This is a genomic window from Pseudomonas borbori (assembly GCF_900115555.1).
GTDB lineage: Bacteria > Pseudomonadota > Gammaproteobacteria > Pseudomonadales > Pseudomonadaceae > Aquipseudomonas > Aquipseudomonas borbori.
Genome location: NZ_FOWX01000008.1, coordinates 11472 through 185121, shown reverse-complemented (window position 1 = coordinate 185121; position 173650 = coordinate 11472). Strand labels below are relative to the sequence as shown.

General features: G+C 63.1%; 157 protein-coding genes, 4 tRNA genes, 1 other RNA gene and 4 pseudogenes. 65 read left to right on the top strand and 101 right to left on the bottom strand.

The window, feature by feature from the left end; genetic code table 11:
• From BM315_RS24985 to selD, 3 genes and pseudogenes are all read right to left on the bottom strand, one after another.
• Positions 1-162 (bottom strand): annotated as a pseudogene (locus BM315_RS24985) (hypothetical protein); the annotation flags it as partial.
• A 99-nt stretch (positions 163-261) separates the two neighbouring features.
• A complete protein-coding gene (gene mnmH, locus BM315_RS08420) occupies positions 262-1362 on the bottom strand; it encodes a tRNA 2-selenouridine(34) synthase MnmH (RefSeq protein ID WP_090499768.1) in 1101 nt (366 codons plus the stop codon).
• The gene (gene selD, locus BM315_RS08415) at positions 1362-2396 is read right to left on the bottom strand and encodes a selenide, water dikinase SelD (RefSeq protein ID WP_090499767.1); all 1035 of its coding nucleotides are present in this window, start codon (positions 2394-2396) and stop codon (positions 1362-1364) included. Before selD ends, mnmH begins: the two co-directional genes overlap by 1 nt.
• Positions 2397-2508: 112 nt before the next feature.
• On the opposite strand from selD, the gene BM315_RS08410 reads away from it, so the two are divergent.
• On the top strand, positions 2509-3537 hold the full coding sequence (locus BM315_RS08410) for a patatin-like phospholipase family protein (RefSeq protein WP_090499765.1): 1029 nt from the start codon (positions 2509-2511) through the stop codon (positions 3535-3537).
• A 147-nt stretch (positions 3538-3684) separates the two neighbouring features.
• Here the strand turns inward: BM315_RS08410 and BM315_RS08400 are convergent, their stop codons facing one another.
• The 14 genes and pseudogenes from BM315_RS08400 to BM315_RS08335 all read right to left on the bottom strand — a co-directional run bounded on the left by BM315_RS08400 (position 3685) and on the right by BM315_RS08335 (position 16608).
• Complete coding sequence (locus BM315_RS08400) at positions 3685-4881, bottom strand: ABC transporter permease (protein ID WP_090499761.1); 1197 nt, start codon at positions 4879-4881, stop codon at positions 3685-3687.
• Entirely contained in the window at positions 4881-6095 is a 1215-nt protein-coding gene (locus tag BM315_RS08395) for an ABC transporter permease (protein WP_090499759.1), read from the bottom strand. The genes BM315_RS08400 and BM315_RS08395 overlap by 1 nt, the downstream gene beginning before the upstream one ends.
• The gene (locus tag BM315_RS08390) at positions 6095-6778 is read right to left on the bottom strand and encodes an ABC transporter ATP-binding protein (RefSeq protein WP_090499758.1); all 684 of its coding nucleotides are present in this window, start codon (positions 6776-6778) and stop codon (positions 6095-6097) included. Before BM315_RS08390 ends, BM315_RS08395 begins: the two co-directional genes overlap by 1 nt.
• Positions 6775-7926, bottom strand: coding sequence for an efflux RND transporter periplasmic adaptor subunit (locus BM315_RS08385; protein WP_090499756.1), 1152 nt, complete (start codon positions 7924-7926; stop codon positions 6775-6777). The genes BM315_RS08390 and BM315_RS08385 overlap by 4 nt, the downstream gene beginning before the upstream one ends.
• A 182-nt stretch (positions 7927-8108) precedes the next feature.
• Entirely contained in the window at positions 8109-9191 is a 1083-nt protein-coding gene (locus tag BM315_RS08380; protein ID WP_090499754.1) for an AI-2E family transporter, read from the bottom strand.
• 113 nt (positions 9192-9304) lie between these two features.
• Positions 9305-10108 (bottom strand): DUF4892 domain-containing protein, encoded by an 804-nt coding sequence (locus tag BM315_RS08375; RefSeq protein WP_090499752.1) that lies wholly within the window; start codon positions 10106-10108, stop codon positions 9305-9307.
• An 8-nt stretch (positions 10109-10116) separates the two neighbouring features.
• Positions 10117-10779 carry a glutathione S-transferase family protein gene (locus tag BM315_RS08370; RefSeq protein WP_090499750.1) on the bottom strand — a complete coding sequence of 221 codons (663 nt, stop codon included), beginning with the start codon at positions 10777-10779 and terminating at the stop codon, positions 10117-10119.
• A 50-nt stretch (positions 10780-10829) separates the two neighbouring features.
• Complete coding sequence (locus tag BM315_RS08365) at positions 10830-11693, bottom strand: alpha/beta hydrolase (RefSeq protein WP_090499748.1); 864 nt, start codon at positions 11691-11693, stop codon at positions 10830-10832.
• On the bottom strand, positions 11690-12499 hold the full coding sequence (locus BM315_RS08360; RefSeq protein WP_090499780.1) for an alpha/beta fold hydrolase: 810 nt from the start codon (positions 12497-12499) through the stop codon (positions 11690-11692). Before BM315_RS08360 ends, BM315_RS08365 begins: the two co-directional genes overlap by 4 nt.
• 147 nt (positions 12500-12646) lie before the next feature.
• Positions 12647-12779: pseudogene (locus tag BM315_RS08355) on the bottom strand (esterase); the annotation flags it as partial.
• 71 nt (positions 12780-12850) lie between these two features.
• Positions 12851-14518, bottom strand: coding sequence for an AMP-binding protein (locus BM315_RS08350; RefSeq protein WP_090499747.1), 1668 nt, complete (start codon positions 14516-14518; stop codon positions 12851-12853).
• A gap of 219 nt (positions 14519-14737) precedes the next feature.
• A complete protein-coding gene (gene sixA, locus BM315_RS08345) occupies positions 14738-15202 on the bottom strand; it encodes a phosphohistidine phosphatase SixA (RefSeq protein WP_090499745.1) in 465 nt (154 codons plus the stop codon).
• 10 nt (positions 15203-15212) lie between these two features.
• Positions 15213-15560 (bottom strand): DUF4389 domain-containing protein, encoded by a 348-nt coding sequence (locus tag BM315_RS08340; protein WP_090499743.1) that lies wholly within the window; start codon positions 15558-15560, stop codon positions 15213-15215.
• Positions 15561-15585: 25 nt separating this feature from the next.
• The gene (locus tag BM315_RS08335; protein ID WP_090499741.1) at positions 15586-16608 is read right to left on the bottom strand and encodes an NAD(P)H-dependent glycerol-3-phosphate dehydrogenase; all 1023 of its coding nucleotides are present in this window, start codon (positions 16606-16608) and stop codon (positions 15586-15588) included.
• Between the two features lie 165 nt (positions 16609-16773).
• Between BM315_RS08335 and BM315_RS08330 the strand changes: the two genes are divergently transcribed.
• The 5 genes from BM315_RS08330 to fabB all read left to right on the top strand — a co-directional run bounded on the left by BM315_RS08330 (position 16774) and on the right by fabB (position 23756).
• Complete coding sequence (locus BM315_RS08330; RefSeq protein WP_090499778.1) at positions 16774-18945, top strand: TonB-dependent receptor plug domain-containing protein; 2172 nt, start codon at positions 16774-16776, stop codon at positions 18943-18945.
• Between the two features lies 1 nt (position 18946).
• Positions 18947-19873, top strand: coding sequence for an ABC transporter substrate-binding protein (locus BM315_RS08325; protein ID WP_425287774.1), 927 nt, complete (start codon positions 18947-18949; stop codon positions 19871-19873).
• Entirely contained in the window at positions 19870-21798 is a 1929-nt protein-coding gene (locus tag BM315_RS08320; RefSeq protein ID WP_090499737.1) for an ATP-binding protein, read from the top strand. Before BM315_RS08325 ends, BM315_RS08320 begins: the two co-directional genes overlap by 4 nt.
• A gap of 209 nt (positions 21799-22007) precedes the next feature.
• Positions 22008-22523 (top strand): 3-hydroxyacyl-[acyl-carrier-protein] dehydratase FabA, encoded by a 516-nt coding sequence (fabA, locus tag BM315_RS08315; RefSeq protein ID WP_090499736.1) that lies wholly within the window; start codon positions 22008-22010, stop codon positions 22521-22523.
• A gap of 12 nt (positions 22524-22535) precedes the next feature.
• A complete protein-coding gene (gene fabB / locus BM315_RS08310; protein ID WP_090499734.1) occupies positions 22536-23756 on the top strand; it encodes a beta-ketoacyl-ACP synthase I in 1221 nt (406 codons plus the stop codon).
• Between the two features lie 92 nt (positions 23757-23848).
• On the opposite strand, the gene mddA is transcribed toward fabB, so the two are convergent.
• From mddA to BM315_RS08295, 3 genes are all read right to left on the bottom strand, one after another.
• Positions 23849-24610 (bottom strand): methanethiol S-methyltransferase, encoded by a 762-nt coding sequence (gene mddA / locus BM315_RS08305; RefSeq protein WP_090499731.1) that lies wholly within the window; start codon positions 24608-24610, stop codon positions 23849-23851.
• Between the two features lie 117 nt (positions 24611-24727).
• Positions 24728-27529 carry a PAS domain S-box protein gene (locus tag BM315_RS08300; protein WP_090499729.1) on the bottom strand — a complete coding sequence of 934 codons (2802 nt, stop codon included), beginning with the start codon at positions 27527-27529 and terminating at the stop codon, positions 24728-24730.
• Positions 27530-27664: 135 nt separating this feature from the next.
• Positions 27665-28387 carry a response regulator gene (locus BM315_RS08295; RefSeq protein WP_090499777.1) on the bottom strand — a complete coding sequence of 241 codons (723 nt, stop codon included), beginning with the start codon at positions 28385-28387 and terminating at the stop codon, positions 27665-27667.
• 178 nt (positions 28388-28565) lie between these two features.
• Here BM315_RS08295 and BM315_RS08290 point away from each other — a divergent pair, with 178 nt between their 5' ends.
• The gene (locus tag BM315_RS08290) at positions 28566-29000 is read left to right on the top strand and encodes an OsmC family protein (RefSeq protein ID WP_090499727.1); all 435 of its coding nucleotides are present in this window, start codon (positions 28566-28568) and stop codon (positions 28998-29000) included.
• 5 nt (positions 29001-29005) lie between these two features.
• Here the strand turns inward: BM315_RS08290 and BM315_RS08285 are convergent, their stop codons facing one another.
• On the bottom strand, positions 29006-29473 hold the full coding sequence (locus BM315_RS08285; RefSeq protein WP_090499725.1) for a DUF3859 domain-containing protein: 468 nt from the start codon (positions 29471-29473) through the stop codon (positions 29006-29008).
• 62 nt (positions 29474-29535) lie between these two features.
• Positions 29536-30558 (bottom strand): amidohydrolase family protein, encoded by a 1023-nt coding sequence (locus BM315_RS08280; protein ID WP_090499723.1) that lies wholly within the window; start codon positions 30556-30558, stop codon positions 29536-29538.
• A 177-nt stretch (positions 30559-30735) separates the two neighbouring features.
• Here BM315_RS08280 and BM315_RS08275 point away from each other — a divergent pair, with 177 nt between their 5' ends.
• A complete protein-coding gene (locus BM315_RS08275) occupies positions 30736-31137 on the top strand; it encodes an OsmC family protein (protein ID WP_090499721.1) in 402 nt (133 codons plus the stop codon).
• Entirely contained in the window at positions 31134-31994 is an 861-nt protein-coding gene (locus BM315_RS08270; protein WP_090499719.1) for a pirin family protein, read from the top strand. The genes BM315_RS08275 and BM315_RS08270 overlap by 4 nt, the downstream gene beginning before the upstream one ends.
• A 146-nt stretch (positions 31995-32140) precedes the next feature.
• Here the strand turns inward: BM315_RS08270 and BM315_RS08265 are convergent, their stop codons facing one another.
• From BM315_RS08265 to BM315_RS08245, 5 genes and pseudogenes are all read right to left on the bottom strand, one after another.
• Positions 32141-32926, bottom strand: coding sequence for a dienelactone hydrolase family protein (locus BM315_RS08265; protein ID WP_090499717.1), 786 nt, complete (start codon positions 32924-32926; stop codon positions 32141-32143).
• 120 nt (positions 32927-33046) lie between these two features.
• Entirely contained in the window at positions 33047-34960 is a 1914-nt protein-coding gene (htpG, locus tag BM315_RS08260; RefSeq protein ID WP_090499714.1) for a molecular chaperone HtpG, read from the bottom strand.
• 95 nt (positions 34961-35055) lie between these two features.
• Positions 35056-36300, bottom strand: a complete 1245-nt coding sequence (locus BM315_RS08255) for an MFS transporter (RefSeq protein WP_090499712.1) — start codon at positions 36298-36300, stop codon at positions 35056-35058.
• Positions 36301-36351: 51 nt separating this feature from the next.
• Positions 36352-36788, bottom strand: a pseudogene (locus BM315_RS08250) (PaaI family thioesterase).
• A complete protein-coding gene (locus BM315_RS08245) occupies positions 36785-37261 on the bottom strand; it encodes a PaaI family thioesterase (protein WP_090499710.1) in 477 nt (158 codons plus the stop codon). The pseudogene BM315_RS08250 and the gene BM315_RS08245 overlap by 4 nt, the downstream one beginning before the upstream one ends.
• Before the next feature lie 191 nt (positions 37262-37452).
• Between BM315_RS08245 and BM315_RS08240 the strand changes: the two genes are divergently transcribed.
• The gene (locus tag BM315_RS08240) at positions 37453-37743 is read left to right on the top strand and encodes a hypothetical protein (protein WP_090499708.1); all 291 of its coding nucleotides are present in this window, start codon (positions 37453-37455) and stop codon (positions 37741-37743) included.
• 54 nt (positions 37744-37797) lie between these two features.
• On the opposite strand, the gene BM315_RS08235 is transcribed toward BM315_RS08240, so the two are convergent.
• From BM315_RS08235 to sdhC, 12 genes are all read right to left on the bottom strand, one after another.
• Positions 37798-38187, bottom strand: a complete 390-nt coding sequence (locus BM315_RS08235; RefSeq protein WP_090499706.1) for an MAPEG family protein — start codon at positions 38185-38187, stop codon at positions 37798-37800.
• Complete coding sequence (locus BM315_RS08230) at positions 38184-38918, bottom strand: DUF599 domain-containing protein (RefSeq protein ID WP_090499704.1); 735 nt, start codon at positions 38916-38918, stop codon at positions 38184-38186. Before BM315_RS08230 ends, BM315_RS08235 begins: the two co-directional genes overlap by 4 nt.
• 114 nt (positions 38919-39032) lie before the next feature.
• Positions 39033-40346: a branched-chain amino acid transport system II carrier protein gene (brnQ, locus tag BM315_RS08225; protein WP_090499702.1), complete on the bottom strand. Its 1314-nt coding sequence runs from the start codon at positions 40344-40346 to the stop codon at positions 39033-39035.
• Positions 40347-40760: 414 nt separating this feature from the next.
• Positions 40761-41648 carry a succinate--CoA ligase subunit alpha gene (sucD, locus tag BM315_RS08220; protein WP_090499699.1) on the bottom strand — a complete coding sequence of 296 codons (888 nt, stop codon included), beginning with the start codon at positions 41646-41648 and terminating at the stop codon, positions 40761-40763.
• Positions 41648-42814, bottom strand: coding sequence for an ADP-forming succinate--CoA ligase subunit beta (gene sucC / locus BM315_RS08215; RefSeq protein WP_090499697.1), 1167 nt, complete (start codon positions 42812-42814; stop codon positions 41648-41650). Before sucC ends, sucD begins: the two co-directional genes overlap by 1 nt.
• Positions 42815-43027: 213 nt before the next feature.
• Entirely contained in the window at positions 43028-44464 is a 1437-nt protein-coding gene (lpdA, locus tag BM315_RS08210; protein ID WP_090499695.1) for a dihydrolipoyl dehydrogenase, read from the bottom strand.
• A 67-nt stretch (positions 44465-44531) separates the two neighbouring features.
• Positions 44532-45752, bottom strand: coding sequence for a 2-oxoglutarate dehydrogenase complex dihydrolipoyllysine-residue succinyltransferase (gene odhB, locus BM315_RS08205; RefSeq protein ID WP_090499693.1), 1221 nt, complete (start codon positions 45750-45752; stop codon positions 44532-44534).
• 70 nt (positions 45753-45822) lie between these two features.
• On the bottom strand, positions 45823-48654 hold the full coding sequence (locus BM315_RS08200; RefSeq protein ID WP_090499691.1) for a 2-oxoglutarate dehydrogenase E1 component: 2832 nt from the start codon (positions 48652-48654) through the stop codon (positions 45823-45825).
• Positions 48655-48900: 246 nt separating this feature from the next.
• Entirely contained in the window at positions 48901-49608 is a 708-nt protein-coding gene (locus BM315_RS08195; protein WP_090499689.1) for a succinate dehydrogenase iron-sulfur subunit, read from the bottom strand.
• Between the two features lie 11 nt (positions 49609-49619).
• Positions 49620-51389, bottom strand: coding sequence for a succinate dehydrogenase flavoprotein subunit (sdhA, locus tag BM315_RS08190; protein ID WP_090499687.1), 1770 nt, complete (start codon positions 51387-51389; stop codon positions 49620-49622).
• A 3-nt stretch (positions 51390-51392) separates the two neighbouring features.
• Positions 51393-51761: a succinate dehydrogenase, hydrophobic membrane anchor protein gene (gene sdhD, locus BM315_RS08185; RefSeq protein ID WP_090499685.1), complete on the bottom strand. Its 369-nt coding sequence runs from the start codon at positions 51759-51761 to the stop codon at positions 51393-51395.
• Entirely contained in the window at positions 51755-52141 is a 387-nt protein-coding gene (gene sdhC, locus BM315_RS08180) for a succinate dehydrogenase, cytochrome b556 subunit (RefSeq protein WP_170862180.1), read from the bottom strand. Before sdhC ends, sdhD begins: the two co-directional genes overlap by 7 nt.
• Positions 52142-52514: 373 nt before the next feature.
• Here sdhC and gltA point away from each other — a divergent pair, with 373 nt between their 5' ends.
• Complete coding sequence (gltA, locus tag BM315_RS08175) at positions 52515-53789, top strand: citrate synthase (RefSeq protein WP_090499682.1); 1275 nt, start codon at positions 52515-52517, stop codon at positions 53787-53789.
• Between the two features lie 21 nt (positions 53790-53810).
• On the opposite strand, the gene BM315_RS08170 is transcribed toward gltA, so the two are convergent.
• From BM315_RS08170 to BM315_RS08160, 3 genes are all read right to left on the bottom strand, one after another.
• Positions 53811-54464 carry an START domain-containing protein gene (locus BM315_RS08170; RefSeq protein WP_090499680.1) on the bottom strand — a complete coding sequence of 218 codons (654 nt, stop codon included), beginning with the start codon at positions 54462-54464 and terminating at the stop codon, positions 53811-53813.
• A 30-nt stretch (positions 54465-54494) separates the two neighbouring features.
• On the bottom strand, positions 54495-54755 hold the full coding sequence (locus tag BM315_RS08165) for a YkgJ family cysteine cluster protein (RefSeq protein WP_090499678.1): 261 nt from the start codon (positions 54753-54755) through the stop codon (positions 54495-54497).
• 121 nt (positions 54756-54876) lie between these two features.
• Positions 54877-55755 (bottom strand): NAD(P)-dependent oxidoreductase, encoded by an 879-nt coding sequence (locus BM315_RS08160; RefSeq protein WP_090499676.1) that lies wholly within the window; start codon positions 55753-55755, stop codon positions 54877-54879.
• Positions 55756-55847: 92 nt separating this feature from the next.
• Here BM315_RS08160 and BM315_RS08155 point away from each other — a divergent pair, with 92 nt between their 5' ends.
• The 3 genes from BM315_RS08155 to rhtA all read left to right on the top strand — a co-directional run bounded on the left by BM315_RS08155 (position 55848) and on the right by rhtA (position 57706).
• Positions 55848-56390, top strand: a complete 543-nt coding sequence (locus tag BM315_RS08155) for a 3'-5' exonuclease (RefSeq protein ID WP_090499673.1) — start codon at positions 55848-55850, stop codon at positions 56388-56390.
• A gap of 86 nt (positions 56391-56476) precedes the next feature.
• Positions 56477-56758, top strand: coding sequence for a pyrimidine/purine nucleoside phosphorylase (gene ppnP / locus BM315_RS08150; RefSeq protein ID WP_090499671.1), 282 nt, complete (start codon positions 56477-56479; stop codon positions 56756-56758).
• A gap of 75 nt (positions 56759-56833) precedes the next feature.
• Positions 56834-57706, top strand: a complete 873-nt coding sequence (rhtA, locus tag BM315_RS08145) for a threonine/homoserine exporter RhtA (protein ID WP_090499669.1) — start codon at positions 56834-56836, stop codon at positions 57704-57706.
• A 61-nt stretch (positions 57707-57767) separates the two neighbouring features.
• On the opposite strand, the gene BM315_RS08140 is transcribed toward rhtA, so the two are convergent.
• The 3 genes from BM315_RS08140 to BM315_RS08130 form a co-directional block, all read right to left on the bottom strand.
• Positions 57768-59546 carry an ABC transporter transmembrane domain-containing protein gene (locus tag BM315_RS08140; protein WP_090499666.1) on the bottom strand — a complete coding sequence of 593 codons (1779 nt, stop codon included), beginning with the start codon at positions 59544-59546 and terminating at the stop codon, positions 57768-57770.
• A gap of 232 nt (positions 59547-59778) precedes the next feature.
• Complete coding sequence (locus BM315_RS08135) at positions 59779-60210, bottom strand: thiol-disulfide oxidoreductase DCC family protein (RefSeq protein ID WP_090499664.1); 432 nt, start codon at positions 60208-60210, stop codon at positions 59779-59781.
• Between the two features lie 210 nt (positions 60211-60420).
• Positions 60421-61536: an ATP-NAD kinase family protein gene (locus BM315_RS08130; RefSeq protein WP_090499662.1), complete on the bottom strand. Its 1116-nt coding sequence runs from the start codon at positions 61534-61536 to the stop codon at positions 60421-60423.
• A 180-nt stretch (positions 61537-61716) separates the two neighbouring features.
• Here BM315_RS08130 and BM315_RS08125 point away from each other — a divergent pair, with 180 nt between their 5' ends.
• A complete protein-coding gene (locus BM315_RS08125; RefSeq protein ID WP_090499660.1) occupies positions 61717-61896 on the top strand; it encodes a PA1571 family protein in 180 nt (59 codons plus the stop codon).
• A 57-nt stretch (positions 61897-61953) separates the two neighbouring features.
• Here BM315_RS08125 and pdxB read toward each other — a convergent pair whose 3' ends face one another.
• A complete protein-coding gene (gene pdxB, locus BM315_RS08120; RefSeq protein WP_090499658.1) occupies positions 61954-63096 on the bottom strand; it encodes a 4-phosphoerythronate dehydrogenase PdxB in 1143 nt (380 codons plus the stop codon).
• Between the two features lie 145 nt (positions 63097-63241).
• Between pdxB and BM315_RS08115 the strand changes: the two genes are divergently transcribed.
• Positions 63242-64624, top strand: coding sequence for an MATE family efflux transporter (locus BM315_RS08115; protein WP_090499773.1), 1383 nt, complete (start codon positions 63242-63244; stop codon positions 64622-64624).
• Complete coding sequence (locus BM315_RS08110) at positions 64621-65703, top strand: DUF3080 family protein (RefSeq protein ID WP_090499655.1); 1083 nt, start codon at positions 64621-64623, stop codon at positions 65701-65703. The genes BM315_RS08115 and BM315_RS08110 overlap by 4 nt, the downstream gene beginning before the upstream one ends.
• Before the next feature lie 56 nt (positions 65704-65759).
• Here BM315_RS08110 and tusA read toward each other — a convergent pair whose 3' ends face one another.
• Complete coding sequence (gene tusA / locus BM315_RS08105) at positions 65760-66011, bottom strand: sulfurtransferase TusA (RefSeq protein WP_090499653.1); 252 nt, start codon at positions 66009-66011, stop codon at positions 65760-65762.
• A 100-nt stretch (positions 66012-66111) separates the two neighbouring features.
• Between tusA and BM315_RS08100 the strand changes: the two genes are divergently transcribed.
• Positions 66112-66309, top strand: a complete 198-nt coding sequence (locus BM315_RS08100; protein ID WP_090499651.1) for a hypothetical protein — start codon at positions 66112-66114, stop codon at positions 66307-66309.
• Between the two features lie 14 nt (positions 66310-66323).
• Here the strand turns inward: BM315_RS08100 and rlmM are convergent, their stop codons facing one another.
• Positions 66324-67373, bottom strand: a complete 1050-nt coding sequence (gene rlmM / locus BM315_RS08095) for a 23S rRNA (cytidine(2498)-2'-O)-methyltransferase RlmM (RefSeq protein ID WP_090499649.1) — start codon at positions 67371-67373, stop codon at positions 66324-66326.
• A 241-nt stretch (positions 67374-67614) separates the two neighbouring features.
• Between rlmM and acnA the strand changes: the two genes are divergently transcribed.
• The 3 genes from acnA (at position 67615) to BM315_RS08080 (ending at position 72888) form a co-directional block, all read left to right on the top strand.
• Positions 67615-70356 (top strand): aconitate hydratase AcnA, encoded by a 2742-nt coding sequence (gene acnA / locus BM315_RS08090; RefSeq protein WP_090499646.1) that lies wholly within the window; start codon positions 67615-67617, stop codon positions 70354-70356.
• 162 nt (positions 70357-70518) lie between these two features.
• Positions 70519-72084: a methyl-accepting chemotaxis protein gene (locus tag BM315_RS08085; RefSeq protein ID WP_090499644.1), complete on the top strand. Its 1566-nt coding sequence runs from the start codon at positions 70519-70521 to the stop codon at positions 72082-72084.
• A 288-nt stretch (positions 72085-72372) separates the two neighbouring features.
• Positions 72373-72888: a cyclic nucleotide-binding domain-containing protein gene (locus BM315_RS08080; RefSeq protein ID WP_170862178.1), complete on the top strand. Its 516-nt coding sequence runs from the start codon at positions 72373-72375 to the stop codon at positions 72886-72888.
• A 268-nt stretch (positions 72889-73156) separates the two neighbouring features.
• Here BM315_RS08080 and BM315_RS08075 read toward each other — a convergent pair whose 3' ends face one another.
• The gene (locus tag BM315_RS08075) at positions 73157-73837 is read right to left on the bottom strand and encodes an alpha/beta family hydrolase (RefSeq protein ID WP_090499640.1); all 681 of its coding nucleotides are present in this window, start codon (positions 73835-73837) and stop codon (positions 73157-73159) included.
• Positions 73838-73941: 104 nt separating this feature from the next.
• Here BM315_RS08075 and ccoN (BM315_RS08070) point away from each other — a divergent pair, with 104 nt between their 5' ends.
• The 17 genes from ccoN (BM315_RS08070) to BM315_RS07990 all read left to right on the top strand — a co-directional run bounded on the left by ccoN (BM315_RS08070) (position 73942) and on the right by BM315_RS07990 (position 90689).
• A complete protein-coding gene (gene ccoN / locus BM315_RS08070; RefSeq protein WP_090499638.1) occupies positions 73942-75381 on the top strand; it encodes a cytochrome-c oxidase, cbb3-type subunit I in 1440 nt (479 codons plus the stop codon).
• Positions 75381-75989, top strand: a complete 609-nt coding sequence (gene ccoO / locus BM315_RS08065; RefSeq protein ID WP_170862177.1) for a cytochrome-c oxidase, cbb3-type subunit II — start codon at positions 75381-75383, stop codon at positions 75987-75989. Before ccoN (BM315_RS08070) ends, ccoO (BM315_RS08065) begins: the two co-directional genes overlap by 1 nt.
• A gap of 3 nt (positions 75990-75992) precedes the next feature.
• Positions 75993-76178 carry a cbb3-type cytochrome oxidase subunit 3 gene (locus BM315_RS08060; protein ID WP_090499634.1) on the top strand — a complete coding sequence of 62 codons (186 nt, stop codon included), beginning with the start codon at positions 75993-75995 and terminating at the stop codon, positions 76176-76178.
• Positions 76175-77107 (top strand): cytochrome-c oxidase, cbb3-type subunit III, encoded by a 933-nt coding sequence (gene ccoP, locus BM315_RS08055; RefSeq protein WP_090499632.1) that lies wholly within the window; start codon positions 76175-76177, stop codon positions 77105-77107. Before BM315_RS08060 ends, ccoP (BM315_RS08055) begins: the two co-directional genes overlap by 4 nt.
• A gap of 357 nt (positions 77108-77464) precedes the next feature.
• On the top strand, positions 77465-78907 hold the full coding sequence (ccoN, locus tag BM315_RS08050) for a cytochrome-c oxidase, cbb3-type subunit I (protein WP_090499630.1): 1443 nt from the start codon (positions 77465-77467) through the stop codon (positions 78905-78907).
• Positions 78907-79515, top strand: a complete 609-nt coding sequence (ccoO, locus tag BM315_RS08045) for a cytochrome-c oxidase, cbb3-type subunit II (protein ID WP_090499628.1) — start codon at positions 78907-78909, stop codon at positions 79513-79515. The genes ccoN (BM315_RS08050) and ccoO (BM315_RS08045) overlap by 1 nt, the downstream gene beginning before the upstream one ends.
• Positions 79516-79521: 6 nt before the next feature.
• The gene (locus BM315_RS08040) at positions 79522-79707 is read left to right on the top strand and encodes a cbb3-type cytochrome oxidase subunit 3 (RefSeq protein WP_090499626.1); all 186 of its coding nucleotides are present in this window, start codon (positions 79522-79524) and stop codon (positions 79705-79707) included.
• Entirely contained in the window at positions 79704-80690 is a 987-nt protein-coding gene (gene ccoP / locus BM315_RS08035) for a cytochrome-c oxidase, cbb3-type subunit III (protein WP_090499624.1), read from the top strand. The genes BM315_RS08040 and ccoP (BM315_RS08035) overlap by 4 nt, the downstream gene beginning before the upstream one ends.
• Positions 80691-80827: 137 nt before the next feature.
• Positions 80828-82234, top strand: a complete 1407-nt coding sequence (gene ccoG / locus BM315_RS08030; protein ID WP_090499622.1) for a cytochrome c oxidase accessory protein CcoG — start codon at positions 80828-80830, stop codon at positions 82232-82234.
• A 14-nt stretch (positions 82235-82248) separates the two neighbouring features.
• Entirely contained in the window at positions 82249-82755 is a 507-nt protein-coding gene (locus BM315_RS08025) for a FixH family protein (RefSeq protein ID WP_090499620.1), read from the top strand.
• A 111-nt stretch (positions 82756-82866) separates the two neighbouring features.
• A complete protein-coding gene (locus BM315_RS08020; protein ID WP_090499618.1) occupies positions 82867-85266 on the top strand; it encodes a heavy metal translocating P-type ATPase in 2400 nt (799 codons plus the stop codon).
• A 485-nt stretch (positions 85267-85751) separates the two neighbouring features.
• Positions 85752-85970 (top strand): cbb3-type cytochrome oxidase assembly protein CcoS, encoded by a 219-nt coding sequence (gene ccoS, locus BM315_RS08015; protein ID WP_090499616.1) that lies wholly within the window; start codon positions 85752-85754, stop codon positions 85968-85970.
• A complete protein-coding gene (locus BM315_RS08010) occupies positions 85963-86646 on the top strand; it encodes a sulfite exporter TauE/SafE family protein (protein WP_090499615.1) in 684 nt (227 codons plus the stop codon). Before ccoS ends, BM315_RS08010 begins: the two co-directional genes overlap by 8 nt.
• Positions 86647-86795: 149 nt before the next feature.
• Entirely contained in the window at positions 86796-88178 is a 1383-nt protein-coding gene (gene hemN, locus BM315_RS08005) for an oxygen-independent coproporphyrinogen III oxidase (protein WP_090499613.1), read from the top strand.
• 124 nt (positions 88179-88302) lie between these two features.
• The gene (gene fnr / locus BM315_RS08000) at positions 88303-89037 is read left to right on the top strand and encodes a fumarate/nitrate reduction transcriptional regulator Fnr (protein ID WP_090499611.1); all 735 of its coding nucleotides are present in this window, start codon (positions 88303-88305) and stop codon (positions 89035-89037) included.
• 52 nt (positions 89038-89089) lie between these two features.
• Positions 89090-89638, top strand: a complete 549-nt coding sequence (locus tag BM315_RS07995) for an adenine phosphoribosyltransferase (protein WP_090499609.1) — start codon at positions 89090-89092, stop codon at positions 89636-89638.
• 232 nt (positions 89639-89870) lie between these two features.
• Positions 89871-90689, top strand: a complete 819-nt coding sequence (locus tag BM315_RS07990) for an ion transporter (protein WP_090499606.1) — start codon at positions 89871-89873, stop codon at positions 90687-90689.
• A 231-nt stretch (positions 90690-90920) separates the two neighbouring features.
• Here the strand turns inward: BM315_RS07990 and BM315_RS07985 are convergent, their stop codons facing one another.
• The gene (locus tag BM315_RS07985) at positions 90921-91619 is read right to left on the bottom strand and encodes a DUF6901 family protein (protein ID WP_244527270.1); all 699 of its coding nucleotides are present in this window, start codon (positions 91617-91619) and stop codon (positions 90921-90923) included.
• A gap of 158 nt (positions 91620-91777) precedes the next feature.
• Between BM315_RS07985 and BM315_RS07980 the strand changes: the two genes are divergently transcribed.
• The 7 genes from BM315_RS07980 to BM315_RS07950 all read left to right on the top strand — a co-directional run bounded on the left by BM315_RS07980 (position 91778) and on the right by BM315_RS07950 (position 103211).
• Positions 91778-93070, top strand: coding sequence for an ATP-binding protein (locus tag BM315_RS07980; protein ID WP_090499604.1), 1293 nt, complete (start codon positions 91778-91780; stop codon positions 93068-93070).
• Complete coding sequence (gene nosR / locus BM315_RS07975; RefSeq protein ID WP_090499602.1) at positions 93063-94412, top strand: response regulator c-di-GMP phosphodiesterase, NosR family; 1350 nt, start codon at positions 93063-93065, stop codon at positions 94410-94412. Before BM315_RS07980 ends, nosR begins: the two co-directional genes overlap by 8 nt.
• On the top strand, positions 94409-94951 hold the full coding sequence (locus tag BM315_RS07970; RefSeq protein ID WP_090499600.1) for a response regulator: 543 nt from the start codon (positions 94409-94411) through the stop codon (positions 94949-94951). Before nosR ends, BM315_RS07970 begins: the two co-directional genes overlap by 4 nt.
• 43 nt (positions 94952-94994) lie before the next feature.
• Positions 94995-100745 carry an EAL domain-containing protein gene (locus BM315_RS25295; protein ID WP_090499598.1) on the top strand — a complete coding sequence of 1917 codons (5751 nt, stop codon included), beginning with the start codon at positions 94995-94997 and terminating at the stop codon, positions 100743-100745.
• A 370-nt stretch (positions 100746-101115) separates the two neighbouring features.
• Positions 101116-101565: a MarR family winged helix-turn-helix transcriptional regulator gene (locus BM315_RS07960; protein ID WP_090499596.1), complete on the top strand. Its 450-nt coding sequence runs from the start codon at positions 101116-101118 to the stop codon at positions 101563-101565.
• A gap of 515 nt (positions 101566-102080) precedes the next feature.
• A complete protein-coding gene (locus BM315_RS07955; RefSeq protein WP_090499594.1) occupies positions 102081-102509 on the top strand; it encodes an organic hydroperoxide resistance protein in 429 nt (142 codons plus the stop codon).
• A 489-nt stretch (positions 102510-102998) separates the two neighbouring features.
• Positions 102999-103211, top strand: a complete 213-nt coding sequence (locus BM315_RS07950) for a cold-shock protein (protein WP_069516724.1) — start codon at positions 102999-103001, stop codon at positions 103209-103211.
• Between the two features lie 126 nt (positions 103212-103337).
• Here BM315_RS07950 and BM315_RS07945 read toward each other — a convergent pair.
• The 4 genes and pseudogenes from BM315_RS07945 to dnaX form a co-directional block, all read right to left on the bottom strand.
• A pseudogene (locus BM315_RS07945) lies at positions 103338-104171 on the bottom strand (acyl-CoA dehydrogenase family protein); the annotation flags it as partial.
• A gap of 465 nt (positions 104172-104636) precedes the next feature.
• The gene (gene recR / locus BM315_RS07940; RefSeq protein ID WP_090499592.1) at positions 104637-105236 is read right to left on the bottom strand and encodes a recombination mediator RecR; all 600 of its coding nucleotides are present in this window, start codon (positions 105234-105236) and stop codon (positions 104637-104639) included.
• Positions 105237-105425: 189 nt separating this feature from the next.
• Entirely contained in the window at positions 105426-105752 is a 327-nt protein-coding gene (locus BM315_RS07935; RefSeq protein ID WP_090385942.1) for a YbaB/EbfC family nucleoid-associated protein, read from the bottom strand.
• A gap of 18 nt (positions 105753-105770) precedes the next feature.
• The gene (gene dnaX, locus BM315_RS07930; RefSeq protein ID WP_090499590.1) at positions 105771-107816 is read right to left on the bottom strand and encodes a DNA polymerase III subunit gamma/tau; all 2046 of its coding nucleotides are present in this window, start codon (positions 107814-107816) and stop codon (positions 105771-105773) included.
• A gap of 586 nt (positions 107817-108402) precedes the next feature.
• On the opposite strand from dnaX, the gene BM315_RS07925 reads away from it, so the two are divergent.
• Together BM315_RS07925 and BM315_RS07920 are read left to right on the top strand one after the other, a co-directional pair.
• Entirely contained in the window at positions 108403-108624 is a 222-nt protein-coding gene (locus BM315_RS07925) for a hypothetical protein (protein WP_090499588.1), read from the top strand.
• A 58-nt stretch (positions 108625-108682) separates the two neighbouring features.
• Positions 108683-108970: a DUF3509 domain-containing protein gene (locus BM315_RS07920; RefSeq protein ID WP_090499586.1), complete on the top strand. Its 288-nt coding sequence runs from the start codon at positions 108683-108685 to the stop codon at positions 108968-108970.
• Positions 108971-109280: 310 nt separating this feature from the next.
• On the opposite strand, the gene ffs is transcribed toward BM315_RS07920, so the two are convergent.
• Positions 109281-109377: signal recognition particle sRNA small type (gene ffs, locus BM315_RS07915), an RNA gene on the bottom strand.
• Positions 109378-109668: 291 nt separating this feature from the next.
• On the opposite strand from ffs, the gene BM315_RS07910 reads away from it, so the two are divergent.
• The gene (locus BM315_RS07910; protein ID WP_090499584.1) at positions 109669-109947 is read left to right on the top strand and encodes an HU family DNA-binding protein; all 279 of its coding nucleotides are present in this window, start codon (positions 109669-109671) and stop codon (positions 109945-109947) included.
• A gap of 133 nt (positions 109948-110080) precedes the next feature.
• Here BM315_RS07910 and BM315_RS07905 read toward each other — a convergent pair whose 3' ends face one another.
• The 14 genes from BM315_RS07905 to BM315_RS07840 all read right to left on the bottom strand — a co-directional run bounded on the left by BM315_RS07905 (position 110081) and on the right by BM315_RS07840 (position 123735).
• Entirely contained in the window at positions 110081-111109 is a 1029-nt protein-coding gene (locus tag BM315_RS07905) for a tetratricopeptide repeat protein (RefSeq protein WP_090499583.1), read from the bottom strand.
• Between the two features lies 1 nt (position 111110).
• A complete protein-coding gene (locus tag BM315_RS07900; protein ID WP_090499581.1) occupies positions 111111-112079 on the bottom strand; it encodes a type II secretion system F family protein in 969 nt (322 codons plus the stop codon).
• Between the two features lie 306 nt (positions 112080-112385).
• Positions 112386-113372 (bottom strand): type II secretion system F family protein, encoded by a 987-nt coding sequence (locus tag BM315_RS07895; RefSeq protein WP_090499579.1) that lies wholly within the window; start codon positions 113370-113372, stop codon positions 112386-112388.
• Entirely contained in the window at positions 113369-114808 is a 1440-nt protein-coding gene (locus tag BM315_RS07890) for a TadA family conjugal transfer-associated ATPase (RefSeq protein WP_090499577.1), read from the bottom strand. The genes BM315_RS07895 and BM315_RS07890 overlap by 4 nt, the downstream gene beginning before the upstream one ends.
• A gap of 3 nt (positions 114809-114811) precedes the next feature.
• A complete protein-coding gene (locus tag BM315_RS07885) occupies positions 114812-116029 on the bottom strand; it encodes an AAA family ATPase (RefSeq protein ID WP_090499575.1) in 1218 nt (405 codons plus the stop codon).
• The gene (locus tag BM315_RS07880) at positions 116023-116517 is read right to left on the bottom strand and encodes a TadE/TadG family type IV pilus assembly protein (protein ID WP_090499573.1); all 495 of its coding nucleotides are present in this window, start codon (positions 116515-116517) and stop codon (positions 116023-116025) included. Before BM315_RS07880 ends, BM315_RS07885 begins: the two co-directional genes overlap by 7 nt.
• Complete coding sequence (locus BM315_RS07875; RefSeq protein ID WP_090499571.1) at positions 116517-116984, bottom strand: TadE/TadG family type IV pilus assembly protein; 468 nt, start codon at positions 116982-116984, stop codon at positions 116517-116519. The genes BM315_RS07880 and BM315_RS07875 overlap by 1 nt, the downstream gene beginning before the upstream one ends.
• Positions 116985-117174: 190 nt before the next feature.
• A complete protein-coding gene (locus BM315_RS07870; RefSeq protein WP_090499568.1) occupies positions 117175-118515 on the bottom strand; it encodes a TadE/TadG family type IV pilus assembly protein in 1341 nt (446 codons plus the stop codon).
• A 7-nt stretch (positions 118516-118522) separates the two neighbouring features.
• Positions 118523-118795, bottom strand: a complete 273-nt coding sequence (locus tag BM315_RS07865) for a hypothetical protein (RefSeq protein ID WP_170862176.1) — start codon at positions 118793-118795, stop codon at positions 118523-118525.
• 297 nt (positions 118796-119092) lie between these two features.
• Positions 119093-120628, bottom strand: a complete 1536-nt coding sequence (locus BM315_RS07860; RefSeq protein WP_090499564.1) for a type II and III secretion system protein family protein — start codon at positions 120626-120628, stop codon at positions 119093-119095.
• 133 nt (positions 120629-120761) lie between these two features.
• Positions 120762-121580: a Flp pilus assembly protein CpaB gene (gene cpaB / locus BM315_RS07855; protein WP_090499562.1), complete on the bottom strand. Its 819-nt coding sequence runs from the start codon at positions 121578-121580 to the stop codon at positions 120762-120764.
• Positions 121581-121592: 12 nt separating this feature from the next.
• A complete protein-coding gene (locus BM315_RS07850; RefSeq protein WP_090499560.1) occupies positions 121593-122930 on the bottom strand; it encodes an AAA family ATPase in 1338 nt (445 codons plus the stop codon).
• Between the two features lie 15 nt (positions 122931-122945).
• Positions 122946-123482, bottom strand: coding sequence for an A24 family peptidase (locus BM315_RS07845; protein ID WP_090499558.1), 537 nt, complete (start codon positions 123480-123482; stop codon positions 122946-122948).
• 46 nt (positions 123483-123528) lie between these two features.
• Positions 123529-123735 carry a Flp family type IVb pilin gene (locus BM315_RS07840; protein WP_090499556.1) on the bottom strand — a complete coding sequence of 69 codons (207 nt, stop codon included), beginning with the start codon at positions 123733-123735 and terminating at the stop codon, positions 123529-123531.
• Positions 123736-124152: 417 nt separating this feature from the next.
• Here BM315_RS07840 and BM315_RS07835 point away from each other — a divergent pair, with 417 nt between their 5' ends.
• Positions 124153-125025 carry a response regulator transcription factor gene (locus BM315_RS07835; protein ID WP_090499553.1) on the top strand — a complete coding sequence of 291 codons (873 nt, stop codon included), beginning with the start codon at positions 124153-124155 and terminating at the stop codon, positions 125023-125025.
• Between the two features lie 566 nt (positions 125026-125591).
• Here the strand turns inward: BM315_RS07835 and cheR are convergent.
• Both cheR and BM315_RS07825 read right to left on the bottom strand, forming a co-directional pair.
• Complete coding sequence (cheR, locus tag BM315_RS07830) at positions 125592-126419, bottom strand: protein-glutamate O-methyltransferase CheR (protein ID WP_090499770.1); 828 nt, start codon at positions 126417-126419, stop codon at positions 125592-125594.
• Positions 126420-126585: 166 nt separating this feature from the next.
• Positions 126586-127521 carry a chemotaxis protein CheV gene (locus BM315_RS07825; protein ID WP_090499551.1) on the bottom strand — a complete coding sequence of 312 codons (936 nt, stop codon included), beginning with the start codon at positions 127519-127521 and terminating at the stop codon, positions 126586-126588.
• Between the two features lie 76 nt (positions 127522-127597).
• Between BM315_RS07825 and flgA the strand changes: the two genes are divergently transcribed.
• The 4 genes from flgA (at position 127598) to BM315_RS07805 (ending at position 130478) form a co-directional block, all read left to right on the top strand.
• Positions 127598-128380, top strand: a complete 783-nt coding sequence (gene flgA / locus BM315_RS07820) for a flagellar basal body P-ring formation chaperone FlgA (RefSeq protein ID WP_090499549.1) — start codon at positions 127598-127600, stop codon at positions 128378-128380.
• Between the two features lie 168 nt (positions 128381-128548).
• Positions 128549-128884, top strand: a complete 336-nt coding sequence (gene flgM, locus BM315_RS07815) for a flagellar biosynthesis anti-sigma factor FlgM (RefSeq protein WP_090499547.1) — start codon at positions 128549-128551, stop codon at positions 128882-128884.
• 293 nt (positions 128885-129177) lie between these two features.
• Complete coding sequence (locus BM315_RS07810) at positions 129178-129645, top strand: flagella synthesis protein FlgN (RefSeq protein ID WP_090499545.1); 468 nt, start codon at positions 129178-129180, stop codon at positions 129643-129645.
• An 83-nt stretch (positions 129646-129728) separates the two neighbouring features.
• A complete protein-coding gene (locus tag BM315_RS07805) occupies positions 129729-130478 on the top strand; it encodes a flagellar brake protein (protein ID WP_090499543.1) in 750 nt (249 codons plus the stop codon).
• A 228-nt stretch (positions 130479-130706) separates the two neighbouring features.
• On the opposite strand, the gene BM315_RS07800 is transcribed toward BM315_RS07805, so the two are convergent.
• From BM315_RS07800 to BM315_RS07785, 4 genes are all read right to left on the bottom strand, one after another.
• Complete coding sequence (locus BM315_RS07800; RefSeq protein WP_090499542.1) at positions 130707-131324, bottom strand: TIGR04282 family arsenosugar biosynthesis glycosyltransferase; 618 nt, start codon at positions 131322-131324, stop codon at positions 130707-130709.
• Positions 131321-132013, bottom strand: coding sequence for a TIGR04283 family arsenosugar biosynthesis glycosyltransferase (locus tag BM315_RS07795; RefSeq protein WP_090499540.1), 693 nt, complete (start codon positions 132011-132013; stop codon positions 131321-131323). Before BM315_RS07795 ends, BM315_RS07800 begins: the two co-directional genes overlap by 4 nt.
• Positions 132010-133341: an MFS transporter gene (locus BM315_RS07790; RefSeq protein WP_090499538.1), complete on the bottom strand. Its 1332-nt coding sequence runs from the start codon at positions 133339-133341 to the stop codon at positions 132010-132012. The genes BM315_RS07795 and BM315_RS07790 overlap by 4 nt, the downstream gene beginning before the upstream one ends.
• 237 nt (positions 133342-133578) lie before the next feature.
• Entirely contained in the window at positions 133579-134820 is a 1242-nt protein-coding gene (locus tag BM315_RS07785) for a glutamine synthetase family protein (RefSeq protein ID WP_170862179.1), read from the bottom strand.
• A 445-nt stretch (positions 134821-135265) separates the two neighbouring features.
• Between BM315_RS07785 and BM315_RS07780 the strand changes: the two genes are divergently transcribed.
• The gene (locus BM315_RS07780) at positions 135266-135583 is read left to right on the top strand and encodes a hypothetical protein (protein WP_090499534.1); all 318 of its coding nucleotides are present in this window, start codon (positions 135266-135268) and stop codon (positions 135581-135583) included.
• A gap of 102 nt (positions 135584-135685) precedes the next feature.
• Here the strand turns inward: BM315_RS07780 and BM315_RS07775 are convergent, their stop codons facing one another.
• On the bottom strand, positions 135686-136333 hold the full coding sequence (locus BM315_RS07775) for a YceH family protein (RefSeq protein ID WP_090499532.1): 648 nt from the start codon (positions 136331-136333) through the stop codon (positions 135686-135688).
• 138 nt (positions 136334-136471) lie between these two features.
• Positions 136472-136546 (bottom strand) — tRNA-Arg (locus BM315_RS07770).
• A gap of 133 nt (positions 136547-136679) precedes the next feature.
• Between BM315_RS07770 and BM315_RS07765 the strand changes: the two genes are divergently transcribed.
• The gene (locus BM315_RS07765; RefSeq protein WP_244527269.1) at positions 136680-137159 is read left to right on the top strand and encodes a GNAT family N-acetyltransferase; all 480 of its coding nucleotides are present in this window, start codon (positions 136680-136682) and stop codon (positions 137157-137159) included.
• Positions 137160-137258: 99 nt separating this feature from the next.
• On the opposite strand, the gene BM315_RS07760 is transcribed toward BM315_RS07765, so the two are convergent.
• The 3 genes from BM315_RS07760 to BM315_RS07750 all read right to left on the bottom strand — a co-directional run bounded on the left by BM315_RS07760 (position 137259) and on the right by BM315_RS07750 (position 143545).
• Positions 137259-138659 (bottom strand): sodium-dependent transporter, encoded by a 1401-nt coding sequence (locus BM315_RS07760; protein ID WP_090499528.1) that lies wholly within the window; start codon positions 138657-138659, stop codon positions 137259-137261.
• A 167-nt stretch (positions 138660-138826) separates the two neighbouring features.
• Positions 138827-139885, bottom strand: a complete 1059-nt coding sequence (locus BM315_RS07755; protein ID WP_090499526.1) for a Glu/Leu/Phe/Val dehydrogenase dimerization domain-containing protein — start codon at positions 139883-139885, stop codon at positions 138827-138829.
• Between the two features lie 192 nt (positions 139886-140077).
• Positions 140078-143545: an indolepyruvate ferredoxin oxidoreductase family protein gene (locus BM315_RS07750; RefSeq protein ID WP_090499524.1), complete on the bottom strand. Its 3468-nt coding sequence runs from the start codon at positions 143543-143545 to the stop codon at positions 140078-140080.
• Positions 143546-143746: 201 nt separating this feature from the next.
• On the opposite strand from BM315_RS07750, the gene BM315_RS07745 reads away from it, so the two are divergent.
• Complete coding sequence (locus BM315_RS07745) at positions 143747-144214, top strand: Lrp/AsnC family transcriptional regulator (RefSeq protein ID WP_090499522.1); 468 nt, start codon at positions 143747-143749, stop codon at positions 144212-144214.
• A 119-nt stretch (positions 144215-144333) separates the two neighbouring features.
• On the opposite strand, the gene phnN is transcribed toward BM315_RS07745, so the two are convergent.
• The gene (gene phnN, locus BM315_RS07740; protein WP_090499519.1) at positions 144334-144894 is read right to left on the bottom strand and encodes a phosphonate metabolism protein/1,5-bisphosphokinase (PRPP-forming) PhnN; all 561 of its coding nucleotides are present in this window, start codon (positions 144892-144894) and stop codon (positions 144334-144336) included.
• Positions 144895-145709: 815 nt separating this feature from the next.
• On the opposite strand from phnN, the gene BM315_RS07735 reads away from it, so the two are divergent.
• Entirely contained in the window at positions 145710-146036 is a 327-nt protein-coding gene (locus BM315_RS07735; RefSeq protein ID WP_090499517.1) for an Arc family DNA-binding protein, read from the top strand.
• 109 nt (positions 146037-146145) lie between these two features.
• Here the strand turns inward: BM315_RS07735 and BM315_RS07730 are convergent, their stop codons facing one another.
• The 4 genes from BM315_RS07730 to mgtE form a co-directional block, all read right to left on the bottom strand.
• Entirely contained in the window at positions 146146-147282 is a 1137-nt protein-coding gene (locus BM315_RS07730) for a sodium ion-translocating decarboxylase subunit beta (RefSeq protein ID WP_090499515.1), read from the bottom strand.
• Between the two features lie 11 nt (positions 147283-147293).
• On the bottom strand, positions 147294-149075 hold the full coding sequence (oadA, locus tag BM315_RS07725) for a sodium-extruding oxaloacetate decarboxylase subunit alpha (RefSeq protein ID WP_090499513.1): 1782 nt from the start codon (positions 149073-149075) through the stop codon (positions 147294-147296).
• 25 nt (positions 149076-149100) lie between these two features.
• On the bottom strand, positions 149101-149352 hold the full coding sequence (locus BM315_RS07720; protein WP_090499511.1) for an OadG family protein: 252 nt from the start codon (positions 149350-149352) through the stop codon (positions 149101-149103).
• A 186-nt stretch (positions 149353-149538) separates the two neighbouring features.
• Positions 149539-150981, bottom strand: coding sequence for a magnesium transporter (gene mgtE / locus BM315_RS07715; RefSeq protein ID WP_090499508.1), 1443 nt, complete (start codon positions 150979-150981; stop codon positions 149539-149541).
• Between the two features lie 324 nt (positions 150982-151305).
• On the opposite strand from mgtE, the gene BM315_RS07710 reads away from it, so the two are divergent.
• Positions 151306-151797, top strand: a complete 492-nt coding sequence (locus tag BM315_RS07710) for a DUF4124 domain-containing protein (protein ID WP_090499506.1) — start codon at positions 151306-151308, stop codon at positions 151795-151797.
• Positions 151798-151951: 154 nt separating this feature from the next.
• Here BM315_RS07710 and BM315_RS07705 read toward each other — a convergent pair.
• From BM315_RS07705 to BM315_RS07630, 16 genes are all read right to left on the bottom strand, one after another.
• Positions 151952-152028: transfer RNA gene (locus tag BM315_RS07705), tRNA-Arg, on the bottom strand.
• Between the two features lie 71 nt (positions 152029-152099).
• Positions 152100-152176, bottom strand: a tRNA-Arg gene (locus tag BM315_RS07700).
• Between the two features lie 107 nt (positions 152177-152283).
• A tRNA-Ser gene (locus BM315_RS07695) sits at positions 152284-152374 on the bottom strand.
• A gap of 62 nt (positions 152375-152436) precedes the next feature.
• Positions 152437-152622, bottom strand: coding sequence for a carbon storage regulator CsrA (gene csrA, locus BM315_RS07690; RefSeq protein WP_010490393.1), 186 nt, complete (start codon positions 152620-152622; stop codon positions 152437-152439).
• Between the two features lie 183 nt (positions 152623-152805).
• Positions 152806-154044: an aspartate kinase gene (locus BM315_RS07685; RefSeq protein ID WP_090499504.1), complete on the bottom strand. Its 1239-nt coding sequence runs from the start codon at positions 154042-154044 to the stop codon at positions 152806-152808.
• 117 nt (positions 154045-154161) lie between these two features.
• A complete protein-coding gene (gene alaS, locus BM315_RS07680) occupies positions 154162-156786 on the bottom strand; it encodes an alanine--tRNA ligase (protein WP_090499502.1) in 2625 nt (874 codons plus the stop codon).
• 371 nt (positions 156787-157157) lie between these two features.
• Positions 157158-158162: a low-specificity L-threonine aldolase gene (gene ltaE / locus BM315_RS07675; protein WP_090499500.1), complete on the bottom strand. Its 1005-nt coding sequence runs from the start codon at positions 158160-158162 to the stop codon at positions 157158-157160.
• 308 nt (positions 158163-158470) lie between these two features.
• Positions 158471-159487, bottom strand: a complete 1017-nt coding sequence (astE, locus tag BM315_RS07670; RefSeq protein ID WP_090499498.1) for a succinylglutamate desuccinylase — start codon at positions 159485-159487, stop codon at positions 158471-158473.
• Positions 159488-159497: 10 nt separating this feature from the next.
• Complete coding sequence (locus BM315_RS07665; protein WP_090499496.1) at positions 159498-159782, bottom strand: topoisomerase II; 285 nt, start codon at positions 159780-159782, stop codon at positions 159498-159500.
• A 79-nt stretch (positions 159783-159861) separates the two neighbouring features.
• The gene (astB, locus tag BM315_RS07660) at positions 159862-161208 is read right to left on the bottom strand and encodes an N-succinylarginine dihydrolase (RefSeq protein WP_090499494.1); all 1347 of its coding nucleotides are present in this window, start codon (positions 161206-161208) and stop codon (positions 159862-159864) included.
• Positions 161208-162671, bottom strand: a complete 1464-nt coding sequence (astD, locus tag BM315_RS07655; RefSeq protein ID WP_090499492.1) for a succinylglutamate-semialdehyde dehydrogenase — start codon at positions 162669-162671, stop codon at positions 161208-161210. The genes astB and astD overlap by 1 nt, the downstream gene beginning before the upstream one ends.
• A 98-nt stretch (positions 162672-162769) precedes the next feature.
• On the bottom strand, positions 162770-163786 hold the full coding sequence (gene astA / locus BM315_RS07650; RefSeq protein WP_090499489.1) for an arginine N-succinyltransferase: 1017 nt from the start codon (positions 163784-163786) through the stop codon (positions 162770-162772).
• An 11-nt stretch (positions 163787-163797) separates the two neighbouring features.
• Positions 163798-164814 (bottom strand): arginine/ornithine succinyltransferase subunit alpha, encoded by a 1017-nt coding sequence (gene aruF, locus BM315_RS07645; protein ID WP_090499487.1) that lies wholly within the window; start codon positions 164812-164814, stop codon positions 163798-163800.
• A 179-nt stretch (positions 164815-164993) separates the two neighbouring features.
• Entirely contained in the window at positions 164994-166214 is a 1221-nt protein-coding gene (locus BM315_RS07640; protein ID WP_090499484.1) for an aspartate aminotransferase family protein, read from the bottom strand.
• A gap of 314 nt (positions 166215-166528) precedes the next feature.
• Positions 166529-167728, bottom strand: a complete 1200-nt coding sequence (locus tag BM315_RS07635) for a patatin-like phospholipase family protein (protein ID WP_090499482.1) — start codon at positions 167726-167728, stop codon at positions 166529-166531.
• A gap of 343 nt (positions 167729-168071) precedes the next feature.
• Positions 168072-169001 (bottom strand): lipid A biosynthesis lauroyl acyltransferase, encoded by a 930-nt coding sequence (locus BM315_RS07630; protein ID WP_090499479.1) that lies wholly within the window; start codon positions 168999-169001, stop codon positions 168072-168074.
• A 154-nt stretch (positions 169002-169155) separates the two neighbouring features.
• Here BM315_RS07630 and minC point away from each other — a divergent pair, with 154 nt between their 5' ends.
• The 7 genes from minC to BM315_RS07595 all read left to right on the top strand — a co-directional run bounded on the left by minC (position 169156) and on the right by BM315_RS07595 (position 173553).
• The gene (gene minC / locus BM315_RS07625; RefSeq protein ID WP_090499477.1) at positions 169156-169896 is read left to right on the top strand and encodes a septum site-determining protein MinC; all 741 of its coding nucleotides are present in this window, start codon (positions 169156-169158) and stop codon (positions 169894-169896) included.
• Positions 169897-169996: 100 nt separating this feature from the next.
• Positions 169997-170809 carry a septum site-determining protein MinD gene (gene minD, locus BM315_RS07620; protein WP_090499474.1) on the top strand — a complete coding sequence of 271 codons (813 nt, stop codon included), beginning with the start codon at positions 169997-169999 and terminating at the stop codon, positions 170807-170809.
• Complete coding sequence (minE, locus tag BM315_RS07615) at positions 170809-171063, top strand: cell division topological specificity factor MinE (RefSeq protein ID WP_025165363.1); 255 nt, start codon at positions 170809-170811, stop codon at positions 171061-171063. Before minD ends, minE begins: the two co-directional genes overlap by 1 nt.
• 160 nt (positions 171064-171223) lie before the next feature.
• Entirely contained in the window at positions 171224-171859 is a 636-nt protein-coding gene (locus BM315_RS07610; RefSeq protein ID WP_090499472.1) for an RluA family pseudouridine synthase, read from the top strand.
• Positions 171860-172110: 251 nt separating this feature from the next.
• Positions 172111-172563 carry an Hsp20/alpha crystallin family protein gene (locus BM315_RS07605; RefSeq protein ID WP_090499470.1) on the top strand — a complete coding sequence of 151 codons (453 nt, stop codon included), beginning with the start codon at positions 172111-172113 and terminating at the stop codon, positions 172561-172563.
• 24 nt (positions 172564-172587) lie between these two features.
• Positions 172588-172965, top strand: coding sequence for an Hsp20/alpha crystallin family protein (locus tag BM315_RS07600; RefSeq protein WP_090499468.1), 378 nt, complete (start codon positions 172588-172590; stop codon positions 172963-172965).
• 60 nt (positions 172966-173025) lie between these two features.
• Positions 173026-173553, top strand: a complete 528-nt coding sequence (locus BM315_RS07595; RefSeq protein ID WP_090499466.1) for an Hsp20/alpha crystallin family protein — start codon at positions 173026-173028, stop codon at positions 173551-173553.
• Positions 173554-173650 lie beyond the last annotated feature (97 nt).

The following is a 173650-nucleotide window of genomic DNA, read 5'->3' as shown; positions in this document are numbered from 1 at the left end:
CTTGGAATAACTCACGGTGCCGGCAAAGCCTTCGGCCTTGGCCAGATCCAGCTCGGCCCAGGCCGCATTCAGTTGCGTGGCACAGCTGTCGCGGTAGGCGGTTTTCCCCGCACAACCGGCCAGTACCAGGGCGATCATCGGTAGCAAGATCCAGGCTTTCATGTTGCGCACTCCTTGATAGCGGGAAACAACCAGAGGTTGATGATTCGATATGACGGCTGCAGGACTGAAAAGTGCCTGCATAGATCAACAATAGACAAACTAAGAATGGGCGCGCCGACGGAGAAACGCCACCACGTCCGCCTGTTCGCCCACGAACTCGATGCGTCCGGCCTTGCTCTCGCGCTGGAAGGCATACATGGGGTCGTAATACTCCACCAACAGCGCCTCGATCCAACCCCGGTGCAGATCCACCACACCCTGGCTCTGCTGCTCGAGCAGGGCTTGATCCATGATCGCCGCCAGACGCTGGTAGCGCTCCCCGCCCAGACGCTTGAGGATGTTCGCCAGACTCTGCTGCAGACGCCCGGCGAAGGCCTTGAAGCCCTCCTCCACGCCATACAGGGCGACGAATTCGTCACACAGGTCGATCACATAATCCTTGAGGATGCGCTCGACCCGGCCCGCCAGACTGTCTTCCAGCCAGACCATGGGGAACTCCTGCATGCCCTGGTAGAGCTCCAGCGGCAGGGCGCTTTTGCCGATGATGCGGCCCTCATCCTCGAGCACGAACTGCTCGATGCCCGCCGAGCGTTTTTTCAGGATGTCGATGGCCAGGGCATTTTCGAAATCGATCTGCGCCGGCTGGAGCGTGGCGCGCTTGCCGAAACTGGAGCCGCGGTGATTGGCATGGCCTTCCAGATCCAGGCTGTTGTCGAGTTGCGCGATCACCTCGGTCTTGCCGGTGCCGGTCATGCCGCCGACCAGGATGAAGTCGCACTGCGCCGTCGCCTGCTGGGTGGTTTCCAGGAGGAAGGTGCGCATCGCCTTGTAGCCGCCGATCACCCGTGGGTAGTCGATGCCCGCCTCGTTTTTCAGCCATTGCTGGACGATCTGCGAACGCAGACCGCCGCGAAAACAATACAGGTAGCCCCCGGGATTGGCCCTGGCGAAGGCCGCCCAGGCCTCGATGCGCTCGGCCTTGAGTGCGCCGCTGACCAATTGATGGCCCAGTTCGATGGCTGCTTGCTGGCCGTGCTGCTTGTAACAGGTGCCCACCCTCTGCCGCTCGCTGTCGTCCATCAGCGGCAGGTTGATCACCCCGGGAAACGCGCCCTTGGCGAACTCCACCGGGGCGCGGGCATCCATCATCGGCACGTCGTCGAGAAACAGCTGGCGGTAATCGCTGGTGTTATCGCGCATCACAGCACCTCGACGGCATAGCTCTGTCGTTCGAGCAACTGGCCGATCGGCTCGAGTGCCAGGCCCAGCTCGGCGGCGACCGCGAGAAACTCCGCCTCGCCCTCGGCTGTCACCGCGATCAACAGGCCGCCACTGGTTTGCGGATCGCACAGCAGGAGTTTATGCAGCTCCGGCAAGGGTGCGATCTTGTCGCCGTAACTGTCGAAGTTGCGCTGGGTGCCGCCAGGCACACAGCCCTGCTCCAGGTAATACTCGGCACTGGCCAGACGCGGCACCCTGGCGAACTCGACCCGCGCGGTCAGGCCACTGCCATCGGCCATCTCGACCAGGTGGCCGAGCAGACCGAAACCGGTGACGTCGGTCATCGCGGTGACCCCGGCGAGCTTGCCGAAACGGCTGCCCGGCTTGTTCAGGGTGCACATCCAGTCGCGCGCCAGACCAATATCCTCGCTGCGCAGCTTGGCCTGTTTCTCCGCAGTGGTGAGGATGCCGATGCCCAGGGGCTTGCTCAGGTACAGCCGGCAACCCGCCGTGGCGGTGTCGTTGCGCTTCATGTGACGCTTTTCCACCAGGCCGGTGACGGCCAGGCCGAAGATCGGTTCGGGCGCATCGATCGAATGCCCGCCAGCCAGTGGGATACCCGCCTGGTCGCAGACCGAGCGGGCGCCGCGAATCACCTCGCGGGCCACTTCCGGGGCCAGCAGGTTGACCGGCCAGCCGAGGATGGCGATGGCCATCAGCGGGTCGGCGCCCATGGCGTAGATGTCGCTGATCGCATTGGTCGCGGCGATCCGGCCAAAATCGAAGGGATCGTCGACAATCGGCATGAAGAAGTCGGTGGTCGACACCACCCCGCGCTCGGCGTCGATGGCGTAGACCGCCGCATCGTCGCGCGAGGCGTTGCCGACCCACAGCTTCGGGTCGAGGTTCTGCGCGCCACTGCCAGCCAGGATCACTTCCAGCACCTTGGGGGAAATCTTGCAGCCGCAGCCGGCGCCATGGCTGTACTGGGTCAAACGGATCGGCTCGCTCATGCAATCTCACTCTTATCGTCGACAGGCGGCGGCATTCTAGCAAATGTCATCTTGGCGCCAGTGATCGGCACGCGGTATGTTGATAAAACAATGCGTTACGGGGGATGGAAAGATGACTAAGCGAGTAGCGCTGGTCCTGGGTTCCGGCGGCGCGCGGGGTTATGCGCACATCGGCGTGATCGAAGAGCTGGAAGCGCGCGGCTACGAGATCGCCTGCATCGCCGGCTGCTCCATGGGCGCGGTGATCGGCGGCATCTACGCCGCCGGCAAGCTCAAGGAGTACCGCGACTGGACCCAGAGCCTGGATTACCTGGACGTGCTGCGCCTGCTCGACGTGAGCTTCCGCCTGGGCGCCATCCGCGGCGAGAAGGTGTTCGGCAAGATCCGCGAGATCGTTGGCGAGGTCAATATCGAGGACCTGTCGATTCCCTTCACCGCGGTCGCCACCGACCTGACCAACCAGCAGGAAATCTGGTTCCAGGAGGGTTGTTTGCACCAGGCCATGCGCGCCTCGGCGGCGATTCCCAGCCTGTTCACCCCGGTGGTCCAGGGCAAGCGCATGCTGGTCGATGGCGGCCTGATCAATCCGCTACCGATAGTGCCGGTGGTGTCCAGCCATTGCGACCTGATCATCGCGGTCAACCTCAACTCGACCCACCAGCAGCATTACCAGTTACCGGTGATCGAGCGGCCACCGGCATTGAAAGGCCGTTTCGACCAGGTGATGAACTCGCTCGGCTCGCGGCTGCCCTCATTCCGCCGCAAGCAGGGCGAGGACGACGAACTGTTGCTGCAGGAGGAACCCGAGCAGCAGTCGTCGAATCCCTGGCTGCAACAAGCCGCCACGCCCAAACCCGCGCAGCCCGCCGGACAAAGCGCCGGCGCCACCAAGTCCGCCAGTGGTTCGCGGGTCGCCGACCTGAGCGGCCCGGCCTCCCTGCTGGAGCTGATCAACCAGAGTTTCGAGGTCATGCAGACCTCACTGGCACAGTACAAGATCGCCGGCTACCCGCCGGACATCCTGATCAACGTACCCAGGCGCGCCTGCCGCTTCTTCGAGTTCTACAAGGCTCCGGAACTGATCATGCTCGGTCGACAGATTGCCCGCGACACACTGGCGACCTACGAGCGAGAGCACTAACAGGCCGTTGAAAAACTACCTGCGTTGGCAATACTGCGTTAAAAACAGGCTCGGAATGCTCATTTACAGCTCGTAAACTCCGCTTCTTCGCCTGTTTTTGCCTTGTCTTGCCTGCCTCGCCTACGTTTTTCAACGGCCTGCTAACAGCTAATCGCTGCGCAGCGCCGCCACGGGATGCATCCGGGCAGCACGGCGCGCCGGCGCGAGGCCGGCGAGAATGCCGATCAGCCCGGCCAGCAGCAGGGCCAGCAGCAGGAACAGCGGCTGCAGGCTGAGCGGCAAGCCGGGCAGTCCCAGGTGCAAGCCCCCCAGCAGCAGCCCCAGCAGCAGCAGGCCGAGCCCGCCGCCGAGCAACGACAGCAGCAACGCCTCAGCGAGAAACAAGCCGAGTACCTGCCGCGGCGAGGCGCCAATTGCGCGCAGCAAACCGATCTCCGCGGTGCGCTCGGCAACGCTGGTGGTCATGATCGTGAGGATACCCACGGCGCCCACCAGCAGCGAAATACCGCCGAGGGCGCCGACGGCGACCGTCAGACTCGCAAGGATCCGGTCGAGACTGCGCAGCATGTCGTCCTGGGTGGTGAGGCTGAAGTCCTCTGTGCCATGGCGCTCGATCAACAGTCGACGAATGCTCTCGCTGAGCAGCACCGAGTGGGTACCGGTGCCGAACACCACGTTGATCTTGGCCAGCCCATTGCGATTGAACAGGCTTTGCGCCCAGTCGACCGGGATATAGGCGATGTCGTCGACGTCGAAACCGAGCAACTGGCCCTTCCTTTCCATCACCCCGATCACCCGGAAGCGCGTGCCGCCGACGCGCACCAGCTCACCCAGCGGGTTGGCTTCGCCGAATAGTTCCAGGCGCAAGCGGTGGCCGAGCACCACATAGGGGGGGGAACGGCCGTCGCGCGCGGCGGGGAGGAATTGCCCGAGCGCCAGTTTGAAGCGCCAGGCCTGTGCCATCTGATAACCGCAACCGAGCACACCGGTATTGCGGCTACGGGCAGCGAACTGGATATCGCCATTGCCCTGAATGATCGGCACCACCGCCTCGACATGCGGCAGGCGGCGCAAGGCGTCGGCATCGGCGACGGTCAGCGGCCGCACGCTGCTCAGCAGTCCGCCGAGACCGCTGGTGCGGATCATCCCCGGACGGATCGAGACATTGCGCGAGCCGAACTGCGCGAAGTTGTCCTGCACATAGCCGCGCAGGCCTTCGCCGATGGAGGTGAGCAACGCCACGGCGGCAATGCCGATGGCCACCCCCAGCAGCGTCAGCAGGCTGCGCAATGGCCGGCTGAGCAGCGCCGAACAGGCCAGGGCAAGGCCATCTCGCAGTTGCATCAGCTGAGCCCTCCCGCCGGACGCAGCGCCATCACCGGGGCCATCGCCGCTGCCCGACTGGCCGGCAGCCAGGCGAACAGCAGCGCGCAGCACAGCGCCAACGACAAACTGCCGAGGCGCGCCCACCAGGGCGCATAAAGCGGCACATGCAGCGCTGCGCGAGCGAGCCAGAGCAGCGCCTCGGCGCACAGCACCCCGCCCAGGGCGCCGGCCAGGGCAAGCAGCAGCGCCTCGCCGAGAAACAGCAGTCGCACCTGGCCCGCCGTGGCGCCGATGGTCTTCAGCAGGCCGATCTCGGCAGTTCGCTGGCTGACCGAAATCCAGGTGACGTTCATGATCAGAATGCCCGCCACCAGCAGACCGATGGCGGCGATCCCGGCCACAGCCAGGTTGAGCACACCGAGGATGTCACCGAAAGCGGCGAGCATGCTGTCCTGGCTGATCAGGGTGACATCTTCCTTGCCCTCATGGCGCGCCTGCAGCGTGGAAAGGATCTGCTGCCTGCTGATCGCCATGAACGCCGGCCCTTGCACCTCGACGAACACACGCAGCAGCCCCTCGCGATTGAACAACGCCTGGGCGCTGGCCACCGGAATGATCAGCATATCGGCGACGTCCATGCCGAAGGATTCGCCCCGCTCGGCCAGGATGCCGACCACCCGAAAGCGCCGGTCGCCTGCGCGCAGCCATTGGCCGAGGGCCGGGCGCGCACCGAACAGCTCACGGCGCAGTCGGGCACCGATCACGCAGACCGCTTCGGCCTGCCCCGGGTCGAGTTCCGGTAACGCCTGACCATGGGCGAGCTCAAGCTGGCGGATGGCGAAAAAATCGCGGGTGCTGCCGAGCACCAGAGCCTCGCGACTGCGGTTGTCGACACTCACCTGCACCTGCCCGGCCTGCAGCGGCGCGACCCGCCAGACATGGGGCAAGCGGCCGACAGCACGGGCATCCTGCAACGTCAGGTCGCGCGGCGCCATGCCGGTGATCGGCGGCATACCGCCGGTGGTTTCGTTGCGCCCGGGCAGGATGATCAGCGTGTTGCGCCCGAGCAGGGAAAATTCGCTGAGCAGGAAGCTGCGCGCACCCTCGCCGAGCCCGGTAAGGAGGACCACCGCAAGCACACCGATGGCGACCGCCAGCAGCAGCATCGCACTGCGCGAACCGTGCCCGCGCAAAGCGCCGAGCCACAGCGCCAGAGTGTCGACGAGGCGCATCAGGCCGGCTCCAGCAACGCCTCATCGACGATGCGCCCATCACGCAGCCTGAGCTGACGCCGAGCCCGCGCCGCATGCTCGGCATCGTGGGTCACCAGGACCAGGGTCAGGCCGTCGTCATTGAGTTCCTCCAGCAATGCAATCACCTCGCCCCCGGCACGGCTGTCGAGATTGCCGGTGGGCTCGTCGGCCAGCAGCAACGCCGGCTGCATGACCATCGCCCGGGCGATGGCGACCCGCTGGCGCTGCCCGCCCGACAGTTCGCCAGGCCGATGGCTCAACCGGTCGCCAAGCCCCAGGCGCTCCACCAGTTCACCGCTGCGCCGGCGCCGCAGGTTCGGCTCGATACCGGCGAGCAGCATCGGCAGTTCGATATTCTCCAGCGCGGTCAGGCGCGGAATCAGGTGGTAGGACTGAAACACGAAACCGATCGTGCGGCTGCGCAACTCGGCGCGACGGGCCTCGCTGAGCGCGGCCGTCGCCACGCCGTCGAGCCAGTATTCGCCGGCGTCTGGCGCATCGAGCAGGCCGAGGATGTTGAGCAACGTCGACTTGCCCGAACCGGACGGCCCCATCACGGCCAGGTAGTCGCCCGCATGAATGTCCAGTTGCAGCGCATCCAACCCCACAACCCTCTGCTCGCCGGCCTGAAAGTGGCGCGTCAGCCCGCGCAGACGGATCACCGCAGCGACTCCGCAGTGCTGCTCGAGACCACCGGGACCCCGTCCCTGAGGCCGTCCTGGCTGAGACTGGCGAGAATCCGCTCGCCCTCGTTCAGGCCGCCCAACACCTCGGTCCAGCGCCAGTTGGCCAGGCCGGTATCCAGCGCCACCTCGTTGAGCAACCCGGTTGCGGGGTCGTAACGCAGCACGCGGCGCCCCTCCAGCAATGTTTCGGTCGGGATGCGCAGGCTGCCGGCACTCTGTTCCAGGAGAATTTCCACATCGGCGCTGTAGCCGGTGAGCAGGGCCACATCGACCGGCAACTGGACGAAACGCACCTCGACATTGACCGTGCGCGCCTGTTTTTCCAGCTCGCTGATGAACGGCGCGATACGGCTCACCTGACCGGCGAAATGGCGCCCACGGAAGGCATCCAGACTGATGCGCACCGGCATGCCGATACGCACGCGACCGGCATCCACCTCGTCGATCGGTGCCTCGACATAGAGACAGCTGTCATCGATCAGATCCACCGCTGGCGGCGTGGGAATCCCCGGTGGCGAAGGGGTGACGAACTCGCCCAGCTCACCATTGATCTGCGCGACCACCCCGGAGAAGGGTGCGCGCAGGGTGGCTTGATCGAGCAGCGAACGCTGCAGTGCCAGATCGGCTTCGGCCTCACGGATCAGCGTGGCGCTGGAGGTACACACCAGGTGCGCCAGCTGCGCCTTGGTTTCGGCCTGATCCAGGCGGTCCGCTGAAGCCAACTGACGCTCCGCCAGATGACGCAGGCGCTGATAATCGCGTTGTCCCAGACTGGCACTGCGGCAGTGCCGCTCACGGTCATTGCGCTTGGCCTCGAGGCGCGCTTCGGCGGCCTGTACGCGCGCCAGTCGGTCATCCTGACGCAGCCGCATCAAGACCGCGCCCGCCTGCACTTGCTGGCCTTCGTCGACCAGCAACTCACTGACCTGACCGCCCAGATTGAATGACAGGCGCGAGCGTCGGCAGGACTTCAACGTGCCGGCCCGGGTATTGGCCACCAGCGTTTCCACCGGCCCGCGCTCGACGGCATAGAGTTGCACCGGCGTAGGCTGGGGCAGATTCCACCACCAAGTAAACGTCAATAAACCGACCACAACAACAACGACAATCAGTAAGGTGCGCATATGTGCCTCTATTTTGACACCAGCGACTTGAGCCTAGGTCAGCGAGAGGCACTCGACAATGCGAGGAAATGCTATTGGTCGCATGATAAATATTCTTGATTACAACGGGGAATAAGCAGCGCACATCCCCCAGTCAGCCCGCATCCACACTCGACCGAACCCGCGGTACTGCAACGTTACCCCTAGCCCAGCCGATCCTCCGGTGGCTGCTTGAGCGTCGGCTCAGGCGCCGGCGCCTTGTTCGCCACCCAGTCGCTGAGCAAGCTGTAGGCCAGGGCGAGCAGGGTCGGACCGAGGAACAGGCCCATGAAGCCGAAGGCCAGGATGCCGCCGAACACCCCGAGCAGCACCACCACCAGCGGCAGGTTGCCGCCGCGGCTGATCAGGTAGGGTTTGAGGATGTTGTCCACCCCGCTGATGACGAACATGCCCCAGATCCCGAGGAAGACGGCAAAACCGTAGTCGCCCTGGGTGAACAGCCAGGCAGTCGCTGGAATCCACACCAGCGGCGGCCCCATGGGGATCAGGCTGAGCACGAAGGTGAGGATGCCGAGAATCAGCGCGCCCGGTACGCCGGCGATATAGAAGCCGATCAGGGCCAACAGCGCCTGCGCCGCTGCCGTACCGATCACCCCGTTGACCACCCGCTGCACGGTGCCGGCAACCAGTTCCAGGTAGTGCTCTGCACGTTCGCCGATCAGGCGGTCGAGCAGGCTGTGGGCGAACTGCGCCAGGCGCGGCCCATCGCGGTAGAAAAAGAACACCAGCACCAGACTCAGGGCCAACTCCAGCACGCCGCCGCCAATCTGTGCACTACGCGCCAGCAACCAATTGCCGACCTGACCGAGATAAGGCTTGAGGGTGGCGAAGAATGCCACGCCCTGCTGGTCGATGGTCTGCCAGAACCCCAGCAGGCTCTGACCCACCAGCGGGATCTGCACCAACCAGTCCGGCGCCGGCGGCAGACCGGTGACCTGGTAACCCTTGAATAGCGCCACGACCTCGCCGACGTGCTCGGCCAGGTTGAACCCCAGCATCACCAAGGGCACCGCCACCAGACCAATCCAGCCGAGGGTCAGCAGCCCGGCCGCGGCGGTTTGCCGGCCATTGAGCAAGCGGGTCAGCCCGCGCATCAGCGGCCAGCTGGCAAAGGACAGTACTGCCGCCCAGAACAGCGCCGAGACGAACGGCGCGAGCACCCACAGGCTCGCGCCGAGAAGCCCGAGAAGCAGGATCTGCACCAGCAAGCGGTCGTTATTGAGCATTCCGGCAACTCCGCAACGGTGGCAAGTCCGCAATAGTGAGAAACGACGCCGGACCCTGCACCTCAGGTGCAGGGCCCGGTCGGCAGGTCGTTAAGGATGCCTGGCTAACACGCTCAGCGCAGCACGCTGATGCGCAGACCTGCAACGGCGGACTCGCCCAGCTCCAACCGCGCGGCCCTGACCCGCTGTTCGACCAGCGCCTGGCGCCAGGCTTCGGCCTGGGCACCGGACAGGCTGACGCGCAAGGTGCTGTCGAGGTTGAGGCTGCGCGCCAGCAATGTCACCCAGCCTTCGCTGGGCTCGGCCTGCTGCGGCAGGCGCAACTCGCCATCGTCTCGCAACTGGCGCAATAAGGTGGCGGGTGTTGGCAGCACCTCGGCCAGTGGTGCATTGGCCGCCAGCAATTCGACATGCATATAGGCCCGACGATTACCCCGGGTGATGCTGTAGAGCGCCAGCAAGCTGTCCTGACGCGGCTCGGCCAAGCGCATCAACACGTAGGCCTGCTGGTCATCGGAGCCATACAGGATGCGATTGCCGAATACCGAATTGGCCCACAGGCTGCTCGAACCGCACTCACGGCCCTGGCACCAGTAGAGCAGCTCGGCGTCCTGCGCCTGCAGCGCTTCGCGGGCAGCGGTGAATACCTCGTCGGCGGCATGGGTGCGCGGCAACTCATAGGTCAGCGTCGTCAGTTGCCCCTGCGCCGCCACTTCGCGCTCGTAGCGCAGACGGCCACTGATACGCCGAATCGCTCCCTGCGGGTAGATTCGCTCCTGTTCGGCGGCTTCGCTGAAAGCGACGATCTGGCTACCGGGGAAACGCGGCAGCACCTCGAGATCGCGACTGCCGGCGACATCCGCAGCCGAGACCGCAGCACTTGCCAACACCCCAGCCAACAGACTGAACCAACGCATATGAGCCCTCATTGGATCAGCATCGACTGGGCGGTTTTTACTGCCGTGTCATCAAGCACTTCGCGGCGCGGCAGGACAATGCCGCGCTGCACCGCCGGACGGCTCTCGAGCGCACCGATCCAGCGCTGCAAGTGCTCCAGACCTTCGATCGAGACGCCCGACCAGTCATGACTGCGCACCCAGGGGTAAGAGGCGATATCGGCGATGCTGTAGTCGCCGGCCAGGTATTCGGCCTCGCCCAGGCGCCGGTCCAATACCTCGTAGAGGCGCCGGGTCTCGTGCTGGTAACGGTCGATCGGGCCTTGCAGCTTCTGCGGGAAGTAGCGGAAAAACACATTGGCCTGGCCCTGCATCGGGCCGATACCGCCCATCTGGAACATCAGCCACTGCAACACCAGCGAACGACCCTTGAGATCCTGCGGCAGCAGTTGCCCGGTCAACTCGGCGAGGTAGATCAGGATGGCGCCGGACTCGAACACGGCGAAGTCGCCGTTATCACGGTCGACGATGGCCGGAATCCGGCCATTGGGGTTGATCTTGAGAAATTCCGGGGTCTTCTGCTCTTTGCGCTCGAAACTCAGCGCATGCAGGCTGTAGGGCAACTGCAACTCCTCGAGCGCGATGGACACCTTGTGGCCATTGGGGGTCGCGGCGGTGTAAAGGTCGATCATGCGATTCTCCATTGCAATCGGCCACACCTTCCCCAGTTGCCTTTGGCAAGTCAAGACGAGCGCAAGAATGGATTGAAACAGTCTGCTACGAGTTGCGCGCCAGCTTCGTCATCCAGATGCAGATGATGGCCGCCAGGCAGATGGGTCAGATCAATCGGCAAACCGCTCAACAGCTCGGCCAAATGCGGCTGCGCCACTAGGATGCCCTGCTCGGCCAACAGCAGGCTGACCGGGCATTGCAGGGAGTGGACGAAGGCCATGGCATGGGCCTGGGTCAGACGCAGCGGCGATGGCAGGGTCAGGCGACTGTCGGTGCGCCAGGTGTACCCCCCCGGCACCGGCATCAGCCCGCGCTGGGCCAGCAACTCGGCGGCGTCGCGACTGACCGCCGCGGTTCCGCGCATGCGCGCCTGGACCGCCCGCTCGAACTCGGCGTACACCGGCTTGCGCTTGCCGGCCAGGGCCATCTGCGCCTTGAGCGCCTCGGCCAGTTTCTGCGGCGCGGTGTCGGCCTCGCCGGTGTAGGGGATCAGGCCGTCGATCAGTGCCAGACGCTCGACCCGCTCGGGCAGTGCGCCGGCCAGCAACACCGAGACGATGGCGCCCATGGAATGACCGAGCAGGGAGAAGCGCTGCCAGCCGAACTGTTCGGCCACCTGCAGGACGTCATGCACGTAGTCCCAGATCGCGTAGCTGGCGCCCGGAGGGCGGTGATCGGAATGGCCATGACCGGCGAAATCCAGGGCGACGATGCGCAGCCCCGGCAACCTGGGCGCCAGCCGGGCGAAACTCGCGGCATTGTCCAGCCAGCCATGCAAGGCGATCACCGGCTGGCCATCCGCCGGACCATACAGATGGGCCGCCAGCTCGATATGCGGCAGGCGCAGGCGTACTTCCTCGAACGGCAGACTCATGCGCACGCCTCGACAGGGGCTTGACCGGACCAGCGCTGGAACAGCGAGCGCAGCAACTCGGCCGTGTCCTGCGGCCGTTCCAGGGGGAACATGTGCCCGCCCGGCAGGGTCAGGTATTCGCCCCTGGCCATGCGCCGGATCAGGCGCGCGTGATGGGGCAGCACCACCCGGCTGTGCCGCCCGCGGATCATCGCCAGCGGTACTTGCAGCTGCTGCGGGCGTCCCGGCGTGGTGTGCGGCACGCTGCGATAGATACTGATCTCGGTGGCCGGATCGAAACGTAGGCGCAGGCTCTGCCCATTGCCGTGCAGGCCATGTTGCAGATAGGCATCCAGGCATTCCGGATCGAAGCGGCGAAACAGACTCTTGGCGGCAAAGTAGCTGCGCGCCTCGCTCAGGTCGGCGAACTCTTCGCGCCGCCCCAGGGTGCGCCCGGCCGGGGTGATGCGGTCGATAAAACCGAAGCGCTTGGCCGCGCGGATGACGATGCGGTCGGCCAGGGTCAGCACCGGCGAATCGAGCATCACCACTCCACGATACAACTCAGGGCGCAGCAGCGCCGCGTGGTAATGCAGCACACCGCCGAGCGAGTGACCGACGCCCCACACCGGCTGGTCGCGCTGCTCGAGGTGATGCAACAACTCGTCGACCAGGTTGCTCCAGTTGTCATTCACCGGGAAGCGCGGATCGTGACCATGTTGCGGCAGATGCAGCACCGGGTAATCCGGGGCCAGGGCGGCGAACAGCTTGCCGTAGGTGGCCGAGGGGAAACCATTGGCATGGGCGAAGAACACGGGATGAGTCATGGCGGCAGGCTTAGGTGAAATGATCAGGAGATTGTCCGGCAGCCACGCCGACACGGCAATGACGAATCGGCCAGTGAATGACGGCACTATGGCCAAACCCGAGGGGAGGCACGCCAGCACGCCCATGCGGGCCTGCTGCTGGCTGATTCAACGCTGTGCCGGGCCGTTCTCGCCCAACGGCACTATGGCCATGGTCAGCCGTGAGATGCAGCTGAGTTTGCCGTCCTCGCCGCTCAGGCGAATGTCCCAGACCTGGAGGGAAGCCAAGGTGCACGGCACGCCACGATGACGGTGCCTGATCGCCCGGAGGTTGGCGCCGCTGACCCACCCTGCAGTGATGCAGTTGCCCCGTCACTCGTGCCACAGCACCGTTTCGCGGCCCTCGACCCAGCCGGCGAAGTGCGGCCCGTAGGTGCCTTCGACCACCGTGCGCTTGATCTTCAGGGTCGGCGTGAGAAAGCCGTTGTCCACCGCCCAGACGTCCTTGACCAAGACCAGACGCTGCAGGCGCTCGTGCTTGTCGAGATCCAGGTTGACCTGTTCGAGCAGGCTCTTGAGGCTGTTTTCCAGGTCGCCACGGCTACCATTGGCGATCTCCTGGCGGCCGACTTCGGAGAGCACACACAGCGCCATGGGCTGGGCCATGCCATCGCCGACCACACACACCTGCTCGATGCGCGAATGCACGGCCAGGCGGTTTTCGATCGGCGCCGGGGCGACATATTTGCCCTTGCTGGTCTTGAAGATTTCCTTGATCCGCCCGGTCAGACGCAGGTTGCCCTCGCTATCCTGTTCACCCTTGTCGCCAGTGCGCAGGAAGCCGTCGGCGGTAATGGTTTGCGCGGTTTTCTGCGGGTCCTTGTAATAGCCCTGCATGGTCGCGCCACTGCGCACCTGCACCTCGCCATCTTCGGCGATACGCACCTCGACGCCGGGGCTGTTCTGGCCGATCCAGCCCTGCTTGAACTGGCCCGGCCGGCCGACATGGGAATAGCCGCAGTTCTCGGTCATGCCATAGACCTCGAGTACCTCCAGACCCAGGCGCTTGTACCAATTGAGCAAGGCCTCGGGCACGGGCGCGGCGCCGGACAGGGCATAACGCACGGCGTCCAGGCCCAGACCGGCGAGCACCTTGTTGCCGACCAGACGCCCGAGCAGCGGCAGCTTGAGCAGGAAGTCGAGTCTTGCAGCCGGCATCTTGCTGTAGACCCCCATCTGGAACTTGGTCCAGATCCGCGGCACGCCGAAGATCACCGTCGGCCGGGCGCGCTTGAGATCGTCGAGGAAGGTCTCCAGGCTTTCGGCGAAAAAGACCGTCTGGCCGGAGTAGATCGACGCCAACTCGACGAACATGCGCTCGGCCACATGACACAGCGGCAGATAGGACAGGACCCGATCGTCTTCACCGACGCCGAACAACTCGGTGGCCTGGCTGGCGGCAAAGCCCAGGTTGCTGAAACTGTGCATCACCCCTTTCGGCGTGCCGGTGGTGCCGGAGGTATAGATGATGGTGGCCAGTTGCTCGGCCGCCGGCGTCGGGTCGTCCTGAATCGGCGCGCAGGCTTGCAGCTCGTCCCACAGGTAGCTGAACGGCCCCGGCGGGCGCAGCGGCAAGCCGATGGTCGGCAGGTCGGCAGGCACCCCCGCCGCCATGCCCGGCCAGTCGTCCAGCTTGCCGATGAACACCAGCGCCGCCTCGGAATGCTGCAGAACCTGGCGCACCGAGTCGGCGGTCAGGTTCGGGTACAGCGGCACCGAGACGTGGCCGGCCATCCAGATCGCCAGGTCGGCGATGATCCAGTGCGCGCAGTTCTTGGAAATGATCGCGATGCGACTGCCTGGCGGCAGCTCCCGGCCGCGCAGCCAGTTGGCACTGCGCCTGGCCTGCTCGCCGACATCGGCCCAGCTCAATGTCTGCAGCTGATCGCCCGGCAGCGGCTGAACCATATAGGGCTTGTTCGGGTGTCGGGCTTCACGCTGATAAAACACCTGCAACGGCAAACGGATAGCATCGGCCACAGGGCTTCCTCCTTTGTTGTTATTGTGGAGCCAACCAAGCAATTGCTTGGCCGGACTATTCCACGCACAAAGGCGAGCGGCAAGTGAAGAAATGTTTCGCTGTGTAGCCCGCTTTCAGAGCTTGTGAAAATATCGAGCGCCGTCGCGAGGCTGTCTCCAAGCGTTCGCGGCAAGGCGTTTGGAGGCGGCCGCAGTAGGCGAGAGTTTTTTCACAAGCTCTCAGCCGTGCTGCGGATGCACCAGAGCCAGCAGATCCATCAGCCCGGCGGCCAGCACATCGCCTTCCAGCTCCGCCAGGCTGGCGGTATGCATGGGCAGTGGCTGCTGGCGGTGACCATGGATCAACAGGCCGGCCAAGGCGCCGACCAGCGGTTGATGGCTCACCAGCAGGAGCTCGCCCTGAGGGTAGTGGTCGAGCTGGCGGAGGACTTCGCGCGGATCGCCGTCCGGCGTCAACCAGGGCACGCTATGGATACCGCCGGTGAAACCCAGGGCTTCGCGGATCAGCGCGGCGGTCTGTTGCGCACGCACATAGGGGCTGGCCAGGATCGCGCCAAGCGCACGCCCCTCCAGCTGCACCGCCGCCTGGCGCACCTCCTGGCAACCGCGCGGAGTCAAGCGCCGCTCGGCATCGCTGCGTGCCTGTGCTTCGGCCTCGCCATGGCGCAGCAACCACAGTCTCATTGGCGGGTACTCACAGTTTCGGCTCCTCGTCTCGCACCGGGTGCGCGGCCGGCGGCACGCTGTGCGGCGCCTGACCTTGCGGGGCTTGCGGGGTCGGCCAGTCGGCGAAGGGCCAGGGCTTTTCTTCGCTGTTGAAGGTGCCGAAGCGGCCAATCTGCGCCAGGTATTGGCTCAGGCTGTCACCAAATCCGAGCAGGCTGGCACTGGGCGCAGCATAAAACAGCCGGTAGCCCAACTGCAGCAAGACCACGCCAGCGAGCACCAGCTCGGCCAGCTGCCAGACGATGACGAATACCAGCATCCAGAGAATCCGCAGCAGAATGGACTCGCGCTCCAGATCTTTAGGCTCTTCGCTCATGACAATCTCCTTGTGAAGTCCCGGGTCAGAAACCCGTGGTGGGAATGAAATCGACATCGGTCTTGGGCTCTGCACGCATCAGTGCCTCGATCACCTGATCCAGCGTGCGGCCCTCGAACAGAATGGCATGCAAACCCGTGACCAGCGGCATGTAGATCTGCAACTCTTCGGCCTTGGCCTTGAGCACCTTGATGGTGTTGACCCCTTCCGCCACCTCACCCAGACGCTCCACCGCGTCCTCGAGGGTCAAGCCCTCGCCCAGGGCGAAGCCGACCTGATAATTACGGCTCTTGGCTGACGAACAGGTGACGATCAGATCGCCGACCCCGGCCAGACCGAGGAAGGTCATCGGGTTGGCCCCCAATTGCACGGCAAAGCGGGTCATCTCCGCCAAGGCGCGGGTGATCAGCATGCTCCGGGTGTTCTCGCCCATGCCCATGGCTGCCGCCATCCCGGCCATGATCGCGTAGACATTCTTCAGCGCGCCGCCCAACTCGACACCGAAGCGGTCGCCACTGGCATAGACGCGGAAGGTGCGGCCATGCAGCGCCTCCTGGACCCGCAGACACAGCTCTTCATCCTCGCTGGCGATCACCGAGGCCGTCAGTGCGTGCTCGGCGACCTCCCGCGCCAGATTCGGCCCGGACAGCACGCCGATACGGGCCTGCGGGGCGATCTCTTCGAGGACCTGACTCATCAACTTGAAGCTCTGCGCTTCGATACCCTTGGTGGTGCTGACCAGCAGTTTGCCGTCGAGCCGACCAGCCACCGGCTGCAGCGCCTGGCGCAGGGCGCTGGAGGGCAAGGCGACAAATACCAGCTGGCAGGCACCCAGGGTCGCGGCAAGATCGGTAAGGGGTTCAACGCCGGGGTGGATTTTCACCCCTTTGAGATAACGTGGGTTTTCCCGAGTGGCGAGGATCGCCTCGACCTGCTCCGGGTCGCGCATCCAATGCAACACATGCTGACCATTCTCCGCCAGCAAGTTTGCAATTGCGGTGCCGAAGCTACCGCCGCCAAGCACGGCTATGGGTTGCTGCTCAGTCATAACGTATCCGTTGTGGGCCATGCATGATGGCGATCTCCGGGCATTATACGGGCCGAGGGGGCGGCGGCCAGCTTTTAGCTGGAACTCGGCAACCGCCATGCGTTGATCGACAAATTCGCCACACGCCCGCGCCCCCGACTGAAAAAGCTGCGCGGCTCGGTTAACATGCCGCACTTTCAACGCGAACAAGGCCGTTGCGTGGCGATCAATCCCCGAGCCTCACTCCCCCTGTCCTTGCTGGCACTGTTGGCCACTGGCGAAGTGCTGGGCGATGACCTGTTCGACAACCACCACGCCATGCCGGAAGTACTGACCGCTACGCGCTTGAAGCAGGCACCGGCGGCAGTCCCCGGCAGCGTCACGGTACTCGACAGCGCCCTGATCAAAGCCAGCGGCGCCCGCGACATCCCGGAGCTGCTGCGCCTGGTACCCGGCATGATGGTCGGCTACCGCAACGGCAACCAGGCCACCGCCAACTACCACGGCAGCAACGTCACCGAGGCCCGGCGCCTGCAGGTGCTGATCGATGGCCGCTCGGTCTATCGTCCCGGCCTGGCCAGCGTGGACTGGACGGATATTCCCGTGGCGATCGAGGACATCGAGCGGATCGAAGTATTTCGCGGGCCGAACACCGTCAGTTACGGGGCCAATGCCCTGATGGGGGTGATCAATATCCTCACCCGCCACCCCCTCGACAGCCGCGGCACCCGCCTGAAAACCACCCAGGGCCAGCGCGGCATCCATGACTGGTACGCCAGCCACGGCAGTGCCTGGCAGGACGGCGCCCTGCGCCTGTCACTCTCGGGCCTGCAGGACAGCGGCTTCGATCACGACCAGTTCGGCCGCGATTACCGCGACAGCCGCCGGCTCAACCGCTTCAACCTGTCCGCCAGCCAGCAACTCGACAGCCGCCACAGCCTCGCCTGGCAACTGGCGGCCAAAGAAGGCAGCAACCAGCGCCCCTATGGCTATGCCTCGGTATTCGACGAGCAGATCGCACCTGGCGACGACGGCTCGGACGTCAAGGCCCGCGACTATGCCGGCTCGCTGCGCTGGACCCTCGACTTCAGCCCCGAACACAGCCTCTACCTGCAGAGTTCGGCCCAGCACTGGGAACGCAAGCAGGTCTGGCGCGCCTGCGAGGCGGAAGTCGCCTTCAGCCCGGAACTGGGCGAGTTGTGGGATCTCAATCCGTTCTACGTGGTCAAGTTCGGCGACTATTTGACGCAGCTCAAGAACAACCCCACCAACGCTGTGCTCCCGCCCGGTACGGCCCGGGAACAGGCGCTGGCCACTGCCGTGCGGGCACAATTGTTCGGCGGTGGCGCGGCCCCGGTCTGCGGCGACGTCAACCAGAGCATGCGCGAGACCCGCTACGATTTCGAAGTGCAAGACACCCTGAGCCTGTCCGACGACCTGCGCCTGCTCAGCGGTCTGGGCTATCGCTACGATCACGCGGACTCCGAGACCTATTTCAACGGCGCATTGAGCAATCACATCTGGCGCCTGTTCGGCCATCTGGAGTGGCAACTCGGCGCCCACTGGCTGGTGCAGGGCGGCGCCATGCTGGAAGACGACCGGCTTTCCGGCAGCTCGCTGACCCCGCGCATCGCCGTCAACTACCTGATCACGCCGCGCCACGGCCTGCGCGCGGTGTACTCCGAAGCCGTGCGTTCGCCGGACATGTACGAAAACAACGTCGACTGGCGCTACCGCGTACGCAATCTGCAGCCGCAGGCCTTCGGCCAGAGCAGCGCGACCTACTTCGCCCGTTCCCGCGGTCCCGGCGACCTCGACCAGGAAATCATGCGTTCGCGTGAACTGGGCTACAACGGTTCGTTCGCCGATGTGGGCATCAGCCTGGATATCAAGCTGTTCTACGACGAAATCCACGGCATGATCAGCGAGCCGCTGCGCAACGACCGATTTTTCCCGAGCAACGCCAACAGCATGCGCTTCAGCGGTGCCGAGACCCAGATCGACTGGCAACTCAGCCATGCCGACCGTCTGCGCCTGAGCTACGCCTACCTCGACTTCAGCGCCAGCAGTCACCTCGATCGGCGTCTCAGCGCGCGCCACAGTGGGTCTGCCGGCTGGCTGCGCGACTGGGGTCAGGGCTGGTCGAGCGCACTGTTCTATTACGGCGCCGATCAACTCAATCAATACCGTTTCGAACGCCTGGATCTGCGGGTGGCCAAACGCATCACCATTGGCAGTGCGGCCCTGGAACTGGCGGGGGTCATGCAACAGCGCCTCGACGATGAGCCGCTGACCTGGCAAGAAAACAACTACGACGAACGACAGCTGCTGTATTTCAGCGCGGAGCTAGAATTCTAGGATGGATTACCCCCCCTCACGGATGAGCCCCATGCGATCTTCATGGATGCGTCACTGGCTCCTGTTCTGCTGCCTGCTGTGCAGCGCTCCACTGCACGCTGCCGAGATCCTCCTCAGCGGCGCCGAAGACAACCCGGCCATCCGTGCATTCAGCGCCGCGCTGGCCGAGTTGCGGCCGCAGGATCGGGTGCGCTTCCAGCCGCTGGCGCAACTGCCGAGCCCCGAGCGAATCCCCGCCGGAACCCGCCTGATCCTGCTCGACCTGCACGCCCTCGACTGGCGCCTGAGTACCGCCGCTGGCCCACCGGCCCTGATGCTGCGCATCAGCCGGGTACAGGCCCGGGAGCGCCTCGGCAAGCACCGCCCGGCACAGCTCAGCCTGCTCTGGAGCGATCCGGCGCCGGCCCGCCAATTGCGTCTGGTACGCCTGCTCTTACCCCAGGCGCAACGGATCGGCGTGCTCCACGACGAGCACAGCCAATTCCTGCTCGATGAACTGCGCCAGGCCGCCACGCCCCTGGGACTGGAGATCGTCGGCCAAGCCTGGCCGGACAGCCGTGACAATCGGCCGCTGCTGGCCTTGCTGCAACGCAGCGACCTGTTGTTCGGGGTCGACGATGACGACCTGTTCAATCCACGCACCGCGAAGAACCTGCTGCTCACCAGCTACGGCCAACAGCGCGCCATGATCGGCCCCAACGCCAGCTTCGTGCGCGCCGGCAGCCTGGCCAGCGTCTACAGCGACCAGCAAGACTGGCTCAACAGCCTCGACCGACTGCTCGACCAGCCACCCTCGAGCTGGCCGCACAGCGCTTACCCCGCCTATTTCAAAGTACTCGGCAACCGTCAGGTGGCACGCGCACTGGCCATAGAACTGGCCGATGACGCGAGCCTGACGCAACAAGTGGCTGAAGGAGAACACCTATGAAGCTGGGCCGTGGCTGGGACATCCATGCGCGCACGCAGTTGATCAGTGTCGGTCCGGCGTTGCTGATGACTCTGCTGTTGACTGGTTTTTTCACCTTCGTGCGCCTGCAGGATCTGCGTCAGGAGCTCGACCACACGGGCCAGTTGATCGCCAGTCAGCTGGCTCCGGCAACCGAATACGGGGTTATCTCCGGCAATCTGGAAGTGCTCGACGCCCTGTTGCAGGCCACCCTGAAAACGCCACACGTGCGCTTCCTCGAGGTTCGCGACAGTGCCGACAATATTCTGGTGTATGTCGAACAGACTGGCGGCCAAGGTCGGGGCAGTGCACAAGTCGAGGTCTTCCACGCCCCCATTCACCTGCAACGGATCGCGCTGGACAACGACTTCCTCCAGCACGCCATTACCCGCCAGGAACAACCCACGGAGCAATACCTGGGCCATGTGGTCGTTGGCATGTCGAATGACGCCTTCAACACCCGGCAACAGGAAATCCTCCTCAAAGCCGCAGCACTGGCGCTGCTCGCCCTGTTCCTGACTTTTATCCTGGCGCGCCGCCTGGCAAGACAACTGTCACACCCGCTCAGCGCGATGAGCACTGCGGTGACGGCGATTCAGGGCGGCAATTACCGCACCACCCTGCCCGAAATCGAGGATGGCGAACTAGGCGTCCTGGCGCGACACATCAACAACCTGGCCAATGGCCTGGAGCGTGCCAGCCAGGAACAGCAGCAGGCCATGGCGCTGCTGATCAAAGCCCGCGAAGAGTCGGAGCAGGCCAACAGCGCCAAATCCGACTTTCTGGCCATGATGAGCCACGAACTGCGCACCCCGATGAATGGCGTGCTGGGCATGCTGCAGCTGCTGGAAACCACCGAAATGACCGAGGAACAGGCGGAATATGCCGCGCTGGCGGCCGAATCCACCGAACACCTGCTGAAAGTCATCAACGACATACTCGACTTCTCGCGCATCGAGCGCGGTGCACTGGCACTGGAATGCATCCCCTTCAACCTGCTGGAACTGGTGCAGACTTGCGTCCAGGTGTTCCAGCACAGCGCTCTGCAACGCGGCCTGACGCTGCAACTGGAGATCCAGGACGGCCTGGAACGGCTCGAAGTTCAAGGCGACCCGACGCGCATCCGACAGATACTGGTCAACCTGATCGGTAATGCGCTGAAATTCACCGAAGAAGGCAGCATCCGCGTGCACATCCGCTGGCAAGAACTGGACGACCAGGTGCTGTGGCTTACCTGTGCGGTACACGATAGCGGTATCGGTATCTCGGCCGAACGCCTGGAACACATGTTCGACGCCTTCCAGCAGGCCGACACCTCGATCTCCCGGCGCTACGGCGGTACCGGCCTGGGCCTGCCGATCGCCCGCACCCTGGCCGAGCGCATGGGCGGCACCCTGCGCGGCGAAAGCCAGGAGCAAATTGGCTCGGTCTTCACCCTGGAAATACCGCTGCCCTTCTCTCGCCAGCTTCGCCACAGCAACCCCAGCGACCCGGCAAAAGACGGTCAAGGGCAAGGCCAGGACATACTCCTGGTCGAAGATAACCCGGTCAACCAGACCGTGATCGAGGCCATGCTACGCAGCCTGGGGTATCGGGTCTGCCTGGTCGGCGATGGCGCCCAGGCGCTGCAGAGCGTCGAGCGCCGGCACTTTGCCGCCATCCTGATGGATTGCCGTCTGCCGGTCATGGATGGCTATGAAGCCACCCGCCAAATTCGCCGCCTCACCGACCAGGCCGATATACCGATCATCGCCCTCACCGCCAATGCCTTGCAGGGCGATCGCGAGACCTGCCTGGCGGCAGGCATGAATGATTACCTGGCCAAACCCTTCAAACGCGCCGACCTGCAACGGGTGCTACTACACTGGTTGCCCCACCGACCTTCGGCCAGTGGTCAAGGCAGATAAAGTGTTGCAGGCTTGACCTGCGCGGGCTTACCAATGCGCCCCTCTGTGGCAAGATGTCGGGGGACAGAGCAGCGCTGTGCTCAGCGCGCTGTGACTTTCACCACAACGCAACAGTCTATGACTAGGCTACCGGTAAACGCACACAAGCGGCGTGGCCGGCCAGGACGATTCACCCAGCCTTGGCGCATGGGAAATATTGAGGAGCTCGCATGACCAAACAAAACGCCTTTACCCGGGAAGACCTGTTGCGCTGCAGCCGCGGCGAACTGTTCGGCCCGGGTAATGCGCAACTGCCCGCCCCGAACATGCTGATGATCGACCGCATCACCCACATCAGCGACACTGGCGGCAAGTATGGCAAGGGCGAGATCGTTGCAGAACTCGATATCACCCCGGACCTGTGGTTCTTCGGTTGTCATTTCGAAGGCGACCCGGTGATGCCAGGCTGCCTCGGTCTAGACGCCATGTGGCAGTTGGTCGGTTTCCACCTAGGCTGGCAGGGCAACCCCGGTCGCGGTCGCGCCCTGGGTTCCGGCGAAGTGAAGTTCTTTGGTCAGGTCCTGCCGACGGCCAAGAAAGTTACCTATAACATTCATATCAAACGCACCATCGCCCGCTCGCTGGTTCTGGCCATCGCCGACGGCAGCGTGAGTGTCGATGGCCGCGAGATCTACAGCGCCGAAGGCTTGCGCGTCGGCCTGTTCACTTCTACCGACAGTTTCTAAAGGATCTTCCCCATGCGTCGCGTCGTGATTACCGGTCTGGGCATCGTTTCCTGCCTGGGCAATGATAAAGAAACCGTATCCGCCAACCTTCGCGCTGGCCGGGCAGGTATCCGTTTCAATCCGGAATACGCCGAGATGGGCCTGCGCAGCCAGGTGTCCGGCTCCGTTGACCTGAAACTGGAAGAACTGATCGACCGCAAGGTCTATCGCTTCATGGGCGATGCGGCAGCCTTCGCCTACCTGTCCATGGAACAGGCGATCAAGGACGCCGGTCTCAGCACCGAAGATGTTTCCAATCCGCGCGTCGGCTTGATCGCCGGTTCCGGTGGTGCCTCGACCTTCAACCAGATGGAAGCCCTGGACATCATGCGCGAGAAGGGCGTCAAGCGGGTCGGTCCCTACCGTGTGCCGCGCACCATGGGCAGCACCGTATCGGCCTGTCTGGCGACGCCGTTCAAGATCAAGGGCGTCAACTACTCGATCTCCTCCGCCTGCGCCACCAGCGCTCATTGCATCGGCAACGCCATGGAGCAGATCCAGTTGGGCAAGCAGGACATGGTGTTCGCCGGCGGCGGCGAAGAAGAGCACTGGACCCAGAGCTTCCTGTTCGATGCCATGGGCGCCCTCTCCACCCAGTACAACGACACCCCGGAAAAAGCCTCGCGGGCCTACGATGCCAAGCGTGACGGCTTCGTCATCGCCGGCGGCGGCGGCATGGTGGTGGTCGAAGAACTGGAGCACGCGCTCAAGCGCGGCGCGAAGATCTACGCGGAAATCGTCGGCTATGGCGCCACTTCCGACGGCTACGACATGGTCGCGCCGAGCGGTGAAGGTGCGGTGCGCTGCATGCAGCAAGCCCTGGCCACCGTCGACACGCCGATCGACTACCTCAACACCCACGGCACCTCGACTCCGGTCGGCGACGTCGCGGAAAGCCGCGCGGTGCGCGAAGTGTTCGGCGCCAAGGCGCCGGCCATCAGCTCGACCAAGAGCCTGACCGGCCACTCCCTGGGCGCCGCCGGCGTGCAGGAAGCGATCTATTGCATGCTGATGATGGAAGGCAACTTCATTGCCGGCTCGATCAACATCGACGAAATCGACCCTGAAATCGCCGATCTGCCGATCCAGCGCAGCACCGTCGAGAATGCCAAGATCGACACCGTGATGAGCAACAGTTTCGGCTTCGGCGGCACCAACGCCACCCTGGTACTCAAGCGCTGGACCGGCAAGTAGCCGGGCAAGGTGCATGGACGCACCTTATGCAATCCAGTACCCGCACCACGACAAAGGGCGCCCAATCGGGCGCCCTTTGTTTTGTCTGGCCTTCAGGCCGCTTCTTCAACTTCTGCAACTCGCTTGGCCTTCCTTAAGCGCGGCAGCAGCATGGGCACCTGCTGGCGATAGACGCGGTACTCGGGATGAACCCGGATCAGGTCGCGCTCCTCGAAGAAGATGCCGATCAGGATATAGATGCTGCTCAGCACAGCGAACAGCAGGTGCGCCGCCGTCATCTGCGGGGTGCACCAGAAGGCGAAGAACCAGCCCAGGTAGAGCGGATGCCTCACCAGCCTGTAGGCCGCCGGGGTCTTGAACGGCAGCGCCATATAAGGCCGGCCCAGCAACTGCAGCCAGACCTGACGCAAGCCAAACAGGTCGAAGTGGTTGATCAGGAAGGTGCTGTACAGCACCAGCGCCCAACCGAAGCCGAAACCCGCCGACAACAGCAACTGGCCGCTGCGATTCTCCACCTGCCAGATGACCCCACCCATGGGCTGCCAGAAATAGAACAACGCGATCAGCGCCAGGCTGGAAAGCAGCACATAGGTGCTGCGTTCCGCCGCCTGGGGAATGATCCTCGTCCACCAGGCCTTGAAGGCCGGCCGCGCCATCACGCTGTGCTGGATGGCGAACACGGCCAACAGCAGCATATTGATCACCAGGGCGTTGCCGAAAGCCATTTCGGGGATCCCGTCGATGCTGCGCGGCACCAGCGGAGAATTGCCAACGAAGGCAATGGCGTAAAGGAAAGTGGCGAAAAACACGGCATAACTGCCGACGCCGTAGAGAAAGATCGCAAAGCGTTTCATGGTTATGGTCCTGCCTCGATTGGGGGTAGCTGCAAGACTGTTTGCAGTCGAGGTCAGGTTGCGCCGGGCATGTATCAGCGCGATGGCGGCGTGTTTAGCCTTTGTATGCGCATGGTTTCAGTCGCTGTCACTGGGCAGGATAGTGCGCAGCCAGGCATGCAGCCGGGCCTGATCCAGGGGCTTGCGCATCAGCGCACGAATGCCCTGGGCCAACACCTCGGCTTCGTCGAGCTGCTCGCTGAAGCCGGTATAGAGGGCAATCGGCAGGTCCGCGCGGGCGGCCAACAGGCGGCGGGCCAATTGCATCCCCGTCAGGCGCGGCATGCTCTGGTCGAGAATCACCAGACCCCAGGCGTATGGATCGTTGAGCAGCTGCTCCGAGGCCTGCTCGGCATCGCACCACAGGCCCACGTCGAGCCCCCATTGGCTCAGGCGTTCGGCCATGAACTCGGCCACCATGCCCTCGTCGTCGACCACCGCGACCCGGCCACGCAAACGGGCCTGCTGGCCGTCCTGGAGCGGACACGAGCTGCCCGCAGACGCCTGAGTGGCCGCTTGTACCAGCGGCGGAATCAACACCTTGAAACTGGCGCCCTCTCCCGCGCGGCTGTCCAGCAGGATATGCCCGCCATACTCATGCACGATGCCATGCACCATGGACAAGCCCATGCCGCTGCCCTGTCCGGGTGCCTTGGTGGTAAAAAACGGTTCGAACATGTGCAGTTGAACCGGCCCGCTGATACCGGGCCCGCTGTCGCGCACCGACAGCATCAGGTAGTCGCCATTGAACGTCTGCTGGCAGGAGGCGCAGGTATTGCGCGGCTGGACCACCCGCTGCAGGGCAATCTGCAGCCGACCGACGCTGCCCATGGCATCGCGGGCATTGATGCACAGGTTCATCAGCACCTGCTCCAGCTGCACCGGATCGACCAGGGCCGGCGGCAGCCCCTGGGCCAGATTCATCTCGATTTCCATGCTGGTTGGCAGGGTGGATTGCAACAACTGACGGAACTCGCCGATCAGCTTGCCCAGCGCCACCGGCTGCGGCTGGCCACGGCTGCCGCGGCTGAAGGTGAGCATTTGCTGGATCAGGTCGCGGGCCTTTTCCGCCGAGTGTTGCACGCGGCTCAAATATCGGCCCAAGCGCTCATCGCCCTGCTTCTCGGCCAACTCCTCGGCCATCACCGTGTAGCCGAGCATGCTGGTCAGCAGGTTGTTGAAATCATGGGCGATACCTCCGGTCAGGTGACCTATGGCTTCCATGCGCTGGGCCTGACGCAACTGTCGCTCCAATTCCGCGCGCTGGGACTCGGCCTGCTGACGCTCGGTGATATCACGCAGAAAGCCGATAATCTGCGGTCCTTCGGCACCCTGCACCACCGAGATCGCCAGCTCGGCAGGAAACTCCTGGCCATCGGCACGCTGCGCACAGACTTCCACCCGCCGGCCGAGAAATGCCCCCTGCCCGGTTTCGAGAAAACGCTGAAAGCCCAGGCGATGCGCATGCCGATGGCGCGGCGGGATCAGCAGTTCGGCCAGCGGCTGACCCAGCACCTGGTCAGCGGCATAACCAAAACACTGTTCGGCAGCCGGATTGAAGGTGGTGATGCGCCCCTCGGCATCCATGCCAATGATGCAGTCCAGCGCGCTGCCGACGATGGTGCGGTACTGCTGCTCGCTGGCGCGCAGGGCGCTCTCGGCCTCCTTGCGCTGACTGATCTCGCGGGTGAAGGCGAGAATCCGGTCGATGCCGGCGATGCTCGCGCGCTTGAGGAACACCTCGTCCCAGTGCAGGCTGCCATCGCGGTTGCGCCTGCGCCACTCGAAACGCTGCGGCCCTTCATCGCGGGCCCTGGCTAGCCAGCGCAAGGCATCGGCACCGGTATAGGGCGGATATCCGGCGCTGAACACCTCGCTGTCCAGGCGCAGCATTTGCTCATGAGAGTAACCGTAGATCTCGCAGGCCCGTGGATTGATGTCTACCAGGGCAAAGCTATGCAGATCATGGACGAAGATCGCATCCGCCGACGCCTCGAAGATCGAACGATAACTGGCCTCGGCATCCAGACGCTGCAACTCGGCGGCAGCCCGTACCGAGAAGATGCGCAGGATCGACTCCACCCGGCTGCGATCCTGCATGGGCCCGCAACGACCTGCCGCAATCAGCCCCAGCGGCCTGCCATCGCTGGCGAACAGCGGATAACCGGCATAGCTGTCGACGCCAAAGGCGGTCAGCACGCCGTCATCCGGGTAATGTTCGAGCAGCCCGCTGTCGACGAAGTGGAAGGCCTTGTTGAACACCGCCTCGCAGGGCGTACCCGGCAGCTCGTAGGTGACGTTGCCGTGCAGCTTGCCCGCGTAGTACAGCGCCAGGGTCGTCAGACTCAGCGGCACGCCGTCGTTGACGCGACTGACGAAGGCGAAATCGGCGCGCAGCGAGCGTGCCATATAGCGCGCGATGGCTTCGAACACCGCCTCGCCGGTGGCGGCGCTGACGCCCAGGGCGACATGCCGCAGCGCCTCCTCGACGCGTTTGCGCTCGCTGATGTCGGTGGAGATGCCGCACACGGCGATGACCCGCCCCTGCTCGTCGTACAGGGGGAACTTGCTCGACAGATAGACCCAGGAGCGATCCTGCAGGATCAACTGCTCCTCGAACTCGATGGAGTGGCCGAGGCTGGTCACACACAGGTCGTTGTTGCGCAGGGCATCGGCGACGGCGGCGGGGAACAGCTCGTGATCACTGCGCCCCAGTACCTGCTCGGCGGACAGCTGGAAGAAGCGCTCGAAGGCGCGGTTGACCAGCCGATAGCGGCCCTGCAGGTCTTTGATGTAGATCACCGCGCTGCTGTTATCGACGATCTGCCGTAACGGATGATCCAGGGCACTGGCCGCCAGTGCCGGAACCGCTTGGGTCATGTTGCCTCTCCGCACGGATGCTGTGTCCTGAGTATAGGAAGCGCCGCTGCTGGTACGGCGCTCGACAACCAGACTGAAACAATTGAAACAGAGGCTGTTCGATCCGCTTCGCCGGTCCTGCGCGCCAGCCTCCGGCTAATGCGATGGCGCCGGGTCGACCACCAGCATGTAGCCCACGCCGCGCAGGGTACGGATGATCTGCGGTTTATCCGGGTCGTCTTCCAGCTTGCGACGCAGGCGGGCGATACGGATATCGATGGAACGATCGTAAGGATTCCAGTCGCGGTTCTGCGTCAGGTTGAGCAACTGATCACGCGACAGCGGGCGATTGGGGCGCTGGGCGAACGCCTGCAACAGATCGAATTCCATGGCGGTCAGTTCGACCTCATGGCCCTGTTCGTCGTGCAGTTGCCGTCGTTGCAGATCGAGACGATAGCGGCCCAGGCGGATGCCCTCCTCGCTCGCGGCGCCGGCCTCCCTGGCGCCTGCGCGCCGGTAGCGGCGCAACACGGTTTTCACCCGCGCCAGCAGTTCGCGCGGATCGAAGGGCTTGCCCAGGTAGTCGTCGGCGCCCACCTCCAGGCCGATGATCCGGTCGAGCGCACTGCCGGCCCCGGAAATCATGATCACCGGCAGGTCGTGGTGTTCGCGCAGAAAGCGCGCCAGGCTCAGGCCGTCCTCACCGGGCAGGCCGACATCCAGCAGCACCAGGTCGGGCATCCCGCTTTGCAGGGCCTGGCGCAGGGCCGCACTGTCGGCACAGCTGCGCACCCGATAACCCTGCCCGCCGAGGTAGTCCTCGAGCAACTGGCGCACCTCGCCATCGTCGTCCACCACCAGGATCTGTGTGTCCTGCATGCCCGCATCCTCGCAGCCCTTCACCGCGCCGCTCATCACAGCATAGTCAGCCAGACGCGCGGCACGTCCGGGTATTGGCCGAACGGGCATTGCGACTTGCTTGACCAGGATCAACGCCTCGGCCGCGGACCGTTCTACGCTGCTGGCAACGCAAATGCAGCACGATGAGGAATCAGGCATGACGAGCAAAACCATCAGCGCCCATGGGCAAATGCGTGCCGGCATGAGCATCGAAGTGCAATGCGGCGATCATCGCGTGGTCATGGACCAGCCCACCCATGCCGGCGGCCAGGGTCTGGGCCCCACCCCGCTGGATATCGTCCTGGCGGCGGTCGCCGGCTGCTTCGGCACCCTGGGCCGCTACATCGCCCATCAGCAGAAGATCGAGCTGCGCGGCATGCGCTTCGAGATCGAGGCCGACTACGATCCCGACGGCCTGCTCGGCCGGCGCGATGACGTGCGCCCCGGGTTCCAGGCGCTGCGGGTCAAGGTGGAGATCGACGCCGACCTCGACCGCGAACGGAAGCAGGCGCTGCTCGACGAAATCGAGCGGCGCTGCCCGCTGGCCGACAACCTGCTCAACGGCACCCGGCTGCACAGCCGCCTGGCCTGAGCGTATCAGCGCACCTGAAAGCGCTGCTCGGCCAGCTTGCGGTCATCCTGGAACACCAGGAAATGCCACTCGCCCGGCACGACTTCATGGGCTTCGCTGAACTCGAAGGCCATGACGTCCTGGGGGGCATCCGGCACCAGCTCCTGCACCACCACGAACTTGTCGTGGCGCTTGCCGTCCGGAGTCGTGACGCCGGGCGTCAGGTAGAGCAGGGTCAGCGGCGCAGCGCCGGCGGTTTTGCCCGTCAGCGTATAGCGCATGCCGAACTTGCTGCCGAGCTTGGCCGGGATCACCTCGCTGCGCTCGATCTGCTGATTGCTGCGGGTCAGCACCCGCTCGCCCGGCTTGAAGTCCTGATACTGGCTGGCGAAGAGGCCGTATTCCACCGGCCCTTCGACCCGCACCTCGGCCTGTGCCAGGCCGGCCGTCAGCATGAGTGCGGCCAGCGCACGGAAACGGGTGTTGTATTGCATGTCGCGCTCCTTGTCTGGGATGGCGCGAGCCTATGACACCCTTGTGACAGGCGAATGACAGCCTACTGCTGGAGATCTTCGCGCACCTTGCGCGGCAGTATGGAAAGGAAGTTGTCCCGCGCGACCTTGTGCGCCACCTCGGCCGGCAAGGCATCGAGGAACGACTCGAAGCCGCGCATGTACTCGTTCATGCTGTCGAAGCGGCCCACCACGTCGGAGCCGAGCATGAACCGCTCCGGATAGCGCCTGACCAGCTGCAGCCAATCCGCGTCGGGCTTGCCCTGCCGATCCAGCAGATAGGGCCTGAGCATGCTCCAGGACAGATCGATATACAGGTTCGGGTAGGCTTCGAGCAAGCGCTCGAGGGTCGCCAGGAGGAAATCCAGCTTGTCCTGATGTCGGTGTATTTCCAGGCTGGTGCCGGCATGCGCCCAGATGAAGCGCACATGCGGATGATTGCGCAGCGGTGCCTCCATTTCCGCCAAATACAGCGGGTTGCGCTCGCGCTTGGAGGTGATGTTGGAATGCAGCATCACCGGCAAGTCGTATTCGGCGGCCAGGTGGTAGACCCGCGCCAGCGCCTCGTTATCGGCTCGCGGCGCGTCCCCATGGATCAGCGCGGTCAGGTCGTCGTGGCGGGTGAATATTTCGCCGATGCCCTGCCACAGGCCGGGATCCATTTCGAGCGTGCGGCGGATATGCGCATCGGCGTTCTTGTCGTTGGGATTGAAGCCGGAGAGGAAGGGGTGAAAGCGCTTGCGCTGCTCGGCCGGCAGCTGCTTGTAGGCATGCGCGATCAGCCCATCGGTGGCGCTGTACCAATAAGCGTTGGCGTCATCGCCGGCGTAGTAGCGCGGGCGCTTGGGTTCGTTCTCGTCCCACTTCTTCGCCACCGGGATACCCGAGAGCATCACATGCTCGACATTGGCCTCGGCCATGCGCTTGAGCAGCTTGCCCATACCGGCGCTTTCCTGGAAAAAATCGACATAGTGCAGATGGGCATCGCTGTAGACATACTCGCGAGCCTGGACAGCACAAGTGGCCAGGCCGATGAAAAGGGCGCAACTCAGACGCAATGCATGCAAATCCGTGTCCTCTTGCTGTATGGGCACTAGACCGTGCAGGCGCTCTGCTAGTTCAGCGACAAGCGCGCAGGCCAGCCCTGCGGCTACCGTCAGGATGCGCGCTGGTCCATAGCGCGGTGCATCGGCTAGTCTGACTACTTCGATTGCCCGCATTCGGCCTTGGGAGACACCGCCGTCATGATCAGCATCAGCAATGAACGAGGTTTGCTTCAGCGCATCAGCATCGGCCCGCACACCCTGCACAGCGATGTCCCGGTCGAGCTTGGCGGTACGGGCGCGGCAGCCGAGCCCCACGACCTGTTCGACGCCGCCCTGGGCGCCTGCAAGGCCCTGACCGTGGCGCTGTACGCCCGGCACAAGGGGCTGCCGCTGGAGGGCATGGACGTCCGCGTCAGCCGCGACGACAGCGAGGAGCGCCAAGGCATCTACCGCCTGGCAGTGGAATTGACCCTGCACGGCGCGCTGGATGACGCCCAGCGCCAGCAACTGCTGCGCATCGCCGACAAATGCCCGGTGCACAAGCTGATGACCAGCAGCGAGGTGCGGGTCGCCACCCGCCTCGACGGGGTCGCGCCATGAACGGCGTGCTGCTGATCCAGCCGCGCCCGGAGAAGATCGCCGGCCAGCCGATCCTGCGCCCGCTGCCTTCGGCGCAATGCCGCAGCGTCGGCCCTTTCGTGTTCTTCGACCACATCCTCGAGCACGACTACCCGCCCGGCCACGGCCTGAACATCGACCAGCACCCGCATATCGGCCTGTCCACCCTCACCTACCTGTTCGCGGGCCAGTTGCAGCACAAGGACAGCCTCGGCTCGGATCAACTGGTCGGCCCCGGCGAAGTCAGCTGGATGACCGCCGGACATGGCGTGGCACATGTCGAGCGTACGCCGGCGGCACTGCGCCAGCGCGGCTCGCACCTGCACGGTCTGCAGGTCTGGCTGGCCCTGTCCGAGACGGAGGAACGGGGCGAGCCGAGCTACAGCCACTATATCGCCGACAGCCTGCCGAGCAGCGAGGCCATGGGCGTGCAGATCCGCCTGATCGCCGGCCAGGGTTTCTGCCTGCAGTCGCCGGTGCCGGTGCGTTCGCCGACCCTGTATGCCGAGCTCAAGCTGGCCGCCGGCGCCAGCCTGGCGATTGCCGCCGAGCACCCCGAGCGGGCGCTGTACCTGATCGATGGCGAGGTGTTGCTGAACGATCAGGCGCTGCCGCTACGTGGCCTGGCGGTACTGCCCGAGGGCGAGTCATTCACCCTCAGCGCCTGCGGCGCAAGCCACCTGGTGCTGATCGGCGGCCAATCCCTGGGGCCGCGGCGGATCGACTGGAACTTCGTCGCCAGCGACCCGGCGCTGATCGCAAAGGCCCGCGAGCGCTGGAAAAATCACGACTGGCCCCAGGTGCCGGGAGAAACCGCGCGCATCGAACTGCCGCGTTGAATACAGGCTAGGGTTCCTGGGCATTTTGTAGGAGCGGCCCATGGCCGCGATAGCGCACGCGCCAAAAGCATCGCGGGCATGGCCCGCTCCTACGTCAGTAAACATAGGCTCTACGGACAGCAGGCGCGATGCGCGCCCCCTGCGACTCAGGGCGCGGCGAACACCTCGTCGAACAACGCGTTCATGGCCTTGAAGGCCCGTGCCGCCACCTGTGGGTGATACTGGTTGCGCCCCGGGGTACTGGCCTGCGGATTGGTGAAAGAATGCACCGCGCCGCCATAGCTGACCAGTTGCCAATCGGTGTTCGCCGCCTTCATCTCGGCCATGAAGCCCTCGACCTGCTTCGGCGGCACCGATGGATCGTCGGCGCCATGCAGCACCAGCACCGGCGCCTTGATGTTCTGCGCATCGGCCGGGTTGGGCGTATCCAGATTGCCATGGAAGGACACGAAACCTTGCAGATCGGCGCCCGAACGGGCCAGTTCCAGCACCGAACCGCCGCCGAAACAGAAGCCGATGGCGCCCAGCTTGCTGCTATCCAGAGCGACTTGCGCGGCCTGCGCCTTGAGCACTTCGACCGCGGCCTGGGCGCGCTTGCGCATCAGGGCCCGGTCGCCGCGTACCGCGCCGGCTGCGGCCCCCGCCTCCTCGGCGTTGGCCGGACGCACGGCCTTGCCGTACATGTCGGCCATGAACACCACGTACTTGTCGCCCGCGACCAGTTCGGCCTGCTTCGCCGAGCTCTCGGTCACCCCCAGCCAGTCCGGCACCATGAGCAACCCGGGCCGCGGGCTGGCCACCGCATCGTCATAGATCAGCATGCCTTCGAAGGCTTCACCGTCGATCTCGTAAGGTACCGGCTTGACCACCACCGCGGCCTCGGCGACACCGACCAGCCCCGCCAGCGCCAAGGGCAAAAATGATTTGTTCATCGAACCGCTCCTGTTCAGTGGGTACCCCTGAAACAGTAGCGCCTGGGCGGGCGCAACAATGAAAAAAGCCCGCTGATGCGGGCTTTTTTCATTACTACAGGTATCAGGGCACTGCAGGTATCAGACCGAGAGCTCGACCAGCAGCTTGTTCAGACGCTGCACGTAGGCCGCCGGGTCTTTCAGGCTGTCGCCGGCCGCCAGCGCGGCTTGGTCAAAGAGGATGTGACTGAGGTCGGCGAAGCGCTCTTCGTCCGGCTCGGCATCCAGCTTCTCGATCAGCGGGTGGCTCGGGTTGAACTCGAAGATCGGCTTGGATTCCGGCACCTTCTGTCCGCTGGCCTCGAGGATCTGGCGCATCTGCAAACCCAGGTCCTGCTCGCCGATGGCGAGGATCGCCGGCGAATCGGTCAGGCGGTGGGAGACCCGCACCTGCGCCACCTGCTCGCCCAGCGCGGCTTTCAGGCGCTCGGCCAGGCCTTCCTTGGCCTTGGCCACTTCTTCCTGGGCCTGCTTGTCTTCTTCCGAGTCCAGCTTGCCCAGGTCCAGGTCGCCACGGGCGACATCGACGAAGTGTTTGCCGTCGAATTCGGTCAGGTAGCTCATCAGCCACTCGTCGATGCGGTCGGTGAGCAGCAGCACTTCGATGCCTTTCTTGCGAAACACTTCCAGGTGCGGGCTGTTCTTCACCTGGGCGTAGGACTCGCCGGAGAGGTAGTAGATCTTGTCCTGGCCTTCCTTCATCCGCCCGATGTAGTCGGCCAGGGCCACGCTCTGCTCGCCCGCGTCGCTGCTGGTGGTGGAGGCGAAACGCAGCAGGCCGGCGATCTTCTCCTTGTTGGCGAAATCTTCCGCCGGACCTTCCTTGAGGACCTGGCCGAAGTTCTTCCAGAACGCCTGGTACTGCTCGGGATCGTTCTTCGCCAGTTTTTCCAGCATGTCCAGTACGCGCTTGGTCAGCGCCGACTTCATCGAGTCGATCACCGGATCCTTCTGCAGGATCTCGCGGGAGATGTTCAGCGACAGGTCGTTGGAGTCGACCACGCCCTTGATGAAGCGCAGGTACAACGGCAGGAACTCGTCGGCCTGGTCCATGATGAACACGCGCTGCACATACAGTTTGAGACCCTTGGAGGCATCGCGCTGGTACAGGTCGAACGGCGCCCGGCCCGGCACATACAGCAGCGAGGTGTATTCCAGCTTGCCCTCGACCTTGTTGTGGCTCCAGGTCAGCGGGTTGTCGAAGTCATGGGCGACGTGCTTGTAGAACTCCTGGTATTCCTCGTCCTTGACCTCGGCACGCGGGCGGGTCCACAGGGCGCTGGCGCGGTTGACGGTTTCCCACTCGGTTTCAGTTTCGGAGGGGGCCGGCTTGTCTTCACCGTGCTGCTCCTTCGGCAGTTCGATCGGCAGGGCGATATGGTCGGAATATTTCTTGATGATGTTGCGCAGGCGCCAGCCGTCGGCGAACTCTTCCTCGCCCTTCTTCAGGTGCAGGACGATCCGGGTACCGCGCTCGGCCTTGTCGACGGTGGCGATCTCGAACTCGCCCTCGCCTTTCGACGCCCAATGCACGCCTTCACTGGCCGCCAGACCGGCGCGACGGCTGAACACGTCGACCTTGTCGGCGACGATAAAGGCCGAATAGAAGCCCACGCCGAACTGACCGATCAGGTGCGAGTCCTTCTTCTGGTCGCCGGACAGATGCTGGAGGAAGTCGGCGGTGCCCGACTTGGCGATGGTGCCGAGGTGGGTGATCGCGTCCTCGCGGCTCATGCCGATGCCGTTGTCCTCGAGGGTGACGGTCTTGGCTTCCTTGTCGAAACTGATGCGAATCTTCAGCGCGGCGCCGCCTTCCAGCAGCTCGGGCTTGGCCAACGCCTCGAAACGCAGTTTGTCGGTGGCATCCGAGGCGTTGGAGATCAATTCGCGAAGGAAAATTTCCTTGTTGGAATACAGCGAATGGATCATCAGGTTCAGCAGCTGCTTCACCTCGGTCTGGAAGCCCAGGGTTTCTTTTTGAGTTTCCACACTCATGGTCGTCTAACTCCACATTGGTGACTGAGCCGGAATCCGGCGGGTGTCATGCAGATGGGGGCAAGCTTCGGGATTTCAAGTAGTTGGCCAGGCTCTCAGGGTTCCAGCAGCTCGATCTTGCCGATTTCCTCGGGGTGCCAGGCATAGCTGGCCGCGCCCGAACCGCTCAGGCGCTGGCGCAGGACGATGCGGCCTTGCTGGTCGATCCCCTGAAAACGCCCCTCGGCCATGCTGCCGCGAGCAGTCGATACGCGCATGGCCAGATTCTCGTAGCGGCTTGGGCTGCGCAGCAGGCCTTCGAGGCTGAAACGCAAGCGCCTATCCAGTGGACGACTGACAGACTGGCTGCTCGCCGCCTCGACTGGCGCTGCCTCCACCTGGGGGGCTGACGGTTCCGCTAATGGCGCAAAGCGATCGGCCTCAACCGCCCAGCCGCGGGACGCGCTCTTGTTCAGGCGAATGGGCAGACGCTGTGCTTGCCCGTCGACCCGCGCATCGACGCTCAGCTCGAGGCTGTCAGCCGGCAGTGGCAGCGCCGGCAGGTTGCCCAGCTGCACCGCGCGAGTGGCGAAACGCCGCTGCAGGTAGTCCTCGATGACGTAGGCCAGGGTATCGGCCGAGTCGACATGCCGGTCGACCTTGCCGTCGCGATAGCGCAAGCCATCGCTGAACAGCTCGACTCTGCCGCTCAGGGTGGTCTTGAACCGTGCAGGCAGCACCAGATGAAAATCGCCCGCCAGCTTGTTCGGCGGCACGGGCTGCAGGTTCAGGTGCAGGGTGTAGCCGTGGCTCAGTCGGCGCGCCTCGGGCAACTCCTGCTCCGGCAGCAGCCAGATCACTTCGATTTCCGGCAGTGGGCCTTGGTCGCCTGGCAACACATCGAGGCGCAAGGCGCCGGTCACGGGCTGTGGCAGGCGGATGACCAGCTCGCGGCGGGCAAAAAAATCCTGGCCTTCGCGCAGGCTGAGCACAGTACCGAGCAACTCGCCCTGCTGCGGCGCAAAAGGCTGGCCATGCAACTCGCCGTGCAACTCGATGGCCAGCTCAGCCAGCGCCTGCACCTCGGGCTGGAGCCACTGCAAGCTGAGCAGCGCATGCAGGCGCTGCGAATCCTGACTGGCCAGCAGGGTCAGGCCGACGACCAACGGGATAAAACCCAGGGCGCTGAGGGCCAGCGCCTGGCGTGCGCTACGCCAGTGACGCAATACATACAGCAGGGTCAACGGCGGCAGCAGACTCGCCCAGCCCCACAGCAGACCCGTACCGAAAGCGCGCATCACCAGCCAGACCAGGCCGGCCAGAATCAGCAGCAAACCACCGAGGATCAGCAACGCATCCATTCACATTCCTTAATGTCGATATACCGGGCGGATCGGGGCACAACGGCAGACTCAAGGCTCGTCGACCTTGAAGTGCGCCCGTGCCGTGGCGATAGGCTCGGTTTGCTTGGTTTGATCGCCACGTTGGCGACGCGCCTGCCTTGTCGCCACACCTGACACTGGGCATAGGTGTCACGATAATGACCGGCGCGCAGGTAATCTATCGAGAAGTCGATGATTTTCGGCAAATGTGGGATACCCATGAACATCAACAAATGGAGCATGGCGGCATGCTCCATGAAGCCGGCGATCACCCCGCCGTGCAGCGCCGGCAGGAGCGGGTTGCCGATGTTGTCCTGGTTGGCCGGCAAGCGGAACACCGCATCGTCGCCCAGACGCAAACATTCGAGGCCGAGAAGCCTGGCATAGGGCATCAGGCTGATCAGCGGGTCGTAATCGTTACGCTCATGGGCCTGACGCACCAACTGATTGAGGTTCAAGTCGCTCATGCGTCAGCCCCTTGAATATCGCGCTTGAGTTGTTTGTCGCCCGCTACGCCTATGCCCATGCGCATGAAAGTGCCAACCACATGGGCGATCGGCTGCGCCGGGTCGTCCTGATAGGCATAACCGCGGGCGAAGATGATATTCGGCGTGACCCGGTAGCATTCGGCGAAACCGAACACATCCCTGTTAGGTTCGGCCGGATGCATATGGTCGATGCGCAGGTCGAGGGTTGGGCAAACCTCGAACTCGGCCAGCGCGCAGACGGTTGAAATGCCACAGGCGGTATCCATCAGGGTGGTTATCGCGCCCCCGTGAATCACCCCGGACTCCGGGTCCCCCACTATCTGCGGGCTATAGGGCAAGCGCAGGGTCAAACCGAGAGGGCTGGCGTCATGCACCTGGAGACCGAGCACCTGGCAATGACGCAAGGCCGCCAAAAAACGCTGCGCCCGTTCGAAAATAAGGGTATTGCTCATCGACTCAGGCCCACCACAATGGCACAAAGGGCGCGCATGATAGAGCCTCACCGGGGCACGGCACATTGCCGCAGCGGTGCAATGGAACACTCGCGAGCAATTCGTCGGGAACTTCGTCGGACGGGTTGCGCTCGAATGGGCCATGCCTGGGGCGACTCAGCCACCCTAAATATCCACAAGGAGTACTAACCGTGCAAAAACCATATGCCTATACCCTGCTGCTCGCTGCTGTTCTAGCCCTGGCAGCCTGCGAAAAAACCCCGGAAGACAAAATGGAGTCGGCCAAGGAGTCCGTTTCGCAAGCAGCTGAATCGCTGGGTGACGCGGCCGAAGATACCGCTGATGCCATCGAACAAAAAGCCGATGAAGTGATGGGCACCGAACCGACCACCGGCGAAAAAATCCAAGATGCGGCGGATGACACCGCTGAGGCCATCAAAGAGGCTGGTGAGGAAGTCAAAGACAGCATCGACGGCGAGTAACAGCCCCGCTACAAACAAGGCCCGCAGCATGCGGGCCTTGTCGTTTCGGCAGCCTTACAAGGCTGGGCTCAGCATCAGCAGCAAGCTGCACAGAAAGCCAACTCCCCAGACCAGGCTGCGCTGCCAGTGCAAATCGGCCCAATAGAACAGCAGATAGAGCACCCGCGCGACCACGAAGGTCACCGCCAGCACACCCACCAGCACGCCATGGGTCTGCGTGACATGGGCCATCAGCACGCCCACGGCAAACAGCGGGAAGGCCTCGAAGCTGTTCAGATGGGCGGCCAAGGCCCGTGCTCCGAAACCAGTCAGCCGGGCTTGCTGACTGCGCGGATGATGATTGTCATAGGTGCCACTCTCCTGCTGCATGGCCCTGGCCACCGGCGCTTTGGCCAGAAAGATCAACAGCGCGCTGATAAAAATGCACCAAAACGGCAAACTCATTCGCGTTTCTCCTTGGCCGGATCGGCCATTACGGTCTGGGTATAGACCATCACCTCCAGTACATCGGAATGAAACTCGCGCCGGTAGAGTACCAGCACCACGCCGGTGGTCACTGCGATGAAGAACCAGGGATTGATAAACCATGACAAGGCGGCCATACCGAAATAATAGGCACGCAAGCCGTAGTTGAACTGGTTGGCCGCCATCGAGATCACCCGTGCGGCGCGCTCGGCAAAGGCCTTGCGCTCCTGTTCGGTGACGTGCCGCTCGCCCAGCATCGGCGCCGAACCAACCAGCACGGCGGCAAAATTGTATTGGCGCATGCACCAACTGAAGGTAAAGAAGGCATACACGAAGACCACCCCCAGACTCAGCAGCTTGACCTCCGACATCTCGCGGCTGGCTGCCTGCACGAAGGGCAAGTCGGCCAGCAACGACACCGCACGATCGGAGGCGCCCAGTACAGTGAGGATGCCGGCGAGAATGATCAGGGTACTGGAGGCGAAAAACGAGGCATTACGCTCCAGGTTGCCGATCACGCTGGCGTCGGCGATGCGGTTGTCACGCAGCAACATGCGGCGCATCCAGTCCTCGCGGTAGAGATGCAGGACGCTGGCCAGGCAGGGCGTGGCGCGCCCCTTGAACAGCGCGTAGCGGCTGTAACCGACCCAGCAGATCACGAACCAGCAAACAGCCAGCAGATGCGCCAGGTAATAGTCATCGAACGGCATAGGGGCTCCTTGTTAGCCAGCGCCGATTATAGCCAGCAGCGGCGCAGCACTGGCCAACAAAAAGGCCGCCTGTTGCAGACAGCCTTTGGGTTGACTCGCAAGGAGCAGCAAGGATCAGGCCATTACCGCACGCTGCCTGCCCAATGCCCGGTCCAGCAGCGCCGCCAGAAGCAAGGTCAGCAGCACCGGCAGCAGCCAACCGAGGCTCTGCCCAGCCAGCGGCAACTCGCCGAACAATGCCGGCAACCACTGGCTGAAGCCCGCGGCGGCGAAACCATCGATCAGACCGAAGACCAGGGCCACCGTCATCACCGGGACGAACACCCGCCGCGGCGACAGCCACAGGTTGTCCAGCAGACTCAATGCAACCAGCACGATAGCCAGCGGATAGAGCCCCACCAGCACCGGTACCGAAATGCTGATCAACTGGGTCAAGCCCTGATTGGCCACCAGCAGGCTGAACAAGCCGAACACCAGCACCACCACCCGGTAGGACAGCGGCAGCAGGCCGCTGAAAAACTCGCCACAGGCCGTCAGCAGACCCACAGCGGTAGTCAGACAAGCCAGGGTGATGACCACCGCCAACAGCAGGCTGCCGGCGGTGCCGAAGCTGTACTGGACATAGGCGGTGAGGACTTGCACGCCATTCTGCGCTTCGCCGGCAATGCCCTGGCTGGTCGCGCCGAGATAGAACAAGGCCAGGTAGACCAGCGACAGCCCAACGGCCGCAATCAGCCCGGCAATCACCGAATAGCGGGTGATCAGCGCGCCATCGGTCACTCCCCGGTCGCGGATGGCCGTGGCAATCACGATGCCGAACACCAGCGCGCCAAGGGTATCCATGGTCAGGTAACCTTGCAGGAAGCCCTGGACGAAGGGCGCGGCCTGATAGTCCGCGGTAACCTGGCCAATTTCGCCGGCAGGCATCAGCAATGCAGCGCCCCCCAGCACCAGGAGAGCCGCCAGGAGCACCGGCGCGATGAATTTACCGATGCGATCGACCAGTTGCCCCGGATTGAGCGACAGGAACAGCACCGCGGCGAAATACGCCAGGGTGTAGATCAACAGTGGCACGCCCGAATTGCCGGTGAACGGCGCCACCGCCATCTCGAAAGACACCACCGCAGTACGCGGCGTGGCGAACAGCGGGCCGATGGCCAGGTACACCGCCACCGCCAAGAGCACCCCGGCACGCTTGCCCAGCGGCGCGGTGAGCAGGGCCATGCCGCCGCCGACACGGGCCAGGGCGACGATGGTGAGCAGCGGCAAGCCGACCCCGGTGAGCAGGAAGCCCAGCGCCGCCGGGAGCAGGTTTTCGCCCGCCGCCAGGCCGGCGCTGGGCGGAAAGATGATGTTGCCGGCACCGAGGAACAGGGCAAAGGTCATGAAGCCGAGGGCCAGGAGGTCCGAGCTTTTCAAACGAGTCATAGAGGGCAATACCACAGGCCGAAAAATAAGGGTTCCGAGGGTTTCCCGAAGGATAGGGGGAAACGTCACCCTGCCGGTTGGGCAGGGCCACCACTGCACCGCGACCCGCTTGTGGCGGCCAAGGCACGATATAGTTGCTAGCCTAACGAATTTGCCATTTGCGTGGCACTGGCGCAGGTCGGACTGTCGAGCTGGCGTAACAAGCTGTCGCATAAACAACAGTTGCAGCATGGCGACAGCAACTCCATTGGCATGCGTCCGCAGGAACGGCATTAGCCGCGAAAACCCTGCCGGCTCTGCGCTCGCAATCGCGGCCAAGGCCGCTCCCACAAGGTCGCAGCCTGGACGTAGGCCGTGGCGCACCAACGAAAAAGGCCACCCGAAGGTGGCCTCTTCTTGTGCAGTCAGCAACGCTTAGGCGTTTTTGACTTCCCAACCGGTCAGCTCGGCCAGGGCCTTGCCGATGTCGGCCAGGGAACGCACGGTTTTCACACCGGCGTCCTGCAGCGCAGCGAACTTCTCGTCCGCAGTGCCCTTGCCGCCGGAGATGATGGCGCCGGCGTGGCCCATGCGCTTGCCCGCAGGGGCAGTAACACCAGCGATGTAGGACACCACCGGCTTGGTCACGTTGGCCTTGATGTAGGCAGCCGCTTCTTCTTCAGCCGAACCGCCGATCTCACCGATCATCACGATCGCTTCGGTCTTCGGGTCTTCCTGGAACAGCTTGAGGATGTCGATGAAGTTGGAGCCCGGGATCGGGTCGCCGCCGATGCCAACGCAAGTCGACTGACCGAAACCGGCGTCAGTGGTCTGCTTGACAGCTTCGTAAGTCAGGGTGCCGGAACGCGACACGATGCCTACTTTGCCCGGCAGGTGGATGTGACCCGGCATGATGCCGATCTTGCACTCGCCCGGAGTGATCACGCCTGGGCAGTTAGGGCCGATCAGGACCACGCCCAGCTCGTCGCACTTGACCTTGGCTTCAAGCATGTCGATGGTGGCGATGCCTTCGGTGATGCAGACGATCAGCTTGATGCCGCCGAAAGCCGCTTCCAGAATCGAGTCCTTGCAGAAAGGAGCCGGAACGTAGATCACGCTGGCGGTGGCGCCAGTCGCGGCTACGGCTTCTTTCACGGTGTTGAACACCGGCAGGTTCAGGTGCGTGCTGCCACCCTTGCCCGGGGTCACGCCGCCAACCATCTGGGTGCCGTAGGCGATGGCTTGTTCGGAGTGGAAAGTGCCTTGCGAGCCGGTGAAGCCCTGGCAGATTACTTTGGTGTCTTTATTGATCAGGACGCTCATTACTTGCCCTCCGCAGCTTTGACGACTTGCTGAGCAGCGTCGGTCAGGCTGGTTGCCGCGATGATGTTCAAGCCACTTTCAGCCAGTACTTTAGCGCCCAGGTCGGCGTTGTTGCCTTCCAGACGAACCACGACCGGGATCTTCACGCCGACTTCCTTGACTGCGCCGATGATGCCTTCGGCAATCATGTCGCAACGCACGATGCCGCCGAAGATGTTCACCAGAACGGCTTTGACGTTGTCGTCGGAGAGGATGATCTTGAACGCTTCGGTAACCCGCTCTTTGGTCGCGCCGCCACCTACGTCGAGGAAGTTGGCTGGCTGGCCGCCGTGCAGGTTGACGATGTCCATGGTGCCCATGGCCAGGCCGGCACCGTTGACCATGCAACCGATGTTGCCTTCCAGGGCCACGTAGTTCAGTTCGAACTTGGCCGCGTGCGCTTCGCGCGGATCGTCCTGGGACGGATCGTGCATGGCACGCAGCTTCGGCTGACGGTACAGGGCGTTGCTGTCGATGTTGATCTTGGCGTCGAGGCAGTGCAGGTTGCCATCGGCCTTGATCACCAGCGGGTTAACTTCCAGCAGGGCCAGGTCGTAGTCCTGGAACAGCTTGGCCAGACCAACGAAGATGTGGGTGAACTGCTTGACCTGATCGCCTTCCAGACCCAGCTGGAAAGCCAGCTCGCGGCCCTGGAACGGCTGCGCGCCGACCAGCGGATCGATGGTGGCCTTGAGAATTTTCTCAGGGGTATCGTGAGCGATCTTCTCGATGTCCACGCCACCTTCGGTGGACGCCATGAACACGATACGACGGCTGGAGCGATCGACTACCGCGCCCAGGTACAACTCCTTGGCGATGTCGGTGCAGGACTCAACCAGGATCTGGTTGACCGGCTGGCCGCTGGCGTCGGTCTGGTAGGTCACCAGACGCTTGCCCAGCCAGTTGGCGGCGAACGCCTTGGCGTCTTCCTTGCTCTTGACCAGCTTGACGCCGCCCGCTTTACCGCGGCCACCGGCATGCACCTGAGCCTTGACGACCCACTCGGTGCCGCCGATTTTATCGCAGGCTTCTGCTGCTTCTTCCGGAGTGCTTACGGCGAAACCCTTGGATACGGGCAGGCCGTATTCAGCGAACAGCTGCTTACCCTGATACTCGTGGAGATTCATGCTTGTCTACCGTCTTCGTTAGGTATTGCGCATTCGGTGCTGCACTTGTGATGCCGCACCACCTGTGACTGCTTCTGCGAGCAGTCCGGCGGCATTCCGCACTTGAGCCAGGCTCCGTGCGGGCAGTCCGCCGTGGTTCTTCTTGCAAGGTCGCCAGTACCGCTGAACAGCATCCGGCGTAGCGACCCACAAACGACTACTTAACGCTTCTTGTCAGCGCTTCTTACGATTGACGACGTGGATGGCATGGCCATTCACGGCCAGGGCCGCTTCGTGCAGCGCTTCGGACAGGGTCGGGTGAGAGAAGACCATCATGCCCAGGTCCTCGGCGCTGGTACCGAATTCCATGCCGATGGCACCCTGCTGGACCAGCTCGGCGGCGCTCGGGCCGATCACGTGAACGCCCAATACGCGGTCGGTGGTGGCGTCGGCAATGACCTTGACCATGCCGCCGGTATCATTGGCAGCCATGGCCCGGCCACTGGCGGCGAACGGGAAGGTACCGACGTTGACGGCAACGCCCTCGCCCTTCAACTGCTGCTCGGTCTTGCCGACCCAGGCGATTTCCGGATGGGTATAGATGACCGATGGGATCAGGTCGTAGTTCATCTGGGCCTTGTGCCCGGCGATGCGCTCGGCAACCATCACGCCTTCTTCCGAGGCCTTGTGCGCCAGCATGGCGCCGCGAACCACGTCACCAATGGCGTAAACGCCCGGTACGCTGGTGGCGCACTGGTCATTGACATAGATGAAGCCGCGCTCGTCCAGATCGACACCGCTATCGGTGGCCAACAGATCGGTGGTCACCGGACGACGGCCGACCGCCACGATCAGTTTGTCGAAGGTCAGCTGCTGCTCGCCTTCGGCATCGGTGAAGTTGACGGTGACCTGCTTCTTCTTCACTTCGGAGCCGGTTACCCGCGCCCCCAGGCGAATCTTCAGACCTTGCTTGGTCAGGGTCTTCAGGGCTTCCTTGGCGATCTGCTCGTCGGCAGCCGGGAGAAACTTGTCCAGCGCCTCGATCACGGTGACGTCGGCGCCCAGGCGGGCCCACACCGAACCCAGTTCCAGACCGATCACACCGGCACCGATCACACCCAGGGACTTGGGCACGCTCTGGAATTCCAGGGCGCCGGTGGAGTCGACGATCACATCCTGGTCGACCGGAGCCGGCGGAATGTCCACTGGCTTGGAACCGGAAGCAATAATCACGTGCTCGGCCTGAACCACCTGAGTGGTGCCGTCCAGCGCGGTGACTTCCACTTGCTTGCCGGCCAGCAACTTGCCGTGGCCTTCCAGCAGGGTCACGCCGTTGGCCTTGAACAACGTGCTGACACCGCCGGTGAGGTTTTTGACGATGTTGCTCTTGCGCGCAACCATCGCCGGCACGTCGATGCTGACGCCCTTGGCCTCGATACCATGGATGGCAAAGCCGGCTTTGGCTTCGTGAAACTTCCAGGAGCTGTCCAGCAGAGCCTTGGACGGAATGCAACCGACGTTCAGGCAGGTACCGCCGAGGGCGATCTTGCCCTCTTTGTCCTGGTACTTCTCGATGCAGGCGGTCTTCAGACCGAGTTGAGCAGCCTTGATGGCGGCCACATAGCCGCCAGGGCCGGCACCGATGACTACCACGTCGAATTTCTGGGTCATAACGTATTCCTTCTCGAATAAACCGGACGGCCCTGGTTACAGGGCCGCCGTGGGAGAAACTGGCTTTTTAGATATCCAGCAACAGACGTGCCGGGTCTTCCAGCAGGTTCTTGATGGTCACCAGGAAGGTCACGGCTTCCTTACCATCGATCAGGCGGTGGTCGTAGGACAACGCCAGGTACATCATCGGGCGGATAACCACCTGGCCGTTGATCGCCATCGGGCGCTGCAGGATGTTGTGCATCCCGAGGATAGCGGCTTGCGGCGGGTTGACGATCGGGGTCGACATCATGGAACCGAAGGTGCCGCCGTTGGTGATGGTGAAGGTGCCACCGCTCATGTCCTCGATCGACAGCTTGCCGTCTTTGGCCTTCTTGCCGAAGGTGGCGATGCCGCTTTCGATTTCAGCTAGGCTCATCAGCTCGGCATTGCGCAGCACCGGTACCACCAGACCACGATCGCTCGATACGGCAACACCGATGTCGGAGTAGCCGTGGTAGACGATGTCGGTGCCGTCGATCGAGGCGTTGACTGCCGGGAAACGCTTCAGCGCTTCGGTGGCGGCCTTGACGAAGAACGACATGAAGCCCAGGCGCACGCCGTTGTGGGACTTCTCGAACAGATCCTTGTACTTCGAACGCAGCGCCATGACTTCGGTCATGTCGACTTCGTTGAAGGTGGTCAGCATCGCCATGTTCGATTGGGCTTCGACCAGACGCTCGGCCACCTTGGCGCGCAAGCGGGTCATGGGGACGCGCTTCTCGACGCGGTCGCCGGCGGCCAATACAGGCGCGGCAACGGCCGGGGCGGCAGGCTTGGCTGCAGGTGCAGCGGCCGGGGCATTTTTCTTCGCGGCGGCGGCGGCGACCACGTCTTCCTTGGTCACCCGGCCACCCTTGCCGGTGCCGGCAATGCTGTTCGGGTCGATGCCATTCTCTTCGGCCAGCTTGCGCGCGGCCGGCGAGAGGATCTGGTCGTCGCCGGCGGCAACGGCCGGGGCAGCAGCGGCAGGCGCGGCAGCCTGAGCGGCGGCAGGTGCAGCAGCGGCAGCACCTTCGGTCAAGGTGCCCAGCAGTTCGTTGCTGAGGACGGTATCGCCTTCGTTCTTGATGATTTGCGCGAGGACACCGTCGGCCTCGGCCAGCACTTCGATCACTACTTTATCGGTTTCGATATCGACGATCAGCTCGTCGCGCTTGATCGCATCGCCCGGCTTCTTGTGCCAGGTGGCCACGGTGCCGTCGGCAATCGATTCCGGGAAAGTAGGGGCTTTGATCTCGATAGCCATTCTGTGTGGTTCCTTAAATTCGGTTTGTTCTACGAGGCGGCCTCAGCAGGCCGCCTCTTGCGCAAGGGCGTTAAACGGTGAAGGCGTCTTGCAGCAGTTTTTCCTGCTGTTCGGCGTGCATCGACGCGTAACCACAGGCCGGGGCAGCAGAGCCTTCGCGGCCGGCGTACTCGAGGAACAGGCCCTTCTTGTACGCGGTGGCGACGCGACGCATATGGTGCTGACTGCAATACCAGGCACCCTGGTTCATCGGCTCTTCCTGACACCAGACGATGTGCTTGAGGTGCTTGTACGCGGCCAGGACTTCGGCCAGATCCTCTTCCGGGAATGGATAAAGCTGCTCGATACGCACGATGGCGATATCTTCGCGAGCCTCGGCACGACGCTTCTCCAGCAGGTCATAGTAGACCTTGCCGCTGCACAGGATCATGCGCTCGACCTTCTTCGGATCAATCGCATCGATCTCCGCAATCACGGTGTGGAACGAGCCTTCGGCCAGATCTTCCAGGGTCGAGATGGCCAACTTGTGGCGCAGCAACGACTTCGGAGTCAGAGCGATAAGCGGCTTGCGCAGTGGGCGTATCACCTGGCGGCGCAACATGTGGTAGACCTGCGCCGGGGTAGTCGGCACACACACCTGGATGTTGTGCTCGGCGCTCAGTTGCAGGAAGCGCTCGAGGCGCGCGGAGGAGTGCTCCGGGCCCTGCCCTTCATAGCCATGCGGCAACAACATGGTCAGACCACACAGACGGCCCCACTTGTGTTCGCCGCTGGTGATGAACTGATCGATCACCACCTGGGCACCGTTGGCGAAGTCGCCGAACTGGGCTTCCCAGATCACCAGGGCATCCGGCTTGGTGGTGGCGTAGCCGTACTCGAACGCCAATGCCGCCTCTTCCGACAGCAGCGAGTCGTACAGGTCGAAACGCGGCTGGCCGCTGTACAGGTGCTTGAGCGGTACGTGCGAGCCGGGCTCCTTCTGGTTGTGCAGCACCGCGTGACGGTGCGAGAAGGTGCCACGACCGATGTCCTGGCCGGTCATGCGGATCGGATGGCCCTCGAACAGCAGGGTGGCGTAGGCCATGGTTTCGGCGTAGCCCCAGTTGATCGGCAGCGCACCGGCGCCCATCTTCTGACGGTCTTCGAGAATCTTCGCGACCTGGCGCTGAACGACGAAGCCTTCCGGGATTTCCAGCAGCTTGGCGGACAGATCCTGCAGGGTCTTGAGTTCGAAACGGGTGTCGTGACGCGCGGTCCAGGTATGGCCCAGGTACGGGCGCCAGTCGACGAACAATTCCTTGTTCGGCTCCTTGACCAGGCTCTTGACCACATGCTGACCATTGTCCAGGGCGGTGCGGTAGTCGTCGATCTTGCTCTGCACATCATCGGCAGAGTGGCGCACGGCAGCGGTCAGCGCATCGGCATACAGCTCACGGGTGGTGCGCTGCTTGCTGATCTGCTGGTACATCATCGGCTGGGTGCCGCTCGGCTCATCGGCCTCGTTGTGACCGCGGCGACGGTAACAAACCAGGTCGATCACCACGTCGCGCTTGTATTGCATGCGGTAGTCGACGGCCAGCTGGGTGACGAACAGCACCGCTTCCGGGTCATCGCCGTTGACGTGCAGGATCGGCGCCTGGATCATCTTCGCCACGTCGGTGCAGTACTCGGTGGAGCGCGAATCTTCCGGGTTACTGATGGTGAAACCAACCTGGTTGTTGATCACCACGTGGATGGTGCCGCCCGTCTTGAAACCACGGGTCTGCGACATCTGGAAGGTTTCCATCACCACACCCTGACCGGCAAACGCCGCGTCACCGTGCAAGGAAACCGGCAGCACCTTGTCGCCGGTACTGTCGCCGCGGCGATCCTGGCGTGCCCGCACCGAGCCCTCGACAACCGGCGAAACGATCTCCAGGTGCGAAGGGTTGAACGCCATGGCCAGGTGCACTTCGCCACCGGCAGTCATGACGTTGGAGGAGAAACCCTGGTGGTACTTGACGTCGCCGGAGGACAGACCTTCGGTTTTCTTGCCTTCGAACTCGTCGAACAGATCACGCGGGTTCTTGCCGAAGGTGTTGACCAGCACGTTGAGGCGGCCGCGGTGGGCCATACCGATGACGACTTCCTTGGTACCGTAGGAGCCGGCGCGCTGGATCATTTCATCGAGCAGCGGAATCAGGCTCTCACCGCCTTCCAGACCGAAGCGCTTGGTGCCCGGGTACTTGGTGCCCAGGTATTTTTCCAGACCCTCGGCGGCAGTCAGACGCTCGAGCAGATGGCTCTGCACTTCGGCGGAAACATTCGGCCGCCCACGCACGCTTTCCAGGCGCTGGGCAAACCAGTTGCGCTGCTCGGAATCGACGATGTGGGTGAATTCGGCGCCGATGGTGCGGCAATAGGTCTGCTGCAAGGCATCATGAATTTCGCGCAGGGTCGCCTCTTCCTTACCGATGAACAGACCACCGGTACGGAAGGTGGTGTCCAAGTCGGCATTGGTCAGGCCGTAGTGATTGATCGACAGATCAGCCGGTGCATGCCGTTGCCACAGACCCAGCGGATCGAGCTGGGCGGCCTGATGGCCACGCATGCGAAATGCCTGGATCATGCGCAGGACTTCAACCTGCTTCTTTTCGTGCTCGCTGCTTACGCTGCCGGCGGATACCGGCTGGGCGCGGCGCTGGTTTTTCGCCAGCAACACGAAGTGATCGCGAACCGTGGAATGCGATACATCAGTAGCAGCGTTGCCATCTGCAGGCAACTTCTGAAAGTAGGTGCGCCACTCTTCGGGCACAGCGTTGGGATCGTGCAGGTAAAGCTCATAGAGCTCTTCCACATAGGCAGCGTTACCACCGGATAGGTGGGCACTGTTCCACATGCGCTGCATCACGCTTTCTTGCATGCTTGGTCACCCTCGGTAAGGGGACACCACCGGCGAAGAAACCGTTCAGGCTTCCGAAGTCTTGAAGCAGCGACTTCGGTAAAGCCACCACGGATCCCGCAGATAGTCCGGGCACCAGCCCGGATGCCCCTGCTGGTCGTCATATTTTTCAAAGTTAGAGCCACGGCTTTGTGAGCTGCGGCTCTGGCTATACTGCGACGCTGGCTTCAAACCAGGCGCCGCAGGTGTCACAGGTAAAGCCTTGAATCAGATACCGCTCTGCAACAGCATGTTGCGTACGTGGCCGATTGCCTTGGTCGGATTGAGACCCTTGGGGCAAACATTCACGCAGTTCATGATGCCGCGGCAACGGAACACGCTAAACGGGTCGTCCAATGCAGCCAGGCGCTCTTCGGTCTTGGTGTCGCGGCTGTCGGCCAGGAAACGATAGGCCTGCAGCAACGCAGCGGGACCGAGGAACTTGTCCGGATTCCACCAGAACGAAGGGCAACTGGTCGAACAGCAGGCGCACAGGATGCACTCGTAGAGGCCATCCAGCTTCTCGCGCTCTTCCGGGGTTTGCAGGCGTTCGATGGCCGGAGCCGGCGAATCGTTCTGCAGGTACGGCTGCACCTTCTCGTATTGCTTGTAGAAGATGCTCATATCGACAGCCAGGTCACGAATCACCGGCAAACCCGGCAAAGGACGAATTACCAGCTTGCCGCCCTTGAGGCCCGCCGCCGAAATCGGCGTGATGCAGGCCAGGCCATTCCTGCCGTTGATATTCATGCCATCGGAACCGCAGACGCCTTCGCGACAGGAGCGACGGTAGGAGAAACCCTCGTCCTGCTCCTTGATCAGCGCCAGCACATCGAGAACCATGATGTCCTTGCCACCGGTGTCGACCTGGAAGTCCTGCATGAACGGCGCAGAGTCCTGCTCCGGGTTGTAACGATAAACACTGACTTGCAACATATCAGCCACCCTTAATAAGTCCGAACCATGGGTTCAAACGTCGGAACTGTCTTCGGCGAGAAGTTGACGGCACGTTTGGCCACGCGCTTTTCACCCGGGAAGTACAGGGAATGGCACAGCCAGTTCTCGTCATCACGGTCTTCGAAGTCTTCGCGGGCATGCGCGCCACGGGATTCCTTGCGAACCTCGGCGGCGATCGCGGTGGCTTCGGCCACTTCGAGCAGGTTTTGCAGTTCCAGGGCCTCGATACGCGCAGTGTTGAACGCCTGGCTCTTGTCCGCGATCTTGACGCTGGCGATGCGCTCGCGCAGGTCGCTCAACTGGGCAATGCCCTTCTGCATGTATTCGCCGGTACGGAATACACCGAAGTAGTTCTGCATGCACTGTTGCAGTTCTTTACGCAGCGGCGCGACGTCTTCACCGCTGGTGCGCTCGTTGACCCCGGACAGACGCTTGAGCGACTGTTCGATGTCGGTTGCGCTGGCGCCACGGACTTCCACGCCTTCTTTCAGGGCTTTTTCCAGGTGCAGGCCGGCGGCGCGACCGAATACCACCAGGTCGAGCAGCGAGTTGCCACCCAGACGGTTGGCACCGTGCACCGATACGCAGGCCACTTCACCTACGGCGAATAGACCGTCGATGATCTTGTCGTTGCCGTTGGCATCCTGGGTAATGGCCTGACCATGGATGTTGGTCGGTACGCCGCCCATCATGTAATGGCAGGTCGGGATCACCGGAACCGGCGCGACGACCGGATCGACGTGGGCGAAGGTCTTCGACAGCTCGCAGATGCCAGGCAGGCGACTGTGCAGCACGTCTTCGCCAAGGTGATCGAGCTTCAGCAGTACGTGGTCCTTGTCCGGGCCACAACCGTTGCCGGCGATGACTTCCTTGACCATGGAACGGGCAACCACGTCGCGGCCGGCCAGGTCTTTGGCGTTGGGCGCATAGCGCTCCATGAAACGCTCGCCATGGACGTTGATCAGGTAACCGCCTTCACCGCGGCAACCTTCGGTGACCAGTACGCCCGCGCCGGCGATACCGGTCGGGTGGAACTGCCACATTTCGATGTCCTGCACCGGCACGCCGGCACGCAGGGCCATGCCCACGCCATCACCGGTGTTGATCAGGGCGTTGGTGGTGGAGGCGTAGATACGACCGGCCCCACCGGTGGCCAGAACCACGGCCTTGGAGCGGATGTACACGGTTTCGCCGTTTTCGATGCAAATGGCGATCACACCGACGATGGCGCCATCCTGGTTCTTCACCAGATCGACCGCGTACCACTCGTTGAGGAACGAGGTGCCGGCCTTGAGGTTGGCCTGGTACAGGGTATGCAACAGGGCGTGACCGGTACGGTCGGCGGCAGCGCAGGTACGGGCGGCCTGGCCACCCTTGCCGAAGTCCTTGGACTGGCCACCGAACGGACGCTGATAGATGCGGCCCTGCTCGGTGCGGGAGAACGGCAGCCCCATGTGCTCCAGCTCGAACACGGCTTCCGGACCAACGGAGCACATATATTCGATAGCGTCCTGGTCACCGATGTAGTCGGAGCCCTTGACGGTGTCGTACATGTGCCAGCGCCAATCGTCGTTTGGATCGGCCGAAGCGATGGCGCAGGTGATGCCGCCCTGGGCGGAAACGGTGTGCGAACGGGTCGGGAAGACCTTGGTGACTACTGCGGTCTTGTGGCCGCCTTGAGCCAACTGCAGCGCAGCGCGCATACCCGCGCCACCACCACCAACGATGATGGCGTCATAAGAAAGAGTACGAATAGTCATGAATCAGTTACCCCAAAGAATCTGCACGCCCCAGACGAAGAACGTGAACATGGCAATGCCACACGCCGCCTGAAACAGGAAACGCACACCGGTCGCCCACTTACCCAGCGCCATCGGCGTCAGGTAGTCGGTGGAAATCGTCCACATACCGACCCAGGCGTGAGCGCTGAGCGCCACCAGAGTCAGCAGGCTGAAAATGCGCATTGCGTTATTGGAGAACAGAGCATGCCATTCGGCATAACCCATGCTTGGGTTGACTACTATATAACCCAGCAGGAACACCACATAAGCCGCGAGAACGACTGCCGACACACGCTGCGCCATCCAGTCATACAGACCCGAGCGCGAGAAATTCGTGACGTTGGTTACCATATCCACACCCCCACCAATACGATCACGACCGCCGAAACGACGAGAACGAGTTTCGAGCCCAGCTTGCCGCCTTCCAGCGTCTCACCGATACCCATGTCCATGATCAAGTGGCGAACTCCGGCCACCAAGTGGTAAAGCAGAGCGGACAGCAATCCCCAGATCACGAACTTGGCCAGCGGACTGGTCAGACATTCTTTCACCGCGGCGAAGCCTTCCTCTGATGCCAGCGACTTGTCGAGCCCGTACAGCAGCACGGCAATGCCGACGAAGAGAATGACACCGGAGATACGGTGAAGAATGGACGTGTAAGCGGTGACTGGGAGTTTGATAGTCCTAAGGTCGAGGTTTACAGGTCGTTGGCTATTCACGGCTTTTATTATCACACTGAGAGCCCCAACTATCAGGGCAAAGTTGTCGGGAAGTGCACTGGTCAGGTACCCATCACCCAAGGAGTGACAACCACCAGAATTAAAGGCGCAAGGCCCTTGGCGGTCGGGCGCAGAGTATAGACAGTTAGGTCGCTAATGACAACGCGGCAGGTCGCTAATGGCAACGCAAAGACCTGCGCCTAAATGCTCATTGCGCACCCAATAAAAATGGCGTAAATAGCGCCATTTTTCGCAAAAAACAGCCCGCAAACCCTTCTGCCGCCTGGGTTTTCCCAAATTGACTTTCAAATTTATCTCACTATAGTGATGCGGGCCCTGCGTGGGGGGCCGTCAGATGATTTCAAGCATAACTAGGAGGCCACACATGGCTGACAAAAAAGCGCAGTTGATCATCGAGGGCGCAGCCCCCGTCGAGCTGCCCATTTTAACCGGCACCGTTGGTCCCGATGTAATTGACGTGCGGAGCTTAACCGCCACAGGCCGTTTCACTTTCGACCCGGGCTTCATGTCCACCGCCTCGTGCGAGTCGAAGATCACCTACATCGATGGCGATCAGGGCATTCTGCTGCACCGCGGCTACCCCATCGAGCAGCTCGCAGAACAATCGGACTACCTGGAAACCTGTTACCTGCTGCTCAACGGCGAACTGCCCACTGCAGAAGAAAAGGCCAGGTTCGTCAGTACCATCAAGAACCACACCATGGTTCATGAGCAACTGAAGACCTTCTTCAACGGCTTCCGCCGCGACGCTCACCCGATGGCCATCATGTGTGGCGTGGTGGGCGCGCTCTCCGCCTTCTATCACGACTCCCTGGACATCAAGAACCCGCATCACCGCGAAGTATCGGCCATGCGCCTGGTCGCCAAGATGCCGACCCTCGCCGCCATGACCTACAAGTACTCCATGGGTCAGCCGATGATGTACCCGCGCAACGACCTGAATTACGCGGAAAACTTCCTGCACATGATGTTCAACACCCCGTGCGAGATCAAACCGATCAGCCCGGTGCTGGCCAAGGCGATGGACAAGATCTTCATCCTCCACGCCGACCATGAGCAGAACGCCTCGACTTCGACCGTCCGTCTGGCCGGCTCGTCGGGCGCCAACCCGTTCGCCTGTATCGCCGCCGGCATCGCCGCACTCTGGGGCCCGGCCCACGGTGGCGCCAACGAAGCAGTACTGGCGATGCTGGACGAGATCGGCGACGTATCGAACATCGACGCCTTTATCGCCAAGGCCAAGGACAAGGACGACCCGTTCAAGCTGATGGGCTTTGGTCACCGGGTCTATAAGAACCGCGACCCGCGCGCCACCGTGATGAAGCAGACCTGCGACGAAGTCCTGAAAGAACTGGGCATCACCGACGATCCGCAGCTGGAACTGGCCATGCGCCTGGAAGAGATCGCCCTGACCGATCCGTATTTCATCGAGCGTTCGCTGTACCCGAACGTCGACTTCTATTCGGGCATCATCCTCAAGGCGATCGGCATTCCGACCAGCATGTTCACCGTGATCTTCGCCCTGGCGCGGACCGTCGGCTGGATCTCGCACTGGAAAGAAATGCTCTCCAGCCCTTACAAGATTGGTCGTCCGCGCCAGCTGTACACCGGCTACCCGCAGCGTGACCTGAAGAAATAAGCTTCAGCCTTCGGCGATGCACTAAAAAAGGCTGCCACTGGCAGCCTTTTTTACATCCGAGTCATTCACCGGCTGAATGACTCGCCGGCGCAGCGCTTCGAGCGTGTTGTAGGGCGCATCCAGCACAAAACTAGCGGCCAGCCAGGGCGGTACGCTGCCACCCGGCTCGCTGTGCACTTGGTAAACCACCTCGACCTCACCCGCCGCTTGCGGAATGAACGCCCAACGGCCTTCGACCTTGCTCACCCGCACCCAGCCCTTCTGCTCCGGGAGATAATCGGCAACGCCACTGAATATACGGGTGACGCTGCCATCGGCACCTCGCCGGGTGACAACCCTCAGCACCGCATCGCGCGGCCTGACCGGCCACGGCATAGCGAAGCGGCTATAGATCCAGCTTTGCCCGTCCTCATGCTTGAGCAACCGCTGCTCTCGGCACGCATGAATCCAGGCGCAGGATCCGCTGACATCTTCCTGCAACGCCAGCAAGGTCGACATATCCGTCTTGAGTCTGACGACGCCGCGGTAGGCCTGAAACCTCGAACCCGGCACCTCGCTCAGGTACACCTGGATGCCCGCCTGATCCTTGACCAGGCGCCAGGTCTCGGCCGGCAAGGGGTTGGCCACCGCCAGAAGCACACCCGCGCACAAAAGCATGCCCGTCAACGACCTCATGATTGCCAGCCTCTCGCCTTGACCGCCGCCTCAGCTCGCCAGGGAGGTCTGCTGCTCCAGCCAGCCTAGCAGCCGGATCGCCTCCGCATCGCTCGAACCGCAGACATCCAGCTCCGGCAGAAACGCCGAACACACCGCCGGTCGCTCCGGCTTGCCGAACAGGCCGCAATAATTATCCGCGGACAGCTGAATGCAGCGCTCGCCCGCCGCCTTGCCGTGCGGCATACCGGGAATCGGCGAGCTGATCGAAGGAGCAATACAACAGGCACCACATCCAGCACGGCATTGCATGACGGCACAACCTCGAGATGATCGAAACAGCGGAATACTCCAGCGATTTTACCCGGCCCGACACCCGCCAGGTATCCCAGGCCCGGCAACCGCTCGCCAGGCTGCTAGCGCCCGAACCCGCTCAAGGCTTGCCCGGCACCTTCAGCCGGGCAATCAGGCTGGACGTATCCCAGCGCGCGCCGCCCATGGCCTGGACATCGGCATAGAACTGGTCGACCAGCGCCGTGACCGGCAGCTGCGCACCATTGTGCCGCGCCTCCTCGAGCAGGATCGACAGATCCTTGCGCATCCAGTCGACGGCAAAACCGAAATCGAATTCGCCGGCCAGCATGGCCTGGTGGCGGTTTTCCAATTGCCAGGATTGCGCGGCGCCCTTGCTGATCACCTCCATCGCCCCTTGCGCGTCCAGGCCCGCGCACTGGGCGAAATGCAGCGCTTCGGCCAGCCCCTGAACCAGACCGGCGATGCAAATCTGGTTGACCATCTTGGTCAGCTGGCCGCTGCCGGCCGCCCCCATCAGGCGCACCATGCGCGCGTAAGCCTGGATCACCGGTTCGGCACGCGCATACACATCCGCCTCGCCGCCCACCATCACCGTCAGCGCACCATTCTGCGCGCCGGCCTGACCGCCGGATACCGGCGCATCGAGAAAACCCAGTTGCAACTCGTCGGCCCTGGCCGCCAACTCGCGGGCGACATCGGCCGAGGCCGTGGTGTGATCGACCAGTACGGCAGCCGGCGCCATGCCGGCAAAGGCGCCGTCATCGCCCAGCACCACACCGCGCAGGTCATGGTCATTGCCCACGCAGACCATCACCAGCTCGGCACCCTGGGCCGCCTCACGCGGGGTAGGCGCACTGCTGCCGGCAAACTCGGCCAGCCACTGCGCAGCCTTGGCCGGCGTGCGGTTATAGACACACACCTGATGCCCGCTGCGGGCCAGGTGGCCCGCCATCGGATAACCCATTACGCCCAGCCCGATAAAGGCTACCTTCGCCATACACACCTCCGAATTCAGGGACACTCAGCCTAACAGGCTGCCAGCAAGCCAGAAAAGCTTCACACACCAACTCTCGCGACAATGGAGGACACATGGGACATTGGCTGGTAATCGACCTGGAAGCCACCACCGAAGAAGGCGGATGGCCACTGGAAGAGATGGAGATCATCGAGATCGGTGCCAGCCTGGTCAGCACCGCCGGTCATGAGCTGGATCACTTCCAGCGCTTCGTGCGCCCGCTACGACGACCTCACTTGACCCGCTTCTGCCGCGAACTCACCCATATCAGCCAGGCCGATGTCGATGCCGCGGCGCCGCTGACCAGCGTCTGGCCGCAGTTCGAGCGCTGGCTGCTGAGCCACCGGCCGCGCCTGGTCGGCTGGGCCAGCTGGGGCGAATACGATCGCCGCCAATTCGAGCAGGACTGGCAGCAATGCCAGCTGGTCAGCTGCCTGAGCCAGATCCCCCACCTCAACCTCAAACGGCGCTTTGCCGAAGCCCGCCAATTGCCCCGCTCGGTCGGCCTCACCAGCGCCCTGCAGTTGGCCGGCCTGCCATTCAGCGGCGAGCAACACCGGGCGCTGACCGATGCCCGCAACACCGCCCGGCTGCTACCCCTGGTACTACCGCTCTAGCAAAGCAGATGACGCACCGCCGCGGCTTGGGCATACTTGCCGGCCTTTTTCAGCACAAGCTCTCAACCCCTTGCGAGGAACTGCACATGTTCAAGGTCAATGAATACTTCGGCGGCACCGTCACATCCGTCGCCTTCGGCATGACTGAAGGCCCCGCCACCATTGGCGTCATGGCACCCGGCGAATACGAGTTCGGCACCGACAAACTGGAAATCATGCATGTGGTCGCCGGCGCCCTGACCGTCAAACTGCCAGGCAGCGACAGCTGGGAAACCTTCGCCGGCGGCAGCAACTTCACGGTCCCGGCCAACAGCAAGTTCCAGCTCAAGGTTGCGGTCGATACTGCCTACCTGTGTGAATACCGCTAAGGTAATCAGCGCCAGAAAAACCGGCCTGATGGCCGGTTTTTTTGTTTATGCCCTTCAACATAGTGGAACAACCGAATGCCGCGCTCATCGCACTTCGCCCTGGTGATTCTGCCGATCATGCTGTTGCTGGTCGCCATGACCTCCATTCAGAGCGGCGCCTCCCTGGCCAAGGGCCTGTTCCCGCTGATCGGCGCCACCGGTACCACCGCGCTGCGCCTGGGCTTGGCCGCCCTGATCCTGTGCGTACTGATGCGCCCCTGGCAGGCACGCCTGAGCCTGCGCTCCTGCCGCTCGCTGCTGGCCTACGGCCTGGCCCTGGGCAGCATGAATCTGCTGTTCTATCTATCGTTGCAGACCATCCCGCTGGGCATCGCCGTGGCCCTGGAATTCACCGGACCACTGGGCCTGGCTCTACTGTCTTCGCGACGCCTGCTGGATTTCGTCTGGATCGTCCTGGCGGTCTTCGGCCTCTGGCTGCTGCTGCCCAGCGCACAAGCCGATGTGCAGCTCGACCCGCAGGGCATGGCCCTAGCATTGGCCGCGGGCCTGTGCTGGGCGCTGTACATCATCTTCGGCCAGAAAGCCGGGGCCGAACACGGCCGGCAAACCGTCGCCCTGGGCACCATAGTCGCCGCCTTGCTGGTATTCCCGATCGGGGTGTGGCACGCCGGCGGCAGCCTGTTCTCGCTCGACCTGCTGCCCATCGCCCTCGGCGTCGCGGTGCTCTCCTCGGCCCTGCCGTACAGCCTGGAAATGGTCGCCCTGACCCGCCTGCCCGCACGCACCTTCAGCATCCTGATGAGCATGGAACCGGCCATCGCCGCCCTCTCCGGCCTACTGTTCCTCAGCGAACGCCTGAGCCTGAGCCAGTGGCTGGCGATCAGCGCAATCATCCTGGCCTCGGCCGGCGCGGCGGCGACCATCAGGCCCAAGGGCAAGGTGCTTTAACTTATCGGAATAGAAGCGCAGCCCCAGCCTGCTCTGGCGGGGGCCTGCCCCTCCCACAATGTCAATTAACGGCCTCAGCCTCGCGGCTGAACTGCAGCTCGGCCAGGCGCGCATAGAGCGGGCTGCTGGCGACCAGCTCGGCGTGTTTGCCGATGGCCACCAGCTTGCCCTGCTCGATCACCGCAATGCGCTCGGCACTCTTCACCGTGGCCAGGCGGTGGGCGATCACCAGGGTGGTACGCCCCGCCATCAGGCGCGGCAGCGCCTGCTGGACCAGGTGTTCGCTCTCGGCATCGAGGGCGCTGGTGGCTTCGTCGAGCAGCAGGATAGGCGCATCCACCAGCAGCGCGCGGGCGATGGCCAGGCGCTGGCGCTGACCGCCGGACAGGCCCAGGCCGGCATCGCCCAGGTGGCTCTGGTAGCCCTCGGGCAGTTTCATGATGAATTCGTGGGCATGCGCGGCCCTGGCCGCGGCCTCGACCTCGGCATGGCTGGCGTCGGTTCGGCCGTAGCGAATGTTGTCCTCCACCGAGCCGAAGAACAGCGCCGGATTCTGCGACACCAGGGCGAAGCAGCGGCGCAATTCATGGGGATCGAGGCGCTCGATCGGTTGGCCGTCGATCAGGATCCGCCCCTCCTGCGGATCGAAAAAGCGCAGCAGTAGATCGAACAGAGTAGATTTTCCCGCCCCCGACGGCCCGACCAGGGCCAGGGTCTCGCCGGGCTCGACGCGCAGGTCGATGCCGTCGACTGCATAGCTGGCAGGCCGCGACGGATAGGCAAAGCGCAGCCCCTGCAGTTCGATCCGCCCTTGCACCGGCTGCACCAGTTGCAGGCCAGCGGCGACCGGCCGAGTGATTTCATTGCGCGCCTGCAACAGCTCGGCAATCCGCTCGGCGGCGCCGGCGGCGCGCTGCAGCTCGCCGATCACCTCGCTGAGGGTGCCGAAGGCGCCGCCGACGATCAGGCTGTAGAAGACGAAGGCCGCCAGTTCGCCGCCGGTGATGCGCCCGGCGATCACATCCATGCCGCCGACCCAGAGCATCACCCCGACCGCGCCGAGCACCAGCACTATGACCACGGTGACCAGCCAGGCGCGCTGCTTGATGCGCTTGCGCGCGATGTCGAAGGCCGCCTCGGCGGACAGGCCGAAACGCCGCTTGTCCTCGTCCTGGTGGTTGTAGGCCTGCACCGTCTTGATCTGCCCGAGCGCCTCGCCGACATAGCTGCCGACATCCGCCACCCGGTCCTGGGAGAGGCGCGACAAGGCACGCACCCTCCGGCCGAAAATCAGAATGGGCGCCACCACCAGCGGCAGTGCCAGCAGCACGATGCCACTGAGCTTGGGGTTGGTGACGATCAACAGGACGATGCCGCCGACCAGCATGATCAGGTTGCGCAGCGCCATCGACAGCGAGGAGCCGATCACCGACTGCAACAGGGTGGTGTCGGCGGTCAGACGCGACTGGATCTCCGAGCTGCGGTTGCTCTCGTAGAAGCCCGGATGCAGGTCGATCAGGTGATTGAACACCCGTTTGCGGATATCGGCGACGAAACGTTCGCCGATCCAGGACACCAGATAGAAGCGCGTATAGGTGCCGACCGCCAGGGCCAGCACCAGGACGAAAAACAAGCCGATCGACTGGCGCAGCGCGGCGGGCGACTGAGTGGCCAGGCCCTGGTCGACCAGCAGCTTGATGCCCTGGCCCATGGACAGGGTGATGGCGGCGGTGAACAGCAGCGCCAGCAAGGCGCCGGCCACACGCCAGCGATAAGGCGCGACGAAACGCCAGGCCATGTGCAGGGCGTTGCGCTGGCGGGGAGACAGGATCGAAAGCATGATCACTCGCTGCTGGGCGTGCCAGCCCTGAGGTTATAAGAGGTGCCGCACCTACCGCCGCGAAGGCGCGCGCCCTCGCGAGCGCAACCATCATTGCGCAAACGGCCTAGGCGGCCCCGCACACCCTACGAGCCGGTGCCCGAGACACAAACCCCGAGACAATCTCCTAGATGGGGGCGAATCCGGCACAGATCAAGCAGTTCGGCGCCAATGGCCTTGCGGGTCCTTTCACTCATGCAAAAAAACGCCTGGCGTGGTCGGCGCTCGGCAGCAAGCAGCTGTCATAACGGCCAAACAGACGATAGCGATTGAGCGCGATACGGTCGTAACACCAATCGCGCACCGGCCGCGGGATCACCCGCAGCCAGGCCAGGAGTCGCCAGGGGCCGGACAATTGCGCGAGGATGCGCAGCACCGCGTCCGAACGCAGCAAAAGCCTGCCGTCCTCGATTAAAGCCATGCTATCGAAACGCTCGGTCGGCAAGCCAAACCGGTCCAGCAACGCCTGGCCCTGAACCGACTGCACCGAGGCCAGACGGAAGCGCTGCCGCGGGTCATGCCGGATCAGGAATTTGACCCAGCCGTTGCACAGCTTGCACACCCCATCGAACAGCACCACGCGCTCGCCGGGCTGGATAAAGGGGGGAAGCTTTGAATCGCTCATGCGCAACTCCTGCATTGCCCGATGCTACGCCCATCAGGTCGCGAAAATACGCTAGCAGGCCGTTGAAAAACTACCTGCGTTGCCATCGCGGCGTTAAAAACAGGCTCAAAATGCTCATTTACAACACTGCTACGCCCATCGGGTCGCGAAAATACGCTAGCAGAACAAGCTGTCTCCAGGCGGTTTTGTCCCTCTGCAGGATGCCGGCCATCACTTGCCCACGGGATACAGCAGTTCTTCCTTGTAACCGGCCCACACCCGCACCACCTCGGGGAAGGCATCGTCCAACTGCACGTCGCCGCTGTCCACCAGCAATGGCCGGCCACTCAAGGTAGCCAGCTTGCGCTTGGTCGCCACCACGCGCAAATGCTCCAGACCCACGGCGCGCAGCACCCGCGGGCTGATCTGCTGGTTGCCGCGGCCGATGATATGGCCCTGTCCGCCGATCGCGGTCACCAGCAGACGCGCCGGATGCCCGGCCACCAATGCGAACAGCTGCGCCTCGGTGACATCGAGGGCGATCACCCGACCGTTCTCGATCACATCGACGCCGAGCAAGGTCGTCTCCAGCCCGAGATTCTGCGCCAGGCCGTGCAGGGTCGATCCAGGACCGAAGATATAACGCACATCCGCTTCCCAGCTGGCCTGCAGCCAGTCGGCCAGGTCGCTGAGCACCAACTCTTCGGATTCCACCCCACCCTGCTTGACCTGCTGCATATAGCCGCCCTCTTGCGGCACGGTCAGCTCGCCATACCAGCGCGCCGTGACCTTACCCTCGCGCAAGGCGTGTTCGTCGATATCGCGCACCTCGCCGCTGGCCAGACGCACCAGGCCGCCCTCGATCAGCCGCGCGGTCAGTTCGCCTGCGGCGCGCGGGCTGACGGCATAGACCCCGGACTGGATCTTCACCCCGGCCGGAATGCCCAGCACCGGCTGGCCTTCGCGCACGGCGGCGCAGACATCCCGCGCCGTGCCATCGCCGCCGGCAAACAGAATCAGCGCAACGCCGGCATCCTGCAGGAGTTCGACCGCCTTGCGGGTATCCGCCGCGCTGCTCGGCCGTTCATGCAACTCCCCGAGCACCCGGTATCTGAAGCCCATCTCGGCCAGCAGATCGGCGCCCATCGGCCCGGCAAAGGTCAGAAACTCCAGGCGCTCGCGCAGCGTTCGCAGACACTCCAGCGCCGTGCGCGTACGCACCGCCGCCAGCGGCTGGCTGCCCAGGGCCAGGGCCTGCTCGGCCACGCCATCGCTGCCCTTGAGCCCCGCCGGACCGCCAAGACCGGCCAGGGGATTGATGATCAGGCCCAGATGAAACCGCGACATAAGTACCTCGTTGCCCCCGAATCGCTCCGGGGTCTTTTCAACCCACAAGTTTTTTTGGCACAGTGACATCAGAGTCACTGGTGCAGCGTATTTCTGGCGCAATTCCGCCGCTCGCGGCGGTCAGAGCCCGTTCATCCGACTCATTTCGACTGCGCACATCATCCGATGAGGAGACAATTCATGAGCCCCCAGCAGCAGACACCCGAACCCCCTGTTGCCCCCGAGCAGTCGCAACGACCGGTAGGCGGCGCACTCATCGACGAACAAGGCCAGGAAATTCCGATCACCGAAAACATGATCCAGCAGGCCTGCCGAGAGCTGGAGCAAAACCGGGTGGCGCCGGCCAAGAAGAACGACTGATCCGCTCCAGGCCCGGCCGGTCCCCGGATAAGCTTTTCTTCGGCGAAGCGACCGGCATCAGCGCAAGGTCGCGCCCAGCGCCTTGATCATCTGCGCCAGCTGCGGCGCATCGCCTTGCAGCTTCACGCTCAGCCCATCGATCTCGCGGCGCATCGGATAATGCTTGCGCAGCGCATCGAAGGCCACCCGCCGGTGCGCCGTATCGCCCTGCAGGCTGCGGCGCAAATCCGCATCGTCGCGCCGCGGGTCGTAGACCGCGCGACACAGGGTCGCCAACGCCCAGGCCGGATCGGCACTGGCATCCAGGCTCAACTCGGCGAGCCAGGGCGCCGGCATCAACTCGGCGAGGCTGACCGTCGGCGTGCGGCCGAGGTGCGCGCACAGCGCCGAATAGATCTGCGCCGTGCCGCGCAGCTTGCCATCGAGGCTGTAGCCGGCGATATGCGGGGTGGCGATGCGGCACAGACCGGCCAGCTCGACATCCACCTGCGGCTCGCCTTCCCAGACATCCAGCACCACCTGCAGATCGTCGCGCCGCTGGAGCAACTCGCGCAGCGCCGAATTATCCACCACCGCGCCACGGCTGGCATTGATCAGCCAGGCGCCGGGTTTGAGCTGGCCCAGACGCCGCGCATCGAGCAGATGATGGGTCGGCTGCGCACCGCCGCGTTCGAGCGGGGTGTGCAGGCTGAGCACATCGCACTCGGCGAGCAGTTGCTCCAGGCTGACGAAATCGCCGCCCTCGGCGAGCTGGCGCGGCGGGTCGCAGACCAAGACCCGCCAGCCCAGGCCGCGCATCACCTCGACCACGCGCGCCCCCACCTCGCCGGCGCCGACCACCCCGTAGGTGCGCGTGGCCAGCGCGACACCCTGCTGCTCGGCCAGCAGCAGCAGGCTGCCGAGCACGTAGTCGACCACCCCGCGCGCATTGCAGCCCGGCGCGCTGGCCCAACCGATACCGGCCTGGGCGAAGTAAGCGAGATCGAGATGATCGGTACCTATGGTGCAGGTGCCGACAAAGCGCACCGCGCTGCCTTCGAGCAACGCGCGGTCGACCCGCGTCACCGAACGCACCAGCAGCAGCTCGGCATCGGCCACGGCCGCCGCATCGATGCCGCGGCCGGGCAAACGGCGAATCTGGCCGAATCCGGCAAAAAACTCATCGAGCAGGGGAATGTTCTCGTCGGCGACTATTTGCATGAGCGGCTCCATACGTCAGGCCGCCATTCTAACCCGTCGTCGCCCGTACCGGCAGCACGCTGAAACAGCCCACAAGACGCTTTCCTGACCGAAGTGTCAGCGCGTAGACTACGCGGTTTTCCCGGAGCGCCAGCGGATGACCTCCATGCCTGCCGTATCGCGCGTGCTGCGCGTACGCACCGAGTTGCGCAGCCTGCTGGTTCTGGCCACGCCGATCATCATCGCCCAGCTGGCGCATACCGCCATGGGCTTCGTCGATACCCTGATGGCCGGGCGGGTCAGCTCCCGCGACCTGGCAGCGGTGGCGCTGGGCAATTCGATCTGGGTGCCGGTATTCCTGCTGATGACCGGCATCTTGATGGCGACCACGCCCAAGGTCGCGCAACGCTTCGGCGCCGGCCAGCAGGCCGAGATCGGCCCGCTGGTGCGTCAGGCCTTGTGGCTGGCGCTGGCGGTCGGCGGCGGCGCCGCAGTCCTGCTGTGGAACGCCGAAATCGTCCTGCAATCGATGAATGTCGAGCCGCGCCTGATCGAACCCGCCATGGGTTATCTGCGCGCGGTGGCCTGCGGCTTCCCGGCGGTGGCGCTGTACCATGTGTTGCGCTGCTTCAGCGACGGCCTCGGCCATACCCGCTCAAGCATGGTGTTGGGGCTGCTCGGCCTGCTGTTGAATATTCCGGCCAACTACATCTTCATCTACGGCAAGTTCGGCCTGCCGGCCATGGGCGGGGTCGGCTGTGGTTGGGCCACCGCACTGGTAATGGTCTTCATGTTGCTGGGCATGCTCTGGTGGGTGAAGTGGGCGCCGTTCTACCAGCCGAGTCAGCTGTTCAAGCGCTTCGACTGGCCACAGTGGCCAGTGATCCGACGCCTGCTGGCAATTGGCTTGCCGATCGGCATCGCCGTATTCGCCGAAGTGAGCATCTTCTCGGTGATCGCCCTGCTGATCGGCAGCCTCGGCGTCAGCGTGGTCGCCGGCCATCAGATCGCCCTCAACTTCACCTCCATGGTGTTCATGATCCCTTACTCCCTGGGCATGGCCGCCACCGTGCGCGTGGGTCAGATGCTCGGGCGCGGCGCCCCCCGCCAGGCCCGCTTCGCCGCCGGGGTGAGCATGGCCGCGGCACTGGCTTATGCCTGCCTGTCGGCCAGCCTGATGCTGCTGTTGCGTGAGCAGATCGCGCAGATCTACACCGCCGACCCGGTGGTGATCGCCCTGGCGTCCGCTTTGATCGTATATGCCGCGCTGTTCCAGTTCTCCGATGCGATCCAGGTCACGGCCGCCGGCGCCCTGCGCGGCTATCAGGACACCCGCATGACCATGTTGCTGACCCTGCTCGCCTACTGGGGCATCGGCTTGCCGGTGGGGTACGCCCTCGGCCTGTCCAGCCTGTTCGGCGAGCCGAGCGGCCCGAGCGGCCTGTGGCAGGGCTTGATCGTCGGCCTGACCTGCGCCGCCATCATGCTGGCGATTCGTCTCGCCGGCAGCGCGCGCAAGCGCATTCGAGCCGCTAAGATGAGGCGATGATCGCCAGAACCCTTAGCCTGCTCATCCTGCTCGGCCTGTCGGCGTGCCAACCGGCCGATGACGGCCTGGCCTTGCAGGCGGACTACCTGCAGCGCCTGCACAATGCCGTCGAGGGCGATGCCGTCGTGGCCTTCGACAAGATGGCGCTGACCCAGTACCGCTTGCCGCCGCGCCGCGAGCGCCTCGTGGCTATTCCCGAGATACGTATCGGCCTGCTCGATCTGCTGCTCGACGTACGCCGCTGCCCCGCTCTGCAGCAGCAGATCAGCCAGCGCAACAGCAGCCTGGGCAAGCAGCTGGTGCCCAGCAGCCGCCTGGGCTATGAGGGCGACCTGCTGCGCACCATCGACGCCTGCTTGGCGCACCTGGCCGCCGAGCACGAACAGGCACTGCACATCACCCTCAGCCGCCTGGCCCTGGAGAAGCGCGCCCAACTGCCCGGCGTGTTCTGGAATGCCCTCAATGCCAGCCCGGAAGTCGAGCGCTACCTGCGCTTTGCCGATCAGACACTAGCAACCGCTCCCGACGAGGACGCTGCCGCCCTCGATGCCTTAGCGCAGCTGGCCGCCATGGCCAATGCCCTGCCGCAAACCCTGCCACCGTCAACCGCCGAGCTCGATCCGCTGTTCTTCGCCCTGCATGCCAGCCCCCAGGGCGGCCAGTTGATCAGCAGCCTGGCCAGCCTGACCCACACATTGAATGAAGGCAGCCGCCTGCTCGAAGAACGCCAGCAGCAGCGGCCCATTTGCCCACTGGGGCAAGCGACGTCACGCGGGCGCATCCTGCAGAACATCTTCGTCAAGTACTACGCCGGCGGCCTGCAACCCTATCTGGCCCAGGTGCACCAACGCGGCCAGAGCTGGAGCAGCAGCCTGCGCCAGCTCAGCGCCGCCGCCGAGGTGCCGGCAGCCACGCGCAACTATCTATTGAACCTGGCGGGTCCCGAACAATCCCTGTGGGTTGATTTTCTAGCCGCCACGGCGCGCCATGTACGCGCCTGGCAAGACAGCCTGAACAGCTGTGGCCTGGCGCCGGGTCAGTCCGGCTGGAAAGGCGAGGCCGCCAGCGCCAACCAGTAGGCTTCGCACAGGTAATCGCGGCCTTGCCCAGCGCTGGCGCTTTAGCAGATCTGCAGTCAGTCGGCTTTCTTGCGGATCAGATACAGATAGGTTCCATCTTCTTCGCTCTGCTCGAGCAACTCATGGCCGAGAAACACGCAGAACTTGGGAATATCGCGACGGGTCGAGGGGTCGGTGGCGATCACCTTGAGCAGGCCGCCGGCCGGCAGCTCGCGCACCTTGTTGTGCAGCATCATCACCGGCTCCGGGCAGTTCAGCCCGCTTGCGTCGAGGGTGTCATCGAGAATGGCGTCGGATTGCAGGGACATCGGCGGGCTCCAGAAACAGGCGGCCATTGTCGCGCAAAGCGCTCACTCAGGCCACCCGCTAAGCTGTAGCGGGTAGACCCACACGCGGGAGGTTGTGAACATGTGCGCATCCAGCCAGCCGCGTAACTGGTGCCTGGTGCGCCTGGACGACAATGGCAACCAATTCGTCGTACGCACAGGCCTCAGCCGTGCCGCCGCCGAAGCCCTGGCGCGGCAGTTCGAGGCCCGCGGACACAAGCAGAGCTATTGGGTCAGGCCACAGCCGCCTACCCCGGATGACATCCGCGAAGATCCTTGATACCGCCCGTGGACCTACAACCGGCGCAAATGGCAGGTCACTTCCTCGCGGTCGTGATAGAGCTGCTTGCAGGCGATCGACACCTTGATCTTGCGTGCGGCAAAGCCGTCCTCGAGACGCTGCAACAGGCGGCGCACCTCGGCGTAGCGCTGCTTCATCGGCAGCTTGAGATTGACCACCGCCTCGCGGCACAGGCCTTCGCCGATCCAGGTTTCCAGCAGGGCGGCGCTGCGCGCGGGCTTCTCGACGATGTCGCAGACCATCCAGTCCACCGGCTGCTTCGGCTTCCAGGTGAAGCCATCGACCATCAGGTGCTGGACCAGGCCGGTGTCCATCAGGCTTTCGGCCATCGGCCCGTTGTCGATGGCGGTGACCAGCATGCCGCGCCTGACCAGTTGGTAAGTCCAGCCGCCCGGCGCGGCGCCGAGGTCGACCCCGGTCATCTGGTCCGACAGGCGCTCGTCCCACTGTTCGCGCGGGATGAAGGTGTGCCAGGCCTCTTCCAGCTTGAGGGTCGAACGGCTCGGCGCCTCGCGGGGGAACTTCAGGCGCGGGATGCCCATCGGCCAGAGCGCCGAGTTGTGCGGCTCGGCCAGGCCGACGAAGACCTCGCGACCGCTCTTGAAGGTCAGCAGCAGACGCGGCTTGCGTGCGTCCTCCACCAGCTTGCCGGCCTTGCTCAGGGCATTGCGCAGCGGCGCCTCGAACTTCTTGCAGAAGTTCGACAGCTCCTTGCCATCGTTGGTATCGAGCACTTCCAGCCACAGGCTGCCGAAGGTCGGCGAGTCCGCCAGATGGCTCAGCAGCACGCTGATGCGGTCCAGTTCCGGCAGCTCGATGAACAGGCCACGCGCCCATTGCCGCGGGAAAATCAGCTGGCTGAAGCGCACTCCGCGCATCAAGCGCTCGGCACCTTGCGCCTCGCTGCAGATAAATTCGGCGCAGGCCGTGCTCGGCTTGGCCTTGGCGTAACCGGCCACGTCCAGACGCGCGGCATGCTCGGCGATCTCCGCACACACCTCGTTCTCGAAACCGGGGCGGCAGTGCAGTAGCAATGTATTCATAGGGGGGATTCATCGGTGATCTGCTCAAGGCGCGCATCATAACGGAGTCGGCAACCCGGGGCGTAACCGGACGGCCCGAGCCGCGCCTTTTGTGCCGCAGTGCGCCGCGGCGATGGCTGACTGAGCAAATGCCGCACAGCCATAAGACCTATGACATGGCGAGCTTCGCCAAGCAGAGCTAGCTTGAACACTCTGCAGCAAACAATCCGGTTTGCACCCTGCAAGCCCCAGGAGACGCGCAATGCCATCCTTAGACAGCCTCAACAGCCGCCGCAGCCTCGTAGTCGGCGCCCAGACCTACCAATATTTCAGCCTGCCGGAGGCGGCCAAGACCCTCGGCAATATCGACCAGTTGCCGATGTCGCTGAAAGTCCTGCTGGAAAACCTGTTGCGCTGGGAGGACGGCAAGACCGTCACTGGCGCCGACCTGCAGGCCATGGCCGACTGGCTGAACAGCCGCAGTTCCGAACGCGAGATCCAGTACCGCCCGGCGCGGGTACTGATGCAAGACTTCACCGGCGTGCCGGCGGTGGTCGACCTGGCCGCCATGCGCGAGGCCATGGCCAAGGCCGGCGGCGACCCGCAGAAGATCAACCCGCTGTCACCGGTCGACCTGGTGATCGACCACTCGGTGATGGTCGACAGGTTCGCCAGTCCCGCCGCCTTCGGCGAGAACGTCGCCATCGAGATGCAGCGCAACAGCGAACGCTATGCCTTCCTGCGCTGGGGCCAGCATGCCTTCGCCAATTTCCGCGTGGTACCGCCGGGCACCGGCATCTGCCACCAGGTCAACCTGGAATACCTGGCCAGCAGCGTGTGGACCAGGGTAGAGGACGGCCAGACCCTGGCCTTCCCCGACACCCTGGTCGGCACTGACTCGCACACCACCATGATCAACGGCCTCGGCGTACTCGGCTGGGGCGTCGGCGGCATCGAGGCGGAGGCGGCGATGCTCGGCCAGCCGGTGTCGATGCTGATCCCCGAAGTAATCGGTTTCAAGCTGACCGGCAAGCTCAAGGAAGGCATCACCGCCACCGACCTGGTGCTCACCGTCACCCAGATGCTGCGCAGCAAGGGCGTGGTCGGCAAGTTCGTCGAGTTCTACGGCGACGGCCTGGCCGACCTGCCGCTGGCCGACCGCGCCACCATCGCCAACATGGCCCCGGAATACGGCGCCACCTGCGGCTTCTTTCCGGTCGACGCGATCACCCTGGGCTACCTGCGCCTGTCCGGTCGCCCGGAGCAGACGGTCAAGCTGGTCGAGGCCTACTGCAAGGCCCAGGGCCTGTGGCGCGAGCAAGGCCAGGAACCCGTGTTCAGCGACAGCCTGGCGCTCGACATGGACAGCGTCGAGGCCAGCCTGGCCGGCCCCAAGCGCCCGCAGGACCGGGTTGCCCTGTCCCGGGTCGGCAAGGTCTTCGACGAGTTCATCGGCGTACACCTGACGCCCAGCAGCAATGAAGAGAGCCGCCTACTCGATGAAGGCGGTGGCGGCGCCGCGGTCGGCAGCGCGGCGCAGATCGCTGCCGTCGATTACGAGCATGAAGGCCAGACCCATCGCCTGATGGATGGTGCGGTGGTGATCGCCGCCATCACCTCCTGCACCAACACCTCCAATCCCAGCGTGATGATGGCCGCCGGCCTGCTGGCGAAGAAGGCCGTGGAAAAAGGTCTGCAGCGCAAACCCTGGGTCAAGAGCTCGCTGGCCCCCGGCTCCAAGGTGGTGACCGAGTACTTCAACGCTGCCGGATTGACCCACTACCTGGACCAACTGGGTTTCAGCCTGGTCGGTTACGGCTGCACCACCTGCATCGGCAACTCCGGCCCGCTGCTCGAGCCAATCGAGCAGGCCATCCAGCAACACGACCTGACGGTGGCCTCGGTGCTGTCCGGCAACCGCAACTTCGAGGGCCGCGTGCACCCGCTGGTGAAGACCAACTGGCTGGCCTCGCCGCCGCTGGTGGTGGCCTACGCCCTGGCCGGCAGCGTGCGGGTGGATATCAGCAAAGAGGCGCTCGGCCAAGGCAAGGACGGCCAGCCGGTCTACCTCAAGGACATCTGGCCGAGCCAACGGGAAATCGCCGAGGCGATCCTCAAGGTCGACACCGCGATGTTCCACAAGGAGTACGCCGAGGTCTTCGCCGGCGACGCCCAGTGGCAGGCCATCGCGGTGCCCCAGGCCGCCACCTACGCCTGGCAGGCCGACTCGACCTATATCCAGCACCCGCCGTTTTTCGAGGACATCGCCGAGGCGCCGCCGCATATCGGCGATATCCACCAGGCGCGCATTCTCGCCCTGCTCGGCGACTCGGTAACCACCGACCACATCTCCCCGGCCGGCAACATCAAGGCCGACAGCCCGGCCGGGCGCTACCTGCGCGAACAGGGCGTCGAACCGGTCGATTTCAACTCCTACGGCTCGCGCCGCGGCAACCATGAGGTGATGATGCGCGGCACCTTCGCCAATATCCGCATCCGCAACGAGATGCTCGGTGGCGAGGAAGGCGGCAACACCCTGCACGTACCGAGCGGCGAGAAGCTGGCGATCTACGACGCCGCCATGCGCTACCAGGACGCCGGCACCCCGCTGGTGGTGGTCGCCGGCAAGGAATACGGCACCGGATCGAGCCGCGACTGGGCGGCCAAGGGCACCAACCTGCTCGGGGTCAAGGCGGTGATCGCCGAGAGCTTCGAGCGCATCCACCGCTCCAACCTGGTCGGCATGGGCGTGCTGCCGTTGCAGTTCAAGCCTGGCCAGGATCGCCAGAGCCTGCACCTCACCGGCCGGGAAACCCTGGGCATCCACGGCCTGGATGGCGTCGAGCTGCACCCGCACATGCAACTGATGGTGGAAGTGAGCCGCGAGGACGGCACGCGGGAAAGCGTCGAAGTGCTGTGCCGTATCGACACCTTGAACGAGGTCGAGTACTTCAAGGCCGGCGGCATTCTGCATTATGTATTGCGCCAGCTGATCGCCGGTTGAGGCAGGCAAACGGCGGGCGCACAAGGATGTGATGCCCGCCGCCGGCTCGGGCAGAGGAATGCGCAGTCGCTCGCTGGCCGGTTGCACTGCGCCCCGTTTTTCTGCTCAACTTCGGGCGCCCCTGGCCGATGACAAGGCATTACTCTTAGGGACAAGCTCCTCATGCGCAACAATCAGCCCATCACCCAACGCGAACGCACCTTTGCGGCCCAGCAGCGCTTGATCGCCACCACCGATGGCAAAGGCCAGATCACCTATTGCAACGAGGCGTTCGCCGAGATCAGCGGCTTCAGCCACGACGAGTTGATGGGCGCGCCACACAACCTGGTGCGTCACCCGGATGTACCGTCGGCCGTATTCGCCCACATGTGGGGCACCCTGAAGCAGGGCCGCCCGTGGATGGGCATCGTCAAGAACCGCAGCAAGAATGGCGATCACTACTGGGTCAATGCCTATGTCACGCCGGTACTGGAAAACAGCCAGGTGGTTGGCTACGAATCGGTGCTAGTCAAACCGACCGCCGAACAAGTGCGCCGCGCCGAAGCCCTGTACCAGCGGCTCAACGGCGGCAAGTCCGCCGTACCCGGTCGCGACCGGTGGCTGCCGACCCTGCAAAACTGGCTGCCCTTTATCCTGGTCAGCCAGATCGGCTTCCTGATCGGCACCTGGCTCGACAGCAGTTGGGGCTTCGCCATCGCCGCCCTGCTCTCGGTGCCGCTCGGCCTGGCCGGTCTCAACTGGCAGCAGCGCGGGCTCAAACGCCTGCTGCAGCTGGCCGAGAAAACCACCTCCGACCCGCTGATCGCGCAGATGTACACCGACAGCCGCGGCGCCCAGGGCCGCCTGGAAATGTCCCTGCTCAGCCAGGAAGCACGCCTGAAAACCTGCCTGGCCCGCCTGCAGGACAGCGCCGGGAACCTGGCCAAACAGGCCACGCAAGCCGAAGCCCTGGCGCACAACAGCTCGGCCGGTCTGGACCGCCAGCGCCAGGAAACCGAACAGGTCGCCACCGCGGTCAACCAGATGGCCGCCACCACCTTGGAAGTTGCCAGCAACGTGGCGCGCACCGCCATCGCCACCCAGGAAGCCAATCGCCTGACCAGCGAGGGCCGCAGCATCACCGCGGAAACCCGCGCCGCCATTCAGCGCCTCTCGCAGTCGGTCGGTGACACCGGCGAAACCGTCACCCGCCTGGCCCAGGACAGCAACGAAATCGGCGGCGTGGTCGACGTGATCAAAGGCATCGCCGACCAGACCAACCTGCTCGCCCTCAACGCTGCCATCGAAGCCGCCCGCGCCGGCGAAATGGGCCGTGGCTTTGCCGTGGTCGCCGACGAAGTCCGCTCGCTGGCCCAACGCACCGCCGAATCCACCGGACAGATTCATCAGCTGATCGCCAAACTGCAGCGCACCGCCGAAGAAGCGGTGATGACCATGGAAATAGGTCGCAAGCAGGCCGACGAAGGCGTCGACCGCGTGCAAAGGGCCGACCAGGCCCTGGCCGGAATCAGCGACGCGGTGTCCAACATCGCCGCCATGGCCGATCAGATCGCCGCCGCCGCCGAAGAACAAAGCTCGGTCGCCGACGAAATCAACCGCAACATCACCAACATCGCCCAACTGTCCGACCAGACATCCGGCGAAGCGCAAAGCTCCGCCGTGCTCAGCAAAGCCCTCACCACCACCGCGCAGGGACAGTACTCGCTGGTCGAACGCTTCAACCGCTAGAAAAACCGGGCCCTGCTCTGGAGCCGGCTTGCCGGCTGCGGCCTGCTGAGCACCGCTCAGACGGGTGAAAATATCGAGCGCCGTCGCAGCGCAACCTCAGCAGCGGACGTCTGGCGATGGGAGTTTTTTTGTCTACCGCCTCTCAGGCCTATACTGCCAGTACACATGCTGGCGCCGGTGCAGAGGTACTGGATCGGTATTCAGTCACGCATGCCAATGATGGCGGCAACGCCACCAATCTGTGACCTGAGGGCCATTCCAGCGAGGAAGGAAGGCCGGTGCAACGCCATGCAAACTCTCGACCTGGCCCTGCTCAGCGACATCCTTCCTGGCGGAGCCTTGCAGAAGATGTCCGCATTCGGCGCCCTCACGGACAGTTTCATCGAGAACCTGCTGGAGGGCGGCGAGCTGCTCAAGCTGACGGCGGGCGAGACCCTCTATCATCAGGGAGAGCGCGCCGATTGCTTCTATGTGGTGCTGCGGGGGCATCTGGCGATTTATCAGGATAGCGATGCCGGACGGGAGATCATCCACACGACCGGCGAAGGGGAAAGCGTCGGTTTCTCCGCGATGCTGGCGATGCGCCCCCGGCTACTGAGTGGCGAAGCAACCAGCGAATGCATAGTGCTGAAGGTTTCCAGCCAGGCCCTGGCCAAGCTGCAAGAACTGGATAACCAGCAGTTCGGCATCTTTTTCATCAACCTGTCCCGGGATATGAGCCGCTTTCTGAGCTATTGCATTCTCCGCCCGCCAGCCGAAGGCACTTCACCCGGGGTCGGACCGACCCAGCCCACTGAAATTTAACGCAGTTCATCCAGAATGACCGTGTGATCAACCCTTAAGCAGGCCATTGCGAAGACGAAATGCTGCTGTAGCGCTACTCGCAATGCCGTCGCCAGCGCAATCCGGGAAGGCGTTCGCGATGGCAGTGGGCCTGTCGGATTTCATCCAGGCTACAGTTGCGCAGTGTGCCCCCAGGTTCGCATAGCCGATAGCGGGAACAGTGCCACGCGTCTTGTCAGCCTCTCCCGACGAGATGACAGCAAGAACTGCCCCAGCCTGACGGGCGCCCTTACCCTGCAAGAAATCCTGCCACCACATCCGCCGCGGCCTGCATATGCTGTGCGTGACTGAAGCCTGAACGCTTGAGCGGTTTGAGGTCGTGATCGCCGCTCGCCAGCCAGTGCAGGGTTATCGCCTTGGACAATTGATAACCGGCCACCGTCTGCCGGTCGCCCAGGGCGTCGCGTTCGCCCTGGACGATCAGGGTCGGCGTGCGCAGTTCGGCCAGATGCGCGACGCGGGGTTTGTCCGGCTTGCCAACGGCATGGAAGGGATAGCCCAGGCAAACCAGCGCATCGGCGCCCAGTTCATCGGCGAGCACGCTGGCCATGCGCCCGCCCATCGACTTGCCGCCAATGGCCAGCGGCCCTGCGACTTGTTGGCGCACCCGGGCATACACCCCACGCCACTTTTCCAGCAGTTTGGCCTGGGGGTTGGGCGGGCGTTTCTTGCCGTCCAGACGGCGGGCGGCCATGTGGTCGAACTCGAAGCGCACTACCGCAACCCCGCGTGCGGCCAGCAGTTGCGCCATCTGCATCATGAATTCGCTGTCCATCGGCGCACCGGCGCCGTGGGCGAGTATCAACGTGGCCCGCGCCGCCGCTGCCGGCCGATTCCACAGCCACCCATCCCGCGCCTCCGGCTGCGCGCATTGATCCCCGTCAATACCGGCACTTTGCCATTTGCCCATGCTTGCCTCGCTTTAGAAGTCCTTCGGCTCGCGTCACAGCTCAGGCCCGCGCAAGACCGACTGTTTTGAATGATCTGCCCATAACCGTGGATGGAAACCCAGACATGAACACTACAATCAGTTCCGCCTACAACTACAAGGTGGTGCGCCAGTTCGCCATCATGACGGTGGTGTGGGGCATAGTCGGGATGGCGGTCGGCGTACTGATCGCCGCGCAACTCGCCTGGCCCGCGCTCAACTTCGACCTGCCCTGGACCAGCTTCGGTCGCCTGCGACCGTTGCACACCAATGCGGTGATCTTCGCCTTCGGCGGTTGTGCGCTGTTTGCCACCAGTTACTACGCGGTGCAACGCACCTCCCAGGCCACCCTGTTCGCGCCCAAACTGGCGGCTTTCACCTTCTGGGGCTGGCAGGCGGTGATCCTCCTGGCGGCCGTCAGTCTGCCGCTTGGCCTCACCAGTTCCAAGGAGTACGCGGAACTGGAATGGCCGATCGACATCCTGATCACCGTGGTCTGGGTCAGTTACGCCATCGTGTTCTTCGGCACCATCATGAAGCGCAAGGTCAGCCACATCTATGTGGGCAACTGGTTCTTCGGCGGTTTCATCCTCACCGTGGCCATCCTCCACCTGGTCAACAACATGGCCATTCCGGTGACTTTGACCAAGTCCTACTCGGCCTACGCCGGGGCGACCGACGCGATGATCCAGTGGTGGTACGGGCATAACGCGGTGGGCTTTTTCCTGACCGCCGGCTTCCTGGGGATGATGTACTACTTCGTGCCCAAGCAAGCCGAGCGTCCGGTGTACTCCTATCGCCTGTCGATCGTGCACTTCTGGGCGCTGATTGCCGTGTACATCTGGGCCGGCCCCCACCATCTGCACTACACCGCGCTGCCGGATTGGGCGCAATCGCTCGGCATGGTGATGTCGCTGATTCTGCTGGCACCGAGCTGGGGCGGCATGATCAACGGCATGATGACCCTGTCGGGGGCCTGGCATAAGCTGCGCACCGACCCGATCCTGCGCTTTCTGGTGGTGTCCCTGGCGTTCTACGGCATGTCGACCTTCGAAGGCCCGATGATGGCGATCAAGACCGTCAACGCCCTGTCCCATTACACCGACTGGACCATCGGCCACGTTCACGCCGGCGCCCTCGGCTGGGTGGCCATGGTCTCGATCGGTTCGCTCTATCACCTGATTCCCAAGGTCTTCGGCCGTAAGGAGATGCACAGCATCGGCCTGATCAACGTGCATTTCTGGCTGGCCACCATCGGCACCGTGCTCTATATCGCCTCGATGTGGGTCAACGGCATCGCCCAGGGCCTGATGTGGCGCGCAGTCAATGAAGACGGCACCCTCACCTACTCCTTCGTCGAAGCCCTGGAAGCCAGCCACCCCGGCTTTGTGGTGCGCCTGATCGGCGGCGCGATCTTCTTCAGCGGCATGCTGGTGATGGCCTGGAACGTCTGGCAGACCGTGCGCCATACCAAGGCCGCCGAGTTGCAAGCCGCCGCGCAGTTTTCGGTTGAAGGAGCCCACTGATGAGACACGAAATACTCGAGAAGAATATCGGCCTGATGGCCCTGATGATGGTGCTCGCCGTCAGCATCGGCGGCCTGACCCAGATCGTCCCGCTGTTTTTCCAGGACGTCACCAATGAACCGGTGGCCGGCCTCAAGCCGTACACCGCGCTGCAACTGGAAGGCCGCGACATCTACATCCGCGAGGGCTGCGTCGGCTGCCATTCGCAGATGATCCGCCCGTTCCGCGCCGAAACCGAGCGTTACGGGCACTACTCGGTGGCCGGTGAAAGCGTCTACGACCACCCCTTCCTCTGGGGTTCCAAACGCACCGGGCCGGATCTGGCCCGGGTCGGCGGCCGCTACTCGGACGAGTGGCACCGCGCTCACCTGTACAACCCGCGCAACGTGGTGCCGGAATCGAAGATGCCGTCCTACCCCTGGCTGGTGGAAAACACCCTGGACGGCAAGGACACCGCCGCCAAGTTCAAGGCGCTGCGCACGCTTGGCGTGCCTTACAGCGACGAGGACATCGCCGGCGCCGCGGAAGCGGTCAAGGGCAAAAGCGAAATGGATGCCATGGTCGCCTATCTGCAAGTGCTCGGCACTGCCGTCAAGAACAAGAGGTAGGCCATGTCATTCGCAACCATTGATATCGGCACGCTGCGCGGCATAGGTACGGCACTGGTACTGCTGTCCTTCGTCTGCGTGACGCTCTGGGCATACAGCAGCAAGCGTCGCGCCGCGTTCAGCGAGGCGGCGCTGCTGCCTTTTGCCGATGAATCCACGTCTGCTGCATCGAGGAGCAACACCCCATGAGTACCTTCTGGAGCTGGTATGTAACCCTGCTGACCGTTGGCACCCTGCTCGCCCTGTTCTGGCTGATTTTCGCCACCCGCAAGGGCGAGACGCACAAGAACGAGACCGAGCAGACCATGGGTCACTCCTTCGATGGCATCGAGGAATATGACAACCCGCTGCCCAAGTGGTGGTTCCTGCTGTTCATCGGCACGCTGATCTTTTCCGTCGCTTACCTGGTGCTCTACCCCGGCCTGGGCAACTGGAAAGGTGTGCTGCCGGGCTACGCGGATGGTTGGACCCAGGTGGCCCAATGGCAGCGCGAAGTGGACCAGGCCGACGAACTCTACGGGCCTATCTTCGCCAAATATGCGGCCATGCCTCTGGAAGAAGTGGCTAAAGACGAGGGTGCTCTGAAAATGGGTGGGCGCATGTTCGCCACCTATTGCTCGGTCTGCCATGGCTCCGACGCCAAGGGTTCGGCGGGCTTCCCCAACCTGGCCGACAACCATTGGCGCTGGGGCGGCGAACCTGCCGCAATCAAGGCCAGCATCCTCAATGGCCGCATGGGCATGATGCCCGCCTGGGTCCAGGCGCTTGGCGAGGACGGCGTGCAGCAGGTGGCGGCTTACGTGCGCCACGACCTGGCCGGCCTGCCGCTGCCTGCCGACAAGTCCTTCGACCTGCAACGGGGTGCGCAGATATATGCCGGCAACTGCCAGGCCTGTCACGGCGCGCAAGGCACGGGCATGGCCATGCTCGGCGCGCCCGACCTGACCAAACCCGCCGGCTGGATCTACGGCAGCAGCCTGGTGCAACTGCAGCAGACCATCCGCCACGGCCGCAGCGGCCAGATGCCGGCCCAGGAGCAGTACCTGGGTGACGACAAGGTGCACCTGCTGGCCGCCTACGTGTTGAGCCTGAGCCAGGGGCAACAGCAAGCCAGGTAAACCCTTCCCCCGCCCAGTTGGCGACAACACGTTGTCGCCAACTCCTCTACCAGCCCACCTTCTGTCAGTCTGCCGGGGGGTGCGACGCAACGTCGCATCAGCCCACTACGACTTGGCCATTTCTTGATTTGAGTTAAGCTTGCCACCAGTCGCCAGCCGCCATAACTCGGGGCAAGACCATCTTCGCGCTGCTTTTCAAGTTGTCGACAAGGCACTCCAGAGCAGCCGCGAAACCCTTGCCGAAAGCCCTTGAAAGCACGACCCGGTGGGCCTGCAGCGTTGCATTGACTACCTGCCTTCTCCATACTTGCCGCCGATTTTTGCCCCTATAAAAATCCATTAACCGTGGAACCCAGCATGAGCACAGCAATCAGTCAGACTGCTTATAACTACAAGGTGGTTCGCCAATTCGCCGTGATGACGGTGATTTGGGGAGTCATTGGCATGCTTCTCGGCGTGTTCATCGCCGCACAATTGGTGTGGCCGGAACTCAACCTGGGAATGGAGTGGACGAGCTTCGGCCGTCTGCGCCCCTTGCACACCAATGCGGTGATCTTCGCCTTCGGCGGATGTGCACTGATGGCCACGTCATTCTATGTGGTGCAACGCACCAGTCAGGCGCGCCTGATCTCCGACGGCCTGGCCGCCTTCGTGTTCTGGGGTTGGCAGGCCGTGATCGTCGCTGCAGTCATCACCCTGCCGATGGGTTTCACCGGCAGCAAGGAATACGCCGAGCTGGAATGGCCGATCGACGTACTGATCACCATTGTCTGGGTCGCTTACGCGGTGGTGTTCTTCGGCACCGTGGTCAAGCGCAAGACCAAGCACATTTATGTCGGCAACTGGTTCTACGGCGCCTTCATCCTGGTCACCGCGATGCTGCACATTGTCAACAGCGCTGCCGTGCCGGTGAGCCTGTTCAAGTCGTACTCGATGTACTCCGGCGCGACCGATGCGATGATCCAGTGGTGGTACGGCCACAATGCCGTGGGCTTCTTCCTGACCACCGGCTTCCTGGGGATGATGTACTACTTCGTGCCCAAGCAGGCCGAACGGCCGATCTACTCCTATCGCCTGTCGATCGTGCATTTCTGGGCACTGATCACCCTGTACATCTGGGCCGGCCCGCACCACCTGCACTACACCGCCCTGCCGGACTGGGCGCAAAGCCTGGGCATGGCGATGTCGCTGATCCTGCTGGCGCCGAGCTGGGGCGGCATGATCAACGGCATGATGAGCTTGTCTGGTGCCTGGCATAAATTGCGTACCGATCCGATCCTGCGCTTTCTGGTGGTTTCACTGGCCTTTTATGGCATGTCCACCTTCGAAGGTCCCATGATGGCGATCAAGACTGTGAATGCTTTGTCGCATTACACCGACTGGACCATCGGCCACGTTCACGCCGGCGCACTGGGCTGGGTGGCGATGATCTCCATCGGTTCGCTCTATCACCTGATCCCGAAAGTCTACGGCCGCGAGCAGATGCACAGCATCGCGCTGATCAACCTGCACTTCTGGCTGGCCACTATCGGCACCGTGCTCTATATCGCCTCGATGTGGGTCAACGGCATCACCCAGGGTCTGATGTGGCGCGCCGTCAACGAAGACGGCACCCTCACCTACTCCTTCGTTGAAGCACTGGAGGCCAGCCATCCTGGTTTCGTGGTGCGCATGATCGGCGGCATGTTCTTCGTCACCGGCATGTTGCTGATGGCTTACAACACCTACCGCACCGTGCGCGCCGCCAAGCCGGTTGAATATGAAGCGGCCGCGCAGTTCACCGCTGGGAGCGCCCACTGATGAAACACGAAATCATCGAGAAGAATATCGGTCTGATGGCGCTGCTGATGGTGCTCGCCGTCAGCATCGGCGGCCTGACCCAGATCGTCCCGCTGTTTTTCCAGGACGTCACCAATGAGCCGGTGGAGGGTCTCAAGCCTTACACCGCGCTGCAACTGGAAGGCCGCGACATCTATATCCGCGAGGGCTGCGTCGGCTGCCACTCGCAGATGATCCGTCCGTTCCGCGCCGAAACCGAGCGCTATGGCCACTACTCGGTCGCCGGCGAAAGCGTCTGGGATCACCCGTTCCTCTGGGGCTCCAAGCGTACCGGGCCGGACCTGGCCCGGGTCGGCGGCCGCTACTCGGACGAGTGGCACCGCGCTCACCTGTACAACCCGCGCAACGTGGTGCCGGAATCGAAGATGCCGTCCTACCCCTGGCTGGTCGAGAACAAGCTCGACGGCAAGGACACCGCGAAGAAGATTGAAGTCATGCGCGGCTTTGGCATTCCCTATACCGATGAAGACATCGCCGGGGCCAAGGACGCCGTCAAGGGCAAGACCGAAATGGACGCGCTGGTCGCGTACCTGCAGGTCCTCGGCACCTCAATCAAGAACAAACGGTAACGCACAATGGACATCGGGACTATTCGCGGCATAGGCACGGCAGTGGTGTTCATCGCCTTTATCGGCGTGGTGCTCTGGGCCTACAGCAGCAAGCGCAAATCGAGCTTCGACGAAGCCGCCAACCTGCCCTTCGCCGACGATCCCAAACCCAGTGAGCGTGACGAGAAATCTTCCAGGAGCAATAACCAATGACCACGTTCTGGAGTTGGTACGTAACAATCCTCTCCCTAGGCACCATCTTCGCGTTGACCTGGCTTATCTTTGGCACCCGCAAGGGCCAACGCCAGGAAGCCACCGAAGAGACCGTCGGCCATAGTTTCGACGGCATCGAGGAATACGATAATCCACTGCCCAAGTGGTGGTTCATGCTGTTCCTCGCCACCATCGTTTTCGCCTTGGGTTACCTGGTGCTCTATCCGGGCCTGGGTAACTTCAAAGGCCTGCTGCCGGGCTACGAGTACCTCGATAACAAGGCCCAGACGCCGTTCGCCACCGATATCCAGGTCAGTGACGGCGTGCGCAATGCGGGCTGGACCGGCGTGCACCAGTGGGAAAAGGAAATGGCCAAGGCCGACGGGCAATACGGGCCGATCTTCGCCAAATATGCCGCCATGCCAATCGAACAGGTTGCCCAGGACGAGCAAGCCCTGAAAATGGGTGGCCGCCTGTTCGCGTCCAACTGTTCGGTGTGTCACGGCTCCGACGCCAAGGGGGCCTACGGCTTCCCCAACCTGACCGACAACGACTGGCTGTACGGCGGCGAAGCGCAAACCATCAAGACCACCATCATGGGCGGGCGCCAGGGCATGATGCCCGCGCAACTGGCCGCACTTGGCGAAGCAGGCATCCGCAATGTCGCCGGTTACGTGCGCAGTCTGTCTGGCCTGAAAAACCCGGAAGCTATCGAGATAGACGTTGCCGCAGGTCAAGACATCTTCGCCGCCAATTGTGCAGTCTGTCATGGTGCTGACGCCAAGGGCCAACCAGCCATGGGCGCACCCAACCTGACCGATCGAGTCTGGCTCTACGGTTCCAGCTTTGCTCAGGTTCAGCAAACCCTGCGCTATGGCCGCAGCGGCAAGATGCCCGCCCAGGAAGACTTCCTCGGCAATGACAAAGTGCATCTGTTGGCGGCCTACGTGTACAGCCTGTCGCAACAACCCGTGGAGAAGTGATTCTCCACCTGCGCGGCGCGCGACCCACGGTCGCGCGCCGCCAGGGCAAGCCAGGCGTACCATAGCGCTATAGCGAGAATGACCCCGGCTGGCATGCATCGACCGGGGCAGCCAATCAACCGCCGTGGTACACACCGATGAACACGCAGATTCCCGTTAAAGACGTCACCCCGGCCAAGGTCGAAACCGTCGACCTCTACGCCAATCGCGAGAAAATCTATACCCGCTCCTTCACCGGCATCTTCCGCAACCTGCGCATGCTTGGCGGCGCCCTGCTGTTCATCCTCTATTTCGGTACTGTCTGGCTCACCTGGAATGGCCGCCAGGCCGTCTGGTGGAACCTGCCAGAGCGCAAATTCCATATCCTCAGCGCCACCTACTGGCCCCAGGATTTCGTCCTGCTGTCGGCCATGCTGATTATCGCCGCCTTCGGCCTGTTCTTCATCACCGTCTATGCCGGCCGCGTCTGGTGCGGCTACACCTGCCCGCAAAGCGTATTCACCTGGGTTTTCATGTGGGCGGAAAAGGTCACCGAAGGCGACCGCAACCAGCGCATGAAACTCGACAAGGCGCCGATGAGCGCGCAGAAATTCCTGCGCAAGCTGGCCAAGCACAGCATCTGGGCTGGCGTGTCGCTGCTCACGGCGATCACCTTCGTCGGCTACTTCACGCCGATCCGCGAACTGATCCCCGCACTCTTCACCCTCGAGGCCGGTGGCTGGGCCCTGTTCTGGGTCGGCTTCTTCACCGTCGCCACCTATGGCAATGCCGGCTACCTGCGCGAACAGGTGTGCATCTACATGTGCCCCTACGCGCGCTTCCAGAGCGTGATGTTCGACCAGGACACCCTGATCGTCTCCTACGACCCGCGCCGCGGCGAACAGCGCGGCCCGCGCAAGCGTGATGCCGACTACAAGGCCCAGGGCCTGGGCGACTGCATCGACTGCAAAATGTGCGTACACGTCTGCCCGACCGGCATCGACATCCGCGACGGCCTGCAGATCGAGTGCATCGGCTGCGCGGCCTGCATCGACGCCTGCGACAGCATCATGGAGAAGATGAACTACCCGAAAGGGCTGATCAGCTACACCACCGAACACAACCTGTCGGGGCAGAAGACCCACCTGGTCCGGCCACGCCTGATCGGCTACGCCATCGCCCTGCTGGCGATGATGGCGGTCTTCGCCTGGGCCGTGGCCAGCCGCTCGCTGGTCGAACTGGACGTGCTCAAGGATCGCGTACTCTACCGCGAGAACGAGGAAGGCCGGATCGAGAACGTCTACACCCTGAAGATCATGAACAAGGCCCAACAACCGGTCACCTTCCTGATCGAAGCCGATGGCCTCGACGGCCTGGTCTACGAAGGCAAACGCGAAGTCAAGGCGCTGGCCGGCGAAGTGCTGTCGCTGCCGGTCGAACTGTCGATCGCCCCGGAAAACCTGCCGTCCAGCACCAATGAAATCATGTTCCGCATCCGCTCCGCGGACGATGCGAGCATCACCAACGACGCCGCCAGCCGCTTTATCGGCCCGAGCATCCGCTGATCAAGAGGCCAAACATGTCTGACCAAGCACCGATCAAACCCTGGTTCAAGCAGTTCTGGCCCTGGTTCCTGATTGCCCTGCTGGGTTACTCGGTGGTGCAAGGGCTGACCCTTTTGACCATTGCCACGCGCAATCCACCGGGCCTGATCTCCGATGACTATTACGATGTCGGCAAAGGCATCAACCAGTCGCTGGAGCGCGAAACCCTGGCCGCGCGCCTGCAACTGCATGCCACCCTCGACCTCGACGATGAGACCGGCGTGGCCCAATTGCGTCTGCAAGGTCATAGCGGCCCGGCGCAACTGGTGCTGAACCTGATCTCGCCGACCCAACCGGAGCGCGACCGCCGCATCGTCCTGCAGCCGCACGGCCAGGGCCTGTACCGCGGGCAGATGCAGGATGTGGTGCAGGGCCGGCGCTTCGTCGAACTGATCGGCCAGGAAGGCGGCCAGGATTGGCGCCTGTTCGAAGAAGAAACCCTGGAAAGCGGCAAGACCATCCGCCTCGGGGATGCCCAGTAGTGCGCTGCTACGGCATCGCTGCTGGCGAAAGGGTTCGCAGCGCAGATCGCACCCCGCCGCCACGCCTGCCAGCCGGCTACGCAGCAACGCCAGGTACACGACTCCACCCCCATGGCTAGTCCAACCCCCTGTTACCACTGTGGCCTGCCGGTTCCTGCCGGCAGCCGCTTTCACGCCCAGGTCCTGGGCGAGACCCGCGCCCTGTGCTGCCCGGGCTGCCAGGCGGTGGCCGAGGCCATAGTCGCCGGCGGGCTGGAGCACTACTACAAGCACCGCAGCGAAAACGCCGCCAACCCGCAATCCCTGCCGCAGGCACTACCCGATGAACTGGCGCTGTATGACCGCAGCGACGTGCAACAACCCTTCGTCGAACAGCACGGCGAGCTGAGCGAGACCTGCCTGTTGATCGAAGGCATCAGTTGCGCCGCCTGCGGCTGGCTGATCGAGAAGCACCTGCGCGATCTGCCGGGTATCGCCGCGGCCCACCTCAACCTGTCCAACCACCGCCTGCAGGTGCGCTGGGCCGACAGCCAGCTGCCGCTCAGCCAACTGCTCAAGGAGCTGCGCAAGATCGGCTATGCCGCGCACCCCTGGCAGGCCGATGCCGCCGCCGAGCAGCTGCAGCGGGAAAACCGCCGGGCCATGCGCGAACTGGGGGTGGCCGGCATGCTGTGGATGCAGGTGATGATGGCGAGCATGGCCACCTGGCCGGAATTCAACATCGACCTCAGCCCCGAGCTGGACAGTATCCTGCGCTGGGTCAGCCTGTTCCTCACCACCCCGATCGTCTTCTACTGCTGCGGCCAGTTCTTCCGCGGCGCCCTGCGCGATCTGCGCACCCGTCACCTGACCATGGACGTCTCGGTATCCCTGGCCATCGGCGGCGCCTATGTCGCCGGCATCTGGTCGACCGTCAGCAGCCAGGGCGAGCTGTATTTCGATGCGGTCGGCATGTTCGCCCTGTTCCTGCTCACCGGCCGCTACCTGGAACGCCGCGCCCGCGAGCGCACGGCGGCGGCTACCGCGCAGCTCGTGCAACTATTGCCGGCCTCCTGTCTGCGCCTGGATGGCGACGGCCAGAGCCAGAGAATCCTGCTCAGCGAACTGCGCACAGGCGAGCAGGTGCTGGTGCCGCCCGGCGCCCTGCTGCCGGCCGATGGCCGCATTCTCAGCGGTCAGTCGAGCGTCGATGAATCGCTGCTCACCGGCGAATACCTGCCGCAACCGCGCACCGTCGGCGACAGCGTGACCGCCGGCACCCTCAACGTCGAAGGGCCGCTGACCGTCGAAGTACAGGCGCTTGGCGATGCCACTCGGCTGTCGGCCATCGTCCGCCTGCTCGAACGTGCGCAGAGCGAGAAGCCGCGTCTGGCGGAGATCGCCGACCGGGTGGCGCAGTGGTTCCTGCTGATCGTGCTGGTGGTGGCCGCTGCGGTTGGCCTGATCTGGTGGCAGCTCGATGCCTCACGCGCCTTCTGGATCGTCCTGGCCCTACTGGTCGCCACCTGCCCCTGCGCCCTGGCCCTGGCCACCCCGACCGCCCTGACCGCCGCCACCGGCAGCCTGCACAAGCTCGGCCTGCTGCTGACCCGTGGTCATGTGCTGGAAGGCCTCAACCAGATCGACACGGTGATCTTCGACAAGACCGGCACCCTGACCGAAGGCCGTCTGACCCTGAGCGCCATCCATCCGCTCGGCGCGCTGGACGGCGATGCCTGCCTGGCCCTGGCCGCCGCCCTGGAAAACCGCTCGGAACATCCGATCGCCCGCGCCTTTGGCCGCGCCGCCCAGGCCGCCGAGCAGGTCGACAGTATGCCCGGGCTGGGTTTGCAGGGCTCGGTCGGGGGCCGTCAACTGCGCATCGGTCAGCCCGCCTTCGTCAGCCAGTTGAGTGGCCAGGCCGCCCCGGCGATCCCCGGCGCACAGGGCCAGTGGTTGCTGCTCGGCGACGGCCGGGGCCCGCTGGCCTGGTTCGTCCTCGACGACCGCCTGCGCGATGACGCCCCCGCCCTGCTCAAAGCCTGCCGCGCGCGCGGCTGGCAGGTACTGCTGCTCTCGGGCGACAACTCGCCGATGGTCGGCGAGGTGGCAGGCCAACTGGGCATAGAAGACGCCCGCGGCGGCATGACCCCGGACGCCAAGCTGGCGGAGCTGCACAAATTGCATGAACAGGGTCGCCGGGTGCTGATGCTCGGTGACGGGGTCAACGACGTGCCGGTGCTGGCCGGCGCCGATATCAGCGTGGCCATGGGCAGCGCCACCGACCTGGCGAAAACCAGCGCCGATGCGGTGCTGCTGTCCAACCGCCTGGGCAGCCTGGTACAGGCCTTCAGCCTGGCCCGGCGCACCCGCAAGATCATCATCGAGAACCTGGTCTGGGCCAGCCTGTACAATGGCCTGGTGCTGCCGTTCGCCGCCATCGGCTGGATCACGCCGATCTGGGCCGCGCTGGGCATGTCGCTCAGCTCACTGCTGGTGGTGCTCAACGCCCTGCGCCTGACCCGCCCGTAGGGTGGATCAGGCTTCACCGATCCACCACAAGGCTGCAAGGGTGGATGTAAAAGGCTATGTACCAATTAGCTGTTGCATGGGGCGTTTGGGGAAGAGTGGCCCTGCTTGCAAGGGCCGCATAGGTAGGGTGCGCCGTGCGCACCAAGAGCCTGCAGCCAGCGCTGGTGCGCACGGCGCACCCTACGAGGTCAGATCCTTCACACTTAAGCGCCGAAGCCTGAACACAACACGCTACTGGTACATAGCCATGTAAAAAGCGCCAGCCACGCACCCCGATCCACCCTAGCAGACCGTTGAAAAACGTAGGCGAGGCAGGCAAGACAAGGCAAAAACAGGCGAGGAAGCGGACTGGGCTCGCACGCGAGTTTACGAGCTGTAAATGAGCATTCCGACTGGGCTCGCATCCGAGCCTGTTTTTAACGCAGTATTGCCAACGCAGGTAGTTTTTCAACGGCCTGCTAGGCCTTACCGTATTCGGAGACCCCATGCCCGCGCTCTACATCCTGATCCCGGTTGCCATCGCCCTGGTCGGCTTCGCCATCTGGCTGTTCTTCTGGGCCGTCGACAGCGGCCAGTACGACGACCTCGACGGTCCGGCCCACAGCATCCTGTTCGACGACGAAGACCCCATGCACAAGGCCGGCGTCAGTCAGGCGCAAAAAACTGATGAGCCAAGCGACGACCAGGAGCCGCCCCGTGCTTGAACTGGCGCCCCTGCTGTTGTCTGCGCTGATCCTCGGCCTGCTCGGCGGCGGCCACTGCCTGGGCATGTGCGGTGGCCTGATGGGCGCCCTGACCCTGGCCATACCAGCGGAACAGCGCGGGCAACGCTTTCAGCTATTGCTGTCCTACAACCTCGGGCGGATTCTCAGCTACGCCCTCGCCGGCCTGCTCCTGGGCATGGCCGGCTGGGCTCTGGCCAGCAGCCCGGCGGCCATGTTGCTGCGGGTTGTCGCCGCCCTGCTGCTGATCGCCATGGGCCTGTACCTGGCCGGCTGGTGGAGCGGCCTGACCCGCATCGAAGCGCTCGGTCGCGGCCTGTGGCGCTTTATTCAACCGCTGACCCGTCGCTTCATGCCGGTCACCAGTTTGCCGCGCGCCCTGCTCCTCGGCGGCCTGTGGGGTTGGCTGCCGTGCGGGCTGGTCTACAGCACCCTGCTCTGGGCGGCGAGCCAGGGCGACGCACTCGACAGCGCCGCGCTGATGCTGGCGTTCGGCATCGGCACCCTGCCGGTGCTGCTGGCCACCGGCATGGCGGCCGAACGCATGACCGCCTTGCTGCGCAAACAGGGCGTGCGCATGGCCGGCGGCCTGCTGGTGATCCTCTTCGGCCTATGGACCCTGCCCGGCCCGCATCAGCACTGGCTGATGGGGCATTGAAGCAGCTACAAGCCATAAGCTGAAACGCCGTTGCTTCTAGCTTGTGGCTTGCGGCTGGAGCCCCGAACTCCCGTTGACACAGGTCAACACGCTCGGGAGCACGCCTGCATAGACTCCCGACATTGATAGTTGGATCGGGGATTACCCGTATGTTTGACGCCATCCACTGGGATTCGGAGCTGATCCGCCGCTACGATCAGGCCGGACCGCGCTACACCTCCTACCCCACCGTTGCGCAGATGCACGGCGGCGTCGGTTCGTTCGAGCTGTTGCATGCCCTGCGCGACAGCAGCAGGCAACTGCGCCCGCTGTCGCTCTATGTGCATCTGCCGTTCTGCGCGCACGCTTGCTACTACTGCACCCGCAACAAGGTGATCACCAAGGATCGCGGGCGCACCCAGCACTATCTGCGTGCGCTGGAACAGGAAATGGCCATCCTCGACCACCACCTCGACCGCCGTCAGCGCGTCGAACAATTGCACCTCGGTGGTGGCACCCCGACGTTTCTCAGCCATGACGAACTGCGTCACCTGATGAGCCAGTTACGCCAGCACTTCAACCTGCTGAATGACGACTCCGGCAACTACAGCATCGAGGTCGACCCGCGCGAAGCCGACTGGTCGACCATGGGCCTGCTCCGCGACCTGGGCTTCAATCGGGTCAGCCTCGGCGTGCAAGACCTCGACCCGGCGGTGCAGCGCGCGGTCAATCGCCTGCAAACCCTGGAAGAAACCCGCTCCATCGTCGAAGCCGCCCACACCCTGCAGTTCCGCTCGGTCAGTATCGACCTGATCTACGGCCTGCCCAAGCAGACCCCGCAAAGCTTCGCCCTGACCCTGGACGAGATCATCGCCCTGCAGCCCGACCGGCTGTCGCTGTTCAACTACGCCCACCTGCCCGAGCGGTTCACGACGCAGCGGCGCATCGACAGCAACGACCTGCCCAGCCCGGCCGACAAACTGGCGATACTGCAGGCCAGCGTCGCCCAGCTGAACGCCGCCGGCTACCGCTATATCGGCATGGATCACTTCGCCCTGGCCGATGACGAACTGGCCTGCGCCCAGGAAGACGGCGGCCTGCAGCGCAATTTCCAGGGCTACACCACCCACGGCCATTGCGACCTGATCGGCCTCGGCGTATCGGCTATCAGCCAGATTGGCGATCTCTACTGCCAGAACGACAGCGATCTGAACCAGTACCAGCACACCCTGACCAACGGTCAGTTGGCCACCCGCTATGGGTTGCACTGCAATGCCGATGACCGCGTGCGGCGCGCGGTGATTCAGCAGCTGATCTGCCATTTCTCCCTGAATTTTGCCGAGATCGAGCACGCCCACGGCATCCAGTTCCGCGCGTACTTTGCCGATATCTGGCCACAACTGGAACAAATGGCACTGGACGACCTGGTCAACCTCAGCGCCGAAGGCATAAGCGTGCGTCCAGCCGGCCGCCTGCTGGTGCGCTCGCTGTGCATGCTATTCGATCACTACCTTGATCAAGGCAGTCGCCAGCACTTCGCAGAGGTGATCTAACGACGGCCATGCGGCCAGCCTTGTCAGCTTCATTCGACCAACAAAGTCTTTCTGCGACTGGCTGAGACCCGCCCCCTGTTGTAACCTTGGTGCCACTGCGTGTTTTACCTAGGAATCGACGCCGATGTCCGGAAGCATCAAACTGCATACGCCACATCAAGCCCACTGCAAGGATTGCAGCCTAGCGACCTTGTGCCTGCCGCTATCGCTGAATATGGAAGACATGAACTCGCTGGACGAGATCGTCAAGCGTGGTCGCCCGCTGAAGAAAGGCGAGTTCCTGTTCCGCCAGAGCGATGTCTTCGAGTCGGTGTTCGCCGTGCGTTCCGGCGCGCTGAAGACCTTCAGCCTGAGCGACAGCGGCGAAGAGCAGATCACCGGCTTCCACCTGCCCAGCGAACTGGTCGGCCTGTCCGGCATGGACACCGATACCTACCCGGTTTCTGCGCAAGCGCTGGAAACCACCTCGGTCTGTGAAATCCCCTTCGAGCGGCTCGACGAACTGTCGATCCTGCTGCCGCAACTGCGGCGCCAACTGATGCGGGTGATGAGCCGGGAAATCCGCGACGATCAGCAGATGATGATGCTGCTGTCGAAGAAAACCGCCGATGAACGCATTGCCACCTTCCTGGTCAACCTGTCCGCCCGCTTCCGCGCCCGGGGCTTTTCACCCAACCAGTTCCGCCTGGCCATGTCGCGCAATGAAATTGGTAACTACCTGGGCCTTGCGGTGGAAACCGTCTCCCGGGTATTCACCCGTTTCCAGCAGAACCAATTGCTCGAGACCGAAGGCAAGTCGGTGCATATTCTCGACCCGATCGAACTCTGTGCCTTGGCCGGCGGCAACCTCGACGCCTGATCGCAGCATGGGCGACGGCCAGCCAGCAGCCGACGCCTCAAGGACTCTCACAATGATTTTCGACGAATTCAGTATCAAGACCCTGATCCGCACAGTCGCGGACTTCCCCAAGCCCGGGGTGACTTTTCGTGACATCACCCCGCTGCTGCAGTCGCCACGCGCCCTGCGCATGGTCGCCGACAGCTTCATCCAGCGCTATGTCGAAGCCGAGTTCAGCCATATCGGCGCCGTGGACGCGCGCGGCTTCCTGATTGGCTCAATCATCGCCTATGAACTGAACAAGCCACTGATCCTGTTCCGCAAGCAAGGCAAACTGCCAGGCGAGGTGCTGCGCGAGAGCTACCAGACCGAGTACGGCGAAGCCTTTCTCGAAGTACAGGCCGACAGCCTCTGCGAAGGCGACCAGATACTCATGTTCGACGACCTGATCGCCACCGGTGGCACCCTGCTGGCCGCCGCCCAACTGGTGCGACGCATGGGCGCGAGCATTCATGAAGCCACTGCGATCATCGACCTGCCGGAACTGGGCGGCTCGGAAAAACTGCAAGACATCGGCATCCCGACCTTTACTCTCACCGCCTTCGCCCTCGACGACCGCTAACAGGCCGTTGAAAAACTACCTACGTTGCCCCTCTTGATAAAAGAGAGGGGCGTTAAAAACAGGCTCGGCAAGCCGCTTGCGGCTAACGCGCTTTAGCGCGGCCCGAAGGGCGAGCGAAGCGAGTAATGCTCATTTACAGCTGGTAAACTCGCGTGCGAGCCCAGTCCGCTTCCTCGCCTGTTTTTGCCTTGTCTTGGCTGCCTCGCCTACATTTTTCAACGGTCCGTTAATCATGCCCGAGAACATCCTGACCCCGAGCTATGGCACTTGGCGCGAGCGCCTGGCCGACCTGATGGAAAGCCCAGGCATCACCCGCCTGGTGACCACCCTGATCATCCTCAATGCGGCCATCCTCGGCATGGAAACCTCGCCCAGTCTGATGGCCGACTGGGGCGGGCTGCTGCAGCCCCTGGACAAGTTGATACTCGGCCTGTTCATCCTCGAACTGGCATTGCGCTTCATCGCCCGCGGCATCGGCCTGCTGCGCGATCCCTGGGCGGTATTCGATTGCCTGGTGGTGGGCATCGCCCTGGTGCCCGCCAGCGGCCCATTCGCCGTGTTGCGCGCACTCAGGGTATTGCGGGTTTTGCGGCTGATCTCGATCAACCCGAATATGCGCCGGGTGGTACAGGCCCTGCTGTCTTCGCTGCCGGGCATGGGTAGCATCGCCATGCTCCTCGGCCTGGTGTTCTACGTGGCCGCGGTGATGGCCACCCAGCTGTTCGGTGAAGCCTTCCCCGAATGGTTCGGCAGCCTCGGCGCCAGCCTCTACACCCTGTTCCAGGTAATGACCCTGGAAAGCTGGTCGATGGGCATAGTGCGCCCGGTGATGGAACAGTTCCCGCTGGCCTGGATGTACTTCTTGCCCTTCATCCTGATCGCCACCTTCATGATGCTCAACCTGTTCATCGCGGTAGTGGTCAATGCCATGCAAGCCACCCACGACCAGGAAGCGCTGCTGGCTCCGCCCTCGACAACCGAACAACTGCTGCTCGATGAACTCAAAGCCCTGCGCGCAGAAGTCGCCGCACTGCGCCAACCACGCGCCTGACCCACCGCCCCCTCGCAGGAGCGGTCGCACGGGCTTCACGCCCCTGCGAGCCCAGGTGCGCCGTGCGCACCCATGCGCCCGCAGGCTCAACCCATCTGGCTGCCCGCCCCAGCTCCGGTAGCCCGGATGCAATCCGGGGAAATCTGACGCCTGCCAACCGCTCCCGGATTTCATCCGGGCTACGCCCTGGCGCGCGCGGCACACCCTAGTGGGATGCACCAGGACTTCGACCTACTCGAAAAACGTCTCGAAGAAGCGATCCAGCTCGCCCTCGTACTGGTCCAGGAAATACAGGGTGTCGGCCGCCAGCAAGTCGAGCAGGATCATGCCGTTGGGCCCCGAATCTTCGCCAGCCGCGGCGCGCAGGCGTGCAGTCATACCCAGATTGACCAGGCGCAAGTTGCGGTACACCTCACGCAAGTCGCTCAGCGACCAGTCCGCACTCAGGCCCCGCTGCTGGCGCAGGTACTGCCCGAGCAAGTAGGTGCCGAACACCCGGTACAGGGTTTCGTCGGTGCCGCTGAACGGCAGGTGAAACCAGGCCATGGCCTTGAGTTGCCGTGTGTGCGGACAACCCGAGGCCGCCCCAAGCACGCCAAGCAGCGAACCGAAAGCACGCTGCAACGAGGTCCGTTGACGAATATCCCGCCCCCGCCATAGCACCCGTACAGCCACCTCCTCATAGGACGGCATCTGTGCCAACACCTCGACCGGCTTCACCAATGCAACGGCGAAGGGGCAGTAGGGTGTATCCGCGCCACGCAGCGGACAATGCCCGCATTGCTGGAAGCCGAGACGCGCCCAGCCTGGAGGAGCGGTCTCCGGCGTGCCGGGCAGCGCCGCCAAATCGACCTTATGCTGCCAGCTACGGCCATCGGCAAACTCGAAGTGATACTGGATGATCGAATCATCCGTTGCTGACTGCGCCATGGGCTAACCTGAGTGGCGGGGTTATTGAAAATAAGTGTGGCAGCGAAGGTGCTGCGTAGCCATAATTTCGACGTCAAAATAAAGCTAACAATCCTAATTTCAAGGCAAGGTCCAGGTAGCGCAAACAACCCGCACCTGATCGCCAAGCGGAGGTCGCCATGGATAGCCGCCAACGTGAATTGGCCTCTGCCCTTGTTGAGCACATCGAAATCGGCGTGATCGTCCTCGATTCCGAGCTGCGCATTCAGTACTGGAACGACTTCGTTAGCCAGTGTAGCGGCAAGATGCTCGAGCAGGCACGGCAACAGCCGCTAACCCTCACCTTTCCTGAAGCCGACACCCCCTGTCTGAGCAAGATGCTGGCCTTGGCCCGCGACCATGGCGAACACGTCTACACCGAGTGGCACGAGCCCCCCTACCTGATTCGGCTGCCATTCGACAGGTCCGGGGAGCCGGCTCCGTTGAGGTTGCAAAGTACCCTGCTGTTTCCTTTCAAGAGCAGCGCTGACCAGCCGCTATTGGGCTTGCTGCTGTACGACAGCAGCGAACTCGCCCGCGACAACAAACAGCTGGATGCGGCCCTGCATACCTTGAGCAGCAAGCAGGTCGAGCAGGAACTGCTGATCGCCAAGCTGGAAAAAGCCAATGCCCAGCTCATGCAGTCGGAAAAACTCGCCGCCATCGGCCAGCTCGCCGCTGGCGTGGCGCATGAGATCAACAACCCGATCGGTTATGTGTTCTCCAACCTGCAGACCCTCGCCGGCTACGTCCATGACCTACTGCGCATCATCGACGCGGTGGATGGCGCAGCCAGCCTCGACGAGTTGCGCCAGCTCAAGCGCAGCCTGGAGTACGACTACATCCGCAACGATGTCGAGGCATTGATCGGTGAATCCGAGGATGGCATCGAGCGGGTCAAGAAGATCATCGCCGCGCTCAAGGATTTTTCCCATTTCGAAGAGGATGAATTCCGCCTCGCCGACCTGCATCGCGGCCTCGACACCACCCTCAACGTGGTCAATAACGAGCTCAAGTACAAGGCCGAAGTGATCAAGGAATACGGCCAGCTGCCTGCGGTGGAGTGCATGCCCTCGCAAATCAACCAGGTGATGATGAACCTGCTGGTCAACGCCGCCCACGCCATCGAACAGTTCGGCCGCATCACCCTGCGCAGCGGGCACGAAAACGACTGGGTCTGGCTGGAAGTGGAGGATACCGGCCAAGGCATCGCGCCGCACTTGCTCAACCGTATCTACGAGCCGTTCTTCACCACCAAGCCAGTGGGCAAAGGCACAGGTCTCGGCTTGTCGCTGTCGTACAACATCGTGCGCAAGCACAGTGGCCGCATCGAGGTCTTCAGCACCCCCGGCCAAGGCACACGCTTTCGCGTCTGGCTGCCGACCCGGCAGCCAGCCCAACAGACCCAGGAGGACGCCGGCCACAATGAATGAATCGAGTACCGCTACCATCGCCAGCGTGCTGCTGGTGGATGACGAAGAAAACATCCTCAGCAGCCTGCGCCGAGTGCTCAGGGGCGAAGCCTATAGCGTGCAGATCGCCACCGGCGGCGAGCAGGCCCTGGAAATACTGCGCAGCCAGCCGGTCGACCTGGTGATTTCCGACGCCCGCATGCCGGGCATGGACGGCGCGACCCTACTGGCCGAGGTGCAGAAGCACTGGCCCGAGACCATGCGCATCCTGCTCACCGGCTACGCCGACATCGGCACCACCATTCGCGCCATCAACCAGGGGCAGATCTACCGCTATATCAGCAAGCCCTGGGATGACGACGAGCTGCGCCTGACCATGCGCCAGGCCCTGGCCTACCAGCACTCGGAACGCGAGCGGCTGCGCCTGGAAGCGCTCAGCCAGGCACAGAACCAGCGCCTGCAGGAACTCAACGAAACCCTGGAACAGCGGGTCATGGCGCGCACCGCGGAGCTGGAGCAGACCGCCGACATGCTCGACCTGGCTTACGAAGAGCTCAAGCGCAGCTATGTGACGGCGACCGAGGTGTTCTCCAGCCTGGTCAACCAACGCATCCCCAAGGACAAGCAGACCAACACCCAGGTCATTGCCCTGGTTCGTGCCTATGCCGAATTGCACGGCCTCGACGCCGCCCCCAGCCGCGACCTGACCATGGCCGCCGCGCTCTACAACATCGGCAAGCTGACCTGGGACGATCAACTGCTCGGCCGCCCTTCCGATCTGCTCTACAAGCAGGAGCGCGAGCGCTACCGGCAGTACCCGGTTCAGGGCGAGAGCCTGCTGATGACCCTGGAGCCGCTGCAGGATGCGGCCCGAATCATCCGCCATCACCAGGAGCGCTGGGACGGCAGCGGCTTCCCCGATCACCTCAAGGGCGAAGCCACGCCCTTCGGTTCCCGCCTGCTGAAACTGGCCGTGGACTTCATCGAATTGCAGCGCGGCAGCATTCTCGAGCGCAGGCTGAACCGCGATGAAGCCCTGTTGCTGATCAACAAATACAGCGGGCGCCTCTACGATCCGCAGTTGTGCGAGCAATTCATCAGCCTCTGCACCGAACTGGCGCCGGACATCACCCTGGCCGACCCGAGCATTCTCGCCCTGGATACCCGCCGCCTGGAGCCGGGCATGGTGCTCGCCCGCAACCTGCATGCCGACAATGGCATGCTGCTGCTCAATGAGGGCAAGCCGCTGACCGCTCTTCTGATCGACAAACTGATCGCCTTCGAAGCCAGTGAAAGTGGCCACTACACCCTGTTTGTCCGCACCGCCGAGGATGCCACGTTCGCTACGGAGACGACGCCATGATCAAAATCCAACTACTGGACGACGAACCGCAGATCCTCAAGGCACTGCAGCGGGTACTGCGTCCTCACGACTGGGAAGTGCACGCCTTCAGTGACGTGCAGGAAGCCCTGGACGCACTGACCGAGCATGAATACGCGGTGATCGTTTCCGACTTCAAGATGCCGCACCTGGACGGCGTCACCTACCTGCAATTCGCCAAGCAGCGCCAGCCCAATGCCATGCGCATACTGCTGACCGGCCATTGCGACCGCCAAGCGATGATGCTGGCGATCAACCAGGCCGAGGTCTACCGCTTCATCTCCAAACCCTGGGAAGACTTCGAGGTCGAAGCCGCGTTGCGCGGCGCCATCGACCTGTTTCTCCTGCGCGACGAAAACCAGCGCCTGCTGATGCAGGTACGCCAGCAACAAAGCGCCCTCGAGCGCCAGCAGGAGGAATTGCTGCGCCTGGAGGTCGAACACCCGGGCCTTACCCGGGTACACCGCGACAGCGATGGCTCGGTGCTGATCGACGAGTTGGACGACGCACAAGCCAACTGATGATCATCCGCGCCGCCCGGCGCAGATCGATAAGGACGCGAGGATGGACATCGAGACCCGCCACGTGATTTACCAGGCATTTCTGCATATCCTGGCCTTCACCATTCTGGTCCTGAGCGGCATCAGCCTGCTGGATTACCTGTTCTGGTGGCAGCCCGGCACCGCCCGGGTCGTGCTCCTGCCGGACAGCGCCCTGGCAGGCCTGTTGCTCGGTCTCGGGCTCCTGGGTTGCACGCAGCGACAACCCCGCCTGATCAAATTGTCACTCAGCCTGCTGCTCGGATTGGCGCTCTACAGCCTGACACACAACCTGCTGAGCGGCGGTCCTGAGTCTGGCCAATCGCTGCTCAGCGGTTACCAGCGCATGCGCAACCCGCTGGCCCTGCTGTTCTGCCTGCTCGCCATTGGCCTGCTCAGCAGCCAGTGGAGCGCCAGCGGCAAACGCCTGAGCCATACGCTGGGCGTTGCGACACTGGCGCTGACCGGTCTGTCGCTGCTGTCATACTGGCTTCCAGAACTCGCCGACTGGCGCCTGGGATACAATGCCAGCATCAGCCGCCCAGCCAATCTGTTCGGCCTGTCCATGGGTCTTGCGCTGCTGTGCCTCAATCGACTGCCAGCGCAGCGTAACCACCTGCTCGACCGCAACAGCATCCTGACCGGCGCATTCGGCGCCCTCATTACCTGCGGCGTCTGGTACCAGTTGAGCCTGCAGAACATCGCGTCGGATACCCGGCAAAGCGAACTGCTGCTAGCCACACAACAGAACTCGATCATTGGCACCCTCAATAACCGCCTCTCGCTGATCCAGCGCACGGCCGAGCATTGGGCGGTGAATGGGCAACTGCCCACTCACGCCCAATGGCAACAAGAGAGCCGCAGCTACTTGCGCGATTTTGCCGACATCGAGGTGATTGCCCTGCTCGATGAGCAACTGCGCCCACAACGGCTGCTTGGCCGCAGCCACGCCGCAACCGCACAACTGACCACCCTGCTCGACCAAGCCAGCCCGCGCACCTGGCTAGAGCGCATCCTCCCCGACGGCAAACCGCACATGAGCGAGGCGTATAGCCTAGCCGACCGGCCACAGGGGCTGATGGCGATCCGCCTGAGCTTGCCGAACAACCCTGACTGGACACTGGTAACCAGCCTGGATCTGGCCCGCACCCTGGAGGAAGGCCTGGGTAGTGAACCGCACAGCAACGGCGCACGGGTCTACCAGGGCGAGCACTTGCTGTTCGACAAAAACAGCCACCTGCCCGGCGAGACCGGGACCAGCAAGATGCTCGGACCGAATGCCAACAACTGGCGCCTGATCAGCTATCAAGGCGCCAGCACGACCTACCTGACCCCCAACCATTTGCCCAGCATAGTGATGCTGTTCGGCCTGGCCTTCAGCCTCGCCATCATGATCAGCCAGCGCCTGGCCCACCTGGCCATCGAGCACTCCCAGCGCCTGCAAAGGGGCCATTCAGAGCTTGAGCAGAGCCTACGCCGCCAGGCCGAACTACAGGCCCTCAACCAACGGATCATGGACCACTCCATGGACGTGCTCTGTTCCATCGACGAGCAGGGCCGCTTCACCCAACTCAGCCCGTCCGCCAGCGCAGTACTTGGCTATGCGCCAGAAGAGCTGATTGGCCAGCCCTACCTGCAATTCATCGCAGATGAAGACCGTGAACGCACCCGGGACACGGTTGCAGCCATCATGGCGGGCGAATTCCACCACGGCTTTCGCAACAGCTACCGACGCAAGGATGGCAGCACGGTGCACCTGCTCTGGTCCGCAGGCTGGTCGCAGAGCGACCGCACCCTGTTTGCCGTCGCCCACAACGTCACCCGCCTGGTATACAACGAAGCCTACGCCGAGGATCAGCGCGACATCCTCAGCATGATTTCCACCGACCAACCGCTCGCGGAGATTCTCAAAACCATCTGCCTGCTGGCCGAATCTCAGGCGCCCGGTACCCTGTGCTCGGTGCTGCTGGTCGATAAACAGCAGAAGCACCTGATCCACGGCGCTACGCCGAGCCTGCCAGACAGCTTCAACCAGGCAGTGCATGGTCTCGCCATCGGCCCCAATGTCGGCTCCTGTGGCACGGCCGTGTATCGCCGCCAATTGGTCATCGTCGAAGACATCGACAACGACCCGCTCTGGCACGAGTACCGTGAACTGGCCTTGCAACATGGCCTGCGGGCCTGCTGGTCGATCCCGCTGATCTCCCACCATGGCGATGTACTCGGCACCTTCGCCATCTACAGCCAGCAACCCGGCAGCCCGGACGACGACCACCTGCAACTGTTGGCCACCGTCGGCCAACTGGCCGCCATCGCCATCGAACGCCAGCATGACCGCCTGCGCCTGCAGGCCAGCGAACAGCGCTACCGCTCGCTGTTCACCTTCAACCCCAACCCGGTGTTCTCGTTCGACCTGAACGGCAACTTCGAAAGCATGAACCAGGCAGGCTGCCAGTTATCCGGCTACAGCGAAGCGCAACTGCTCGGACAGCACATGTCCATGCTGGTACACAACGAAGACCTGGCACTGATCCAGGACTACATCGATTCCGCCAGCAGCGGCGACAGCCAAAGCCACGAAGTTCGCTGCCGCAACAGCGACGGCCAACTGCTGGAAGTGGACATCACCAACCTGCCGATCATCATCGACGAACAGATCGTCGGGGTGTTCGCCATCGCCAAGGACATCGGCGAGCGCAACAGTATGACCCGCGCCCTGCGCGAAGCATTGCAGCACTCCGAACACCAGGCCGAACTGCTGCGCGGCCTGAGTGAAACCGCCGTCAACCTCAACAGCATCATGGGTACCCAAGCGCTGCTGGACTACATGAGCGAACGCCTGCGCCTGCTGCTCGGCGCACACCAGTCCGCCATGAGCCTGAACCGCGGCGGCAACTGGGCACAGTCGATCAACGCCGTCTCACTCTCGGATAAATACGCCGCCTGGCAGGACGCTCCCACCCCGTCCGACGACAGCGCCATCCGCACCCTGACTGGCGAGACCAATCAAGCGCTTCTGCTGACCCAGGAAGAACTGGAAAAGCACCCCGACTGGCCCGACATGGGCAGTGCCGACCATCGCCACCCGCCCATGCGCGGCCTGCTTGCCGTGCCCCTGCGCGACCACCGCGGTGCCCATTTCGGCCTGCTGCAGTTATCGGACAAATACGCCGGTGAATTCGACTCGGACGACCTGGCGATTGCCCAACAATTTGCCCAGATGGCCGTCGCGGTACTGGAGAACAACCGTCTGATGCAAGCGGTGATCACCGGCGAACGGCGCCTGAAAGCCCAGCTGGAGTTCACTTCGGCGATCACCAACAGCATCGCCGAGGGCCTGCTTGCAGTGGATCGCCAAGGCCAGCTGAGCTTCGTCAACCCGACCGCCGCCGAACTGCTCGGCCAACCGGCGCAGGTGCTGCTCGGCCAGGCACTGGCGAGCTACCTGCCGCTCGCGCTCAACGACCGCGAACATAACGAACGCACCATCAGCTACCACGGCGAAGTCAGGCTATCGCTGACGCCTCAGGGCGAGCGCTATATCGCCTACGACAGCGCTCCCCTGGTCGATGACGATGGCCCACAAGGCTGGGTGGTCGCCTTCCGCGACATCACCGCGCAAAAGGAGGCGGACAAGCAACTGCGCCTACTCAAACGCAGCCTGGAGGCCAGTTACAACGGTGCCCTGATCTGCGATGCGCTGGCCGCTGACCAGCCGATCATCTACGTCAACCCGGCCTTCGAACGCATCACCGGCTACAGTGCAGCAGAAGCCATCGGGCGCAATTGCCGCTTTCTCCAGGGTAACGAGCACGAACAGGCAGGCATCGCCGAAATTCGCCAGAGCCTGGCAGAACAGCGCGACTCCCACGTGGTGCTGCGCAACTTCCGCAAGGACGGCACGCCATTCTGGAACGATCTGTATATCGCCCCGGTGCCTGATGAGGAGGGCGAGATCACCCACTTCATCGGCGTGCAGAACGATATTTCCGAGCAGAAGCGCTTCGAATCCGAATTGGCCTACAACGCCAGCCACGACGTGCTCACCGGCCTGCCCAACCGCTCGTTGCTGGAGGATCGCCTGAGCCAGGGCTGCCAGATCAGCCGCCGCTACAAGCGCAGCCTGGCAGTCATGTTCATCGACCTGGACGGTTTCAAACCGATCAACGACAGCATGGGTCACAGTGCCGGCGACCTGATCCTGGTCGAAGTGGCGCGGCGCATGAACCAGCAGGTCCGCCCGGGCGACACAGTGGCGCGTCTTGGCGGCGACGAGTTCATCGTCATCCTCCCGGACCTGGCGCGCGAAGAGGACGTGCTGCTGGTCACGGAGCGGATCATGGAGAGCATCGCGCGGCCCTACACGATCGGCGGCGTCGACCTGCACATCACCGCGAGTATCGGCATCACCCTCAGCGACGGCAGCATCGAACAGCCGATGCAACTGATCCAGCAGGCCGATCTGGCCATGTACAAAGCCAAGCAACAAGGCCGCAACAACTATCAGTGGTACACCGAGGACCTCAATCTGAAGGTCAGCGAGCGAGTGACCCTGCGCAACGAATTGCAAAAAGCCATCGAAGCCGAAGCCCTCGAACTCTACTATCAGCCACAGATCGACAGCCGCAGTGGTCGGGTGATCGGTTACGAGGCGCTGTTGCGCTGGCAACACGCCGAGCAGGGCTTCATTTCGCCAGCGCAATTCGTGCCCATCGCCGAGGACACCGGACAGATCATCCCGCTCAGCGAATGGGTACTCAAAACCGCCTGCCGCGATGCCCGCCTGCTGCTCGATCAAGGCTTCAATGATGCAGTGATGGCCGTGAATATTTCGCCAGTGCAGTTCCAGCGCGCCAACTTCGTCGAGTTCGTGCGCAGCAGCCTCACCGAGGCCCAGTTGCCGGCCGAACTGCTGGAACTGGAAATCACCGAAACCGTGTTGCTGGCAAATGCCGAGCGAGCCATCTTCACCCTGCACGCCCTGAAAGACCTGGGCGTGCGCATCGCCATCGACGACTTCGGCACCGGCTTCTCCAGCCTCAACTACCTCAAGCGCCTGCCCATCGACAAGGTCAAGATCGACCGCTCCTTCATCCAGGACGTGATCAGCGACCGACACGATGCGGCGATCACCCAAGGCATCATTTCCATGGCCCATCACCTGAAACTCAAGGTGATCGCCGAAGGGGTGGAAACCGAATCGCAGGTCGCCTTCCTGAAGAAAAGCCACTGCGATGAATTCCAGGGCTACTACTTCGCCAAGCCTATACCGCTGGCAACGCTGCAACATTACCTGCTGCAACAGCGCGCCAAGCTTGCCTTGCCAGCACCAGGCAATACTGCCAATAGCAGCACGCAGACGCTGTTACTGCTCGATGACGAAGAAAATATTCTCCGCGCCCTCACCCGGGTGCTGCGGCGCGACGGCTATCACGTCCTTACCGCCAACCGGGCACAAGACGCCTTCGCCCTGCTGGCCAAGCACGAGGTGCAGGTCATTCTCTCCGATCAGCGCATGCCGGAAATGAACGGCACCGCGTTCTTCAGCCGGGTCAAGGATCTCTACCCGGACACCATCCGCATCGTGCTGTCCGGTTACACCGACCTGACATCGGTGACCGAGGCGATCAATCAGGGCGCCATCTACAAATTCCTCACCAAACCCTGGGACGATGCCCAACTGCGGGCCACCGTCGCCCAGGCGTTCCAGCACTTCAACCTGGCCACGCACAAAGAAGAGATAACCACCGGCAGCGACGCCACCGAGCAGAAGTGAAGGGCCAATCGGCTGTCGCACTCGCGCATCGCTTGACGACGCCCCTGCTTGGCGGCGCATACCACAACGCAATGCCGGCAGCGGCATGCCGACTGCTGTCGACGGGCGCAACGCCGCAGCGGGCGCTTTGGCGACCCCTGTCACTCGGGCAGGCTTATCGCCATGGCACCTATCCTGGCAGTTCCGGTGGCGCTGCGAACGGATCGCCGCCAAGCCGCCCTACGGCCAGCAGCGGGCGGTCGCAGTAGGCGAGAGCTTATTCATCCGCCCTCACAGCTGACGGGCGTTTTTTTCAGCGCCCATTCAGTTGGCATAACGTTAGTTAGCGCGATAAATTATCGCCATTCCTTCCTTGCCGCCGGAGAACCTGATGGCCACGCAAGACACTTGCACCGAGCTGCTGCTCGACAATCAACTGTGCTTCGCCCTGTATTCAACCTCGCTGCTGATGACCAAGGTGTACAAACCCTTGCTGCAGGAGCTGGGCCTGACCTACCCACAGTACCTGGCCATGCTGGTGCTCTGGCAAGGCGACGGCATTACCGTCGGCGAGATCAGTGCACGCCTGCTCACCGACCCCGGCTCCCTCACCCCGTTGCTCAAACGCCTGGAAGCCGAAGGCCTGCTCAAGCGTATTCGCAGCAGCACCGACGAACGCGTGGTCGAACTGTTCCTCACCGATACAGGCCGCGCCCTGCGCGAACAGGCCAGAACCATCCCCGCGTGCATCCTCGAGGCCAGCCAACAATCGCTCGATCGACTGGCGACACTCAAAGAAGAACTGGTAGCCCTGCGCAACAACCTGCGACAGGCAGTCTGAGCCTGCGCCACAACGTCGTCACGCGCCCGTTCTCGACATTTGTCCTCACCCCCATCCCGAGGTCGCCGGCAGGCTTGCGGCATACCCAGGTCTATGAAGGAGGCGCGCCCCGCGGCGATTGGCGGACAACGTCCGCCCAACAAACAAAAGCATCGCGCCGGGGCGGCCCTCCCACAAAAGCAGCCAACACCACAATCCCCTGAAGGAGGCGCGCCCCGCGGCGAATGCAGCCCTCAGGGCTGCCAGGGTGATCGCTTAACATTCCGCCTCGGCATGCATCAGCCCCTGCCCTGATCTCACAACCAAAGCCGCCATTTATTCCAAAATTATTTGTTCTTATCGCGAAATACTCAAATAAATATATTGCGCGCAATATTATTGCTCGCTATTGTTCTACCCATCATATTAATTAGCGCACAAACCATTAGCACAACAAACTGAAAAACTGTCGTTCCCGGCGAGCCGAATGCAACAACCGCATCAACCAAACCCAACAGCTTCAGAGGATTACCAGCATGTCGATTGAAACCATTGCCTACCGCGCCTACGCAGAAGCCACCGGCGGCCGCGACGGTCGTGCCATCTCCTCCGACGGCGTGCTCGACGTCGCCCTGTCCACTCCGCAGGAGCTCGGCGGTGCCGGCGGCCAGGGCACCAACCCCGAGCAACTGTTCGCCGCCGGTTATTCGGCCTGCTTCATCGGCGCGATGAAATACGTCGCCGGTCGCGACAAGCTGGCGATTCCCAGCGATGCCTCGATCGAAGGCGTGGTCGGCATCGGCGCCATCCCCAACGGTTTCGGCATCGAAGTCGAGCTGCGCATCAGCCTGCCAGGCATGGATCGCGAGCAAGCACAGACACTGATCGAGCGCGCGCACATCGTTTGCCCCTATTCAAACGCCACCCGCGGCAACATCGACGTCACCTTGACCCTGGTCGACTGACCTCAACCAGCCCCTGCGGTCGCTGCACAATCAGCGACCGATCCATCGGGCGTCCGCTAGAAAATCAGCAAGGTTTGTCGGTCAAGTGCGTGGCGTTACAGCAGCAGAAGCCCGCTGACCGAGATCCAACCCTGCCTGAACCGAAAGACCAGGATGAACCGCGGGTACAGCTCAAGAAACTGCGTCCGGCATCATCGGACAGGGCTGCCAAGAGGTGCGTCGGCGTTCGGAATAGCGCCGTTTATGATTCCAGCACATCCGAGACGGCCCGACTGGCCACGCACCCTGCAACTTCGCCGATATACAGGTAAAAACCAGTAACAAGCAGCAAAAAAACTATAAAGCGCCTGAAAAATCCACATGCAACAGTCCAATCGGACAGAGTTAATTTCCCGTCAAAGCCACTCAATGCCGAAAAATCATTGCGTTCATCACCCTGCTGGGGTATTTCTAGTACTGCAATCCGCATCGATTCATAAGAGATACATCATGGCTAACCGCGAAACTGGCACCGTCAAATGGTTTAACGATGAAAAGGGCTTCGGCTTCATTACCCCGACTAACGGCGGCGATGATCTGTTCGTCCACTTCAAAGCGATCCAGAGCGACGGTTTCAAGAGCCTGAAAGAAGGCCAAACCGTTACCTACGTGGCCGCCCGTGGCCAGAAAGGTATGCAAGCTGAAGAGGTACAGGTAGCTTAAGCTTCCTGTCCTGTTCAAGACGAGCCCCGCACAAGCGGGGCTTGTTTTTTTGTGCTCACTCTTGAGGCCCCCTGTGCAAAAAGACGCTCAGGATGACCCGGCGCCCGTGAAGAACCAAATCCCACCCTACAAGCCCATCTGCTTGCTGATGATCTCGTTCATGATCTCGCGCGAGCCGCCGCCAATCGACAGAATCCGATTATCGCGGTACAGACGCTCCACCAGGCTTTCTCGCATATACCCCATTCCCCCCATGATCTGCAGCGCATCGTAGGTCAGACGATCGGCCATGTCGGTGGCGAAGTTCTTCGCCATGGAGATCTCCTTTATCACACTCTTGCCCGCCGCCATCTTCGCCGCCATCTTCGCCGCCTGACGGCAGGTGAACTCGCGGGAGACCTCCAACTGGGTAGCCATCTCTGCCAGGCGGTGCTTGAGCACCTGGAACTTGCCAATAGGCTTGCCGAACGCCTCACGCCGCTGCGCCCACTTCATCGCTTCCTCGAAAGCCAGCTGCGCCGTCATATTGGCCATGATCGCCAGGGACAATCGCTCGCTCTGGAAGTTGGCCATGATGCCGGCAAAGCCCATGTTCTCGGCACCGATCAGGTTCGACACCGGCACCCTGCAGTCGTCGAAGAACAGCTCGGCGGTATCCGATGCCCACCAGCCCATCTTCTTCAGCTTGCGACCGACGCTAAAACCGGGCGCGCCCTTCTCCACCAGCAACAGACTGATGCCAGCGAAACCGTCGCCACCGGTCCGCACCGCCACCGTGTAGTAGTCGGCACGGATGCCACTGGTGATAAAGGTCTTGCTACCGGTCACTCGATAGAAATCACCGTCACGCACCGCGCGGGTCTTCAGATTGGCCACATCGGAGCCACCTGAGGGCTCGGTCACCGCCAAAGCCATGATCCTCTCGCCTGCAAGCACCTGGGGCACTATGCGCTCGCACTTGCCTGGTTTACAAAATAGGGATTGCGCCATACGCGAAGGCGATAAAGCCGCACCCAGCACGACGCAGAGCTTGTCACCGTAGGGTGGGCTTCAGCCCACCACATACAGTCTCGCCGGACTCTTCGGTACACAGCAAAAGCTTCGCGGCTGAAGCGGAACGCCGCCCGGCCGCCCCTACAGGTGCCAGCGGACCAGCAAGCGCGGCTTGATCGTTCCCACGTCGAGGCGTCGAACCGTCCGCGTGGGCATGCAGGCCGAGACACTCCGCATCTCAGTACAGCGGACGCAGAGCGTCCTGATCGGGGTTACCACGCAGAGATCGAATTGCCGATGGGTATCGCTGCGCTCAACGCCATCCTACAAAAGCCCTGCTATCGCATGAGCGGCGCGCTTTGTCGCCTCCATCAAAATTCGCGGATTGCCTTCGGCTATGGGACTGAAATGGAGCGCCAGCGCCAGAGCGCCTCACAGCTGAATCGGTCGCCGCCCGGCAATCGAATGCGCCAGGGTTCCGCCATCGACCAGCTCAAGCTCACCACCGAGCGGCATGCCGTGGGCGATACGCGACGCGATCAGGCCCTTGTTAGCCAGCAACTGGGCAATGTAATGGGCCGTTGCTTCGCCTTCCACCGTGGGGTTGGTGGCGAGGATCACTTCGCTGAAATTTCCCGCCTCGATGCGCGCCAACAAATCAGGAATGCCTATGGCCTCGGGTCCCAGGCCGTCGAGCGGGGATAGATGGCCCTTGAGCACGAAATAGCGCCCGCGGAAACCGGTCTGTTCCACTGCGTAGACATCCATCGGTCCCTCCACCACACACAGCAAGCTGTCGTCGCGGCGCGGATCGAGACACAACTGACAGACCTCGTCCTCGCTCAGGCTACGGCACTGCTTGCAATGCCCCACCCCTTCCATTGCCCGGGTCAGCGCCTGCGCCAGGCGCAACGCCCCTCCGCGATCACGCTCGAGCATCTGCAACGCCATGCGCTGGGCAGTCTTCTGCCCCACCCCCGGCAGGATGCGCAAAGAATCGATCAATTGGCGGATCAATGGGCTGAAGCTCATGGGAGTACTCGTTGGCTACAGGAGTGTTATGCAAGCTTTTGACCTGGGGATCAACTCCGCTGCCAGGGGTGGTCAGACGGTGTGCAGGACAAGGCGCAAGCAGGCGCGGGCAGCGGAGTTTACTGGCTGTAAATGAGGATGCCCGTGCCTGCTTGCAACGCAGTCATGTGCGCTGGCTGGACGCCCGAACTAGAATGGCATTTTGAAGCCGGGGGGCAATTGCATACCCGCGGTCATACCGGACATTTTGTCCTGGCTGTTCTGCTCGACCTTGCGCACCGCATCGTTCACCGCCGCCGCAATCAGGTCTTCGAGGATTTCCTTGTCTTCCTGCATCAGGCTGTCGTCCAGGCTCACACGCTTGACGTCATGCCGACCGGTCATAACCACGCTGACCAGGCCGGCACCGGATTGACCGGTCACCTCGGCGTTCGCCAACTCTTCCTGCATCTTCTGCATTTTCTCTTGCATCTGCTGGGCCTGCTTCATCAGGCCGGCCATGCCACCTTTCATCATGGTGCTAGTCCTCGGTAATCAGGGGTTAACTTGAGTATCTACTGGTTCGATGCTGTCCGCGCGGATAACCGCGGCGAACTGCTCAATCATTTGCTGCACCAACGGGTCGCCGTGAATTGACTCCTCGGCTTCGCGCTGACGATTGGCACGCTTGCGTGCCGCTGCCTGCGCCGGAGTTTCCTGCTCGGGCATGCACAACTCGATCTGCAGGTTCAGCTCGCGTCCATGGTACTGATTCAGGGCATCATTCAAACGACGCTGCTGGTTCGCGTTGAACAGCGCACTGTGCCCAGGATCGAGATGCAGCAACCAGTTGTCGCCCTCGACCGCCATCAGCGTGCAGTTGGCGCCGATGCTGCCGGTCATGCCGGACAGGCCAAGCTTGGGAAACAGCTCGAGCCACTCGGCAGCCAGGCCGGTCGCCGGCTTGGCTGCCGGCAGCGGGTCCGGCTCGGCAGACTGAACCGCATCAAAATCGTAGTCGAGCGTCTGCGCATCCATCTCCACATAATCGTAATCGCCTGGCGGCGGCTCGTCGTCGCTATCGACGTCCGCATCGACCTGCGGCGCACTGCCGAGCGGCGGCGCCGCTGTCGGCGCTTGCACAGGCAGCGGCTCAGCCTGCGGGGCGCCGGCCTCAAGCGGATGCGCCTGCTCTTCCCAGGGCAGATTGGTGACCGCGGCTACCGGTGCCGGCTGCACCAAGACCCGGGGGACGTCAGCGACCGACGCCACCGGCAGCGCAGCAGGTGCCTCAGCTACAGCTTCCGGCTCGGCCCTCGACGGCGATTCGAGCAGCACGGGCGCGACAGCCGCTGGCGCAGCAACCACAGGCTCAGGCTCGGGTTTAACCTCAACCACGGCAGCAGTCACAGCCGACACAGTCACAGCCGTGCCGGCCACCGGGTTGGGACGGGGATCAGCTGTGGCCTGGCTAATCCCTAGCGGCTTTAGCGCCACCCTCGGCCCATCGCCTGCATCGGCAGGCCGAAACGCCAGCATGCGCAACAGCACCATCTCGAAGCCGCTACGCGGATCCGGCGCCAACGACAGATCGCGCCGGCCGATCAAGCCCATCTGGTAATAAAACTGCACATCTTCGGCAGGCAACACCTCGGCCAGCGCCAGCACCCGGTCGCGGTCGCCCTGACCATTGTCGACCGCGTCCGGCAGCGCCTGGGCGATGGCCACGCGGTGCAGGACATTGAGAATCTCCGCCAGCACACCATTCCAGTCAGGCCCCTGCTCTGCCAGATGACGCACAGCTTCGATCAGGCCACGCGCATCGCCCTCGAGCAAAGCATGCAACACGCCGTACACCTGGCCGTGATCGAGGGTGCCGAGCATCGCCCGCACATCGGCCGCCAGCACCTTGCCTTCACCGAAAGCAATCGCCTGATCGGTCAGGCTCATGGCATCGCGCATCGAGCCATCGGCCGCACGGCCGAGCAACCAGAGCGCATCCTCTTCAAACGGAATATTTTCCGCCCCCAGCACATGGGTCAAATGCTCGACCACCCGTTCCGGCGGCATGTTCTTCAGGGAGAACTGCAGGCAGCGCGACAAGATAGTCATCGGCAGCTTCTGCGGATCGGTGGTTGCCAGCAGGAATTTGACGTGCGGCGGCGGCTCTTCCAGGGTTTTGAGCAAGGCGTTGAACGAGTGCGAAGACAGCATGTGCACTTCGTCGATCAGGTAGACCTTGAAACGCCCACGGCTCGGCGAGTACTGCACGTTATCCAACAGCTCGCGAGTATCTTCGACCTTGGTGCGACTGGCAGCATCGACCTCGATCAGATCGACGAAGCGCCCCTCGTCGATCTCCTTGCAGATAGAGCAAACCCCGCACGGCGTCGAACTGATCCCGCTTTCGCAGTTCAGGCACTTGGCAATGATTCGCGCAATGGTGGTCTTGCCGACCCCACGGGTACCGGTAAACAGGTACGCGTGATGCAGGCGCTGACTGTCGAGGGCATTGATCAGCGCCTTGAGCACATGGGCCTGGCCGACCATTTCGCGGAACGAGCGCGGACGCCACTTACGTGCAAGAACCTGATAACTCATCTAAAACCGTCGCGAGATGAAAGCAAAAGTGGGCTAATCGTAACGGAGCATGGGCTAAATTGCATCCGATGCTCGGCTCGGCGCTGCCTGACAATAATCATGGCATCGACTCAGCCCGTGCAGTGCAAAGCACCAGCTTGCTGGCGATCGTTGGCGACTGCTCGCGGATCGCCAGAATGCAGGGATACAGCCAGTTGGCTCCGCCTGGGTATTAATCCGTGCCCGTCGCAGATTCAGCTGGCTAAAGTTTAATCAAACAGTTACCATCCGGCCCGTTAGTACCACGCTGTAAGTCAATCAGGCCTTCCGGCCCCCTCGATGGATTCCAGGTAACGAACGCAGCGCCCTATCAAGCGATGCCGCACAGTTCCTTACCAGACCCAACCTGCTGACTGATCAGGCCGTCTTGCGCAAGCACTGACTCAGCCTGCCTCCGAAGTACCGACCCGCATAAGCACTAGTCAACACTGAACTTATGCGCGCAGTCCCGCTCCGATCAGATTCATTCCTTCGACCCAGAAAGTCGAAAGCTTGGAGCTTTATTTAGCGCAATGACGCGCCCGCAGTTTTAGGAAACACCCAAAAAATGAACACTCAACACCAAATTCAGGATGCCATTCGCACCCTATCCAACGCTTTTGCGCCATTCGATTGCCGCATCCTTGCAAGCCGCAAGGGCAACTTCAGCTTCACTATCGTCAATCAGGCCGGTATTGCCCAGCATACCCAGCGCCTGTACCCCGAGCAGTACAGCAGCGAATCCTTGCCACAGGTAATAGAACGCGCACGTCAGTCGCTGACGGCCTGAGCGAACTTCGCCACCCCACCGAGGTCACAAACAACCAACCTCAGGATGGAGTACGGTCATGGATAGCATTAATCGCCAGTTCGTCGAAGAGTTGTTTGCGCCTTTGCGCGTCACTTTCGGCCCGCGTCGCCCGGATGGAGGCATTGTCCTCTCCCTGCTCGACGCCGCCGACGCCACCGCTTACAGCCGAGTCCTCAGCGCCGCCCAGCGTGATGATCCGCAAGCCTTTGCGCAAAGCCTCGAAGATATTCGCCTGGAACTGGCCGTTCGCTCCGGCAACATTCCCGCAGAAATGCGCAAAGCACTGAAAGAACAGAACAGCGTACTCAGCTACCAAGTCGACTGAAGCGACTTAAACAGCAAAGGCTCCCCGGCAAAGCCTAATGTCGCTCACTCAACCCCGGTGAGCGGCATTTTTTGATTGCCCAGTGCGGAGAACCTTAGCGACTCTCCCCATGCCACGTATCTCGTCCCGAGACACGGAGATGCCACCGCAGGATGGCGGCCCGCGCTACAAAAGCCCGCTACTGCATGGGCGGTAGCCTTTGCAGCTCTCACGCCATTCAAGCAGGCAAACGGACGTACCTCGTTAAAGGCAAGCAGATAAACGGATAAGGATTAACAGACAACCCGAACGGGTTTGAAGATGGAGGCGACCCCACCAGCCACACCCCGGCACACAATGTCACCGCTGCGGCTGCTCCCTTCCAGGCCTGACCGGGTTCACGGCTGATCGTTGCGGGGGGACCGGCAGGGCCACCATAACGCTACCCGCCTTGCAGCGAGCGGGGCCATTGTACCGGCTTGCCTTGAACTTACAACTGTTTCAAGCACATAGACCTGAGAGGCCGCGCAGGTGAGGTGTCGTAAAGCAGAATGAGAGGGTGCCGACGTCTCACCCCTTGCACGATACTGGCATGGAGTTTCCGTGGTATTGGACTCAAGCATCCGAAACCTGTCCTGAGGCAATGCCAGCGGGGCAAAACCGCAGTACTCTGCGCGAGACATTTTCAGCACCATCCTCTCATTCCAAGGAGCAACAACATGGCCATGACCAAAGACCAACTGATCAGCGATATCGCCGAAGCCATCGACGCCCCCAAGACCACCGTGCGTGCGGCACTCGAACAACTCAGCGAGATCGTCAGCGATGCCCTGGAAAACGGCAGCGAAATCACCCTTCCCGGCATCGGCAAGTTGAAAATCAGCGATCGCCCGGCCCGCACCGGCCGCAACCCGCAAACCGGCAAGGCAATCGAAATCGCAGCGAAGAAAGTAGTCAAATACGTCCCGGCCAAAGCCCTGACCGACGCGGTCAACTGAGTCCGTAGGATGGGTTAGCGGCGCGGAGCACAAGACTCAAGCACAGCGCGCACCCCTGCGCGCCGCGTAACCCATCAACGACGCCGATGGGTATCGCTGCGCTCAACCATCCTACAAAAGCATTGCAGGACGCTCACTGCACCATCGGCTCTTCCAGCGGGGCGACCGCCACAGAGCCGGGATTGCCGCCCACCTGGCGGATGCGGCGGATCTGCTGAACCCGGTTGAGGTTTTCCCAGGCCATGTCGTAATGCGCGGGGGATTGCTCGATGGCGCTGCGGAAGAACTGTTCGGCGGCATCCAGCTTGCCTTCCACCAGGCAGATGTAGCCGACATCGTTGCTGGCCTCGGCACGTTTGCCGATCTGTTCGAAGGCGGAAAGCGCCTCCTCGTACCGCTCCATGCGCGCCAGCAACAGCCCGTAATTGCGCCATAGCGGCTTGTAGCTGGCGTCGTAGCTGATGCCACGCTTATAGGTATGTTCGGCCTCGGGCCATTTCCCGGCCAGGTAGTAGGAGTAGCCCAGGCTGTTCTGCACCAGCACCGAGCGCGGCTCGATCAGCATGGCCAAACGGTAATAGGCTTCGGACAGCGGGAAGTCGTTGCTCAAGTCGGCGAGTACGCCAAGGGCGTTGTAGACCTTGAGCGGCGACTGGTTGTCCACCTTGAGCGCGGCCACGTCGGGCGGGCCGTCGCCCTGCTCGTTGCCCAGGCGCCGTTGATCCAGCGCCACCGCCTTGAACAGCAACGCCTGCGCGGCCTCGTGATCACGTTTGGCCAGTTGCAGCATGCCCATCTCCGCCAGGGCGTCGGGATTGTCCGGCGCGTTCGCCAGCACATCGCCGAAGGCCATCTCGGCGAGCTGAGTATTACCGCGTTCGCGGTGGATGCGCCCGATCCAGAGCATCGCCTCGTAGCGTTCCGGCTCCAGTTCGATGGCCCGCAGATACTGATACAGCGACTGATCCAGGTCGCCGGCCTGGTAGGAAATCGCGGCCATCTGCATGGCCTGATCGGCCGAACTGGCCTGTTTGCGTACCTTGTGCAACAACGAATTGTCGCCGCGATAAACCGAGCGGGTATCGAGTTCCGGCTCCGGCCCCATGGTCTGACATCCTGACAACACGGCCGTCATGGCCAACAGCAGACTGATCCTTTTCATCTCATACCTTCCCGAAGACTTTGAGCACCCCGATGATGGCGGGACCGATGGCCACCAGGAAAAAGCTCGGCCACAGGCACAAGATTAGTGGGAATATCAGCTTGGTGCCGATTTTCGCCGCCGTCTCCTCGGCTTTCTGGGTGCGCCGGTCGCGAAACTCCTCGGCGTAGATACGCAGGGTATCGGCGACGCTGGTGCCGAAGCGGATGCTCTGCGCCAGCAGGCTGACCAAACCGCGGATGTCCTCCAGGCCGGTGCGTTCGGCCAGGTGCTTGAGCGCTTCGGTACTGGCAATGCCGGCGCGAATCTCCGCATTGACCAGGGCCAGTTCCACCGCCAGCTCCGGCTGGCTGACCGCCATCTCGTCGGCCACCCGCTCGATCGCCTGGGGCAAGGCCAGCCCAGACTCGACGCAGACCACCATCAGGTCCAGGGCATCGGGAAAGGCCACCAGCAGCCGGGTCATGCGGGCCTGCTTGCGCTTGTCGACATAGATGGCCGGCGCCAGCCAGCCCACGGCGGCAGCGGCGGTCACCAGGGCAATGCCTATGAACAGGGACAGCTTGGGGATCAGCGGCAATACCAGCAGGGTAAGCCCCACCAGCACCAGCGGTGCCAGCAGGCGCACAGCCCAGTAGGACTGCACCGCCGCGGGCGAGCGATAACCGGCATGCGTCAGCAGGGTGCGGGTGGCCGAGTCCTGGCCCTGTTCGGCGGAGCCAAAGCGCTGGCCCACCTGCTCCAGCATCAACTGCAGGTTGCTCGGCGCCTCCTGACCGACGGCCAGGCTGCCGTGCCCACGCTTGATCAGGGTCAGGCGCCGCTGCACCGGGTCGCGCAGCCCCGACACCAGCATGGCCAGGGTAACCATCGCCAGCACCGCACTCAGGCCGATGGCGCCGACGAACAACAGGCGCGCCAGCTCCTCGTTGCCCACCACTCGATTGAGCAGACTCAACAGATAGTCCATGACCAATACCTCCTCTAACAACGCCAGTGCCTAGCAGCCTGAAACCTGACTTTCCCTCGCTACGGACGCCTAAATCCGACAGCTGCCAGTGTCGCGACATGAATCATCTGTCGCTTTTTGTGGTAGCGCCGCCCGGCGGAGTGCCGCCCAGCCGTTCCCACAGATGTCTACAAAAGCAGCAGACACCGCATTCCCCTGTAGGAGGCGCGACCTCGCGGCGATAGCGGACAACGTCCGCTCAACCAGCAAAAGCATCGCGCCGGGGCAGCAGACACCGCATACCGACATTTCAACGCTGTCGCGCCACTAAACCTGAATCCTGATAATTCTGCGGATCCAGAAAATCCCGATCAGCATGGCGACGAACGCCCAGATAATCAGCTTCTGACCCAAGGGCTCCTTGATCAGCAAAGGCAGATAGGTCGGGCTCGACAGCACAATCGCCGCCGCCAGCACGAAGGGCACAGCCACCAGCACCCAGGCCGACATGCGCCCCTCCGCCGACAGGGTCTTGACCTTGCGCTGGAAACGGAAGCGCCCGCGGATCAGGCTGCTCAGCCGTTCCAGCACCTCGGTCAGGTTGCCGCCGGTGTCGCGGTGGATCAGCACCGAGGTCACCAGCATCATCACCGTCATGCTCGGCATGCGCTCGAGCAGGCCGAGCATGGCCCGGCGCACGTCGTTGCCGTAGTTGATATCGGCGAAGGTCAGGCCGAATTCATGGGCCACCGGGCCCTGGTGCTCCTCGGCCACCAGTTGCAGGGTTTCGTTGAACGGATGGCCGGCGCGCAAGGCGCGGCACATGGCGTCCAGGGCATCCGGCAGCCCCTCCTCGAACTGGGCGAAGCGCTTGCCGCGGTCGCTGGCGATCTTCAGCACCGGCAGCCAGCACGTCAGCAAGGCCACCGGTAGCGCCAGCCACCACAGCCGGGTGAACAGCCACAGTACGATGCCCGCCACCACGCCGAGGATCAACCCGAGCAACAGCACCCGATAAGCCCGGTAGTCATGCCCGGCCTGCTCGATCATCTGCGCCAGGGCCTCCATGGCCGGCAGCTGCTCCAGTCGGGCCTCCAGCGGCGACAGGCGGCGCAGGTACTTCTGCCGCAGCACCGTCTGCATATTCGGCAGGTTGCTGGCATGTTCCAGCACATGCAGGCGCCCGCGGATACGCTTGCGCACCCGCCCCGCCTCGCCGAATACCGGCACCACCAGGCCCTGGCTGAGGAGGAACACGGCGGCGAACACCATGCCGAGGAACGCCAGGATAAATTCACCGGGGATCTGATTCATGACTGCCCCTCCATCCATTCCGGGCGGAACAGGTTAAGCGGCAACTCGATGCCGCGTTTGCCCAGCACATCGCGGAAGGCCGGCACCATGCCGGTCGGCCGGTAATCGCCGAGTACCTCGCCGTGTTCGCCCATGCCGCGGCGGACGAAGGCGAAGATCTCGGTCATGGTGATGATCTCGCCCTCCATGCCATTGATTTCCTGCACGCTGATCAGGCGCCGCTTGCCATCCTCCTGGCGCTCCAGCTGGATCACCACATCGATGGCCGAGGCGATCTGCTGGCGCATGGCCTTGATCGGGAAGGTCGCGCCGGTCATCGACACCATGTTCTCGATCCGGCCCAGGGCATCGCGCGCGGTATTGGCGTGGATGGTGGTCAGCGAGCCATCGTGGCCGGTGTTCATCGCCGTGAGCATGTCCAGCGCCTCGGCGCCACGCACCTCGCCGATGACGATGCGGTCCGGGCGCATGCGCAGGCTGTTGCGCACCAGTTCGCGCTGGTTCACCTCGCCACGGCCTTCGATGTTCGGCGGCCGGGTTTCCAGACGCACCACATGCGGCTGCTGCAGTTGCAGCTCGGCCGAGTCCTCGATGGTGACGATCCGTTCGTTGTGCGGGATGAAACTCGACAGCACGTTGAGCATGGTGGTCTTGCCGCTGCCGGTGCCGCCGGACACCAGCACGTTCAGGCGCCCGCGGACGATGGCCTTGAGCACCAGGGCGATGGCCGGAGTCAGAGTGCCCATCTGCACCAGGCTTTCGGTATTGAGCAGATCCACGGCGAAACGGCGGATCGACATGCTCGGTCCGTCGATGGCCAGCGGCGGGATGATCGCGTTGACCCGCGAGCCGTCCTTCAGGCGCGCGTCGACCAGCGGCGAGGACTCGTCGATACGCCGGCCCAGGTTGGAAACGATGCGATCGATGATATTCAGCAGGTGCTGATCGTCGCGAAAGCGCACATCGGTGCGCTGCAGCTTGCCGAAGCGCTCGACGTACACCGAGGCATGGCCGTTGACCAGGATGTCCGACACGCTGCGGTCGGCCAGCAGCGGCTCCAGCGGGCCGAGGCCGAGCACCTCGTCGGTGATCTGCTTGATGATCAACTGGCGGCTGCTGGCGCTCACCGGCGCCGAATGCTCGTCCAGCAGGCGCTGGCTGAGCTCGCGGATCTGCCGTCCGGCCTCGGCCGGCTCCAGCGAATCGAGCAGCGACAGGTCCATGACCTTGAGCAGTTGCTGATAGATCCTCTCCCGCCACTCGGTCTCCATCGGGTTGAGCCGCGAGCGGGTCTCATACAGGGTATCCGGTGCACTGCTTTCCCAGTCCATCGGTGCGCTGACGCCCTCCGCGTCCTTGGCCTGCGCGTCCTGCGCCGCTGCCGGCGCGCTCTTGGCGGACTGCTGACGCAGGCGATTGCGAAACTCACTGAGCATGGTCTATCCCCCGAAAAGTCGGCCAAAGGTACGTTTGAGCAAACCCTGCTCGGCCGTCTTGCTGCCGTGCAACGCCTGGCTCAACTCGCGCATGCCCAGGGTCACCGGCGCCCGTGGCGCATGCAGTTGCAACGGCACCCCGGTGTTCTGGCTGGCGCTGACCACCGCATAGTCGTTGGGCAGTTTCTGCAGATCGCCGCAGCGCAGCGCCTCGGCAATATCCTGCAGGCTGACCGGCGAGGCCTTGTCGTAGCGGTTGACTACCACCCGCAGGCGGTCGCCCTGCACCCCCAGCTCCTCGCGCATGATGCGCACCAGGCGGGTGGCGTCCTTGAGGTGGCTGAGGCTCTGCTGCACCAGGACATAGACCCGGTCGGCCTGCTCCAGGGTGGTGCCGGTGAGGTGGTCGATCTGCCGCGGCAGATCCACCACCACCCAGTCGTAACTGCTGCGCGCCAGGCGCAACAGCGCCTCCAGCTGCTCCAGACGCACATCCTGCGGCAGGCACAGCTCACCGCTACGCCCGCCCAGTACGTGCAGGGTCGGGCTGAAATGGCTGCAGAAACCGCGCAAGGCGACGCTGTCCATTTCCTCGATCTGTTGCAGCACATCCACATGGCTGTGTGCCGGCACCACGTCCAGGTAGTGGGCGACGCTGCCGAACTGCAGATCGAGATCGAGCAACAGGGTGCTGCCGCCCTCAACGCTCAACTGATGGGCCAGGTTACAGGCCAGCAGGGTGGCGCCCGAACCGCCCTTGGCATTCATCACCGCGATCAGCTGACCGCCCGTGGCCTGTCCCGCCCGGGTCTCATGGATCATCCGGCCCAGGGCGGCCAACAACTCATCCGCGGCCACCGGCTCGGGCAGAAAATCCCGGGCACCGGCCTGCATCGCCAGGCGGATGCCCTCGCGTTCCTCCAGCGGCCCGCAGACCAACAACGGCGGCCGCTCATGGGCCGGGCGCAGCAGCAGGGCCGCCAGCTCCTCGCGCCACAGATGGCTGACCCGCAGTAGCAGCAGGTCGGGCATATGCTCCAGGCCATAGAGCGGATCGGTATGGCCGTTGCTCACCAGGCGTGTGCTCACCTGCAAATTGGGCAGACGTTGACTGACTGCCTTCAAATGGTTGAGAGCAGCCGCGTCGCGGCTGCTGATCAAGAGCTGCAAACATTGCTTGTGAGTAGCTCTGGCTACAGGGACTTCTCTGGCCGTCAGCATTCTGTATCCCCCTCGACACTTCGCCCGAGATTTTCTCTGGGCAGGGTCGACCTGAATACCGGGAGGTCAATGTTTCCTCCAAGCACCGGAATCAGCAGGTCGAAAGTAAAATTATCCACTCGCAACTGGACATAGCGGATAGCGCGGAAGCCGTTGTCGCTGGTGGGATTGAGCACCTCGGCGCCGTTCTCGTTCAGGTAGGCCAGGGTCAGATCGCTGGTTGTGAGATTGGCGATCAGCGGGCTGTCATCCTCGCCATCGTTGTTGAAGATCGCCCGTTGTTTCACTTTCTCTTGCTCTAAATCGGTGACATTGCAAACCGCGGCCAGACGCGCGCCGCGTCGCACCACCTCGTCCAGGGCATTGACGGTGAACAGCAGCCGGCCCATTTCCAGCACGCCGAACAGCAGGGTGAACAGCAGCACACCTATGATGGCGAACTCCACCACATACACCCCGTGCATGCGTCGTCTGTTTACCGCCTTCATCACAGCCCCCTCATCACGGTGGTGGCCACCAGTGGGATGTTCAGCGGGATGGCGTTACCGATCAGCGCCGGCAGGCTGCCGCCGATAACCGGCTGGAATACGTAATTGATGCTGACCTGGACATGCTCGGTGCCTATCGTGCTGACCGTTACATTGGCGGTAGTCAGCCCCGGCACTACTTCATTGCCAGGCTGGGCAACAGGCACACCATAAACTGCGAGGTTTTTGGTTCTAGTCGTGAGCGTGGTATCGATCACCACCCGGCCGAGAGTGGTGTTCCAAGAATGACCGGCCAGGTAGCGCACCGCATCACGGTTGGCCTGCAGCAGGTTGTTGTAGTGGTAGAGCATGCGCCCGAACTCGCCGATGGCCAGCAACAGCAACAACAGCAACGGCAGGGCGATGGCGAACTCGACCATGGCCACGCCACGCTGGAGCTGAAGTTGCTTGAAAGCAGAACCTTTCATCGCACACCTCCTTATCAGAAATTTAATCAATCCATTGCTATTGCGACCTGCGTGCTGCAAGGCAGCCACCCTGTAAGAGCCGGCTTGCTGGCGAAGCCTCGTAGCCCGGATGCAATCCGGGATCGGTGTTGTACGAGACTTACGCCTCTCCGGATTTATCCGGGCTACACCGACCGATTGCCAGGTGAGCCTAGGAGTCGTGGCTCGACTCCCTAACACCCTCGCCGATATAGGTCTTGTACAACTGGATGATCTGTGGTCCTACATCCTCAGCCGGCTCCGGCCCGGCGTAACCACTTCCTTCGCACTCCCGCATGAACTGGCCGAAGACCTCCTTCTCACCGCTTTGCTCGACCTTCTGCAGTAAATAGAAGCAGCCGAATCCCAGCACTGGCACCGAGGTCGCCCCCCCTCCCGCCACTGCGGCACAATTGCCGATCACGACATTGAGGACGCGGCGCTCGGCGACCCCCGAGCAGGAACCAGGACTTGCGGCACAGCCCAGATAGGCATTCTTCCAATCGTTGACATCAGTCAACTGGGCGGCGCCGGCCGACAGATCGCCATTGGCGGAAACGACCACGGCCCCATTCTGCTTAGGCACGCCGCTGTCCATTGCGACCAGTGGCTCGCTGTAATTGGTGTACCAGTCCGGAGGGCAGCTCGCCGGGTCGACGGGGCCGTTGTACAGCCCTAACCGCGTATTCAGGCCTTGGGCCACCGGCCCCCAGGTGATACCTGGTTCGGTATCCACCCAGCCAGTGTCATCGATGCATTGTTCGGTTCCGGCGCAAAACGCCTGGCGGATATCCGCACCGCCCGTACTATCGCCGAGCCGTAGCAACTGACAATTACCCGCACTTGGACTACCGGGCGTACCGCAGGTCAGCGTTTGCAAGTCGCCATACCTATACCCCCAGAAGTTGCCATTTTCAGGGTCGTATTGAGCCGGATCGCCGCATACCACAACAGGATCGATCTTGCAGGTCGAAGCCGTTGGACTCGGACCGGCGGTGGCGATGGCGGCAACGGCCTTATTCGGAGCAAAGCCATCGCCTATTAGTAGCGGGTGCCGCAGGATGCCCCAGAGAAACTCGCTCAACTTGTAGTTGGCTACCTCAACTCGCACATAGCGGGGATCCTCCGACTCGGGGGGGTACTTGAAAGATCCGTAGACGCTGTCGGAAAATTTCACCTCAATAACAAAGTCCGGAGCATCGATAGCATCGGCCAACTCGCCGTTACCATCGGCATAGGCATTACGTGTCAGGGTATCCCGTGCTGCGGCCGCCGCTGCGAGATAGCCCATGGGATCGCCACTCACCTGACTCAAGGTCTTGGCCCCGCTCAACGCTGCCGCATCCACGGCATTTTGCAGGCGCGTCTTGTTCACCAGCATATGCCCACCATCCAGGGCCAAGGCGGCCATTGCCAGAATCGCCAGCATGGCCACCACGATCAGGACAATCACCGCCCCCCGCTGGCGTTGTGGCAGCGTGGTGAACGGTCGGTGCATACGGGGTTTCATCATCCAGCCCTCAGTTACCGATATTGATCTGGATGGGTTGGCCGACCTGCTGCGCGTCGCCGGTGACGCCGCGGTAGCCATCCATGACTTTTTCCGTCAGCGGGCCATCGGTGCCGCTGGGCGATACCTCGGTACCGGGGTTGGCCGCCACTTGCTTGTCGGCAATCTGCTGATAGTTGACGTCGTAGATACTCGAACCCAAAGGACCGACCCGGCCCTCCTCGTAGGTCATGCAACCGCTTGGCCCTAGCAACAGCAGCGTCACAATCATTGTGCGTTTCATCGTGGTTGCCTCCACTGGTTGATCCTGTGCGGCCCGCCAGGCGAGCCACCCTTGCAAATTTGACCCGACCGGCCAGCCGGCTAGACCGTAGGATGGGTTGAGCGAAGCGATACCCATGCTGCTGGGTTAAGCAAAGTTATACCCATCCTGCTGGGTTATCCGCCCAGGCAATGCCCGGCAAAACCGCATTTTCTGCGCGGCGTAACCCTTAATTACGGTGTACCTGCTGACGGGTTACGCGGCGCCTCGAATCTGTGACTTGCCCGGGCATACAAGCGCCGCTAACCCAACCTACGACTAATTCAAATCGTGGCCGAAACTACCCTCACTGGTGCCGAGGCTGACCGGCACCGGACGCCCGGCTTCACGCCCCTTGGTCTTGCCGAGCAGGTAGAAGTCCAGGTCGCTCGGCTCGACGAATTTCTCGGTGGGCAGGCGTACGCTTCTGGCGTCCACCGGCTTGGCCAGGTGCGGCGTCACCAGGATCACCAGCTCGGTTTCGCCGTTGACGAACTCCTGGCTGCGGAACAGATGACCGAGCACAGGTACATCGCCCAGGCCGGGGAAGCGGCTGACGAAATCGCGGGTGTTCTCGCTGATCAAACCGGCGATGGCGATGGTCTGGCCATTGCCCAGCTCGACCGTGGACTGCGCGCTGCGCTTGGTCAGCGCTGGCACCAGCAAGGCAGTACCCACCACCTGCTCGCCGGTCTGCACCACCAGGCTATTGGCCGCCACCAGCTCGCTGACCGAGACATTCAGGTTGAGGTTGATCCGCCCCGAGTCGAGCACCACCGGCAGAAATTTCACCCCGACGCCGAACTCCTTGAACTCGATGGTGATGCCATCATCGTCGGATACCGGAATGGGGAACTCGCCGCCGGAAATGAATTCCGCCTGCTGCCCGGTCAGGGTGGTCAGGGTCGGCTCCGCCAGCACCTTGGCCGTACCGTTGTCCTTGGCCGCCTCCAGCACCACGTTGAACAGGAAGTTGTCCGAGAGGAACTGGCCGAGGAAGCCCTTGCCGCTGCCGATCAGGCTGGTCGGATCGGGCACGATAAAGCCATCGTTTACCGGATCGGGCACGAATCCAATCGGAATCCCGCCTGGCCCGACGCCATTGTTGAAGCCCCCCGTGGACCAGCGGCTGGAAGAGCCGAAGTCCAGGGCGTTGAAGCGCACATTGATGCTCTTGACCAGACTGCGCTGCATCTCCGCCACCTTGACCTCCAGCATCACCTGCTGGCTACCGCCGACGGTGAGCAGGTTGATCACCTCCAGCGACTGGGTCGGCGCCGCAGCCGCCGCCTCACCCTCGCCCTGGACCACGCTGGCGGTCTGGGCGCTATAGGTCTTGGCCAGCTTGACCGCGGTATCCATGGCCGCCGCGCTGCTCACCTGGCCGCGCAGCACCAGCGCGCCCTGGGCACTGAAGACCTCGATGCGCTCGTTGGGCATCAACTGGTGCAGTTTGCCCTTCAAGCCGCCGAGGTCGTGTACCACTTCCAGGTCGAGGCTGTCGATCAGGCGGTTGCGGCTATCCCACAGCAGCACGTTGGTGCTGCCCAGGGAGCGGCCGAGCAGGTACAGCTGGGTCGGGCTGGTGATCAGGATATCGGCGATCTCCGGGTTGCCCACCGAGACTTTCTTCACCGGGGCGCGCGTGCTCAGCACCCGCGATTTATAGATCGGCACCTCGATATTGCTGATATTGGCTGCCGGCATGCTGCTTACCGCCGGCGGCGCTTCAGCCGCCTGTACCGCGATGCTCGACAACAGCCAGGCGCCCAATGCGTACAGCGCGTATGACCTGAGTCTCAGGATGATCTCCATGCCCTACTCCTTGCTTGTTATGTCGCCTTGCCGGCTTAGCCCAGCAGCGGAAAACCGCTACCACTGCATTCGTCCCGTGAGGAGAATGGGGAGCGCGAGAACCCCGCCTGGCTCGCGCCTCCCCTCTCCCGCCCTACAACTGCACCTTGGTCGCCTCCACCGCGGTACCGCGAATGATCGTGACCCCTACACCAGCGCCGCCGCTGCGCCGCACCAGCGGTTTGGCCGGCGCCGGAGCGGCGACCGGCGTCGGCGCAGGCGCCTCGACCAGTGCCAGCGGTGCGGCTTCGAGCTTTTTCTGGTTGTTCAGCGGGTTGCGCAGGGCCAGTTGCAGCCTGCCCTCGGTTTGCGCCTTGACCAGCACCTCGGCCTCTACGCTGCTCATCTCCAGGGTCACCGCGCGCACCACCACCGGCTGGGTCTTGTCGGTGCTGGCGGTCTGGTCGACGGCCAGTACCCGCAGGTCTTCGAGGATGGTCTTCGACTCGGCTTCGCTGTTATTACCGACCTTCCTGGTCGCCAGCACATCGACCCGGTTGCCCGGCAGCAGGAAGCCACCGACCCCGACCACGTCGTCGACCCGCACCGAGATGGCGCGCTTGTCCGCCCCGATCAGCGAGGCCAGGGTGCTGCCGCCGAGGTGCTCGGCCAGCCGCGCGCCACGCAGGATGTCGCCGCGCAGCATGCTGAAGGTGGCGATCTTGCCGATCACCTTGTCGGTGGCATCGAAACCGTCGTCCGGCACCGTGTTCTTGGGCATGCGCACCAGGCTGACGTGCTGGGCCTCGATCATCTGACCGAAGGGGATTTCCACCGTGGCCACTACCACGCTCTGCAGGTTGTCGTCGGGGCCGGCATTCAGTCGGGCACTCAGCCAGTTGTTGGCCATCCAGGCGGCGCCCAGCCCGAGGATCAGGGACAGGGCAACCAGGGTCAGGGTACGCGCGCTCATGTCTGTATCTCCTTAGCCAAGAAAATCAAGCTGGATAAAGTAGTTACGCCAGGCCCACTCCAGCTCCTGCGGCGACAGCGGCCCGTCACCATCCAGGTAGCGCTGGCGATCCTGCGCCATGCCCAGCAGATCGCGCGGGTGGCACGGCACCAGCGGCATGCCCTCGGTCTCGTACAAGCCTTGCAGCACATAGCGCAGCAGCACCGGGTCATAGGCGATGCCCAGGCGCTCGCACTCCTGGCGCCAGATGCGCTCGTACTCATCGGCCTTGAGGTAGTTGAAGTGCAGCTTGTAGCCGATCCGCCGGAGAAAGGCCTCGTCGGCCAGCTCCAGCGGGTTGAGGTTGGTGGAGAACACCAGCACCAGGTCGAATGGCAGCTCGCAGTGGCGGCCGCCGCCGAGGTTGAGGAAGTCGCGCTTCTCCTCCATCGGCACTATCCAGCGGTTGAGCAACTCGGCCGGCGCCATGCGCTGACGGCCCATGTCGTCGATGATAAACAAGCCGTTGCTGGCCTTGAGCTGCAGCGGCGCCTGGTATTGGCGGCTGAACGGGTCATAGCGGATATCCAGCTGCTCCATGCTCAGCTCACCGCCGGTGATCAGCACCGGGCGCTTGCAGCACAGCAGACGACGGTCGATGCCCTCGCTGAGCATCAGGCTGTTCTGCTGCGCGTCCGTGTCATCCAGACGCTGGTGCACCTGGGGGTCGTAGATCTCGATCACCGCCTCGTTGATCGCGATGGCGTAAGGTACCCAGATGGCCTCGGCGAACAGGCGGATCAGGCGGCTGCTGATATAGGTCTTGCCGGTGCCCGCCGGGCCGTAAATCATGATGGCGCGCCCGGAATTCAGGGCCACGCCCAACTGGTCGAGCATGCCCTCGCTCAGCACCACGCCGCCGAAGGAGGCGCGCATGTCGCGGGCGGTGATGCGCCCGTGGTGAATGGTTTGCACCTTGAGCAGCGAGCGGTAACTGCTCACCGGATAGGGCGCCGCACCTATATAGCCGCTGCGCGCCAGGGCATCGCGGGCGGCGCTGCGACCACGTTCGGTCAGGCCGTAGCGCAGCCCCTGGGCGGCGGTCTGGCCGCCCGCCTGACCGAGTACCTCGACCCGGCCATCCTTGCGCAGAAACGCCAGGATCTCTTCCAGCACCGCGCCGGTCAGCGCCAGGCGCTCGACCAGCTGCGGCATACCCAGCACCCCGGCATCGTGCAAGTGCTTGCACAGCAGGTCGCCGAGCAAATTGTCCGCCAGGCCGGTCTCGCGAATGCTCCGCGGCTGCGGCGCCAGGCGCTCCACGGCCTCACGTTCGCTGGGGTAGGCGTCGCTGTCGCTGATGGCGTACATAGTGCCGACCTCCTCCTAACCCAATATTCCTGCCGGTAGTCCCACAGGCCGCCAAACCAAACTGAATGCTGTACCGGTCAAGATGGCCAGGGCGTATGGGAAACGCATTCGGATAGCATCGCCCTCAACGGTTGGCACATAGGTACGCAAACTGAGCATCACCCAATATCGGTGTAACGACCGCCAAAACTGCCGCTTGTAAATCAGAAAAAGAACACCCAATAAACTGCCACTTATTACAGTTAACGCCACTGCCCAGATACTCGTACCCAAAGTTAAAAAACTGCCCGCCATCGCCATCAATTTCACATCGCCGGCCGCCACGCCACCTAGAGCGTAGAAAGGTATAAACAGGCTGAAACCGATCAGCAGCCCCAGCGCACCGTTCCTCAGCCCTGGCCAACCTCCGGTATAGGCCTGGACAGCCAGTGCCAGAATCAAGCCAACCAGTATCAGCAAGTTAGGAATGCGGTGGTGGCGCACATCGCTCACCACCGCTATCAGCAAGAGCCCGAGCAGCAAAACTGCAGCAAATATTTGCCCTTGAGCCATAGCCGTATTGCCTTTTATTTAGGTTGTTAATGAAGATCTCAGCCAATTAAGGAGTGGCGCAGCTAGCTGCTGTGCCACCAATAGCTGTAATCAGTGCATTAATTACACCGCACACGCTTTGTCCCAATGCGGTGAATGCTGCAACCAGCACGAGGCTTACCAGGCCACCTGCGACTGCATACTCAACAACCGTCAACCCATCCTCGTCCTCAACGAACTTCATCACCGCAGTCTTGATTGCTTGAAAAGTCATTTCGCCCACCTCACTAGAAAAGTTGTTCTTCCAGGAATCGGCGGCACTGCCTGCCCCGCCTGCTTGAACCCTAGTCGGCGGGAAAAATAGCGGTTAGGAGATTTTTGCGAATCACCAGGACTTTTTTGCAGCGATTGCCCAGGCAGCAAAAATACCGACAGCGCGCGCGGCGCCAGCAATGGAAAACCCAGGAAAAGGAATGACTTACGGATGACTCCGATTCGCAAGCGACCAGCGGTGGCTCCCCGGCGCGACGAAAAAGAGCGGAAAGCCCAGCTAACACTGGGCTCGCGGCAAGCTATAGAAGCAAATTAACTTGACTTGTTTTCTCTTATCAGAATTTGATCTTTACAGTACTGGCATAGTGACAATACTCAAGGCGGGGGAGAGACAACACTGAGGCGCAGAGCTAAGGGTATGAAGTCTAACTCGGCCAGCAAGCCATTATTGTTATGGTTCGATTTAACCCATGACCGATCGGTTGAAGAGCTGATCGGGCATTTCCGTTCAAGCTGCGATTGCCGGCTGGCGCAAAACAGCGTCCTGCCCGTGCAGGCCCACGCGCAACAGCCGGACATGCTCTGCATGCACTTCGACCGCCCGGATGCGCTCGGCCTCAACCTGTTGCTGGAGATCAAACGCTCCGCGCCCTCGCTGCCGATCACCATGTTCACCGTGCAACACTCGGAAGAGCTGGCCATCTGGGCCATGCGTTCGCGGGTGTGGGAATACATGGTGCTGCCGCTCACGGCCGCCGAGAAAAGCCGCTATCTGCACTCGCTCAATCAGCTGTGTGAGTTGCGCCGCCGCCCTTATGGCCAGCAGCAGAAGCCGCTGGTCGAGCGCCACCCGTCCCTGCCGGACAGCATCAGGCTGACGGCTGAGCACCAGAAGCACCAGGCCCTGAACAAGGTACTGGACTACATCGAGCAGCATTTTCGCGAAAGCATCGACCAAAAGGCACTGGCGCAGCGCTTCGGCATGACGCCCTTTCGCTTCAGCCGGCTGTTCAAGGAAGTCGTCGGTGTCGGCTTCATGGACTACGTCCTGAACAAACGCATGGACTTCGCCAAGGAGCGGCTGAACCATAGCCAGATGCCGATCACCAGCATCGGCTACGAAGCCGGCTTCAAGGACCCGTCCTACTTCGCCCGCGCCTTCAAGCAATACGTCGGCTGCACCCCCAGCGAATACCGCCAGGTCTGCCACCCCTCAGTACCGGTGATAGCAACACCCGAACCGCCGACGACCGAAGTACCCGATGGCCTGAGGCCCGGCATTCGCGCCTGACCCTGCTTGCAGCAGACACCGCCTCCCCCTGTAGGAGGCCCGACCTCGGGGCGACAGCGGACAACGTCCGCCCACAAGCATCGCGCCGGGGCGGAGCTCCGCCCTCCCACAAGAGCTGTAGGAGGCCCGACCTCGGGGCGACAGCGGACAACGTCCGCCCACAAGCATCGCGCCGGGGCGGCCTCCTACAAAAGCATCAAACACCGCATTCCCCTGTAGGAGGCCCGACCTCGGGGCGATAGCGGACAACGTCCGCCCGCAAGCAAAAGCATCGCGCCGAGGGCGGCCCTCCCACAACACCTGTAGGAGGCCCGACCTCGGGGCGATAGCGGACAACGTCCGCCCGCAAGCAAAAGCATCGCGCCGAGGGCGGCCCTCCCACAAGAGCTGTAGGAGGCCCGACCCCGCGGCGATGGCGGGCGCAGTCCGCCCAACAAGCAAAAGCATCGCGCCGGGGCGGCCCTCCTTCAGCTGGGCGCGTCTGACGACGAGGCAAACGCCGACGTCGTCTAACAAAACGGGAGGCCACTGGCCTCCCGCTGATAGTGCAAGCCCGTGCAACCGGCTCACTTGACCTTGTAGATGATCCCCGGGCTGCATTGCACCATCTGATAGCGCTCCGGCAGACCGTTGAGTGCCTCCGATGCGCCGAGAAACAGGTAGCCACCCGGTTTCAACATGGCATGAATGCGCGTGAGAATGTCTTTCTTCATCTCGGCGGAAAAATAGATCAACACGTTGCGGCAAAACACGATGTCGAACTTGCCCAGACTGGCATAGCTGTCCATCAGGTTCAGCGGGCGAAACTCGACGCGGCTTTTGATCGCCGGCTTGACCACCCAGCGTCCCGGCGCCTTCGGATCGAAATAGCGCTGCAAACGCTCCTGCGACAGCCCCCGACCCATCGCCAGGCTGTCGTACTCGCCGGATTTGCAATTGGCCAACATCGTCGGCGAAAGGTCGGTGGCGACGATCTGCACGCCGGCCTTGAGCTGGCCGATATTGGTTTTCTCGAACTCGTCGATGCTCATCGACAGCGAATAAGGCTCCTGGCCCGACGAGCAGGCCGCCGACCAGATACGCAGGCGCTGCCCCGGATTGGCCTTGATCAACTCGGGCAAGACCCGGTTCTTCAACACCTCGAAGGGGTAGGTATCACGAAACCACAGGGTTTCATTGGTGGTCATGGCATCCACCACCTGCTCGCGCAAACCGCTGCGTGGCTGGCTTTGCATACGCTGCACCAGCTCACCCAGGGTCTTGATCCCGTGTTGTTCCTGCAATTTGTTCAGCCGACTGGATACCAGGTACTGCTTATTGCTACCCAGTAAAATGCCGCAGGCCTTTTCCAGAAAAATCCGGAACTGCTCAAAATCCACATTACCTGAAGACACTAGCCAGGCCTCGCCAATCAAAATATCGCACTGAAAGATGCACCCTCTGCCCTGTCGTCAGGCCGAAGCAAAACGGCTGCAGTCGCAGATACGGTGTTAAACACAGATCAGGCCCCGGGCCTGCATTTTTGTTGCGCGACGCAGTGCCTGCGCCACTCGGCCACACTCACGAGGTTTGATCCACTTCATTGATGCGTGCGACCACCCGCGATGCCAGGTCATCGGGACGAAACTTGGGGAGAAAATCATCGGCGCCGACCTTCTTCACCATGGCCTGATTGAACACCCCGGAGAGCGAAGTATGCAGGAGGATGTGCAATTTCTGCATGCGCGCATCGCCGCGGATTTCTGCGGTCAGGGTATAGCCGTCCATTTCCGGCATCTCGATGTCGGAAATCAGCATCAGCAGTTCCTCACCGGGATGCCGGCCCTCGTCCGCCATGTTGCGTAGATAATCCAGGGCTTGCCGGCCATCGTTCAGCGCCGTGACCTCGACCCCCACGGTTTGCAGGCAGCGAATCACCTGCTTACGCGCCACCGATGAATCATCGACGATCAGGACGTGCTTGCTGAGCGCCTTGTTCTGGGTGTTGGCATCGACAACGCCGACAGATATCACCTCGGACGTCGGCGCCACCTCGGCGAGAATTTTCTCCACATCGAGGATTTCCACCAACTCCTTGTCCAGGCGGGTCACTGCGGTCAGGTAGTGATCGCGCCCCGCCCCCTTGGGTGGCGGATGGATCTCCTCCCAGTTCATGTTGACGATGCGCTCGACCGAATGCACCAGAAAGCCCTGAACCTTGGTGTTGTACTCGGTAATGATGACGAAACTGTTCTGCAGATCCTGCAACGGCGGTCTCCCGGTCGCCATGGACAGATCGAGGATGGGAATGGTGCCCCCGCGAATGCTCGCCACCCCCCGCACGACAGGGCTGGATTTGGGCATGATGGTGAGCTTGGGGCATTGCAGCACCTCCTTCACCTTGAATACGTTGATGCCATACAGCTGCCCGCCATCGAGGCGGAACAGCAGCAGTTCCAAACGATTCTGACCAACCAACTGGGTGCGCTGGTTAACCGAATCCATTACACCGGCCATGCTCAAACCCCTCTGTTTGAGTCGCGCACATTGTGCCCAGCGTAGCAGGCGGCACGCGCCTTGCTAGTCACTTTGCATGAACGCAGAAACGACAACTTTTCGACACTTTTATCGACGCAGGTATCGAGACCTGACGGCAAAAGGCCGCTACTGGCTGGCAGTTTTACCTGCTTTGCTCGCGCTCGGCTACAGTTCGCTGGCTGCTGCCGCGGCAACCTTGCCTGAACAGCTTATCGGCACTACCCACAGCTTTCTTGAGCTGACGGTGGCCGACTACCTGCAGCGCAGCGAAATCCAGGGGCGGCATGAGATTGAAATCAACCGTCTCGATCCACGTTTGCGCCTGCCGCTGTGCGACAAGGAATTGACGGTCACCCTGGAAAGCCCGGCCCAGCCGATTGGCCGCGTTACCATGCGGGTGCGCTGCGATGGCAGCTCACCCTGGACGGTTTTCGTTCCCGGGCAGGTCAGGTTGTACCGTGACGTGGTCACCGCCATCCGCCCGCTCAAGCGCGAGGCCGTGCTGAGCGACATGGATGTGAGCCTGGTGGAACGTGATGTCGGCCTGCTCAACCAAGGCTACCTGACCAGCCTCAAACAGGCGGTCGGCAAAAAACTGACGCGACCATTACAACCGGATCAGGTAGTGGCGCCGGGGCACGTCGAACAGGCCGAGGTCATCCGCAAAGGCGATCAGGTGGTGATCAGCGCACACAGCGGCGGCATGAGCGTGCGCATGCCGGGCGAAGCCCTGTCGGACGGGGCCATCGGCAAACAGATCAGCGTGCGCAACCAACGCTCGAAACGTATCGTCAAAGCGCGGGTAATAGGGCCGGGGCAGGTTGAAGTGGCCATGTAGGCACGATTATCGCCTTAGCTTTGGCCAGGTCGACTTACGACTTTTCACACTGTGGTTAATCTGCTTGTTGAAAAACAAATTGTCGAAACACCGGTTATTTCTCTAAAGTTTCTGCAGACACGGCCGAGAACCAGGCAAGCGTCCAAACACTGTTCGAGGTTTTGCATCATGGTCATCGACTTCAACCGGCTAAACAATGCCGCCACCCCCGCCAATTCAGGGCGTGTGGGCGGTGCTCAGCCTGGTGGCCGGAATGAAGCCATCAGCGACAAAGCGACCAGCCCGTCTCCAGCCCAGCAGGCAGACGCCAGCAAGAGCGGTGAGTCGGTACAGCTCAGTCGCGAAGCGCAACAGCTGCAAAAAATCAGTGAAAAACTGGCCGAGCAACCAGTCGTCGATAAAGAGCGGGTTGCCCAGCTCAAACAAGCGATCCTTGACGGCAGCTACCAGGTCGACAGCCAGCGCGTTGCCGGCAAACTGCTCGATTTCGAATCCCAGCGCTAGTCTAGCTGGCCGTTGAAAAACGTAGGCGAGGCAGGCGAGACAAGGCAAAAATTGCCGCAACGTAGCGCAGCGGAGTAACAGCCGTAGGCTGGCCCGCAGGGCGAGCGAAGCGAGTCAAAAGCGGAGTTTACTGTTGTAAATGAGCATTTTGACTGGGCTCGCACCCGAGGCCATTTTTAACGCCGTATCGCCCTCGTAGGTAGTTTTTCAACCGCCGGCTAAAGGCAACGCCGGGATGTTAGCCTTACAGCGCAATAGCGCTGCTACGGCCCGCTGACACCTGAGAGCCTGCGATGCACGACACCACCCTGCTTGAGCTTTTCAACGACGACATCGGCAGCGCCGAGCAACTGCTCGAGCTGCTCGATGACGAATTCCAGGCTCTCGGCGAGCGCGACCTGGTTCGCCTGCAAAGCATTCTGGGAAAGAAACAACCGCTGCTGGTGCAACTCGACCAACACGGCCAGGCGCGCAGCCGACTGCTCCTCAGCCTGCAGCTGAGCGCCGATCGCGCAGGCCTGCAAACCCTTGCCGAACGCTCCAGCCAGGGCGCTGAACTGCTCGCGCGCGGCGACCAACTGCAGACACTGCTCGAACGTTGCCAGGCTGGCAACTTACGCAACGGTCGCTTGATTCGCTCCAACCAGGCCACGACCAGCAACATGCTCGGCATTCTCCGTGGCGGCGAAACCCCCAGCCTCTATGACAGCCGCGGCAGTACCGCTAGAATCGGCCAGCAGCGCCCGCTCAGTCAGGCCTGAACACTTATAACAAGGCACAGGAAAAATGCTGTCATAATGCCGGCATCCTAGCGCCATCGTATTTGCCTGGAGAGTTCTGGACCGTGTCCAACCCCTTTATCGAGGATGATGGCCCGCAACCACCGAAGGTTCTCAAAGCCCCCGTGGAAATCGTGGCCAATCTGCGCCAACTGCAACAGCACCATGACCCGCTGGTTATCACCTTCCACGAACGCAGCCAACGTTTTCAGAGCTACCTGATCGAAGTCGATCGCGACAAGAATCGCCTGATTCTTGATGAGATGATCCCCAACGATGCCGAACGCTATCTGCAAAATGGCGAACCTTTTCGCATCGAAGCCTTCCATGAAGGTGTGCGCGTGGCCTGGGAGTGCCTGCAACCGGTACAGATAGCAGAACACCAGGGGGCACGCTGTTACTTCAGCCCCATGCCTGAAGCTGTGCATTACCATCAGCGGCGCAATGCCTTCAGGGCTCCGCTCAAGCAATCCGATCAGGTCAGGATCGAACTGGCCGGCGACAAGCTGCGCAGCCCAGTCCAGGGACTACTGCTGGATATTTCCGCCACAGGCTGCAAGCTGCGCTTGCCAGGCAACGTCGCCAGCAGCCTGCATTCCGGCCAGGTTTATGAGCGCTTCACCGCTCAACTGCCCTTCGGCGCGATGACCACCGCAGTGGAACTGCGCCATGTGCAGTATGAAGAAAAACTCGATACGACCTTTGCCGGCGTGCGCTTCCACCGCATGAGCGGCCTGGAGCAACGCCAGGTCGAGCGCTTCGTCTACCAACTGCAGCGCGAGGCACGCCGTTTCGACAGCGACGGCTTGTTCTAGGGGGCTGCCCGGCAGGAGCGCTGCAAATTGACCGTGGGAGGCGCTTCAGCGGCGCTGGCGCGTAGCGCCCATGATCGCGGCTAAAGCCCCTCCCACCAGCGTCTCGCCAGCATGGCAATATCGGTCAAATTCGAACGCTGCGGACGCTGCGGACGCTGATGAACACCAGCGAGTCCGGGAATACGCTGTGCCTGCCGAGGTCACGACCAACCCAACCGCGGGGACTGGTCAGACTTCGACCCGAATGCCCAGCGCTGCCAGGCGCGGCAGGTCTTCCGGGCGATCGACATCCCACAGCACCGGCAATAGCCGATGATGCCAATCCAGCTGCTGCAAGCGCTCGCAGGTCATGTTCAACACCTGGTCGGTCCCCCAGGGCATAGCGTGAAACAGCGCGGGATCGACGCAACGCAAGCCGAGCAGGACATAGCCGCCGTCCTCCGCCGGCCCCAGCACCACAGGTTGCCCGTGCAACGCCTCACAGGCGCCACTGAGGTAGTCGCCATCCAGCGCCGGGCAATCGTTGCCGATCAACACCACGGCATCGCTCTCCGCCAGGCCCAATGTGGCAATGCGACGCATGCGTTCACCCAGGTCGCCAGCAGGCTGCTCGACCAACGTCCAATTCAACCGATCGGCGAGTGCCTGCAGTTGCGCATCCGGACTGTCGTCCAGCCACAAAAACCGCTGACTGAACCCTGCAGCCGGAAGCTGCAGGGCGCGCTCGAGTAGTACCCGCTGCAGGTCGCACGCACCCTCTTCACCCAGCACCGGGATCAGCCGGGTTTTCACCCGCCCCGGCACTGGCGCACGTGCCAGCATGTGCAGAGAAATAGACAGGTTCATAGCGGTGGCCCTCGATGATACTGCCGCGCCAACTGGTCCGGGCTGACGCCACGATAGTAGGCCAGCCGCAAACGCCACATAAACAATACGGTACGCCAAATACCATCGTGCTCCCAGCGTCTGCTTGAAGTTGACAGCGGAGGACGCAAGCAACGCGGACGCGCCCGTTTCTTCAAGCGCCCGCTGAGCTCGATGTCTTCCATCAACGGGATGTCCGCGTAACCACCCAGCGCTTCAAACGGCTCACGGGCGACAAAGATCGCCTGATCGCCCGTCGCCACACCGGTCAACCGCGAGCGCAGATTAATCATCGTACCTATCAAGCGCAAAGCCAGGCCACTGCCCGACAAACGTACATCGAAACGGCCCCAGATCGGCCGCTCAGCCAACGTAGCCAGCAAATGCCGGATAGACGCGGCACTGACCCGGGTATCGGCATGTACGAACCACAGGTATTCAGCACGCGCGACAGCGGCACCGGCATTCATTTGCAGGGCACGTCCTGCGCTCGTCTCAAGCACCTTGTCGGCCTGCGCCGCAGCCAGCGCACAGGTCGCGTCGCTGCTGCCGCCGTCCACCACAATCAGTTCGGCTCCGGCCGCGCGCAACGGCGCCAGATCCGCCAGCAACAAGGGTAACGCCGTGGCCTCATTGCGTGCGGGGATGATTACGCTGAGTAAAGGCGTCACGACTGCGGCATCTTCTCGTCCTGATCGAGAGGATCAACCGCTCCAGCGGCGGCCATGCCGGCGGCGGCGATGTCCAGCATCTGCTCCTGCACGACGTGCTCGTCGACCCGGGGGTCAAGGGCGGCGACCAGGGGCGAACTGGTCATGTTGTCCGGCGTCGCAATATGGTGCAGCGGAGCATCATCGACCTGATGCAGGTGGGTAATATTATCCGGGCGCACCCGCCAGATCAGGATCAAGGCCGAACAGCAGACGAAGACGTAAAGCATGTTGGCGCCCCAAAAGCGCATCAACACGCCGGCCAGCAGTGGGCCGACACTGGCACCGACACCGAAGGTCACCAGCAGCATCGCGGTCAGCGAAACACGCCGCTCACTCTCGACATGGTCGTTGGCAAAGGCCACGGCCAGTGGGTAAAGGCTGAACTGCAACAGCCCGATGACGAAACCGGCGCCAATCAACACCCACAAATCCGCCTCGGGCATCAGCGCCAGCGGCAACGCCGCCAGCGCCAACAACACCGAGCAGCCACGAATCAAAGCGGCCCGATCGTAACGATCCGACAACCAGCCGAGCGGCCACTGCACCACCAGCCCGGCAAAAATGCAGCTCCCCATGAACAGACCGACCTGTTCGGTAGACAAGCCCATACGGGCTGCATACAACGGCGCCAAACCGTAGAACGCACCAATCAGCAAGCCGGCAACGGCAATGGTGGTCAGCGACAAGGGCACCCGTTTGATGAAAAAGTGCAACTCCAGCGGCGCTGGATGCATGGGGGCCGGGTGCAGCCTGCGGGTCAATGCCACCGGCACCAGGCACAGGGCAAAGCACAGCGCCACCAGCATCAGCAGTTCGAGACCGAGTGCCGGATGGACCACCAACACCAACTGACCGAGGATCAATCCCAAGTATGAGGCAGCCATATAAGCGGAGAACACTTGGCCACGCTGACTGCTTTGCGCCTGCTCGTTGAGCCAGCTCTCGATCACCATGTATTGGCACATCATGGCCAGGCCTACCAGCATGCGCAGCAACAGCCAGGCCGGCAGCCAATCGGTCAAGCCATGCCCCAGAACTGCCGCGGTGCCAACCCCGGCACAGGCCACATAAGCGCGGATATGCCCGACCCGGCCGATCAGCCGGTGCCCCAGCTTGCCGCCCAGCACCAGACCGATATAGTTGGCCGCCATCAAGGCGCCCACCCATAGACCGTCCACCGTGTCAGCCAGGCGCAACGCCAGGTAGGTGCTCAGCAAGCCCGACCCCAGCAACATCAGCAGGGTGGCGAAATACAGCGAACGAAAAGACTTCCAGATAAGGCGCATGACTCTGCGAATAGCTCCTTGATTGACGACTGAACCGCTCTATATGAACGGCGCGGCCGCGATGGCCGCAACAAATGAATAAATGCTTGAAGCATAGAGCACGGGACGCAAGGCCGAAGCGCGATGCATTCGAGCATGTGCCTGCCCCGCACCAATTGAAACCGCGGCCATCCCTCGCAAGGCAACTCGCCTGGCTACAACGCAACATCAGCAACGCGGGTGATCTTTCAGCGCCGGTCAAACCTGGGCTGCGAGAATCCGGCGCTCCCAGGGAGTGATCTCATCGAGGTAGCTGGCCCATTCCAGGGTCTTGCTGGCGATGTAGCCTTCGATGAACTCCTTGCCAAACAGTTCTATGGCCAATCGACTGTTTTTCAGACGCTCGATGGCGGCTGGCAGGGTACAGGGCAGGGTCAAATTATCCGGCACCTCGAACTCACCCTGAATCGGCGCACTAGGCTGCAACCGCTGCTCGAGACCATGCAGCCCGGCCGCCAGACTTGCCGCCAGCGCCAGATAGGGGTTGGCATCGGCGCCTGGCAGGCGATTCTCCACCCGCCGAGCCAGCGGCGAACTGGCCGGAATCCGCAGACCCGCGGCGCGATTGTCTTCCGACCAGCAGGCATTATTTGGCGAAGCAAAGGGATGACAGAGCCGCTGGTAGGAGTTCACATACGGAGCGAATAGCAGGGTGAAATCCGCCAGCGCCGCTTGCTGGCCGGCGATGAAGTGATAGAAAGCCGGCGTCGCCTGACCATCCGCGGCGCTGAAGATGTTGCGCCCATTGCCCTGCTCGACCACGCTCTGGTGGATATGCATGGAGCTGCCGGGGGTATGCGCCAGCGGCTTGGCCATGCACACCACCGTCAGCCCGTGCTTGAGGGCGACCTCCTTGAGCAGGTGCTTGAACAGCAAGGTCTGGTCGGCCAGCTGCACGGGATCGCCATGCAGCAGATTGATCTCGAACTGACTGACGCCCATCTCGTGCATAAAGGTATCGCGCGGCAAGCCTAGCTCGGCCATGCACCGATACACCTCGCTGAAGAACGGCCGCAGGCCGTTATTCGAGCTGATGCTGAAGGCACTGCCGCCATCCTCGCGCCGGCCATCCAGACCTGCGGGCGGCTGAAACGCTTGCTGTGGGTCTGGGTTGGGCGCAAACACGAAGAACTCCAACTCGGTCGCCACCACCGGCTGCCAACCGTGGGCGGCATAGTTCGCCACCACCTGCTTGAGCAAAGCGCGGGTGGATAGCCCCGAGCTACGACCATCGAGCTCAACCGCGTCGCAGATCGCCAGCGCACGCGGCGGATCGCTCCAGGGCAGACGGTGGATCTGGGCCGGATCGGCACTCAGCGCCAGATCACCGTCGTCACTGCCGTAGAAACGTGGCGACGGGTAACCGCCCATGATGCATTGCAGCAGCACGCCACGAGCAAGTTGCAAGCGCCGGCCTTCGAGGAAGCCCGCGGCGGTCATCACCTTGCCGCGCGGCACGCCGTTCAGATCCGGGGTCACGCACTCGACTTCATCGACGCCGCGCAAAAGTTCTTCCAGTGCACTGCTGCTAACGGTGTTCATCTGTTCCTGTCCTTAGTGGCGCAGCGGCCGTAATCCAACGGCGACGCGTACAAAATACGCAGCGGCCGTGCATGATTTCAAGCAGGCTACCCAGCAGTTGTTACTTGCAAGTAGTCGGCAGATAAAAACATCTAATATTTAGATGATATTAATCGCCAAATACAAGCCTCGAAAATCTCCTCGAAAGAACCCGTTAAATCCTCTGAAACAGCCGAAATAAAAGGGTCAACACCTACTATCGACAGCATCGATTATTACCATGCACGAGCTGCACTTCTTCATCTATTTTTCATCAGTAATATGGGCCCCGTAGCCACTTACCGCCCCCACGAGGAGCCTGAAGATGAAAAAGCAAATCCTTGCCAGCCTGATCCTGACCAGCTTGTCCCTTAGTGCTTTCGCCCTGCCACAAAGCACTCCGCTACCCCTGTCCGGCGGCGTTAATGCCGGCAGCACCCTCGCCGCCGATGGCGCCGAGCGCACCGGCGTCAACCGTTTTGCCGCAGACGGTGCCGAGCGTACCGGGGTCAACCGCATCGCCGCAGACGGTGCCGAGCGTACCGGCGTCAAGCGCATCGCCGCAGACGGTGCCGAGCGTACCGGCGTCAAGCGCATCGCCGCAGACGGCGCCGACCGCACCGGCGTCAACCGCATAGGCTGATATCCACACGCTGAGCGGACTGCTCAGCGCAACCCGTGCATGCAAAAAACAAAAGGCGCCCTAACCGGCGCCTTTGCTGTTTCGGCTCGCCATCGAAGCCCCCTACTCCAGACGCGCCAGGCGTTCTTCCAATTCGGCCACCCGCGCTTCCAGCGCATCCAGGCGACTCTCATCGTATGCGCTGGCGGACGGACGCTCGACGTGGCTCGCACGGGCGTCAATGATGGCCTGAAGGTCGGCAGGATCGCCCAGCAGGTGCATGTAGCGATCCTCGCGCTGCCCGGCCTGGCGCGGCAACTGGCAGAGCAATCCACGGCTGATCAAGCGCTCCAGGTTGTGCTGCAGCTGCTCGGCATCCTCGAACGCATACATGCGGCTGCTGCGCGTCAACAACTCGTTGACCGTTTGCGGCCCGCGCAACAGCAGCAGGCCGATCAGGACGACCTGGGCCGCCACCAACTCCAGCGCCTTGTCCGCGCGATGCTCCCAGCGATCGGCGCGACTGCCCATCACCAGACGGGTCAGGCCGCGCCCCTCGAGGCTGCGCAAACCCTGGCCGACCTGCCCGGCGGTGAGGCTCATCAAGGGTTCGCGACTGGTTTTCTGGTTGCAGGCCAGCACCAGGGCATTCAGGGTCAGCGGATAGACTTCCGGGGTGGTCGCCTGCTTCTCGATCAGACAGCCGAGGATGCGAGCTTCGGCCGCAGTCAGCGGTGAATCGACGGGCGGGGTTGTGGTTTCGCTGCTCATGGTAATTCCCTGTGACTCGGACGTGCCGATAGCCTAGCTCGACTGGCGCCGGGTTGACATGGCTAGCACTAGGAGCCTGTCAGGTTACTGACGGACTGAAACACAAAAGGCCTGCGCCATGCGCAAGCCTTTTTCATATGGCGTCCCCTGCTGGAATCGAACCAGCATCTAGCCCTTAGGAGGGGCTTGTTCTATCCCTTGAACTAAGGGGACTCGGTAACTCTGCTTGTAACTCTGCCCGGCAATGCTGCCGACCGGGCCGCATGTTAACCAGCCTCGACGGATTTGTCATGTCACTGCCATCAACCCGCAGCCATACTTTAAATCGACCACCGAGGAGATCGCCATGACCCAGCCAGCATCCAGGCATGTGCCGGATTCCCCATTTACCCACCTGGCACTGCGCGCCGCCTGCTCCGGCGACGCCCAGGCGCTGAGCGCGCTACTGCAGCAACTGGCCCCCGACGAAGCACGCCCCGAGCCAAAACTGTTGGCTCTGCGCCTGAACGAGCCAGCGGTGAACTGCGTGGTGCTGGTGGCTGAGCGCGACGGCAAACTGCTCGGCACCTGCACGCTCCACCTGATCGAGCACCTGGCGCACAACTTCGCCCGCTCGGCGATTCTCGAGGACGTGGTCGTGGATGCCGACGCCCGCGGTCTGGGCATAGGCCGGGCCTTGATCGACAAAGCCGTTGAACGCGCCCGCGCCTGGGGCTGCTACAAGCTGGCGCTGTCGAGCAACCAGAGCCGCGAAGACGCGCACCGTTTCTATGCGACCCTGGGTTTCAAGCCCCACGGCGTCAGCCTGGCCATGACGCTGGAGTGAGACAGCTGTCTCGACACGACCTTCCGAGGCTAAAGCACCGAGGGCGGACAAGCTTCGCCTTGTCCACCCGACGCCGGATGCAACCCCGACGGCTGACGCTTAGGCGAACAGCCCAAGGGTATGCAGGAACACGATCAAGATGCCTACCGGCGTGACCCAGCGCAGCAGCTGCCACCACAGTGTGAACAGCTGCGCGTGGCCAATCCCCAAGGCTTCCTGCACGGTAGTGCGGCTCAACGCCCAGCCGGTGAACAGCACCGTACCCAGTCCGCCGAGGGGCATCATCAGGTTGGTGGTCAGGTAGTCCAGGCCGTCGAAGAAGGTCTTGCCGAACAGGGTGACCTCCGCCCAGGCGTTGAACGACAACACCGTACCCAGACTCAGCAGCCACAGCGCCAGGCCACTCAGCAGCACCGCCTTGAGCCGGCCGATACCGAACTTCTCCACCAGCCAGGCGATGGTCGGCTCGCTCAGCGAGATCGCCGAGGTCAGCGCGGCGAGCGCCAGCATGATGAAGAACAGCCCGCCGACCACCTGACCGAACGGCATCTGGCCGAAGGCGATCGGCAGGGTGACGAAGATCAACCCGGGCCCCGCGCCCGGCTCCAGGCCGTTGGCGAACACCAGCGGGAAGATCGCCAGCCCGGCGAGCAAGGCCACCGCGGTATCGGCCAGGGCCACCATCAGCGAGGTCTTGACGATGGAGGTGCCGGCCGGCAGGTAGGAGCCGTAGACCATCATCGCGCCGCTGGCCAGGCTGAGAGTGAAGAAGGCGTGCCCCAGGGCCACCAGCACGCCCTGGGTACTGAGCTTGCTGAAATCAGCGTCGAACAGGAAGTGCACGGCCTCGAGGAAATGCCCGGTGGTGGTGGCGTAGCCCACCAGGATCAGCAGCAGCACGAACAGTCCCGGCATCATGAAGCGCAGTGCGCGCTCCAGGCCTTCGCGTACGCCCAGGGCGACGATGCCCAGGGTCAGCAGCAACACCAGGGTGCCGTAACCGGCCAGTTTCCAGGGATCGCCGAGCATGGCGCCGAACAGCGCGCCGCTACTCTCGCCGTCCAGTCCGGCGAAACTGCCCACGGCCGCCGCCGGCGCATAGGCCAGGGCCCAGCCGGCCACCACGGCATAGAAGCTGAGGATGAGGAACCCGGTGAGCACCGCCAGCGTGCCCAGCCAGCGCCAATGGCGACTGGCACCCACCTGCCGGGCCACGGCGGCGAAGGCGCCCTCGGGGTTGGCCCGGCCGCGGCGCCCTATCATCACCTCGGCCATCAACAGCGGAATGCCGATGGCCAGGATGCAGGCCAGGTAGACCAGGACGAAGGCGCCGCCGCCGTTCTCCCCGGTGATATAGGGGAACTTCCAGATATTGCCCAGGCCCACCGCCGAACCGGTGGCGGCGAGGAAGAACACCCAGCGCGACGACCACAGGCCGCGCGCGGCGCCTGTGCTGATGGGGCCGGCACTGGCGCCGGCGACGATACTGTTTTGACTCATTGGGACTTGCCCTCTTGTTGTTGTGAAAAAGTCAGATGAGAAGCGAACGTAGGGTGGATCGGGGCGCGTAGCTGACGCCCTTTTGATCCACTGCTAACCGGCAATGGAAGCGTCATCCACCCTAGGTCCTGGTGCGCGCGGCCCAGGCGGCCCCGCGCACCCCACGGTCAGCGCCCGGCGTGCAGCCGCTCCTGGGCCATGCGATCGGCCACCGCCGTGGTGGTGCTGCCCTCACGCTCGGCGCGCTGGAAAATCTCCGTCAGGGTGGCGCCGATGCCTTCGATATGCGCCTTGAGTTCGGCGGTGCTGCCGCCGTTGCGCTCATAGCAGACATCGATGATGCCGCCGGCATTGATCGCGTAATCCGGGGCATACAAGCAGCCACGCCGGCGCAGTTCCTCGGCCAGCCCGGCATCGGCCAGCTGGTTGTTGGCCGCCCCGGCGATCACCGGGGCGCGCAGGGCTTCGAGGGTCTGCGGGTTGATGATGGCGCCCATGGCGCAGGGGGCGAACACGTCCACCTCGAGGCCGTAGATATCATTCTGGCCGACGGCCGTGGCGCCCAGTTGCTCCACCGCGCGGCGCACGTTGGCCTCGACTATGTCGGTCACCCACAGTTCGGCACCGGCCTCCTTGAGCTGCTGCGCCAGGCCGAAACCGACCTGGCCGACACCCTGGATCGCCACCCGCAGTCCCTTGAGATCGTCACGCCCGAGGCGATGTTTGACCGCTGCCTGCAGGCCGATAAACACGCCGTAAGCCGTCGAGGGCGACGGATCGCCATTGCGCATGCCACCGCCAAAGGCTTCGCGCTGACCGGCGCCGGCCACATGGCGGGTGCGCTCGGCCATGATCTGCATTTCCGCCACCCCGGTACCGGAGTCGGCGGCGGTGATGTAGCGCCCACCCAGGCTGTCGACGAAATCGCCCATGGCCTGGAACAGCGCCGCGCTCTTGCCGGTGTGCGGATTGCCGATGATCACCGCCTTGCCGCCGCCGAGCGGCAGCCTGGCCAGCGCCGACTTGTAGCTCATGCCGCGCGACAGGCGCAGCACATCGCGCAACGCTTCCTCATCGGAGGCATAGGGCCACATGCGGCAACCGCCGAGGGCCGGGCCGAGGTTGCGGTTGTGGATGGCGATGATCGCCTTCAGGCCGCTGGCCTGATCGTGGCCGTAGACCACCTGTTCGTGGTGATCGAATTCGATATGGGAAAACACAGACATGGGGATTCCTTGGGAGGTTCTTGTTTGGGGGATCGGGGTTGCAAAAATCGCTGCAGGAGGCCCGCCCTCGGGGGCGGGCTTTTGGCAACCCTGCGGCCTGCATCGCCGCGGGGCGCGTGCCCCACATGGATGTGGGAAATGCCGCAAGCCCGTCCGGAACGGGCGCGGCCCTCCTACAGTACGAAGCGCCTGTCAGGCCGCCGGCTCGAACAGCTGCACCGCCTGAATCTCGCTGGCACTCAAGCGTTCGCGCAGTTGCCTCTCCTGCTCACGCACCTTGATCAGGCTCTGCTCCTTGACGTGGCCATAACCGCGGATCTGCTCCGGCAGTTCGGCCAGCGCCACGGCGCTGCGGTAGTTGCCGGCATTCAGCTGCTTGAGCAGGTAGTCGACGCTGCGTTCGTAGTCCTCGATCAGCTGCAGCTCCAACTTGCGTTCGGCGCTGTAGCCGAACAGGTCGAGCGGCGTGCCGCGCAGGATCTTGAACTTGGCCAATAGACCGAAGGCCTTGAGCATCCAGGGGCCGAACTGGCGCTTGCGTGGCTGGCCGGTAACGGGATCGGGCTTGGCCAGCCAGGACGGCGCCAGGTGAAACTCCAGGCGGTAGTCGCCCTGGAACTGCGCCTCGAGCTGCTGGATAAAGCGGCCGTCGCTGTACAGCCGGGCCACCTCGTACTCGTCCTTGTAGGCCAGCAGCTTGGCGTAGTAGCGCGCCACCGCCCGGCTCAGGGCCTGGTCGGCGCCCTGATCGGCCAGACGCACGCGCTGCACCAGCGCGTGGTAGCGCTCGGCATAGGCCGTGCTCTGGTAGGCGGTCAGACGCTGCACACGGTCGGCGACTATTTCGTCCAGGCTCTGGCACCGCGGCGCCTCGGCCACCTTGGGTGCGGCCAGCTTCTCCACCGCCGCCAGATCATGGGCGGCACGGCGGCCCCAGAGGAAGGCCTGCTGGTTGAGCTGCACCGCCACGCCGTTGAGCTCGATGGCCTTGGCGATGGCTTCGGCCGAAACCGGCACCAATCCCTTCTGGTAGGCAAACCCGAGCATGAACAGGTTGCTGGCGATGCTGTCGCCGAGCAGGCGGGTGGCCAGGCGGGTGGCGTCGACGAAGTGGGTCTTGCCCGCGCCCACCGCCTCGACCAGCGCCTCGCGCATGGCCGCGCCGGGCACCTGGGCATCCGGGTTGCGGGTGAACTCGGCGGTGGCCGCCTCATGGCTGTTGATCACCGCGTGGGCGATCTTGTCGTTGAGCTTGGCCAGGGCCTCCTCGCTGGCGGATACCACCAGGTCGCAGCCGAGCAGCAGGTCGGTCTCGCCGGCTGCGATGCGCACCGCGTAGATGTCGTCCTGCTTGGCGGCGACGCGGATATGGGTCACCACCGGACCGAACTTCTGCGCCAGACCGGCCTGGTCGAGCACGCTGCAGCCCTTGCCTTCCAGGTGCGCGGCCATGCCCAGCAGCGCGCCGACGGTGGTCACGCCGCTGCCGCCGACGCCCGGCAGGAGGATGTTCCAGGGCCGCTCCAGCGATGGCTGACGCGGCTCCGGCAGGGCGACGAACAGCGCATTGGCGCCCACCGCCTCCGGCTTGCGCAGGCTGCCGCCGTGCACGGTGACGAAGCTCGGGCAGAAGCCCTCGACGCAGGAGAAGTCCTTGTTGCAGGCGTTCTGGTCGATCTCGCGCTTGCGCCCCAGCTCGGTCTCCAGCGGCAGCACCGACAGGCAGTTGGATTTCACGCTGCAATCGCCGCAACCCTCGCACACCGCCGGGTTGATGAAGGCGCGCTTGGCCGGGTCGACCAGCTTGCCGCGCTTGCGCCGGCGGCGCTTCTCGGTGGCGCAGGTCTGGTCGTAGATGATCACCGAGGTGCCCTTGAACTCGCGCAGCTCGCGCTGCACCGCGTCCAGCTCGCTGCGGTGATGGAAGCTCACGATGGGGGCGAAGGTCTCGCGCGTCGGGTACTTGTCCGGCTCGTCGCTGACCAGGGCGATGCGCTTGACACCCTCGGCGAACACCTGCTGGCTGAGCTGATCGACACGCAGCTCGCCGTCGATCGGCTGGCCGCCGGTCATGGCCACCGCGTCGTTGTAGAGGATCTTGTAGGTGATATTGACCCCGGCCGCCACGGCCGCGCGCAGGGCCAGTTGGCCGGAGTGGAAGTAGGTGCCGTCGCCGAGGTTCTGGAAAATGTGCGCGGTGTCGGTGAACGGCGCCTGGCCGATCCAGGTCGCGCCCTCGCCGCCCATCTGGGTGAAGGTGTCGGTATTGCGGTCCATCCACTGGGTCATGTAATGGCAACCGATGCCGCCCTGGGCGCGGCTGCCTTCCGGCAGTTTGGTCGAGGTATTGTGCGGACAACCGGAGCAGAAATGCGGGGTGCGCACGGTGCTGTGCTTGGGCGCCGCCAGCGACGCTTCCTTGGCGGCGAGAAAGGCCAGGCGTTCGTCGATGCTGGCGCTGCTGTAGATCGGCGCCAGGCGCTTGGCGATGGCGCGGGCGATCATCGCCGGAGTCAGTTCGGACAGGTTTGGCAGCAGGGAAACGCCGCTCTCGTCGAACTCGCCGACCACCCGCGGACGCTTGCCCACCGGCCAGTTGTAGAGCTGGCCGGTCAACTGGTCCTCGATGATGCTGCGCTTCTCCTCGACCACCAGGATCTCGTCCAGGCCCTCGGCGAATTCGTGCACCGACACCGGCTCCAGCGGCCAGCTCATGCCGACCTTGAGCACACGCAGGCCGACCTGGGCGCATAAGGCTTCGTCCAGGCCGAGGTCTTCCAAGGCCTGGCGCACGTCCAGGTAGGACTTGCCGGTGGTGACGATGCCCAGGCGCGGATTGGGCGAATCGAGCATCACCCGGTTGAGGTTGTTGGCGCGGGCGAAGGCGCGGGCGGCGTAGATCTTGTAGGTGTTGAGGCGCTTTTCCTGAGCCAGGGGCGGATCCGGCCAGCGGATATACACACCGTCTTCCGGCAGCTGGAAATCCTCGGGAATCTTCACTTCGATACGCAGCGGATCGACGTCCACCACCGCCGAGGAGTCGACGTTCTCGGCGATGGTCTTCAGTGCCACCCAGCAACCGCTGTAGCGCGACAGCTCCCAGCCGATGATGCCGTAGTCGAGGATCTCCTGGACGTTGGCCGGATTGAGCACCGGGATCGAGGCGGCGATAAAGGCGTGCTCGCTCTGGTTGGCGATGCTCGAGGACTTGCAGCCGTGGTCGTCGCCGGCCAGCAGCAGCACGCCGCCATGCTCGGAGACGCCGGCCGAGTTGCCGTGCTTGAACACATCGCCGCAGCGGTCGACGCCGGGCCCCTTGCCGTACCACATGGCGAACACGCCATCGTAGCGCGCGCCGGGGAACAGGTTGGCCTGCTGGCTGCCCCACACCGAGGTGGCGGCCAACTCTTCGTTGACCCCGGGCTGAAAGTGGATGGCGTTTTCCTGGAGGAAGCCCTTGGCTTCCCACAGGCTCTTGTCCAGGTTGCCCAGCGGCGAGCCGCGGTAGCCGGAGATGAAGCAGGCGGTATTCAGGCCGTGGGCCGCATCGCGCTGCTTTTGTAGCATCGGCAGGCGGGTCAGCGCCTGGGTGCCGGTGAGGTAGAGGTGACCAGTGGCAAGGCGATACTTGTCATCCAGGCGGATCTCGGCCAGAGACATGCGGACGCTCCTTTTATTTTTATGGAGAGCTAGGCTGGCAACGGTGAATGCCAACCGGGTTCTGTTTCGTCCGGGATCACCGGGCTAAACGACTGGCTAAGAATATGACTGAGCGGTACGGAGATTTTCTTTCTAATTTAGGGCCGTAAAGCCAATACTGCGCATGACCTTTCCAACAAGTACGAAAAATAGGAAGAAATCATGCAGGAAAAGCTCAACCCTCTCGATCGCAAGATTTTGCGCCTGCTGCAGCACAATGCCGACCTGTCCGCCGCCGAGATCGCGGAGAAGGTCGAACTGTCGCAATCGCCCTGCTGGAGGCGGATTCACCGCATGCAGGAAGAAGGCCTGATCGAGCGCAAGGTCGCCCTGCTCAACCCCAAGTTGCTCGGCCTGGGCATGACCGTGTTCGTCGACATCAAGCTGTCGGCCCATGGCCGCAAGAACCTGGAGGAATTCGAGCAGGCGGTGGTCGGCTATCCGCAAGTGCTGGAGTGCTACACCATGGCCGGCGGCTCAGACTACCTGCTCAAGGTGGTGGCCAAGGACATCGCCGACTACGAGCGCTTCCTGCGCGACCACCTGCTGCAGCGCCCGCACGTGCAGGAGGCGCATTCGAACATCGCCATGAGCGAGGTCAAACGCACCACCGAGTTGCCGCTGGATTGAGGCGCAGCTCGCTCCGGCGATGCACCGTGCGGAGCGCGGCGACACATGCCGTGCCCATTACCCACGGCGCACGGCCTGCGCGAACGACACCCAACGGACAGAGCCGGCCCCCAGCAGAGTCAGACGCGGGCGCGATTGGCGCCGATCAGGCTCAGCAGGTTAGCCACCGTGCGCTCGAGGTGGCCGGAATTGTCCAGCACATGCACCCCCTCGGTCGCGGCAGCGCTGTCAAACAATGCGTTGCGGGCCAGGCGCCGCTCGATCTGCTCGGGCGCCTCGCGGCCACGCGCCAGCAGGCGCTGGCGCAGCACATCCATATCGACCTTGAGCAGCACCCCGATCAGCTCGGGATAGCGCTGGCGCGCCTGGCCCAGATAGGCCCGCGAGCCATTGACCAGCACATCCTGGCCGGTCGCCAGCCATTCATCGATCTGCCTGGGTATGCCGTAGGCCAGGCCATTGGCGCGCCAACTCAGAGCAAAGTCCCCCTCGCACTGCATCCGGTCGAACTCGACGGGAGAAACACCTATCGCCGCCTCCCCCACCGCCTCGGCAGAACGGGTGATGACCCGTTGCGCAATACGACAGCCATATGCAGCCAGCCGCTCGCGCACCGCGCTCAGCAGGCTGTCCTTGCCCGAGCCCGAAGGCCCCATCAGATAAATCAACCTGCCCCCCATCAGCACACCCTTTTCGCTAGTTGCCAGACTTGCAGGATCAACACCTTGAAATCCCGCTCGACTCAGGGTCCGACCGCCTTCAAGGCAGCTGGTTTCATGGGCATGGCGCACGGCGCAACAGGCCGAGCATGCCATGCTGGCACGGCATGCATTCATGCCAGCCAAGCAGGATGTTTTGCACTACGCTTACAAGCAATTGGATCGAACGACTGGAAGATGCAGCCAATGCCAGCCTACAGGCGGCGTACTTTTCCATTCAAGTGCCCGTGCGCCCGCATAGGGCGATCGGCACCGGCGTGCTGTCGCCAGCCATGCCGATCGCAGCAGACTTACCCGGCGCGTAGCGAGGCAGAACGCGCCAATCAGCGCGACCATTTCACTCGACTGCACGGACAAGGAGAGAAAAGAGGGCGACCGTTTACCGACGCACATCTGCTGCGGACGCCTCCCTGATCGTTACGCTCACGGAGCTGCAAGCTGGTAACGGCCTGCTAGCGCAGCCCTGGCCAGGTAAATCCCGTGTCAGCCGCGTTGCCGAGCCATTAGATCAGAGTGACTGGTATTTGTTTTTTCCGGCGAATAAATACCGGTCTTTTGCCCAACAACTCGCATTCCTGACGATTGGTGCTGGCAATGAGCCTTTACACCCGACACAATGCGACATGGAATTGGCGTCAAATATTTGCATCATCGATGCAACCATATCGATGCAAATGGCGATTCCGAGTGAACAGCTAGTGCTAAAGATGGTCAAACCAGTGACAATCACGTGGCTCACTGCCAGCATCGCTTCCCTGAACTAATCGGTTAAATGTATGCGCCCAATGAAACAGGCTATTTATTCCAGCCGCACGGCTGACAAATTTGTCGTTCGCTTGCCTGATGGCATGCGCGAGCGCATCGCTGATGTCGCGCGCAATCATCATCGTAGCATGAACTCGGAAATCATCGCCCGCCTCGAGCAGAGCATGCTTCAGGAAAGCGGCCTGGGCGATGAACTCAACGTCAGCCTGGACAGCCCCGAGCTATCCTTGCACGAACGCGAGTTGCTGCAGCGCTTCCGCCAGCTATCCCGGCGCCAGCAAAATGCCCTGGTGGCACTGATCGCCCATGACGCCGAGATGGCCGCTGAAGAAGCCTAAGCTGCAACGCTAAAAAACCGGCTCCCGGCCGGTTTTTTTTGTTGGCCAAAGAAAAGCCGCCCTGAACAGGCGGCTATTCTTTGTTTGCAGCGGCTAAGCGCGCTTGTCGTCAGCCGACAAAGCTGAGCAACACCCCGGCCGCCACCGCCGAGCCGATCACCCCGGCCACGTTCGGCCCCATGGCGTGCATCAGCAGGAAGTTCTGCGGATTGGCTTCCAGGCCAACCTTGTTCGACACCCGCGCCGCCATTGGCACCGCCGACACCCCGGCCGAACCGATCAGCGGGTTGATCTTGTTGCTGCTGAACATGTTCATCAGCTTGGCCATCAACACACCGGCAGCAGTACCCGCGCAGAACGCCAGCATGCCCAGGCAGAGGATGCCCAGGGTTTTCAGCTGCAGGAAGGAGTCGGCCGAGAGTTTCGAACCCACGGTCAGACCGAGGAAGATGGTGACGATATTGATCAGCGCATTGCGCGAGGTATCGGCCAGACGCTCGACCACACCAGCTTCGCGCAGCAGGTTACCGAGGGCAAACATGCCAATCAGCGGCGCAGCATCAGGTAGCAGCAAGCCGATCAGCAGGCACAGCATGATCGGGAAGACGATCTTCTCGGCCTGCCCCACCGGGCGCAGTTGCTGCATGACGATGGCGCGCTCTTCCTTGGTGGTCAGCGCGCGCATGATCGGCGGTTGAATCAACGGCACCAGCGCCATATAGGCATAGGCCGCCACCGCAATCGGACCGAGCAGATGCGGAGCCAGCTTGGACGTCACGAAAATCGAGGTCGGACCATCCGCACCGCCGATAATCGCAATGGATGCGGCTTCCTTGAGGGTGAACTCAAGCCCCGGAATACCCAGAGCCGTCAGCGCCAGCGCGCCCATCAGGGTGCCGAAAATACCAAACTGCGCCGCAGCCCCAAGCAACAGGGTTTTCGGGTTGGCCAGCATCGGCCCGAAGTCGGTCATGGCCCCGACGCCGAGAAAGATCAGCAGCGGGAAGATACTGGTAGGCAGGCCCACCTCGTAGATCATATGCAGGAAGCCGGCACCCTCGGCCATATTGGCCACCGGAATGTTGGCCAGCAGGCCGCCGAAACCAATCGGCAACAGCAGCAAGGGCTCAAAGCCCTTCTTGATCGCCAGATAGATCAGCAGGATGCACACGGCGATCATAAACAGCTGACCAACCTCGATGTGGTACAGGCCCGTGCTCTGCCAGAGTTTGAGGAGCTTATCCATTACCGCGCTCCTTAAGCGATGGTCAGCAGGCTGTCGCCCACCGCCACCGCATCACCCACCTTGACGTTGACCGCACCTAGAGTGCCGGACTTGAACGCACGGATCTCGGTTTCCATCTTCATCGCTTCGAGGATGATCACCAACTGCCCTTCTTCCACAGCCTGCCCCGGCTGCACCAACACCTTGAAGATATTGCCGGCCAAAGGGGCGTTTTGCGACTCGCCGCCACCCGCCGGCAACGCGGCGGCAGCAGGCGCAGCGCCAACCGCGACGCCACCAAGCGGCTTGATGCCATCGATATCGCCACCCTCATTGACCTGGACCACAAAGGACTTGCCGTTAACTTCAACGGTGTAGACCTCGGGCTTGCCTGCTTCACGAGCCGGCTGTTCCTTGCCAGTCGGTGCCGGCTCGAAGGCCGCCGGATTGCCGCGATTCTCCAGGAACTTCAGGCCGATCTGCGGGAACAGCGCATAGGTCAGCACGTCGTCGATTTCATCTTTGGCCAGCTTGATGCCCTTCTCCCGGGCGATACCCTTGAGTTCGGCAGTCAGCTTGTCCATCTCGGCTTCAAGCAGGTCGGCGGGACGACAGGTAATCGCCTCGGCGCCATCCAGCACCCGCGCCTGCAGTTCCTTGTTGAAAGGTGCCGGCGCTGCGCCGTACTCACCCTTCAGCACACCGGCAGTTTCCTTGGTGATCGACTTGTAGCGCTCGCCGGTCAATACGTTGATCACTGCCTGGGTACCAACGATCTGCGAGGTCGGCGTCACCAGCGGGATAAAGCCCAGGTCCTCGCGCACCCGCGGAATCTCGGCCAACACTTCGTCGAACTTGTCCTGGGCACCCTGCTCTTTCAGCTGGCTTTCCATATTGGTGAGCATGCCGCCCGGCACCTGGGCGACCAGGATGCGCGAATCGACGCCCTTGAGGTTGCCCTCGAACTTGGCGTACTTCTTCCGTACTTCACGGAAGTAGGCGGCGATTTCTTCGAGCAGTTCCAGGTTCAAACCAGTGTCGCGCTCGGAGCCCTGGAAGATCGCCACCACCGACTCGGTTGGCGAGTGACCGTAGGTCATCGAAAGCGAGGAAATCGCCGTGTCGACGTTATCGATGCCGGCCTCCACCGCCTTGAGGATGGCTGCGGTCGACAGCCCTGCGGTGGCGTGGCACTGCATATGGATCGGGATCGACAGGGTGGCCTTGAGGCGCGCCACCAGTTCGAAAGCGGTGTAGGGATTGAGAATCCCGGCCATGTCCTTGATCGCTACCGAATCGGCGCCCATGTCTTCGATCTGCTTGGCCAGATCGACCCACATCTCCAGGGTATGCACCGGACTGGTGGTGTAGGAGATGGTGCCCTGGGCATGCTTACCCAGTTGCTTGACCGCCTTCAGTGCGGTCTGCAGGTTGCGCGGATCGTTCATCGCGTCGAACACGCGGAACACATCGACCCCATTAAAGGCGGCGCGCTCGACGAATTTCTCCACCACGTCATCGGCGTAGTGGCGATAGCCGAGCAGGTTCTGCCCGCGCAGGAGCATCTGCTGGCGGGTATTGGGCATGGCCTTTTTCAACTCACGGATGCGATGCCATGGATCTTCACCCAGGTAACGAATGCAGGAATCGAAAGTCGCGCCACCCCAGGACTCTACCGACCAGAAACCGACCTGATCGAGCTTGGGCGCGATCGGCAACATGTCTTCCAGGCGTACACGCGTCGCCAGAATCGACTGGTGAGCATCGCGCAGCACCACATCGGTGATTCCGAGTGCTTGTTTAACGGCAGTCATACAGGTGCTCCCTTTCGAACCTGACTCAACCGCGGCGAGCGCGGTGCTGATTAATGGCGGATTGAATGGCGGCCAGCACTTCGCCATCCGGCTGCTGAATAGCCGGCCTGACGGACGATTTCGTGGCTACGGGTACTGGCGTATGAGGGGCGAACAGTTCGATCAGACGCGACATCACGCGGATCGCCCCCACCAACAAAACCAGAAAGAGAAATACAAAGCCCAGGCCGAACAACATGAGCTCGACACCCTCGAGCAGGAGTTGACTGGCGGTCATCGTGACTCCTTTTTGCCAGCAGCATTGGGCTGCATTCGTTATTGATAGGAGCGCCCGAGAAATGTCCCGGGCAAAGCTGGCGCACCTTAGCTTGAAACGGTCGTTTGAGCAAACCCCAGACTGCATTTGGCGACAAATTCGGACAAAAAAGCGCCACGCATTCACCGCATAAATAAGAGCATCCCGCTACAGCAGAAACACCGTGGCCAGCCCGAGGAAAATGAAGAAGCCGCCACTATCGGTCACCGCGGTGATCATCACACTGGCCCCCATCGCCGGATCGCGGCCCATGCGTACCAGGGTCATGGGAATCAAAACCCCCATCAATGCCGCGAGCAGCAGATTGAGGGTCATGGCCCCAGTCATCACCACACCCAGCGACCAGCTGTCGTACAGCATATAAGCGACCACCCCAATCACCCCGCCCCAGACCAGGCCATTGATCAGGGCAACGCTCAGCTCCTTGCGGATCAGCCGCGTGGTGTTGCCGGTACTGACCTGATCCAGCGCCATGGCACGCACGATCATGGTAATGGTCTGATTGCCCGAGTTACCGCCGATACCGGCCACAATCGGCATCAAGGCAGCCAGCGCCACCAGCTTTTCGATGGAATCCTCGAACAGGCCGATCACCCGCGAAGCGATGAACGCCGTGATCAGATTCAGCGCCAGCCAGGCCCAACGGTTGCGCAGCGACTTCCAGACCGAGGCGAAGATGTCTTCCTCTTCGCGCAGACCGGCCATATTCAGCACTTCGCTTTCGCTCTCCTCGCGAATCAGGTCGACCATCTCGTCGATGGTCAGACGGCCGATCAGCTTGCCGTTCTTGTCCACCACCGGCGAGGAGATCAGGTCGTAGCGCTCGAACGCCTGGGCGGCATCGTAGGCATCCTCGTCCGGATGAAAGCTCACCGGATCAGTGGCCATCACCTCGCTGACCAGCTTGTCCGGGTCGTTGACCAGCAGGCGCTTGACCGGCAGCACACCCTTGAGCACGCCGTCGTAATCGACCACGAACAACTTGTCGGTATGCCCCGGCAGCTCCTTGAGCCGGCGCAGGTAACGCAAGACCACTTCCAGGCTGACGTCTTCGCGGATGGTGACCATCTCGAAGTCCATCAGCGCACCGACCTGTTCCTCCTCATAGGACAAGGCCGAACGCACCCGCTCACGCTGCTGCGCATCGAGGGTTTCCATCAACTCATGGACGACATCGCGCGGCAGCTCGGAGGCCAGGTCCGCCAGCTCGTCGGCATCCATCTCCTTGGCCGCCGCGAGGATTTCGTGCTCGTCCATGTCGGCGAGCAGCGTTTCACGCACCGCATCGGATACTTCGAGGAGGATATCGCCGTCGCGCTCGGCCTTGACCAGTTGCCAGACAGTCAGACGCTCGCCCAACGGCAGTGCTTCGAGGATATGGGCGACGTCGGCGGAGTGCAGCTCATCGAGCCTGCGCTGCAACTCGGCCAGGTTCTGCCGGTGCACCAGGTTTTCCACCCGATCGTGATGCGGGCCTTCCTGACGATGGGTCAGGTCTTCGACCAGCTTGTGCCGATGCAGCAACTCAACCACCTGGGCGAGGCGGTCCTGCAGGCTTTCTTGCGGCTTCTTGGCTTCTACTTCAGTCATGGCACGCTCCACCCCCAGCGGCGGCGCACGCCAAAGAGGGTCAATCAATCAGTACGCGATTGCACAATCGAGACTCAGAGTAACTACTGGGTAAGTCCATGGTGGTGATCCACAAGCCCCGGCGGGGCTGACGGGCAAAATGATAACACCGCCCGGCGGCTTTGCACGTTAGAAAAAGCAGGCCAGAACAAGCCTTTGCAGCACAAACCTGAGCATTTTCTCAGAACCCGTAGCTGCGACGCCGGAGACAGCGCACAAGGCACCACTGGCAAAGCCGACCTGATCGACTAGGCTTGCCGGACGACCGTCAAGGAGGACGTCACCATGCATGGACTGCGCTGCGCAGCTTTCTGCGCCATTCTGCTGTGCCCACCACCCCTGCTTGCTTCAACCGTATTTCGCTGCGAAGACGCCAACGGCCATGTCACCTTCACCCTGCAAGGCTGCCCCGCCGAACAGGCGCAATACCTGCAGGAGGCCTATAACCCCACACCCGGCAGCGGCAAACCCACGCCACTGGCCAAGCCAGCAAGAGCATCACGCAGCAAGGCAGCGACAAAGGGCAGCGAACCGGTGGTGGTCGGCGAATCGCAGGATGGCTGCGGCAACCTGGTCACCGGCAGCGAGCGGCGCACGGCCATCATCAAACAGCAGATACGTAGCGGCATGCACCGCAGCGACGTGGAAAGCAGCCTCGGCACGCCGGACCGGATCAGCAGCCAGAACGGCCAGACGCGCTATCACTACCGCGACCAGCGAGGTAATAGCCGCCAGGTGAGTTTCGACGAGGCCGGCTGCGTCAAAGGCAAGCGCTAGCCCGCCCCGCCCAGACCGCAGGATGGCATTGAGCGCAGCGCCACCCTCCCGGGCCTCAGCTGCACAAACCCGGAGCCGCGACACGCGCACAGGCCCACAGAGACAAAACAGCAGACAAAGAAAAAGGGCCTGCATCGCTGCAGGCCCTTCTATTTGGTGCACTCAGGAGGATTCGAACCTCCGACCGCTCGGTTCGTAGCCGAGTACTCTATCCAGCTGAGCTATGAGTGCATGTGGTGCTTTTCAACCAGATCACCGCTGGCTTGAAACACGACCCGCATCGCTGCCGATCATCTTCAATATGGTGCACTCAGGAGGATTCGAACCTCCGACCGCTCGGTTCGTAGCCGAGTACTCTATCCAGCTGAGCTATGAGTGCACTGTCCGGCGCATTATAGGGGTTAAAAATTTTCTATCAAGCTTAAATCAGATTAATTTCAACAACTTACCGATCAAAGCAGGACCAACACCTATAACACTGAATAATGGCGGAGAAGGGGGGATTCGAACCCCCGACACCCTTTTGAGATGTACTCCCTTAGCAGGGGAGCGCCTTCGGCCACTCGGCCACCTCTCCGCAACACGGGGCGCATGATACCCATCTTTGCCCCGCTTGCAAAGCCAAAAATTAGATAAAAATTAGTGGCTTGGTTCTTCGTCTTTCTCTTTCTGGATGCGCTGGTAAATTTCCTCACGGTGCACGGCTACTTCCTTCGGCGCGTTAACGCCAATGCGCACCTGATTGCCCTTCACGCCCAACACGGTGACAGTGACCTCGTCACCCACCATCAGGGTCTCACCGACCCGGCGAGTTAGAATCAGCATTCCTTTCTCCTCACGGATTAAATCCAATACAACAGTCTGCAAAAAAGAAAATGGTGGCAGCCCCGCTTAATCTCAAGCGAGGCCTTCACCCAAGTATTGACTAGTGTGGGCAGAAAGAAAGTCCATCCACGCCAACCAAAAAGACGAAAGGCGCGCAATAGTGCGCGCCTTTCGGGCAATGCCTCAGTCGCCCTGTCGGGCCGGGGCATCCAGTTCGAAGGCGCTGTGCAAAGCACGTACCGCCAACTCCAGATATTTCTCCTCGATCACCACGGACACCTTGATTTCCGAGGTGGAGATCATCTGGATATTGATATTTTCCTTGGCCAGGGCCTCGAACATGCGGCTGGCAACCCCGGCATGGGAGCGCATGCCGACGCCGACGATCGACACCTTGGCAATCTTGATGTCGCCAATCACTTCGCGCGCACCCAGTTCACGCGCGGTATTTTCCAATACCTGCTGCGCAGCCTGATAATCGTTGCGGTGCACGGTGAAGGTGAAATCGGTGGTGTTATCGTGCGCCACGTTCTGCACGATCATGTCGACTTCGATATTGGCGGCACTGACAGGGCCGAGAATCTTGAACGCCACGCCCGGGATGTCCGGCACGCCACGGATGGTCAGCTTGGCTTCGTCGCGGTTGAAAGCGATGCCGGAAATGATCGGCTGTTCCATGGTTTCCTCTTCATCAAGGGTAATGAGGGTGCCCGGACCCTCTTTGAAGCTGTGCAATACGCGCAGCGGGACGTTGTACTTGCCGGCGAACTCCACCGAGCGGATTTGCAGCACCTTGGAACCCAGGCTGGCCATTTCCAGCATTTCTTCGAAGGTGATCTTCTCCAGACGCTGAGCCTGGGGCACCACACGCGGATCGGTGGTATAGACACCATCGACATCCGTGTAGATCTGGCACTCGTCAGCCTTGAGCGCCGCCGCCAGGGCCACGCCCGTGGTGTCGGAGCCGCCACGCCCAAGCGTGGTGATATTGCCGTGCTCGTCCACTCCCTGGAAACCGGCGACCACCACCACCCGCCCGGCCTTGAGGTCGGCACGCAGTTTCTGATCGTCGATCTGCAGGATACGCGCCTTGTTGTGCGCGCTATCGGTGAGAATGCGCACCTGATTGCCGGTGTAGGACACCGCCGGCACACCGCGGCGAACCAGGGCCATGGTCAACAGGGCAATGGTCACCTGCTCGCCGGTGGACAGCATCACATCGAGTTCACGCGGCACCGGCTGATCATCACTGGCCTGCTTGGCCAGCTCGATCAAACGATTGGTTTCGCCGCTCATGGCGGAAACCACGACCACGATGTCATCGCCGTTTTCGCGGAACTTCTTCACCTTCTCGGCCACCTGCTGAATCCGCTCAACAGTGCCGACGGAGGTGCCGCCAAATTTCTGTACGATCAAAGCCATTTCAAAGCCGCCTCAGCCCGTGAAGGGCGCCCATTAAACATTCAACTCAATACGCTGCCAAGGCCTGCCGGGCGTAATGCAGCCCCTGGCGTTCACAGACGCGACAACTACCGGTGCCTACAGACCTTGCTCGGCATAGCTCACGGCCAGCGCCAAGGCACCATCCAGCGCGCCGGCATCGGTGCCGCCACCCTGCGCCATGTCCGGACGACCGCCACCCTTGCCACCGACTGCCGCCGCGGCCTGCTTCATCAGCTCGCCGGCCTTGAGTTTGCCAGTCAGGTCCTGGGTCACACCGGCCACCAGCACGACCTTGCCGTCCTGCACGCCGCCGAGCAGGATCACCGCACTGCCAAGCTTGTTCTTCAACTGGTCGACCATGGCCAGCATGGCCTTGCCGTCCAGGCCGTCGACCCGCGCACTGAGCACTTTGCTGCCCTTGACGTCGACGGCGGAGCCGGCCAGGTCATTACCGGCCGAACTGGCGGCCCTGGCCTTGAACTGCTCCAGCTCTTTTTCCAGCTGACGGTTGCGTTCCAGCATGGCGGTCAGTTTGTCCAGCAGGTTGTCGCGACTGCCCTTGACCAGTGCGGCGGCTTCTTTCAACTGTTCTTCCGCGCCATTCAGATAGGCGAACGCCGCGCCACCGGTGACCGCCTCGATACGCCGCACGCCCGCCGCGACACCGCCTTCGCTGGTGATCTTGAACAGACCGATGTCGCCGGTACGGGCCACATGGGTACCGCCACAGAGCTCGACGGAAAAATCGCCGCCCATGCTCAGCACCCGCACCCGATCGCCGTACTTCTCGCCGAACAGCGCCATGGCGCCTTTCTGCTTGGCCGTGTCGATATCGGTCTCGAGGGTTTCCACGCTGCTGTTGTTGCGAACCTGGGTGTTGACGATATCTTCCAGCGCCCGCAACTGCGCCGACGAGATCGCCTCGAAGTGGCTGAAGTCGAAGCGCAGGCGCTGGCTATCGACCAGCGAACCCTTCTGCTGCACATGCTCGCCGAGCACCTGCCGCAATGCGGCGTGCAACAGGTGCGTCGCCGAATGGTTGAGCGCGGTGGCCTGACGCACGCTGGCGTCGACTTCGGCCTTGATCGAGGCGCCTACGCTCAGACTGCCCTTGACGACCATGCCGTGGTGCAGGAAAGCACCGCCGGCCTTGGTGGTATCGCGCACATCGAAACGCACGCCGGCACCTTCAAGGAAGCCGCAGTCACCGACCTGGCCACCGGATTCGGCGTAGAACGGCGTCTGATCGAGCACCACCACGCCCTCCTCGCCTTCGTTCAGGCGATCGACCGCCTGGCCATCGGCGAACAGGGCGATGATCCGGCCGCTGCCGCTGGTGCCCTCGTAGCCGAGGAAGCGTGTATCGCTGTCGATCTTGACCAGGGCGTTGTAGTCCATGCCGAAGGCGCTGGCGGAACGGGCGCGCTCGCGCTGGGCCTGCATTTCGCGCTCGAAGCCGCTCTCGTCCAGGGTCAGGCCGCGCTCGCGGGCGATATCGGCCGTCAGGTCGTAGGGAAAACCATAGGTGTCGTACAGCTTGAACACCGTCTCGCCGGGGATCAGCTTGCCCTTGAGGCCGACCAGATCCTGCTCGAGAATCCTCAGGCCCTGTTCCAGGGTCTTGGCGAACTGCTCTTCCTCGGTTTTCAGCACGCGCTCGATATGCGCCTGCTGCTGCTTCAGCTCCGGGAAGGCTGCGCCCATCTCGGCAACCAGGGCGGCGACTATCTGGTAGAAGAAACTGCCCTGGGCGCCCAGCTTGTTGCCGTGCCGGCAGGCGCGCCGGATGATCCGGCGCAGCACGTAGCCGCGGCCTTCGTTGGACGGGGTGACGCCGTCGGCGATCAGGAAGCCGCAGGAACGGATGTGATCGGCGACCACTTTCAGCGAGGCCTGGCCCTCGTTGGCGCAGCCGATGGCCTGGGCCGCGGCGTTCAGCAGGCTCTGGAACAGGTCGATCTCGTAGTTCGAGTTGACGTGTTGCAGCACCGCGCTGATGCGCTCCAGGCCCATGCCGGTGTCCACGCTCGGCGCCGGCAGCGGGTGCAGCACGCCGTCAGCGGTGCGATTGAACTGCATGAACACGTTGTTCCAGATCTCGATGTAGCGGTCGCCGTCTTCCTCCGGCGAACCGGGCGGGCCGCCCCAGATGTGCTCGCCGTGATCGAAGAAGATCTCGGTGCAAGGGCCGCACGGGCCGGTATCGCCCATGGTCCAGAAGTTGTCGGAGGCATAGGGCGCGCCCTTGTTGTCGCCGATGCGGATCATCCGCTCGGTCGGCACGCCGATTTCCTTGTTCCAGATGTCGTAGGCCTCGTCGTCGTTGGCGTAGACGGTGACCCAGAGCTTGTCCTTGGGCAGCTTCAGCCAGTTGTCGCCGGTGAGGAACTCCCAGGCGAAGTGGATGGCATCGCGCTTGAAGTAATCGCCGAAACTGAAGTTGCCGAGCATCTCGAAGAAGGTGTGGTGACGCGCGGTGTAACCGACGTTCTCCAGGTCGTTGTGCTTGCCGCCGGCGCGCACGCACTTCTGGCTGGTGACCGCACGGGTGTAGGCGCGCTTTTCCAGGCCGAGGAAGCAGTCCTTGAACTGGTTCATCCCGGCGTTGGTGAACAGCAGCGTCGGGTCGTTGCCCGGAATCAGGGAACTGGAAGCGACACGGGTGTGCCCCTTCTCTTCGAAGAAGCTGAGGAAAGCTTCACGGATTTCAGCGCTTTTCATAGGATCATCCAAGGAAACAGGCGGCCACGGCAAAGCCGGCAAAGGGCCGCATTATATCGGGCCTGTAGCATCGGTACAGCGTGTTTATCAATAGATAGCGGCTATAACGCCGCACGGCGGAGAAAACGACGACCGTTGGGGCGGGACCGGCTAACCGGCGTGGCTTTTGTCAGGCCTGGGTTCAAGCCGTCGAGTACCCAGCAACGGCATCCGCGCTGCAGCCATAATGCTTTCGGCGCTTTCGGGGCCCATCGCGGCTAAAGCCCCTCCCACCAGGTGGTCGTCGCGCCACCAACATGGCGCCAGCCGGTCTGGCGATGCCTGAACGCTCCGGGCCTGACGCCGCCAATCCATCCCTGGAGCGGACTGGCTCAAGCCCGCGCGAAGGCGGCAAAGGCCTCGAGCACCCGGTCGATGTCCGCGGTGCTGACATCCATATGGGTAACCATGCGCAAACGCGGTGCGGCGATCAGCTGGATTCCGCGCTCGGCGCAAAAAGCCTTCAACGCATCCGCTCGCTCGCCGACCTGGGCATAGACCATATTGGTCTGCACCGGCTCGACCGCGTAGCCCAACCCGCGTAGCCCGTCGGCCAGGCGTTCGGCATTGGCATGATCCACGGCCAGGCGCGCCACCTGGTGCTCCAAAGCATAGAGGCCGGCGGCAGCCAGCACGCCCGCCTGACGCATGCCGCCACCGACCATCTTGCGCAGGCGCCGCGCCTTGCCGATCAGCTCGGCGCTGCCGCAGAGCACCGACCCCACCGGCGCGCCCAGGCCCTTGGACAAACAGACCGAGACCGAATCGAAGTGCCGGGTGATCTCCCTGGCCGCCACGCCCTGCCTGACTGCCGCGTTGTACAGCCGCGCGCCGTCCAGGTGCAGGGCCAGGCCGCGCCTGCGGGTCAGCTCGCGGGCCGCGGCCAGATAGCTCGACGGCAGGACCTTGCCCTGCATGGTGTTTTCCAGCGCCAACAGGCGGGTGCGGGCGAAGTGGAAGTCGTCCTGCTTGATGGCCGCCTCGACCTTGCCCAGGTCCAGCGAGCCGTCGGCTTCGCCCTCGAGCGGCTGCGGCTGGATTGAGCCCAGCACCGCGGCGCCGCCGCCTTCATATTTATAGGTGTGCGCCTGCTGGCCGACGATGTATTCGTCGCCTCGCTCGCAGTGGGCCATCAGGCCGAGCAGGTTGCTCATGGTGCCGGTCGGCACGAACAGCGCGCGGGCAAAGCCCAGTTCGGCCGCCAGGTACTGCTCCAGGCGGTTGACCGTGGGATCCTCGCCGTAGACGTCATCGCCCAGCTCTGCCGCCAGCATGGCCTCGCGCATGCCCGGGGTTGGCTGGGTAACGGTGTCGCTGCGCAGGTCGATGATGGCCATGGGCGGTTTCCCTTAACGTGACGAAAACCCCGATGCTAAGGCGCTCCAGGCATGGGAACAAGGTACAGATGGGTCAATAGGACACAGGACAGATCAGCCCCGCAGTAGCGATCTTGTAGCCCGGATGAAATCCGGGAGTATTTATCGGCTACCCCCGTAGGGTGCGCCGCGCGCACCGGATACATGGATCATCCGCAATCCGATCATGCACCCCGTCAGCCTGGTGCGCATGGCGCACCCTACGCCAGCTGGGCGCAGCGAGGCTTGTGCATCAACATGGAATCTACAGATCGCACCCCAGCGGCGGATCAGGCCAGTTGCACGTCTTTGGCAGGGACGATGAGGATGGCGGCGCGCAGGCCGTTTTTCACCTTGGGGTTGGGGAAGATGATTCGCGCATCCGGCTCTTCCACAACCCAGCGGGTGCCGGCCAGATCCTCGGCCAGCAGGTAGCCGACCGGCAGCTTGCTGAAGTTTTCGATATCCGCCGGCAGGTGCAGCTTGAAGGTGTCGCTGTGCTTGATGATTTCCCGCGCCACGGCGAACAACTGCAGCCCGCGCAATTCGGCGTCCTGCTCCTGTGGCTCGGGTTCGCAGCCTTCGATGATGTGCTGCAGGCGCTGCTCGAGCCGATCCAGGTTGACCTCCTGGTTCTGCCCGAAGGCTCGCGCCTTGCCCAGCTCCAGGGTGAACGATTCCGCCCCCAACTGGGTGTAGGTGTAGGCGCTGAAGGTGATCGAGCTCTTGTTGTGCAGCAGCACTGCCTCGATCCCTGCGGCGTTCAACCGGGCCAGCTCGCGCAGGCTGCGCGGCCGCCCCTCCTGCCAGGGATAGAGGGCGAACTGCTCGATCTGCGAGGTCCGGATCGCGGTATGCAGGTCGTAGTGCAGGCGCGTTCGCTCGGGTTTGCTGAAAAAGGTTGCGGCCAGGTGCTCGAGATCGCAGGCGCGCATGGCCTCGACCCCGGCATGTTGCTCGTGCTGGCCGTTGAACAGGCGATTGATGTCCTGCTCGATATAGCGCTCGCCGCGGCGGATCGCCGGCGGGTTGCCGAACAGGAAGAGGATCCGCGCCCGCGGCTTCAGCTCGCCACGGGCAATACCGCGCAGCAGGCGGTCGAGCAATTCGATGGGAGCGGTTTCGTTGCCGTGGATGCCGGCCGAGAGCAGCAGGTCCAGACCGTTGTCGCTGGCCACCGACGGCGTCACTTCCAGCGCACCTTCGGCCAGCCAGCGCAAGCGCGCGCCCTCGGGCGTCAGCTGGATCTTCGCTGCCGGCTCAAAGCCGGCGAGGGTCAGTTCAAGCAGTTTGCCGAGGGCAAGCATAGCAATTACCTCAATCGTGGTTGCAGTCGGGGCCGTGCACGTGCCCGTCGTCGCCGGGCTCGGCCGGTTCCATCTCCAGCTCCAGGCTGACCAGGTTGGTGGCCAGCGGACGCAGCAGCAGATTGGTGTACTCGCTGTCGTCCTCGGCCGAGTCCACGCCGATCATCAACTGATCATTGCCCACCTGCTGAAACCAGACTTCCTTGCCCTGCCACATCACCGCAAAGCGGGTGCAGGTCGTTTCCAGCTGAGTGCCATCTTCATCTTCGAGGATCAGTTGCAGGACATCGGACATTATTCAAAGCTCCACGCTATACGCCATAAGCAGCAAGTTTAGAACGCCAAGCGTGCGCTTGAGGCTGATGGCTTGCCGCTCAGTTCAGTTGAAAAGGATAAACCGCGCCCAGTTTAAGGATCTGGGTCAATTCATCCAATGCCGTGCGGCATTCGATCAGCAATTGCGGGTCGGCCAGTTCGCTCTCGCCGAGGCGATCGCGGTAGTGCTTGTCGACCCAGACGTTGAGCCTGTCATACAGCTGCGGGGTCATGATCACCCCCGGATTCACCGCCGCCAACTCGTTCTCCTTGAGCGCCACGCGCAGGCGCAGGCAGGCCGGGCCGCCGCCGTTCTGCATGCTTTGTTTGAGATCGAACACCTTGACCTCGCGAATCGGTCCGCTGCCGCCGGTGAGCCGCTGCAGGTAATTCCACACATTGGCGTTGTTGCGGCACTCCTCCGGCACGATCAGCAACATGCCGCCAGCGGCGCGCGGCAACAACTGGCTGTTGAACAGGTAGGACTTCACCGCGTCCTCCACCGTGACCGCATCGCGCGGCACGCACACCGCCTGCAGCGTGCCGCCACGCCGGGCGAGCTTGTCCGCCAGCTCGGCCAGCACCCTGTCGGTATCGAGGAAGGCGTCCTGGTGATAGAACAGCACCTCGCCGTTACCCACCGCGATCACGTCGTTGTGGAATACCCCCTGATCGATCACCGCCGGATTCTGTTGAGCATAGACCACCCCGGCCTCGCTCAGCCCATGCAGGCGCACCACGGCCTGCGAGGCTTCCAGGGTCTGCCGCGCCGGGTAGCGTTGCGGCGCCGGGAAACGGCCGTCGAAGGCGCTGCGCCCGAACACGAAGAACTCCACCCCGGCATCGCCATAACCTTTACAGAAACGCGTGTGGTTGGCCGCGCCCTCGTCGCCGAACTGCGCCACCGCCGGCAAGGCGGCGTGGTGAGCGAAGTGCTGCTCATTGGCGAACATGGCGCCGAGCAGGCGGCTGGTGGTCGGATGCTCGATGGAACGATGGAACTTGCAATTGAGGTTGGCGGCGGTGAAGTGCACCCGGCCATCGGCCGTATCGGCGCTGGGGCTGACGGTGCAGGCGTTGGCCGTCCACATGCTCGAGGCCGAGCAGCTGGCAACCAGTAAAGGCATGGCCTCCTGCGCCGCCCGCTCGATCACCCGGGCATCGCTGCCGGTGAAGCCGAGACGGCGCAGCACCGCGACATCCGGGCGTTCCTGCGGGGCCAGTACGCCCTGCTTGAAGCCCATTTCCATCAGCGCCTTCATCTTCGCCAGGCCCTGCTTGGCGGCCTGTTTCGGGCTGGAGTCGGCCTGGCTGTTGCTCTGCGAGGCAACATTGCCGTAGGACAGGCCACCGTAGTTGTGGGTCGGGCCGACCAGGCCGTCGAAATTCATTTCATAAGCGGACATCACAGGCTTACTCCCGGGGTCAGGGTGGCGGGCAGGCTCAGGCGTTCGCTTTCCAGCGAGGCCACCGGATAAGCGCAGTAGTCCGCCGCGTAGTAAGCACTGGCGCGGTGGTTGCCGGAAGCGCCGACGCCACCGAACGGGGCCGTGCTGGCGGCGCCGGTGAGCTGCTTGTTCCAGTTGACGATGCCCGCGCGGCTGTGCAGCCAGAACTGCTGGTAGCGCGCTGCGGAATCCGACAGCAAACCGGCGGCCAGGCCGAACTGGGTGTTATTGGCCTCGGCGATCGCCCCCTCGAAATCGGCATAGCGGATCACCTGCAGCAGTGGGCCGAAGAACTCTTCGTCCGGCCGCTCGGCCACCGCGCTGACATCGATGATCCCCGGCGTGAGCAAGGCTGCGCCGGGCTGCGCCTGGGTCATCGCCAGCAGCGCCGTGGCGCCCTTGCCGAGCAACTGCTGCTGGGCCTGCAGCAGCTGTTCGGCCGCTGCCAGGGAAATCACCGAACCCATGAAGGGCGCCGGCTGTTCGTCAAAACGGCCGACCTTGATCTGCCCGGCGACCTGGACCAGGCGCGCGAGCAAGGCATCGCCCCACTCGCCCTGCGGCACCAGCAGACGGCGCGCGCAGGTGCAGCGCTGGCCGGCGGAGATGAAGGCCGACTGCACGATGGTGTAGACCGCCGCCTCGACGTCGGCGAGCTGATCGACGATCAGCGGGTTGTTGCCGCCCATTTCCAGGGCCAAGATCTTCTCCGGGCGACCGGCGAACTGGCTGTGCAGCAGGTTGCCGGTGCGGCTCGAACCGGTGAAGAACAGCCCGTCGATGCCGGGGTTGCCGGCCAGGGCCACGCCGGTGTCACGCGCCCCCTGCAGCAGATTGAGCACGCCGGCCGGCAGACCGGCTTCGATCCAGCACTTGAGCGTCAGCTCGGCGACTTTCGGCGTCAACTCGCTGGGCTTGAACAGCACGCAATTGCCCGCCAGCAACGCCGGCACTATGTGGCCGTTGGGCAGGTGGCCGGGGAAGTTGTAGGGGCCGAACACCGCTACCACGCCATGCGGTTTGTGCCGCAGCACGGCAGTGGCGTCGGCCAGCGGCGCACTCTTCTCGCCGGTCCGTTCGCGGTAGCTTTGCACCGAGATGGCGACCTTGTTGACCATGCTGGTCACCTCGGTGGCCGACTCCCACAGCGGCTTGCCGGTTTCCTCGCCAATCGCCCGGGCCAGCTCGTCGGCATGTGCCCTGAGGGCCACGGCGAAACGCTCCAGCACGGCGATGCGCCCATCCAGGGAGCACGAGGCCCAGCCCGGGAATGCCGCGCGAGCAGCCACCACGGCGGCCTCGACCTGGGCGACGGAGGCCGCCTGGCCACGCCAGACCACGGCCTGACTGACCGGATTCAACGACTCCAGGGCTTCGCCCTGACCAGGCTGCCAGCTACCGGCGATGTAATGAGTGCTCATATTGTTTTATCACTCCCAGCAATTTCATCACCCGGCGTTGCGCCGGATGGGCTATTCGATCGAACCGCCCGGATCGACTCCAGGCAGCTCGGGGGTATTCAGCCGCGGGCCGACAGCGGCACCGCTCTGACCTGATCGCCGACCGCCAAGCGCAGGCGCTTGGCGGTCAACGGATCGACCACCAGGGTGCCGGCGGCCAGGCGTGCGGCGCCGACGGTGATCCGGCAGTCTTCGCGCTTGCGGTTGTGGATCAGGAAGGTGGTGGCGTCATCGCCCGGCGTACCTATGGCCAGCACCAGCGCCTGGCTGTCGCGCACGGCACGGATTTTCGCGGTTTCCGCCTCGATGGCCGGGCCGGCGTCGAAGATGTCGACATAGCCCTGATAACTGAAGCCTTCGCCCTTGAGCATGGCCAGCGCCGGCTCGGTATCCGGGTGGACGCGGCCGATGATGTTGCGTGCATCTTCGGAGAGGAAGCAGGTATAGAGCGGGAACTTGGGCATCAACTCGGCGATGAAGGCCTTGTTGCCGACCCCGGTCAGGTAGTCCGCCTGACTGAACTCCATCTTGAAGAAGTGCCGCCCCAGGCTTTCCCAGAACGGCGAGCGTCCCTGTTCGTCGGACATGCCGCGCATCTCGGCGATCACCTTGTCGCCGAACGACTCGCGGAACTCGGCGATAAACAGCAGGCGCGCCTTGGACAGCAGACGGCCATTGAGTCCCTTGCGGTGATCGCTGCGCAGAAACAGCGAGCAGAGTTCGGAGTTGCCGGTCAGGTCGTTGGCCAGGAACAGGGTGGGAATCTGCCGATGGATATTCAGTTCCTGCGAGGCGCTGACGGTCAGGCCCACGCGGTAGTTGTACCAGGGCTCGCGCAGACCGACCGCACCGGCCACGGCGGAAATACCCACCACCTCGCCGGCGTCGTCTTCCAGCACGAACAGGTAGTCGGCGTCGGCGCGTTCGGCCTTGCCGGTGAAGGTCTTCTCCGCCCAACCGACGCGATGCGCCAGGCGCTCCTCGTTGGCCGGCAGGGTGGTCAGGCCAGCGCCGGTAGTGCGCGCCAGAGCAATCAACGCCGGAAGATCGGCAGTGCGAACGGGACGAACGATCATGCGCTAACTCCTTAAACCGCAACCAGACGCACGCTGGCGCCCTCGCCGACGCCGAGTGCTTCGGCAGCTTCGAGACTGAGGGTGACCGGCTTGCCAGGTACCCAATCCAGGTCCGCGACGATCGCGCGAAAATCCTGCAGCAGGCCGTTGCTCACCAGATACGGCCGCCCACCCTTGATCGGCTCGCCGATCCTGACCGGCACCACACGGCTCTGGGCGATCGAGCGAATCCCCGAGGTGCGCGCATGCAGGGTCGGCCCGCCGTCGAAAATATCGATGTAATGATCGGTCTCGAAGCCTTCGCGCATCAGGATGTCGAAGGTCACCTGCGCCCGCGGGTGCACCTGGCCCATGGCCTCCTGGGCCGCATCCGGCAGCAGCGGCACATAGATCGGGTAGTGCGGCATCAGCTCGGCGAGAAAGGTCCGGCTTTTCAGCCCGCACAGGCGCTCGGCCTCGGCGTAGTTCATGTCGAAGAAATTGCGCCCCACGGCATCCCAGAACGGCGAATCGCCATGCTCGTCGCTGTGCCCGACGATCTCCACCACCACGGCATCGGCGAAGCGCTCCGGATGGTTGGCGACGAACAACAGGCGCGCCCGCGAGTTCAGCTCGGACCAGACGCTACCCACCAAAGGCCGCTCGACGTAGAAGCTGGTCAGCAGGCTGTTGCCGGTCAGGTCGTGGCACAGCGAGAGCACGTGGATCTTGTTGTGGATCTTCAGCTCACGCGAGTTGTGCACGAAGGTTTCGTTGCGAAAGCTGTAGAACGGCTCGGAATACCCGGCCGAGGCGACGATGCCGGAGCAGCCGAGCAAGTGCCCGCTGTCGCTGTCTTCGAGGACGAAAAAGTAGCTTTCCTCGCCATTGAAACTTACCTCGGCGGCCAGCGAGGCATCCGAGGCGGCGATCTTGTCGCGCAGGCGGCCGGCATCGTCCGGCAGCGAAGTCACACCAACCGGGCTGTCCGCGGCGAGACGCTGCACCTCACTCAGGTCGGCCATTTGCGCGGGGCGCATCACCAGCATGGTGTCACTCCTTTTCAAGAAAAGCCCCAGGCCGCTCAGCGCGAACCGCCTGGAGAAACTGCAACCCGAAGGCCACAGCACACACGGAGATAGTCATCCCTGGAAGTAGCCCGACTCATCCTTAAGCCGGGCAAGCGCGGCCCGTGGCGAGCGCAAACGGACGCCGCCGGGCTGTCGACTCAGGCTTGCGTCAGCTTGGCCAGGGCACGTTCGAAACGCGCCAGGCCCTCATCGATATCGACCTCTTCCACCACCAGGCTCGGGGCGAAACGCACCACATCCGGACCGGCTTGCAGCACCATCACGCCCTCCGCCGCGGCGGCATCGAGAATCGCCTTGGCCTTGCCTTTCCAGGCATCGCTGAGCACCGCGCCGATCAGCAGGCCGAGGCCGCGCACCTGGCTGAACACGCCGTACTGCTCACCGAACTGTTCCAGGGCGACCTTGAAGCGCTGCCGCTTGGCTTTCACCCCATCGAGCACTGCCGGGGTATTGACCACATCGATCACCGCCTCGGCCACCGCACAGGCCAGCGGGTTGCCGCCGTAGGTGGTGCCATGGGTACCGACCACCAGGTGCTTGGCCAGCGCTTCGGTGGTCAGCATGGCGCCGATCGGGAAACCGCCGCCCAGGCTCTTGGCGCTGGAGAGGATGTCCGGGATCACCCCGTAATGCTGGTAGGCGAACAGCGAACCGCTGCGGCCCATGCCGGTCTGCACTTCGTCGAAGATCAACAGCGCGTCGTGCTGGTCGCACAGCTCGCGGGCCGCCTGCAGGTAGGCCAGGTCGGCCGGCAGGACGCCGCCTTCACCCTGGATCGGCTCCAGCACCACGGCGCAGGTCCTGGCGGAAACCGCGGCCTTCAGCGCCTCGATATCGTTGTACGGGACATGGTTGATGCCCTGGATCTTCGGCCCGAAGCCATCGGAATACTTGGGTTGACCGCCGACGCTGACGGTAAACAGGGTGCGGCCGTGGAAACTGTTGGTCGCCGCGATGATTTCGTACTTGTCTTCGCCGAACCGGTCGAAGGCCACCCGCCGGGCCAACTTGAAGGCGGCCTCGTTGGCTTCGGCGCCGGAGTTGCAGAAGAACGCGCGCTCGGCGAAGGTCGCGTCGACCAGCTTGTGCGCCAGGCGCAGGGCCGGCTCGTTGGTGAACACATTGGAAATGTGCCACAGCGTATTGGCCTGTTCGGTCAAGGCGGCGACCAGGGCCGGATGGCAATGGCCCAGGGCATTCACGGCGATGCCGCCGGTGAAGTCGATCAGCTCGCGACCACTTTGATCCCAGACTCGGGAACCCGCACCGCGCACCGGAATGAAGCCGGCCGGGGCATAGTTGGGAACCATCACTTGGTCGAAATCGGCGCGTTGCACCGGATCGTGCTGAACGGACATCGGAGCTCTCCTGACGAGTAACACCTGCATTGGGTGGCAGGCGATGGGAAGGATTGTAGGGATTGATTCGGAGTGGGCATTGCCGCCATGCGACAACTTCTTATAGCGCCAACCCGGGGAAAACCGGCGCTTTCGCAAATGCGACAGAAAGCGTCGGGAAGGCGCAGTTTAAACGCTGATCGGCACATTCGGGCACGCTGCGCGGAAATTATCCACAAGCTGACCGGCAGGTTTCGCGGCTAACACGACGGGTGCGCCGTGCGCACCACTCACTGGGCTCCTTGGCGCGCACGACCTAGGCGGCCCCGCGCACCCTACGCCGTGACCGGCTGCCCCTGCACCACCGGCGGGCGATCCAGGCCGAGGAATTCGCTCAGGGCGGCTTGCTGCGCCATCGCATCCTGATAACCCAGTTCGATCAGCTCGTTGCAATAGCCGGCTTCGAACAACAGATAGCTGAGCACGCCCGCGCCGCCGGCCTTGGTCGCTCCCGGACCGCGCAGAAACAGGCGCAGCACCGCAGTCAACTCGTGGCGATGGCGGGCGGCGATCTCGTCCAGCGGCTGGCTCGGCGCAATCACCAACACCTCCACCGGATTGAGCCCCAGGCCACGCGGACGTTGCTCCGGCGGGATCAGCCTGCTCATCAGATTGAGCCGTTCGAGCAGTTCGATATCGCCTTCCAGGCTGTCGATAAAGGTACTGTTGAGCATATGCCCGCCTATTTGCGCCAGGCTCGGCGGCTTGACCGCCTGCACGGCGGTGACCGCGCCGCCCGACTCGGCCTGCGTGTTGCCACTGACGCCGACCACCAGCACCCGGGTCGCGCCCAGGTGCAACGCCGGGCTGATAGGCGCGGACTGGCGCACCGCGCCGTCGCCGAAATACTCGCGATTGATCTTCACCGGCGGGAACAGCAACGGAATCGACGAGCTGGCCAGCAGATGCTCGACGCCCAGGCGAGTCGGCACCCCGACCCGGCGGTGGCGCAGCCAGGGATCGATGGTGGCGCGCCCCTGATAGAAGGTCACCGCATGCCCGGACTCGTAACCGAACGCCGTCACCGCCACCGCGCGCAACTGGCGCTGGCGCACCGAAGCGGCGATCCCGGAGAAATCCAGCTCGCGCTGCAACAGCTCGCGCAGCGGCGAACTGTCGAGCAGCGCCACCGGCACTTCGCCGCCCAGGCCCAGCAGGCTGTGGCCGATAAAGCGGCCGGCTTGGCGCAACACCCCCGGCCAGTCGCTGCGGTACACCTGATGGGTATGAAAGCCCTGCCAGACCCTGGTCAGGCGGCGTACCGCCTCGCCAAAATGCAAGGCCCCGCACGCCAGGCCGACCGCGTTGATGGCGCCGGCCGAGGTGCCGACGATCACCGGAAAGGGATTCTGCGCGGCATCCGGCAACAAATCGGCAATCGCCGCCAGCACCCCGACCTGATACGCCGCCCGCGCGCCGCCACCGGAAAGAATCAGTCCGGTGACCGGCTGGCTGGAGGAAGTGCTTGGTGTCATAGGGGGAGTTCCGAATCCTTTAACTTGCAGGTCTGGCAGGAGGGGCGCCCGGCCGCGCCTATTGCCATTCTCATCAAAAAATAAATAAGCCGTTGTTTTATATTGAGAAATAAAAGCAGAACAAAGACCTGTAGGAGCGGGGGGGACGCCCAGTTCCATGCCCGCGAAACCCATCGCGGGCATGGCCGGCTCCTACAGGCACCCACAAGCCGATAGACGCAATTACCTCAAGTTTGCTGCGCGACAGCGCGGCGTCGAAGAGGGGCGGCCACTCCTCCTACAGGAGCAGCAATAATTGATCGCTGATCGATTGCGCCCTCGCTCCTCGCCACTACTGCAGGCACTAGCGGCGGCGCTTCTTGTACAGCTTCGCCTCGCCATCCGGCCGCGTCTTGAAGCGCCGGTGGGCCCACAGGTACTGCTCGGGCTGCTGACGAATCGCCGCCTCGATCCACTGATTGACCCGCAAACAGTCGGCCTCCTCGCTCTCCCCGGGGAAATCGGCCAGCGGCGGGTGCACCACCACCCTGTAGCCGGAGCCGTCGGCCAGGCGTGTCTGGGTGAAGGGAATCACCCGCGCCCGGCCCAGGCGGGCGAACTTGCTGGTCGCCGTCACCGTTGCCGCCGGCACACCGAACAGCGGCACGAAAATACTGCGCTGGGCGCCATAGTCCTGATCCGGCGCATACCAGATCACCTTGCCGGCGCGCAGCAGCTTGAGCATGCCGCGCACATCGTCGCGCTCGATCACCCCCTGCAGACGCTGCTCGCGACCACGGCGCTGGACATAATCGAACAGCGGATTCTTGTGCGGCCGGTACATGCCATACATATGCTGCTGCATGCCCAGCAGGCCGCCGCCCATTTCCAGGGTGGTGAAATGCAATGCCATCAGCAGCACGCCCTGCCCTTCGGCCTCGGCCGCACGAATATGCTCGAGCCCCTCGACCCGGCCCAGCCTGGCCAGCCGCGCCGCCGGCCACCACCAGCTGATCGCCATCTCGAAGAAGGTCATGCCGGTCGAGGCGAAGTTCTCCCGCAACAAACTGCCCCGCTCAGCGGCCGACAGCTCGGGGAAACACAGCTCCAGGTTGCGTACGGCGATCTGCCGACGCGAACGCGCCAGGTGATACATCAAGCCGCCAAGCCGGCGCCCCAGCCACATCAGCAGCGAATAAGGCAGAAGCGCGAGCAGCCACAGCAGGCCGAGCCCCAGCCATAGCGGCCAGAAGCGCGGATGCAGGAAATAGGCACGAAAGGCTGGACGATCCATCAACGATCCCGAGCAAAGCATAAAGCCGGGCATTCTAGCACCGGCGTTTTATCAGAAGTTGAGCAAAGACTCGCCCCGGCTTGCAGCCCAGCGGGGTTATCGCTATAAGTCCGGGCTACTTTCGTCACGACCGACAAGGCGTATCAGGCAGACCATGAGCCAAGCCGATCTACTCGAGCAAGACCCCGTATTCCAGCTCAAAGGCAGCATGCTGGCCATCACCGTGATGGAACTGGCGCACAACGACCTCGAGCGCCTCGATCAGCAACTGGCCGCGAAAGTCGCCCAGGCACCGAACTTCTTCAGCAATACCCCGCTGGTACTGGCCCTGGACAAGCTGCCGGAAGGCGAAGGCAGCCTCGACCTGGGCGCCCTGATGGCCCTGTGCCGCAACCATGGCCTGCGCACCCTGGCCGTGCGCGCCAACCGCGAAGACGATATCGCCGCCGCCAGCGCCCTGGACTTGCCGGTGCTGCCGCCCTCCGGCGCCCGCGAGCGCCCGGTCGATCCGACCGGCGGTAGCAGTACCGCGAAAAAGCCGGAAAAGCCCGCAGAACCCGAGGTCAAGCCGAGCAAGATCATCACCAGCCCGGTGCGCGGCGGCCAGCAAATCTATGCCCAGGGCGGCGACCTGATCGTCCTGGCGCCGGTCAGCGCCGGCGCGGAACTTCTCGCCGACGGCAACATCCATGTTTACGCGCCCATGCGCGGCCGCGCGCTGGCCGGCATCAAGGGCAACGCCAAGGCACGCATCTTCTGCCAGCAGATGGGCGCGGAACTGCTGTCCATCGCCGGCCAATACAAGGTCGCCGAAGACCTGCGCCGCGACCCGTTATGGGGCGAGGCGGTGCATGTCAGCTTGTCGGGTGACGTGTTGAACATCACCCGCCTTTAACGGATACTGCCGCCAATTTTCAGGGACATAAAAAGGCATCTGGAAGCCGCATACGGCTGTCGGATTCCCGTCTTTCTTCACATTTTTGGGGTGAATCACCTTGGCCAAGATCCTCGTAGTCACTTCCGGCAAGGGTGGCGTGGGTAAAACCACCACCAGCGCCGCCATCGGTACCGGCCTCGCCCTGCGCGGGCACAAAACCGTCATCGTCGATTTCGACGTCGGCCTGCGCAACCTCGACCTGATCATGGGCTGCGAGCGTCGCGTGGTGTACGACTTCGTCAATGTGGTCAACGGCGAAGCCACGCTGAAGCAGGCACTGATCAAGGACAAGCGCCTGGAAAACCTCTACGTGCTGGCCGCCAGCCAGACCCGCGACAAGGACGCGCTGACCGAGGAAGGCGTGGAAAAAGTCATCGAGGAACTGCGCAAGGATTTCGAATACGTGGTCTGCGACTCGCCGGCCGGCATCGAGAAAGGCGCCCACCTGGCGATGTACTTCGCCGATGAAGCGATTGTCGTGACCAACCCCGAGGTTTCCTCGGTGCGCGACTCCGACCGCATGCTCGGCCTGCTGGCGAGCAAATCGCGCCGCGCGGTGAACGGCGAAGAGCCGATCAAGGAACACCTGCTGCTGACCCGCTACAACCCCGAGCGCGTGACCAAGGGCGAAATGCTCGGTGTGGAAGACGTCGAGGAAATCCTCGCCATCCGCCTGCTCGGCGTGATTCCGGAGTCGCAAGCGGTGCTCAAGGCCTCCAACCAGGGCGTACCGGTGATCCTCGACGACCAGAGCGATGCCGGCCAGGCCTACAGCGACGCCGTCGACCGCCTGCTCGGCAAGGAAGTCGCCCACCGCTTCCTCGACGTGCAGAAGAAAGGACTCATGCAACGTCTGTTTGGAGCGCGCTAATGAATATTTTCGACTTCTTTCGTGAACGCAAGAAGGAAACCACGGCGTCCATCGCGAAAGAGCGCCTGCAGATCATCGTCGCCCACGAGCGCGGCCAGCGCAGCCAGCCGGACTACCTGCCGGCCCTGCAGCAGGAGCTGGTCGAGGTGATTCGCAAGTACGTCAACATCGACTCGGACCAGGTTCAGGTCGCCCTGGAGAACCAGGGCAGTTGCTCGATCCTGGAACTCAACATCACCTTGCCGGACCGCTGAAAGCCTTACTTTCGCGATGCTGAACCGAAATGGCGGCCTTATTGGCCGCCATTGCATTTATCCATATGTGGGAGGGGCTTTAGCCGCGACCGGCTTCAAAAGCATCGCGGCTAAAGCGGATCGCCGCCCGACCCCTTCCACAGAGAAAACCACCCACTCCATGCCGCTCAGCCAAATCGAAATTCTCCATCAGGACGCCGCCCTGCTGGTGATCAACAAGCCCACCCTGCTGCTCTCGGTGCCCGGTCGCGCCGAGGACAACCGCGACTGCCTGGTCACCCGCCTGCAAGACAACGGCTTCCCGGAAGCGCGCATCGTCCACCGCCTGGACTGGGAAACCTCGGGGATCATCGTCCTGGCCCGCGACCCGGACAGCCATCGCGAACTGTCGCGCCAGTTCCACGACCGCGAAACCGAGAAAGCCTACACCGCCCTGTGCTGGGGCCAACCGGAGCAGGACAGCGGCAGCATCGACCTGCCGCTGCGCTACGACCCGCCGACCAAGCCGCGGCATGTGGTCGACCATGAGGTCGGCAAACACGCCCTGACCCACTGGCGCGTGCTCGAACGCTGCGGCGATTACTGCCGGGTCGAGCTGACGCCTATCACCGGCCGCTCGCACCAGCTGCGCGTGCACATGCTGTCGATCGGCCACCCGCTGCTCGGCGACGCCCTCTACGCCCCGCCCTTAGCCCTGGCCGCCTACCCGCGCCTGTGCCTGCACGCCAGCATGCTCGGCCTGACCCACCCGCAAAGCGGCGAACGCCTGCGCTTCGACTGCCCCGCACCGTTCTAGCGTCACGTAGGGTGCGCTACGCGCACCAATAAAAACCCGCGCCATGGCCTCGAACGCCGGCGCGCACGGCGCAGCGCGGCTGCTTATTCCCACAACCGAGAAGCTGCGCCTATAAATCATTCGATAATGTTCTTAAAAACGCTCTTGAAGCCGCTTCCAGCCGCCAACATATTTCTTCCAGACGGGGCTTGAAGCCTCGGCCTCGAGCCCCGCAAACACGTCTCTGGTTCATAAACCACAGGAGGTTTGCGATGTACGAATCCCTGTTTAACTTCCCTGGCGGCCTGCTCGCCGAGTTCGAACGGCTGCAGCAGGAGTTGCAGCAAGAGTTTGCCAATCTCGGTCGACCGGGCAGCATTCGCGCGCTTGCCAGCGGTGCCTTCCCGACCATCAACGTCGGCAGCACCCCTGGGACGATCGAGGTCTACGCCTTCGCCCCAGGCCTCGACCCGGCAACCCTGGATATCCAGATCGACCACGGCCTGCTGTCGATCAGCGGCGAGCGCAGCAGCGCCGAGCCGCAGGACAACGGCAGCCTGTCGGTCTATGCCAACGAGCGTTTCAGCGGGCGCTTCAAGCGCACCGTGAACCTGTCCAAGGATGCCGACCCGGACAAGGTCGAGGCGCACTACCGCAATGGCGTGCTGCACATCAAGGTGGCGCGTCAGGAGTCGGCTCAACCCAAGCGCATCACTATCCAATGACATTTCGCTAAGGAGGAAACTGCGATGAGCGAGAAACAAGTAGTCCGCCGCGGCGAATCCGCGGAAGAACTGCAGACGCTGCTGCCGCGGGTCGACGTGTTCGAGAACAAGGACGGCATCCTGCTGCTCGCCGACATGCCCGGCGTGCCCAAGGACAAGCTCGAGCTGCGGGTCGAAAACGACACCCTGCTGATCGAAGGCGAGATAGCTCCCGACACCCCGGAGAACATGGAGGCGGTCTATGCCGAGGTGCACCTGTCGCGCTATCGCCGGGCCTTCAGCCTGAGCTCGGAACTGGACACCTCGCGGATCGACGCCCAGTTGCGCGATGGCGTGCTCAACCTGCGCATTCCCAAGCAGGCCCATGCGCAGCCGCGCAAGATCGAGGTGAAAGTCGCCTGAACCGCCTGAGCGGCCGCAGCAGTTGCAGAGCGCGGCCGCTCGCAACCTGGAGGTCAACCGATGGAAAAGCTTACTGATCTGAAACACGGCCTGGAGGAAACCTGGCACTCGCTCGGCGAGGGCTGGCGAAGTTTTCGCGAGCGCACCAGCGGTGCCCTGACCCGCTTCACCCCATCGACCAGGGGCAAGGCGTCGAGCGAAGTAGCGGCCGAGGCCTCGGCAGCGTCCCTGGCTCCCGCCGACTTCCCGTCAGCGAACTGGGCCCTGCTGGCCGGCGATGTGTTCGAGGACAGCGACAAGTTCGTCGTGCGCCTGGAAATACCCGGCCTGGACAAGCAAGACGTGGATATCGAAGTACGCAACGACGTGCTGATCGTGCGCGGCGAAAAACGCTACGAGCAGGAATCCAGCAGCGGCCAGTATCGCGTGCGCCAGTGCGCCTTCGGCAGCTTCCATCGCAGCATCCCGCTGCCCCTGCCAGTGCTCGCCGACAAGACCTCGGCCAGCTACCGCAACGGCGTGCTGCGCATCGATCTGCCCAAGGCCGAACACGCCCGCGGCCGGCGCATCGAAGTCCGCGGCGAGTGACCCGCCAGCAAAATATCGCGCCGGGTCGGCCCTCCCACAAGAGCGGCAAACACCGCATTCCCCTGTAGGAGGCCCGACCTCGGGGCGATGGCGGACA

Bases quoted from the DNA above. Each gene is read 5' to 3' on its own strand.
- mnmH (WP_090499768.1), bottom strand. From the start codon at position 1,362: ATGCGCGATAACACCAGCGATTACCGCCAGCTGTTTCTCGACGACGTG.
- selD (WP_090499767.1), bottom strand. From the start codon at position 2,396: ATGAGCGAGCCGATCCGTTTGACCCAGTACAGCCATGGCGCCGGCTGC.
- BM315_RS08410 (WP_090499765.1), top strand. From the start codon at position 2,509: ATGACTAAGCGAGTAGCGCTGGTCCTGGGTTCCGGCGGCGCGCGGGGT.
- BM315_RS08400 (WP_090499761.1), bottom strand. From the start codon at position 4,881: ATGCAACTGCGAGATGGCCTTGCCCTGGCCTGTTCGGCGCTGCTCAGC.
- BM315_RS08395 (WP_090499759.1), bottom strand. From the start codon at position 6,095: ATGCGCCTCGTCGACACTCTGGCGCTGTGGCTCGGCGCTTTGCGCGGG.
- BM315_RS08385 (WP_090499756.1), bottom strand. From the start codon at position 7,926: ATGCGCACCTTACTGATTGTCGTTGTTGTTGTGGTCGGTTTATTGACG.
- BM315_RS08380 (WP_090499754.1), bottom strand. From the start codon at position 9,191: ATGCTCAATAACGACCGCTTGCTGGTGCAGATCCTGCTTCTCGGGCTT.
- BM315_RS08375 (WP_090499752.1), bottom strand. From the start codon at position 10,108: ATGCGTTGGTTCAGTCTGTTGGCTGGGGTGTTGGCAAGTGCTGCGGTC.
- BM315_RS08370 (WP_090499750.1), bottom strand. From the start codon at position 10,779: ATGATCGACCTTTACACCGCCGCGACCCCCAATGGCCACAAGGTGTCC.
- BM315_RS08365 (WP_090499748.1), bottom strand. From the start codon at position 11,693: ATGAGTCTGCCGTTCGAGGAAGTACGCCTGCGCCTGCCGCATATCGAG.
- BM315_RS08360 (WP_090499780.1), bottom strand. From the start codon at position 12,499: ATGACTCATCCCGTGTTCTTCGCCCATGCCAATGGTTTCCCCTCGGCC.
- sixA (WP_090499745.1), bottom strand. From the start codon at position 15,202: ATGAGACTGTGGTTGCTGCGCCATGGCGAGGCCGAAGCACAGGCACGC.
- BM315_RS08340 (WP_090499743.1), bottom strand. From the start codon at position 15,560: ATGAGCGAAGAGCCTAAAGATCTGGAGCGCGAGTCCATTCTGCTGCGG.
- BM315_RS08335 (WP_090499741.1), bottom strand. From the start codon at position 16,608: ATGACTGAGCAGCAACCCATAGCCGTGCTTGGCGGCGGTAGCTTCGGC.
- BM315_RS08330 (WP_090499778.1), top strand. From the start codon at position 16,774: ATGCCGCACTTTCAACGCGAACAAGGCCGTTGCGTGGCGATCAATCCC.
- BM315_RS08325 (WP_425287774.1), top strand. From the start codon at position 18,947: ATGGATTACCCCCCCTCACGGATGAGCCCCATGCGATCTTCATGGATG.
- BM315_RS08320 (WP_090499737.1), top strand. From the start codon at position 19,870: ATGAAGCTGGGCCGTGGCTGGGACATCCATGCGCGCACGCAGTTGATC.
- fabA (WP_090499736.1), top strand. From the start codon at position 22,008: ATGACCAAACAAAACGCCTTTACCCGGGAAGACCTGTTGCGCTGCAGC.
- fabB (WP_090499734.1), top strand. From the start codon at position 22,536: ATGCGTCGCGTCGTGATTACCGGTCTGGGCATCGTTTCCTGCCTGGGC.
- mddA (WP_090499731.1), bottom strand. From the start codon at position 24,610: ATGAAACGCTTTGCGATCTTTCTCTACGGCGTCGGCAGTTATGCCGTG.
- BM315_RS08300 (WP_090499729.1), bottom strand. From the start codon at position 27,529: ATGACCCAAGCGGTTCCGGCACTGGCGGCCAGTGCCCTGGATCATCCG.
- BM315_RS08295 (WP_090499777.1), bottom strand. From the start codon at position 28,387: ATGCAGGACACACAGATCCTGGTGGTGGACGACGATGGCGAGGTGCGC.
- BM315_RS08290 (WP_090499727.1), top strand. From the start codon at position 28,566: ATGACGAGCAAAACCATCAGCGCCCATGGGCAAATGCGTGCCGGCATG.
- BM315_RS08285 (WP_090499725.1), bottom strand. From the start codon at position 29,473: ATGCAATACAACACCCGTTTCCGTGCGCTGGCCGCACTCATGCTGACG.
- BM315_RS08275 (WP_090499721.1), top strand. From the start codon at position 30,736: ATGATCAGCATCAGCAATGAACGAGGTTTGCTTCAGCGCATCAGCATC.
- BM315_RS08270 (WP_090499719.1), top strand. From the start codon at position 31,134: ATGAACGGCGTGCTGCTGATCCAGCCGCGCCCGGAGAAGATCGCCGGC.
- BM315_RS08265 (WP_090499717.1), bottom strand. From the start codon at position 32,926: ATGAACAAATCATTTTTGCCCTTGGCGCTGGCGGGGCTGGTCGGTGTC.
- htpG (WP_090499714.1), bottom strand. From the start codon at position 34,960: ATGAGTGTGGAAACTCAAAAAGAAACCCTGGGCTTCCAGACCGAGGTG.
- BM315_RS08255 (WP_090499712.1), bottom strand. From the start codon at position 36,300: ATGGATGCGTTGCTGATCCTCGGTGGTTTGCTGCTGATTCTGGCCGGC.
- BM315_RS08245 (WP_090499710.1), bottom strand. From the start codon at position 37,261: ATGAGCAATACCCTTATTTTCGAACGGGCGCAGCGTTTTTTGGCGGCC.
- BM315_RS08235 (WP_090499706.1), bottom strand. From the start codon at position 38,187: ATGAGTTTGCCGTTTTGGTGCATTTTTATCAGCGCGCTGTTGATCTTT.
- BM315_RS08230 (WP_090499704.1), bottom strand. From the start codon at position 38,918: ATGCCGTTCGATGACTATTACCTGGCGCATCTGCTGGCTGTTTGCTGG.
- brnQ (WP_090499702.1), bottom strand. From the start codon at position 40,346: ATGACTCGTTTGAAAAGCTCGGACCTCCTGGCCCTCGGCTTCATGACC.
- sucD (WP_090499699.1), bottom strand. From the start codon at position 41,648: ATGAGCGTCCTGATCAATAAAGACACCAAAGTAATCTGCCAGGGCTTC.
- sucC (WP_090499697.1), bottom strand. From the start codon at position 42,814: ATGAATCTCCACGAGTATCAGGGTAAGCAGCTGTTCGCTGAATACGGC.
- lpdA (WP_090499695.1), bottom strand. From the start codon at position 44,464: ATGACCCAGAAATTCGACGTGGTAGTCATCGGTGCCGGCCCTGGCGGC.
- odhB (WP_090499693.1), bottom strand. From the start codon at position 45,752: ATGGCTATCGAGATCAAAGCCCCTACTTTCCCGGAATCGATTGCCGAC.
- BM315_RS08200 (WP_090499691.1), bottom strand. From the start codon at position 48,654: ATGCAAGAAAGCGTGATGCAGCGCATGTGGAACAGTGCCCACCTATCC.
- BM315_RS08195 (WP_090499689.1), bottom strand. From the start codon at position 49,608: ATGTTGCAAGTCAGTGTTTATCGTTACAACCCGGAGCAGGACTCTGCG.
- sdhA (WP_090499687.1), bottom strand. From the start codon at position 51,389: ATGACTATTCGTACTCTTTCTTATGACGCCATCATCGTTGGTGGTGGT.
- sdhD (WP_090499685.1), bottom strand. From the start codon at position 51,761: ATGGTAACCAACGTCACGAATTTCTCGCGCTCGGGTCTGTATGACTGG.
- gltA (WP_090499682.1), top strand. From the start codon at position 52,515: ATGGCTGACAAAAAAGCGCAGTTGATCATCGAGGGCGCAGCCCCCGTC.
- BM315_RS08170 (WP_090499680.1), bottom strand. From the start codon at position 54,464: ATGAGGTCGTTGACGGGCATGCTTTTGTGCGCGGGTGTGCTTCTGGCG.
- BM315_RS08165 (WP_090499678.1), bottom strand. From the start codon at position 54,755: ATGCAATGCCGTGCTGGATGTGGTGCCTGTTGTATTGCTCCTTCGATC.
- BM315_RS08160 (WP_090499676.1), bottom strand. From the start codon at position 55,755: ATGGCGAAGGTAGCCTTTATCGGGCTGGGCGTAATGGGTTATCCGATG.
- BM315_RS08155 (WP_090499673.1), top strand. From the start codon at position 55,848: ATGGGACATTGGCTGGTAATCGACCTGGAAGCCACCACCGAAGAAGGC.
- ppnP (WP_090499671.1), top strand. From the start codon at position 56,477: ATGTTCAAGGTCAATGAATACTTCGGCGGCACCGTCACATCCGTCGCC.
- rhtA (WP_090499669.1), top strand. From the start codon at position 56,834: ATGCCGCGCTCATCGCACTTCGCCCTGGTGATTCTGCCGATCATGCTG.
- BM315_RS08140 (WP_090499666.1), bottom strand. From the start codon at position 59,546: ATGCTTTCGATCCTGTCTCCCCGCCAGCGCAACGCCCTGCACATGGCC.
- BM315_RS08135 (WP_090499664.1), bottom strand. From the start codon at position 60,210: ATGAGCGATTCAAAGCTTCCCCCCTTTATCCAGCCCGGCGAGCGCGTG.
- BM315_RS08130 (WP_090499662.1), bottom strand. From the start codon at position 61,536: ATGTCGCGGTTTCATCTGGGCCTGATCATCAATCCCCTGGCCGGTCTT.
- BM315_RS08125 (WP_090499660.1), top strand. From the start codon at position 61,717: ATGAGCCCCCAGCAGCAGACACCCGAACCCCCTGTTGCCCCCGAGCAG.
- pdxB (WP_090499658.1), bottom strand. From the start codon at position 63,096: ATGCAAATAGTCGCCGACGAGAACATTCCCCTGCTCGATGAGTTTTTT.
- BM315_RS08115 (WP_090499773.1), top strand. From the start codon at position 63,242: ATGCCTGCCGTATCGCGCGTGCTGCGCGTACGCACCGAGTTGCGCAGC.
- BM315_RS08110 (WP_090499655.1), top strand. From the start codon at position 64,621: ATGATCGCCAGAACCCTTAGCCTGCTCATCCTGCTCGGCCTGTCGGCG.
- tusA (WP_090499653.1), bottom strand. From the start codon at position 66,011: ATGTCCCTGCAATCCGACGCCATTCTCGATGACACCCTCGACGCAAGC.
- BM315_RS08100 (WP_090499651.1), top strand. From the start codon at position 66,112: ATGTGCGCATCCAGCCAGCCGCGTAACTGGTGCCTGGTGCGCCTGGAC.
- rlmM (WP_090499649.1), bottom strand. From the start codon at position 67,373: ATGAATACATTGCTACTGCACTGCCGCCCCGGTTTCGAGAACGAGGTG.
- acnA (WP_090499646.1), top strand. From the start codon at position 67,615: ATGCCATCCTTAGACAGCCTCAACAGCCGCCGCAGCCTCGTAGTCGGC.
- BM315_RS08085 (WP_090499644.1), top strand. From the start codon at position 70,519: ATGCGCAACAATCAGCCCATCACCCAACGCGAACGCACCTTTGCGGCC.
- BM315_RS08080 (WP_170862178.1), top strand. From the start codon at position 72,373: ATGCAAACTCTCGACCTGGCCCTGCTCAGCGACATCCTTCCTGGCGGA.
- BM315_RS08075 (WP_090499640.1), bottom strand. From the start codon at position 73,837: ATGGGCAAATGGCAAAGTGCCGGTATTGACGGGGATCAATGCGCGCAG.
- ccoN (WP_090499638.1), top strand. From the start codon at position 73,942: ATGAACACTACAATCAGTTCCGCCTACAACTACAAGGTGGTGCGCCAG.
- ccoO (WP_170862177.1), top strand. From the start codon at position 75,381: ATGAGACACGAAATACTCGAGAAGAATATCGGCCTGATGGCCCTGATG.
- BM315_RS08060 (WP_090499634.1), top strand. From the start codon at position 75,993: ATGTCATTCGCAACCATTGATATCGGCACGCTGCGCGGCATAGGTACG.
- ccoP (WP_090499632.1), top strand. From the start codon at position 76,175: ATGAGTACCTTCTGGAGCTGGTATGTAACCCTGCTGACCGTTGGCACC.
- ccoN (WP_090499630.1), top strand. From the start codon at position 77,465: ATGAGCACAGCAATCAGTCAGACTGCTTATAACTACAAGGTGGTTCGC.
- ccoO (WP_090499628.1), top strand. From the start codon at position 78,907: ATGAAACACGAAATCATCGAGAAGAATATCGGTCTGATGGCGCTGCTG.
- BM315_RS08040 (WP_090499626.1), top strand. From the start codon at position 79,522: ATGGACATCGGGACTATTCGCGGCATAGGCACGGCAGTGGTGTTCATC.
- ccoP (WP_090499624.1), top strand. From the start codon at position 79,704: ATGACCACGTTCTGGAGTTGGTACGTAACAATCCTCTCCCTAGGCACC.
- ccoG (WP_090499622.1), top strand. From the start codon at position 80,828: ATGAACACGCAGATTCCCGTTAAAGACGTCACCCCGGCCAAGGTCGAA.
- BM315_RS08025 (WP_090499620.1), top strand. From the start codon at position 82,249: ATGTCTGACCAAGCACCGATCAAACCCTGGTTCAAGCAGTTCTGGCCC.
- BM315_RS08020 (WP_090499618.1), top strand. From the start codon at position 82,867: ATGGCTAGTCCAACCCCCTGTTACCACTGTGGCCTGCCGGTTCCTGCC.
- ccoS (WP_090499616.1), top strand. From the start codon at position 85,752: ATGCCCGCGCTCTACATCCTGATCCCGGTTGCCATCGCCCTGGTCGGC.
- hemN (WP_090499613.1), top strand. From the start codon at position 86,796: ATGTTTGACGCCATCCACTGGGATTCGGAGCTGATCCGCCGCTACGAT.
- fnr (WP_090499611.1), top strand. From the start codon at position 88,303: ATGTCCGGAAGCATCAAACTGCATACGCCACATCAAGCCCACTGCAAG.
- BM315_RS07995 (WP_090499609.1), top strand. From the start codon at position 89,090: ATGATTTTCGACGAATTCAGTATCAAGACCCTGATCCGCACAGTCGCG.
- BM315_RS07990 (WP_090499606.1), top strand. From the start codon at position 89,871: ATGCCCGAGAACATCCTGACCCCGAGCTATGGCACTTGGCGCGAGCGC.
- BM315_RS07985 (WP_244527270.1), bottom strand. From the start codon at position 91,619: ATGGCGCAGTCAGCAACGGATGATTCGATCATCCAGTATCACTTCGAG.
- BM315_RS07980 (WP_090499604.1), top strand. From the start codon at position 91,778: ATGGATAGCCGCCAACGTGAATTGGCCTCTGCCCTTGTTGAGCACATC.
- nosR (WP_090499602.1), top strand. From the start codon at position 93,063: ATGAATGAATCGAGTACCGCTACCATCGCCAGCGTGCTGCTGGTGGAT.
- BM315_RS07970 (WP_090499600.1), top strand. From the start codon at position 94,409: ATGATCAAAATCCAACTACTGGACGACGAACCGCAGATCCTCAAGGCA.
- BM315_RS25295 (WP_090499598.1), top strand. From the start codon at position 94,995: ATGGACATCGAGACCCGCCACGTGATTTACCAGGCATTTCTGCATATC.
- BM315_RS07960 (WP_090499596.1), top strand. From the start codon at position 101,116: ATGGCCACGCAAGACACTTGCACCGAGCTGCTGCTCGACAATCAACTG.
- BM315_RS07955 (WP_090499594.1), top strand. From the start codon at position 102,081: ATGTCGATTGAAACCATTGCCTACCGCGCCTACGCAGAAGCCACCGGC.
- BM315_RS07950 (WP_069516724.1), top strand. From the start codon at position 102,999: ATGGCTAACCGCGAAACTGGCACCGTCAAATGGTTTAACGATGAAAAG.
- recR (WP_090499592.1), bottom strand. From the start codon at position 105,236: ATGAGCTTCAGCCCATTGATCCGCCAATTGATCGATTCTTTGCGCATC.
- BM315_RS07935 (WP_090385942.1), bottom strand. From the start codon at position 105,752: ATGATGAAAGGTGGCATGGCCGGCCTGATGAAGCAGGCCCAGCAGATG.
- dnaX (WP_090499590.1), bottom strand. From the start codon at position 107,816: ATGAGTTATCAGGTTCTTGCACGTAAGTGGCGTCCGCGCTCGTTCCGC.
- BM315_RS07925 (WP_090499588.1), top strand. From the start codon at position 108,403: ATGAACACTCAACACCAAATTCAGGATGCCATTCGCACCCTATCCAAC.
- BM315_RS07920 (WP_090499586.1), top strand. From the start codon at position 108,683: ATGGATAGCATTAATCGCCAGTTCGTCGAAGAGTTGTTTGCGCCTTTG.
- BM315_RS07910 (WP_090499584.1), top strand. From the start codon at position 109,669: ATGGCCATGACCAAAGACCAACTGATCAGCGATATCGCCGAAGCCATC.
- BM315_RS07905 (WP_090499583.1), bottom strand. From the start codon at position 111,109: ATGAAAAGGATCAGTCTGCTGTTGGCCATGACGGCCGTGTTGTCAGGA.
- BM315_RS07900 (WP_090499581.1), bottom strand. From the start codon at position 112,079: ATGGACTATCTGTTGAGTCTGCTCAATCGAGTGGTGGGCAACGAGGAG.
- BM315_RS07895 (WP_090499579.1), bottom strand. From the start codon at position 113,372: ATGAATCAGATCCCCGGTGAATTTATCCTGGCGTTCCTCGGCATGGTG.
- BM315_RS07890 (WP_090499577.1), bottom strand. From the start codon at position 114,808: ATGCTCAGTGAGTTTCGCAATCGCCTGCGTCAGCAGTCCGCCAAGAGC.
- BM315_RS07885 (WP_090499575.1), bottom strand. From the start codon at position 116,029: ATGCTGACGGCCAGAGAAGTCCCTGTAGCCAGAGCTACTCACAAGCAA.
- BM315_RS07880 (WP_090499573.1), bottom strand. From the start codon at position 116,517: ATGAAGGCGGTAAACAGACGACGCATGCACGGGGTGTATGTGGTGGAG.
- BM315_RS07875 (WP_090499571.1), bottom strand. From the start codon at position 116,984: ATGAAAGGTTCTGCTTTCAAGCAACTTCAGCTCCAGCGTGGCGTGGCC.
- BM315_RS07870 (WP_090499568.1), bottom strand. From the start codon at position 118,515: ATGATGAAACCCCGTATGCACCGACCGTTCACCACGCTGCCACAACGC.
- BM315_RS07865 (WP_170862176.1), bottom strand. From the start codon at position 118,795: ATGAAACGCACAATGATTGTGACGCTGCTGTTGCTAGGGCCAAGCGGT.
- BM315_RS07860 (WP_090499564.1), bottom strand. From the start codon at position 120,628: ATGGAGATCATCCTGAGACTCAGGTCATACGCGCTGTACGCATTGGGC.
- cpaB (WP_090499562.1), bottom strand. From the start codon at position 121,580: ATGAGCGCGCGTACCCTGACCCTGGTTGCCCTGTCCCTGATCCTCGGG.
- BM315_RS07850 (WP_090499560.1), bottom strand. From the start codon at position 122,930: ATGTACGCCATCAGCGACAGCGACGCCTACCCCAGCGAACGTGAGGCC.
- BM315_RS07845 (WP_090499558.1), bottom strand. From the start codon at position 123,482: ATGGCTCAAGGGCAAATATTTGCTGCAGTTTTGCTGCTCGGGCTCTTG.
- BM315_RS07840 (WP_090499556.1), bottom strand. From the start codon at position 123,735: ATGACTTTTCAAGCAATCAAGACTGCGGTGATGAAGTTCGTTGAGGAC.
- BM315_RS07835 (WP_090499553.1), top strand. From the start codon at position 124,153: ATGAAGTCTAACTCGGCCAGCAAGCCATTATTGTTATGGTTCGATTTA.
- BM315_RS07825 (WP_090499551.1), bottom strand. From the start codon at position 127,521: ATGGCCGGTGTAATGGATTCGGTTAACCAGCGCACCCAGTTGGTTGGT.
- flgA (WP_090499549.1), top strand. From the start codon at position 127,598: ATGAACGCAGAAACGACAACTTTTCGACACTTTTATCGACGCAGGTAT.
- flgM (WP_090499547.1), top strand. From the start codon at position 128,549: ATGGTCATCGACTTCAACCGGCTAAACAATGCCGCCACCCCCGCCAAT.
- BM315_RS07810 (WP_090499545.1), top strand. From the start codon at position 129,178: ATGCACGACACCACCCTGCTTGAGCTTTTCAACGACGACATCGGCAGC.
- BM315_RS07800 (WP_090499542.1), bottom strand. From the start codon at position 131,324: ATGAACCTGTCTATTTCTCTGCACATGCTGGCACGTGCGCCAGTGCCG.
- BM315_RS07790 (WP_090499538.1), bottom strand. From the start codon at position 133,341: ATGCGCCTTATCTGGAAGTCTTTTCGTTCGCTGTATTTCGCCACCCTG.
- BM315_RS07785 (WP_170862179.1), bottom strand. From the start codon at position 134,820: ATGACCGCCGCGGGCTTCCTCGAAGGCCGGCGCTTGCAACTTGCTCGT.
- BM315_RS07780 (WP_090499534.1), top strand. From the start codon at position 135,266: ATGAAAAAGCAAATCCTTGCCAGCCTGATCCTGACCAGCTTGTCCCTT.
- BM315_RS07775 (WP_090499532.1), bottom strand. From the start codon at position 136,333: ATGAGCAGCGAAACCACAACCCCGCCCGTCGATTCACCGCTGACTGCG.
- BM315_RS07765 (WP_244527269.1), top strand. From the start codon at position 136,680: ATGACCCAGCCAGCATCCAGGCATGTGCCGGATTCCCCATTTACCCAC.
- BM315_RS07760 (WP_090499528.1), bottom strand. From the start codon at position 138,659: ATGAGTCAAAACAGTATCGTCGCCGGCGCCAGTGCCGGCCCCATCAGC.
- BM315_RS07755 (WP_090499526.1), bottom strand. From the start codon at position 139,885: ATGTCTGTGTTTTCCCATATCGAATTCGATCACCACGAACAGGTGGTC.
- BM315_RS07750 (WP_090499524.1), bottom strand. From the start codon at position 143,545: ATGTCTCTGGCCGAGATCCGCCTGGATGACAAGTATCGCCTTGCCACT.
- BM315_RS07745 (WP_090499522.1), top strand. From the start codon at position 143,747: ATGCAGGAAAAGCTCAACCCTCTCGATCGCAAGATTTTGCGCCTGCTG.
- phnN (WP_090499519.1), bottom strand. From the start codon at position 144,894: ATGGGGGGCAGGTTGATTTATCTGATGGGGCCTTCGGGCTCGGGCAAG.
- BM315_RS07735 (WP_090499517.1), top strand. From the start codon at position 145,710: ATGCGCCCAATGAAACAGGCTATTTATTCCAGCCGCACGGCTGACAAA.
- BM315_RS07730 (WP_090499515.1), bottom strand. From the start codon at position 147,282: ATGGATAAGCTCCTCAAACTCTGGCAGAGCACGGGCCTGTACCACATC.
- oadA (WP_090499513.1), bottom strand. From the start codon at position 149,075: ATGACTGCCGTTAAACAAGCACTCGGAATCACCGATGTGGTGCTGCGC.
- BM315_RS07720 (WP_090499511.1), bottom strand. From the start codon at position 149,352: ATGACCGCCAGTCAACTCCTGCTCGAGGGTGTCGAGCTCATGTTGTTC.
- mgtE (WP_090499508.1), bottom strand. From the start codon at position 150,981: ATGACTGAAGTAGAAGCCAAGAAGCCGCAAGAAAGCCTGCAGGACCGC.
- BM315_RS07710 (WP_090499506.1), top strand. From the start codon at position 151,306: ATGCATGGACTGCGCTGCGCAGCTTTCTGCGCCATTCTGCTGTGCCCA.
- csrA (WP_010490393.1), bottom strand. From the start codon at position 152,622: ATGCTGATTCTAACTCGCCGGGTCGGTGAGACCCTGATGGTGGGTGAC.
- BM315_RS07685 (WP_090499504.1), bottom strand. From the start codon at position 154,044: ATGGCTTTGATCGTACAGAAATTTGGCGGCACCTCCGTCGGCACTGTT.
- alaS (WP_090499502.1), bottom strand. From the start codon at position 156,786: ATGAAAAGCGCTGAAATCCGTGAAGCTTTCCTCAGCTTCTTCGAAGAG.
- ltaE (WP_090499500.1), bottom strand. From the start codon at position 158,162: ATGGCCATCATCGACCTGCGCAGCGACACCGTTACCCAGCCAACCCCG.
- astE (WP_090499498.1), bottom strand. From the start codon at position 159,487: ATGCTTGCCCTCGGCAAACTGCTTGAACTGACCCTCGCCGGCTTTGAG.
- BM315_RS07665 (WP_090499496.1), bottom strand. From the start codon at position 159,782: ATGTCCGATGTCCTGCAACTGATCCTCGAAGATGAAGATGGCACTCAG.
- astB (WP_090499494.1), bottom strand. From the start codon at position 161,208: ATGTCCGCTTATGAAATGAATTTCGACGGCCTGGTCGGCCCGACCCAC.
- astD (WP_090499492.1), bottom strand. From the start codon at position 162,671: ATGAGCACTCATTACATCGCCGGTAGCTGGCAGCCTGGTCAGGGCGAA.
- astA (WP_090499489.1), bottom strand. From the start codon at position 163,786: ATGATCGTTCGTCCCGTTCGCACTGCCGATCTTCCGGCGTTGATTGCT.
- aruF (WP_090499487.1), bottom strand. From the start codon at position 164,814: ATGCTGGTGATGCGCCCCGCGCAAATGGCCGACCTGAGTGAGGTGCAG.
- BM315_RS07640 (WP_090499484.1), bottom strand. From the start codon at position 166,214: ATGTCCGTTCAGCACGATCCGGTGCAACGCGCCGATTTCGACCAAGTG.
- BM315_RS07635 (WP_090499482.1), bottom strand. From the start codon at position 167,728: ATGACACCAAGCACTTCCTCCAGCCAGCCGGTCACCGGACTGATTCTT.
- BM315_RS07630 (WP_090499479.1), bottom strand. From the start codon at position 169,001: ATGGATCGTCCAGCCTTTCGTGCCTATTTCCTGCATCCGCGCTTCTGG.
- minC (WP_090499477.1), top strand. From the start codon at position 169,156: ATGAGCCAAGCCGATCTACTCGAGCAAGACCCCGTATTCCAGCTCAAA.
- minE (WP_025165363.1), top strand. From the start codon at position 170,809: ATGAATATTTTCGACTTCTTTCGTGAACGCAAGAAGGAAACCACGGCG.
- BM315_RS07610 (WP_090499472.1), top strand. From the start codon at position 171,224: ATGCCGCTCAGCCAAATCGAAATTCTCCATCAGGACGCCGCCCTGCTG.
- BM315_RS07605 (WP_090499470.1), top strand. From the start codon at position 172,111: ATGTACGAATCCCTGTTTAACTTCCCTGGCGGCCTGCTCGCCGAGTTC.
- BM315_RS07600 (WP_090499468.1), top strand. From the start codon at position 172,588: ATGAGCGAGAAACAAGTAGTCCGCCGCGGCGAATCCGCGGAAGAACTG.
- BM315_RS07595 (WP_090499466.1), top strand. From the start codon at position 173,026: ATGGAAAAGCTTACTGATCTGAAACACGGCCTGGAGGAAACCTGGCAC.